General features: G+C 68.2%; 209 protein-coding genes and 1 tRNA gene (1 of these 210 cut by a window edge). 115 read left to right on the forward strand and 95 right to left on the reverse strand.

Annotated features, from left to right (window positions below; genetic code table 11):
• Nucleotides 1–330 precede the first annotated feature (330 nt).
• A complete protein-coding gene (locus ACGFI6_RS28205; protein ID WP_393123716.1) occupies nt 331–648 on the forward strand; it encodes a hypothetical protein in 318 nt (105 codons plus the stop codon).
• Here the strand turns inward: ACGFI6_RS28205 and otsB are convergent.
• The 3 genes from otsB to ACGFI6_RS28220 all read right to left on the reverse strand — a co-directional run bounded on the left by otsB (nt 614) and on the right by ACGFI6_RS28220 (nt 2,435).
• Entirely contained in the window at nt 614–1,447 is an 834-nt protein-coding gene (gene otsB / locus ACGFI6_RS28210) for a trehalose-phosphatase (RefSeq protein ID WP_393123718.1), read from the reverse strand. The genes ACGFI6_RS28205 and otsB overlap by 35 nt on opposite strands.
• A complete protein-coding gene (locus tag ACGFI6_RS28215; protein WP_393123720.1) occupies nt 1,444–2,064 on the reverse strand; it encodes a LytR C-terminal domain-containing protein in 621 nt (206 codons plus the stop codon). The genes otsB and ACGFI6_RS28215 overlap by 4 nt, the downstream gene beginning before the upstream one ends.
• Before the next feature lie 62 nt (nt 2,065–2,126).
• Nucleotides 2,127–2,435: a DUF3263 domain-containing protein gene (locus ACGFI6_RS28220; RefSeq protein WP_393123722.1), complete on the reverse strand. Its 309-nt coding sequence runs from the start codon at nt 2,433–2,435 to the stop codon at nt 2,127–2,129.
• Between the two features lie 217 nt (nt 2,436–2,652).
• Between ACGFI6_RS28220 and ACGFI6_RS28225 the strand changes: the two genes are divergently transcribed.
• From ACGFI6_RS28225 to ACGFI6_RS28265, 9 genes are all read left to right on the forward strand, one after another.
• The gene (locus ACGFI6_RS28225) at nt 2,653–4,056 is read left to right on the forward strand and encodes an amidase (RefSeq protein ID WP_393123724.1); all 1,404 of its coding nucleotides are present in this window, start codon (nt 2,653–2,655) and stop codon (nt 4,054–4,056) included.
• On the forward strand, nt 4,047–5,048 hold the full coding sequence (locus tag ACGFI6_RS28230) for a Gfo/Idh/MocA family protein (protein WP_393123726.1): 1,002 nt from the start codon (nt 4,047–4,049) through the stop codon (nt 5,046–5,048). The genes ACGFI6_RS28225 and ACGFI6_RS28230 overlap by 10 nt, the downstream gene beginning before the upstream one ends.
• A gap of 8 nt (nt 5,049–5,056) precedes the next feature.
• Nucleotides 5,057–6,463, forward strand: coding sequence for a trehalose-6-phosphate synthase (locus tag ACGFI6_RS28235; protein ID WP_393123728.1), 1,407 nt, complete (start codon nt 5,057–5,059; stop codon nt 6,461–6,463).
• A complete protein-coding gene (locus ACGFI6_RS28240) occupies nt 6,450–7,871 on the forward strand; it encodes an FGGY family carbohydrate kinase (protein WP_393123730.1) in 1,422 nt (473 codons plus the stop codon). The genes ACGFI6_RS28235 and ACGFI6_RS28240 overlap by 14 nt, the downstream gene beginning before the upstream one ends.
• A 75-nt stretch (nt 7,872–7,946) precedes the next feature.
• Entirely contained in the window at nt 7,947–9,206 is a 1,260-nt protein-coding gene (locus ACGFI6_RS28245; RefSeq protein ID WP_393123732.1) for a sensor histidine kinase, read from the forward strand.
• Nucleotides 9,103–9,789, forward strand: coding sequence for a response regulator (locus ACGFI6_RS28250; protein ID WP_393123734.1), 687 nt, complete (start codon nt 9,103–9,105; stop codon nt 9,787–9,789). The genes ACGFI6_RS28245 and ACGFI6_RS28250 overlap by 104 nt, the downstream gene beginning before the upstream one ends.
• Before the next feature lie 81 nt (nt 9,790–9,870).
• Entirely contained in the window at nt 9,871–12,042 is a 2,172-nt protein-coding gene (locus ACGFI6_RS28255; protein ID WP_393123736.1) for an MMPL family transporter, read from the forward strand.
• 46 nt (nt 12,043–12,088) lie between these two features.
• On the forward strand, nt 12,089–12,505 hold the full coding sequence (gene panD, locus ACGFI6_RS28260; RefSeq protein ID WP_393123738.1) for an aspartate 1-decarboxylase: 417 nt from the start codon (nt 12,089–12,091) through the stop codon (nt 12,503–12,505).
• Nucleotides 12,506–12,526: 21 nt separating this feature from the next.
• Nucleotides 12,527–13,966 (forward strand): aminopeptidase P family protein, encoded by a 1,440-nt coding sequence (locus ACGFI6_RS28265; protein WP_393123740.1) that lies wholly within the window; start codon nt 12,527–12,529, stop codon nt 13,964–13,966.
• Nucleotides 13,967–13,970: 4 nt separating this feature from the next.
• On the opposite strand, the gene ACGFI6_RS28270 is transcribed toward ACGFI6_RS28265, so the two are convergent.
• Nucleotides 13,971–16,715, reverse strand: a complete 2,745-nt coding sequence (locus ACGFI6_RS28270; protein WP_393123742.1) for an ATP-binding protein — start codon at nt 16,713–16,715, stop codon at nt 13,971–13,973.
• A 107-nt stretch (nt 16,716–16,822) separates the two neighbouring features.
• Between ACGFI6_RS28270 and ACGFI6_RS28275 the strand changes: the two genes are divergently transcribed.
• The 3 genes from ACGFI6_RS28275 to ACGFI6_RS28285 are packed head-to-tail and all read left to right on the forward strand — an operon-like array spanning nt 16,823 to nt 19,654.
• Nucleotides 16,823–17,233 carry a DoxX family protein gene (locus ACGFI6_RS28275; RefSeq protein WP_393123744.1) on the forward strand — a complete coding sequence of 137 codons (411 nt, stop codon included), beginning with the start codon at nt 16,823–16,825 and terminating at the stop codon, nt 17,231–17,233.
• Nucleotides 17,230–19,101: an FAD-binding protein gene (locus tag ACGFI6_RS28280; RefSeq protein WP_393123746.1), complete on the forward strand. Its 1,872-nt coding sequence runs from the start codon at nt 17,230–17,232 to the stop codon at nt 19,099–19,101. The genes ACGFI6_RS28275 and ACGFI6_RS28280 overlap by 4 nt, the downstream gene beginning before the upstream one ends.
• Nucleotide 19,102: 1 nt before the next feature.
• The gene (locus ACGFI6_RS28285; protein ID WP_393123748.1) at nt 19,103–19,654 is read left to right on the forward strand and encodes a putative toxin-antitoxin system toxin component, PIN family; all 552 of its coding nucleotides are present in this window, start codon (nt 19,103–19,105) and stop codon (nt 19,652–19,654) included.
• A gap of 87 nt (nt 19,655–19,741) precedes the next feature.
• Here the strand turns inward: ACGFI6_RS28285 and ACGFI6_RS28290 are convergent, their stop codons facing one another.
• Nucleotides 19,742–21,685, reverse strand: a complete 1,944-nt coding sequence (locus ACGFI6_RS28290; RefSeq protein WP_393123750.1) for a M13 family metallopeptidase — start codon at nt 21,683–21,685, stop codon at nt 19,742–19,744.
• A 129-nt stretch (nt 21,686–21,814) separates the two neighbouring features.
• Here ACGFI6_RS28290 and ACGFI6_RS28295 point away from each other — a divergent pair, with 129 nt between their 5' ends.
• On the forward strand, nt 21,815–22,828 hold the full coding sequence (locus ACGFI6_RS28295) for an SMP-30/gluconolactonase/LRE family protein (RefSeq protein ID WP_393123752.1): 1,014 nt from the start codon (nt 21,815–21,817) through the stop codon (nt 22,826–22,828).
• A gap of 16 nt (nt 22,829–22,844) precedes the next feature.
• Here the strand turns inward: ACGFI6_RS28295 and ACGFI6_RS28300 are convergent, their stop codons facing one another.
• Together ACGFI6_RS28300 and ACGFI6_RS28305 are read right to left on the reverse strand one after the other, a co-directional pair.
• Nucleotides 22,845–23,138 (reverse strand): HU family DNA-binding protein, encoded by a 294-nt coding sequence (locus ACGFI6_RS28300; protein WP_393123754.1) that lies wholly within the window; start codon nt 23,136–23,138, stop codon nt 22,845–22,847.
• 77 nt (nt 23,139–23,215) lie between these two features.
• A complete protein-coding gene (locus ACGFI6_RS28305; RefSeq protein WP_393123756.1) occupies nt 23,216–24,001 on the reverse strand; it encodes a phytanoyl-CoA dioxygenase family protein in 786 nt (261 codons plus the stop codon).
• Nucleotides 24,002–24,048: 47 nt separating this feature from the next.
• Here ACGFI6_RS28305 and ACGFI6_RS28310 point away from each other — a divergent pair, with 47 nt between their 5' ends.
• The 8 genes from ACGFI6_RS28310 to ACGFI6_RS28345 all read left to right on the forward strand — a co-directional run bounded on the left by ACGFI6_RS28310 (nt 24,049) and on the right by ACGFI6_RS28345 (nt 30,921).
• On the forward strand, nt 24,049–24,876 hold the full coding sequence (locus tag ACGFI6_RS28310; RefSeq protein ID WP_393123758.1) for a helix-turn-helix domain-containing protein: 828 nt from the start codon (nt 24,049–24,051) through the stop codon (nt 24,874–24,876).
• Nucleotides 24,877–24,960: 84 nt separating this feature from the next.
• Complete coding sequence (locus ACGFI6_RS28315) at nt 24,961–25,980, forward strand: LCP family protein (protein ID WP_393123760.1); 1,020 nt, start codon at nt 24,961–24,963, stop codon at nt 25,978–25,980.
• Nucleotides 25,977–26,765 (forward strand): YndJ family protein, encoded by a 789-nt coding sequence (locus ACGFI6_RS28320; protein ID WP_393123762.1) that lies wholly within the window; start codon nt 25,977–25,979, stop codon nt 26,763–26,765. Before ACGFI6_RS28315 ends, ACGFI6_RS28320 begins: the two co-directional genes overlap by 4 nt.
• Nucleotides 26,752–27,294, forward strand: a complete 543-nt coding sequence (locus tag ACGFI6_RS28325) for a DUF1990 family protein (protein ID WP_393123764.1) — start codon at nt 26,752–26,754, stop codon at nt 27,292–27,294. Before ACGFI6_RS28320 ends, ACGFI6_RS28325 begins: the two co-directional genes overlap by 14 nt.
• 139 nt (nt 27,295–27,433) lie before the next feature.
• Nucleotides 27,434–28,111 (forward strand): uracil-DNA glycosylase, encoded by a 678-nt coding sequence (locus ACGFI6_RS28330; RefSeq protein ID WP_393123766.1) that lies wholly within the window; start codon nt 27,434–27,436, stop codon nt 28,109–28,111.
• Nucleotides 28,112–28,267: 156 nt separating this feature from the next.
• Entirely contained in the window at nt 28,268–28,969 is a 702-nt protein-coding gene (locus ACGFI6_RS28335) for a DUF969 domain-containing protein (protein ID WP_393123768.1), read from the forward strand.
• Nucleotides 28,966–29,937 carry a DUF979 domain-containing protein gene (locus ACGFI6_RS28340; protein WP_393123770.1) on the forward strand — a complete coding sequence of 324 codons (972 nt, stop codon included), beginning with the start codon at nt 28,966–28,968 and terminating at the stop codon, nt 29,935–29,937. The genes ACGFI6_RS28335 and ACGFI6_RS28340 overlap by 4 nt, the downstream gene beginning before the upstream one ends.
• A gap of 18 nt (nt 29,938–29,955) precedes the next feature.
• The gene (locus ACGFI6_RS28345) at nt 29,956–30,921 is read left to right on the forward strand and encodes a DUF2891 family protein (protein ID WP_393123773.1); all 966 of its coding nucleotides are present in this window, start codon (nt 29,956–29,958) and stop codon (nt 30,919–30,921) included.
• Here the strand turns inward: ACGFI6_RS28345 and ACGFI6_RS28350 are convergent.
• Entirely contained in the window at nt 30,869–32,647 is a 1,779-nt protein-coding gene (locus ACGFI6_RS28350) for an ABC transporter ATP-binding protein (protein WP_393123775.1), read from the reverse strand. The two genes, ACGFI6_RS28345 and ACGFI6_RS28350, sit on opposite strands and share 53 nt — an antisense overlap.
• Nucleotides 32,644–34,245 (reverse strand): ABC transporter ATP-binding protein, encoded by a 1,602-nt coding sequence (locus ACGFI6_RS28355; RefSeq protein WP_393123777.1) that lies wholly within the window; start codon nt 34,243–34,245, stop codon nt 32,644–32,646. The genes ACGFI6_RS28350 and ACGFI6_RS28355 overlap by 4 nt, the downstream gene beginning before the upstream one ends.
• Before the next feature lie 196 nt (nt 34,246–34,441).
• Here ACGFI6_RS28355 and ACGFI6_RS28360 point away from each other — a divergent pair, with 196 nt between their 5' ends.
• The 3 genes from ACGFI6_RS28360 (at nt 34,442) to ACGFI6_RS28370 (ending at nt 37,024) form a co-directional block, all read left to right on the forward strand.
• Nucleotides 34,442–35,629: an ROK family protein gene (locus tag ACGFI6_RS28360; RefSeq protein WP_393123779.1), complete on the forward strand. Its 1,188-nt coding sequence runs from the start codon at nt 34,442–34,444 to the stop codon at nt 35,627–35,629.
• A gap of 99 nt (nt 35,630–35,728) precedes the next feature.
• Complete coding sequence (locus tag ACGFI6_RS28365) at nt 35,729–36,460, forward strand: hypothetical protein (RefSeq protein WP_393123781.1); 732 nt, start codon at nt 35,729–35,731, stop codon at nt 36,458–36,460.
• 39 nt (nt 36,461–36,499) lie between these two features.
• A complete protein-coding gene (locus ACGFI6_RS28370; RefSeq protein WP_393123783.1) occupies nt 36,500–37,024 on the forward strand; it encodes a hypothetical protein in 525 nt (174 codons plus the stop codon).
• 47 nt (nt 37,025–37,071) lie between these two features.
• Here the strand turns inward: ACGFI6_RS28370 and ACGFI6_RS28375 are convergent, their stop codons facing one another.
• Complete coding sequence (locus tag ACGFI6_RS28375) at nt 37,072–37,938, reverse strand: hypothetical protein (protein ID WP_393123785.1); 867 nt, start codon at nt 37,936–37,938, stop codon at nt 37,072–37,074.
• Nucleotides 37,939–38,173: 235 nt separating this feature from the next.
• Between ACGFI6_RS28375 and ACGFI6_RS28380 the strand changes: the two genes are divergently transcribed.
• Entirely contained in the window at nt 38,174–38,629 is a 456-nt protein-coding gene (locus tag ACGFI6_RS28380) for a GNAT family N-acetyltransferase (protein ID WP_393123787.1), read from the forward strand.
• On the opposite strand, the gene ACGFI6_RS28385 is transcribed toward ACGFI6_RS28380, so the two are convergent.
• From ACGFI6_RS28385 to ACGFI6_RS28400, 4 genes are read right to left on the reverse strand one after another with little or no spacing between them, the layout of a single operon-like run.
• Nucleotides 38,616–39,470 carry a neutral zinc metallopeptidase gene (locus ACGFI6_RS28385; protein WP_393123789.1) on the reverse strand — a complete coding sequence of 285 codons (855 nt, stop codon included), beginning with the start codon at nt 39,468–39,470 and terminating at the stop codon, nt 38,616–38,618. The two genes, ACGFI6_RS28380 and ACGFI6_RS28385, sit on opposite strands and share 14 nt — an antisense overlap.
• Entirely contained in the window at nt 39,470–40,396 is a 927-nt protein-coding gene (locus tag ACGFI6_RS28390; protein WP_393123791.1) for a neutral zinc metallopeptidase, read from the reverse strand. Before ACGFI6_RS28390 ends, ACGFI6_RS28385 begins: the two co-directional genes overlap by 1 nt.
• Before the next feature lie 3 nt (nt 40,397–40,399).
• On the reverse strand, nt 40,400–41,686 hold the full coding sequence (locus ACGFI6_RS28395; protein WP_393123793.1) for a neutral zinc metallopeptidase: 1,287 nt from the start codon (nt 41,684–41,686) through the stop codon (nt 40,400–40,402).
• Between the two features lie 18 nt (nt 41,687–41,704).
• On the reverse strand, nt 41,705–42,898 hold the full coding sequence (locus ACGFI6_RS28400) for a neutral zinc metallopeptidase (RefSeq protein ID WP_393123795.1): 1,194 nt from the start codon (nt 42,896–42,898) through the stop codon (nt 41,705–41,707).
• 242 nt (nt 42,899–43,140) lie between these two features.
• On the opposite strand from ACGFI6_RS28400, the gene ACGFI6_RS28405 reads away from it, so the two are divergent.
• The 4 genes from ACGFI6_RS28405 to ACGFI6_RS28420 all read left to right on the forward strand — a co-directional run bounded on the left by ACGFI6_RS28405 (nt 43,141) and on the right by ACGFI6_RS28420 (nt 46,137).
• Nucleotides 43,141–43,869, forward strand: a complete 729-nt coding sequence (locus ACGFI6_RS28405; protein ID WP_393123797.1) for an SAM-dependent methyltransferase — start codon at nt 43,141–43,143, stop codon at nt 43,867–43,869.
• Between the two features lie 20 nt (nt 43,870–43,889).
• Nucleotides 43,890–44,312: a hypothetical protein gene (locus tag ACGFI6_RS28410; RefSeq protein WP_393123799.1), complete on the forward strand. Its 423-nt coding sequence runs from the start codon at nt 43,890–43,892 to the stop codon at nt 44,310–44,312.
• Between the two features lie 91 nt (nt 44,313–44,403).
• Complete coding sequence (locus tag ACGFI6_RS28415; protein WP_393123801.1) at nt 44,404–44,955, forward strand: TetR/AcrR family transcriptional regulator; 552 nt, start codon at nt 44,404–44,406, stop codon at nt 44,953–44,955.
• Complete coding sequence (locus ACGFI6_RS28420) at nt 44,956–46,137, forward strand: FAD-dependent monooxygenase (protein WP_393123803.1); 1,182 nt, start codon at nt 44,956–44,958, stop codon at nt 46,135–46,137.
• Nucleotides 46,138–46,227: 90 nt separating this feature from the next.
• Here ACGFI6_RS28420 and ACGFI6_RS28425 read toward each other — a convergent pair whose 3' ends face one another.
• The 8 genes from ACGFI6_RS28425 to ACGFI6_RS28460 all read right to left on the reverse strand — a co-directional run bounded on the left by ACGFI6_RS28425 (nt 46,228) and on the right by ACGFI6_RS28460 (nt 55,668).
• The gene (locus tag ACGFI6_RS28425; RefSeq protein WP_393123805.1) at nt 46,228–46,767 is read right to left on the reverse strand and encodes an MOSC domain-containing protein; all 540 of its coding nucleotides are present in this window, start codon (nt 46,765–46,767) and stop codon (nt 46,228–46,230) included.
• A 1-nt stretch (nt 46,768) separates the two neighbouring features.
• Nucleotides 46,769–47,491 carry a phosphotransferase gene (locus ACGFI6_RS28430; RefSeq protein WP_393123807.1) on the reverse strand — a complete coding sequence of 241 codons (723 nt, stop codon included), beginning with the start codon at nt 47,489–47,491 and terminating at the stop codon, nt 46,769–46,771.
• A 57-nt stretch (nt 47,492–47,548) separates the two neighbouring features.
• Nucleotides 47,549–48,541: a LacI family DNA-binding transcriptional regulator gene (locus ACGFI6_RS28435; protein WP_393123809.1), complete on the reverse strand. Its 993-nt coding sequence runs from the start codon at nt 48,539–48,541 to the stop codon at nt 47,549–47,551.
• A 29-nt stretch (nt 48,542–48,570) separates the two neighbouring features.
• Complete coding sequence (locus ACGFI6_RS28440; protein WP_393123811.1) at nt 48,571–49,446, reverse strand: carbohydrate ABC transporter permease; 876 nt, start codon at nt 49,444–49,446, stop codon at nt 48,571–48,573.
• The gene (locus ACGFI6_RS28445) at nt 49,443–50,402 is read right to left on the reverse strand and encodes an ABC transporter permease (protein WP_393123813.1); all 960 of its coding nucleotides are present in this window, start codon (nt 50,400–50,402) and stop codon (nt 49,443–49,445) included. The genes ACGFI6_RS28440 and ACGFI6_RS28445 overlap by 4 nt, the downstream gene beginning before the upstream one ends.
• Nucleotides 50,402–52,024, reverse strand: coding sequence for a sugar ABC transporter substrate-binding protein (locus ACGFI6_RS28450; protein ID WP_393123815.1), 1,623 nt, complete (start codon nt 52,022–52,024; stop codon nt 50,402–50,404). Before ACGFI6_RS28450 ends, ACGFI6_RS28445 begins: the two co-directional genes overlap by 1 nt.
• A gap of 166 nt (nt 52,025–52,190) precedes the next feature.
• On the reverse strand, nt 52,191–53,045 hold the full coding sequence (locus ACGFI6_RS28455; protein ID WP_393123817.1) for a hypothetical protein: 855 nt from the start codon (nt 53,043–53,045) through the stop codon (nt 52,191–52,193).
• 112 nt (nt 53,046–53,157) lie between these two features.
• Complete coding sequence (locus tag ACGFI6_RS28460) at nt 53,158–55,668, reverse strand: ATP-binding protein (RefSeq protein ID WP_393123819.1); 2,511 nt, start codon at nt 55,666–55,668, stop codon at nt 53,158–53,160.
• A gap of 179 nt (nt 55,669–55,847) precedes the next feature.
• Between ACGFI6_RS28460 and ACGFI6_RS28465 the strand changes: the two genes are divergently transcribed.
• Nucleotides 55,848–57,077: an MFS transporter gene (locus ACGFI6_RS28465; protein WP_393123821.1), complete on the forward strand. Its 1,230-nt coding sequence runs from the start codon at nt 55,848–55,850 to the stop codon at nt 57,075–57,077.
• Here ACGFI6_RS28465 and ACGFI6_RS28470 read toward each other — a convergent pair.
• The 5 genes from ACGFI6_RS28470 to ACGFI6_RS28490 all read right to left on the reverse strand — a co-directional run bounded on the left by ACGFI6_RS28470 (nt 57,024) and on the right by ACGFI6_RS28490 (nt 62,481).
• Nucleotides 57,024–58,022 (reverse strand): LacI family DNA-binding transcriptional regulator, encoded by a 999-nt coding sequence (locus tag ACGFI6_RS28470; RefSeq protein ID WP_393123823.1) that lies wholly within the window; start codon nt 58,020–58,022, stop codon nt 57,024–57,026. The two genes, ACGFI6_RS28465 and ACGFI6_RS28470, sit on opposite strands and share 54 nt — an antisense overlap.
• A 13-nt stretch (nt 58,023–58,035) precedes the next feature.
• Nucleotides 58,036–58,854: a carbohydrate ABC transporter permease gene (locus ACGFI6_RS28475; RefSeq protein ID WP_393123825.1), complete on the reverse strand. Its 819-nt coding sequence runs from the start codon at nt 58,852–58,854 to the stop codon at nt 58,036–58,038.
• Nucleotides 58,851–59,693: a carbohydrate ABC transporter permease gene (locus ACGFI6_RS28480; RefSeq protein WP_393123827.1), complete on the reverse strand. Its 843-nt coding sequence runs from the start codon at nt 59,691–59,693 to the stop codon at nt 58,851–58,853. Before ACGFI6_RS28480 ends, ACGFI6_RS28475 begins: the two co-directional genes overlap by 4 nt.
• A gap of 65 nt (nt 59,694–59,758) precedes the next feature.
• The gene (locus ACGFI6_RS28485) at nt 59,759–61,018 is read right to left on the reverse strand and encodes an ABC transporter substrate-binding protein (protein WP_393123829.1); all 1,260 of its coding nucleotides are present in this window, start codon (nt 61,016–61,018) and stop codon (nt 59,759–59,761) included.
• Nucleotides 61,015–62,481, reverse strand: coding sequence for a sulfatase-like hydrolase/transferase (locus tag ACGFI6_RS28490; protein WP_393123832.1), 1,467 nt, complete (start codon nt 62,479–62,481; stop codon nt 61,015–61,017). The genes ACGFI6_RS28485 and ACGFI6_RS28490 overlap by 4 nt, the downstream gene beginning before the upstream one ends.
• 245 nt (nt 62,482–62,726) lie before the next feature.
• Here ACGFI6_RS28490 and ACGFI6_RS28495 point away from each other — a divergent pair, with 245 nt between their 5' ends.
• Both ACGFI6_RS28495 and ACGFI6_RS28500 read left to right on the forward strand, forming a co-directional pair.
• Nucleotides 62,727–64,214, forward strand: a complete 1,488-nt coding sequence (locus ACGFI6_RS28495; RefSeq protein WP_393123834.1) for a SulP family inorganic anion transporter — start codon at nt 62,727–62,729, stop codon at nt 64,212–64,214.
• 30 nt (nt 64,215–64,244) lie between these two features.
• A complete protein-coding gene (locus ACGFI6_RS28500) occupies nt 64,245–64,454 on the forward strand; it encodes a hypothetical protein (protein ID WP_393123836.1) in 210 nt (69 codons plus the stop codon).
• Nucleotide 64,455: 1 nt separating this feature from the next.
• Here ACGFI6_RS28500 and ACGFI6_RS28505 read toward each other — a convergent pair whose 3' ends face one another.
• Together ACGFI6_RS28505 and ACGFI6_RS28510 are read right to left on the reverse strand one after the other, a co-directional pair.
• The gene (locus ACGFI6_RS28505; RefSeq protein WP_393123838.1) at nt 64,456–65,088 is read right to left on the reverse strand and encodes an aspartate/glutamate racemase family protein; all 633 of its coding nucleotides are present in this window, start codon (nt 65,086–65,088) and stop codon (nt 64,456–64,458) included.
• Nucleotides 65,089–65,358: 270 nt separating this feature from the next.
• Nucleotides 65,359–67,542, reverse strand: a complete 2,184-nt coding sequence (locus ACGFI6_RS28510) for a carbohydrate-binding protein (RefSeq protein WP_393123840.1) — start codon at nt 67,540–67,542, stop codon at nt 65,359–65,361.
• Between the two features lie 172 nt (nt 67,543–67,714).
• On the opposite strand from ACGFI6_RS28510, the gene ACGFI6_RS28515 reads away from it, so the two are divergent.
• On the forward strand, nt 67,715–68,029 hold the full coding sequence (locus tag ACGFI6_RS28515; RefSeq protein ID WP_393123842.1) for a hypothetical protein: 315 nt from the start codon (nt 67,715–67,717) through the stop codon (nt 68,027–68,029).
• Nucleotides 68,030–68,039: 10 nt separating this feature from the next.
• Here ACGFI6_RS28515 and ACGFI6_RS28520 read toward each other — a convergent pair whose 3' ends face one another.
• On the reverse strand, nt 68,040–68,714 hold the full coding sequence (locus ACGFI6_RS28520; RefSeq protein WP_393124699.1) for a GntR family transcriptional regulator: 675 nt from the start codon (nt 68,712–68,714) through the stop codon (nt 68,040–68,042).
• Nucleotides 68,715–68,925: 211 nt separating this feature from the next.
• Here ACGFI6_RS28520 and ACGFI6_RS28525 point away from each other — a divergent pair, with 211 nt between their 5' ends.
• The 6 genes from ACGFI6_RS28525 to ACGFI6_RS28550 are packed head-to-tail and all read left to right on the forward strand — an operon-like array spanning nt 68,926 to nt 75,474.
• On the forward strand, nt 68,926–70,644 hold the full coding sequence (locus tag ACGFI6_RS28525; protein ID WP_393123844.1) for a glycoside hydrolase: 1,719 nt from the start codon (nt 68,926–68,928) through the stop codon (nt 70,642–70,644).
• The gene (locus tag ACGFI6_RS28530; RefSeq protein WP_393123846.1) at nt 70,644–71,474 is read left to right on the forward strand and encodes an aldo/keto reductase; all 831 of its coding nucleotides are present in this window, start codon (nt 70,644–70,646) and stop codon (nt 71,472–71,474) included. The genes ACGFI6_RS28525 and ACGFI6_RS28530 overlap by 1 nt, the downstream gene beginning before the upstream one ends.
• 6 nt (nt 71,475–71,480) lie before the next feature.
• Nucleotides 71,481–72,389, forward strand: a complete 909-nt coding sequence (locus ACGFI6_RS28535; protein WP_393123848.1) for a carbohydrate ABC transporter permease — start codon at nt 71,481–71,483, stop codon at nt 72,387–72,389.
• Complete coding sequence (locus tag ACGFI6_RS28540) at nt 72,386–73,264, forward strand: carbohydrate ABC transporter permease (protein WP_393123850.1); 879 nt, start codon at nt 72,386–72,388, stop codon at nt 73,262–73,264. Before ACGFI6_RS28535 ends, ACGFI6_RS28540 begins: the two co-directional genes overlap by 4 nt.
• A gap of 15 nt (nt 73,265–73,279) precedes the next feature.
• Nucleotides 73,280–74,725, forward strand: coding sequence for an ABC transporter substrate-binding protein (locus tag ACGFI6_RS28545; RefSeq protein WP_393123852.1), 1,446 nt, complete (start codon nt 73,280–73,282; stop codon nt 74,723–74,725).
• Nucleotides 74,722–75,474, forward strand: coding sequence for an SDR family NAD(P)-dependent oxidoreductase (locus ACGFI6_RS28550; protein WP_393123854.1), 753 nt, complete (start codon nt 74,722–74,724; stop codon nt 75,472–75,474). The genes ACGFI6_RS28545 and ACGFI6_RS28550 overlap by 4 nt, the downstream gene beginning before the upstream one ends.
• On the opposite strand, the gene ACGFI6_RS28555 is transcribed toward ACGFI6_RS28550, so the two are convergent.
• Entirely contained in the window at nt 75,462–75,788 is a 327-nt protein-coding gene (locus tag ACGFI6_RS28555; RefSeq protein ID WP_393123856.1) for an ArsR/SmtB family transcription factor, read from the reverse strand. The two genes, ACGFI6_RS28550 and ACGFI6_RS28555, sit on opposite strands and share 13 nt — an antisense overlap.
• Nucleotides 75,789–75,861: 73 nt before the next feature.
• On the opposite strand from ACGFI6_RS28555, the gene ACGFI6_RS28560 reads away from it, so the two are divergent.
• A complete protein-coding gene (locus tag ACGFI6_RS28560) occupies nt 75,862–76,857 on the forward strand; it encodes a zinc-binding alcohol dehydrogenase family protein (protein WP_393123858.1) in 996 nt (331 codons plus the stop codon).
• A 44-nt stretch (nt 76,858–76,901) separates the two neighbouring features.
• The gene (locus tag ACGFI6_RS28565) at nt 76,902–77,465 is read left to right on the forward strand and encodes a carboxymuconolactone decarboxylase family protein (RefSeq protein WP_393123860.1); all 564 of its coding nucleotides are present in this window, start codon (nt 76,902–76,904) and stop codon (nt 77,463–77,465) included.
• 4 nt (nt 77,466–77,469) lie between these two features.
• Here the strand turns inward: ACGFI6_RS28565 and ACGFI6_RS28570 are convergent, their stop codons facing one another.
• From ACGFI6_RS28570 to ACGFI6_RS28585, 4 genes are all read right to left on the reverse strand, one after another.
• Nucleotides 77,470–78,012: a hypothetical protein gene (locus ACGFI6_RS28570; protein ID WP_393123862.1), complete on the reverse strand. Its 543-nt coding sequence runs from the start codon at nt 78,010–78,012 to the stop codon at nt 77,470–77,472.
• A 158-nt stretch (nt 78,013–78,170) separates the two neighbouring features.
• On the reverse strand, nt 78,171–79,142 hold the full coding sequence (locus ACGFI6_RS28575; protein WP_393123864.1) for a cytochrome c oxidase assembly protein: 972 nt from the start codon (nt 79,140–79,142) through the stop codon (nt 78,171–78,173).
• Between the two features lie 85 nt (nt 79,143–79,227).
• Complete coding sequence (locus tag ACGFI6_RS28580) at nt 79,228–79,986, reverse strand: sulfite exporter TauE/SafE family protein (RefSeq protein WP_393123866.1); 759 nt, start codon at nt 79,984–79,986, stop codon at nt 79,228–79,230.
• Nucleotides 79,974–80,768 carry a GntR family transcriptional regulator gene (locus ACGFI6_RS28585; RefSeq protein WP_393123868.1) on the reverse strand — a complete coding sequence of 265 codons (795 nt, stop codon included), beginning with the start codon at nt 80,766–80,768 and terminating at the stop codon, nt 79,974–79,976. Before ACGFI6_RS28585 ends, ACGFI6_RS28580 begins: the two co-directional genes overlap by 13 nt.
• A 118-nt stretch (nt 80,769–80,886) precedes the next feature.
• Here ACGFI6_RS28585 and ACGFI6_RS28590 point away from each other — a divergent pair, with 118 nt between their 5' ends.
• From ACGFI6_RS28590 to ACGFI6_RS28600, 3 genes are all read left to right on the forward strand, one after another.
• Nucleotides 80,887–82,272, forward strand: a complete 1,386-nt coding sequence (locus ACGFI6_RS28590) for a sulfatase (RefSeq protein WP_393123870.1) — start codon at nt 80,887–80,889, stop codon at nt 82,270–82,272.
• A 71-nt stretch (nt 82,273–82,343) separates the two neighbouring features.
• Entirely contained in the window at nt 82,344–82,784 is a 441-nt protein-coding gene (locus tag ACGFI6_RS28595) for a DUF4386 family protein (RefSeq protein WP_393123872.1), read from the forward strand.
• 17 nt (nt 82,785–82,801) lie between these two features.
• Entirely contained in the window at nt 82,802–83,776 is a 975-nt protein-coding gene (locus tag ACGFI6_RS28600; RefSeq protein WP_393123874.1) for an NAD(P)-dependent alcohol dehydrogenase, read from the forward strand.
• A gap of 77 nt (nt 83,777–83,853) precedes the next feature.
• Here ACGFI6_RS28600 and ACGFI6_RS28605 read toward each other — a convergent pair whose 3' ends face one another.
• Nucleotides 83,854–85,734 (reverse strand): DNA/RNA helicase domain-containing protein, encoded by a 1,881-nt coding sequence (locus tag ACGFI6_RS28605; RefSeq protein WP_393123876.1) that lies wholly within the window; start codon nt 85,732–85,734, stop codon nt 83,854–83,856.
• A gap of 146 nt (nt 85,735–85,880) precedes the next feature.
• Here ACGFI6_RS28605 and ACGFI6_RS28610 point away from each other — a divergent pair, with 146 nt between their 5' ends.
• Complete coding sequence (locus ACGFI6_RS28610; protein ID WP_393123878.1) at nt 85,881–86,228, forward strand: nucleotide pyrophosphohydrolase; 348 nt, start codon at nt 85,881–85,883, stop codon at nt 86,226–86,228.
• Nucleotides 86,229–86,258: 30 nt separating this feature from the next.
• Here ACGFI6_RS28610 and ACGFI6_RS28615 read toward each other — a convergent pair whose 3' ends face one another.
• From ACGFI6_RS28615 to ACGFI6_RS28640, 6 genes are all read right to left on the reverse strand, one after another.
• Entirely contained in the window at nt 86,259–86,591 is a 333-nt protein-coding gene (locus ACGFI6_RS28615) for a hypothetical protein (RefSeq protein WP_393123880.1), read from the reverse strand.
• A gap of 154 nt (nt 86,592–86,745) precedes the next feature.
• Nucleotides 86,746–87,339 carry a hypothetical protein gene (locus ACGFI6_RS28620; RefSeq protein ID WP_393123882.1) on the reverse strand — a complete coding sequence of 198 codons (594 nt, stop codon included), beginning with the start codon at nt 87,337–87,339 and terminating at the stop codon, nt 86,746–86,748.
• Complete coding sequence (locus tag ACGFI6_RS28625) at nt 87,336–88,175, reverse strand: hypothetical protein (RefSeq protein ID WP_393123884.1); 840 nt, start codon at nt 88,173–88,175, stop codon at nt 87,336–87,338. Before ACGFI6_RS28625 ends, ACGFI6_RS28620 begins: the two co-directional genes overlap by 4 nt.
• A gap of 1,186 nt (nt 88,176–89,361) precedes the next feature.
• Entirely contained in the window at nt 89,362–90,201 is an 840-nt protein-coding gene (locus ACGFI6_RS28630; RefSeq protein ID WP_393123886.1) for an SDR family NAD(P)-dependent oxidoreductase, read from the reverse strand.
• Nucleotides 90,202–90,292: 91 nt separating this feature from the next.
• A complete protein-coding gene (locus ACGFI6_RS28635) occupies nt 90,293–91,162 on the reverse strand; it encodes a polysaccharide deacetylase (protein ID WP_393123888.1) in 870 nt (289 codons plus the stop codon).
• The gene (locus ACGFI6_RS28640) at nt 91,159–92,286 is read right to left on the reverse strand and encodes an alkene reductase (protein ID WP_393123890.1); all 1,128 of its coding nucleotides are present in this window, start codon (nt 92,284–92,286) and stop codon (nt 91,159–91,161) included. The genes ACGFI6_RS28635 and ACGFI6_RS28640 overlap by 4 nt, the downstream gene beginning before the upstream one ends.
• A 117-nt stretch (nt 92,287–92,403) precedes the next feature.
• Between ACGFI6_RS28640 and ACGFI6_RS28645 the strand changes: the two genes are divergently transcribed.
• A complete protein-coding gene (locus tag ACGFI6_RS28645; RefSeq protein ID WP_393123892.1) occupies nt 92,404–93,012 on the forward strand; it encodes a DUF1989 domain-containing protein in 609 nt (202 codons plus the stop codon).
• A gap of 11 nt (nt 93,013–93,023) precedes the next feature.
• Here ACGFI6_RS28645 and ACGFI6_RS28650 read toward each other — a convergent pair whose 3' ends face one another.
• A complete protein-coding gene (locus tag ACGFI6_RS28650; protein ID WP_393123894.1) occupies nt 93,024–94,586 on the reverse strand; it encodes a PucR family transcriptional regulator in 1,563 nt (520 codons plus the stop codon).
• A gap of 106 nt (nt 94,587–94,692) precedes the next feature.
• Here ACGFI6_RS28650 and ACGFI6_RS28655 point away from each other — a divergent pair, with 106 nt between their 5' ends.
• Entirely contained in the window at nt 94,693–96,108 is a 1,416-nt protein-coding gene (locus tag ACGFI6_RS28655) for a cytosine permease (protein WP_393123896.1), read from the forward strand.
• Here ACGFI6_RS28655 and ACGFI6_RS28660 read toward each other — a convergent pair.
• From ACGFI6_RS28660 to ACGFI6_RS28670, 3 genes are all read right to left on the reverse strand, one after another.
• Nucleotides 96,051–96,605, reverse strand: coding sequence for a hypothetical protein (locus ACGFI6_RS28660; RefSeq protein WP_393123898.1), 555 nt, complete (start codon nt 96,603–96,605; stop codon nt 96,051–96,053). The two genes, ACGFI6_RS28655 and ACGFI6_RS28660, sit on opposite strands and share 58 nt — an antisense overlap.
• Nucleotides 96,606–97,220: 615 nt before the next feature.
• Entirely contained in the window at nt 97,221–97,676 is a 456-nt protein-coding gene (locus tag ACGFI6_RS28665) for a DUF3592 domain-containing protein (RefSeq protein WP_393123900.1), read from the reverse strand.
• A 425-nt stretch (nt 97,677–98,101) separates the two neighbouring features.
• Nucleotides 98,102–98,275, reverse strand: coding sequence for a hypothetical protein (locus tag ACGFI6_RS28670; RefSeq protein ID WP_393123902.1), 174 nt, complete (start codon nt 98,273–98,275; stop codon nt 98,102–98,104).
• 98 nt (nt 98,276–98,373) lie between these two features.
• Between ACGFI6_RS28670 and ACGFI6_RS28675 the strand changes: the two genes are divergently transcribed.
• Nucleotides 98,374–99,534: a helix-turn-helix domain-containing protein gene (locus tag ACGFI6_RS28675; RefSeq protein ID WP_393123904.1), complete on the forward strand. Its 1,161-nt coding sequence runs from the start codon at nt 98,374–98,376 to the stop codon at nt 99,532–99,534.
• A 202-nt stretch (nt 99,535–99,736) separates the two neighbouring features.
• On the opposite strand, the gene ACGFI6_RS28680 is transcribed toward ACGFI6_RS28675, so the two are convergent.
• Nucleotides 99,737–99,809, reverse strand: a tRNA-Thr gene (locus ACGFI6_RS28680).
• A gap of 27 nt (nt 99,810–99,836) precedes the next feature.
• Here ACGFI6_RS28680 and ACGFI6_RS28685 point away from each other — a divergent pair.
• The gene (locus tag ACGFI6_RS28685) at nt 99,837–101,045 is read left to right on the forward strand and encodes an MFS transporter (protein ID WP_393123906.1); all 1,209 of its coding nucleotides are present in this window, start codon (nt 99,837–99,839) and stop codon (nt 101,043–101,045) included.
• On the opposite strand, the gene ACGFI6_RS28690 is transcribed toward ACGFI6_RS28685, so the two are convergent.
• Nucleotides 100,975–102,159: an MFS transporter gene (locus ACGFI6_RS28690; RefSeq protein WP_393123908.1), complete on the reverse strand. Its 1,185-nt coding sequence runs from the start codon at nt 102,157–102,159 to the stop codon at nt 100,975–100,977. The two genes, ACGFI6_RS28685 and ACGFI6_RS28690, sit on opposite strands and share 71 nt — an antisense overlap.
• 49 nt (nt 102,160–102,208) lie before the next feature.
• Here ACGFI6_RS28690 and ACGFI6_RS28695 point away from each other — a divergent pair, with 49 nt between their 5' ends.
• Genes ACGFI6_RS28695 through ACGFI6_RS28705 form a run of 3 tightly spaced genes read left to right on the forward strand, consistent with a single transcriptional unit; the run spans nt 102,209 to nt 104,581 of the window.
• A complete protein-coding gene (locus ACGFI6_RS28695) occupies nt 102,209–103,588 on the forward strand; it encodes a pyridoxal phosphate-dependent decarboxylase family protein (protein WP_393123910.1) in 1,380 nt (459 codons plus the stop codon).
• 21 nt (nt 103,589–103,609) lie between these two features.
• Nucleotides 103,610–103,792: a DUF4287 domain-containing protein gene (locus tag ACGFI6_RS28700; protein WP_393123912.1), complete on the forward strand. Its 183-nt coding sequence runs from the start codon at nt 103,610–103,612 to the stop codon at nt 103,790–103,792.
• A 48-nt stretch (nt 103,793–103,840) separates the two neighbouring features.
• Nucleotides 103,841–104,581, forward strand: a complete 741-nt coding sequence (locus ACGFI6_RS28705) for a TrmH family RNA methyltransferase (RefSeq protein ID WP_393123914.1) — start codon at nt 103,841–103,843, stop codon at nt 104,579–104,581.
• Nucleotides 104,582–104,760: 179 nt separating this feature from the next.
• On the opposite strand, the gene ACGFI6_RS28710 is transcribed toward ACGFI6_RS28705, so the two are convergent.
• On the reverse strand, nt 104,761–105,480 hold the full coding sequence (locus tag ACGFI6_RS28710) for a hypothetical protein (protein ID WP_393123916.1): 720 nt from the start codon (nt 105,478–105,480) through the stop codon (nt 104,761–104,763).
• An 18-nt stretch (nt 105,481–105,498) separates the two neighbouring features.
• The gene (locus tag ACGFI6_RS28715) at nt 105,499–106,395 is read right to left on the reverse strand and encodes a GIY-YIG nuclease family protein (protein WP_393123918.1); all 897 of its coding nucleotides are present in this window, start codon (nt 106,393–106,395) and stop codon (nt 105,499–105,501) included.
• Between the two features lie 36 nt (nt 106,396–106,431).
• Between ACGFI6_RS28715 and ACGFI6_RS28720 the strand changes: the two genes are divergently transcribed.
• From ACGFI6_RS28720 to ACGFI6_RS28740, 5 genes are all read left to right on the forward strand, one after another.
• On the forward strand, nt 106,432–108,639 hold the full coding sequence (locus ACGFI6_RS28720; protein WP_393123920.1) for a BTAD domain-containing putative transcriptional regulator: 2,208 nt from the start codon (nt 106,432–106,434) through the stop codon (nt 108,637–108,639).
• Nucleotides 108,585–108,887, forward strand: coding sequence for a hypothetical protein (locus ACGFI6_RS28725; RefSeq protein WP_393124701.1), 303 nt, complete (start codon nt 108,585–108,587; stop codon nt 108,885–108,887). The genes ACGFI6_RS28720 and ACGFI6_RS28725 overlap by 55 nt, the downstream gene beginning before the upstream one ends.
• Before the next feature lie 47 nt (nt 108,888–108,934).
• Nucleotides 108,935–109,750 (forward strand): class I SAM-dependent methyltransferase, encoded by an 816-nt coding sequence (locus ACGFI6_RS28730; RefSeq protein WP_393123922.1) that lies wholly within the window; start codon nt 108,935–108,937, stop codon nt 109,748–109,750.
• A gap of 152 nt (nt 109,751–109,902) precedes the next feature.
• Nucleotides 109,903–112,920 carry a PQQ-dependent sugar dehydrogenase gene (locus ACGFI6_RS28735; RefSeq protein WP_393123924.1) on the forward strand — a complete coding sequence of 1,006 codons (3,018 nt, stop codon included), beginning with the start codon at nt 109,903–109,905 and terminating at the stop codon, nt 112,918–112,920.
• 42 nt (nt 112,921–112,962) lie between these two features.
• A complete protein-coding gene (locus ACGFI6_RS28740; RefSeq protein ID WP_393123926.1) occupies nt 112,963–114,090 on the forward strand; it encodes a serine hydrolase domain-containing protein in 1,128 nt (375 codons plus the stop codon).
• Here ACGFI6_RS28740 and ACGFI6_RS28745 read toward each other — a convergent pair.
• The 3 genes from ACGFI6_RS28745 to ACGFI6_RS28755 are packed head-to-tail and all read right to left on the reverse strand — an operon-like array spanning nt 114,087 to nt 116,563.
• A complete protein-coding gene (locus tag ACGFI6_RS28745) occupies nt 114,087–114,947 on the reverse strand; it encodes an MBL fold metallo-hydrolase (RefSeq protein WP_393123928.1) in 861 nt (286 codons plus the stop codon). The genes ACGFI6_RS28740 and ACGFI6_RS28745 overlap by 4 nt on opposite strands.
• Before the next feature lie 28 nt (nt 114,948–114,975).
• Entirely contained in the window at nt 114,976–115,911 is a 936-nt protein-coding gene (locus tag ACGFI6_RS28750) for an SDR family oxidoreductase (RefSeq protein ID WP_393123930.1), read from the reverse strand.
• A 31-nt stretch (nt 115,912–115,942) separates the two neighbouring features.
• Nucleotides 115,943–116,563: an NADPH-dependent F420 reductase gene (locus ACGFI6_RS28755; RefSeq protein WP_393123932.1), complete on the reverse strand. Its 621-nt coding sequence runs from the start codon at nt 116,561–116,563 to the stop codon at nt 115,943–115,945.
• Nucleotides 116,564–116,725: 162 nt separating this feature from the next.
• On the opposite strand from ACGFI6_RS28755, the gene ACGFI6_RS28760 reads away from it, so the two are divergent.
• The gene (locus tag ACGFI6_RS28760) at nt 116,726–117,595 is read left to right on the forward strand and encodes a LysR family transcriptional regulator (RefSeq protein ID WP_393123934.1); all 870 of its coding nucleotides are present in this window, start codon (nt 116,726–116,728) and stop codon (nt 117,593–117,595) included.
• 549 nt (nt 117,596–118,144) lie between these two features.
• Here the strand turns inward: ACGFI6_RS28760 and ACGFI6_RS28765 are convergent.
• Nucleotides 118,145–119,377 carry a JmjC domain-containing protein gene (locus ACGFI6_RS28765; protein WP_393123936.1) on the reverse strand — a complete coding sequence of 411 codons (1,233 nt, stop codon included), beginning with the start codon at nt 119,375–119,377 and terminating at the stop codon, nt 118,145–118,147.
• Nucleotides 119,378–119,399: 22 nt separating this feature from the next.
• Entirely contained in the window at nt 119,400–119,957 is a 558-nt protein-coding gene (locus ACGFI6_RS28770; protein WP_393123938.1) for an NADPH-dependent FMN reductase, read from the reverse strand.
• Nucleotides 119,958–120,143: 186 nt separating this feature from the next.
• Here ACGFI6_RS28770 and ACGFI6_RS28775 point away from each other — a divergent pair, with 186 nt between their 5' ends.
• From ACGFI6_RS28775 to ACGFI6_RS28810, 8 genes are all read left to right on the forward strand, one after another.
• On the forward strand, nt 120,144–120,275 hold the full coding sequence (locus ACGFI6_RS28775) for a hypothetical protein (RefSeq protein ID WP_393123940.1): 132 nt from the start codon (nt 120,144–120,146) through the stop codon (nt 120,273–120,275).
• Between the two features lie 108 nt (nt 120,276–120,383).
• Entirely contained in the window at nt 120,384–121,700 is a 1,317-nt protein-coding gene (locus ACGFI6_RS28780) for a TfuA-like protein (RefSeq protein ID WP_393123942.1), read from the forward strand.
• Nucleotide 121,701: 1 nt separating this feature from the next.
• On the forward strand, nt 121,702–122,847 hold the full coding sequence (locus ACGFI6_RS28785; protein ID WP_393123944.1) for a YcaO-like family protein: 1,146 nt from the start codon (nt 121,702–121,704) through the stop codon (nt 122,845–122,847).
• A 9-nt stretch (nt 122,848–122,856) separates the two neighbouring features.
• Complete coding sequence (locus ACGFI6_RS28790; RefSeq protein WP_393123946.1) at nt 122,857–124,137, forward strand: hypothetical protein; 1,281 nt, start codon at nt 122,857–122,859, stop codon at nt 124,135–124,137.
• 44 nt (nt 124,138–124,181) lie between these two features.
• Entirely contained in the window at nt 124,182–124,946 is a 765-nt protein-coding gene (locus tag ACGFI6_RS28795) for a hypothetical protein (RefSeq protein ID WP_393123948.1), read from the forward strand.
• Entirely contained in the window at nt 124,930–126,201 is a 1,272-nt protein-coding gene (locus tag ACGFI6_RS28800) for an MFS transporter (protein WP_393123950.1), read from the forward strand. Before ACGFI6_RS28795 ends, ACGFI6_RS28800 begins: the two co-directional genes overlap by 17 nt.
• Before the next feature lie 151 nt (nt 126,202–126,352).
• Nucleotides 126,353–127,681, forward strand: coding sequence for an FAD-binding oxidoreductase (locus tag ACGFI6_RS28805; RefSeq protein ID WP_393123952.1), 1,329 nt, complete (start codon nt 126,353–126,355; stop codon nt 127,679–127,681).
• Nucleotides 127,678–128,514, forward strand: a complete 837-nt coding sequence (locus tag ACGFI6_RS28810; protein WP_393123954.1) for an SDR family NAD(P)-dependent oxidoreductase — start codon at nt 127,678–127,680, stop codon at nt 128,512–128,514. The genes ACGFI6_RS28805 and ACGFI6_RS28810 overlap by 4 nt, the downstream gene beginning before the upstream one ends.
• Here the strand turns inward: ACGFI6_RS28810 and ACGFI6_RS28815 are convergent.
• Nucleotides 128,507–129,346, reverse strand: coding sequence for a DMT family transporter (locus ACGFI6_RS28815; protein WP_393123956.1), 840 nt, complete (start codon nt 129,344–129,346; stop codon nt 128,507–128,509). The genes ACGFI6_RS28810 and ACGFI6_RS28815 overlap by 8 nt on opposite strands.
• 113 nt (nt 129,347–129,459) lie before the next feature.
• Between ACGFI6_RS28815 and ACGFI6_RS28820 the strand changes: the two genes are divergently transcribed.
• Nucleotides 129,460–130,272, forward strand: a complete 813-nt coding sequence (locus ACGFI6_RS28820) for an endonuclease/exonuclease/phosphatase family protein (RefSeq protein ID WP_393123958.1) — start codon at nt 129,460–129,462, stop codon at nt 130,270–130,272.
• Here the strand turns inward: ACGFI6_RS28820 and ACGFI6_RS28825 are convergent.
• Together ACGFI6_RS28825 and ACGFI6_RS28830 are read right to left on the reverse strand one after the other, a co-directional pair.
• Nucleotides 130,257–130,724, reverse strand: a complete 468-nt coding sequence (locus tag ACGFI6_RS28825; RefSeq protein WP_393123960.1) for a GNAT family N-acetyltransferase — start codon at nt 130,722–130,724, stop codon at nt 130,257–130,259. The genes ACGFI6_RS28820 and ACGFI6_RS28825 overlap by 16 nt on opposite strands.
• A complete protein-coding gene (locus ACGFI6_RS28830) occupies nt 130,714–132,093 on the reverse strand; it encodes an MFS transporter (RefSeq protein WP_393123962.1) in 1,380 nt (459 codons plus the stop codon). Before ACGFI6_RS28830 ends, ACGFI6_RS28825 begins: the two co-directional genes overlap by 11 nt.
• A 107-nt stretch (nt 132,094–132,200) precedes the next feature.
• Between ACGFI6_RS28830 and ACGFI6_RS28835 the strand changes: the two genes are divergently transcribed.
• Nucleotides 132,201–132,773, forward strand: coding sequence for a TetR/AcrR family transcriptional regulator (locus ACGFI6_RS28835; protein WP_393123964.1), 573 nt, complete (start codon nt 132,201–132,203; stop codon nt 132,771–132,773).
• 27 nt (nt 132,774–132,800) lie between these two features.
• Here the strand turns inward: ACGFI6_RS28835 and ACGFI6_RS28840 are convergent, their stop codons facing one another.
• Nucleotides 132,801–133,163, reverse strand: a complete 363-nt coding sequence (locus ACGFI6_RS28840; RefSeq protein WP_393123966.1) for a cupin domain-containing protein — start codon at nt 133,161–133,163, stop codon at nt 132,801–132,803.
• Between the two features lie 76 nt (nt 133,164–133,239).
• On the opposite strand from ACGFI6_RS28840, the gene ACGFI6_RS28845 reads away from it, so the two are divergent.
• Entirely contained in the window at nt 133,240–133,770 is a 531-nt protein-coding gene (locus ACGFI6_RS28845) for a gamma carbonic anhydrase family protein (protein WP_393123968.1), read from the forward strand.
• 389 nt (nt 133,771–134,159) lie between these two features.
• Nucleotides 134,160–134,726, forward strand: a complete 567-nt coding sequence (locus ACGFI6_RS28850; RefSeq protein WP_393123970.1) for a DinB family protein — start codon at nt 134,160–134,162, stop codon at nt 134,724–134,726.
• Between the two features lie 48 nt (nt 134,727–134,774).
• Here the strand turns inward: ACGFI6_RS28850 and ACGFI6_RS28855 are convergent, their stop codons facing one another.
• Entirely contained in the window at nt 134,775–135,440 is a 666-nt protein-coding gene (locus tag ACGFI6_RS28855) for a response regulator (RefSeq protein ID WP_393123972.1), read from the reverse strand.
• A complete protein-coding gene (locus ACGFI6_RS28860; protein ID WP_393123974.1) occupies nt 135,437–137,110 on the reverse strand; it encodes an ATP-binding protein in 1,674 nt (557 codons plus the stop codon). Before ACGFI6_RS28860 ends, ACGFI6_RS28855 begins: the two co-directional genes overlap by 4 nt.
• Before the next feature lie 157 nt (nt 137,111–137,267).
• On the opposite strand from ACGFI6_RS28860, the gene ACGFI6_RS28865 reads away from it, so the two are divergent.
• Genes ACGFI6_RS28865 through ACGFI6_RS28885 form a run of 5 tightly spaced genes read left to right on the forward strand, consistent with a single transcriptional unit; the run spans nt 137,268 to nt 142,039 of the window.
• Nucleotides 137,268–138,269, forward strand: coding sequence for a Bug family tripartite tricarboxylate transporter substrate binding protein (locus ACGFI6_RS28865; protein ID WP_393123976.1), 1,002 nt, complete (start codon nt 137,268–137,270; stop codon nt 138,267–138,269).
• Entirely contained in the window at nt 138,266–138,766 is a 501-nt protein-coding gene (locus tag ACGFI6_RS28870; protein WP_393123978.1) for a tripartite tricarboxylate transporter TctB family protein, read from the forward strand. The genes ACGFI6_RS28865 and ACGFI6_RS28870 overlap by 4 nt, the downstream gene beginning before the upstream one ends.
• Nucleotides 138,766–140,274: a tripartite tricarboxylate transporter permease gene (locus ACGFI6_RS28875; protein WP_393123980.1), complete on the forward strand. Its 1,509-nt coding sequence runs from the start codon at nt 138,766–138,768 to the stop codon at nt 140,272–140,274. Before ACGFI6_RS28870 ends, ACGFI6_RS28875 begins: the two co-directional genes overlap by 1 nt.
• Before the next feature lie 10 nt (nt 140,275–140,284).
• On the forward strand, nt 140,285–140,716 hold the full coding sequence (locus tag ACGFI6_RS28880) for an EVE domain-containing protein (protein ID WP_393123982.1): 432 nt from the start codon (nt 140,285–140,287) through the stop codon (nt 140,714–140,716).
• Between the two features lie 21 nt (nt 140,717–140,737).
• Nucleotides 140,738–142,039, forward strand: a complete 1,302-nt coding sequence (locus ACGFI6_RS28885; RefSeq protein WP_393123984.1) for an MFS transporter — start codon at nt 140,738–140,740, stop codon at nt 142,037–142,039.
• On the opposite strand, the gene ACGFI6_RS28890 is transcribed toward ACGFI6_RS28885, so the two are convergent.
• Nucleotides 142,008–142,610, reverse strand: a complete 603-nt coding sequence (locus tag ACGFI6_RS28890; protein ID WP_393123986.1) for a TetR/AcrR family transcriptional regulator — start codon at nt 142,608–142,610, stop codon at nt 142,008–142,010. The two genes, ACGFI6_RS28885 and ACGFI6_RS28890, sit on opposite strands and share 32 nt — an antisense overlap.
• A gap of 124 nt (nt 142,611–142,734) precedes the next feature.
• Here ACGFI6_RS28890 and ACGFI6_RS28895 point away from each other — a divergent pair, with 124 nt between their 5' ends.
• From ACGFI6_RS28895 to ACGFI6_RS28905, 3 genes are read left to right on the forward strand one after another with little or no spacing between them, the layout of a single operon-like run.
• Nucleotides 142,735–143,331 carry a VC0807 family protein gene (locus ACGFI6_RS28895; RefSeq protein WP_393123988.1) on the forward strand — a complete coding sequence of 199 codons (597 nt, stop codon included), beginning with the start codon at nt 142,735–142,737 and terminating at the stop codon, nt 143,329–143,331.
• Nucleotides 143,321–144,319 (forward strand): hypothetical protein, encoded by a 999-nt coding sequence (locus ACGFI6_RS28900; RefSeq protein WP_393123990.1) that lies wholly within the window; start codon nt 143,321–143,323, stop codon nt 144,317–144,319. The genes ACGFI6_RS28895 and ACGFI6_RS28900 overlap by 11 nt, the downstream gene beginning before the upstream one ends.
• A 9-nt stretch (nt 144,320–144,328) precedes the next feature.
• Nucleotides 144,329–145,600 (forward strand): winged helix-turn-helix domain-containing protein, encoded by a 1,272-nt coding sequence (locus tag ACGFI6_RS28905; protein ID WP_393123992.1) that lies wholly within the window; start codon nt 144,329–144,331, stop codon nt 145,598–145,600.
• Here the strand turns inward: ACGFI6_RS28905 and ACGFI6_RS28910 are convergent.
• The 4 genes from ACGFI6_RS28910 to ACGFI6_RS28925 are packed head-to-tail and all read right to left on the reverse strand — an operon-like array spanning nt 145,597 to nt 151,977.
• Nucleotides 145,597–146,832 carry an MFS transporter gene (locus ACGFI6_RS28910; RefSeq protein WP_393123994.1) on the reverse strand — a complete coding sequence of 412 codons (1,236 nt, stop codon included), beginning with the start codon at nt 146,830–146,832 and terminating at the stop codon, nt 145,597–145,599. The genes ACGFI6_RS28905 and ACGFI6_RS28910 overlap by 4 nt on opposite strands.
• Nucleotides 146,832–148,223: a GH1 family beta-glucosidase gene (locus ACGFI6_RS28915; RefSeq protein ID WP_393123996.1), complete on the reverse strand. Its 1,392-nt coding sequence runs from the start codon at nt 148,221–148,223 to the stop codon at nt 146,832–146,834. Before ACGFI6_RS28915 ends, ACGFI6_RS28910 begins: the two co-directional genes overlap by 1 nt.
• Nucleotides 148,213–148,785, reverse strand: a complete 573-nt coding sequence (locus ACGFI6_RS28920; protein WP_393123998.1) for a YbjQ family protein — start codon at nt 148,783–148,785, stop codon at nt 148,213–148,215. The genes ACGFI6_RS28915 and ACGFI6_RS28920 overlap by 11 nt, the downstream gene beginning before the upstream one ends.
• A 27-nt stretch (nt 148,786–148,812) precedes the next feature.
• Nucleotides 148,813–151,977, reverse strand: coding sequence for a penicillin acylase family protein (locus ACGFI6_RS28925; protein ID WP_393124000.1), 3,165 nt, complete (start codon nt 151,975–151,977; stop codon nt 148,813–148,815).
• Between the two features lie 115 nt (nt 151,978–152,092).
• Between ACGFI6_RS28925 and ACGFI6_RS28930 the strand changes: the two genes are divergently transcribed.
• Nucleotides 152,093–153,181, forward strand: a complete 1,089-nt coding sequence (locus tag ACGFI6_RS28930) for an aminotransferase class V-fold PLP-dependent enzyme (RefSeq protein ID WP_393124001.1) — start codon at nt 152,093–152,095, stop codon at nt 153,179–153,181.
• 115 nt (nt 153,182–153,296) lie between these two features.
• Here ACGFI6_RS28930 and ACGFI6_RS28935 read toward each other — a convergent pair whose 3' ends face one another.
• Nucleotides 153,297–155,468, reverse strand: a complete 2,172-nt coding sequence (locus ACGFI6_RS28935; RefSeq protein WP_393124002.1) for a DEAD/DEAH box helicase — start codon at nt 155,466–155,468, stop codon at nt 153,297–153,299.
• A 508-nt stretch (nt 155,469–155,976) separates the two neighbouring features.
• Between ACGFI6_RS28935 and soxR the strand changes: the two genes are divergently transcribed.
• Complete coding sequence (gene soxR / locus ACGFI6_RS28940) at nt 155,977–156,453, forward strand: redox-sensitive transcriptional activator SoxR (RefSeq protein ID WP_393124004.1); 477 nt, start codon at nt 155,977–155,979, stop codon at nt 156,451–156,453.
• 35 nt (nt 156,454–156,488) lie between these two features.
• On the opposite strand, the gene ACGFI6_RS28945 is transcribed toward soxR, so the two are convergent.
• Entirely contained in the window at nt 156,489–157,073 is a 585-nt protein-coding gene (locus tag ACGFI6_RS28945) for a TetR/AcrR family transcriptional regulator (protein ID WP_393124006.1), read from the reverse strand.
• A gap of 53 nt (nt 157,074–157,126) precedes the next feature.
• Between ACGFI6_RS28945 and ACGFI6_RS28950 the strand changes: the two genes are divergently transcribed.
• Nucleotides 157,127–158,020 carry an alpha/beta fold hydrolase gene (locus ACGFI6_RS28950; protein WP_393124008.1) on the forward strand — a complete coding sequence of 298 codons (894 nt, stop codon included), beginning with the start codon at nt 157,127–157,129 and terminating at the stop codon, nt 158,018–158,020.
• Nucleotides 158,021–158,183: 163 nt separating this feature from the next.
• Nucleotides 158,184–158,864: a snapalysin gene (gene snpA, locus ACGFI6_RS28955; protein WP_393124010.1), complete on the forward strand. Its 681-nt coding sequence runs from the start codon at nt 158,184–158,186 to the stop codon at nt 158,862–158,864.
• A gap of 133 nt (nt 158,865–158,997) precedes the next feature.
• Here the strand turns inward: snpA and ACGFI6_RS28960 are convergent, their stop codons facing one another.
• Nucleotides 158,998–160,020, reverse strand: a complete 1,023-nt coding sequence (locus tag ACGFI6_RS28960; RefSeq protein ID WP_393124012.1) for a LacI family DNA-binding transcriptional regulator — start codon at nt 160,018–160,020, stop codon at nt 158,998–159,000.
• Between the two features lie 224 nt (nt 160,021–160,244).
• On the opposite strand from ACGFI6_RS28960, the gene ACGFI6_RS28965 reads away from it, so the two are divergent.
• The gene (locus tag ACGFI6_RS28965) at nt 160,245–161,327 is read left to right on the forward strand and encodes an ABC transporter ATP-binding protein (protein ID WP_393124014.1); all 1,083 of its coding nucleotides are present in this window, start codon (nt 160,245–160,247) and stop codon (nt 161,325–161,327) included.
• An 18-nt stretch (nt 161,328–161,345) separates the two neighbouring features.
• Here ACGFI6_RS28965 and ACGFI6_RS28970 read toward each other — a convergent pair whose 3' ends face one another.
• A complete protein-coding gene (locus ACGFI6_RS28970) occupies nt 161,346–162,326 on the reverse strand; it encodes a glycosyltransferase family 2 protein (protein WP_393124016.1) in 981 nt (326 codons plus the stop codon).
• A 105-nt stretch (nt 162,327–162,431) separates the two neighbouring features.
• On the opposite strand from ACGFI6_RS28970, the gene ACGFI6_RS28975 reads away from it, so the two are divergent.
• The 5 genes from ACGFI6_RS28975 (at nt 162,432) to ACGFI6_RS28995 (ending at nt 168,887) form a co-directional block, all read left to right on the forward strand.
• The gene (locus ACGFI6_RS28975) at nt 162,432–164,948 is read left to right on the forward strand and encodes a YfhO family protein (RefSeq protein ID WP_393124018.1); all 2,517 of its coding nucleotides are present in this window, start codon (nt 162,432–162,434) and stop codon (nt 164,946–164,948) included.
• 189 nt (nt 164,949–165,137) lie between these two features.
• Nucleotides 165,138–165,434: a metal-sensitive transcriptional regulator gene (locus ACGFI6_RS28980; RefSeq protein WP_393124020.1), complete on the forward strand. Its 297-nt coding sequence runs from the start codon at nt 165,138–165,140 to the stop codon at nt 165,432–165,434.
• Nucleotides 165,435–165,479: 45 nt separating this feature from the next.
• The gene (locus ACGFI6_RS28985; protein WP_393124023.1) at nt 165,480–165,701 is read left to right on the forward strand and encodes a heavy-metal-associated domain-containing protein; all 222 of its coding nucleotides are present in this window, start codon (nt 165,480–165,482) and stop codon (nt 165,699–165,701) included.
• The gene (locus tag ACGFI6_RS28990) at nt 165,698–166,690 is read left to right on the forward strand and encodes a hypothetical protein (RefSeq protein WP_393124025.1); all 993 of its coding nucleotides are present in this window, start codon (nt 165,698–165,700) and stop codon (nt 166,688–166,690) included. The genes ACGFI6_RS28985 and ACGFI6_RS28990 overlap by 4 nt, the downstream gene beginning before the upstream one ends.
• On the forward strand, nt 166,668–168,887 hold the full coding sequence (locus ACGFI6_RS28995; protein ID WP_393124027.1) for a heavy metal translocating P-type ATPase: 2,220 nt from the start codon (nt 166,668–166,670) through the stop codon (nt 168,885–168,887). The genes ACGFI6_RS28990 and ACGFI6_RS28995 overlap by 23 nt, the downstream gene beginning before the upstream one ends.
• A 97-nt stretch (nt 168,888–168,984) precedes the next feature.
• On the opposite strand, the gene ACGFI6_RS29000 is transcribed toward ACGFI6_RS28995, so the two are convergent.
• From ACGFI6_RS29000 to ACGFI6_RS29020, 5 genes are all read right to left on the reverse strand, one after another.
• The gene (locus ACGFI6_RS29000) at nt 168,985–170,529 is read right to left on the reverse strand and encodes a glycoside hydrolase family 13 protein (protein ID WP_393124029.1); all 1,545 of its coding nucleotides are present in this window, start codon (nt 170,527–170,529) and stop codon (nt 168,985–168,987) included.
• An 80-nt stretch (nt 170,530–170,609) separates the two neighbouring features.
• Entirely contained in the window at nt 170,610–171,479 is an 870-nt protein-coding gene (locus tag ACGFI6_RS29005; RefSeq protein WP_393124031.1) for a carbohydrate ABC transporter permease, read from the reverse strand.
• Nucleotides 171,476–172,423, reverse strand: a complete 948-nt coding sequence (locus ACGFI6_RS29010) for a carbohydrate ABC transporter permease (RefSeq protein ID WP_393124033.1) — start codon at nt 172,421–172,423, stop codon at nt 171,476–171,478. Before ACGFI6_RS29010 ends, ACGFI6_RS29005 begins: the two co-directional genes overlap by 4 nt.
• Nucleotides 172,423–173,787 carry an ABC transporter substrate-binding protein gene (locus ACGFI6_RS29015; RefSeq protein WP_393124035.1) on the reverse strand — a complete coding sequence of 455 codons (1,365 nt, stop codon included), beginning with the start codon at nt 173,785–173,787 and terminating at the stop codon, nt 172,423–172,425. Before ACGFI6_RS29015 ends, ACGFI6_RS29010 begins: the two co-directional genes overlap by 1 nt.
• Before the next feature lie 171 nt (nt 173,788–173,958).
• On the reverse strand, nt 173,959–174,951 hold the full coding sequence (locus ACGFI6_RS29020; RefSeq protein ID WP_393124037.1) for a LacI family DNA-binding transcriptional regulator: 993 nt from the start codon (nt 174,949–174,951) through the stop codon (nt 173,959–173,961).
• 124 nt (nt 174,952–175,075) lie between these two features.
• Here ACGFI6_RS29020 and ACGFI6_RS29025 point away from each other — a divergent pair, with 124 nt between their 5' ends.
• The 5 genes from ACGFI6_RS29025 to ACGFI6_RS29045 all read left to right on the forward strand — a co-directional run bounded on the left by ACGFI6_RS29025 (nt 175,076) and on the right by ACGFI6_RS29045 (nt 180,413).
• Nucleotides 175,076–176,302 (forward strand): DUF4032 domain-containing protein, encoded by a 1,227-nt coding sequence (locus tag ACGFI6_RS29025; RefSeq protein ID WP_393124039.1) that lies wholly within the window; start codon nt 175,076–175,078, stop codon nt 176,300–176,302.
• Nucleotides 176,303–176,353: 51 nt separating this feature from the next.
• Nucleotides 176,354–176,857, forward strand: coding sequence for a SigE family RNA polymerase sigma factor (locus ACGFI6_RS29030; protein WP_393124041.1), 504 nt, complete (start codon nt 176,354–176,356; stop codon nt 176,855–176,857).
• A complete protein-coding gene (locus ACGFI6_RS29035) occupies nt 176,857–177,846 on the forward strand; it encodes a hypothetical protein (RefSeq protein WP_393124043.1) in 990 nt (329 codons plus the stop codon). Before ACGFI6_RS29030 ends, ACGFI6_RS29035 begins: the two co-directional genes overlap by 1 nt.
• A 189-nt stretch (nt 177,847–178,035) precedes the next feature.
• Nucleotides 178,036–179,181: a galactonate dehydratase gene (gene dgoD / locus ACGFI6_RS29040; RefSeq protein ID WP_393124045.1), complete on the forward strand. Its 1,146-nt coding sequence runs from the start codon at nt 178,036–178,038 to the stop codon at nt 179,179–179,181.
• On the forward strand, nt 179,175–180,413 hold the full coding sequence (locus ACGFI6_RS29045) for a glycoside hydrolase family 27 protein (RefSeq protein WP_393124047.1): 1,239 nt from the start codon (nt 179,175–179,177) through the stop codon (nt 180,411–180,413). The genes dgoD and ACGFI6_RS29045 overlap by 7 nt, the downstream gene beginning before the upstream one ends.
• A gap of 8 nt (nt 180,414–180,421) precedes the next feature.
• Here ACGFI6_RS29045 and ACGFI6_RS29050 read toward each other — a convergent pair whose 3' ends face one another.
• The 4 genes from ACGFI6_RS29050 to ACGFI6_RS29065 all read right to left on the reverse strand — a co-directional run bounded on the left by ACGFI6_RS29050 (nt 180,422) and on the right by ACGFI6_RS29065 (nt 183,162).
• Nucleotides 180,422–180,697, reverse strand: coding sequence for a hypothetical protein (locus ACGFI6_RS29050; protein WP_393124049.1), 276 nt, complete (start codon nt 180,695–180,697; stop codon nt 180,422–180,424).
• A gap of 97 nt (nt 180,698–180,794) precedes the next feature.
• On the reverse strand, nt 180,795–181,247 hold the full coding sequence (locus ACGFI6_RS29055) for an NUDIX hydrolase (RefSeq protein ID WP_393124051.1): 453 nt from the start codon (nt 181,245–181,247) through the stop codon (nt 180,795–180,797).
• Nucleotides 181,247–182,014 (reverse strand): SDR family NAD(P)-dependent oxidoreductase, encoded by a 768-nt coding sequence (locus ACGFI6_RS29060; protein WP_393124053.1) that lies wholly within the window; start codon nt 182,012–182,014, stop codon nt 181,247–181,249. Before ACGFI6_RS29060 ends, ACGFI6_RS29055 begins: the two co-directional genes overlap by 1 nt.
• Entirely contained in the window at nt 182,011–183,162 is a 1,152-nt protein-coding gene (locus ACGFI6_RS29065) for an acyl-CoA dehydrogenase family protein (RefSeq protein ID WP_393124055.1), read from the reverse strand. Before ACGFI6_RS29065 ends, ACGFI6_RS29060 begins: the two co-directional genes overlap by 4 nt.
• An 88-nt stretch (nt 183,163–183,250) precedes the next feature.
• On the opposite strand from ACGFI6_RS29065, the gene ACGFI6_RS29070 reads away from it, so the two are divergent.
• The 3 genes from ACGFI6_RS29070 to ACGFI6_RS29080 all read left to right on the forward strand — a co-directional run bounded on the left by ACGFI6_RS29070 (nt 183,251) and on the right by ACGFI6_RS29080 (nt 185,821).
• Nucleotides 183,251–183,835, forward strand: a complete 585-nt coding sequence (locus tag ACGFI6_RS29070; RefSeq protein WP_393124057.1) for a TetR/AcrR family transcriptional regulator — start codon at nt 183,251–183,253, stop codon at nt 183,833–183,835.
• An 84-nt stretch (nt 183,836–183,919) separates the two neighbouring features.
• Nucleotides 183,920–184,798 (forward strand): S1 family peptidase, encoded by an 879-nt coding sequence (locus ACGFI6_RS29075; protein ID WP_393124059.1) that lies wholly within the window; start codon nt 183,920–183,922, stop codon nt 184,796–184,798.
• Nucleotides 184,799–184,936: 138 nt separating this feature from the next.
• Nucleotides 184,937–185,821 (forward strand): S1 family peptidase, encoded by an 885-nt coding sequence (locus ACGFI6_RS29080; protein ID WP_393124061.1) that lies wholly within the window; start codon nt 184,937–184,939, stop codon nt 185,819–185,821.
• A 53-nt stretch (nt 185,822–185,874) separates the two neighbouring features.
• Here ACGFI6_RS29080 and rlmB read toward each other — a convergent pair whose 3' ends face one another.
• Together rlmB and cysS are read right to left on the reverse strand one after the other, a co-directional pair.
• Nucleotides 185,875–186,837, reverse strand: a complete 963-nt coding sequence (gene rlmB / locus ACGFI6_RS29085; protein ID WP_393124063.1) for a 23S rRNA (guanosine(2251)-2'-O)-methyltransferase RlmB — start codon at nt 186,835–186,837, stop codon at nt 185,875–185,877.
• 1 nt (nt 186,838) lies between these two features.
• Nucleotides 186,839–188,263, reverse strand: coding sequence for a cysteine--tRNA ligase (cysS, locus tag ACGFI6_RS29090; RefSeq protein ID WP_393124065.1), 1,425 nt, complete (start codon nt 188,261–188,263; stop codon nt 186,839–186,841).
• A gap of 264 nt (nt 188,264–188,527) precedes the next feature.
• Between cysS and ACGFI6_RS29095 the strand changes: the two genes are divergently transcribed.
• The 4 genes from ACGFI6_RS29095 to ACGFI6_RS29110 all read left to right on the forward strand — a co-directional run bounded on the left by ACGFI6_RS29095 (nt 188,528) and on the right by ACGFI6_RS29110 (nt 192,640).
• Nucleotides 188,528–189,622, forward strand: a complete 1,095-nt coding sequence (locus ACGFI6_RS29095) for a neutral zinc metallopeptidase (protein ID WP_393124066.1) — start codon at nt 188,528–188,530, stop codon at nt 189,620–189,622.
• Between the two features lie 130 nt (nt 189,623–189,752).
• Nucleotides 189,753–190,580 (forward strand): lysozyme, encoded by an 828-nt coding sequence (locus ACGFI6_RS29100; protein WP_393124068.1) that lies wholly within the window; start codon nt 189,753–189,755, stop codon nt 190,578–190,580.
• A gap of 30 nt (nt 190,581–190,610) precedes the next feature.
• The gene (locus tag ACGFI6_RS29105) at nt 190,611–191,168 is read left to right on the forward strand and encodes a GNAT family N-acetyltransferase (protein ID WP_393124070.1); all 558 of its coding nucleotides are present in this window, start codon (nt 190,611–190,613) and stop codon (nt 191,166–191,168) included.
• A gap of 179 nt (nt 191,169–191,347) precedes the next feature.
• A complete protein-coding gene (locus tag ACGFI6_RS29110) occupies nt 191,348–192,640 on the forward strand; it encodes a peptidase C39 family protein (protein WP_393124072.1) in 1,293 nt (430 codons plus the stop codon).
• Nucleotides 192,641–192,703: 63 nt separating this feature from the next.
• Here ACGFI6_RS29110 and ACGFI6_RS29115 read toward each other — a convergent pair whose 3' ends face one another.
• Nucleotides 192,704–194,389, reverse strand: a complete 1,686-nt coding sequence (locus tag ACGFI6_RS29115; protein WP_393124074.1) for a DUF2207 domain-containing protein — start codon at nt 194,387–194,389, stop codon at nt 192,704–192,706.
• Nucleotides 194,390–194,881: 492 nt separating this feature from the next.
• Here ACGFI6_RS29115 and ACGFI6_RS29120 point away from each other — a divergent pair, with 492 nt between their 5' ends.
• Both ACGFI6_RS29120 and ACGFI6_RS29125 read left to right on the forward strand, forming a co-directional pair.
• On the forward strand, nt 194,882–195,865 hold the full coding sequence (locus ACGFI6_RS29120; protein ID WP_393124076.1) for a neutral zinc metallopeptidase: 984 nt from the start codon (nt 194,882–194,884) through the stop codon (nt 195,863–195,865).
• Nucleotides 195,866–198,013: 2,148 nt separating this feature from the next.
• Nucleotides 198,014–199,039, forward strand: coding sequence for a neutral zinc metallopeptidase (locus ACGFI6_RS29125; RefSeq protein WP_393124078.1), 1,026 nt, complete (start codon nt 198,014–198,016; stop codon nt 199,037–199,039).
• 381 nt (nt 199,040–199,420) lie between these two features.
• On the opposite strand, the gene ACGFI6_RS29130 is transcribed toward ACGFI6_RS29125, so the two are convergent.
• Nucleotides 199,421–201,130: a DUF2207 domain-containing protein gene (locus tag ACGFI6_RS29130; RefSeq protein ID WP_393124080.1), complete on the reverse strand. Its 1,710-nt coding sequence runs from the start codon at nt 201,128–201,130 to the stop codon at nt 199,421–199,423.
• Nucleotides 201,131–201,208: 78 nt separating this feature from the next.
• Here ACGFI6_RS29130 and ACGFI6_RS29135 point away from each other — a divergent pair, with 78 nt between their 5' ends.
• The 4 genes from ACGFI6_RS29135 (at nt 201,209) to ACGFI6_RS29150 (ending at nt 205,792) form a co-directional block, all read left to right on the forward strand.
• On the forward strand, nt 201,209–202,327 hold the full coding sequence (locus tag ACGFI6_RS29135) for a neutral zinc metallopeptidase (RefSeq protein WP_393124082.1): 1,119 nt from the start codon (nt 201,209–201,211) through the stop codon (nt 202,325–202,327).
• Between the two features lie 10 nt (nt 202,328–202,337).
• Nucleotides 202,338–204,179 (forward strand): protein kinase, encoded by a 1,842-nt coding sequence (locus ACGFI6_RS29140; RefSeq protein ID WP_393124084.1) that lies wholly within the window; start codon nt 202,338–202,340, stop codon nt 204,177–204,179.
• A 3-nt stretch (nt 204,180–204,182) separates the two neighbouring features.
• A complete protein-coding gene (locus tag ACGFI6_RS29145; RefSeq protein ID WP_393124086.1) occupies nt 204,183–204,956 on the forward strand; it encodes a hypothetical protein in 774 nt (257 codons plus the stop codon).
• Between the two features lie 107 nt (nt 204,957–205,063).
• On the forward strand, nt 205,064–205,792 hold the full coding sequence (locus ACGFI6_RS29150; protein ID WP_393124088.1) for an alpha/beta fold hydrolase: 729 nt from the start codon (nt 205,064–205,066) through the stop codon (nt 205,790–205,792).
• Here ACGFI6_RS29150 and ACGFI6_RS29155 read toward each other — a convergent pair.
• A complete protein-coding gene (locus tag ACGFI6_RS29155) occupies nt 205,762–206,685 on the reverse strand; it encodes an AraC family transcriptional regulator (RefSeq protein WP_393124089.1) in 924 nt (307 codons plus the stop codon). The two genes, ACGFI6_RS29150 and ACGFI6_RS29155, sit on opposite strands and share 31 nt — an antisense overlap.
• 83 nt (nt 206,686–206,768) lie before the next feature.
• On the opposite strand from ACGFI6_RS29155, the gene ACGFI6_RS29160 reads away from it, so the two are divergent.
• The 4 genes from ACGFI6_RS29160 to ACGFI6_RS29175 all read left to right on the forward strand — a co-directional run bounded on the left by ACGFI6_RS29160 (nt 206,769) and on the right by ACGFI6_RS29175 (nt 213,541).
• Nucleotides 206,769–207,566 (forward strand): NAD(P)H-binding protein, encoded by a 798-nt coding sequence (locus ACGFI6_RS29160; protein WP_393124091.1) that lies wholly within the window; start codon nt 206,769–206,771, stop codon nt 207,564–207,566.
• Between the two features lie 76 nt (nt 207,567–207,642).
• Entirely contained in the window at nt 207,643–211,572 is a 3,930-nt protein-coding gene (locus tag ACGFI6_RS29165; RefSeq protein ID WP_393124093.1) for a Pls/PosA family non-ribosomal peptide synthetase, read from the forward strand.
• Nucleotides 211,572–212,870: a M1 family metallopeptidase gene (locus ACGFI6_RS29170; protein WP_393124095.1), complete on the forward strand. Its 1,299-nt coding sequence runs from the start codon at nt 211,572–211,574 to the stop codon at nt 212,868–212,870. The genes ACGFI6_RS29165 and ACGFI6_RS29170 overlap by 1 nt, the downstream gene beginning before the upstream one ends.
• 5 nt (nt 212,871–212,875) lie before the next feature.
• Nucleotides 212,876–213,541 carry a hypothetical protein gene (locus tag ACGFI6_RS29175; RefSeq protein ID WP_393124097.1) on the forward strand — a complete coding sequence of 222 codons (666 nt, stop codon included), beginning with the start codon at nt 212,876–212,878 and terminating at the stop codon, nt 213,539–213,541.
• A gap of 6 nt (nt 213,542–213,547) precedes the next feature.
• Here the strand turns inward: ACGFI6_RS29175 and ispF are convergent, their stop codons facing one another.
• The 3 genes from ispF to ACGFI6_RS29190 all read right to left on the reverse strand — a co-directional run bounded on the left by ispF (nt 213,548) and on the right by ACGFI6_RS29190 (nt 215,400).
• Complete coding sequence (gene ispF, locus ACGFI6_RS29180; protein WP_393124099.1) at nt 213,548–214,018, reverse strand: 2-C-methyl-D-erythritol 2,4-cyclodiphosphate synthase; 471 nt, start codon at nt 214,016–214,018, stop codon at nt 213,548–213,550.
• The gene (ispD, locus tag ACGFI6_RS29185) at nt 214,015–214,713 is read right to left on the reverse strand and encodes a 2-C-methyl-D-erythritol 4-phosphate cytidylyltransferase (protein WP_393124101.1); all 699 of its coding nucleotides are present in this window, start codon (nt 214,711–214,713) and stop codon (nt 214,015–214,017) included. The genes ispF and ispD overlap by 4 nt, the downstream gene beginning before the upstream one ends.
• Before the next feature lie 201 nt (nt 214,714–214,914).
• The gene (locus tag ACGFI6_RS29190; protein ID WP_130446326.1) at nt 214,915–215,400 is read right to left on the reverse strand and encodes a CarD family transcriptional regulator; all 486 of its coding nucleotides are present in this window, start codon (nt 215,398–215,400) and stop codon (nt 214,915–214,917) included.
• Between the two features lie 287 nt (nt 215,401–215,687).
• On the opposite strand from ACGFI6_RS29190, the gene ACGFI6_RS29195 reads away from it, so the two are divergent.
• Nucleotides 215,688–216,344 carry a hypothetical protein gene (locus ACGFI6_RS29195; RefSeq protein WP_393124104.1) on the forward strand — a complete coding sequence of 219 codons (657 nt, stop codon included), beginning with the start codon at nt 215,688–215,690 and terminating at the stop codon, nt 216,342–216,344.
• 88 nt (nt 216,345–216,432) lie between these two features.
• Here the strand turns inward: ACGFI6_RS29195 and ACGFI6_RS29200 are convergent, their stop codons facing one another.
• The 3 genes from ACGFI6_RS29200 to ACGFI6_RS29210 all read right to left on the reverse strand — a co-directional run bounded on the left by ACGFI6_RS29200 (nt 216,433) and on the right by ACGFI6_RS29210 (nt 219,433).
• Nucleotides 216,433–217,461: an iron-siderophore ABC transporter substrate-binding protein gene (locus ACGFI6_RS29200; RefSeq protein ID WP_393124106.1), complete on the reverse strand. Its 1,029-nt coding sequence runs from the start codon at nt 217,459–217,461 to the stop codon at nt 216,433–216,435.
• A gap of 80 nt (nt 217,462–217,541) precedes the next feature.
• The gene (locus tag ACGFI6_RS29205; RefSeq protein ID WP_141858161.1) at nt 217,542–218,219 is read right to left on the reverse strand and encodes a response regulator transcription factor; all 678 of its coding nucleotides are present in this window, start codon (nt 218,217–218,219) and stop codon (nt 217,542–217,544) included.
• Nucleotides 218,216–219,433, reverse strand: coding sequence for a sensor histidine kinase (locus tag ACGFI6_RS29210; RefSeq protein ID WP_393124108.1), 1,218 nt, complete (start codon nt 219,431–219,433; stop codon nt 218,216–218,218). Before ACGFI6_RS29210 ends, ACGFI6_RS29205 begins: the two co-directional genes overlap by 4 nt.
• Nucleotides 219,434–219,629: 196 nt before the next feature.
• Here ACGFI6_RS29210 and phoU point away from each other — a divergent pair, with 196 nt between their 5' ends.
• A complete protein-coding gene (gene phoU, locus ACGFI6_RS29215) occupies nt 219,630–220,340 on the forward strand; it encodes a phosphate signaling complex protein PhoU (protein ID WP_393124110.1) in 711 nt (236 codons plus the stop codon).
• A gap of 63 nt (nt 220,341–220,403) precedes the next feature.
• On the opposite strand, the gene ACGFI6_RS29220 is transcribed toward phoU, so the two are convergent.
• The gene (locus ACGFI6_RS29220) at nt 220,404–222,392 is read right to left on the reverse strand and encodes a hypothetical protein (RefSeq protein ID WP_393124112.1); all 1,989 of its coding nucleotides are present in this window, start codon (nt 222,390–222,392) and stop codon (nt 220,404–220,406) included.
• Nucleotides 222,393–222,648: 256 nt separating this feature from the next.
• Between ACGFI6_RS29220 and ACGFI6_RS29225 the strand changes: the two genes are divergently transcribed.
• On the forward strand, nt 222,649–223,155 hold the full coding sequence (locus tag ACGFI6_RS29225; protein ID WP_393124114.1) for a type IV toxin-antitoxin system AbiEi family antitoxin domain-containing protein: 507 nt from the start codon (nt 222,649–222,651) through the stop codon (nt 223,153–223,155).
• Between the two features lie 164 nt (nt 223,156–223,319).
• Here ACGFI6_RS29225 and ACGFI6_RS29230 read toward each other — a convergent pair whose 3' ends face one another.
• The 4 genes from ACGFI6_RS29230 to ACGFI6_RS29245 are packed head-to-tail and all read right to left on the reverse strand — an operon-like array spanning nt 223,320 to nt 226,743.
• Nucleotides 223,320–224,066 (reverse strand): phosphoglyceromutase, encoded by a 747-nt coding sequence (locus ACGFI6_RS29230; protein ID WP_393124116.1) that lies wholly within the window; start codon nt 224,064–224,066, stop codon nt 223,320–223,322.
• A 10-nt stretch (nt 224,067–224,076) separates the two neighbouring features.
• Nucleotides 224,077–224,565: a YbjN domain-containing protein gene (locus ACGFI6_RS29235; RefSeq protein ID WP_393124118.1), complete on the reverse strand. Its 489-nt coding sequence runs from the start codon at nt 224,563–224,565 to the stop codon at nt 224,077–224,079.
• Nucleotides 224,562–225,818, reverse strand: a complete 1,257-nt coding sequence (gene mshA / locus ACGFI6_RS29240; protein WP_393124703.1) for a D-inositol-3-phosphate glycosyltransferase — start codon at nt 225,816–225,818, stop codon at nt 224,562–224,564. The genes ACGFI6_RS29235 and mshA overlap by 4 nt, the downstream gene beginning before the upstream one ends.
• A 46-nt stretch (nt 225,819–225,864) precedes the next feature.
• Complete coding sequence (locus tag ACGFI6_RS29245; RefSeq protein WP_393124120.1) at nt 225,865–226,743, reverse strand: helix-turn-helix transcriptional regulator; 879 nt, start codon at nt 226,741–226,743, stop codon at nt 225,865–225,867.
• Between the two features lie 103 nt (nt 226,744–226,846).
• Between ACGFI6_RS29245 and ACGFI6_RS29250 the strand changes: the two genes are divergently transcribed.
• On the forward strand, nt 226,847–227,305 hold the 5' portion of the coding sequence (locus tag ACGFI6_RS29250; RefSeq protein ID WP_393124122.1) for an SDR family oxidoreductase. It continues 285 nt past the right edge of the window; the window shows 459 of its 744 coding nt (coding positions 1–459); the start codon lies at nt 226,847–226,849; its stop codon lies off the right edge, out of view.

The following is a 227,305-nucleotide window of genomic DNA, read 5'->3' on the forward strand; positions in this document are numbered from 1 at the left end:
CTCAACGCCTTCGAGATCGCCTTCGACGGCCGCCTCACCACCGGACGCAACTAACCCTCTTCAACCCGAGTTACACCGTTCGTTTGACAGTCCCCTCGGCGGGCACCCTGCACGCCTGGACGGCTGAGCGTGAATCGCGAGAACAGGACTACCTCCTGTCGTTACGGCACACTGAAGGACATGACCGCCTGGCAGTGGGTGAAGGTTGTGGGGAATTTGCTCAATCTGTCCACGGTGGCTGGGGTTTGTGTGGGGATGTTGGGGCGGGCCCGGTTCAGCTTGGGGCCTCGGGGGCTGGTGTTCGGGAACGGGTATCGGCTGGGGTTTCCGGTGGCGGGGGCGTTCACGATCGGGAACGTGGTGCTGAGCAAGCACGAGCGGTCGTACTTCGACGATGACCGGCTGGTGCGGCACGAGGAGCGGCATTCGTGGCAGTACTTCTGCCTGATCGGGTTGCCGATGCTGCCGCTGTACGTCGTCGGGGTGGTGATCTCGTTCGTGCTCACCGGCGATCCGGCGTCGCGGAACCCGTTCGAGCGGCTCGCGAATCTCAAGGACGGTGGGTACGTCGAGCGTCCGGTGCAGCCAATCGGCAAGACCGTGACGCAGGCGTTCAGCGGGCTGCGATCGCGTCCGAAAGGGCCGTGAGGACGGTCACCACGCCGCTCGGGTCGTCGACCACGACGTCTGCGGCGTCGATCAGCTCGGTCGCGTTCGACGAGCGGGTCGCGAGCAGTACGGCAGCCAGCCCGGCGTCGCGCTGTGCCTGGATCGCCCGGAACGCGGCCAGATCGCCCAGGTCGTCGCCGGCGTACAGGATCGAACGCGCGCCGGTCGACTCGAGCAGGCTGCTGATCGCGACACCCTTGTCGATGCCGGGCGGTCGCAGCTCGAGCACCAGGTTGCCGGGCTCCAGCCGCAGCTCGGTCTCCTCGGCCAGTGCGGTCAACGGCCCACGGAGCAGCGCGAACGCGCCGGCCGGATCCTCCAGCCGACGGGTGTGTACGGCCAACGAGCTGTCCTTGTCCTCCACGAACGCATCCGGTACGCCGGCCTCCTGGAGCAGACCGGGCAACCGATCCCGGGCCGTCGCGACACCTTCCGGAACCGCGGCACTCGTCACTTTGCCGGTCGCCGCATCCCACCGCTCCAGGCCGTAGTGCCCGAGCACGACGAGACGCCCGAGGCGGGGGTGCCCGCTGACGCCGGACAGTTCGGTCGCGATCAGCGCGGGCCGGCCGGTGACGATCGCGACCTGATTCACGGACGCGGCCAGCCGGGCCAGCGCGTCCAGAGCGCCATCGACCGGGCGGGACCGTGCGGGGTCCTCGACCAGTGGGGACAGTACGCCGTCGAAGTCCGAGGCGATCACCGCTGATGCGGGGTCGGACACGATGGCGTTCCAGCCTTCGTGTCCTGCGTCGGTCTCGATGACCGGACTGTTCATCCTGCGTAATCCGTGGTCAGGATCACGGTCAGGCGGTCCTTCTTCATGTTGTCGAGCGCACCCTTGCTGCGCCCGACACCGATGTCGTGGGCGAGCTGGTTCGCGGCGTCGAGCATGCCCGGCGGGTAGTACACCGTGCTCTCCGCGACCTTGCCGTGCCAGTTGTCCGGCGACCCGGCGACGGTCCAGCCGGCCTGCCGCGCCCGGCCCGCGACCGTGTCGGCGAGGCCCTTGCGCGGGGTGTTGTTGTAGACCTCGATCGCCGGGCGTTCTTCCACCGGGATCGTCACCGGCTGGGTCGGGTGGCCGGTGGTCTCAGTGGCCTTGGGCGGCTGCGTCGGCTCGGTGCTCGACGGGGCCTTGGTCGGCTGCTCGGTCGGCTCCGGCGGCGGCGTCTCGCTGGGCGGCTGCTCGGTCGGCTTCTCAGAAGACTTCTCGGACGGCCGCGGGATGCTGGCGCCCACGGTCGACGGCCCCGACGAGGGCTTCGCCGACGGGGAGGTCGCGGCGGCCGGCTTCTCGTCGGCCTCGCTGTCGTGTCCCCGGGTCCCGAACAGCACCAGCAGGCCGGCCACGATCGCCACCACGGCAGCCACCGCGACGAGGGACGAGAGCACCTGCCCCTGCTCGCCCCGAGGGCGTGGGGCAGTAGGGCACGCCCTGAGGCGGCGGGACATGGTCAGACCTCGATGCCCAGTCGGCGTGCGGAGCGGGCGCGCTGACGGGCGGCCCGGAGGCGGCGCAAACGCTTGACCAGCAGCGGGTCGTGCGCGAGGGCCTCGGGCCGGTCGATGAGCGCGTTCAGGACCTGGTAGTACCGGGTCGCGGACATCTGGAACTGGTCGCGGATCGCCTGCTCCTTGGCGCCGGCGTACTTCCACCAGTGCCGCTCGAAGGCAAGGATCTGCCCGTCACGCTCGGAGAGCCCGTCGACGGCCGGCAATGCTGCTTCGGCGGGGCCGGAAGAGCTGGCATTGGCGCTGTCCATCTGCTGCTGACTCCTGTGCGGTCGGTGATCGTCCGTCCGCCAGCCACTGTACGTGTTGAACAACAGCAATGTCATTCACCGAGGACCGACACGAAGCGTGTCGCTGACTCGGCAGCCGGACGGGTTCAACTCTGGCAGGATCGTGAAGGTGAGCTCAAGCCGGCCTGACCGTGGCGGTGGGGCGGGGACGGAATCCAGATCTGACCGGGGTGGTGGGGTGGGGACGCAATTCAGCGCAGCCGCGCTGGTGGAGGAGCTGCAGGGGCGGGCTCGCGAGGTGGACCCGTTGGTCAACGCCATCTGTACGCCGAACCCCGACGCGCTCACCGAGGCCGCTCGCCTCGACACCGAGCGTGACGAGGGTCGCGTCCGCGGGCCACTGCACGGCGTACCGGTGCTCGTGAAGGACAACATCGACACCGCCGACCTGCCCACCACGGCCGGTTCGCTCGCGCTGGCCGACCAGCCCCCTCCGCCGGAGGACGCGCCGCTGGTACGCCGGTTGCGCGACGCGGGCTGCGTGATCCTGGGCAAGACCAACCTGAGCGAATGGGCGAACTTCCGCGGCTCGGCGTCCTCGTCCGGCTGGAGCGCGTACGGCGGCCTCACCCGCAACCCGTACGCACTGAACCGCTCACCCGGCGGCTCCTCCTCCGGCTCCGGCGCAGCGATCGCGGCCGGCCTCGCGGAGTACGCGATCGGCACCGAGACCAACGGATCAATCGTTTGCCCCGCCGCCCTGAACGGCGTCGTCGGCCTCAAGCCCACCGTCGGACTGATCCCGCAGCGCGGCATCGTCCCGATCTCGCACTCCCAGGACACCGCCGGACCGATGACGCGCACGGTCGAGCAGGCCGCGACCTTGCTCACCGTCCTCACCGGCAGCCAAACGGACTACCGGGAGGCCTGTCGCGGCACGGACCTCAGCAACGTGCGCATCGGCGTACCGCGTGGGCCACTGTGGGGTTACTCCAAGGGACTCGACCAGGTCACCGAGCACGCACTGGAGCTGCTCAGTCAGTGTGGAGCGACTCTCGTCGACCACCTGTCGTTGCCGACACCAGGTGGTGACGAGGACCAGCTCCAGGTGCTGTCACACGAGTTGAAGGTCGACCTGGCCGCGTACCTCGCTACCCGCGTCCCTGGCGGTCCCCGCACGCTTGACGACCTCATCGCGTTCAACAACGCGCATGCAGACCAGGAGCTGCAGTGGTTCGGACAGGACCTATTCGAACGCGCCGCGGCCACAGACGGCCTTGACTCTCCCGTGTACGTCGCTGCCCGCCTGGCCGCGCTCCGCGCCGGCCGGGACGGCATCGACAACCTGCTCCGCGACAACCAGCTCGACGCCCTGGTCAGCCCGTCGTACTCACCGGCCTGGTCGATCGACCTGGTGAACGGCGACCACGTGCTCGGCAGCTCGTCCTCACATGCCGCCCTGGCCGGCTATCCGCTGCTCTCGGTCCCGTCCGGCCTGGTCTCCGGGCTGCCGGTCGGGCTGACGATCAGCGGTACTGCGCGGAGTGAGGTCACGCTCATTCGCTTGGCTCACGCCTTCGAAACCGCGAGAATCGCTGCAGACGGACCGTTCCCGACCCCGGAGTTCACCCAGTGGGCATAGATCGCGTCAGGTGGGGAATTGTTGCGACCGGCAACATTTCGACCCAGTTCACCGAGGACCTGGGGCTGCTGACCGACGACGCCGCGGTGACCGCGGTCGCCTCCCGTTCGCAGGAGAGCGCGGACAAGTTCGCCGCCCGGTTCGGCATCCCGCACGCGTACGACGACTACCGCCGGCTGATCGATTCCGGCGAGGTCGACGTGATCTACATCGGCACGCCGCATCCACAGCACTACGCGATCGCCCGGACGGCTTTGCAGGCCGGCATCGCCGTGCTGTGCGAGAAGCCCGTCACGCTGACCGCCAAGCAGGCTCGGGACCTGATCGCCGTGGCCGCAGAGCACCGGACGCTGTTCGCGGAAGCGATGTGGATGCGTACGGATCCGGTCGTCCAGGCGCTTTTCGTCGACCTGCGCCGCGGCGTGATCGGTCAACCACAGCAGGTGGTTGCGGATTTCGCGTTCTACAAAGCTTCATTGCCGGTTCGCCTGCTCGACCCGGCGCTCGGTGGAGGCTCGCTGATGGACGGCGGCATCTATCCGATGACGTTCGCGCACATGGCGCTCGGCCGCCCGGCGGAGGTGAAGGCAGTCGGCTCCCTGAACGACGACGGCGTCGACCTGAACGTCGCGATGGCCTGGCGGTACGACTCCGGCGCGGTCGCCGCGCTGACCTGCGGCCTGCGTTCGCAGAACCCGTGGGTCGCGTCGATCAGCGGCCCGGACGGCAACCTGACGCTCCCGCACCGCTTCCACCATCCCGAGTACTACGTGCGCACGACCGCTTCCGGAGCGGAGCGGATCGACGTACCGACGCATGGCCGTGGGTACCACTACGAGGCAAGCGCAGTGATGCAGACGCTGCGCGCGGGGTTGCTCGAGGTCCCTGACCTCCCCCACGCCGCCACCCTCGAGATTCTCGATCTCCTCGACGAGACCCGGAGCCAGATCGGGGTCCGCTACCCCGGTGACGACGACGACCTGAGTGGATGACGCCAACCATGTCTACAGCGCCGAACGGTAGGAGTTCCTTCGTAGTGGTGGCCAACCGGCTGCCGGTCGACCGGATCGAGATGCCCGACGGCAGTACGGCCTGGCGCCGCAGCCCGGGTGGACTCGTGACCGCGCTGGCGCCGGTGATGCAGCGCCACCACGGCGCCTGGATCGGCTGGACCGGCAGCGCCGACGAGAAGGTCGACCCGTTCGACAACGACGGCATGCACCTGGTCCCGGTGATGCTCAGCGCCGAGGACGTCCAGCTGTACTACGAGGGCTTCTCGAACGCCACGCTCTGGCCGCTGTACCACGACGTCATCGTGCCGCCGGAGTTCCACCGCGAGTGGTGGGAGTCGTACGTCGCGGTGAACCGCCGGTTCGCGGAGGCTGCCGCGGAGGCCGCCGACGACAACGCCGACGTCTGGGTGCACGACTACCAGCTCCAACTGGTTCCGGCGATGCTCCGGCGGCTGCGTCCGGACGTACGGATCGGGTTCTTCCTGCACATCCCGTTCCCGCCGACCGAGCTGTTCGCGCAGATGCCGTGGCGGCGGCAGATCCTGGACGGGCTGATGGGCGCGGACCTGGTCGGCTTCCAGCGGCCCGGCGCCGCGTCGAACTTCGCCCGCCTGGCCCGCAACCGGATGGGCCTGCGGACCCGCGGCGACCGGATCCACCTGCCCGACGACCGGATCGTCCGCGCGAAGGCGTTCCCGATCTCGATCGACGTCGGCGAACTGGAGACGCTGGCCCGGCAGCCCGAGACCACGGCCCGCGCGGCCGAGATGCGTCAGGAGGTCGGCAACCCGCAGCACGTCCTGCTCGGGGTGGACCGGCTGGACTACACCAAGGGCATCCGGCAGCGGATGCGGGCGTTCGGCGAGCTCCTGGACGAGAAGCGGGTGTCGGTGGACGACGCCGTCTTCATCCAGGTGGCGACGCCGTCCCGCGAGCGCGTCGAGCAGTACCGCGTGCTCCGCGACGAGATCGAGCTGCTCGTCGGCCGGATCAACGGTGAGCACGGTCGGATCGGTACGCCGGCGATCAACTACCTGCACACGTCGTACTCGCGGACCGAGATGGCCGCACTGTTCCGGGCGGCCGACGTGGCGGTGGTGACCCCGCTGCGCGACGGCATGAACCTGGTCGCCAAGGAGTTCGTCGCCTGCCGGTACGACGACACCGGCGCGCTCGTACTGAGCGAGTTCGCGGGCGCGGCGGACGAGTTCCGGCAGGCTTTCCTGGTGAACCCGCACGACATCAACGGTATGAAGGACACCATCGTCGATGCGATGAACACCGACGAACGACAACTCGGCCGCCGGATGAAGGCGATGCGCAAGCACCTCGCCGCGCACGACGTCAACATCTGGGCCCAGACCTTCCTGAAGGCACTGCATGACGAAGAATGACGGGCGCGTACTCGCCCTCGACCTCGGTACGTCGTCCGCGCGCGCACTCGTGCTCTCCGAGAGCGACGCCGCGCCGATCCCGGGCGCGCTGGCCCGGCACAAGATCGCGCCGACGTACGGGCACGACGGGTCCGCGACGCTCGACCTGCACGAGTACGTCGAGGGACTCCTGAGCTGCCTGGACGAGCTCGAGCAGAACGGTCACCTGGACGGCATCGGCGCGATCGTGCTGTCCTCGCAGTGGCACTCGATCGTTGCCCTGGACAACAAGGGTGTCGCGCAGACGCCCGTCATCACCTGGGCGGACACCCGCGCGATCGACCACGGCCTCGGCGCGTCGTTCGACGAGCAGGCGTTCCACGCCCGGACCGGCACCTGGCTGCACCGGCTGTACTGGACGCGCCGGATCCCGTGGCTGCTGTCCTCGGGGTCCCCGGAGCAGTTCGCCGGGCTCCCCGATCTCGTGCTCGAGCGGCTCACCGGCGAGCGCGTCACGTCGGTCTCGATCGCGTCCGGGACCGGAACACTCGACCTCGCCGGCGGCGCGTACGACGACGAGGCGCTCGAGATCGCTGGTGTGACGGCCGACCGGCTGCCGCAGATCGTGCCGACCGGCTGGACGGGCACGCTGTCCGCCGAGTACGCCCGTCGCTGGCCCGGCCTGGTCGGCGTACCGGTGCATCCTCCGACCGGTGACGGTGCCGCGTCGAACGTAGGTACCGGTGGGTACGACGCAGGCACCGCCGCCGTGACGGTCGGTACGTCTGCAGCCGTACGGGTCGTGCACCCGATCGAGAACGCACCGGAGCTGCCGTGGGAGCTGTGGCGGTACCGGGTCGACGACAAGCGCGCCGTGACCGGCATGGCGTTCTCCGCCGCCGGGAACCTGCACGCGTGGCTCACCGGCGTACTGCGGCTGGAGTCCGACGAGCCGCTCGGCGTGGAGATCGGCGGGACGCATGCGATCGCGATCCCGTTCATGGCCGGCACCAGACCGCCCGCGACCGTGCCAGGTGGTTCGGGCGTGTACTTCGGGCTCTCCTTCGACGACAGCTCCGCGGACCTGCTCGCGGCCGCGCTGCAGGGCGCCTCGCTGGAGATCGATCGTGGCCTGCGGCAGCTCGACAAGCTCTTCGGGCAGGAGCTGGAGGTCGTACTGGGCGGTGGCGGGATCGACGCGTCGGAGTGGTGGCGCCGCTGCCTCACCGCGACGTTCGCCCGTCCGACCACGGTCTGCGCGGAGCCCGAGGTCGGGGCGCGTGGAGCCGCAGCCGTGGCGCTCGGCCTGTCGCCAGAGGCCGGTGGTGAGCACCTGACGCCGGCCGCCGAGGACGTGTCGCGTCTCGCTGACCTGAGGACGCGCTACGAGTCCCTGCGAGAGCTAGCAGTCCAGGCGTCATCCATTTAGTACTGCGTTCGCGGTACTCGGCGGATACGGCTGGAGGACGACGCGGGGTTCGGGGCGGCCACGTACTGTGAAGTCATGGACGCACTGTCACGGTGGTGGCGGGACCTCCGGGTGCCCCCGCTGCTGCTCGACGGCGTCCTGGCGTTCGGCATCCTGCTGGCCAACGGCGCCGCGCTGGGGCAGCGGCGCAACGGGCACGCCCTGACGCTTTCCGGGTCGTTGCTGATCATCGCGGGTGCCCTGTTCATGGTGCTGCGCCGGCGGATGCCGATCAGCTCGCTGTGTCTCACCACGATCGTCGGCATCACGTACACGATCACGCAGCAGGCGAAGAGCCCGATCGGGCTCTTCATGGCCTGTGCCGCGTACACGGTGGTGCAACGGACAGAACGGCGTACGAGGGCCGCCGCGATTGTCAGTGTGGTGGCCGTGACGGTGGTCGCGGCCGCGGTCTATACGGACGGGGAACTGTTCGCGAACCTCGTGAACGGGCTGGTCGTGCTGATCGGCGCAGCGATCGGTGAGGCGACGCAGTACCGGCGCGCGTACCTGCGTGAGCTGGAAGAGCGCGCCGTACAGGCTGAACAGTCGAGGGACGAGGAGGCGCAGCGCCGGGTGATGGAGGAGCGGCTGCGGATCGCTCACGAACTCCACGACGTCATAGCGCACCACATCGCTCTCATGAACGTGCAGTCCGGCGTGGCAGCCCACGTACTGCGTTCTCAACCGGACGAGGCGGAGCGAGCGCTCGCCCTGGTCCGTTCCGGCGGCCGTACGGTGCTGCAGGAGCTGACTGTCCTTCTCGGCGTCCTCCGTCGCTCTGGCTCTCCGTTACCGACAGCACCTACGCCGTCCCTGCATGAGCTGGATGCGCTGATCCGGTCCTTCACGGCGGCCGGCGTACAGGTCGAGTGGACACCACCTGCGGCGCCGGGCGTGCTGCCGGACGTTGTGGAGCTCACGGCGTACCGCGTCGTCCAAGAGTCACTCACCAACGTGCTCAAACACGCCCCTGGTGCGGCCGCTCGGGTGAGCATCTGCTGGGAGGTGGGGTCGTTGTCGGTCGAGGTGTCGGACTCAGGAGGTACGTCACCGGCCGCCGGCCATCTGGGCGGCCACGGCCTCACCGGTATGCGTGAACGGGTCACGGCGGTCGGCGGGACGCTCGATGCCGGACCGCAGAGCGCGGGCGGGTTCTCCGTCCGGGCTGTGCTTCCTCTGGAGACGGGAGATGCGGGTGACGATCAGGGTGCTGCTGGCGGACGACCAGACGCTGATCCGGAGCGGGTTCCGGGTGCTGGTGGGCTCAGCGCCCGATCTGCAGGTCGTTGCTGAGGCGTCGAACGGCCGGGACGCGGTCGAGCTCGCCCGGTCCGAGCGGGCCGACGTGGTGCTGATGGACATCCGGATGCCCGAGGTCGACGGGCTCGCGGCGACCCGGATGATCACCGCGGACGAGTCGCTCGCGGGCGTGAAGGTGCTGATCCTGACCACGTTCGAGGTGGACGAGTACGTGTTCGAGGCGATCCGGTCCGGCGCCAGCGGCTTCCTCGGCAAGAGCGTCGAGCCCGCCGAGCTGATCGACGCGATCCGGGTGGTCGCGCGCGGCGAGGCGCTGCTGTCCCCGAAGGCGGTGCGCGGCCTGATCAACCGCTTCCTCGCCGAGCCCAGCCCCGGTCAGCCGGTCGGTCCCACGGTGCTGGACGTGCTCACCGACCGCGAGCGCGAGATCGTCGGCCTGGTCGCGCTCGGCCTGTCCAACGACGAGATCGCCGAACGGCTGGTGCTGTCCCCGTCGACGGCGAAGACCCACGTCAACCGCGCGATGGTGAAGCTCGACTGCCGCGACCGCGCACAACTCGTCGTCCTGGCGTACCAGACCGGCCTGGTGCGGCCCGGCGTACCGCAAGCGCGGTAGTCGGTACGGCGAGCGCGGTACGGCGAGAAGCCTGCGGGCGGCGGACGCGCGCGACGACCGGTCGCCGGAAGCATCAGCCGCATGGCTACGTATCTCTACCGCCTCGGCCGCCTCGCCTTCCGCCGGCGCCGGTTCGTCGTCCTGATCTGGCTCGGGCTGCTCGCCGCCGGGATCGCGGGCGCGGCCACACTGTCCGGCCCGACCGCCAACGGGTTCTCGATCCCCGGCACCGAGTCGCAGCGGGCCGCGGACCTGCTCAACGAGCGCTTCCCGCAGGCCGGCGCCGACGACGCGACCGCCCGGATCGTCTTCCAGGCACCGGCCGGCCAGAAGCTCACCGACTCGCCACAGGTCCGGCAGACCCTCGACCGGATCGCGGCCGCGCCACAGGTCGCGCGGGTCCTGGACCCGTTCAGCGCGAAGGCGGTCTCCGCGGACGGCCGCACCGGATACGCCCAGGTGACGTACGACGTCGGCGCGGCCGATGTCACGCCCGAGGCCAAGGAGGCGGTGGACGCGGCCATCGAACCGGCCCGCGCGGCGGGGCTCACCGTCGAGTACGGCGGGGACGCGCTGCAACCGCAGGACGGGCAGCAGCTGACCGAGGTGATCGGGCTCGGGGTGGCGGCCGTCGTGCTGCTGATCACGTTCGGTTCGCTGATCGCGGCCGGACTGCCGTTGCTGTCGGCAATCATCGGGGTGGGGATCGGGGCGACCGCGATCACGGCGCTGAGCGGGTTCGTGGACATCGGATCCGGGACGCCGATCCTCGCGCTGATGATCGGACTCGCGGTGTCGATCGACTACGCGCTGTTCATCATGTCCCGGTACCGGCACGAGCTGCGCTCCGGCCTCGAGCCGGAGGAAGCCGCCGGACGTGCCGTGGGAACCGCCGGATCGGCGGTGGTGTTCGCGGGGCTGACGGTGGTGATCGCACTCACCGGCCTGTTCGTCGTCGACATCCCGTTCCTCACTCAGATGGGTCTGGCGGCCGCCTTCACCGTCGTCATCGCGGTAGGCATTGCCCTCACCCTTCTGCCTGCCCTCCTGGGCTTCGCCGGTCGCCGCGTCGGCAATCCCGGCCGGCGCGTGTTCACTCGCCCGGGACAGCCTGTTGCGGAGCGTCCGGCGCTCGGGCGGCGCTGGGCGGGGTTCGTCACGCGGCGGCCGCTGGCCGTCCTCCTGGTGACCGTGATCGGCCTCGGCGTGCTCGCGATCCCGACGACCGACCTGAAGCTCGGGCTGCCTGACGACAGTACGGCGGCGCCGGATTCCACGCAGCGCAAGGCGTACGACCTGCTCTCCGAAGGTTTCGGTCCCGGCTTCAACGGTCCGCTGATGGTCGTGGTCGACGCGGGCGCCGCGCCGAATCCGCAGGCAGCGGCGACCAGCACCGCAACGGCGATCCGCGGCCTCGCCGATGTCACGATGGTCGGCCCGCCGCGCTTCAACCCGGCCGGCAACACCGCGCTGCTGACCGTGATCCCGGCCAGCGGCCCGAGTACGACGCAGACCCACGATCTGGTGCAGGCGATCCGTGCGCTGCCCGATCTGGACGGCACCGACGTCGCCGTCACCGGTGCGACCGCGATCAGCATCGACATCTCGGACAAGCTCGGTGGCGCACTGGCGCCGTACCTGGCCCTGATCGTCGGGCTCGCATACCTGTTGCTGATGCTGGTGTTCCGGTCGGTACTCGTACCGTTGAAGGCGACGCTCGGGTTCCTGCTCACCGTGGCGGCGACGTTCGGTGCGGTGGTCGCGGTGTTCCAGTGGGGCTGGTTCGCGGGTCTGTTCGGGGTGGCGGGGCAGACCGGGCCGGTGATCAGCATGCTGCCGATCTTCCTGATCGGGGTGGTGTTCGGGCTCGCGATGGACTACCAGATCTTCCTGGTGACCCGGATGCGCGAGGAACACGTGCACGGCGCGGCGGCGCGGGACGCGGTCGTCGACGGCTTCGCGCACGGCGCCCGGGTGGTGACGGCGGCGGCGGTGATCATGACCGCGGTCTTCTCCGGGTTCATCCTGTCCGGGCAGGCGCTGATCCGGGAGATGGGCTTCGGCCTCGCGCTCGCAGTCGCCATCGACGCGTTCGTGGTGCGGATGACCGTCGTACCCGCCGTGATGGCCCTGCTCGGCCGCCGCGCCTGGTACCTCCCGCGCTGGCTCGACCGCCTGCTCCCCACGGTCGACGTCGAGGGCGACGCGCTGCGACGGGACGCGCCACGCGAGAGCGAACTGATCGCAAGGTGACCGCCACCACTGACACCGGGCCGGGTACGACGAGATCATTCCCGCCATGTGGCGCGAGATGATGAAGTCGAAGGTGCACCGGGCGACGGTCACGCAGGCGGACCTGGACTACGTCGGGTCGTGCACGCTGGACGCGGACCTGATGGCGGCGGCCGACCTGCTGCCGGGCGAGAAGGTCGACATCGTCGACATCACCAACGGTCAGCGGCTGTCGACGTACCTGATCGAGGGACCGCGCGGGTCCGGGATCGTCGGCATCAACGGGGCCGCGGCGCACCTGATCCACCCGGGTGACCTGGTGATCCTGATCGCCTACGGGACCTTCGACACCGCCGAGGCCAAGGTCTTCGAACCGAGCGTAGTCTTCGTGGACGAGCACAATGCGATCACCCGCATCGGCTCCGACCCCGCGGAGGCGCTTCCTGACACCGGAACGCTGCGTGGGGACCAACTGCACCCGTAGCGAGATGAGGACTGGTCGCCGATGACCGAGAACGCTGCCGAGAACACCGCGCCGAAGACGGCGTCGCACGACAATCAGCCGAGCGCGAAGCTGCGGGCCTTCATGAACTCGGGCTGGGCCGACTCCGAGCGGCACGACCTGTCGCTGAGCGACGTCGGCGTGTGGGCGGCCAAGCGGCGCGACGCGCTGTCGCAGGCGTTCCCCGGCGAGCGGCTCGTGATCCCGGCCGGTACGTACAAGGTCCGTTCGAACGACACCGACTACGTCTTCCGCCCGCACACCGACTACGTGTGGCTGACCGGCAACCAGACCTCGGACGCGGTCCTGGTGCTCGAGCCGAACGGCACCACCGGCCACGACTCCGTGCTGTACTTCCGCCCGCGCGCCGACCGTTCGCAGGGCGAGGAGTTCTGGCGCGACCGGATGTACGGCGAGCTGTGGGCCGGCCGGCGTCCGTCGCTGACCGAGACCGCCAAGGAGTTCGGCATCGAGACCCGGCACGTCGACCAGCTGGCCGACGCGTTGAAGGGTGACGTACCGACCCGCGTCCGGCGCGACGAGGACGCCTCGATCGCCTCGCTGCTGAGCGGCGCCCGGACCGAGGACCCGAAGGACCACGAGCTGTCGTCGGTGCTGTCCGAGCTGCGGCTGGTCAAGGATGCGTACGAGCTCGACCAGCTCCGGGACGCGGTCGCGATCACGCACCGCGGATTCTCCGACGTCCTCGCCGAGATGGAGAAGGTCCGGCAGTACGGCGAACGCTGGATCGAGGGCACGTTCTGGCGCCGCGCGCGGGCCGAGGGGAACGACGTCGGCTACAGCTCGATCGCCGCGGCCGGTGCGCACGCGACCACGCTGCACTGGATCGAGAACGACGGCCCGGTGACCGACGGCACGCTGATGCTGCTCGACATGGGCGTCGAGAACCGGCAGCTGTACACCGCGGACATCACCCGTACGCTGCCGGTGAACGGCGAGTTCACGCCGCGCCAGCGCGACCTGTACCAACTCGTTCTCGACGCGCAGAACGCCGGCATCGCGGCGCTCACCCCCGGTGCCGCCTTCCGCGCCGGGCACGAGGCGGCGATGGAGGTCATCGTCCACGGTCTGGACGCGATGGAGCTGCTGCCGGTGTCCGCCGAGGAGGCGCTCGACCCGGAGAGCCGCCTGTACCAGCGCTACACGCTGCACGGCGTCAGCCACATGCTCGGCCTTGACGTCCACGACTGCGCCGCCGCCCGCAACGAGACCTACCGCCAGGGCACCGTGAAGCCCGGGTACGTCCTCACCGTCGAGCCCGGCCTGTACTTCCAGTCCGACGACCTGACCGTCCCCGAGGACCTGCGCGGCATCGGCATCCGCATCGAGGACGACATCCTGATCACGGACGGCACCCCGGAGAACCTCTCCGACGCGATGCCCCGCACCCCCGAAGCCATCCAAGCCTGGATGGCGTCCTGATTCGCTACGGAACGGCCACCCGCAGGGCTGTGAGTTCGGCGCGGGCCTCGGCGGCGTGGGCTGGGTGCAGGGCGAGCGTGGCGGCTCGTTCGAAGCGGGCGCCGATACGTTCGAAGGCTTCGGCGGCGGCCAGGATCGCGTCGAGGTCTCCGGTGGAGCGTGCTGTGGCACGAGTGCGGCAGGCGGCGCCCCAGTCGTTCTCCGCGGCGTCCTGCTCAGTGGCCGCGAGCAACGCCGGCGCATCGGGCAGGTCCGCCAGTACGGCAAGCTCCGCCGCGGCGGCCCGCGCGTACGGCGCCCACCACCCCTCCGCAAACCTTTCAAACCCCCGCCGCACGACATCGGCCCGCTCAGCGGTAGTTGGCCGGTTGGTGTCGATCAGGTGGATGGCAACGCGGGCTTGAGCAAAGGCGTACGGGGCGGCCAACCACGGGGCGTCCTCGGGGACCGCGGACCTCGCCACCTCGAGCGATCGTGACTGCCAGACGTCGAACAGGCCGTCGTCGCGCAGACCGTGCACCATCGCGGCCGCCGACAATGCGGACGACATCCACTCGATCGGCGGTGCGCCGGCGCGTTGCCAGCGCTGCCAGAGTGCGTCCGCGTGCTCCACGCAGGTGTCGAACTCGCCGGTGAGCGCGGAGACGCGGATCAGCCGCGGCAGCGAGATGTACGGATGATCGCCGACCGGATCGTCCGGCACACCGATCGCAGCACGCGCCGCGGGCAGGTCACCGACCGCGGTCGCCGTCGTCGGCGCGACGTGGAACGCGTCGATGATCTCGGCCGCCGCGTACGGCTCGTGCCGCGGCAGCGGGCCGACCAGCCGCATCCTTTCCACTGCGTACGAGCGCGCGTCGCGCAGCCGGCCCGCGTTCCCGGCCGCGACCGTCGATGCGTCGAGAGCGCCCGCGATCAGGACCGGGTCACCCGTTCGCCGCGCTGCTTCGACGGCTTGCTGGGCGAGCTCGGGATCAGCACCGATGCGCCGCTTTCCGTACTCCCACGCCTTGGCGGTCGCGAGCAGGGCGGACACCTGCGAGTCACCGGGTTGTGCGCACTCCAGGGCCTGCTCGAGCAGGTGTGCGCTGCGTGCTGACGGCACGTCGTACAGGGATCCGGTCGGGTACCTGTTCACCGCGATCACGGCCAGCGCCAGCATCGTCGCCCGAACGTTGCCATCAGCAACGGCGCGGTCGGCGGCGTCGAGGAGCAGCTGGACCCCTGTCTCGGCGTCCGAGATCGCGAGGGTGGCATCGGCTGCCGAGCGCAGATCCAGCGCAGCGCTGACCCCGTCGGCGGCGCGTTCGGCCGCCGACCGGTAGTAACCGACCGACTCCTGAAACTCCCGCCGTGCAAAGCCCAGATGACCGAGCGACCGCGCCAACCGATGCGCGACGGGATCAGCAACTGCCCCCGTCGCCGCCAACGCAGCCCGCAGATCGCCCGCCACCGCGTCATAAATCCCCCACCACTCCTTCCCACCGAGCACGGTGTCGTCGAGTTGGGCTTCCAGAGTGGCGGCGGCGGTGGCGGCCCAGTGGAGGCAGCGGTCTTGCGCGGTGGACAGTTCGTCGTTGGTCAGTTGGTCGCGGGCGAACTCGCGGATCGTCTCGAGCAACCTCCAGCGCGAGCCCCGACGTACGGCGAGGCTCTTGTCGGTCAGCCGCCCGAGCAGATCCGCCACCTCGCCCCGCCCGAACTCCGGGCTGGTCGCGCTGGCGGCGTCCAGGTCGAACCCTCCGACGTAGATCGCGAGCCGTCGCAACAGCAGCCGCTCCTGTTCGTCCAGCAGATCGTGGCTCCAGCCGATCACGGCGGCCAGCGATCGGTGGCGTACGTCCACACCACGCCCGCCCGCGAGGAGCCGGAGCCGGTCGTCGAGCGCCGCCTGCAGGCCGTCCGCTCCGAGCGAGCCGATCCGGGCCGCGGCGAGTTCGATCGCCAGCGGCATGCCGTCGAGCCGCGCGCAGATCTCCGCGAGGACCTCGTCGGGAGCAGTGAAGTCGGGGGCGACCGCGCGCGCCCGGTCGGTGAACAGCTCGGTCGCGGCGTCGAGCGGCGGCAGGAGGACGGTCGTCTCGGACGGTACGCCGAGGCGCTCGCGGCTGGTGGCGAGAACGGTCAGCTCGGGGCAGGTGCTGAGCAGTTGTTCCGTGAGTACGGCGACCTCGTCGACCAGGTGCTCGCAGTTGTCGAGGACCAGGAGTGATCGGTCCTGCTGCAGGTGTTCGATCAGGACCTGTTGCAGGCTTTGCGGCGGACGTTCGCTCAGCCCGAACGCGGTCGCGACGGCCCGGGTGACGAGGCCTTCCCGCACCGGCACCAGATCCACGAACGCACCGGTCATGGCCAACTCGCCCGCCACCATCGCGGCGAGGCGGGTCTTCCCCATGCCGCCCGGACCGAGCAGCGTCACCAACCGCGACCGGCCAAGCGCCTCTCGCAAGCCCGCCGCCTCACCTGCACGCCCAACAAAAGCAGTCCGCCCAACAGGCAACCCACCAACGACCGGACGCTCCCTACCCACGCCCGGACGCTCCCCGCGCGGCGCTTCGAGTGCGATCAGGTCGGCCAGTTCTCGGCGGTCGGTGACGCCGTACTTGCGGAGCAAGGACGAGACGTGACTCTCGACCGTACGGACCGAGATGTGCAGGGCATGGGCGATCTGTGCGTTCGACCGGTGCTCGGCCACCGCCTCCAGTACCTCGGCCTCCCGTGCGGACACCTCGTTCACGCGCCCCATCATGACCGATCCGTGGGCTCTCCGTGGTGGATCCGTGGTCAGTACGGATGTGGCGCGCGGGTCGCCGGCGCGAAGGTCGTCGTACCAGAACAACTCTCTCGGAGGTAGCGATGAGTACAGCGATGACGACGACGCGCAGGGTCCGGCCGGGCGTCGTGGTGTTGTGGGTGGTGCAGGTCCTGCTGGCGTCGCAGTTCGTGATGGCGGCGCTGCCGAAGCTGTCGGGTGACCCGGTGATGGTCGACCTGTTCAACGAGGTCGGCGTCGGCCAGTGGTTGCGGTACGTGGTCGGCGTACTGGAACTGGCCGGAGCGATCGGCCTCCTGATCCCGCGCCTGTGCGGTCTCGCCGCGCTCGGGCTGACGCTGTTGCTGGTGGGCGCGAGCCTGACCAACCTGATCGCTCTGGGCGCGTCGCCGGCGATTCCGATCGTCTACCTCCTGGTGGCAAGCGTGATCGCCTGGTTCCGCCGCTCGTCGATCCGCGCGGTCCTGGCTCCAGTTGTGGGCGGCCTGCGATGACGATCACGGCCTTCGACGGGCGCCTGATCCGGCCTTGCGACTCGGAGTACGACTCCGACCGGTCCGTCTGGAACGCGATGGTGGATCGGCGGCCGGCGCTGATTGCGCGCTGCGCGAGTACGGCGGACGTGGTCGCGGCGCTGCGCTACGGCCGAGAGGCAGGGCTGGAGATCGGCGTCCGGTGCGGCGGGCACAGCTTCCTCGGGCTGCCGGTAGTGGAGGACGGTTTGCTGCTCGACCTGTCCGCGATGAACTCCGTGCAGGTCGATCCGGTCAGCCGCCGGGCTCGCGTGGGCGGGGGTGCGTTGCTGGGCGCCTTGGACGTCGCGAGCCAGCGGTACGGGCTGGCGACCACGGCCGGCAACGTCTCGCACACGGGCGTGGGCGGACTCACCCTGGGCGGCGGAGTCGGCTGGCTGGCGCGTGCGTACGGACTGAGCTGCGACAACGTTGCGTCGTACGAGCTGGTCACCGCGGACGGGGAGGTACTACGGGTCAGCGCGAACGAGCACCCGGACCTCTTCTGGGGACTGCGTGGTGGCGGCGGGGCTTTCGGGGTGGTGACCGCGTTCGAGTTCCGGCTGCATCCGGTGGGGACTCAGGCGTTGACCGTGGACCTGTTCTACGACCTGGACGATGCCGGTACGGCATTGCGTGGCTGGCGGGACTTGTTCGCGGACACGCCACGGCAGGCGACCTCGGTGGCGCGGGTCGGGCAGTGGAACGAGTACGGCGGGCGGCCGATGGCGAGCGTCGGGTATGTGTGGGTCGGGGATGTTGAAGAGGGACGTCGGCTGATGGCGTCGTACGAAGGCATCGGCAAACCGGTGGCACGGCGGATCCGGGAGCTCAGCTACCTGGAGCTTCAGACCCAGTCGGACGACCAGGAACGGCACGCACTACGCCGCTACTGCAAGGGCCACTACCTGCGCTCCCTGCCGGACGCCGCCATCGACGCGTTCCTTGCCTGGGACAACAATCCGGGAGCACGGCTGACGCTGAACGGCGGCGCGATCGGCGACGTACCGGACGACGAGACGGCGTACAGCCATCGCGACGCACTCGTCGAGTTCACCACCGGCGACGACTGGACCGACCCCACCGAGGACGCCGCCCGAATCAGCGCAGCCCGAACCTACGCCGCCGCCCTCGAGCCCTACACCAGCGGCACCTACGTCAACACCATCGCCGACAACGACCCGACCGCAGTCCACCGCGCCTACACCCCCGCCAAACTCACCCGCCTCCACCACCTCAAACAAACCTACGACCCCACCAACACCTTCCCTCACACCCCACTAACCCCTAACCGCGACAGCCCTGCAGCCCTGCGGCCACCCGACAGGGCATCCACCAGTTGCGTTTGCTGCGTTTATTGCGGATACTTCAGATGTCAGGAGGAGTCAGCCATGAGCACCGCAGAACCCGCAGGCGCGCAGCCGGACGCCACTCAGATTCATTCCGCAGAGATCGCCATGCGGAGAGTCAAGCGCTACTTGGTCAACCACGCCGAAGAGAGCGACATTCGTGTGCTGGTCGGCGGCGACCCAGACGACACCTTGACTGTTCCGCGCAGCGCCATGGAACTCTTGGCCAAGGTCCTCGCACACATGGCCGCCGGCCAAGCCGTCTCAGTTGTCCCCGCGCATGCCGAGCTGACAACCCAGCAGGCGGCATCCATCCTGAACGTCTCTCGTCCTTATCTCATTGGCCTTTTGGACGCCGGCGCGATCGAGTACCGCAGGGTAGGCACCCATCGACGCGTCCGAGCCGACTCCTTGATGGACTACAAGCGCAAGGACGACCAAGACCGTCGCGAGGTCGCCGACGAGTTGACCGAGCTCAACCGAAACATGGGCCTGTACTGACGTGTCGTTCATCGTCATCTACGACGCCAACGTCCTCTACCCCAACAGCCTGCGCGATCTACTGATCCGCGTCGCGCAAGCCGGTCTTGTCGAGGCGAAGTGGACCGACAAGATCCTCGACGAGACCTTCCGAAGCCTGAAGCGCGTCAGACCCGATCTCGATCCGGCCAAACTCGATCGGACGCGCCAGTTGATGAACCGAGCGATCCGGGACGTCCGGGTCACTGGTTACGAGCCGCTCATCGAGGTTCTGGACCTACCGGATCCCGACGACCGGCATGTCCTCGCCGCGGCCGTCAAGGCGCGTGCACAAGTGATCGTGACCGAGAATCTGAAGGACTTCCCGCGGGCGCAACTGCTGCCGTGGAACATCGAGGCTCGTAGTGCTGACGACTTCATGCTCGATCTCATCGACCTGAACCAGCAGTCCGTGTACGCCCAAGTGCAGCGGATGGCCGACGCCTGGCAGAACCCTCCAGGCAGTGTCGATGACGTCCTCACGTCGCTCGAGCACGTCGGCCTACTCAGAAGCGTCGCCGCCCTACGCGCCTGATCGCCACCCGCGATGACGATCAGGCCCACGATCACCCCTCGACCGTTCCGCCTGCTCGGATGGGCGGGCAGGTGGCCGGGCGGAGGGTTACCAGATGCGGACTCGGGCGTTGGGGTCCAGCCACATGGTGTCGGTGGGGGTTGTTTTGTAGGTGTTGTGGAAGGCGTCGATGTTCTTGACTACTGCGTTGCAGCGGAACTCGGGTGGGGAGTGCGGGTCGATGGTGAGGCGGCGGGCGGCTTCTTCGGGGCGGGTCTTGGTGGCCCAGGCGTGCGCCCAGGCAGCGAAGAAGCGTTCGGCGCCGGCCTGCAGTTCGTCGTCCGGCTCGGTGCCGTCCAGGGAGAGCTGGTAGGCGACGTACGCGATCGAGAGGCCGCCGAGGTCGCCGATGTTCTCGCCGAGGGTGAGCTTGCCGTTCACCTTCTGGCCGGGAGTCTCGGCCGGCTCGAGAGCGTCGTACTGCGCGACGAGCTTGTCGGTGCGCTGCTCGAAAGCCTTGCGGTCGGCGTCGGTCCACCAGTCGTTCAGGTTGCCGTCGGCGTCGTAGCGCGAGCCCTGGTCGTCGAACCCGTGCCCGATCTCGTGACCGATCACCGCGCCGATCGCGCCGTAGTTCGTGGCGTCGTCGGCGTCCAGCCCGAAGAACGGCGGCTGCAGGATGCCGGCCGGGAAGACGATCTCGTTCATCCGGGGGTTGTAGTACGCGTTCACGGTCTGCGGCGTCATCCGCCACTCGTTGCGGTCGACCGGCTTGCCGAGCTTGTCCAGGTCCCGCGCGGTCTCCACCGCGACCGAGCGGCGGACGTTGCCGAACAGGTCGGCCGGGTCGATCTCGAGCGCCGAGTAGTCCTTCCACTCGTCCGGATACCCGATCTTCGGTACGAAGGTGCCGAGCTTCTCCAGTGCGCGCTGCCGGGTGTCCGGACCCATCCAGTCCAGCGCCTCGATCCGCTGCCGGTACGCGGCGACCAGGTTCTGCACGAGCTCGACCATGCGGGCCTTGGCGTCCGGCGGGAAGTGCTCCGCGACGTACAGCTTGCCGAGCGCCTCACCGAGCGCGGACTCGACCGCGCCGACCGCACGCTTCCAGCGCTCGCGGAGCTCGGGCGCACCGGTCAGCGTCTTGCCGTAGAAGGCAAAGTTCTCGTCGACGAAGACCTGGCTCAGCAGCGGCGCGGCGCTGTGCACGATCCGCCAGCTCAGCCACTCCTTCCAGCGGTCGACGTCGACCTCCTGCAGCGCGGCCGCCGCGGCGGTCAGGAAGTCCGGCTCGCGGACCACGACCTCCGCGAACGCGCTTTCCGGTACGCCGGCACCGGTCAGCCAGGTCGCCCAGTCGAAGCCCGGTGTCAGCGCGTCCAGCCCGGCCCGGTCGAGCTTGTTGTAGGTCAGCTGGACGTCCCGCTCCTTCACGCGGTCCCAGTGCGCGCCGGCGATCCGGGTCTCCAGCTCGAGGATCCGCTCCGCGGCACCGCTCGAGTCCGGCAGGCCGGCCAGGTCGAGCAGCTTCGCCACGTGCGCGACGTACGCCGTACGGATCTCGGCGAAGCTGTCCTCGCGGTAGTAGGACTCGTCGGGCAGGCTGAGGCCGCCCTGGGTCAGGAGCACGATGTTCTGGTCGGACTGCTTCGCGTCCGCGTCGACCCAGTAGTGGAAGACGCCCGGGACGCCCTGCAGCTCGAGCTGCCCGAGCACCGAGACCAGCCCGGCGACGTCGGTCACGCCCTGCACCAGCTCCAACTGGCCGGCGATCGGCCCGGCGCCCAGCCGCTCGATCGTCTCGGTGTCCATGAAGCTGCTGTAGAGGTCGGCGATCTTCCGCGGCTCGCTGCCCTCGGCGTGCCCGGCGGCGGCGGTCTTCTCGACGATCGCGCGGACGTCCTGCTCGGCGGTGTCCCAGAGCGCGTGGAACGCGCCGTGGATCGCCTTGTCCGCGGGAATCTCGTGCTCCGCCAGCCACGCACCGTTCACGAACCGGTACAGATCGTCCTGCGGTCGCACCGCGGGCGACCCGTCGATTCCTGCTGTCATCCCTGACCCCTTGTCCCATGTCGAGTTACTGCCAGCGAACATACCCGGTTCGCGATCAGGCCGTTCTGAACTATCCACAGGATCCGCACGTTCTTCCGGTAAAGACCACGGATCAGGGAGGACCCGCCCATGTCACACCTCGTCCGTCGGCTCACCACACTGGCCAGTGTTCCCGTCGTACTGCTGGGTCTGGTGAGCGCGTCGGCTGCAACCGCCGCCCCAACCACGACGACCGCCACAACGAGCGCCCGGCCGTCGGTCCCGTTCCCGGACCGGATCGAGCTGCCCGACGGATTCCAGCCGGAGGGCATCGCGATCGCCCGCGGTACGGCGTACTTCGGGTCCCGCGCCGACGGCGACATCTACGCCGCCGACCTGCGCACCGGGCGCGGCAAGGTGATCAGCCAGGGCCCGGGCACCGGCTCGCTCGGAATGAAGGTGGACTCCAAGGGCCGCCTGTACGTCGCCGGGGCCGCCGGAGGCAACGGCCGGGTGATCGACACCCGCACGGGCAAGGTCCTGCAGAGCTACACGTTCACCACGAAGACCCCGACGTTCGTGAACGACGTCATCCTCGGCAAGGACGCCGCGTACTTCACCGACTCCCAGCAGCCGGTCTTCTACAAGGTCCCGCTCGGCCGTGCGAACGCCAAGCCCCAGACCATCGCGCTGACCGGCGACTACCAGCACCTGCCCGGCAACAACGCCAACGGCATCTCACTCACCCCGGACGGGCGCGCGCTGATCATGGTGCAGTCGTCCACCGGCTTCCTGCTCCGCGTCGACCCGAAGACCGGTGTCGCCCGGCGTATCGATCTCGGCGGCGCGCTGATGACGAACGGTGACGGCCTACTGCTGTCGGGTCGCACGCTGTACGTCGTGCAGAACCAGCTGAACAAGATCGCGGTCGTCAGCCTGGACCGGGCCGGGACGAAGGGCCAGGTGGTCCGGGAGATCACCAGCCCGGACTTCGACGTACCGACGACGATGGCGGCGTTCGGGAGCCACCTGTACCTGCCGAACGCCCGCTTCAGCACCCCACCGACCCCGGAGACCGCCTACTGGGTCACGGCGGTCTCCACCAAGCCGGCGAAGCACTCGATGGACGACGGCGAGTGCGACCCGATCCGGTTCTTGAAATAGCTCAGCTTGAAATAGCTCAGCGTGCAGTGCGGAGGTCGCCTCGGGCCGCGGCCTTGAGGCGGCTTCCGCACGACAGGCGCACGGAGTAGCCGGCGGGGATCGCGAGCGGCTCGCCGGTCCGCGGGTTGCGGCCGGTCCGCGGCGCGCGCAGCACCCGCTCGATGCTGAGCAGACCGGTCAGTGACACCTTCTCACCGCGCTGCACGGCCTCGGTGACGACGTCGCCGAGCGCGTCGATCACCTTCTCCGCCTGGTTCTGCGGGATGCCCGCCTTGGCGGCGACGCCGGCGATCAGTTCGCTCCGGTTCACGGCTCTCCTCAGACTCGGTTCACACTTCCCAGCCGTACCTTAACCGAAATGATTGTCGTTAGCGAGAAGGGGTCCGTTCAGAGGCCGTCGCGATCGTGCCAGTGGTTCTGCCAGCGGGCGTCGACGGCGTCGTCGGCGCGCTGGTAGCGGATGTCGGTCGACAGCCGCAGCTCGGTGGACACGTTGTCGAGCGCTGCGTGCACAGTGTGCGCGGTGTGTACGACGACGTCCCCGGCCCGGTAGTCCGCCACCAGCCAGTTTGCGTCGTACTCCGCGGCCAGTGCGGGCAGGTCCGCGGTGATGGAGGCCGCAGGTCGCTTCAACCGCCCAGCAGCCTCTTCGGCGAGCACCCTGTGGTGACTGCCTTCCAGGTACGTCAGTCCGCCGCGGCTGACCGGGCAGTCGCCCAGCGGGATCCACGCGGACAGCACCTGGTCCGTACCGTCCCGCAGGTACACCAGGTCGTAGTGCGCCTGCGTCGCCGTACCGATGCCGTTCTCACCCGGCGCCGTCTGCCGAATGATCTTCCTGCGGTGCAGGAATGGCTCCCCGTCGAGGAACCACTCGAACCACCCCTTCAAGGCCGGCTGCGCACAGAAGGCGGCGTACTCCGGTCCGGGCACGATGTCCTCAAACAGCACCTTCCGGTACGACGCCTTGTCCACAACAGTGCGCGTCACCCCGAAGTAGTACTCCCGGAACGCCAACACCACATCCGGGTCCAGCAACCCGGTCAGGTACAGGTACCCGTCCCGCTGCAGCCTCGCCCGCAGCGTCGCGCGTTCTCCACGCTCCCGCTCAGGCACGGCGACCAGTTCGCCCAGCCGCTCCGCATCCAGCACGTATCCGTTAGACGTCAGCACCTGTCCATTGCAGCGCCACCGTGCGTGCAGCGGAATGGACACCACGCATGAGCTTCTTGGACTCTTGTGACGTGCACGATTGGTCGATCTACCTGACGCCAGGCGCTGTAGAGCGCCAGCTTGGACTCTTCTGCCTGGGCGCCGGTGAGCAGACGCATGGTGCGGCGGCCGCGCCGGAGCGGGCGCTCGGCTGCCATGCGCTCGTCTGGATCAAGGAGGGTCGGGGCCGCCTGCTCCACGGACCTGATCGCCAGCTGTACGAAGTACGCGCGCCTGCGCTCCTGACGCTCTTCCCGGGCGTCGTGCACGGCTACCGCCCCACAACGCGCTGGCGTCAGGCCTGGACGCTCCTGGGCGGCTCAGCCACGGCGGCGCTCGCCTCACTCGGCCACCTCGACGTCAGCCGACCAGTACGCCAGTACGCGGACCCGCGGGCGGTGGATCGCGCTTTCACACGGCTGCTGCGCGTCAGTACGCAACACAACGCCGTACAGCTCACGGGAGCGCTCTACGACCTGCTCGCGCAGGTTGCACCGGCACAGGACGACGGCGTGGCCGCACGACTCGCTGAGGTGGCCTGTACACCGATGAGCATCCAGGAGTACGCCCGCGTGCTCGGTCTCACGGTCAAGGAGCTGCGCGACGCGGTTCGACGGACGACAGGTTCAACTCCCCATGAACTGGTCGTGACCACAAGACTCAGCTACGCAAAGGTTTTGCTCGCCGAGGAAGACCTCTCCGTGGCGGCCGTCGCACGGCGGGTGGGCTACGACGACCCGGCGTACTTCAGTCGTCTGTTCACCGCCAGGGTTGGGATGCCGCCGATCACGTTCCGGCGCTCCGGTTCGGTCTCGGGGCGGATTTCCTCCCTTTGACGGAGGCGCCATCGACTTTCCGACGTGTAAAACCATTCAGTGGGGTGACGTGTTTGAGGGCTGGGCACCGATACGGTCGTGTCCATGAGTGAAACGCAGCCCATCGACCCGCGATACGCGAACCCGTCGCCGCGACGCCCCAAGAAGCGCCGCAACTGGTTCCTCCGGACCGTCGGACTGATCGTCCTGCTGTTTGTTCTGATGCTGATCGCGGTCCCGCTCTACGCCTGGAGCCGAATCGACAAGATCGACGCGATGCCGACCGGTGACCGGCCGGCCGCCACCCCCGGTACGACGTACCTGATGGTCGGTTCGGACGCCCGCGAGGACCTCAGCCGGGCCGACCGTGCCCGGCTGCACACCGGCGGCGACGCCGGCCCGCCGCGAACCGACTCGATCATGCTGATGCACGTCCCGAAGTCCGGCCCGACCGTGCTGATCAGCATCCCCCGCGACAGCGCGGTCAACATCCCCGGCGTCTCCGGCCGGCAGAAGATCAACGCCGCGTTCGGCAAGAGCCCGGCGCTGCTCATCCAGACCATCGAGAACACCACCGGCCTGCGCATCGACCACTACGTCGAGGTCGGGTTCGGCGGGTTCGCGTCGGTCATCGACAGCATCGGCGGCATCAAGATGTGCTTGCCGAAGGCAATGAACGACGACAAGGCGCACATCAACCTCCCGGCCGGCTGCCAGCAGCTCGACGGCCCGAACGCGCTCGGCTACGTGCGCTCCCGGCACGCGGACGGCAAGAACGACTTCGGCCGGGTCGAGCGGCAGCGGCAGATGGTCGGCGCGATCGCGAAGAAGGCCAGCTCGCCGTCCACCTTCCTGAACCCGGTGCGGTACTACAACGTGGCGACCAAGGGCGTCGACGCGCTGACCGTGGACAAGGACATGAGCCTGTTCAACTTCATCGGGTTCGCCAAGGGTATGCGGGCGATCTCCGGGAGCGGCGGTGTCACGCTGACCGTCCCGATCGCGGATGACAACTACCAGCTCGGCCACAACCGCGGGGTCGCGGTGAAGTGGGACACCAAGAAGGCAACCGCGCTCTTCGACGCGATCAAGCAGGACAACACCAGCGGCCTGAAGAGCAGTTGACCGTCCTGGTCCATGCCGTGGTGAGCCTGGGCATGCTCATCGTCGTACCGCTAGGACTCACCCTGCTCCCGACGCGAACCACCAGCACCCGCTGGTGGTTCGCGTTCGCCGTACCTGGCGCAGTATCGCTCTGGCTGCCCCGTGGTGCACTCTCGATCGTCCTGGCATCGGTCTACCTCGCCGGCACGCTCGTACTGATCACGCTGGCCGCACAGCACCTCCTCCGCCACAGGCGGCTCAACGCACGACTGGTAGCGCTCTACACCGCCCTGGCCACTCCCGCGATCGCAGCACTCGCACTGGTCGCCGAGCGGTCGTCGTACGAGCTCTTCGGCTTCAACCTCACCGTGCTGTCGTTAACAGTTGCCCACTTCCACTTCGCGGGCTTTGCGGCTGCACTGATGGCGTACCTCGCTGCTGACGGTCTAGCGGCTGTGAGCGTCCCATTGGGTACTGTGACGGTCTTGCTCGGGTTCTTTCTCGGGGACGGCGTTGAGCTCGCAGGAGCCCTCGTACTGACCGCAGGTATGTGGCTGGTTGGATGGAATCTCTTGCGGCGGTCGCGGCGTGCAGACCGGGGTACGGCGATCCTCCTGGTGATCTCTGGATCCGTCCTCGTGGTGACGATGGTGCTGGCGGTCATGTGGGCGCTGGGGCATGTGGTGGACACGCCGTACCTGCCGTTGCGGTGGATGGTTGCTACGCATGGCGTGGCGAATGCTGTTGGGTTTGGGTTGTGCGGGGTGCTGGCGATGCGGCGGGAGCGGTTTGATGGAGCTGGATGACCTGGCTGGGTTGAAGTTGACGTACGACGAGGTGGGCTCGACGCAGCACGACGAGACGCCTGAGGGCTTCCACCGGCTCGAACACCGGGAGCGGATCGGTAGTGGGGACGAGGTGTTCCAGCGCGCTGCCGATGCGTTGCTGACGTGGCGCATGCACCGCACGGCGGGACTGTTCATGACGGCGACCGAGACGCCGCCACAGGTCGGCACAAGCACACTCGGGCGCCTCGGACCCGGCCTCTTGATTCCCCGCTTCCGTACAGTGGGCCTGCCAGTTCCTTGTCGGGTCGTATGGGTCGCCAACGAGCCGGACCGCGTCGGCTACGCGTACGGCACGCTCGAAGGGCACCCCGAGGCCGGTGAAGAGTCCTTCGTGGTCACGCGCGAAGCGGACGGCATTCACTTCACCATCCGCGCGTACAGCCGCGCTGCGACCTGGTACGCGAGCCTCGGCGGGCCTGTGACCCGCCTGGCCCAGCGGTACGCCGCCCGTCGTTACGCCGCTGCACTACGAAAGCTGGCGACATGAATGGGCCCCGCGAGCTCATACCTTCGCGGGGCCGCGACCTTTGTACACTCCGTCACCACACCGGCGTTTGAGCGACACGCGAACAGCGGGCAACAACCCGGGGTGCACCACGTGCCGCAGTACTGCGAGACTGTGGCGGGTGAGTCCTAAGACGTTGGCGGATCTCGTAGCACCCGACTGGGCCGAGGCGTTGGCCCCGGTCGAAGGCACCGTGTCGCAGATGGGCGAGTTCCTGCGCAGCGAGATCGCGGCGGGGCGGGCGTACCTGCCGGCCGGCGAGAACGTCCTGCGCGCGTTCCATCGCCCGCTGGCGCAGGTCAAGGTCCTCGTCGTCGGCCAGGACCCGTACCCGACGCCCGGGCACCCGGTAGGCCTGAGCTTCTCGGTTGCGCCAGACGTACGGCCGATTCCGCGCAGCCTGCAGAACATCTACCGCGAACTGATGGCGGACGTCGGCGTGACGGCACCGTCCAACGGCGACCTGACCCCGTGGGCGGACCAGGGCGTACTGATGCTCAACAGGGTGCTCACGGTCCAGCCAGGGAAGTCCGGCGCGCACCGCGGCAAGGGCTGGGAGTCCGTCACCGAGCAGGCGATCCACGCGCTCGTGAACCGCGGCGGCCCGCTGGTCGCGATCCTCTGGGGCCGCGACGCCCAGACCCTGAAGCCGATGCTGGGCAGCACCCCGTACGTCGAGAGCGCCCACCCGAGCCCCATGTCCGCAGACCGCGGCTTCTTCGGCTCCCGCCCCTTCAGCCGAGTCAACGCCCTCCTGGCCGACCAGGGCGCCGACCCAGTCGACTGGCGCCTGCCCTAACCGCTCTCACCGAAGCGCCGGAGCCCTCGGGGTTCCGGCGCTTACTGCTGTCCGGACCAGAATTTGTTTGAATGATGCATTGCAGGATCGTTCAACAATCTCCTATGGTGAGCGGAACATCCCCCCTGCAACACCGTTCCGTCCCCCGGAGGAACCATGTGGGTTCTGCTTGCTATCGCGGTGGTCGTCGTCGGTTTCGCGCTCCGGATCAACTCGATGCTGGTCGTCACGGCGGCCGGGATCGTGGCCGGCCTGATCGGCGGCCTGTCGCCGGTCAAGATCCTGGACGCGTTCGGCGACGGTTTCGCCGGCAGCCGCTCCGTCACCGTCTTCATCGTCACGCTGCCCGTGATCGGGCTGATCGAGCGCTACGGCCTGCAGCATCAGGCCCGCAAGCTGATCAGCAAACTCAAGGTCCTCACCACCGGCCGCCTGCTCGCGCTCTACATGGTGATCCGGCAGGGCACCGCCGCGGTCGGCCTGACCAGCATCGGCGGGTACGCACAGGCGGTGCGGCCGCTGATCCATCCGATGGCCGCCGGCGCCGCCGAGCGCAAGTACGGCAAGCTGCCGGAGAAGATGCAGGAGAAGATCAAGGGCTTCGCGGCCAGCTCCGACACCGTCGGCGTCTTCTTCGGTGAGGACATCTTCGTCGCGGTCGGCTCGATCCTGCTGATCACCGGCTTCGTCGACACCACGTACGGCCTGAAGCTGGAGGCGATCGACATCGCCGTCTGGGCGATCCCGACCGCCATCTGCGCGCTGCTCATCCACGGCACCCGGTTGTGGCTGTTCGACCGGCAGCTGGACAAGCTGGCGGCCGAGGCCGGGCTCGAGACCGAGGAGGCCGCCCGATGATCAAGGTCGAGTGGTTCTACTGGCTGTGCGGGATCCTCTTCGTCCTGATCGCGCTGCAGGTCGTCAACGACCGCGGCAACCCGAAACGGCTCGGCAGCGCGGCGTTCTGGGGCCTCCTCGGGGTCTCGTTCGGCTACGGCACGTTCGTCGTCCACAAGCAGGCTCCGGCCTGGCTGCTCGGCATCGCGGTGATCGCGATCGCGGCGCTGGCCGGCTTCGGCTACCCGACGCGGGGCCGGGAACGGACCACGACACCGGCCGAGCGGGAGCACTTCGCGAACAAGTTCGGCAACAAGCTTTTCCTGCCCGCACTGGTGATCCCGGTCGTCGCGGCGATCTTCGGCGCCTGGCTGGCCAAGGTGAAACTCGGCGACGGCAAGCTGCTGCTGGAGGCCGGTTCGGCGACGATCATCGGCCTCGGCGTCGCGTCGATCCTGGCACTGGTCGTCGGCATGGTTCTCTTCCGGCCGAAGTCGCCCGCCGTCCCGCTGCACGAGGGCCGCCGGCTGCTGGAGCACATCGGCTGGGCGGCGATCCTGCCGCAGATGCTGGCCACGCTCGGTCTGCTGTTCACCGCGTCCGGCGTCGGCAAGGCGGTCGGGAACGTCACCGATCACCTGATCCCGAAGGGCTCGCTGATCGCCGCGGTCGCGCTGTACTGCATCGGCATGGCGCTGTTCACGATCATCATGGGCAACGCGTTCGCGGCCTTCCCGGTGATGACGGCCGCGGTCGGCTGGCCGTTGCTCGTGCAGCAGTTCCACGGCACCCCGGCAGTCGTGTTCGCGGTCGGGATGCTGGCCGGCTTCTGCGGCACGTTGTGTACGCCGATGGCCGCCAACTTCAACCTGGTCCCGGCGGCGCTGCTGGAGATGAAGGACCAGTACGGCCCGATCAAAGCGCAGATCCCGACCGCGATCCCCTTGCTCGCCTGCAACATCGTCCTGATGTACGTCTTCGCCTTCTAGTTGATAGCAAGGAGTCCGATGAAGTACGCCGCCGCGTGGGCCGACATCGCCTGCCAGGTTCTCGACACCACTTATCCGTACGCGACCCAGCACGCGTCCGCCGGCCCGGACGACGTCGACGTGACGCCGGACCGCCTGCATCCGTCCTTCCACGGGTCGTACGACTGGCACTCCAGCGTGCACATGCAGTGGTCCCTGGTCCGGTTGCTCGCGCTGGCGCCGGACGAGGTCGGCCCGCGCCCCGCCGAGCTGCTCGATCAGCGCTTCGCCCCCGACGCCGTCGCGGCCGAGGCGGCGTACCTGCGGGAGCATCCGTCGTACGAACGCCCGTACGGCTGGGCCTGGGCAGCCATGCTCACCGCGGCCACCCGCACGACCCCGTGGGCGGCGGCGCTCACTCCGCTCGGCGACGTCATCGCGGACCTCGTGCTCGCCTGGCTGCCCAAGCAGGCGTACCCGGTGCGCCACGGCGTCCATCTCAACTCCGCCTTCGCGCTCGCCTTGCTGCACGAGGCGTACGGCGAGCTCGGCCGGCCCGATGTGGTCGAGGCGATCCGGGCCCGGTCGCTGGAGTGGTACGGCAACGACACGGCGTACGACACCCGGTTCGAGCCGTCCGGTACGGACTTCCTGTCGCCCGCGCTGTCAGAGGCGGAGCTGATGCGACGGGTCCTCCCGGAGGCCGAGTTCGGCAGCTGGTTGTCCGCGTTCCTTCCTGGGCTCGGCAAGGACGCGCACCAGCACCTGCTGGACGTACCGGTGACTGACGAGTCGGGCGACGGCCAGTTGGCGCACCTGTCCGGTCTGGCGCTGAGCAGGGCATGGCAGTTGCGGACGATCGCCCCGGCGCTGCCAGACGTTGCAGAGGTACTGCGTGCCGGTGCGGATCGTCAGGTCGACGCAGTGCTGCCGACGGTGACCGACGGGGACTTCATGTCGACGCACTGGCTGGTGTCGTTCGCGCTCCTGGCTGACCAGGCGTAGACGTACCCGTCCAGCTGCGCCACAGCTGTGCATAGCGACCACCTGTCGCCAGCAACGAGTCATGCGTCCCTGACTCGACCACCCGCCCCTGGTCGAGTACGACGATCCGATCCGCCTGCTCAGCTTGGGTAAGCCGGTGTGCGACGACCAGTGTGGTCCGGCCCGCGGTGGCCGCTGCACTAGCGCGTTCCAGCTCACGTGCACCGGCGCTACCGGCTTCAGCTGTCGCCTCGTCCAGTACTGCGATTGGTGGGTCAGCCAACACCAGTCTGGCGAAGGCGAGCTGCTGTGCCTGCGCACCGGTCAGCTGGTGGCCGTTCTCGCCAACCACTGTGTCCAGACCTTCCGGCAGCGCACGTACCCAGGCCAGCGCCCCTACCTGCTCCAGAGCAGCCTCCACCTCCTCGGGCGTCGACTCGGGACGTGCCAACTGCACGTCCTCCACCAGCGTTCCGGAGAAGACATGCACCTCTTGGCTGAGCAGGGCGACCTGCTGACGAGTCCGGTCCTCCCCCAGCGCGCGTAGGTCGACGCCACCGAGCTTCACTGCACCGCTGGACGGCGCCAGCACCCCAGCAGCAACGGCTGCGAGCGTCGTCTTCCCCGCACCACTCGCACCGACCAGTGCGACCCGCTCACCCGGCTCGAACCGCAGCGAGATCCCAGTCAGTACCTCAGGGCCGTCGTAGTGGTGGCTGATGTCCTGCAGCTCCAGCGATGCGTCAGCGGGGTCAGGGCTTGCCGGTGGTTCCGGCGCCGGCGGGATCTCGAGTACGCCGGCCAGCCGCGACAACCCTGCCGCAGCCGTCTGGATCTGGTCGAACTCCATCAAGACGACGTTGACCGGGTTGAAGAGGCGATGGAAGTACAAGGCCGCCGCCGTCACGGCACCCACGCTGACCGCGTCCGCCCGGACCAGGAAGAAGCCGGTCACCAGGATCGCCGTCAGCCCGGTGAACTCGGCGTGGTTGATCCGTGCCGAGAAGAAGCTGAACAGCCGGAACACGTTGATCGAGATGTCCCGTGCCGTACCGGACGTCTCCTCGATCTTCGCGAGCTGACGGTCTTCCAGGCGGTACGCGCGAACCGTCTGGCTGCCGCGGAGCGACGCGATGATCGCCTCGGACCGCTCGCCCATCGCCACGCGTTCCTGCTCGTAGTACGGCGCGGATCTCCGCAGGTACCAGCGCAGGGCCAGGTAGTACATCGGTACAGCGAGCAGGCCGGCCAGACCCAGCCGCCAGTCGAGCGCGAACATGCCGCCCACGGTCAGCACGATCGTCAGCGCGGCACCCAGCACCGACGGACCGACCTCGGTCAGCGCCGAGGCAACAGCTGCCACGTCGTCACCGACCCGCGAGAGCAGGTCGCCGGTACGTACCTTCTCCAGCACGGGCGCCGGTAGTTGCAGTACGCGGTCCAGCACTTGCTCACGGATTCGCGCCAGCACGGTCTCACCGACCCGTGCCACCAGCGTCACACCGAGAGCCGTCAGTACGCCCGAGAGCACTGCCGCCAGCGCGATCATCACGACCACACGTACGATGGCCGACTTGTCGCCGATGTTGTCGATCAGCACGCCAAGAGCCCACGGCGCGACCAGACCGGCCGCACTGGCCCCGGTGATCACCACGGCCGCGACAACCGACAGTACGGGCAGCCGCCGAAGCTCCCGCCACAGAACGGCCCACGTCTCCCGGGGCCCGGCGATCGGCAACAGGTTCATCGCAGCACCGCCTCCTGGTACGCAGGATCGTGCTCAGCCAGCTGAGAATGCATGCCTTCAGCAACCACCACACCGTCGGCGATCACCACGACCCGATCCATCTTTCCCAGCAGTGCGGGGCTACTCGTCAGCACCAGCGTGGTGCGCCCCTTCCGCTCCTGGGCAAGCCCTTCAGCCAGTAGCTCCTCGGTCACCGCATCCACCGCAGTACTCGGATCGTGCAATACGAGCAACGGAGGCTCAGCCAGCAGCGCCCGGGCCAGGCCGAGCCGTTGCCGCTGCCCGCCGGACAATGACTGACCACGGTCGGCCAGCGGACGATCCAGCTCGTCGATGAGGTCAGCCGCACCGGCTGCGATCATGACGCGCTCAAGGCCCCTCTCCGCCAGCAGGTTGCTGCGCAGTGTGCCTTCGAACAGGTCCGTCTCATGACGCTCCAGCAACACGGTCTGCCGTACTGCATCGACGTCCAACTCCTCCAGGGTGGTGCCCCCGACCAGCACTGTGCCCGTGTGGTCCGGTGCGCGGCCGGCGACCACGGTCAGCAGCGCGTCAGCATCCCGTGGGTCGTAGCAGAGCACTCCGACCGACTCGCCCGGACGGAGTACCAGGGTCAGCGACGACAGGGTCCCGTGCGAAACGCCTTCCAGAGCAAGAGGAGGCTGGTCCGCGGAGACGGCGGTCGAGCTGCCGGTGACGGTCAGCGGTGGGGCGCTGAAAACTGCAGCAAGGCGTTGTGCGGAGGCGCGGGAGCGGGCTATGACCTGGCTGGCGTAGCCGAGCGTTCCGACCGGTTCTGCGACGAACTGGGCCAGCCCGACCACCGTGATCAGCTCGCCGATGGTGATCCGTCCGTTCAACGCGAACCACCCGGACACACCAGCGACCGCTGCCAGCAGCAGTCCACTCAGTGCGGTCGTCACACCGTCCTGCAGCCCGTTCGTCGACGCAGCGCGCAGTGTGGCGTTCAGGGTCGCCTGGCTGGACCGCCGGTACCGCTCGGCCGCGTTGTGCTGCGCGCCGATCCCCCGCAGCGTCCGCAGCCCACTCACCAGGTCAGTAGCCAGCGCGGTCGTCTGCGCAACCGCCTCCTGCTGGCTAGACGTACGACGAGTCAACAGCGGCGACAGCGCCTGAATCCCCAGCACCAGCAGTGGTACGCCGATGAGCACACCAAGCCCCAGCGGTACGTCGACCAGCAGCAGGGACACCGACGACACGATCAGTGCCGTACAAGAGGCTGCGCCCATCGAGACGCCCCGCATCACGTACGCAGCCTTCTCGGCATCGGACGTGGCAATCGACAACAGCTCCCCTGAACGCAGGCCGGTGCGGTGACCACGTGGATCCAGCACTCGCGCCGCGATCTCCAGCCGGAGCAGGTGCGTCTCGTACTCGATCGCGCGCACCACCTGCCGCGCACCGGTCTTCCAGGCGTTGGACAGTACGGCGAACAGCACCACCATCATCAGCACGCACCACAGCAGCGGCTGCACGCGACCCGTCGACACAGCGCGATCCACGAACAGACCGATCGCCACTGGTACTGCTGCCTCGGTGGCCTGATGCAACGACAGCACCAGAATTCCCGCGACCATCCGGCCCCGATGCCGCCGAACCGCCCGCCTCAAAAGCTCCCCAGCCGCCATAGTTAGGCAACCCTAACCCAATGGAGCCGTTGACACCCGCGCCCGTTCCGCCGTACGGTCACGCGCTAATAGGAAACCTTCCTAACAACCTCTGCGCTCAGCGCGGCGAGTCGGCACGGACAGCGACGGGAGGCAGGGTTGGCTCATGGCAACGACACCCGGAACGCCGCGCCTGCTGCGCGCGATGAACGATCGCGCCGCGCTGGACCTGCTGCTCAGCCAGGGGCCGCTGTCCCGCACCACGCTGGGCAATTTGACCGGGCTGTCCAAGCCGACCGCGTCCCAGCTGCTCGCCCGGCTGGAGGCAGCGCGACTGGTCCGTCCGAGCGGGACGACGGCCGGCCGGCCCGGGCCGAACGCGCAGCTGTACGAGATCAACGGCGAGATCGCGTACGTCGGCGGGCTGGACGTCACGCCCGATCGGATCCGGGCCGCGGTCGCGGACCTGACCGGCACGGTGGTCGGACGCTACGAGCTCAGTACACCGGGACGTAGCGCCAAGGGCACCGTCGAACGAGTGGTCAAGGCGATCGAGGGCGCGGTCGGTGCAGCCGGTCTGAGCCGGGAACGCCTGCGCCGGGTGTCGATCGGCACACCGGGCGGCTTCGACCCGACGACCGGCCGGCTGCGGTACGCGACGCACCTGCCGGGCTGGCACGCCCCCCACCTGCTCGACGAACTGGCGTCCGCGATCGGTGTGCCGCTGGAGGTCGAGAACGACGTCAATCTGGCCGCGATCGCCGAGCAGCGGGTCGGCCATGCCCGTGAGCACGACAACTTCGTGCTGCTCTGGGGCGACGAGGGCATCGGTGCCGCGATCGTCATCAACGGTCGCCTGCATCGCGGCGCGACCGGTGGCGCCGGCGAGGTGGCGTTCCTGCCACTGCCCGGTACGCCGCTGATCCGCGATGTCGGCCGCAACAACGCCGGCGGCTTCCAGGAACTAGCCGGCGGCGAGCCCGTTCTCGAGCTGGCTCGTGAACACGGCCTGGAGGCCCGGACCGCGGAAGCCGCGATCGCGGTCGCGCTCCGGACCGAGGGTTCCGGCGATGCCGTACTGAAGGAGTTCGCCCACCGCCTCGCCGTCGGCCTGGCCGCGATCGTGGCGGTCGTCGACCCGGAGCTGATCGTGCTGGCCGGCGGCGTCATCACCGCCGGTGGCGAACGCCTGCGCGGGCTGATCCAGGACGAGCTCGCCGAGCTTGCCGTACCGCGGCCGCAGCTGATGATGACCGCGATCAGCGAGGACCCCGTGCTCACCGGCGCACTGCAGTCCGCATTGAGCACCACCCGCGACGAGGTCTTCGACACCGCGGGCCGACCCGTCAGTTGATCCACTGTCGCTGCGTGATGTTGCAGGCCTGTTGCAGTCCCAAACTCTTGCGTGCGGTGTGGCGTCCCACCAGTAAGACCACATCCACTCGGGAGGTCGATGATGATTCGAAGGATCATGGGTCTCGGCGCTACGGCGGCACTGGCGGTCACCGGACCGCTCGTACTGACCGGAGCCGCGCCGGCCAACGCAGGCACGACAAGCACCACAACAAGCACCGCCACTTGCGGCAATCTCGCGTCCGCGTCGGACGTTCCGGCGCAGACGTACGCCGACCGGCTCGTCCGCGCCTGGGGCCGCGGTGACACCCAGGCCACCAGTTGCTATTCCTCTGTCGCGACGGCGCACACGCTCTTCGAGCAGGCGGCGGTCGGCGGGATCCACTGGCGGCGCGTCTCCACCGAGGGCGCCGCGGGGACGATCTACGTGACGTACCACGACGATGCCCGCGGCGGGAACCTCACGATCGGCGTACAGAACGTCGGTCTGCGGTCGTCCGGCGGCTGGCACGCCGCCTCCACCGCCAGGTTCAGCGGCGAACCGCAGGCATGGAACGCGGTCCAGTGGTCGGACAACCTGGTCCGGGCCTGGGGACGCGGCGACACGAAGTGGACCTCGTACTACGCGACCTCGGCGGCGACGAAGCAGCTGCACAGCATTGCCGCCACGGGTGGCCCGCACTGGACGCGGATCGCCACGGAGGGCGCGGCCGGTACGACGTACGTGACGTACCGGAACGACGTCACCCGGCACACGCTCGTGATCGGAGTGTCGAACGTCGGCCTCTCACAGGGCGACGCCCACGCCGCGTACACGGTGCAGTACCACTGATCCCTTGAGCTCGATCTACTTGGGTGTAATCATGATTACATGAGTACAGAGACCGGGCAGGAGAAGGTGCGGGGCTGGCTGACCGGGCGGTTGCCGGGCGACTGGTTCGAGGGCGACACCGAGCTGTCGATCGATCGGGACGAGATCCTGATCGTCGGCCGGATCCCCGCGCCCGAGCAGAACAAGGATGTGAGCGCCGCCGAGCGCTCCGCGGCCGAGAGCGGCCGGATCAAGCAGTTCCGCGAGGACACTCGCGAGCGCCGCATCGAGATCGCCCGCGAGCTGGAGCATGCGGCCCGGCGCAAGGTCGCCTGGGGCGTGCGCTGCGGCGACACCCGGACCGTGTTCACCTCGCTGTCCGCGCCGGTGATGACCCGGCTCCGGCAGCCCGAGCGGCAGGTCCTCGACACCCTCGTCGACGCCGGCGTCGCCCGGTCCCGCAGCGATGCCCTTGGCTGGTGCGTCAAACTCGTCGCCCAGCACAGCGAAACCTGGCTCTCCGACCTCCGCACCGCCATGACGAAGGTCGAAGAAGTTCGCAACGCCGGTCCAGGCAACGCCTGACGGGCGGCAACCCGGTGGGGTTGCCGCCCGCTTGAGGAGGGTTGCTTCTACTGGCCCTGCTGCCAGTTGCCGTTCTGGGCATGGCCGTTGGACCAGGTGCCGCTGCTGTGCGCGGCCGGGTGCTGCTCCGGCTGCGTGGGCTGAGCAGGCTGGGCCGGCTGCTGGTAGCCGCCCTCGTAGTTGCCCTGGTAGCCGCCCTGGGCCGGGTACTCCGCGGTGCCGTTGGAGCCCATCGCGTTCGGGTCGGCGGCCGGCTTCTTGATGTTGTTCTTGTCGAACAGGTTGCCGAGCGCCCGGCCGGCCATCTCGCGGCCCCCGAGGCCGAAAGCCAGACCGAGAGCAAGCGCCGCGCCCGCGAGGACGATCAGCAGCGTGTTACCGGTCAGCTGGACCGCAACACCGAGCTGGGTCAGCGCGGCGAACGCGGCGTACACCAGCACGGCGTACCGGGCAACCTTGGCGAGGGTCTCGTTGCCGGTGGCACTCCGGATGATCGCGGCCAGGAAGTTCGCGAACAGGGCCGCCAGGCAGACGATCACGATCGCGGCGAAGATCCGCGGGATGTACGCGAGCATGTCGCTCATGAAGTTCGAGATCTCCGGCACGCCGAGCGCGGAGGCGAACATCGTGAAACTGATCAGGAACACGAACCAGAACACGACCTTGCCGAGCATCGCCGAAGCGGTCAGCCCCGTGCCCGACCGTTGCAGGATGCCGGAGACGCCGGCCCGTTCCATCCAGTTGTCGAACCCGACCCGGCCGAGGAGCTTGCCGACGAGTTTCCCGAGCACCTTGGCGACGAAGTAGCCGATGACCAGGATGACCAGGCCGCCCAGCAGGTTCGGGATGAAGCCCAGCAGCTTGCCGAAGGCGTCCTCGAACGGCTGGGTGAAATCGATCGCTAACGCTGACATCGAACGTTCCTTCCGGGACTGGCCCGCATCCGCTGTCGGCACATGACTGCCCCGACCCCGGCACGGGCGGATGCAGTGGTGTCCAGTATCACTCGTACCCTCCGATGCCGGAGGCAAACAACAATCACCGGCGAGGCGGGCAACGAAAGGTGATTGCATAAGGCAATCACTGTTTCGGTACTTCGGTGATTACCCCGGCGACTGAACCGCTTCAGGCGTTTGGGATCCTGGACCCATGAACGATCTCGTGATCCGCCGGGCCACCGCCTCCGACGTCGCCACGATCGTCGCGATGATCGCCGACGACCAACTTGGCGCGACCCGCGAGTCGGTCGACGACCTGACGCCGTACCTGACCGCGTTCGAGCAGATCGACGCCGACCCGAACCAACTGCTGATGGTTGCCGAGCGCAACGACGAGGTGATCGGCACGCTGCAGCTGACGATCATCCCGGGCCTGTCCCGGCGCGGCTCCACCCGCGGCCTGATCGAGGCCGTCCGGGTCGCCACCTCGGCCCGCGGCTCCGGCCTCGGCACCACGCTCGTCCAGTGGGCCGTCGACGAATCCCGCAACCGCGGCTGCGCCCTCGTCCAGCTCACCTCCGACAAGACCCGCACCGACGCTCACCGCTTCTACACCAACCTGGGCTTCGAAAACACCCACGAAGGCTTCAAACTCAAGCTCCGGTAACCTTGCCCGCGGGCGCGTCCCAGGTCTCGCAAGCAGCAGGCCCCTTCGCCTTGAACCCGAGCCGCAACCACCGATCGAAGTTCGCCCACCCGGACTCGTTCCGGTCGTAACCGGGGTGCCCGTAATGCGCCAGACGATCACCGCGGATCCGGAGCGTGTCCTGGTTGGCGCCCAGGAACGCCGCCGCGAAGCAGTGCGCCTGCATCTCCATCCGGTTCTGCTCCACCGTCTGCAGGGCCGGGGTCCCGACCGCCGACCAGCGGTCGCCGTACTGGTCGGCGATGCCGGTCAGCAGCTGCACATGGTGCCCGTACTCATGCGCGACCAGGTACTGCACGCCCGCCCGCGCGGTTTCCTGCGACCACCCGCCGATGTACTTCGGCCAGTTGATGTAGATGCCACGATTCGAATCGCAGTACAGGCCGGTGTAGTCCTCGCCCATCACTGCGCAGTCGGTCTTCGTTCCCGTCGGCGCGGAGTACACGGCGGACGGTGGGGCGAAGTCGAACCCGGCGCGCGTGATCACCGGCGCCCAACCCCTGTTCAGGCAGGCGACGAAGGCATTCGCGTAGCGAACCATCGTCTGCTTGTTCGTCAGCTTCGCGGTGGGCAGGGAGCAGGTGACTGGTGTGACCTGGCCGGCTCGGTAGAGCGGGTTGTGCAGCAGGAACTCTTCCTTGATCGGCTCCGGGGCCAGCGCGACTCGCGCCACCGGCGTGTGCACTGCGGCGGGGCTGGAGGCCGGGACGCTGGTTGTGGGACTGGGCTCGGGCTGGGCTGTTGTCTGAGTGCAGCCGGACAGCAGGAGGGCAGCCAGGAGGGCGGTGGCGACGCGGCGCATCAGGTGACTCGCTTTGTAGGTGCGGCCCACGTGTTGCAGGCCGAGGGTGACTTGGCCTTGAAGGCGGCCTTCGACCAATAGGTGCTGCTCTTGCGGGATCCGTGGTCGCGTGGCGCCGCCTTGTCGTCGTCGTCGCCGCCGTACGCGGCGTCGTGGTAGTCCTGGAGCCGTTCGCCGCGCAGGGCGAGCGCTGTCTGGTTCGCGCCGAGGAACGCGGACGCGAAGCAGGATGCCTGCAGTTCGAGGCGGCGACTCTGCTCGAGCCGGGCCGCACCCGCACCCGTGGTCGCCGCCCAGTGGCCGTCGTAGTACTGCATGATGCCGACCAGCTGCTGCACGTGATGCCCGAACTCGTGGGCCACAACGAACTGCAGGTACACCTGTGCCCACGTCCGGTCGCTGCCGCCGCCCACGACGTACTCGTGCCAGTCGAGGTAGATGTCGGTGTTCGACGGACAGTAGAACCCGTCGTTGGCATCACCAAAGGTTCCGCAGCCGGTCTTCGCGTCCTCGTCGACGGCGTACAGGCGGGTCGGTGTGAAGACGACGTTGGCACGCTCGACGAGCGGCTTCCAGGCCCGCTGCAGACAGTCGACGATCGCGTTCGAGTAGCCCTGCACGTCCTTCTTCGTCCGCAACGTGACATTCGGCAGCGAACAGGGCACCGCGGGGACCTGCCCGGCGGCATAGACGTCGTTCTTGAGCAGGTAGACGTCGTCCAAGGAGTCGAGATCCGGAGGAGTGTCCGACGTGGTCGGCACCGCCGGCGGCTTGGGCGTCGGTGTCCTGGGGGCAGCCGTGGTCGCGGTCGGCGTCACCGGTACGGGCATCACCCAGCCCGACGGCGGAGCGGCGACTGGTACGGCCGTCCGCCCACAGCCGGAGAGCATCACCAGTAACGCGGCGACCACAGCCGCCTTGCGCATGGTTCAGCTCACCTTGGCCGCGGGCGCGATGAACGTGTTGCAGGACTTGGGGTTCGCCGAGGCGAACGCCGGGGCGGACCAGGCCCAGTTGCTCTTCCGCGAGCCGTGGTCACGGATCTTCTTCGGGTTGTACTCGTCGCCGGAGTGCTGCGCTTCCCACTGCCAGATCTTGAGCTTGTTGCCGGACAGACCGAGCGACTTCTTGTTCGCCCCGAGGAAGGCCGCGCCGAAGCAGGTGGCCTGCAGTTCCTTGCGGCGGGTCCAGTCGAGCTCCTCCGCCTTGTTCTTCGCCCAGCCCTCCCGCGACCAGGCCGCGGTGAGCATCTCGGTCAGCTCCTGGACATGGTGACCGTACTCGTGCGCCATCGTGTCCATCATCCACACGCGCGCCGAGAGCGGATCGTCCTTGTAGAACTTGAGGTCGTTCTTCCAGCTGATGTTGATGCTCTCGTCGGCCCCGCAGTAGTAGGCGACGTCCTCCTCGCCGGTACAGCCGGTGTCCGCCTCGGTCTGGTTGGTCTGCAGCACCACCTTCGGCGAACGGAACGGGTAGCCGGCCCGTTTGAGGACCGGCGCCCACGCCTTGTCCAGGCAGGGCAGCAACGCCTTGTAGTAGCGCAGGATCGCGGACTGCGAGTTCGGCTTGATGGCCGGTTCCTTGCAGCTGACCGAGGCCACCTGACCGGCCGCGTAGATCGTGTTCTTCTGCAGCCGATCGACGTCCGGAACGACCGTCGCCGTCTCGGTGACCGTCGGATTCGGCGGGGCCGGCAGCGGGCCTTCGGGCTGCTTGACCACGGGCTGGGAGAGCGGACGCTCCACGCCGTACCGGTCGACCAGCTTGAAGCCGCCGATCGCGGCCGCGGTGAGCACCACCACGAGCACGATGGCCAGGCCGGCGACGACCGGACGCGACGTCTGGCGGGGCGGCTTCACCGGCGGCAGCTCTGCTTTGAACTGGGCGCCGGCGCCGGTCCGGGGCGGGTTCGACTGCCAGCCGGTACGGCGCGGGCCGCCGGCGCGGCGGGTGCCGGTCAGCGGGGCGGCCGGACCGCCGGCGAGCGGCGCGACCGGTGGGCCGCTGTAGTCGCTCTCGGTGCCTGGCTCGGTCGGGATCGGGCGCGCCTTCCGGCGGACGGACGAGTCGTCGAAGTCGACCGACCGCGCCTTCCCAAGGCCTGCGGGCTGCCCGCTTCTCAGCGTCAGCGGCCGGCTGCCGGGCACGGACTCGCCGGTCCCGCCGGGCAGGAAGTGTCCCGGCTGCGGCGTGTCCTCCTCGGTGTCAGGCATCGATCGTTCCCATCTCGCTCAGGCGACCTTGGCAGACGTTGCGGCGAAAGTGTTGCAGGAGCCGGGGTTCGTGGTGGTGAAGCCCTGATTCATCCAGGCCGCGAGGCTCTTGCTCGAGCCGTGGTCGCGGACCTTGTCCTTGCTGTGCTCGTCGCCGCTACGCTGGATCAGGCTGTTCCACTGGTTCAGCAGCTCACCGCGCAGCGGGAAGCTGGCCTTGGCCGCCCCGAAGAAGACCGCGCCGAAGCAGTACGCCTGCAGCGTGGCCCGCCGGTTCTGCTCCAGCTCGGCGGCCTTGTTCGCGGCGGTGTCGGCGAGGTTGTCGGTCGCGTCGACCACTCCGGTCAGGTTCTGCACGTGGACCCCGTACACGAAGCCGAACGACTGCGCCATCGCGGCACGAACCTCGGCCTTGTGCTTCGGGTAGTCCTCGACGGCCTTCTGCCACGGCATCGTCACGCTGCCGCCGTCGTCGTCCTGGCAGTACAGCGCGAGGTCCTTCTGGACGCCGCACGCGGTCTCCTCGCCGTCGTCGAAGATGATCAGCCGCGGCGAGTGGAACGCGAACCCGGCCTTCTTGACGATCGGCTCCCAGGCCTTGTCCATGCAGGCCGTCAGCGCCTCGTAGTACGAGCGCACGTTCTCCTTGGACGTCGGCCGGAACGACGGCTCTTCGCACTTCACCACCGGCAGCTTCCCGACCCCGTAGATCGCGTTCTTGGCGACGACGTCGGCGTCCGGCGTGCCTTTGCCGACCGGTTTGGCCGACTGCCCATCGGTCGGCTGCACCGATGGTGTGCCCAACGGGGTCGTGGCGTAGTTGCGGACCTTCGGCAGCACCTTGACCACGAACGTCGCGCCGCCGCCGACCAGCAGCAACACCGCAACGACGATCAGCGCGATCAGGCCCTTCGACCGCTTCTTCGGCTCGAACGGGATCGGCTCCGGGTGGAACACCTGGCGGTACGCGGCGGCCGCGGGGTCGTTCGCAGGCGGCGGACCGAGCCGACTGCCGGACAGCGTCGTCCGGCTGGGATCGATACGGCTCCCGGTGTACTGCGGGTGGGCCAGTTGCTCGTCGCCGCCGCTGAGTCTCGGCGTAGGCGCGGCCAGTGGTGCCGAGCCGTCCGGCTTCCGGTTGTCCCCTGTGGTCTGCTGACCGTCGCCGCCCGGCAGGAAATGACCAGGCTTAGGTGCCGGCTTGTCCGCCATGTGTGTCCCGCTTCTCCCCAGTACCGGCTGCTACCGGTCCCACCCAACTCGTCAGAATGGCCGGAACACCCCCAGTGCCGGCCGCCGGCTGATATTACGGCCTGGACCGGCACGCGGAGAACCGAGTTGCAGCTTTTGACACCGTTTCGCGATCCTCGCCACAGAATGTAGTCATTTCGACACTATTTGTATGCGGCGAAAATCGCAGGACCGCCTGGCTCCTGCGCCACTACCCTGTGCGCGTGGTGGAACTGAAGCACACGGACTATCCCCGGTCGAACACATACGACGCCGACTGGGTGCTGACCCGCGACATGGGCCCGAACCCGCTGTGGCTGCTCGAGGATCTCGCTCGCGACCTCGACCTGAAGCCCAGGATGCGAGTGCTCGACCTCGGATCGGGCAACGGCGCCACGTCGGTCTTCCTCGCGAAGGAGTACGGCGTCCAGGTGTGGGCGGCCGACCTGTGGGTCGACCCAACGGAGGCGGCGCGGCAGATCGCGAACCCCGAGATTGTGACGCTGAAGGCGGAGGCACACACGCTGCCGTTCGCGCAGGGGTTCTTCGACGCGATCGTGTGCATCGATGCCTACGAGTACTTCGGTACGGCCGACAACTACCTGGCGTACATCACGAGCTTCCTGAAACCCGGCGGGCAGTTCGGGGTCGCGACGCCGGCGATGACCCGCGAGGTCCGCGACCTCGGCTACATCCCCGAACACATCAAGAAGCTCGTCGGGCCGGAGGCGCTGGCCTGGCACACCGCGGACTGGTGGCGCTTCCAGTGGGAGATCACCGAGCTCGTCGACGTCACGGCCGCACGGCTCCAGGAGAACGGGTGGGCGGACTGGGTCGCGTGGTCGCACGCGGTCTCGGAGTACCGCGGCGAGCGTGACGGCGCCCTTGACATGCTCGAGGCCGACAACGGCCAGTACCTGACGTTCGCGATCCTGGCCGCCCGTAAGCGCTGATCGCCTGGCATGCTGAAGGCATGAGTTGGGCTGTGTATGCGGTACGCGGACCAGGGGGCGTACGTCGCCTCGACGACATGCCGGTCGACTACGAGCCACCCTCGGTCGGGATGGTGACGGACGTGGTGGCCGCGGTCCGGGAAGTGGTGCCGGACGTGGACACGAGCAAGCCGTCCTGGCTGGCGCTGCGAAGTCCGGAGTACGACGTCGAGATGACGATCGGCAAGGGCGTCGAGGTCCGGGACATCACGTTCTACCTCAACGACGGCCCACGCTCGATCCCGATCGTGATGGAGATCAGCCGCCGGCTCGGCGTCACCCCGTACGACACCGAGTCCGGAGACTTCCTCACCGAGGAGTCGCGGCCGCCGGTGCCGCCGCCGATGGAGCCGGACGAGATCAAGATGAACAAGCCGAAGTGGTGGAAGTTCGGCCGTAAGTAAGTAGACCCTCGACAGCCCGGGCTTGCGCCCGGGCTGTTCTTCGGCCTACGATCAGGACGTTCGTACAGGACGATTGCCCTGGAGGGTGTGGATGACGCCGACGGCGAAGCAGGGGGAAGAGGTTCGGCTCCGGCTGATGGCCGCGGCGGCCGCGTTGATCCCGGAGCGCGGCTGGTCCGCGGTGAGTACGCGGATCCTGGCCGAGCGGGCGGGGGTGACGCCGAGCGTCGTGCACTACCACTTCGCGTCGGTGCAGGAAGTGCTCATCGAGTCCGCGATCACCGCCATGCGACAGGTGCTCGCGACCAGCGACGAACTGTTCACCGCCGCAACCACACCGGCCGCCGCGATCGAGGCGATGCTGGCCTCGGTCGAGCAGTACGACGGCACCGACCCGATGTCGCTGCTCTTCGTCGAAACGTACCTGGCCGCGACCCGCGACGAACGGCTGCGGACACAGATCGCCGGCCTCGTCTCGGACTTCCGGAACCGCGTGGCCGACTGGCTCACGATCCACCAGGTCCCCGAGCCCGCCGCGACCGCCGCGGTGCTGGCCGCCGCCATCGACGGTCTCCTCCTGCATCGGGCCCTGACGCCGGAATCCCCTTCTGTCGCAAGTGTTCTGCAAAGGCTGGTGAGTTGAATGCACGCGATCATCTGTGGAGCCGGCATCGCCGGACTGGCGCTGGCGAACCGGCTGGCGACCCTCGGCCAGGAGGTCACCCTCCTCGAACGCAGCCCCGGGCCGCGCCAGCAGGGCTACATGATCGACTTCTTCGGTCCCGGGTACGACGCGATGGCCGCGATGGGCCTGCTGCCCGCGCTCGAGGAGGTCGCGTACCACGTCGAGGAAGGCGTCCTGGTCGACGCGAACGGCCGGCGGCAGGCGGGTATCAACATCCGGCAGTTCGCCGAGGGCGAGCTGCTCAGCGTGATGCGGCCGGACCTCGAGGGAGTGTTGCGCGATCACCTGCCCAGCAGCGTGAACCTGCGGTACGGCGTCGCTCTGACCGGTGTCACGCCGCGCGCCGACGGGGTCCAGGTGCAGCTCGCGGACGGCTCGACGCTGGACGGGGATCTCCTGATAGGTGCCGACGGCATCCATTCGGCCGTACGGCGGGAGGTGTTCGGGCCGGAGGCGTCGTACCTGAGGTTCCTCGGGTTCCACACGGCGGCGTACAGCTTCGATGCGCCGGCGATCCACGACGAGGTGGCCGGGCGGTTCTGCCTGACCGACACGATGGGCAGCCAGTTCGGGTTCTACTCGCTGCGGAACGGGCGGGTGGCCTCGTTCGCGGTCCACCGAACGGACGATCCTGTCGTACCGGAGGACACCCGGGCCGCGATCAGGTCGGCGTACGACGGTCTCGGCTGGGTGGTGCCGCAGGCGCTGGCGTTGTGCCCGGACGCGGACCAGATCTACTACGACCACGTCGCACAGATCGTGATGCCGCGGTGGACTTCGGGGCGGGTCGTACTGGTCGGCGACGCCTGCGGAGCGGTCTCGCTACTCGCCGGTCAGGGAGCGTCGCTCGGGATCGCAGGCGCGTACCTGCTCGCCGAGAAACTGGTCGGTGCCCCGTCGATCGAGTCCGGGACCGCGGAGTACGAACGGGTCTGGCGTCCTGTCATCGAGGAGAAGCAAAAGGTCGCCCGCTCGACGGCCCGCTGGTTCCTCCCCAGATCCCGCACCGAACTGCTGGCCCGCCGAGCCCTCCTCAAACTCCTCCGCCTACCCGGCCTGCGCACCCTCCTCCCGGCCGCCCTGGCCGGCAAACCCACCACCCTCATCCGCGAAGCAGCCAACGTACCGACGAACGGGTAGTGGTGCTGCCGCCGACGCTGCGCGCGGTCTGTGCCCTCCGGCTGAACGGTTGGGAGGGTGACCACTACCCGTCATTCGGCACGCGGGCGGTCAGTCGAGGACGGTGAGGGTGGCTGGGCCCAGGTGGAGGGTGCCTGAGGTTAGGGGTGTTGTGCGGATGCCGCCGTGGGCTCGGAGGGCGCGCATTGCGCCGGGAGCTAGGACCTGGTCCATCCAGGCGCAGGGGTTGGCGGGGCGGTTGGCCTGGAAGGTGATTGGGCCGGCGCCGGAATCGAGCGTGAAGCGGCGGCCTTCGATGCGGGTGCCGTCGGCTGCTCTGCGTACGGCGAGGTCGTCGATCGGGAAGCCGCGGAGCGTGATGTTCCGGCGGGCCAGGTGTGGGTCGAGGGGTGCGGGCAGGCCGAGCGTCCGGACGACCTCGTCGAGCGAGGCGGCGTCGATCAGCGTGATCGCGGCGTTCCGGTGGATCGCCTGGCCGTAGTACCGGTCGCCGACGATGCCGAGCCCGGCGCGGACCTCGATCGAGGTCCGCGCGACCGGCTCCGGATCCTCGCGCGGGCCGTCCTGCGGGCGTCCTTCGAAGGCATGCCGCCCGGACACCATCAGCGCGACGATCTCGACAGCGGTCATGTCAGCCCCAGGTCAGTGGGTCGAGGAGGTGGTAGAAGTGCAGGCGGCGGGGGTCCGGTTCGGGTACACCGTAGGCCTGGAAGAACGGGGACGGGTCGGCGGACCACTCGTCGTGCAGCTGGATCGCCGCCAGCGCCAGGTCGGAGTAGCGGTCCGCGACGCCGAGCCGGCCGAGGTCGATCAAGCCGGTCACCTGGAGCGTCTCCGGGTCGAAGAAGACGTTCGGCAGGCAGGCGTCGCCGTGACAGACGACCGGCTCCAGGACGCTCTCGATGTAGGGGCGCTCAGCAACTACCTCGGCCAGGAGTTCTTCTGGGCGGAGCTTCCGCCATTCGTCCGTTAAGAACTGGGGGTTGACGGCACCGCGCCGGACGACGTCGGCCGCCGTCGCGATCACGTCCTCGAGAGGTCGCTCGAAAGGACAGCCCGGTAAGGCATGGAGGTCCCGCAATGCCAGGCCCAGGTTGCGCATGGCACGCTCGTACGCGGACGGCGGGAGCTGCTGACCCGAGACCCCCGGAACGGCGGACGTGATCAGAAACGCCCCGTCCGACGACTCCGACCAGTCGAGAACCGTTGCGGTGGGGAAGCTGGTGCCGGCCAGCCACCGGATGCGGTCCCGCTCGGCGATGAGGTCTGCTACACCGGATGCGTCACAGCACTTGGCGTACGCGTTACCTCGGCGGTAGACGGACGTGTCGGACTCGCCGATCTCGATCGGCATCCAGCCTTCACCCGGTGGCTTGCGCAACGCGATCCCTGGTGTGCTTGAGAATCGGACTCAAGAAGACTCCCGGACGATCAGTTGCCAGGGGAAATCGAAGACCTCACCGGGGGCGCCTTCGCGATCGGTGAGGCGGCCAACGATGATCCGCGCCAGCGCCTCGTTGAACCCGACCGGCCCGACGGTCGACAGCGACGGGTCCAGGTTCTCGCCTTCGGGTGTGTTGCCGACGCCAACGATTGCCAGGTCTCGCGGTACGTCGATGCGCAGCCGGTGCGCCGCCCGGACCGCGGCGATCGCGGCGAAGTCGGTGGTGCAGTACAGCGCGGTGGGCCGGTCGGGCCGGGACAGCAACGCCATCGCGGCCCGGTACGCACCCTCGGGATGTACTTCGAAGATCTCGACGTCCTCGTCGCGGATCGGCTTGCCGGCCGCGCGCAGTGTGTTGACGTACGCGTCGAACCGGGCGAAACCCGTCGTCCGCGAGGTCAGCGCACCGACCCGGTCGTGGTGCTCGAGCAGGTGCTCGACGGCGAGGTGGCAGCGCGGCTCGGCACCGGACCGGATCACGTCGAAGTCGTGCGGCTCCAGCGTCTCGCTGAACGCCACGATCTGGACGCCCTGGGACGCGAACGCCTCCAGCTCGGCGATCTGGGCGGGGTCCGGCTTGATGCTGTCGATGAAGATCACGTCCGGTGTCCGGTTCGCCAGCACCGTCCGCCAGTCGCCGTCGGCGACGATCAGCGCAGTCTTGCCGAGCGGGCTCACCGCCGTACTGACCGTGGCCGCGACCGCCTGCGACCACGGGTCCGCGAGGTAGCTGAGCGACAGCAGGACGAGGTCGGACTTGCCGGTCCGGATCGCGCGGGCCGCGTCGTTGCGCCGGTAACCCAGCCGCGACGCAGCCTCCCGGACCCGGTCCGCGGTCGACTCCTTGATCGTGTGGCTGCGGTGCCGCCCGGACAGCACGTACGACACGGTCGCGACCGAGACACCCGCCTCCTTCGCCACCATCCGCAGCGTCGGCCGCTCGGCCAAAGGTGAGGACATATCCTGATTCTGTCAGATTCGGGCACGACCTAACCTTTGACCGCACCTGTAATGACGCCTTTGGTGAAGTGGCGTTGGAGGAACGGGTACACCATTGCGATCGGGACCAGGGCGACGACCACGACGGCCATCTGCAGGGACTGCGGTTGCGGGAGCGGGGTGACGCCGAGCTGGTCGGCCGACAACGACTTGCCTTGCAGCACGTAGGTCCGCAGGATCACCTGCACCGGCCACTTCGAGGTGTCGTTCAGGTACAGCAGCGCGTTGAAGAACGCGTTCCAGAACCCGACCGCGTAGAACAGGCCGACCACCGCGATCACCGCCTTCGACAGCGGCATGATGATCTGCCGCAGGATCGTCAGGTCGCTGGCGCCGTCGATCCGCGCGCTCTCCAGCAGCTCACCCGGTACGTTCATGAAGAACGTCCGCAGCACGACGAAGTTGAACGCGCCGAGCGCCCCGGGCAGGATCAGCGACCAGAGGCTGTCCAGCAGCCCGAGCTGCTTCACCACCAGGAACATCGGGATGATGCCCGGCGCGAACAGCAACGTGAACAGCACCATCAGCAGCACCGGCCGCCCGAACAGGACCGGTCGCGACGTCGCGTACGCGAGCGCGATCGTGACCGCCAGCGCGATCGCCGTACCGACGAGCGTCACGAACACACCGACCAGGATCGCCCGGCCCATCAGCCCGCCACTGAACAGCGTCCGGTACGCCCGGAACGTCGGATGCGACGGCCACAAGACGTAGCCGCCCGCGTTGATGATGTCCTTGTCACTGGCGAGCGACGTGGAGATCACGACCAGGATCGGTACGACGATCACCAGCGCGAACCCACCCAGGATCAGCGCCTTGATCGCCTGGTAGCCCGGCGACGGGTTCTCTTTCCACACCGGCCTCATGACACGCCCCGTTTCTGGAAGATGCCGGGCTCACCGAGCCGATGAGCAAGTGAGTTCGCGCCCCAGAGCAGCAAGGCGCCGACGACACCCTTCGCCAGTCCGGCCGCCGCGCCGCTGCTCCAGTCGCCGCCGACCACGCCGGCGTAGTACGTGAACGTATCCAGTACTTCGGCAGCGCCCGGCCCGACCGAGTCGCGTTGCAGGATGAACTGCTCGAACCCGACGCTGAGGATGTCGCCGATCCGCAGGATCAGCAGCAGCACGATGACGGTCCGCAGCGCCGGCAGCGTGATGTGCCACATCCGCCGCCACCGCCCGGCACCGTCCGCCGCGGCGGCCTCGTACAGCGAGACGTCCACGGTGGTGAGCGCCGCGAGGAAGATGATCATCGCCCAGCCGGCGTCCTTCCAGACCAGCTGCGCGACGACGAGCAGCGGGAACGTGTCCGGATTCGTCATGAACGGGATCGGGTCCAGCCCCGCGTGCCGCAGCAGGTTGTTGATGAACCCGGCCCCGCCCAGCGATTGCTGGAACAGCGTCACGACGAGCACCCAGGACAGGAAGTGCGGCAGGTACGCGATCGTCTGGAACCACTTGCGCAGCCGGTTGCTGACCAGCGAATCCACGATCAGTGCGAGCCCGATCGGCACCGGGAAGAACAGCAGCAGCTGGACGCCGGCCAGCAGCAACGTGTTGCGCAGCGCGTCCCAGAAGTCCGGGTTGTCGTACAGACTGACGAAGTTCTGCAGGCCGTTCCACTCGCTGTGCATGATGCCGAGGTACGGCTGGAAGTCCTGGAACGCGACCACGTTGCCGAGCACCGGCAGGTAGAAGAACACCAGCAGGAACACCACACCGGGGATCATCAGCAGCACCATCTGCCAGTCCCGGGCCCATTTCACCTTCAGCGGCAAGCCGTTCTTGGCCTGCCGCTTGGTCGCATTCGCCTTCAGCATCACGAGCCTGTGACCGGCACGCTCGAGGGCAGCACGGCCGCGAACTCGTCGCGCATCTTGTCACCGCCGCCGGACTTCCAGCGCTTCAGCGCCGCGTCGTACGCGTCCATCTTCTGCCGGCCGGTGACGATGTCGACGATCGTGTCCCGGAACGCCGCGGTCAGCTTCGGGCCGACCTTCGAGCTGGTGTCCGAGTACGTCCCCGCGGTCGGGTTCCGCATCGCGTACTTCAGCAGCTTCTGCTCGGTGGCGTAGATCTTCTTGGTGTCGTCCGGGAACGCCGGGTTGAAGATCACGCTCTCGGGCGCGTTCATGATCTGCAGTGCACTGACCAGACCCGGTGCCTGCTGATTGCCGGCCTTCGTCAGTACGGGGTTCTTGGCAGCATCCAGGGCGTACTGCTGACCCTCGACGCCGAAGTTCTTCACCAGGTACTCCTTGGTGCCGAACGGCGCGGACAGGTAGTTCATCAGCGCGAGCAGCTCGCGGATCCGGCCCTCGTCGGTCTTCTTGAACGGCGTGAACCCGACCGTGCCGTAGCCCATGTCGTACGTCGGCTTCGCCTTGCCGTCGTGGCCGAACGGGATCATCGTGTCCACGAACAGCGTCGGGTCCAGGTTCCGGAAGTCGGCGGTCGCCCGCGGGCCGACCGTGACCTGCGCGGCGATCTGGCCGTTCACGGTCTTCGGCGTCGCGTCGGCCAGGTTGAGGTCCGGGTAGAAGACCTTCGCCGCCCACAGCTTCGCGGCGTACTCGACGGCGGCCTTGTAGTTGTCGGTCTCGTACAGGTACGTGAGCGACCGGTCTTGGTTGACCCGCCAGCCGTTCGGGGCGCCGAACCACTCGCCGAACATGTGCAGCATGTTGATGATCGCGGGCTCGAGCGCGTAGTTCGTGCCGCTGGTCAGCTCCTTGCACTTGGCAAAGAACTCGTCCGCGGTCGTGCACTGGAGGCCGCCGACCTTCTGCCAGGTCTTCGGGTTGCCCATCATCACCTGGCCGAACGGCGTCGACGGGATCGGGGCGCCCCAGATCTTGCCGTTCACCACCGCGGTCCGCCAGGAAGCCGGCTTCAGCGCGGCCAGGTTCGGGTACTCCAGTACGGCGTCACCGGACAGGTACTGCGTCAGGTCCTGGAACTTCGCCTCGAGCATCGGTCCGATGTTCGGGATGCCCTGGTTCGGCGGCAGCCACATCAGGTCCGGCAGCGAGTCGCTGGCGAGCAGCGTCGCGAACTTCTCCGGGTAGCCCGGGTCGGTGCCGATGGTGAGCTTGAGCTCGGCGCCGAGGGCCGAGTTCAGCGCCTGCCACATCGGGTTGCTGCCCATCGGCGGCGGTGGCGTCGCGAACGTCTCGGTGAGCGCGGTCACCGCGTTCTTCAGCGGCGGCGTCTTGACGCTCGCGACCGCGTCCGCCGGGAACTTCAGGAACCCGGGCTCGAGGCCGGACTCGGCTCCCGCGAGGTCCGGCGGCAGCCCTTCGAACGGTTTGTACGTCGGCAGCTTGAGCTCCCCGGACGCCTTCGCACCCCCGCTCGAGGCTCCGCCGTCCCCACACGCGACGAGCGTCGAGGCGCCGATCGCCGCTCCGGTCACCTGCAAAAACCGCCGCCGACTGATCATAGTTGCTCCAAGTTTCGAAGAAATGCTCACTAACACTCACTTAAACGTTAACCCGGACCGTAAACCTCACTCCGCCCCGAACGCAAGGTGTCAACACAAGAGCCGGCGGCCACGGGGACTCGAGAACCCGCGGCCGCCGGCCGTCTTCGGTACTTCAGGGAAGTCGTCAGCAGTGCACGATCAGCCCCGTGAGGGCGTTGCAGGTGCGGCTCGCCTTGTCGTTCGCCGCCACCGGATCGGCCGGCGAACTCGCCGTCCGCCGCGCCGTCGCCGTGAGCGCACCGGTCGTGAGCAACCCCGTCTGCACCGTCAGGGTGCGGGTCGCAGCCTCGCCGCTGCCCAACGAGGCGAAGTCGCAGTTCGCCGTACGGGTGGACCCGACCCGCGTACAGGTGGTCGAGGAGAACAAAGTCGCAGCCGGGTACGTCGTGACCACCCGAATGCCGTCGGCGCTCGCCGGCCCGTTGTTCTTGACCGTGACGGTGTAGGTGATGCGGGCCGTCCCCACGAGACGCACCGCCGCGCTCATGGTGACCGCGATGTCCGCGGCGCTCGCCGTGATGGTGATCGTCGGACCGGTGATCGGCTCGAACGCGTAGTTGTCGCCGATGAATTGGTGGCCGAGTACGAACGGGCCGGACCGCGGACTGTCCTTGACCCGCAAGGTCCAGACGACCGTCCGGCTCTCGCCCGGCCCCACATCGCCGAGACCCGCGCGGAAATGCTCCGCGTTGTAGACCCCGCAGCTCGTTGCCCCGGTGCAACTGACCAGCTCGAGCCAGTCGGTGAGGCTCGCGCCCTGGGCGTACAGCGCAGCCTTGCCGCCCTCGATCGGGCCGGCGATCTTGTTGTAGACCGTCTGCGTGACGGTGAAGGTGTCTCCCGGATTCAGCGTCGTCGCGCTGACGTCCACCGCGCTGGTCGGCGGCGGGTCCTCGGCGTTCGCGGTCGCCGGTACCGCCAGCGACGCTCCGAGGATCCCCGTGATCAGCGCAGCACGAATCAACTTCCAGGCATGCACAACGTGCCCCCTTGTATCCCCGAGAACAAACCCCCGCTGCCCCCCAGCAGCACCGCCGACGGCGGTGAAAGCAGTATGGAGTTCAACACTCTCAGTGGTCAACAGGCTCCGGCTACCAGCTCAGCCGGTCCAGCAGGACCTCGACCCGCTCGGCGCGGCCGGCCCGGCGGTGCTGCTCCCAGTCGGCGCGGGACAGCGTGTCGCCGAGCAGTTCGAGCGCCTCGGCGAGCTCCTCGTCCAGGTACGGGTTCGGGATCTGCAGCCGCTCGCCCATCGCCTCCTCCGCGCCGAACAGCCGCGCCGCCCCGACCGGATCGCCGCGCCGCAGCGACAAGTTCATCGCGGTGTGTGAGAACGCCATCGTCAGACTCGGACTGCCGAGCGCCAGGATCGTCGGCCGCAACTCACGGACCAGGTCAGCTGCCTCGTCGAGCCGCCCCGCGAGCGTCAGCAGATAGGCCAGATTCTGTCCCTGGGCAGCGATCTCATGCACGTCTCCCAGCTCCTCCGTGAGAGTGAGTGCCTCGCGCAACAATTCCTCGGCCCGCGCGAAGTTGCCCAGCTCCTCCTCGATCCCGCCGAGATGCCCGAGTACTCGCGCCAGCCGCCACGGGTCATCCAGCTCCCGCAACCGTACGACGGCGTCGGCCAGCGTCGTCCGCGAAGCATCGATGTCGCCCTGCGCACGCTGCACCGAACCGAGAACCGTTAATCCGAAGGCGATTCCCGCAGGATCGTCGAGCGAGCGCGCCAGCTCCACACTACGGTTGGTCACCTCGTACGCGCGATCGATCTCCCCTTGGATCAGCAGCAGGTTGCTCAACCCACGCAAACAGGCGGCCAGCTCCGGCGAGGACGTTGCACCGGCCGCGGTCACGACCCGCTCGTGCCAGCTGCGGCTCTCGATCAGGTAGCCGCCGACCATCCACACCCAACCGAGCGCCGAGCACAGCCGAAGAGCCGTTGGTACGTCGTTCGCGGTCGCCCATGCGAGCGCGGCGCGGAAGTTGTCCAGGTCGATCTCGGCGCGCTCGATCGGGTAATCCGGCGTGGTCTGCTTGGTGTTCTCCAGGGCCTCGGCGAGCTCGGCGTAGTACTCGGCGTGGACGCGACGGGCCTCGTCGGTCAGGTCGTCCGCGGCGTACTGCCGGATGGTCTCCAAGAGCCGCACGCGAGTCCCGTCGGGCCCTTCGGTGAGCGTGATCAGGCTGCCGTCGTACAGCTCGGCGACGGCCTCCAACGGATCGGTGCCGGTGGCAACCTTCTCGACAGCGGCGAGGTCGGCGCCGCCGGCGAAGACAGCCAGCCGGCGCAAGGTCCGGCGAAGGTCAGGGCTCAGCAGCTCGTCCGACCAGGCGATCGTGGCCCGCAACGTCCGCTGCCGTTCAGGCGTCGCCGCGCTGGTCGACACGATGTCCAGCGCCTGATCGACGCGCGCATGCAGCTCCTTGACACTGAGCAGTCGCAGACGCGACGCACACAACTCGATCGCCAAGGGCAGTCCGTCGAGCCGCCGGCAGAGTGCGACGACATCGGCCGTGTTCTCCGCGGTCAACGCGAACCCAGGACGCACCGCACGAGCACGTTGCACGAACAGTTGCACGGCGGCCGAGGTCACGCTGCCCGCCGGAAGAGGAGCCACCGGATGCTGATGCTCACCGAGCAGCCCGAGCGCGCGGCGGGACGTCGCGAGTACCTTCACCTGCGGTGCGCTTTCGATGATCTCGGCAACGACCTGATCGGCGTCCGGCAACTGTTCGAGGTTGTCGAGCACCAGCAGCAAGGTGCGCCGCGCCAGGTACCCGGCGACGCGTCCACGCTCTCGTGGCGGGACATCGAGAACCTCGGCGATCGTCGACCAGAGCACCGGCCCGGACGTGACCGAGGCGAGCGGAACGAAGTACACCCCGCCGGGGAACCTCGTCGTCAACTCCGCCGCGGCACCAATCGCCAGCCGGGTCTTGCCGGCTCCTCCAGGCCCGGTGAGCGTGACCAGTCGTACGTCGGGATTCGCCAGCAGGCTCGTGACCCGGACGACGTCGTCCGCGCGGCCGAGAAGTGGCGTCGCCGGCGCGGGCAGGCTCGTCGCCGTGCCGACGGTTCGCAGTGGAGGAAAGTCGGCCTGCAACTCGTCCGCGGTGACCTGGAACAGCCGCTCGGGCTCCGGAATGTCCTTCAAATGATGGGTTCCCAGGTCGCGCAGCGTGACGTGTGCGAGCTCACCCGTAACCGCCGACACCACGATCTGGCCACCGTGCGCAGCCGCCCCGATCCGCGCCGCGAGGTGCACGTCCATCCCCCAGTAGTCACCGTTGTGCACCCCGGGCGTACCGGTATGGATACCCATCCGCACCCGCAACCGTTCGCCGCCCGGCCAGCGCTGCCCCTCGAGACCGCGCTGCCCGTCGACCGCCGCACGCACCGCCTCGCCCGCGGTCGCGAACACGACGAAGAAGCTGTCGCCCTCCGTCCCCAGCTCGGTCCCGCCGTACGCCGCCCAGGCCGCGCGCAGGATCCGCCGGTGCTCCTCGAGCGCCTCGAGATACCGGTCCCCCAACCGCCGCAACAACACCGTCGAACCCTCGATGTCCGAGAACAACATCGCCACCGTTCCCCCACCCATGCCGCCCATTGTCGAACCAGAACTCCCCGAACGACAGGAGGTAGTCGATGCCGACGCCGCTCCGCCCGCCTGACGGCACCGCGATTGCGTCCCGGACTGCGACTACCTCCTGTCGTTAGCTCGCTTCGACAACCTTCGAAGGGCGGCTTGGGCGTCGGCGGTGGATCTATGGTCCGGGGATGAGGAGGAGCTACCGGGATGTCTTGAGCGTGGTCGAGTTCCGGGCGATGTGGCTGGCCGAGTTGCAGTCGGTGGCCGGCGACCAGTTGGCCCGGGTCGCCCTGTCCGTACTGGTGTTCAACCACACCGGATCGGCAGCGCTGACCGGGCTGACCTACGCGCTGACCTTCGTACCGTCCCTGCTCGGCGGCGTCTTCCTGACCGGGCTCGCGGATCGCTTCCCGCGCCGTGAGCTGATCTGCTGGATCGACGCGCTCCGCGGCTGCCTGGTCGTCCTGGTGGCGATTCCGGGCATGCCGTTCGTGGTGTTGTGCGTCCTGGTCGCCTTCGTGTCGCTGCTGCAACCGGTGTTCAAGGCGGCGCAGATCGCCCTGCTGCCCGACGTACTCGGAGAGGAACTGTTCCCGACCGGTATGGCGGTCCGCAGCATCACCGTGCAGTCCGCGCAGCTCGCCGGGTTCGCGGGCGGCGGGTTGCTGATCGCGATCTTCAACCCGTACGTGGTCCTCGCGCTGGACGCGTTGACGTTCTTCGGGTCGGCCGTACTGATCCGGACCCGATTGCGGCCGCGTCCGGTCGTCGTCCGGCCGGGATCGGCCCGGGCTCCGTGGCGGGAGTCGTTCGACCTGCTGTTCGCGAATCGCGGGACGCGGACGCTGGTGCTGATGCTCTGGCTGATGGCGCTCGTCGCGGTGTACGAGGGGATGGCCGCGCCGTACGCCGCTGCGTTCGGTGGTGGCTCCGTTGTCGTCGGGCTGATCCTGGCCGCGGACCCGTTCGGGAGCGTGGTCGGCGTGTTCCTGTACAGCAAGCTCGTGCCGGAGTCGCGACGGCCCGGTCTGCTCGGTCCGTTCGCGGTCGCTTCTGCCGTACCGGTGGCCTTGTGTCTGTTGCGGCCCGGACTGGTGGTGTCGATCGTGCTCTTCGTGCTCGCGGGTGCGTTCGGCACGATCGTGGCGATGGAGACGACGACGGCGCTGACGACCCGGGTCCCGGAGGAGCGGCGCGGTCAGGCGATCGGCATGGGCAACGCCGGCCTCACCACCGCCACCGGCATCAGCCCGCTGCTCGCCGGCATCCTCGCCGACCGGACCTCCCCCACCCAAGCCGTCGGCTGGTTCGGCCTGATCGGCACAGTCGCCGCCGTGGCGTTGGCAGTGGCCTGGATGAGTTCCTCAGTCGATGCCGGTCGTGCTTTCGCGGACGACGAGGGTGAAGGGGGCCTCTAGGCGGACCGGCTCGGCGTCCGGGCGCTGGTCGCGGAGTGCTTGCAGGGCGAGGCGGGCGACGGCGACGCGGTCGGGGGCGACCGTGGTGAGGGTCGGGAGGGTGGCGAGGTCGTACGGGATGTCGTCGAACCCGACCACCGCGACGTCCTGCGGGATCCGCAGACCGCGCAGCACCAGCGCCCGGATCGCTCCCATCGCCAGCCAGTCGGTGGCGGTGAAGATCGCATCCGGCGCCGGGTGGCCCGAGTCCAGCCACTCGCCGAGCGTGCGCTCGGCGTCCTGACCACGCAGGCCGCCGGTCGGCAGCACGATGTCCTCGTCGACAGGCAGGCCGGCTGCGGCGAGCGCATCGCGGTACCCGTTGATCCGTTCGTCGTCCATGCTCGGACCGGGCGCGAGCGCCATCACCTGCCGTCGACCGAGCTCCAGCAGATGCTCGGTCGCGACCCGGCCCGCCCGGCGGTTGTCGATCCCGACGTGGTCGGCGTGGTGCTCCGCGCCGGCCTTCTCGCCGAGCAGTACGAGCGGCAGCCCGGGGGCCCGCTCCTTGACGTCCTCGGGCGTGAGGCCGAGCGGGCTCATCACGATCCCGTCGAGGCGCGCCGGATGCCGATCGTTCAGCAGCGCCAGCTCGGCCTCGCGACGCCCGCCGGTCTGGTGGAACTGCACGATCCAGCCGAACGACTCGGCCTCGTCGAGCATCCGGGCGGCCAGTGAGGCGAAGTACGGCCGGTCGAGCTGCGGGACCGCGAGCGCGATCACGCCGCTGCGGCCCTGGGCCAGGTTGCGGGCCGCGATGTTCGGCCGGTAGCCGAGCTTGTCGATCGCGGCGAGCACCTTCTCCCGGGTCTCCGGGCGGACGTGCTGGGCCCCGTTGACGACGTTCGACACCGTCTTCATCGACACCCCGGCCGCCTCGGCGACATCGGTCAAACGAGGCCTCATGACTTGGATTTTGTCACTTGAGACCTGTGTGGGCCATTCCGGCCAGGATGCGGCGCTGGAAGACCACGAAGACCACGACCACCGGGACCAGCGTCACGACGCTCATCGCGAACAGCCCGCCCCACTCCGAGCTGCCGGTCGCGTCCAGGAAGCCGCGGAGCGCCACCGGCACCGTCAGCTTCGTCCTGGTCGACAGGTAGATCAGCTGGCTGAAGAAGTTGTTCCAGGTCCAGATGAACGAGAAGATCGCCGTCGTCACCAGCGCCGGCGACAGCAGCGGCAGGATGATCCGCCGGTAGATGCCCCAGTACCCGCAGCCGTCGATCCGGGCCGCGTCGTCGAGCTCCACCGGGATCGACCGGATGAACTGCACCATCAAGAACACGAAGAACGCGTCCGTGGCCAGGAAGCTCGGCACGATCATCGGCCAGAACGTGTCGATCCAGTCCAGCTTCCGGAAGATCGAGTACTGCGCGATCAGCGTCACGTGCGCGGGCAGCATCAGCGTCGCCAGCATCAGCGCGAACAGCGCCTTCCGCCCGACGAACGTCATCCGCGCGAACGCGTACGCGGTCAGCGAGCACGTCACCAGGTTGCCGATCACCACCGCCGCGCAGATGATCAGCGAGTTCATGATGTAAACGCCGAAGCTGGTCCCCGTCGAGGACCAGCCGAGCGCGTAGTTGCCGAGCGTCGGGTGCTCCGGGATCAGCCCGGGATGGTCGAAGATCTCGGTGTTCTTGCGCAGTGAGGCGCTGACCATCCAGAGCAGCGGGTACAGCATGATCAGCGCGCCGGCGGTCAGGCCGGCGTGGGCCAGCACGCGTTTCATCGACGTACCCCTTCGTCTCCGTAGAACACCCAGGTGCGGCCGAGGACGAAGTTCAGCCCGGTGAAGACCGCGATGATCAGCAGCAGCACCCAGGCCATCGCGGCGGCGTACCCCATCTTGAAGTTGCCGAACGCCTGCTGGTACAGGTACAGCGTGTAGAACAGCGTCGAGTCCGACGGGCCGCCCTTGCCGCCGCTGATCACGAAGGCCGGCGTGAACGCCTGGAATGCGCCGATGATCTGCAGTACGAGGTTGAAGAACACCACCGGCGACAGCAGCGGCAGCGTGACCCGCCAGAATCGTTGCCAACGGCCCGCACCATCGACCTCGGCGGCCTCCAGTACGTCGTCCGGGATCTGCCGCAGCCCGGCCAGGAAGATCACCATCGGCGCGCCGAACTGCCAGACCCGGAGCACGATCAGCGTCCACAACGCCGTACCGGGTTCGGAGATCCAGCCGCGTCCGTGGATCCCGAACACGCCGAGGATGTCGTTGAGCAGGCCGTCACTACCGAAGATCTGCTGCCAGAGCAGGGCGATCGCGACACTCCCGCCGAGCAGGCTCGGTACGTAGTACAGCGCCCGGTAGACGGCCAGGCCCTTGAGCCCACGGTTGAGCAGTACGGCGACCGCGAGCGCGAACGCCATCTCGAGCGGCACCGAGACGCCGACGTAGATGAACGTGACCTTGAGCGACTGGAGGTATCGCGGGTCGTGGAACAGCGCCGTGTAGTTGTGCAGACCTTGCCACTCGGGGGTGTTGAGCAGCGCGTAGTCGGTGAAGCTGTAGTACAGCGACAACAGCATCGGGCCGATGGTGAGGCCAACGATGCCGATCAACCAGGGAAGGAGAAACAGGTAGGCGGGAACGCTCTGCCGGAGGCGCTGCCAAAGAGTGGGCGCAGTCACTGACCGAGGGTCTTTCCGGCCAGGTCGACGAACTCCTGAGCGCCCGCGGCCGGCGTGGTCTTGCCGAAGCCGATGTTCTCCGCGATCCGGCCGAAGCCGGTGAGCAGCTCGCCGTACCCCTTCGGCCACGGCTTCGGCGACGGGCCGACCTTGCCGGTGATGTCCTCGACGTACTTGATCGCCCGCGCGCCCGCCGAGCCGGCGTCCGCGGAGACCAGGTCCCGCGCCTTCTTCGACGGCGGTACGCCGAGCAGGATGCCGATCGCCTTGATCGCCTTCTCGTCGTTGAGCAGGAACCCGATCAGTTTCGCCGCGTCCTCGGGGTGCTTGCTCGCCGCCGAGATGCACCACAGGTCGAGGCCCTTGACGAACTGGCCCTTCAGGTCACCCGCCGTCACCTGCGGGACCGGGAGGATGGTGAGCGGGCTCTTCACCAGCGGCTGGTAGAACGTGACCTGCTGGACCCAGCCGAACTGCACCGGCGCCTTGCCCTTGGCGATCAGCGACTTCTCGATCGTGTCCGTCTCGGCGCTGATGTTCTGCGGCGGTGCGGCCTTCGCCTTCCGCAGGTCGTCCCAGTACTGGAACCATTCCTGCACGGTGTCCTTGGTGGCGAGCAGCTTGCTGCCGTCGTCGCTGAACAGCTCGGTCCCGTGCTGCCGGGCGTACACCTCGAACACCTGCAGCCCACCGGCCTGGTCGCCGCAGCCGAACGAGCCCTGCACCGACCCGGCGTACCCCTTGGCGAACTCGGCGAACTGCTCCCACGTCCAGCCCTGGGTCGGGACCGTCCCGCCGGCCTTCTTGATCGCGGCCTCGTCGACGTACATCGAGTAGCTGATCGAGCTCTGCCCGATCCCGAAGTTCTTGCCGTCGGCAACACCGCTGTCGGCGACGTCCTTGTCGAGACCGGACGTGTCGATCCCCAGCGATCCGAGGTCCTTCAGGGCGCTCCGGCCGGCGTAGTCACTGAAGTAGCTCATCGACATCCGCAGTACGTCAGGAGCGTTGTTGCCGGAGGTCTGCGTGGCGAGCTTGTCCCAGTAGTCGTCGAACGGCGCGCTCTCCGACGTGAACTCCGCGCCGCCGCTCGACTTCCACGCGGCGAGGGCCTGGTTGAGCGCCTTGGTGACCGGATCGGGTCCGTACCAGGAGACTCGCATCGGGCCGGACTTCCCCGAGCAGCCGGGGATCGTGATCGCTGCCGCAGCGGCGGCGCCGAGACCCAGCAGGGTCCGGCGGCTCAGTGTGCTCATGGGGCTTCTCCTTGGGGGGCCCACCGCCAGTTGTGGGGCAGGCGGAGCGGGGTGTAGTTGCCGTTCGGGAGGTCGTCGGTCAGGCGCGCCTGCCAGCGGGTGAGCTGGTGCAGCAGGCCGGCACGAACGGCCAGGTGCCGGTCGTCCGCGAAGAGGTTGTCGAGCTCGGCGGGGTCGGTCTCCAGGTCGTAGAGTTCGCCGTCGAGATCTGCGTGGACGATGAGCTTCCACTTGCCGCTGCGGAGCATGCGCGCGCCGCCGGACTGGGTGACGGTGTTGAGCTCGTCGAACGACGGGCCGTCGTACCGGAAGTGCAGCGGTGGCCGGGCGGTCACCTCGTACGCGCGGCCGCCGTAGCCCTGTTCGGCGATGATGCTGCCGAACTCCGCCTCCGGCGCGGGCTCGCCGTGGGCCAGCGGCAGCAGGCTGCGGCCCTGGACCCCGTCGGGGATGGGCTGGTCGACGGCCTCGCAGATCGTCGGGAGCAGGTCGACGATCGAGACCGGCTCGTCGCGCTGCTGCTCCTTGACGCCGTCGCCGGCGAGGATCATCGGGATCCGCATCAGGAACTCGGACAGGCCGGCGCCCTTGCGCTGCAGGCCGTACTCGCCGACGTAGTCACCGTGGTCGGCGAGCACGATCGTGAGCCGCGGGCGGGTGCGGTGCGCCAGACCTTCGTGCAGGCGGCGGATCTGGTCGTCGAGCAGGCGCAGCATGCCTAGGTAGTTCGCGGCGTAGCGGCGCCAGTTGTCGTCGTACCCGGGTCGCTTTTCTTCCTGGAGTCTGCGCAGCCAGGCGTAGGTGCCGCCCTTGTGCTCGGCGGCTTCCGGGCCGGTCAGTCGGTCCGGGACGTCCTCGGGCGCGACGAAGTCGAAGTACGGCTGCGGGACCTGGTACGGGTTGTGCGGCTCCGGGTACGAGACCCAGAACAGGCCGGGTCGCTCCGGATCCGCCTCGTCGATCGCCTTGAGGGCGTCGCTGGTGATCCGGTACGGGAGTTGGGTCGTCACGTCGTACGGCGTGGGCTCGTCGGAGACGCCGTGGTCGAGGTGGTCGAGCCATTCGTCGAACGCCTTCTCGTCGGCGCTGCGCTCGGGTCCGTTGGTGTGGAAGTACGGGCCGGCGAAGGTGTCGAAGTCGGCGGCGTCACGGTGCATGTGCGGCTTGCCGGCGAAGTGCAGCTGGTAGTCCGCGTTCCGCAGTACGTCGAGGAGGTCCTGCTGGTAGTGCGCGTACCGGGCGTTGCTGTTCTGACGGACCTGGTGGGCGCTCGGGAAGCGGCCGGTGAGCAGGCTCGTACGGGCCGGAACACAGGCGGGCGCCGCGGTGTAGGCGTGCCGGAAGTCCGTCCCCTGCGCGGCCAGCCCGTCGACAAACGGCATCGTGTCCACCGCAAACCCACTCCGCCGACTCAGCCCCACCCGCTGCTGATCAGTCATCACCACCACAATGTCGGGCCGCATCTACCCCACTCTCTGTTCGTCGCCACCACCCCGAGCGGGAGCGCCACCTCCCCCCCACCCCGAGCGGAGCGAGGGTGCTAGTTCCCACTCCCAACCCCGAGCGGAGCGAGGGTGCTTTTGTTCTCTTGCCATTTACAGCGCTGTAATGCAGCGCTGTAAAACCTTGCCTCAGGTGCTGGACCGGCGTCAAGAGTTCAGCGACCGGCCGATAGAATCGCCCTGCCGCCCATCCCCTGGAGTTCCGTATGTCTTCGCTGACGCCTGAGTCAGCTCTGCCTGTCACGTCCGTCCGCGCCGCACTTCGCTCGCCACGCCGCCTGCGCACCGAGGTACTCGCCGGCCTCGTCGTCGGTCTCGCCCTGATCCCGGAGGCGATCAGCTTCTCGATCATCGCCGGTGTCGACCCGCGGGTCGGCCTGTTCGCGTCGTTCACGATGGCGGTGTCGATCGCGTTCCTCGGCGGCCGCCCCGCGATGATCTCCGCGGCCACCGGAGCGGTCGCGCTGGTGATCGCACCGGTGATGCGCAACCACGGCTTCGACTACTTCGTCGCGACCGTGATCCTGGCCGGCATCCTGCAGATCGCACTCGGCCTGCTCGGGGTCGCCCGGCTGATGCGGTTCATCCCGCGCTCGGTAATGGTCGGCTTCGTCAACTCGCTGGCGATCCTGATCTTCCTCGCACAACTCCCGCACCTCCTGCACGTGCCGTGGCTGGTGTACCCACTGGTGGCGGCCGGCATCGTGATCATGGTCTTCCTGCCGCGCCTGACCAAGGCCGTCCCGGCGCCTTTGATCGCGATCCTCGTCGTGACCCTGGTCGTCGCCGTCAGCGGCTTCCACGTGCCGACCGTCGGCGACGAGGGCAAACTCCCGGACAGCCTGCCCTCCCTGTTCTTCCCGAACGTCCCGTTCAACCTCGACACCCTTCGCATCATCGCCCCGTACGCGCTCGCGATGGCGCTCGTCGGCCTGCTCGAATCCCTGATGACCGCCAGGCTCGTCGACGACGTCACCGACACCCCGTCGAACAAGACCCGCGAGGCGTGGGGCCAGGGCACGGCGAACGTCATCACCGGACTGTTCGGCGGCATGGGCGGCTGCGCGATGATCGGCCAGACGATGATCAACGTCCGCGGCTCCGGCGGCCGGACCCGGATCTCGACGTTCCTGGCCGGCACCTTCCTGCTGATCCTGGTGGTCGGCCTCGGTGACCTGGTCGGCGACATCCCGATGGCCGCGCTCGTCGCGGTGATGGTGATGGTCTCGGTCGGTACGTTCGACTGGCACAGCCTGCGGACCCTGCGCCGGATGCCGCGCAGCGAGACCGCGGTGATGGTCGCGACGGTCGTCGTCGTGGTCGCCACGCACAACCTGGCGATCGGCGTCGTGGTCGGCGTACTGGTCGCGATGGTGGCCTTCGCTCGCCGGGTCGCGCATTTCACGGAGGTGTCCGGTGAGGTCGCCGGCGGCACGAAGACGTACCGGATCACGGGGGAGCTTTTCTTTGCTTCCAGCAACGACATCCTGCAGCAGTTCGACTATCGCGGGGATCCGGACGACGTCGTGATCGATCTGACCGACTCACACATCTGGGACGCCTCGAGTGTGGCGGCGCTGGATGCGATCACCACGAAGTACGAGCGGTACGGCAAGAGGGTCCGGATCATCGGGCTCAACGCAGCCAGCGCCGAGCGGCACGAACGCCTCGCCGGACGCCTCGCCGCGCACTAGTGGCCGGCTGGATGGCCTAGCATCGCGGTCGTGATCCACGAGCCGATGAGCCGCCGACTGGTTGTGACGTTCGCCGCGATCGGTGTGGTGCTGGCCGTCGCCGGCTTGATCGCCCGGCCGGTCAACATCTCGGTCGCGGTCGTGCTGTTCCTGATCGCTCTCGGATCCCTCGGCCTAGCAGGCTACGGCGTCCTCGACCGCCTACTGGCCCGCCGCCAACAAACAAAAACGCAGAACTAGGTCAGCTGAGGGATTCGGCGAGGCGGCGGATGCCGCGTTCTGGGCTGGTGAGGACGGGGCGGTCTACTCCTTCGGCCGCCGATGCCATCGATGCCTGGGCGAGCACGACCACGTCGCCAGATGCTTCCTTGATGGCTGCCGCGACGAGGTCGTCATGGCGAGCGCGGTCCCCGGCGACAGCGGCCTCGAAAGCACCGTCCACGACGACCTCGTCGATCTGCACGTCACGCCCCTGGAGCTCGGCACGTTCGCGGAGGAGTGCCGCGGTTGGTTGCACGGTGGTCGCCAGCGTTGCAATCACGCTGACGCGCTCACCGGTCCGTACGGCCTCGTCGGCCATCGCCTCGTCGACGCGATACACCGGTACGCCGAGACGCTCCGCCAGCGGACCGGCGTACTGCGAGATCGACGAGCACGTGAACATCACCGCCTCGGCCCCGGCCGCGACCGCCGCGTCACCGAGGTCCGCGAGCCGCTGCCCGACCTGATCCGCGGCACCACCCCGCCCGAGGTCGGCCACGATCTTGTCGTCGAGCAGGTTCTGCACCTCGACGCCCGGCAGATGCTCCGCCGCCAGACTCGCGAACGTCGGGATCACCACAGCCCCGGTATGCAGGAAGGCAACACGCGTCACTGACCGCTCCTCACGTTTCAATCCGCGATACCGCATAGCCAGCAGCACTCCACCACACACTGCCCACCCAACATTGACACGTTTCACAAACCGGGTCAACGCACCGTCCACCGCACGCTCAAGCCCCCTCCCCGTTTGGGTGGTTCACCCTCGAAATGGCCCGTTCGCCGCTCGCATACAAGCAGGTGAGGGTCAATCTGAGCGGTGAACCACCCAAACGCACGGGACCCGGGGCAGGGGGCACGGGGTGGGGTGGGGCTTGGGTGGGGGTCAGGTCAGGGTTAGGTAGTCGAGGTTGAAGTTGCCGGTTTCGCAGTAGATTGTCAGGGGCCGGTCGCCGGCGGGGAGGGTGATCGGGGTGCTGATCGATTGGTAGTTGGCCCACCCACCGGTGTCGGGGACCGTCACCTTGCTCAGTACGGCGCCGTTCGCATCGCGGATCGAGATCGCGTCGGGGGCCGCGGCGCCACTACCGTTCGCGACCCGGAGCTCGAGGTTGTACGTACCCTGCGCGACGTCGAAGCGGTACTGCAACCAGTTCCCCGCGGCCGTCCACCCGACGTTCTTCCCGCCACTCGCGGACGGGTTGCTCTCGATGAAGTCGGCACCGCCCTCGGTCCAGCCGTGCTGCGCGACGTACGACTCCGCCTCGACCTTCTCCCCCACATGCGCACCGTGCGGCCGTACGGTCAGATGCACCGTGACGTCGTCATGCGCCGCGCCGTCCGTCACGTGGAACTTCAGGTCCTGCTCGCCGGCGACCGTGGGATGAATGGTCACCAGCCCGGTGCTCCCGTCGAGGGTCACGCCCGCCGGCAGGTCCGTTGCGTAGTACCCGAGCCGGTCCTTGTCACGATCGGTCGCGCGCAACTGGAGCTGAGTGGTCTGGTACTGGTCAGCCGTCACCTCCGGTACGTCCTGGAACTGAGGTGCATGACTGTGCCGCGGGACATCGCCGTGCCAGCGGTACGTCGCGTACGCGCCGGCCGGGACCGTGACGGTGAACGACCTGCCCGCGAGCGTGATCCGCACCTTGCTGGGCGTGGTGTTGGAGTTCCCAACGATCGCGACGAAGTTGTCCGAGCGGTCCTTGAAGACCACGTTGCTGATCCCGTTCGCCGTGCCGCTCGACTCGACGCGAGTGTGCTCCGGCCCGAGGTACTTCGCGAACTGCCCCATCGCGGACAGCTCGGAACGCACCGAAAACGTTTTCGTGTTCGTGTCGACGGTCACCAGCCGGTTCGGCCACTTCGTCGTCCGGCCGACCTCTTCCCAGTCGACGTTGTTGTCCCGGGCCGGTGTCCAGTGCAGGGTGCCGCCGTCCTGATCGGTGGTCTGCGCCCACATGACGTACGACGAGGCATCGAGCCGGAAATAGTTCAGAATCGTTTCCGGATTCAGATCGCTCGTTTCCGTCATGTGCACAGGTTTTCCGAACTCCTCGAACGCGTCCCGCATCACCGTCGGGTCTCCCCAGTACGGATGGAACGCGATCGCGTCCGCCGCTTTCCGGGTCTGCGGATCGTTGAAGATCCGGTAGTAGTTCTTGGTCTCGGTGCTGTTCGGATCGCGCCAGTCCCAGAAGTTGAAGTCGTGCACGTACAGGTCGGTGCGCAGCCCGGCTCTGCGTACCTCACGCTTGATCGCGACCGCAAGCTTCTGCTGCTGCTCGACGCTGATGTCCATCGCCGGGTACACCACGTCGATCCCTGGCTCGTTGAGCAGCGTCAGCGCGTCGACCTTGATGCCGTGCTTCGCGTACGCCTGCAGGTACTTCACGTAGTACTTCGCGAACACGTCGATGCAGTCGTCGCGGAGCTTGCCGACCTGGTAGTACGACGTCGTACTGCCAGGCTTCAGCGCGACCTCGCCGGTGAAGCGGTTGTTGGTCTTCATCCAGGCCGGCGCACTCCACGCCGACGCGAAGAACGTGGCCCGCGGGTTGTACTTCTGGATCAGCTTCACGGTGTCGACGATGTGCAGGTCGACGTCCCGCTGGATCGAGAAGTGCTTCAGGTTCCGGTCCTCGCCGACCCCTGCCGGCAGTTCGTCGTACGACCAGAACGGCAGGTGCTCGATCAGGTCCGGGCTGCCGATCGTCAACCGGAACCGGTCGAACCCGGCGCCGGTCTTCGGGTCCGCGAGCAGCCGGATCGCGCGGTCCCGCTCGGCCGGCGTCAGCTTCCACAGGTTCGACACGCTGGTCTCGTCGAGTGAGAAGCCGATCCCCGTGTACTGCTGCCTGCTGACACTCGGATCCACCACGACCGTCGTGTCGGCCGGCCCGTCGTTCCCGACGTACGTCGACGGCAGCGGCTCCCACCGGTGCGCGGTCCCGCTCGAGTACGTCCCCTGCACCACCGCACCCCGCTGCGCCATCGCCGGTCCGCCTCCGGCGGCCAACCCGGCCGCCACCACCCCGACCACTGCCGCCAAACTCAGAGTCCGCCTCACAAACCCTCCATCGCCGACACGGAAAGCCCTTACAAAGCAGGCCGACTCTAGGTCGCCGCAACCCGCACCAACACCCCCTGCCGGTTCCGGAACTGGTTCCGGAACCGGCGGAAACGCGTGCGCGACACTTGTTCGGTACACCGCACGCGCGATCACGACGAGAGGATGCGCGATGAACAGCAAGGAGCGGGTCAAAGCCGCGCTCAAGGCGCACCTCGAGGCCGAGCTCCGAGCAACAGACGCCGCAGTCGCCGCGCTGGCGGGAATGGACTTCTCGCCGACGACCGAGGTGCGGCCGGGCGCGATCGTCGTGCTCGACGGCGATCACTACGTCGTCGGCGTGATCAGCTCGGCGTTCGAGTGCGACGGCGTGACCTACGAGGGCATGGCCACCGACGCACTCCTGTACGAAGCCATCAAGGGCCTGCAAACCGGCGACACCTTCACCTTCGCCGGCATGGACTACCACCTCGACTCAGTCTCCTGACTGCCTCGGGTCAGCGGTCCGGGAGGTTGAGGCGTTTCAGGCGTTCGTAGGCGCCGAGGATGTGCTTGTCGATGCCGTCCTGGGCGGCCTGTGGGTCGCCGAGCGCCAGGGCGTCGCGCAGTTCCTTGTGCTCCTTGTAACCGACGTCGAGGAAATCCGGGAAACTCGCGTTCCGGGCCCGCAGAAAGACTGTCACCTGCCCACGGATCGACTCCCAGACGCGCTGCACGCGAGCGTGGTCGCAGTACGCGTAGATGATGTCGTGGAACTGCAGGTCCAGCCGGACCGCGTCCTCCGGAACGATCTTGGTGTCGACGCTCTTCATCTGCTCCAGCACCGCGTCCATCTCGGCGAAGCCCGCGCCCTGCATCCTGGTGCACGCACGCCCGGCGGCCAGTCGCTCGATCGCGCCGCGGAGGGTGTGCACCTCCTCGACGTCGGTCCTGGTCAGCGTGCTGACGAACGCGCCGCGGTGCCGCCGCAGCTCGACGTGACCCTCTTCCTCGAGCCGGGACAGGGCCTCCCGGATCGGCCCGCGGCTGACCTTGAGCGCCTCGGCGAGCTCGGTCTCCTTGAGGTGCTGGCCGGGCTGGAACCTGCCGCCGGTGATCATCTCCCGCAGCACATCGGTGACCAGATCACCCAGAGCGCGCTGCGACGGCAGCGACACGACGTCGTCGGGCATCACGCCGACCACCTCCTCAACGCAGTTTCCACGGATCGAACCCTACCGCTGCGCAGCTCGCTCTGTAGATTGTAAACAGTAAGTCATTGACAGTAAACGAAACGCCGGAGCAGACTCGGAGCCTCCACTCAGCCAGGACGGCCGGCGCCGGCAGTCGGCCCGGCCGACCGTGAGGCAGCCCGATCCCCCCGGGCAGAGAGGTCACGCGACGATGACCACCGACACACCGGTCCACACCGGACGGACGGCCCTCGGCCCGTTCCCGCCGGCCGCTCCCCGGATCCCCGATGCGCCGCACGTCGTCGCGGCGACGATCGACGTCGACGCCGCACACGTCCAGGGCCCGCTGGCCCGCGTCTGGGAGAGCTTCGGGTACGACGAGTTCAACTGGACGTACATGCCCGCGGGCAAACGGCTGCTGCAGACCTTCGCCGACTTCTCCGGCGGCGGGTACTTCGTCCGCCCGCACTACATGTACTGCTCCGGCAGCGGTTTCGGCATCCCGCACTGGAGCTCCGGCAACGTCTACCACGAGGACGTCGACGGCAATCCGTACTACGACTTCACGCTGCTCGACCAGGCGTACGACGCGATTGTCGGCGCCGGTCATCACCTGCTCGTCGAGCTCGGCTTCACGCCGCGCGACCTGCTGCCTCCTGAGGCGGCCGAGCTCACCGTCGTACGCAGCCCAACGGCCTACACGAACTACGAGGCCGGTGCGTGGGGCTACCCACCGAGCGACTACGGCAAATGGGGCGGCCTGATCGGCGCGACCGTCCAGCACTGCGTCGAGCGGTACGGCGAGGCAGAGGTGAAGACCTGGCTCTGGGAGCTGTGGAACGAGCCGGACATCGACTACTGGCGCGGCACGCTCGAGCAGTACAACGAGCTCTACACCGCAACGGTGCAAGCGATCCGGGCCGTTCTGCCCGAGGCGAAGGTCGGCGGACCGGCCGTCACCAGCGGCGGCCTGAACTTCCTCAAGGGCTTCCTCGACTACACCTCCGACCGCGACGAGCCGCTCGACTTCATCTCGTACCACACCAAGGGCTGCCACTTCCCGACCCGCGACTACAAGCCGTTCGCCGAGGAGCCCGCCGAGCTGCTCAGCCCGTCGTCGACCAAGATGCTGTTCGACCTGCGCGAGTTCAACCGGCTGATCGGCTCGTACGACGCGTACGCCGACCTGCCCGTGATCGTCGACGAGTGCGACGCCGCGGTGCCGGCGCACTTCGGGCGGTACGACAACCGCAACTACAGCTTCCAGAACACCGAGTACTACCCGGTCTTCCAGGCGAAGCTGATGAAGAAGATCCTCGATCTGAACGCGACCGAGACCGCGCAGGTCGCGTACGCGACGAGCTGGAGCTTCTACTTCGAGGCCGAGCGGTACTTCGAAGGCACGCGCTCCTTCATGACCGCGGGCGGTGTCGAGAAGCCGTTGCTCAACGCGTACCGGATGCTCACGCTGCTCGGCACCGACCGACTGCAGGCGGCCTCGGACGCGGCCTGGCAGGTCGGCGCGCTCGAGAACACGGACGGCAGCAGCATGCCTGAAGAGGTCGACGTCCTGGCCTCGCGAGCGGAGAACGGCAGCGTCGCGGTACTCGTCTGGCGGCACACCGACGACCAATGGCAGACCAGCGACTCAGCCACCACCGCCAACGTTGCTGTGCGCAACCTTCAGCCCGGGTCGTACCGGCTGCGGCACCTGCGCATCGACGCCGAGCACAGCAACGCCTTCACGGTCTGGCAACAGCTCGGCTCTCCGCAGGATCCCACCGCCGAACAGCTCGCCGCGATCCACGAGCGGCAAGGACTGGAAGAACTCGAGGCCGAACGGACCCTCACAGTCACGGGCGACGTCGCCCTCGAGGTGTCGCTTCCGTTGCCATCGGCATCGTTACTCGTCCTCGAACCGGTGAGCTGATGGACATGATCACACTCAGCAACGGCGTACGGATCCCGCAGCTCGGGTTCGGCGTCTTCCAGGTCCCGCCGGACGACACGCAGCGCGCTGTCGAACAGGCCATCGCGATCGGCTACCGGCACATCGACACCGCGGCGGCGTACAACAACGAGGCAGGTGTCGGCGCCGCCGTACGCGCCAGCGGGCTGCCGCGCGATGAGCTGTTCGTCACCACCAAGCTGCGCAACGGCGAACACGGGTACGAGTCGGCGCTGACTGCGTACGACGAAACCCTGCAGCGGCTCGGACTCGACTACGCCGACCTGTATCTCGTGCACTGGCCGAATCCGACCATGGATCGCTATGTCGACAGTTGGCGCGCGCTGGAGCGGATCCAGGCCGAGGGCCGGGTGCGGGCCATTGGCGTGTCCAACTTCCTGCCCGAACACCTCGACCGGTTGGCGAAGGAGAGCGAGATCGTCCCGGCCGTCAACCAGATCGAGCTGCACCCGACCTACCAGCAGCACGAACTGACCGAGCTGTGCCGTGAACAGTCGATCGCGGTCGAGGCGTACTCGCCACTCGGGCAAGGCGGCGACCTCGACCACCGGGTACTGGCATCGATCGCGGACGCTCACGACGCGACGCCGGCCCAGGTCGTCCTGCGCTGGCATCTGCAGCTCGGGCACATCGTCATCCCCAAGTCGGTGAACCGCGAGCGGATCCGCGCGAACTTCGAGCTCGGCGGTTTCGAGCTGACCGACGCGGAACTGGCGGCGGTCAGCGGGCTGGAGGCCGGCAACCGGCTCGGCAGCGATCCGCGCACCTTCGCGATCAGCCAGATCAGGTAGCCGACCGTGGCCGGCAGGGTTCGCGACTGGAAGAAGAGCACCTGGATCTGGATCTTCCTGCTGCCGACGGTGGTCCTGTACGGCGTCTACACGATCTACCCGATCATCGCGAGCTACTGGTACTCGCTGGTCGAGTGGAACGGGTTCGACGCCAACCAGCAGTTCGTTGGCCTGAGCAACTACCGCGAGGTGTTCGCGGATCCGCTGTTCTGGAACTCGTTCAAGGTCACGCTGCTGTTCATGGTGCTCGTGGTCCCGGCCCGGGTACTGCTGACGCTGGTGCTCGTCATCGTCCTGAACTCGCCGAAGCTGCCACTGATCGGCGTGCTGCGGTCGGCGTTCTTCATCCCGGTGGTGACCACGACCGCGATCATCGGCGTGGTGATGCGGTTCATCCTGGATCCGTCCAGCGGGCCGATCAACTCCGCACTGCTCAAGCTCGGCGGTGGCGGTGTGGACTTCCTGGGTGACCAGCACCTGGCGCTGCCGACCGCGGCCCTGCTGTACATCTGGAAGTTCTTCGGCGTCACGATGATCTACTGGCTCGCCGCGCTCCAGACCATCCCGTACGAGTTGTACGAGGCGGCCCGGATCGACGGCGCGGGGGCGTTGCAGCTATTCCGGCACATCACGCTGCCGATGCTCAAACCGTTCCTGATCATCATCACCGTACTGACCGTCGAGGAGACGTTCCACAACTTCGATCTGATGTACACGCTGACCGGGGGCGGGCCGTACTTCCACACCGAGATCATCGAGATCTACATCTACCGGTGGGCGTTCGCCGCACCGATCCCGCAGCTCGGGCACGCATCCGCGGCGGCCGTGATCTTCGGGCTGCTCGTCGCGATCGTCGGCGCCGTTCAGCTGTGGGGCGTGTACGCCGGCCGCCGGTTGAGAGGAGACCAGCGATGACGACGCTCGCCGTACGTACGGATCGCCCCACAGATCGGCACCGCCGCTTGTGGCGCCGGGTGCCGTGGTGGATCGCCGCGCTGTTCCTGGTGGGGATCGCGGTGCTCTGGATCTTCCGGTTCCTCTGGATGCTGTCGGCATCGCTGAAGGACAACATGGAGATGTTCACCGGCGGCCTCAAGCTGTGGCCCTCGAAGTTCGTCTGGGACAACTACGCGCGGGCCTGGAACGACGCGCACTTCGGCCGGTACCTGATCAACACCGTCGTGGTCACGGCCTTCACCGTCGTGATCGTCACGATCCGCTGCGCGACCGCCGGGTACGTCCTGGCCCGCTACCGCTTCCGTGGCTCCAAGCTGTTCCTGGGCGTACTGATCGCGACGCTCTTCGTACCGACCGGCTACACCATCATCCCGGTCGTCAAGATCTCGATGCAGCTGCACCTGATCGACTCGCTGAGCGGGCTGATCCTCGCTCTCAGCGGCGGCGCGTACGTGTCGGCGATCCTCATCTACTACGGGTACTTCCGGCAGATCCCCCGCGAACTGGAGGAGGCCGCGGTCGTGGACGGCGCGGGCTTCGTCCGGACGTTCTTCTCGGTGATGCTGCCGCTGGCGATGCCGGTCACCGCGACCGTTGCCGTACTCACCTTCATCACCACCTGGAACGCGTTCTTCCTGCCGCTGGTCTTCACCTTCAGCCGGCCCGATCTGCGCACCGTGAGCGTCGGCATGCAGGCGTTCGTCGGCGAGACCGCGACCGACTGGACCGGGATGGCCGCCGCCGGCGTGATCTCGATCGTCCCCGTGGTGGTGCTCTTCATCTTCCTGCAGCGGTACTTCGTCGAGGGAATCTCCGGAGCCGTCAAGTCGTAACCGAAGGAGTCGAACATGTCCGGAATGACACGTCGCAGTCTGCTCGGCGCATCGCTACTCGCCGTCGCCGGCGCCGCGACCGGATGCGGCAACTCGAGCAGTACCAAGACCGGCGGCGCGAGCGCCGGCGCCACCGGGACGCTGGACTGGTGGGATCACTTCAGTTCGTTCCAGCATCTCAACGACGCCTGGGCGAAGAGCGAGTCGCCGACGCTGAAGACCAACGTCACGCACACGTACTACGACGCGTCCAAGGCACCGCAGGCGTTCCAGCTCGCCCACCAGGCCGACAAGATGCCGGACGTCTACTCGAACGTGATCGGTCTGCCGTTGCCGGCGCTGGTGAGCGGCAAGTGGGTACACGAGCTGACGCTTCCGGCCGACGTGAAGTCCAAGCTGCCCAAGGATGCGTTCACCGAGGGCATCACGCAGCTCGGCGGGAAGCTCTACGGGTTCCCGCTGTTCAGCTTCCGGCAGAGCTCGACGCTGGTCTGGGTGAACAAGGACCACTTCACCAAGGCAGGTCTCGATCCGAACAACGTCCCCACGGACTACCCGTCGTTCAAGGAGGCGTTGGAGAAGCTGAAGTCGGCCGGCGTCCAGCCGCTCACGCTGGCGATCGGCGCGGACGGCGGGCGGATCCGGGACCAGGTCGACGACATGGCGCAGACCGCCGGCTTCCCCGGGTACCAGGGCCTGCAGTTCGCCACCGGTGAGTACGCGTATCACCACGAGGCCTACATGACCGTGATCGAGTTCCTCAAGGAACTGAACGATGCCAAGCTGATCATGCCCGGGTCGAACAACTTCGGGGTCGTCGACGCCCGCACCCGGTTCGCGTCCGGTGCGGTCGGCGTCTTCATCGACGGCATCTGGTGCGCGGGCGGATCGAAGGCGCTGTCGCCGGCGATCGTCGACAAGCTTGCCTCCGGCAAGGTCCTGGTGCCGTCGTCCAGGATGGACGCCTGGTGCTACCGCGGCCGCCCCTCGTCGGGGTACTTCGTCTCCGCGAACAGCAAGAACCCGGACGCGGCCGGCAAGCTGATCGCCTCGTTCATGTCCGACGACTACCAGACCGGGATGATCGAGGCGATGGACCAGCCGCCGCTCAACCTGGACCTGGTCGCGTCGTCGAAGGCGATCGACGCGTACAAGAAGGGTGTCGAGTACTGCAAGACGAACGTGTTCCAGATGCCGCAGGCGATCGTGAAGAACCCCGCCCAGGCGAGCGTCGACGCGCTCCGCAAGCCGATCACCCCGCACGTCGGCAACATCGTCCAGGGCTATCTGGGCGGATCGATCAAGGACCTGAAGGGTGAGCTGAAGAAGCTCAGCGACGCGAACTCCGCCGACCGCGCCAAGGCCCTGCAGAAGGCGAAGGCGGCCGGCGCCAAGGTCACCGACGCCGACTACGCCTTCAGCGACTGGAAACCCGGCCAGGACTACGGAGCCGCGAAGTGAACCGCACCGCAGTGGTGACCGGCGCGGCGTCACCGCGCGGCATCGGTCGCGCGACCGCCCTGCTACTCGCCGAACGCGGGTGGAACATCGGCGTCCTCGACATCGATTTCGCCGGCGGCCAGGCGCTCGCCTCCGAGATCACCACGCAGTACAACGTGAAGACTTGGGCCGTGGCGGCCGATGTCGCGGACGAGGCCCAGGTCCGTACGGCGATCGACGAGCTGGAGGCCGCGCTGCCGCCGCTCGCTGCCCTGGCCAACATCGCCGGTGTCAGCTCGCCGGTCCCGTACCTCGAACTGACCTCCGACGAGTGGCACCGGGTCATTAACATCAACCTGAACGGCGTCCATTACGTCACCCGGCGGGTCGCGGAGAGCATGGTCCGCCATGAGTACGGCCGGATCGTCAGCGTCTCGTCGACGTCGGCGCAGCGGGGCGGTGGTACGTACAGCAAAACGCCGTACTCCGTGGCCAAAGCGGGCGTCATCGGCCTGACCCGGGCCCTGGCCCGCGAGCTCGGCTCGTACGGGATCACGGTGAACGCCATCGCCCCAGGCCCGATCGACACCGACATCATGGGCGGCCCGCTGACCCCGGATCGCCGGGCCGCGATGGCCGCCGACCTCCTCGTCAACCGCATCGGCGACCCCCACGACATCGCCTCCGCCATCGCCTTTCTCAGTACCGAAGACGCCGGCTACATCACCGGCCAGACCCTCAACATCGACGGCGGTCTTTACATGCACTGACCTTCATCGGTCACGGCCTGCAGGAGGCCGGGGAACCGGGTCTCCAGTTCGGCGGTGCGGAGCCAGGTCCAGCGGCGGTTGCCGCGCTCTTCCTGGCGGATGACGCCGGCCTCGCGGAGGACCTTGAAGTGGTGGCTCAAGGTGGAGGGGGCGACGTTCACGGGGAACGTACCGCAGGCGCGGCCGTCGGCCTCGCGGGTCAGGGTGCCGACGATCGTCAGCCGGGTCGGGTCGGCGAGGGCGTGCAGGACCCCGACCAACGAGAGGTCGTCGATCCCTGGATGGCTGAGTTCAGGGCGAGGATTGGCCGGCACCGGATCTCCTTCGATGATTGTCGAAGGTCATGCTACCGTGAATCTCCTTCGCCAGCTATCGAAGGAGATCGCAGTGGGTGAGCAGATGCAGGCGCTGGTCTTCGACGGCCCGGCCGCCGATGCGGCCACGACCAGGGTCGCGACCGTCGATCGGCCGGCACCCGGGCCGGGGCAGGTCGCGATCGCGGTGCAGTACGCCGGAATCAACTTCAAGGACGTGATGGCCCGCCGCGGCGACCCCGGCTATGCGCCTACCTGGCCACACATCCCCGGCCTCGAGGTCGCGGGCGAGGTGATTGCCGTCGGCGCTGAGGTCAAGCACGCCGGACCTGGCGATCGCGTTGTGGCATTGACGAACGCGGGTGGGCTCGCGGAGGTGGCGATCGCCGACGCCGGCCTGGTGGCACCTTTCCCCGACGGCCTCGACCCCGCGGTCGCCGCGGTGGTCCCAGGTGCACTCACCACCGCCGAGCTCCTCGTCCACGACTACGCGCGGATCCAGGCGCACGACGTGATCGCCGTCCACAGCGCCTCGGGCGCCGTCGGCGCGGCGATCGCACCCCTCGCGCGCCTCGTCGGCGACGTCACCCTGATCGGCATCGTCGGCTCGACCGCGCGCCTGGAGTCGGCCCTGCAAGCCGGCTACGACAGCGCGCACGTCCGCGATGCCGGCCTCGTCGACAGCGTCCGCCACGCAGTTCCCGGCGGCGTCGACGTCGTCTTCGATCCGCAAGGTACAGCGTCCCTCGACGCCGATCTGGAGATCTTGCGGCCCGCTGGACGGATCATCCTGTTCGGCAATGCCGGTGGCGGGGAGCTCGGCCAACTGCCTGCGACCGGCCGCTTGTACGGCGGCAACGCCGCAGTCGGCGGCTTCAGCCTGGCAGCACTCTCAGCCTCGGACCCGGCCCGCGTACGCGGGGCAATCGCCCGAGTCGTCGACCATCTCGCTGCTGGACGTCTCGCCGTACATCCGATCGTTCTGGACGGCCTCACCGCGGCGCCGGAGGCCCACCAACGACTCGCGACCGGAACCGGAGCCGGGAAGTACGTCGTCCGCCTGCGCTGATCTTTTGCTTCTCTTTTCGAAGCGCGCGATCTAGTCTGGAGTGCATGCATCCAGACCCGCTCGCCGCAGGATCGCGGATCGCACCGCTCGAGGCGCCGTTCGACGAGGCGTCGGCGGTCGCGATCGAGGAGCTCGGCCCGCCGATCGCGCTGTTCCGCCTGCTGGCCAGACGCCCTGATCGGGCACACGGGATCCACGGGTGGGGCAGCTACTACCTCTCGCGCCGATCAGCCCTGTCACTGCGCCACCGAGAACTCGCGATCGACCGAACGACCGCGCTGTGCGGAGCCGAGTACGAACTGGCCATCCATCTCGACGTCTTCGCCGAACGCGCGAACCTGACACCGTCCCAACAGCATTCGCTTGCCACCGGCAACCACACTGACCCCTGCTGGACCGACCCCGCGGACCGCGCCGTGATCCGGGCCGTGGACGCGCTCCACCACCACAGCGACCTCGACGACGAGCAATGGCAGGACCTGCGCGCCCACCTCGACGAGGAGGCAGTCCTCGACCTCCTCCTCGTCGCCGGCTGGTACCACGCCATCTCGTACGTCACCAACGCCGTACGCCTCCCCACCGAACCCGGCGCCGGCCGCAACACGTGACGCCTCAGCGACTCAGGACCTTCGCTTGGTAGTCGAGGATCTGGCCGATGACAACCTGCGACGGGTCCGGGAGCATCCGCTCGACCCAGAAGATGTCGAGCCCGCCGTACTTCTTCCGATTCCAGATCAGCAGGCCGGCCAGGTCCTGCTCCTTCTCGGTGAGAAGCGCCCAGTTCATGGACATGCCGGCCAGGTCGGCCGGCGTCGGCCGGGCCACGATGCGCGTCTTGGCCCAGATCGCCGCCCACTTCCACTGCGCCTTGTCCGGCGGAAGGGAGCGCGCATACGCCGTGTAGTCGGACAACCGAATGCCCACCACTCCCAGGGACCTCGGGCCAACACCAACACCCGCGACCTCGATGTCTCGCCACGGCACGATGCCACCGATGGACGGCCGCAAACCCTCCGGAGTCAGCTCGAACAGCATCCCGTCGGCCCGCATCCGGCGGAAGTAGACAACTGCCCCGAGCCCGAAGACGACGACGCAGAACGGTCCCGCCAGCACATGCCCGTCGACCGTTATCCAGACGCCCAGCACGACGAACACCCCAGCGATGACAAGATTGCGCTGTAACTCCCCACGCTTCGCGTGTACCGCGATTGTCTCCACGCCCGCCCCCAGCCGCGATCGATTCCTGCAGGCAGTGTGACCCTGCTAGACCGGAACGTCCAGAGAATCAGCCGGCCGAATATCGCGGGGCGCACCTACGACCGGTGCTCCGAGCTGTCGTGCTGATCGGTGTTGAGTCGTTGCAGCATGCGGTTGTACGCCTCGTACGCCTCGTCGCTGTCGGGATCGAGCGGCTTCGTGGGGTCGGCGCCGACCTCGTTCGTGATCACCGTCCGGCGTACCGAATCCAGCCAACGGCCGGTCATCCGCTCGCGCTTGGCGGGTGACGTCACGACGCTGATCATCAGCCCGACCGCGATGAACATCATGATCCCGTCACCGGCCGCCCACATCAGTCCGCCGGCAGTGTGGACATCCGTCAACGGGTCCGGAGCCCAGGCCGGACGCATCCCCATCATCATCGGGAACGGATCACGCGTGGCCTGCAGCAGCACGATGCCGACGACGGTGTCCGGCAGCATCGCGATCAGGAACAGTACGAACCGCAACAAGTACCCGGTCGGGACGCGAGTCGGCTCCTCTCCCAGGAGCGGCAGGAACAACCAATAGCCGGCGACGACGTACAGGACCTGCTCGGCCGGCATCAACCAGGTGTGCATCGCCATCTGATCCATGAAGCCCGTCAGATGGGTCGCGACGATCACCAGCGAGTAGATCCCCAACCCGACCGCAGGGTGGGTGAGGACGCCGACCGGCCGCGAGCCCACCAGACGTCGCGCCCTGGCCTGGCGGTCAGCAGGGAGCGACTCGAGCACGACTGTGATCGGATGCCCGAGAACAAGCAGCGCGGGGACCACCATGATGAGCAGCAGGTGCAGCACCATGTGCACCCAGAACACGGCCATGGAATAACTGCCGATCCCGGACGCGACGCAGACCCACAGCAGCGCGCAACCGCTGACGAACGACACCACGCGCCACGGATGGACGCTCGAACGCCCCTGAGCCCGGATACGCAGAGCCGTGTAACCGGCCGCGAGCACCACAGCGACCGTGAGCCAAACCGGCGCAACCTGCCAGCTGCGCAGGAGAGAATCCCAACTCACCGGCGGCAAACCCATCCACGCCTCCACACTTCGTCGCCGCAAGCATTGCACACTGCAATTCACGACCCGCACGGACTCGGGGGACTCAGCGAAACGCCAGGTACGGCGCGAGGGCGAACAGCGCGACAACCATCGTGTTTCTGAGAATTCGGGTGGGCAGAGCGCGCGCGATCCGCCAGCCGATGAGGACGCCCGCGAGCTCGGGAACACCGATCAGTACGGCGACCGGCCAGTCGATGCTGCCCTGGGCGAGATAGCCGATTGTCCCGACGGTCGCGATGACCACCGACTGCGCCTGGGCGACCGCCAGCGCCTCCAGCACCTCGCATCCGGCAGCGACCAGCAGCGGGACCGTGAGCATAGGGCCTCCGATGCCGATGATTCCTGCCACCACGGCAACGAAGAGGCCGATCGCGAGCACGACAGGCAGCGGCGGGTGTTTGTGGGCGCCTCCAACAGCTCGGTTGCGGATCAGCACCAGGGCCGCGACCACGGCGACCAGTACGCCGAGCAATGCGCTGAACCATCGCGGTGACAGGGCCGCGTTGATCCTGATGCCGATCACCGTTCCGATCAGTGCGGTGACGGCGAGCAGCCAGGCCGTCCTCCGGGTCTGCGGCACGCGCAGTTCGCCGGATCGCAGGTAGGCCGCGGTTCCGAGGGCTCCGGTCGCCACGTGGGTCACGATCGACGTACCGGCCACTTGCGCCGGGCTGAGCGTGGAGAGCGCGACCAGTCCGACTGTGGGCAGTACGCCGCCAGGGCCGATCGCGGTGATACCGATCCCGCCGGCCAGGCCCAGGAGTGCGAGGAGGGCCCCGGCCAGTGGTGTCAGGTCACCCATTCAGCTCCCTTGCCAGATTCGCCCGTACGGCGGTCCCGATGAACGACCGCTTCGAACGCGAACCGGTCCGCCCGGATCTGCAGGAGCTCGGAGTCGACCGGCCGATCGTCGCTGAGCCGGGTCAGCCGTTCGACGGTGAACACTGCGGCCCCAGGCGCGAGTGCGAGCTTGGCGGCGACGTCCGGCTCGGCGTTGGTTGCATGCACTGTCAGCTCGGCGCGGCCCAGTGGTTGACCGGTGGTCCGCTCGATCAGACCGAACACGTCGTTGTTAGCCAGATCCTCACCCAGCAAGGGTTCTCCGACATCGACGGGTAGGTAGGAGATGTCGTACGACAACGGCTCGTCGTTGACGTACCGCACCCGCTCCAGCCGGACGACGCCGGATGCCGGCGCGAGACTCAGCTGATCGGAGACGCTTTTGGGTGCCTCAGGCAACCGTTCTGCGGACAGCACCTGGTTGCGGACCGTACCGTACCCGGCCAACGCCTCCGCGAGACCGGACAGCCTGTCCAGGCCATGCCCGTACTTCGGCGTACGGACGGTCGTTCCCGCGCCACGCTTGCGCTCGACCAGGCCTTCGCGGCGCAACAGCTCCAGGGCCTCCCGAACGGTGTTGCGCGAGGCCTCGTGCCGGGCGACGAGCTCGCCCTCGTCGAGCCGCCGGCCGTCAGCGAACTTCCCGTCCAGGATCTGCTCGCGCAACTCGTCGGCAAGTCGCTCGGCGCGGTGCCGGCGCGGGTACGCGGACGTCCAGCCGACCGGGATCTGCCGTGATGCCATAGGCGCCAACCTACAAGTTCCGCCAGAGTTCCGCCACTTCCATGACGCTTGCGGTGCGCAAAAATGTTCGGAAGTATGAGGTTTCGCAGCTAAACAACCAATGCATTGGGAGATTGCGATGGCGGCGCCGAACATCCTGTTGATCGTGTCGGACGACCACGGGTACGCCGACCGCAGTGCGCTCGGTCATCAACCGGACGTTCGGACACCCGCGCTGGACCGGTTGGCGGCCGAGGGCACGAGCTGTACGAGTGCGTACGTGACGGCGCCGATCTGCAGCCCGTCCCGGGCCGGGATCATCTCCGGGCAGTACCAGCAGCGCTGGGGCGGTCGGTGGTTCGACTCCGCGAGCTTCGCGCCGGACGACGTACCCAGCCTCGCCGAACTGCTGCAGGATCGCGGCTACCGAACGGGGTACTTCGGCAAGGTCCACTACGGTTCCGAGAACGTCGGCGACCGCGCTTGCCCGCCGCGGCACGGGTTCGAGACCACTCTGTACGGTCTGGCCGGCCAGTCGCTCGGGCGCCTCAACTACCTGCACCACTCCGAGCAGTCGCAGAGCGAGTACGGCCCCGACGCCGCGCGCTACATGGCCGTCCAGCCCCTGCTGTCCGGTGACGAACCGGTCGAGTACGAAGGCTTCCTGACCAGCGAGCTCGGTCGGAACGCCGCGGAGTTCATCGCGGCCGACGACGAACGCCCGTACTTCTGCATGGTCGCCTTCAACGCCGTACACAACTTCTGCTGGCAACTCCCCGAAGAGGAACTGGCCAAGCGCGGGCTGCCGAGCTACAACGACTGGCAGCCGGACTCGGGCCGCTCGTACATGGAGTGGTACGACGACGTGATCGTGCCGAACCTCCCGTACGGGCGCGAGTACTACCTAGCCCAACTCGAGCTGATGGACGCCGAGATCGGCAGACTGCTCGATCTCCTCGACAGCACCGGAACAGCCGGGGAGACGATCGTCGTCTACACCACCGACAACGGTGGCTCGACCTGCAACTTCGCCGACAACACTCCCCTGCGCGGTACGAAGTACACCGTCTGGGAAGGCGGTATCCGCGTACCCATGCTCTGGCGCTGGCCCGGAGAAGTACAAGCAGGCGAGAACAACGACGCCCTCGTCAGCACACTCGACCTGGTGCCGACCCTCCTCGCCGCAGCCGGCGGCCAGACCCGATCCGACGGCCTCGACCTACTTCCCTTGCTACGAGGCGAATCAGCCGACGCCCACACCGCCCTGCACTGGGACTGCGGCTTCCAATGGGCCGTCCGCGAAGGTGAGTGGAAACTCTCCTGGGTAGATCCCACCAGCCCACAAACCACCCACCTCCGCGACTACGAACACGCGCCGATGGGCGACGGCTGGTTCCTGACAAACCTCGGCACCGATCTCGCCGAAAAATCCAACCATTACACAGCCGAACCAGACCTCGCCGAACACCTCACCGCATTACACGCAGCCTGGCGCACCGAAATCGGCCTCCCCCACAAGTCCTGATTTCTCGACCGGACCCCACACCTGGACATCCGGCCGAAGTAGGCGCACGGTGAGCACGGGGGGATGTTGCCATGTCCAGAAGAAGAATTGCGATCGCTGTTGGAATTCTGTTCGCTGTCCAAATGATCACTGCCGTGTTCGGCACATCCTTGATCCAGGCCTTCGTGGACGGCAACACCGACCGCGCACGGATGACCACCGGCGTCGTTCCCAATCACCTGCTCTGGGTCTACATTCCGACGGGCATCGGCGGATTGATCCTGACGTACTTGTTGCTGACGTCCGGGCTGGTTCCCCGGCCCATCGCCGCCCTGGGCTTTCTTGGGTACTTCCTGCTCACAGCCGGGGTGCCGCTTGATCTTCTCGGCGCACTCGACATGGGCGCAGGAGCCGGGCAACTGCTCCTGATCCCTGGAGGTCTGTTCGAGTTCGTCCTGATGCCGATCTGGCTGATCGCCAAGGGATTCGCACCTGCGCGACCGGTGCACCCGGCCCAGCCACAACCGGTGTGACAGCAGGGCGAAACAGCATGTTGGCAATCACGCAGAAGCACTACGGCTCGGCGGAGGTTCTCGCGCTCCGGGACATCGACATGCCGACGATCGGCGACACCGAGGTACTGGTCCGGGTCCGAGCGGCCGGCATGGATCGTGGCGTGTGGCACATGGTCACCGGCCTGCCGTACCCGATCCGGCTCGCAGGCTACGGCGTTCGCGCACCGAAGAATCCCGTGCCCGGTATGGATGTCGCCGGCGTCGTCGTAGCGGTCGGCAAGAACGTCACCAGGTTCGGGATCGGCGACGAGGTGTTCGGCCTGGGGCACGGCACGTTCGCGGAGTTCGCCCGGGTCAGCGAGGCGAAGCTCGCCCCCAAGCCGCCGCATCTCAGCTTCGAGCAGGCCGCGGCCGTGCCCATCTCCGCGATGACCGCGCTGCAAGGGGTTCGCGACCACGGGCGGGTCCGTTCCGGCGACAAGGTCCTGATCACCGGCGCGTCCGGCGGCGTCGGCAGCTACGCGGTCCAACTGGCGAAGGTGTACGGCGCGGAGGTCACGGCGGTGTGCAGCACCACCAAACTCGGCCTCGTCCGCTCCCTCGGCGCCGACCACGTCATCGACTACACCCAACAGGACTTCACAGCTCTCGGACACCAGTACGACGTGATTCTCGACATCGCCGGAAACACCGCCCTGTCACGCCTGCGCCACACCCTCACGCCGACCGGAACCCTCGTCATCATGGGCGGCGAGTCCCCCGGCAAGCTCCTCGGCGGCAGCGACCGCCAACTCCGCGCGATCCTGCTCTCCCCGTTCGTCCGCCAGCGACTGGGCACCTTCGTCAACTCCGAGAAACACCAACTCCTCCTGGACCTGACCCCACTCCTCGAATCCGGAAAGGTCTACCCCGCCATAGACCGCCAATACCCCCTCGAAGAAACCCCCAAAGCCCTCCACCACCTAACCACCGGCCACCCCCGAGGCAAACTAGTAATCACAATCCCCTAACCCCACCAAAAGCAGAACAGCGCTCTTCGGTTGTGGTCTGAGGTGCACTGAGCTCCCGGCGCTCAGACGCTCTGCTGTCAGTCTGCAGAACTGACCAGTTGATGGAGCGCGTCCCGGGTCTCTGGATCGACGGAGTAGAGCACGGTGCCGGTCATGCCGCGGGTCAGCAGAACCTTGTAGGTGTTGCGAATCAGGCTGTCGAACGCCGCATCGTCGGTGATCTTCCGATTCTTGAAGACGGGATCCTTGTTGGCGTCGCGAACAGTGGTGAAGCGACCGTCACGCCAGACGAGGTCAGGGCCAAGGATGACCCCGCTCCAGTCGTATTCGAAGCCCTGCGCTGTGTAGATGCAGCCCACCTGACCGAACCCGTTCGGGTCGGTTGCCCAGAGCGCCGCCGGCGGATAATCCCCGACCTTGCGGTCCGAATTGACGTTCCAGGGTCGCGCCCAACCGCTGATCTGAACGTCTTCGACGAGCGTCTTGTCGGCGCGCGGCTTGCTCCACGGCCAGCAGTAACCCGCGGACATCCGCGCGCCGTAGCCGGCGGCGAGCTTCCCCCTGAGAAATGCCTCCATGGCTTCGGGGCTGTCGGCAACTCGAACCTCGAATGCCGGATCGCCCGGCCAATCGGTCGGTTCGCCGTCTGCCAGGCCCAGTAGGCGCTGGACCCACTGAACGTATTCCTCGCTGCCACCACAACGGAACTGAGCATCCAGGTCGACCCGATGTACGTCGAAGCCGTGAGCAGCGGCGTACCGGCTGATCTCTTCCGGCGTGCCGACCTCGCCAGGTTTCACGACCTGGTGCTTGTCGAGCAGGAATACCGGCACCCGGGCAGCCGCGATCAGTTCGTCGACCTGTTGGCGGCCGATCCGGAGTGACGCCGGCGTGAACCGCGAGACCGACGTCTGCCGGATGCGGTGCGCCTCATCCAGGATCAGCACGTCCAGATCGTTGGGCTCGGCTTCCATGAACTGGTGGAAGTACTTGAACATCTTCTCGACGCGAGGCGCTCGCTTGCCGGCAACGCCACGGAGCGTCAGCGTGAAGGATCGCGAGCCCGTCGCATGGAGAACACTTCGTCCCTGACGAGCCAAGTGCCCGAGAAGGGACAAGGCGATCACACTCTTACCGCTGCCCGGACCTCCCGTGACGATCACGACCGACTTCCGGTCTCGGCGCCGTGCACGCTCGACCTCGTGAACCACCAGCGAATGCGCCAGCTTCTGCTCAGCTACCAGAACAAACTGTTCTCTTCGCTGCACCTCGTCCGCGGCTACAGCAAGCAGTTGCTTCGACGGTGCAACCGCAGAGTTGATCAACTGGTCGGCGTACGGGCTCCCTGGAACGTCAGGGTCGAGCCTGGAGCGAAGGAACTCGATGAAGTCGTGGCGGCGTGCGCCGGTGAACAGTTGTCCGCGACTGTCCTGGGGATAGTCGTACAGATCCCGAACATCCGCTTCAGCCATCGCGTTGTGCAGGTAGGCCGCGCCTGCAACCGCATCGGACTGCCCGTCCAGGAACTTGGTGAAGTCGGCCAGATAGTCGCAGTATCCGCGAACCTGCGCGACCGGGTGCAGCCTGGGAGCATCCGAGTAACCGTCGATCAGAACGAGTTCCCGGTCGTCCTCCCACGCGGCGGCCCGGCTCCACTGCTTGAGCTCGACAACGACGTACGACGGTCCGCCGGTTCGCGGGTGACGCCCGGCCAGTACGACGTCGGCGCGCTTCGAGGTGAGCGGCAGGTGATGTTCGACGAGTACTTCGACCTTGCCGAGGCCTGCCTGCTCGAGATCCTGGGCGAGGACCGGCAGGCTCCGCTCCCACGACCTCACCTCCGCCGGTGCCGCACGACGGCCGGTGTGGAAGCGCATTTGCTCGGCGATCCTCAGTTCGAACTGCTGCTCGAGCGTCAGCATCACGAACCCAGCGCCGGATTGGCGGAACAGCGTCACGAGTGAAGTCCCCAGGCAGCACGAAACAAGGTCGTGCGGGTGGGGGCATGTCCTGTGAACGCTGACGTTCGGCGGAAGCCCGTCGGGCCGCGCCTCAAACTCTACCCAGCAAGCAGCGCGCGTACGATCCGTGTCATGCTCGCGGCGTGTCCGACCTGATCGAACTACGCGACCGCATGCGCGCATTCACCGAGGAACGGGACTGGGCCCAGTTCCACGACCCGAAGTCCCTGATCCTGGCCCTCGTCGGCGAGGTCGGTGAACTCGCCGAACTCTTTCAATGGCTGCCGGCCGACGCCGCAGCTGAGCGTGCTCGCGAGGAACATCTCCGCAGACGCGCCGGCGAGGAGTTGGCCGACGTACTGCTCTACCTCGTCCGACTGGCCGATGTCCTGAACGTCGACCTCGCAGAGGCTGCGCGCCTCAAGATGGCCAACTCCGCGTCCCGCTTCGCACCCGAAGCCGTCCGCGGCCACGCCCCGGAGAAGCGCTGAAACATCTGCGGTGCGGCAGCCCGATGAGTTCTACGCCTGTTGGGCCGGCGGCTGCATCTCAGCGGACGCTTGCTCGGAGCGGCGTGCCATTGCTTCCTCGGTCCTGATCTGCTCCTTTTCGTCCACCTCTTCCAAGGTTGCAGTGTCGATCGGGAACGGGGCTTGGGTCAGCCGCTCGGCAATACTGCGGAAGGGCACTGAGCCGCCGTAGAACTCGAGCTCACGGTAGAGCCGCTGCTGCCAGACCGCGTCGCTTACCACCGCCGGATCGAGCATCACGGCCAGATCGAACATCGGCCACTTTCCCCGCACGGCCAGGGCATCGGCCCAGACCGCCGTTCGGCGCAGGTACTCAGCTGCCAAGAGCCCACGTGACACGGCACGCCGCCGTGTCCATCACAAGCCAAGACCCTTCTGTACTTCCTCGGTTTGACGGTGCTGGTCCTCCTCCGAGGCACTGAGGACCTGTCGGCTCGCGCTCGATGCCCTTCGTGCCTCGGGGACGAGCAGGCTGGTGTTATCTCCCCTCTTGCGATTGCTGAGCACGCTTTGCGGCTTGGCGGTCCAGTCCTTCCTCGGTTCTGATTCGCTCGTTCTCGTCCGCCTCTTCCAGAGTTGCGGCGTCGATCGGGAACGGTGGTTGCGCCAAGCGATCGGTGATGCGGCGGTACGGAACCGGGGCAGCCAGGAGCTCGATGAAGCCGTGGCCGGGATAGATCTCGCCGCCGCGCTCGAACACCTGCACCATCGGCTCGTACGGATCGTCGAAGTCAGGAAATCGATCCTTGGGACGGGCGCCGAGCGATGCCCACCGGAACATATCGGTGAGCACCTGTTCGGTCAGGGTCCCCAGCTCGCGTCCAACCTGGGTCTCCAAGCGCTGCAACCAGACTGCATCGGTCCCGACCGACGGATCGAACACCACCGCCAGGTCGAAGAACGGCCACTTTCCCGGCACACCAAGCGCATCAGCCCAGACTGCCATCCGGCGCAGATACTCAAGGGTGAGCAAGCCTCGCGACTTCGAGTGCCGCAACTCGGCCTCGGAGTTGTCCCAGTTCGCGGCCGCCAGCCGCGTCAGCAGTCTCTCGCACGCTGCAACATCAGTCACAGGCCCAGCCCTCTCTTCGCCACGCGTACCACTTCGTCAAGATTCAACAGGTCCTCTGCCACCTGCAAGTTGTTCCGCGGTATTTCCAGCACCGAACCCCAGAGAATCAGCAGGTCCGTCCTCGACGAGCGAGTACTCGGCGGCGCAGTGTTGTGCGCCGATGGGTAGTCCGGTGAAGGATCTGGCATCCCGTACTCGTCCCACGCCCGAGGGTCCGGCGACAGATACGGCAGTCCAGCCGCCATCAGCTTGGACTCAACGTACTCGTGCGCCAGCAGCGACCAGAACTCCGCTCGATTCTTGTCGGTCAGCTCCGCGCCGGAGGCGACTTTCTCCCACAGATCGCCGTACAGCGCGGCCGGAGTGAAGTATCCGTGCCGGACATCGCCTGGGCCGATCGCCACGTCGTGTTGGTGTTGAAAGAGGTGTTGTTTGGCCTCTTCGATGACCTCGCGCGGCATCCCGCTGTGGTCCGCGAGGGCGTCCAGGTCGTCGGCCTCCCGGATCCGGCGGTACTGGGCCATCTCTTCCGGGGTGGAATCTTCGATGAACTCGTGCTGCAGTTCGTCCGCCTCGTCGGTGCCGGCGTCCGCCGCCTGTTCCGAATCGATGCCAGCGGCAACGTCGTTCGGCTCGAACGACGTGCTCTCAGCAGCTCGGCCGCTATTGACGACCGACTCCTGCTCCGCGGCCCCGGCCCCCTCTCCGCGTGCCGGCGACCGGTCGGAAACAGGCGGGACGGCAATGTCGCGATCGCCCATTTCGTCGGCACCACCTGATGCGGACGTACCGCCATCGTCTTCCGGCAACGCGTCTCTGGCTGCCTCGTCACGCAAGCCCCCGGCTGAGCCTCGCCCGTCCGGCGACTCAATCAGATCGGCCGAATCCGCGTCGCGGGAGGTGGGCTGGGGAGCGGCGTTCGGTGGGTTGTCGTCGGCAGGCGTGTTGGCCTGAGGTTCTGGTGATTGGGGGGTGAGTGGGTCGTCCGGGTTGGGTCGATCGGGTACCGGCGTCTTTGCTGGGGCCGGGGGTACATCGACCGGCGCTCGGCCGGCCGGCTCGTCATCGCGCGGTTGGGCTGAGGACCATTTGGAGTACCCAGGCCAGTACATCTCGTCGAGCCGCTGCTCGAGCTTTTCGCGAGGTGTCAGTGGGTGTGAGGGCTGACGGTCGTCGTCGTCAGGTGGGCCAGCCCCCGGGGGCCGCGCTTCCCTCGGCTGAAGTTGACCGAGTGACCGCGAATCCTCTTGCTTGTTCGCCGGAGTCCGAGAGACATCGGCGGCGGACTGTCGATCGGTTGGGGCGTCGGGTCGCTCAGCCGGTGCCCCGCGGGAGTAGCCCGGCCAGTACATCTCATCCAGCCGCTGCTCCAGCCTCTCGCGTGGAGTCAACGGGGGTGTCGCCTCATGAGGTCCACCTCGCCCGTCAGCGTCACGGCTTGTCAGCTGTCGCCGGTCGACGCTGTCCGGCCGCCTGGACACCTCATGCTCCAACTGCCCGGCTTCGCGAGACTGTTCCTCCGCGGTGTCGCCCGCGCCCGGGTCGTCACTGCCGCGACGACCTCTCAGCTCGGACAAGCGCGTCTCCTATCGCAAACCCGAAGTAGCAGCACCATCACCAACAGTATCCGCTGCTGTGCGCGGGATCGCGGGATCGGCATGGACGACGGAGGGTTGTTTGGCTCTTCTGCCCGACGTGTGGGTGCTGATCACCCTGATCCCGGGCAGCGCGACAGCTGGCCGTGACTTCGAGCCTGCTCCTGCCTCACGCCCTGCCTCTGCCCCTGGCGCCGAGCCGTGGCGTTTGGCTGGACCCCGGATCGTCGAGTCGTGGATCGTGGCCGCGATCGGCCGGATTTCGCCGCCACAATCCACGACTCGACGAAGACCTGAAACAGCACGCCCAGACCTGCGTCACCAGGGGGCCATTGGCCTGGAGGGTTCTTCGCTCGCGTATCGGTACAGAACCCTCGACGCGAGCGGATAGCCAGCTCTCCGGACCCACAGAGGACACGAGAGTTGGTTATTCGGTGGTGCCTTGGGCTCGGCGGGAGAGGGCTTGGGTGTCGGTCCAGGTTTGGAGGCGGGTGGCGTAGACCTTTTCCAGCATGGGCTGGAAGCCTTGGCCGAAGAGGATGCGTAGGGGTGGGTTGTCCGTGTCGGCCAGTTCGAGGAGGACCTCGGCGGCGGCGGCCGGGTCGCCGGCCGGTTGTTTGCCCATGGCACCGGACAGGCGTTCGCGCAGTGCGGCGTAGGCCGGGTTCGGCTCGGCCAGGAAGCCGTTGTTCAGCGGATCGGGGTTCTTGCCGCCGCGCGTGGCGTAGCCGCCCGGCTCGATGATGGTGACCTTGATGCCGAACTCCGCGACCTCTTGTGCGAGCGCCTCGTTCAGGCCTTCGAGGGCCCACTTCGAGGCGTGGTACGCGCCGCCGAGCGGCATCGCCATCAGGCCCGCGGCCGAGGACAGCTGGAAGATGTGCCCGGATCCCTGCGCACGCAGGTGCGGCAACGCGGCCTGTACGACCCAGACCGCCCCGAACAGGTTGGTCTCCATCTGGTCGCGCAACTGCTTCTCGGTCAGCTCTTCCACGGCACCGATCTGTGCGTAGCCGGCGTTGTTGACAATCACGTCCAGGCGGCCGAAGTGCTCCTTCGCCCGGTCGACGCTCGCGCGGACGGCATCCTTGTCGGTCACGTCCATCGCGAGCGGCAGTACCGCGTCGCCGTACTTGGTGACGAGATCGTCGAGGCTTGCGGCGTTCCGGGCGGTCGCAGCGACCTGGTCGCCGCGCGACAGCGCAGCCTCCACGAACTCACGACCCAGACCGCGCGACGAACCGGTGACGAACCAGACCTTGCTCATAGCTCCTTCTTTCTCCGACTTGGTTTCCTTGACCACCAGATGTCGCCGGCCCGGCGCGAGTGACACCCACGGCCAGTGACGTGCACCACGGTCAGTCCGGGTAAACCACCGGATCCGCGGTGACTGCAGGCGGAACGCGCTCCTCGAGGCTGAGGTCGGCGTGGGTGGCGTCGGCCAGGTCGCGGCAGCGGGTGAAGTGAACGTCGCCACGGGAGTGCGCGAACTCGATGAGTTCACGCAGCGCCAGCAGCCGGCTCGGACGGCCGGTGAGGAACGGGTGCATGCACAGGTTGAACAGGCAGCGGTAGTGCCGCATCGCGTCCAGCTCGGCCTGCCACATCTCCAGTACCTTGCGCGGCGACTCGATGACCGTCCCGATCTGTGGCGACGGCAGGAACGCGTACTGCTCCCAGTCGTCCAGCGACCAGTGCACCGGCAGCTCCACGATCCGCCGGCCGTCGACACCGAGGACGTACGGCCGATCGTCACCCATCAGCGACGAGTCGTACGTCAACCCGTGGGCCGCAACCAGATCGAGTGTGGTCTGCGTGGCCTCCCACAACGCCGCCCGATGCCCCTTGATTTCGATGCCCTGGGCATCAAAGACCTCTAAAGCGCGCTCGAAGTCAGCGCGCTCCTCCACCGCGTTCATCGACGTCGGCGCACGATGACTGTACGAATGATGCGCGACCTCGTGCCCGTGCTCGACGATCGTTGCCGCGAGCCCCGGTCGCTGCTCGGCCACCCAGCCCGGTACGAAGAACGTCGCCGGTACGCCGAGCTCCGCCAGCAGCTCCAGGATCCGCGGAACGCCGACATCCGGGCCGTACGCCTGATGGGACATCGTCATCAGGTGACCGGCGTACTGGCGGCCGGCCGCCAGAATCGGTGTCTCGGCATCCACGTCGAAGGTGAGCGTGGCGACGGCTGCCGCCCCGCCATGCCAGGTCGACTCCGTCATGACCGACCAGTCTGCCACTGCTTCGCGTTGGCCAACGTCACCGACGGCTCCAGCATCGTCCGGTCGAAGTTCTCGAGCGGCTCGCCGGCCGCCAGCCGGCGCGGCAGGTCCGGGTTCGCCAGCGCGCCATGACCTACGGACAACAGATCGGCGTGACCGTCGGTCAGCACCCGCTCCGCCTGCGCGGACTCGTGCATGCCGCCGTTGGCGATCACCGGCAGGCCGCCGATCCGGCGCGCCAGGCCGGTGATCGTCTGACCGCCTTGCAGGCGGGCGGTCTCCAGCCAGTTGCGCCCCTCGCTGGCGATGTGCAGGTAGTCGATCCCGGTGCCACCCAACGCCGAGAAGATGAGTTCGGCGTCGTACGCGCCACCCGGCCAGCGGTACTCGAAGTCGTTCACCTTCGTCTGCGACAGCCGTACGCCGACGACGAAGTCCGCCGGTGTCGCGGCCACCACCGCCGCCGCGATCTCGACGGTCAGCCGGATCCGGTTCGTGACCGGTCCGCCGTAATTGTCGCTGCGCTGGTTCGTGTACAAGGTCAGGAACTGGTCCAGCAGATAGCCGTTCGCGCCATGGATCTCGACGCCGTCGAAACCGGCGGCGTGCGCGCGCACCGCGGCGGCGGCGAAGCCGTCGACGATCTCGCCGATCTCCCCGACCGAGAGCTCGTGCGGCACCGGCCACGGACCGCTGCCGCCGTACTCAGGCATCATCTGGCCGAGCGGCTGCACGGCCGACGGCCCGGCAAGGCCCTGGCGGTGCGGATTGCCCTGCGACAAGGCCCCGGCGTGCATCAGCTGCGCGACGATCTTCGCGCCGGCCTCGTGCACCCGGTCGGTCACCACACGCCAGCCTTCGGCTTGTTCTGCCGTGCTGAGACCCGGCTGGTTGAGGTAGCCCTGGCTGTACGCCGCGTCCGGGTACGTACCTTCGGTGATCAGCAGCCCGAACCCGCCGGCCGCGAACTCCGCGTAGTAGTCAGCCATCTCGGCGGTCGGGACACCGCGGGGCGTGGCGGAGACCCGGGTCATCGGCGCCACGGCCAGGCGATTGGCAAGGTCGATACCGCCGATCCGGGCCGGCTCCAGGGCGGGGTGAACGCGAGTCGTTGTCTGCTCCATGCACACCACTTCAGCATCGGAGTACGCCGCTGGGCGATGGACCGATCTACAACAATCGACGCCGATGGTGGAGAATCCGCCACTGAACCGCGCGGGACAGCCTGGTTGGCTGGAGGCATGACAGACAGGAGCGGGACCGTTCTCCGTACCCTCGTGCCCGCGCGGACCGGCCGCGTCGTGCGGGTCGGGCGTGGCGACCTGGTACGGGTCGTCGACGTCGAGGGCCAGCAGGTCGGGGATCTGTTCGCGTACGTGGTGGGGCCCGCGGGCGTTACGGGTGAGCATCTGAGCGCGTCGCACACCCGGACCTCGACGAGCAGGCTGTTCCCGGCCATCGGCGAGTCCTTCGTGACGAATCATCGCAGGCCGATCCTGACCCTGGTCGAGGACACCTCGCCGGGTCGCCACGACCTCCTGATCGCCGCTTGCGACGACGCTCGCTACGCGGCGCTCGGGGTGCCGGATCACCCGTCCTGCGCGCGCAATCTGCGGACCGCGCTCGGTGCCGGCGTCGAGGTCGTACCGCAGCCGGTGAACGTCTTCATGCAGGTACCGGTGGTCGCCGGCGACACGCTGGACTGGTTGCCTGCAACAACGGCTCCGGGTGACTCGATCACCTTCCGCGCGGAGCTCGACTGCGCCGTCGTGGTCTCTGCCTGTCCGCAGGACCTGACCGTCATCAACGGCAACGGTCCGACGGACCTGGCGATCGAGGTCCTGCGCTAGGGAGACGTGCCCTAGCGGGACCGGGACATGTCGCCGGCTTCGAGCGCCAGGTAGAGATCGACCCGGTCGTCGGTACGGGCGACGTCGCGGCCGGTCAGCTCGGTGATCTTCGCCAACCGGTTCCGGAGCGTGTTCACGTGGACGTGCAGCGCGGAGGCGGTCGCACCGAACTGCCCGTCGTTCGACAGGAACGCCCGCAGCGTCGCCTCGAGGTCGGCGTCCCGGAGACCGTCGTACTCGCGCAGCGGCCCCAGCACGCCGTCCGCGAAGCCTCGCAGGGTCGCCGAGTCCTGCAGGCCGAGCAGCAGGCGATGCGTACCCAACTGGCGGAACGACGCCACCGCCTGGTTCCCGCGGCGCCGCAGCACCTGACACGCCTCGCGCGACTGCACCAGCGGCTGGCGCAACTCCGCCGCCGAGGCCGCGATGTCGCCGAACCCGACCACCGGTGAACGTTCCGGGAATCTCTTCCGCACCGCTGAACACAACGCCTCCGCCAGCCGCGCAACGTCCTGCCCCGGGCGCTGCAGTACGGCGACCACGTCGTGACTGCCGCCCGCGACCACGACCGCCAGGCTCTCGCGCAGAAAGAACTCGCTGACGGTCTCGGTGAGCCCGGGTACGGTCGACTCGGACCCGGCCGCGAAGGCGATCGTCAGCACCACCAGCTCCCCCGACGGATCGACGCCGAACGCCCGCAGCCGGTCCGGAACCTCGGCCGCACGCTGCGCGCCGGACAGAATCATGTCGAGCAACTCGCTGGCGAACCGCAGCTCGATCGCCTGGATCGCCTGCTGTTTGGCCACCTCGAGGCTGAGGAATCGTGCCGCCTGATCGAGCGCGTCCTGCTCCGGCCGGCTCAGACCGCCCACCTGCCGCAGGCACACCAGCGCGGCATCGGTGTCGCCGACCGCGCCGACCAGGAAGATCGTCGCGCGCCCCTTCCCGCCACCGAGATCCACCTCGAGTGGCGGCGGGTGCCTAGCCAGCCCATCGGCCACGATCCGGCGCTGCTGGGCCGTCAACTCGGCCCCCGCTGCCGCCAGCGGCCGGGCCATCCGGTCGACGACCGCGAGCGGCAGGTCGTGTTCGCGCCGCAGGACGGCCAGTACGCCGGACGCTCCGGCGCCGTGGGAGATCGCCGAGGCCAGCGCGTCGCCGCGCCGCACCATGCCGACCAGCGCGTCGCGGCGCTGATCGGCCTGCATCGCGGACGCGGCTTCGGTCACCGCGGTGAACGGGACCTCGATGGAGATCTCGGCCAGCGGCAGCCCTTCGCGCTCGCAGGCCGCGATCAGCTCCGGTGGTGTTACCGGCGTCTCCGTACGCAGGCCGAAGACGATGCCGGCGGCACCGATCCCGCGGACCTTCGTCACGAACGCGTCCGCGGTCGCCTCGTGCAGCCAGAGGCCGTTCGTCAGTACGATCTCACGCTCACGCACGTACGGCGAAGGGTCCGGCAACTCCGTGTTGTGGACCCATAACGCCTCACGCTCGAGAGCTCCCGCGGGCCCGGGTACCAGCAGCCGCAGCTCGAGCGCGGGGTTGCCAAGCAGGGCTCCCAGACTCAACATGCTGTGAACATATCCAGTGAGATTCCAAATCGCTAGACATCTGCCTACTGCCCCGGCGCGGTCGCTGCTGGTTCCCTGAGCCAACTTGTTCCCCTGGGAGGCCGTCATGACCACACCCGCACCAGCCGAGGCAGTTCCGTTCGACGCCCACGGCGTCGCCCCGATCCCGCCGGAGGCCCGGGACTCCAGCCCGCGGGAACAGTTCTGGATCTGGGCCGGCGCCAACCTCGCCCCGATCAACTGGGTGCTCGGCGCCCTCGGCATCACACTTGGCCTGAGCCTGCTGGAGACCCTGCTCGTCGTTGCCATCGGCAATGTCCTCGGCTGCTCGCTGTTCGGCCTGCTGAACGTCATCGGGCATCGGACCGCGGTCAACCAGATGGTGCTCGGCCGGGCGCCGTTCGGCCGCCGCGGCGCGATCGTTCCCGGCGTGGTCCAGTGCCTGCTGACGATGGCCTGGGTCGGCGTGAACACCTGGGTCGTGCTCGACCTGGCGCTTGCTGTCCTCGCCAAGATCGGGATCACCGGCGGCGTCGGGCTCGAGTACCTGGTGGCCGCGGTGATCATGCTCGCCCAGCTCGGGCTGGCGCTGTACGGGTTCTATGCGATCCGTACGTTCGAGAAGTGGACCGTCCCGCTGACCGTGCTGGTGATGGCGGCGATGACGGTCCTCGCGTTGAGCAGCGCTGACCTGCATTGGACGGCAGCCACCGCGGAGACGCCTGCCGAGAAGTTCACGGCGATGACGCAGCTGACGACCGCGATCGGGGTCGGCTGGGGCATCACCTGGCTGCCGTATTCCGCCGACTACAGCCGCTTCGTCAGGCCGGAAGCCTCCAGCCGCTCGGTCTTCTGGGCCTCCGCGCTGGGCATGTACCTCCCGACGGTGTGGCTGGCGGCCCTCGGTGCCTGCCTGGCCAGCGCCGGAACCGGCAGCGATCCTTCGGCCCTGGTGATCAACGCGTTCGGCGTGATGGCCGTCCCGGTACTGCTGCTCATCATGCACGGACCGATCGCGACGAACATCCTGAACCTCTACTCCTGCTCGTTGGCCGCCTTGTCGATCGGTGTCGACATCGCGCGCTGGAAGCTCACCCTGATAGCCGGGACCGTCGCGTCCGCCGTCCTGGTGATCTTCGTCCGCGCCGACAGTTTCGGCCACGCCTTCGACAACTGGATGGTTTCGATCCTGGTCTGGATCAGCCCCTGGGCCGCGATCGTCGCGGTCGACTATCTCGTCGTGCGACGCGGCCGGCTCGACATCCCTGGCTTGTACGCACGCGCAGCCAAATCACCGTACGGGCAATGGAACGCGCGCGCCCTGATCAGCCTCGGTCTCGGGCTGGTCGCCGGCTGGAGCTGGCAGTACGGCCTCGTCCCGGTCATGCAAGGCCCGATCGCCATCGCCATGAACAACACAGACTTCTCCTGGCTCTCCGGCTCCCTCGTCGCCGGCGGCCTGTACTACCTGACCTCAGCAACGCGGACGCGCGACCATTGGGCGGCGGCGACGACGGCGTAGGTGATAGCGCCTAGCAGGACCGCCCAGAGCCAGGAGAGCGGAACGTAGGCCCAGACGAAGGCGACGTTTGCTGCGAGGACCATGGCGAACGTCGTGAGGCCGGCGACCGTTCCGCGCCGGCGGGACGCGCGAGCAGTGGTCGGCAGCGGACCGAGGCGCCGGTCCAGCAGCGTGCCGAACGCGCTCAGGCCGACGAGCGCTGCGACGGCGAACAGTGCGGTCCCGGGCAGCGCCCCGAACACGATCGCGACCCAGCCCACGAACGTCAGTACGACGAGTACGCCGCCGATGCCTAGGGCCCCGAACATCAGATGTGAACGCCGCCGCAGCGCAAGGTCGGTGCCGTCGGCCGTACTGACCGATCCGTCGCCGCTGTCGCGACGACGCACGGTCCGGATCAGGCCGACCACGATGAGGCCCAGCAGAAGTACGCCGACGACAGTCAGAATCACCGAACGGGTGGTCGACATGTACTCGCGGACATCGTCCCCGTACACACAACTCGCCGAAGGCGGGAACCAGCTGGTCCGAATCTCCGAAACATCCCTGACATCAGGAAACTTGCGCGCACAACTCTCGTCCGGCTCGAACCAACTCGGCATCGACAACCCCACCACGGCCGCCCAAACCACCCCGCCGCCCAACCCCAGCCCCAGCAGCGCCCCCGCCTGCCGCCTAGCCCAATCCACGGCCCTATCCTCCCGCCCAGCCGCCGAGCGGTTGACGGCGGGCTCTATGCGGCGTCCGGCACTGGGAACATGAAGCGAAACTTTCCGTGGCCTGGGCCGGGGTTCTCCCACGGCAACGTCGTCGCACAACCGCCTGCGTCCGTGCGCGTGGCCGTAAATCGCACTACTACGGGTTGCTGAGCTAGCCGGACGGCCAGGTCCTCAAGCTCACGTTCGTCCCCTTCGCGAAGCGTCCCAGACGCCAAGCGCTCGCCACCGAGGCTGAGGCCCATGCCGAGAAATCACGTACCGTCCGTGTAGGCGACGAAGACGAAGGCAAAGGCGATCAGAACCACCGCCCAGATGACCCCGCTCGCGTAGACCAACTCAAGCTCGGCCAACGTCACCACTCATCGACGGCTATCGTCCCAGCGATCCGTGCCGCTAGTCATCTCGGCGGCGTTTACGCATTAGGAGCGCGGCGAAGACGAGGAACAGGGCTGTGAAACCGCCAGAGACGGCAAGCGGAACCGTGTAGCCCAGGGGCGAGTACGCGTCCTGAACGAGCTGCGGGTTCTCACGGTCGTATCTCACCTCGATCCAGCTGCCGACTGTCGCGCTGTCACGGATCCCGCCCGTCGTCTTGTGCCGGAGCTTCTGCCCGGCCAGCGTCACGTACTCCACCTCGATCCAGTCGCGGCGAGGGTGGGAACAGCCGCCGCGACCTCCCACGCATTCAGGGATGTCGGAGGCCACGACGTGACCGAGAACGACCTCGCCGCGGAGCCTCAAGGAGTGGATGTGCCACAGTTCCAGGCCACCCAGGACTCCGAACACCGCAGCCGCCGCGAAGCAAAACGCAGCCAAGCCATAGGCGCGGCCCGCTTTCGTCTGTTTCACGCGACTACCTTGCACTCGATCGATTCGTGCCGCTAGGACGTACGACGCGGCCGAACGGCTCCCACCGTGCGGCGAGGTCATCCACAATCTGTCGGCCGACAACCGCGTACCGCAGCACCCGGGCGAGCGGGGATGTATTGAGCGCGACACCATCCACATCGACCGCCAGCGCACCCAGCGAGTGCACCGCAGTACACGAGAAGGATCATCACGAACAGACCGAGCCGATCATCGCCAACGCCGCCAGGCCGAACGGACCGGCGGCAGGTAGACCCGCGAGAAGCCCCCCACTCCCCCACTTCGTCGATCCGCGCCGCCTCCCCCAGCGCGGTAGGTGCGGCAACGAACACCTGTCCTGGAACACCCTGCAGCGTTGCCGTCGATCCGGCGCAACCGCCCGATCCGGAAGTCGCACCGGGACGGCGTCAGTCGTCCAGCCACTCCGCACCGCTGCTGTCGCGGTGGCGACCCCGGTGGTGCCCCAGGACGCATCGACAGCTGGTCGTGGGGTTCTCCCCGTCACAGTCGACGTCCTGCGCGGCTGGCAGTTCCGGCCAGGGCTTGCCGTCCTTCAGGGTTCCCCGCGTTCGGTCGTTCATGAGGCGAGCATCATCCCTCCAGCGCCCCAGATCGATCACTCCCGCGTATCCCTCAGCATCAGGAGACAGGGATACAAGGCGTAGGTGACACTGGGGTTATGACTTTCGGGAGTCGTCTCCGTGAGTACCGTGACCATCGCGGGTGGTCGCTGGGCGACCTGGCACGAGCAACGCACTTCAGCCGGTCCTACCTGTCGAACGTCGAGAACGGCCGGAAGCCCGCCACCGAGGACATCGCGCGGGCATGTGATGCGGCATTGCGGGCGAAGGGCGAACTCATCACGGCAGCGCGCACCGACGCGACTGCGAAGGTCAACGACCGGCCGTGGCAGACGGCCGAACTGGTCTCCCGGTTGCAGACCTCAGACACGACGCCGAACACGATCGAGTCGCTGCATTCGACGGTTGAGGAGTTGTGCTGCCAGTACAACCGGCGCGACGCGCTAGAACTGCGCACCGAAGCCCACGAATGGTTGGCCTATGTGGGGACGCTGCTGCGGCGACCGGTTGGCCTCCGAGCACATACCGATCTGTTGGTGGCCGGTGGCTGGTTGGCGTTGCTCGCGGGGTGTGTTGAGTACGACCTGGGAATGGGGACCGCTGCGGAGTCCACGCGGGTAGCGGCCGCGCAACTCGGCTTGGAAGCCGGGCACCCCGAGATCGTGGGGTGGGGCCACGAGATGACCGCTTGGTTCGCGTTGACGCAAGGCCGGTTCCGGCAGGCCGTCGACGCATCGCGGCGCGGGCAGGCAGTAGCCCAAGGAACCAGCGTGCAAGTGCAACTCCTTGCCCAGGAAGCCAAGGCGAAAGCTCGACTCGGTGAGTCCGGGCTGACGACGGTGCTGGAGTCCGGCCGTGATCTGCTCACGAAGCTCCCCTATCCGGACCGGCCAGATAACCACTTCAAGGTCGATCCTGCGAAGTGGGATTACTACTCGATGGACATTCACCGCATGGCGCAAGACAACGCCCGGGCGAGCGACTACGCAACCTCGGTCATCCACGACAACATCGCGCCGGACGGAACCGAGTTGAGCCCGATGCGGATCAGCGAGTGCAGGTTGACGCTGGCGTTCGTCGCCGGTCGTGAGGGTGACTTGGAGGAGGCTGTCGGCTTGGGCCTTGAAGGGCTCAAAGATGGCCGGCAGAGCAAGGTGCACCTTCGGATGATCGCGAGCGAGCTTGACCAGGAACTGCGCCGCCGGTTCCCCGGCGAAGGAGCCGTCACCGGGCTAGAGGACGCGTTGCGCGCCGTCTAGCCGCCGGAAGCCGGCAGGGCTCTGGCGACGCTGGGCGCCCCCGGTTCCGGTGTCGTGCTCGTGTCCGCAGTTGCACCCGGACTCGGTCGTGCCGCAGCCTTCCGGGTCCAGATGGTCTTCGCCTGAAGCGGAACTCCTTCTCAGCCCACTGCGCGAAGAGTGCATACTTCGCCGGGTCCGCCGACCTGCGGAAAGAGACGAGAGCCGGTGAGGGGACTCGAACCCCTAACCCCCGCTTTACAAGAGCGGTGCGCTGCCAGTTGCGCCACACCGGCGGGTGTGTGGGTACATAGTAGTGGATTGTGTGGGGGCTGCTGCGGGGGTCGGGGGCGTTTCGGGGGCTTTGGGGTGCTCGGGCGGTTTCGTTCTTGGGGGACTCGCTGGGGCTGGTGGCGCTGCTGCTGTTTGTGCAGGGGCGGACGGGGGCCGCGTTGGCGGTGGCGTTGTTGCTGCTGGCGGGGGACTTCGTGCCGGGGTTGTTCGGGGCGTTCGCGGGAGTGGTGGGCGACCGGTTCGACCTGAAGAAGGTCATGGTGAGCTGCGATGTCGTCCAGGGCGTGCTCACCGTTGTCATGGCGGTCACGATGCCTCCGCTGACTGTTCTGCTGGTCTTGGTCGCAGTACGCAGCGTTACGGCGCAGGTCTTCCAGGCGAGTTCGCGCAGTGCGATGCCGGCGCTCGTCCGCGACGACCAACTCGAGGCGGCGAACTCCGCGCTCGGGGCGGGGACGAACGGGCTGGAGGCGATCGGGCCGATCATCGCCGCGGGGCTGTTCCTGATCACGGACGTCCGCGGGATCCTGCTGATCGACGCGGCCACGTTCTTCGTCTCGGCGGCGTTGCTGAGCAGGCTGCCGAAGATCCCGCCGTCCAAGCCGTCCGGGCACAGCGTGGTCAAGGATGCGCGAGACGGTCTGGGGTACATCCTCCGGTCGGCCCCGATCAGGGTCATCGGGATCGGGTTCTTCGCGGTCGTCGCGTTCAACGGGGTGGACGACGTCGCGATGGTGTTCCTCGCGAAGGACGAGCTGCACGGGTCCGACTCGGCGGCGTCGACGCTGTACGCGGGTGCGGGCATCGGGCTGATCGCCGGGTTCGCGATCCTGGCGCGGTACGCGGGCCGGATGCGGATGCCCGTACTGATGCTGCTCGGGTTCGCCGTCAGCAGTCTGGGCAACCTCGTCACCGGTCTGGCGTGGGCGATCTGGGCGGCGCTCGCGCTCCAGGTGATCCGCGGGCTCGGGATCGCCTGCATCGACGTCGGCGTCAACACCCACCTGCAGCGGGTCGTACCGGCGCATCTTCGCAGTCGTGTGTTCGGCAATCTGTACGGCGCGATCGGCCTCGCGGCGGGCCTGTCGTATCTCGCCGGCGGGCTGCTCCTGCAGCACACAAACGCTCGTACGACGTTCATCGCCGCGGGCGCGGGCGGTCTGGTCGCTACAGCTGCGACTGCGATCGCAGTTCGGCGATCGGGCGACGAAGAACGCGAGCCCCCGGTACGGCGATGAGCGCGATCGCCGCCATCACCAGGAACGCGGCCACCGGGTGATCGACGAGCAGCCCGACGACGACCGCGACGATCAGGCCGCCGAGGTTGCCGGCCATCCAGATCAGGCCTGCCGCGGTGCCTTCGGCCTCTCCGGTACGGCGTTCGACCAACTCGAGCACGATCGGCAGCGCGGGCAGCAGAAGCAGGCCGATCAGTGTGATCGCGACGAAGCCGGTGAACGCGCCCGGAGCCAGCGCGAGCAGTACGCAGGCAGCAGCGGTGGCGGACAGGCTGATCACGAGCAGTGCGGATTCGGCACGGCGACGTACGACGAGGATCGGGATCGTCGCGCTGCCGAGGACACCGGCGACGACGTTCACGAGCAGGATCGTGCTGGCGGTGCCGCCGCTCACGCCCGCAGGTTCGAGGAGCGCCTGCGCGAAGGTGCTCATGGCAACGAATACACCGAACGGGAAGATCGCGAGCACGCACAGCCGCCGGATCAACGGATCACCCCACGCGGCGGCCAGCGCACTCCGGTCCGGCCGGCTGGATCCGACCGCGGCGAACGGCGCCTGAACGGTGTAGAGGGCAACGATCAGTACGACGGCTGCCGCCACGCAGAACACCGCGGTGACGACCAGCATCGCCGGCAGCGACGACGCCGTGGTGAAGACCGCGGAGAGCAGGAAAGCGATCACCATGCCCGCGAAGATGCTGGCGGTCCCGATCGCGATGCCTGTCGGGCGGTTCTTCACGTGTAGATAGCGTCCGGTGATGCCGGTGACCGCGTTCAGCACGAGCGGCTGCGCGATCGACGCGACGATCTGGCCCGCGAGCAGCCAGCCGAAGTCGTCGCCGATCAGCCGTACGACGGCGCCCAGAGCTGTCAGTACTGCACCCGCGACGAGTCCGCCGCGGAACCAGCGGTCCAGGACGAGGCCGCATGGGATCGCGAGTACGACGTACAGCAGCGGAAACACCTGCGCCAGCCAGCCGATGGCGCTTTCGGACACGCCGTACCGCTCGGCGGCGACGGTCGTGACGCCGGCGAAGTTCAGCCAGACCAGCTGGGTGGCCGCGCCGACGAGGGAGTAGCCGACGATCGCCGACCACCGACTCCGGATCTGCATGCGCGCACTGTACGCGGGCCGGACCGGAAACGGGGCGTACAAAGGAGACATGGTGGATTGGGACGGACCGCTGACCGAGGCGTTCGAGCGCGCGACGACCTACCTGGCCGGGCTTCCGGAACGGCGCGTCGGCCCGCGTGCGACCGCCGCCGAGCTCCAGGCTGCGCTCGGCGGCCCGCTGCCGACCGGGCCGACGGACCCGCGCGAGGTCGTGGCACAGCTTGCGGACGGGGTCGATGACGGACTGTTGCCGAGCGGGAGCGGCCGGTTCTTCGGTTTCGTGTTCGGTGGCGCGACGCCCGCGTCGCTGGCCGCGGACTGGCTCACGACGACCTGGGACCAGAACGCGGGTCTGTACGCTGCCTCGCCCGCAGCCGCGGTCGTCGAGGACATCGCGGCGAGCTGGCTCGTGGAGCTGTTCGGGCTGCCCGCGACCACGTCGGTCGGGTTCGTCACCGGCGCGCAGATGGCGAACTTCACCGGCCTCGCGGCGGCGCGTCACGAGGTACTGCGGCGAGCCGGGTGGGACGTGGAGCGGGACGGCTTGATTGGTGCGCCGCCGATCCGGGTGCTGGCCGGGGCGGAGCGGCACGACACGATCGACCGCGCGCTGCGGTTCCTGGGGCTCGGGACGAGCTGCATCGAGTCGATCGCGGTCGACGAGCAGGGCCGGATGCGCCCCGACGCGCTTGCCGAAGCGCTCGCGGACGGCGCCGGTGGCGTGATCGTCTGCGCGCAGGTCGGCAATGTGAACACCGGCGCCTTCGACCCGATTCGGGAGGTCTGCGAGGTCGCCCACGAGCACGGCGCGTGGGTGCATGTGGACGGCGCTTTCGGGCTCTGGGCCGCGATGAGCGACGAGCTCGGGACGCTGCTGGACGGCGTCGAGCTGGCCGATTCGTGGGCGACGGACGCGCACAAGTGGCTCAACGTGCCGTACGACTCCGGGCTCGTGTTCTGCGCGCATCCCGAGGCGCACCGTGCCGCGATGTCGATCCGCGCCGCGTACCTGATCCAGGACGAAGACGGCGAACGGGACTCGCTCGACTACAACCCGGAGTTCTCCCGGCGCGCTCGGGGCATCCCGGTGTACGCCGCGATTCGCGCCCTCGGCCGTGCCGGGATCGCGGAGATCGTCGACCGCTGCCACGCGATGGCCAACCGTTTCGCCGACGCACTCCGCGACGGCGGCGCCGACGTACTGAACGACGTCATCCTGAACCAGGTGCTGGTCCGCTTCGGCGACGACGACGCCCTGACCCGGCAGGTGATCACCACGGTCCAGAACGAAGGCACCTGCTGGATGTCCGGCACCACCTGGCAGGGCCGCGCCGCAATGCGGATCTCGGTCACCAACTGGACCACCGGCCCGGCCGACATCGACCGCTCCGCGGAAACCGTGCTCGGAACGTTGCGGAAAGTTTCCTGATCGGCGGTGTCGATTTCCGGCGTGATCTGTGACTGGCTCAAGGGCGAGTACGAACTGGGGCGCGGGCACGGGATGGCGCTGGTCCACGTGATCAAGAACGGACCGCAGATCAGCGACAAGCACGTCGGCACCAAAGGCACTCACTCCGACTCGAGCAACCTGCTCTGGCTAGACGGCAAGGCCACCAACCCGCTGAACGCCTGAGCCGAGCCGCCACCCACCACGGGATGTGGTCCGGCGTACCGTAAGCGGGTGGATTCGAAGAAATCGCCGCGCGACAAGTGGATCACCGTGTACGGCCGCAAGCCGGTGCTGGAGGCGCTGCACGATCCGAAGCTGTCGGTGGCGAAGGTCGTGCTCGCGGACAACGCGACCGGCCAGTCGATGCAGGAGATCCTCCGGGCCGCGGAGAGGTTCGGTACGCCCGTCGAGCGCGCGACGGCCAGCCGGGTGAAGTGGCTGGCTGGAAACGGCAAGCACGACCAGGGTGTGGTCGCGGACGTGAACGCCCCGCGGATGACGCCGCTGGAAGAGTTCGTGCGGAACCGCGGAAAACGGCCGACCAACGTTTTCCTGCTCGACGGCGTGACCAACCCGGGGAACGTCGGCATGATCCTGCGGACCGCGACCGGCGCCGGGTTCGACGGGGTGATCCTCCCCCGTGCCGGTACGCCGCATGTCGGGCCGCTCGTCATCAAGGCGTCGGCCGGCATCGCGTTCCAGGCACCGATCGTGAACACGTCGACCGCGAAGGCCGCGGTCGACCTGCTGCGGGAGGCGGGGTACCACGTGTACGGGCTGTCGGCCCGCTCGCAGGACTCGCTGTTCCGGACCGAGCTCGCACCGCGAGCGGTCTACGTACTCGGCGGCGAGACCAACGGCATCACCGTCGCTACCGACTCCGACCTGCAGATCCCGCTGCACGCCGGCGTTGAGTCTCTGAACGTCGCCGTGGCCGCCGCCGTCGTCGCCTTCGAGGTAACCAACCGCTGACGCCTGCGCCAGACACGCGCGGCCGGAGGTTGCCTGGGTGCGAGGTGAACCTCTGAGGTTGTGGGTTGGCACGCGGCATGCAAGACGCAAACCCACCATCTCGAAGGTCAACCTCTCAGGTGGTGGGTCCGCGCGGCCGGAGGATTCACTCAGGAGACGGGTGTACCCGGGGGGTGAGGTCAGCCGGTCATTTGTTTGACGAGGGCTTCGGCGTCGGCGCGGGTGAAGTTGCCGGAGATCTGGATCTGGCCGCCGGGGATCGCGGACTGGACGGTCGGTGCGGCCACGACCCGGCCGTGGACGACGATGGCGAGCTGGTTGGCCGGCGGGCTTTGCTTGGCCAGGCTCGCGGTCAGGTCGCCGAACAGCTTCGCGCCTTCGTGGTCGAGGCTGATGGCGATGGTCCAGGATGCGCCTTGGGCGGGGTCGTTGCCGGCCTTCACCTTGGAGACGTGGCTGCCGTCGAGTTCGACCTTGCCGAGGGTGTAGATCATGCCGTCGTCGTCGCAGGCCGTACCGGACGCGGCCGGGCTCGGGCAGGTGCCCGTCTTTGAGTTGAGTACGCGGCGGAATTCGACCGCTTTCGGGTCGGAGGGTTTGGTGTGCGCGGCCGACGAGTTGCTGGCGGATGGTTTGCCGTCACCGCGGTTGGCGATCAGGACGACGGCGGTGCCGACGACGAGAACCAGCAGGAGGACGAGACCACCGACGAGCAACAGCGGGCCCCGGGACTGCTTCGGTGGCCCCGGCGGAAACGGAGGGCCGGACGGCCCCGCCCCAAACAACGCCCCCGGCTGATACGGCGGCTGACCCGAGCCGTCCTGGTATGGCGGCTGACCCGGCCCACCCTGGTACGGCGGGCCGGGGGGTTCGTTCGGCGGTACCGGGGGCTGGGTCATACCAGTAATGCTAGGGACTCAGGAAGTCATCAGCCGAGCCGCCAGCTCCGCGTTTCGCGCCGCGAATGTCCGCCACAGCTCAGGCGTCGCCGCCACCCGCTCCCGCGCCGTCGCCTCCCCCGCCGCACGCTGCGTCCACGTGCACATCCGCCCAGCCCGCAACTCGAACCGCACCAGCACCCCGTCCGCCCACCCGTACACGTCAGCGTCCCGCGGCTCCATCCAGGCGACCTTCTGCTCCGCGACGATCCAGTCCAGCGCCTCAAGCTCCCCCTGCACCTTCGCCGCGAACTCGTACCGCAGCTCGCCCGAAGCCCGATCCCGCCGCTCGACGAGCGCGGACCGCAACGCATCGACCGCCGCCGGATCCCGTTCCAGTACGGCGATCACGGTCCGCGTGAGCGCGGCGCGATCCCCCGGCCCGATGCCGAAGATCCGCCCGAACTCCTCGGCCGACCCGTCCCCTTCCACCGTGTACTGCAACGGCAGCACGCGATGCAGGCCGGAGATCGCCTGCCGGATCCGCAGCCCGCCGAGGTACGGCCCGAAGTGCGGCGCGCTCCCCTGCACCGTGTGCTCGAACCGCAGACCGGGCCGGGATCCGTCACCGAGCCGGATGTAGCCGACCACCTCCTGACCGCCCTCGGTCCGGTTCCAGCGCGGCTTGGAGTGTTCGAGGAGATTCCTCTCGAGCCAGGCGGCCTCGTGTTCGGAGTCGCACCAGACGCCTTCCACCCGGGCGATCCGCCGGACCATCCGGGCCAGATGCGGCCGGTCGCCGAGGTTCAGCCAGTACGACCGCACCCGTCGCCGCAGGTTGCGCGCCCGCCCGATGTACAGCACCTTGCCGCCCGCGTCCCGGAACCGGTACACCCCCGGCCCGGTCGGCAACTCGCGAACCCCCAGGTCTGACACCCGCTCACGTTACGCTGCGGTTGGGTGGTGCCCAAGATGGAGTTCGGGATTCTCGGGCCGGTACGGGCTCGGGGCGACGACGACGTACCGCTGCCGGGGCGTTTGCAGCGCGTACTGCTGGCCGTCCTGCTCACCCGCGCGAACCGCCCCGTACCCGCTGATGTCCTGGCCGAAGCGTTGTGGGGCGAGCCGGCGACCGCGAAGCTCTACCTGCACGTGCATCGGCTGCGCCGGGCGCTCGCGGATCCCGAGCGGCTCGTGTCCGTACCGGGCGGCTACCAGCTGCAGGTCGCGCCTGGCGAACTCGACGCCGAACGCTTCGAAGAGCTGATCAGGAACGGAACAGATGCCGCCGGCAACGACCCGGGGCAGGCCGTCGCGCTGCTGCGGCAGGCGATCGAGCTGTGGCGCGACGTACCGTTCAGCGATGCCGACTCCCCGGAGCTGGCCGCCGAGGCCGTTCGGCTCACCGATCTGAAGCTCGCCGCCCTCGAGGAGCTGTACGCGGCGGAACTCGCGACCGAGCGACACCTCCAAATCGTCGGCGAACTGGCCGGACAGGCCCAGGCCGCCCCGCTGCGGGAGCGGCTGCAAGGCCTGCTGATGCTCGCGCTCTATCGCTGCGGCCAGCAGGATCGCGCGTTGGAGGTGTACCGCCGGACGCGGCAGGCACTGGTCTCCGAGCTCGGTCAGGAACCGGGACCTGAGCTCCGCGACATCCACGCGGACATCCTCGGCCGGACGCCCGCGCCACCGGCCCAACTGCCGCACGACATCGTCGGCTTCACCGGGCGGGACACCGAACTGGCCCGCCTGGACGACCTGCTTCGAACGCCCATGCCCTGCGCGATCACAGGCACCGGCGGAGTCGGCAAGACCGCACTCGCCGTTCGCTGGGCGCACCGGGTCCGCGACCGCTTCCCCGACGGCCAGCTGTACGTCGATCTGTGCGGCTACGGACCCGAACCGCCGATGACACCGGACGACGCACTGGCCGGCTTCCTGCGTGAGCTCGGCGTGGACGGAACGGACCTTCCGACTGACTGCGCCGAGCGGGCAGCACGGTTCCGCTCGCTGATCGCAGGACGCCGGATCCTTGTACTGCTGGACAATGCGCAGACGGCCGACCAGGTACGCCCGCTACTGCCCGGCGACGCGTCCAGCGTTGTCGTGGTGACCAGCCGGGACTCGCTGGCCGGACTGGTCGCCCGCGAAGGAGCGCGTCGGGTCCAGCTCGACCCACTCAGCGATTCGGCGTCGACGGACTTGCTCCGCGGTCTTGTCGGTCACCGAGTGGACGACGACGGCGCAGCCACCCGGACCCTGATAGCGCGCTGCGCCCGCCTGCCGTTGGCGTTGCGGATCGTCGCCGAACTGGTCAACGCGCGGCTGTCCGGCAGCCTCGCGGACCTCGCCATCGAGCTCGCCGATGCGCAGCAGGCCTTGGACATCCTGGACGCGGGCGGCGACCCGCAGACCGACGTACGGGCCGTATTCTCCTGGTCGTACCACCAGCTTCCGCCGGAGGCGGCCCGGTTGTTCCGGCTGCTCGGAGTGCATCCGGGGCCGCACGCGGACGTCGACGCGATGAGCGCGCTGCTCCGCGCCGACGCCCGTCCCTCCCTCACTGTACTTCGGCGTGCGCACCTGATCGACGAGATCGGCCCCGGGCGGTACCGGGCGCACGACCTGCTGCGTGCCTACGCCGCGGAACTGACCGCGGCCGAGGACCGCGCCGACGCCCGCACGAGGCTGTTCGAGCATTACCTGCAAGCTGCCAAAACCGCCGTGGAGACCGGCGACAGCCGATGGCTGGATCGCGAGCGGACGAACCTGGTCATGGTTGCCGAGCAGGCATCGCCGACGGTGGCGGCCGCGCTGGCGCCGACGCTGCGGCGCTGTACCTGGGTTGGCTCAGCCGGCTGCTCGGTGACTACCCGACCGCCCTCGAGTACCTGCACGCCGCGCTCGCGGTCGCGGACCCGGACAGGCCGCGGGACCGCGTCGACGCCGAGATGGTCATCGGGACGCTCTACGAGCGCGCCGGCGACTACGACCGCGCGAAGGTTCATCTCGAGCGGTCCCGGTCGATGGCGTTCGAGACCGGGAACCGGCTCATCCAGGCATTCGTCGCGCCGCTGGCCCACGTCTACTGGCAGCTCGGGCGCCGGGACGAGGCGTTCGCCTGCATCGAACACAGTCTCGCGGTCGCCACCCGTACCAACGAGCGGCTGGTCGGGATGATCGTCCACAACACCGCCGGTGACCTGTACCGCGCGGACGGGAACGCCGAGCAGGCGCTGGCGCATCATCGCCTGGCCCTGGACATCGCGGTGACCAGCGGTGCGCCGTACGACGAAGCCGTTGCCCTGGTGGGGATCGGCGACATCGAGCAGAACGGGCCGACGTACTGGCAGCAGGCACTCGGGATCTTCCAGCGGCTCGGAACCGACGTCACTGCCCTGGAGCGCAGGCTCGCGAAAGATCCGTGAAAGGAGCTCCCGGGAGCATGGCGTGAAATCCAAGGGGAGGACACGAGATGGAACGGGAGTACGCGCTGAACACCGCCACGGACCTCGGACGGCGGCAGCTCGATTACCTGCAGGAGTTACTGGATCCCTACTCGCGAGAGTGCCTGTCGCGGGCCGGAGTGCGGCCGGGCCTGCGCTGCTTGGACGTCGGCGCCGGTGGCGGCTCGATCACCCGTTGGCTCGCCGATCAGGTCGGCCCGGACGGCACAGTCGTGGCCGTGGACCTGGACACAGATTGGCTCGATGACCTGCAGCATCACTCGTGCGTGGAGGTGTATCGCCACGACATCAACGAGGGGCCACCGGTCGACGGGCCGTTCGACGTCATCCACATCCGGCTGGTGCTCATGCATCTCAGCCGGCGCCGCGAGATCCTGAAGAGCCTGGCCGATGCACTCGCCCCTGGCGGAGCGCTGGTCGTCGGCGAGTACACCGGCGTACCGCAGCGGGCGCTCGCGGCACCGAGCGCGGACGACGAGCTGTTGTTCCAGCGCGTACAGGAACTGGCGCACGCACACTGCGAACGCGAGTACGGGATCTCCTACCACTGGGCCCACGAGCTCGACGAGGCAATGGTCGAAGCTGGCCTGGTGGACCCGCAGACGATCCAGTACTCGTCTACCGCAACCGGCGGAAGCACGGGCTGCCTGCTGAACCTGAACTACGTCCAGCAACTCGAGGCAGCATTCCTGGCAGGGTCCGGACTCACGCGCGCCGAGCTGGATCGGTACTTCGAGCTGATGCTGGACCCACGGTTCCGGACACGCTTCTACACGTTCTTCTGCAGTTCCGCCCGGCGTCCGATGCACACAGAGCGAAGGTGATCTGACACCGCGTCGAACTCTGGTCGCGTGTTTGAAACGAATACCTGCAGGGTCTTGCACAGCATCGTCCGAACAGTCCATTCTGACGGGCGATCCGAGTGCTCGCAGGGGGCTGTGGGGACGGGCGCCGGGGATCGGGCCTGGGGGGCTTTGTGAGGAATTCTGCCCAGTGGCTGCGCCGTGCGCTGACCACGCTGTGCTTCGTCCTGCTGCTGCCGTTCGCGGTCGTGGCGCCGGCACGCGCCGCAGTCACGCCGACCGGTTTCGGTGAGCAGGTGGTGTTCGGCGGGCTGACGAACCCGACGAACGTCGCGTTCTCGCCGGACGGTCGCGTGTTCGTCGCGGAGAAGAGCGGACTGATCAAGGTCTTCGACTCGCTCGACGATCCGACCCCCAGCGTGTACGCCGACCTGCGCACCGAGGTCTACAACTACTGGGACCGTGGCCTGCTCGGACTGGCGCTGCACCCCAACTTCCCAGCGGATCCACGCATTTACGTGCTGTACACGCACGACGGCCTGATCGGCGGCCCGACGCCGAAGTGGGGCACGCCGAACACCACCGACGACCCGTGCCCGACACCGCCCGGGCCGACCGGTGACGGCTGCCAGGCCAGTGCGCGACTCTCGGTGCTGAACGCGAACGGCGCCGAGCAGGTGCTCGTCGAGGACTGGTGCCAGGTGTACCCGAGCCACTCGATCGGCTCGATCGAGTTCGGGCCGGACGGCATGCTGTACGCCGGTGGCGGCGACGGCGGGAGCTTCAACTACATCGACTACGGGCAGGACAGCTACCCCTCGTCCGACCTGACGCCCGACAACCCCTGTGGCGACGGGCCCGCGCCGGTCGGCACGACGCTGACGCCGCCGACGGCCGAGGGCGGTGCGCTGCGCGCACAGGATCTTCGGACGCCCGGAGATCCGACCGGGCTGGACGGTTCGATCATCAGGATCGATCCCGACACCGGCCAGGCCGCGCCGGGCAACCCGTTGACCGCGAGCGCCGACCCGAACGCGCGCCGGATCGTCGCCGAGGGCCTGCGGAACCCGATGCGCTTCACGTTCCGTCCCGGCACGAACGAGCTGTGGATCGGCGACGTCGGGTACGGGAACTGGGAGGAGATCGACCGCGTCGCCACCCCGGCCGCGAACGTCACGAACTTCGGCTGGCCGTGCTACGAGGGCGCCGCCCGGCATCCCGGGTACGACGCCGCGAACCTCAACCTCTGCGAGAACCTCTACGCCGCCGGCGCATCCGCGGTCGTGGCTCCGTACTACGCCTACAAGCACGACGACCAGGTCGCCGGGACCTGCTCCACCGGCAGTTCGTCGATCTCCGGACTGTCCTTCTACAAGGGCGGAAACTACCCCGCGGCGTACGACGGTGCGTTGTTCTTCACCGATTACAGCCGCCGGTGCGTCTGGTCGATGATGGCCGGAAGCAACGGTCTCCCGGATCCCGCGAACATCAAGCTGTTCGCGTCCGGCTACGGCGCGACCCGATTGCAGACGGGCCCTGGTGGCGATCTGTTCGCGGTTGACTACGACAACGGCCGGATCCTGCGGTACGTGTACAACGGGACGAACAACCCGCCGACCGCGATCATCCACGCCGACCCGTCGAGCGGGCCGACGCCGCTGACCGTGACGTTGGACGGCAGCAAGTCGAACGACGCCGACGGCGATCCGCTCACGTACGCCTGGGATCTGGACGGCGACGGGGCGTACGACGACTCGACCGCAGCGACCGTCAACCACACCTACACGACGACCGGCACCGCAATCGCACGATTGCGGGTGTCGGACGGGAAGACCTCGAGTACGACGTCGACGCAGATCAACGTCGCGAACACCGCACCGACGGCGTTGATCACCGCTCCCGGCCCGGCGACCGCCTGGAAGGTTGGCGACACCATCAAATTCTCCGGGTCGGCGACCGACCCGGAGCAGGGCACGCTGCCGGGTTCGGCGTTGACCTGGACGTTGATCATGCACCACTGCCCGAGCGACTGCCACACGCACACGATCACGTCGCTGAGCGGCGCGTCCGGCTCGTTCACGGCGCCGGATCACGAGTATCCGTCGTACCTGGAACTGAAGCTGACGGCGACGGATGCGCAGGGCCTGACCGATACGAAGAGCGTGCGGCTGGACCCGAAGACGGTCGCGATGAAGTTCACGAGCTCGCCGGCCGGGTTGCCGGTGACGGTTCTGAGCAAGAGCGGGAGAGGCCCGCTCGACGCGACCACCATCGTCGGTTCGAGCGTGTCGGTGTCGGCCGATGCGCAGCAACTGGTCGCGAACCAGCCGTACCGGTTCGGGTTGTGGTCGGACGGAGGAGCGCGGGATCACAACCTGGTGGCGCCGGCCGCGCCGACGACGTACACAGCGATGTACGGCGCGAAGCGGAACCTCGCGCGCGGGCGTCCGGCAGTTGCCTCCAGCGTCTATCTGGCCGGACGCGAGGCATCGAAGGCTGTCGACGGTTCGATGAGTACGGCCTGGTCGAGCGCGCGGGCCGATCCGCAGTGGTACCAGGTCGATCTCGGGTCGATCCAGGTGATCAACCGGGTCACGATGAACTGGCTGTCGACCGCGTACGCGAAGTCGTACCAGATCCAGACATTGGCGACCGGTCGCACGTGGAGGACCGTGGCGTCGACGATCACCGGCGACGGTGGGACGGACAACGTGACCTTCACGCCGACGTCCGCACGGTACGTCCGGATCACCGCCACCAAACGAGCCGTTGCCGGGAGCTACTACTCGTTCTGGGAGTTCGGGGTGTTCCAGGACACCGGGTACGGCGTCGGGATCGCCGGGCAGTGCATCGACGTCTACCGCGCGCTGACCGCGGACGGTACGCCGACGACGCTCTACACGTGCAAGGGTGCTGTCAACCAGCAGTGGACGCCGTCGACCGACGACGGCACGGTCCGCTCGATGGGCAAGTGCCTGTCGGCTCGCGGTACGACGCTCAAGACGCCGGCCGTGCTGTGGACCTGTGACGGCTCCGCCGGGCAACGGTGGATCCCACAGGCCAACGGTTCATTGGTCAACGCGGCCTCCGGGATGTGCCTGGATGCCACCGGCGCATCCTCCGCGAACGGGACCAAGCTGATCATCTACTTGTGCAACAACGGTCTGAACCAGAAGTGGGCGCTGCCGTAATTAGGTCGTTCGTCCCGGCCGGAGACCCTATCGTTGTCGCCCATGAACCAGGGATGGGTGGACGACGGATTCGGTACGGTCGCGGACACGTTCGCGGAGAACTTCTCGTTGTTCCCGGAACTGGGCGCGGCGGTCACCGTGTACTCCGGTGGGCGGAAGGTGGTCGAGCTGTGGGACGGTCAGGCGGCGCCGGGCCGGGCCTGGTCCGCGGAGACCGTGGTGCCGGTGTTCTCCTGCGCGAAGGGCCTGGTGAGCGTGGTCGTCCACCTGCTCGCGCAGGAAGGGCGGTTGGACCTCGACGCTCCGATCGGGACGTACTGGCCCGAGTTCGTTGCTGAGGGCAAAGAGGCGGTCACGTCCCGGATGGTGCTCGGGCATCGTGCCGGGATCCCGGTGCTGGACCGGACGCCGACGTTCGAGGAGATCGCGGCGTGGGATCCGGTCGTTGCGGCGATCGAGGCGCAGAAGCCGTTGTGGGAGCCCGGAACGACGTACGAGTACCACGGGCACGTGTTCGGCTTCGTGCTCGGTGAGGTCGTGCGGCGGCTCACCGGACAGCTACCAGGTGCGTACTTCCGGACGGCGATCGGTGACCCGCTCGGACTGCGGGCGTGGATCGGGCTGCCCGAGGCGGAGCTGCCGTCGCTGGCGCGGCTCGAGGAGGCTGAAGGACGGCCGCCCGCCTTGGATCCCGAGCACCTGCTGATGCGGATCGTCACGATGAACGGAGCGCTCGAGTTCCCCGGTCTGGACGTACCGCACGGCTGGAACGATCCCGCTCTGCTCGGGATGGAGCTGCCCGGTGCGGGCGCGGTCGCGTCGGCGTCCGGGCTCGCCGGGGTGTACGCGGCGGCTGTCACGGGCATCGACGGTTCGCCGCGGTTACTCACGCCGGAGACCGTGAGCGACGCGGCGCGTGAGGTGTCGTCGGGTGCGGGATTCCTCGGGTTCGACGCCGGCGCACGGTGGGGATCCGGGTTCCTGCTCGACTCCCCGTTCCGTCCGACGCTCGGCTCGCGCAGCCTCGGCAACGACGGCGCCGGCGGCCAGTTCGCGTTCGGCGACGACGAGTACGGCGTCGCCTTCGCCTACACCGCCAACCGCATGCTCGGCCACGGCGATCCCCGCGCCACCCGCCTCATCACGGCCCTCCGCGGCTGCCTTTCCTAACTGCTGATCGGGTGCCAGGTGAAGGTGGTGCCGCGGCGCTCGACGTGGCCCAGGCCGGGGAACGGCAGGTGGTAGGCGTGGATGAGGATGTGTTCGTCGGCGGCGCGTTCCAGGAGGTGGCGGCGGGAGGCGATGGACGCGGGGGCGTCCAGGTCCCACGGGGTGGACCACGTCGGGTTGGTGAGTTGGAGCGGGTCGTAGAACGTGTCGCCCACACACAGCAGACGTTCGCCCCGCGACTGCAGCATGATCGCCGAGTGGCCGGGCGTATGACCAGGCGCGGCGAGGGCGCGTACGCCGGGCAGGATCTCGGTGTCGTACTCGAACGGTCGCAGCTTCTCGCCGTACAGCCGGATCGTCTCGCGGGCGGCCTCGAGATGCGGCTGCGCTGACGGAAGGTCGACGGAAGCCGACCAGAACGCGACCTCCGACGCATGCGCGAACGCCGTCGCGACCGGGAACCTGACGTCACCGGACCAGATCGCCCCGCGCGAATGGTCCTGGTGCAGGTGCGTGAACACCACCGCGGCCAGCTCCGAGCGGGACAACCCGGCACTGGTCATCCCGCCCTCGAGCTGCCCGACCAACGGTTCGATGTACTCGCCGTACCCGAGGAAGCTCGCCCCGAGCCCGGTGTCGACCACCGCCATCCCGTCGGGCGTGCTGACGAACAGGCAGTTGTACCCGCACGTCAGCGTCGAGCGTCCATGGCAAGCGTCCCGCAGTACGTCGCCGGGCACCGCCGGGAAGTAGTCCTCCAGGGACGGCTCCCACGGCGGCTCGGGCTGACCGTCACTCACCACGACGCACTCGAGCGCCCCGACCGCGAACCGGAAGAACATCAGGCCAGTATCCACGGATCCCTGGTCGTCAGACGGCAGAGAATCAGCTGGCAGCGAAGTAGTGTCCGTTGTCCAGACCGGCGAGCAGGCCGGGCTGGGTGGGTTCCCAGCCGAGGGTCCGGCGGCTGATCAGGTTCGACGCCGGGTAGCTCTGCGTGACGATGTTCGCGAGGAACCCGAAGTACCCAGGGATCATCAGTTCGTCCCTGGGAACGCTCACGACCGGCAGGTGCAGCCGGCTCCCGATGGCCTCGGCGAGCTCGCGCAGCGGGATCGCCCCGTCCCCCACCGCGTGCCAGTAGTTGCCGGGAGCCCCCTTCTCCAGTGCCAGCCGGAACAAGGAAGCGGCATCGCGTGCGTGTACGGCGTTCCACACGTTCGTGCCGTCACCGGGGTAGCCGACGAAACCGTTTTCCTTCGCGAGCGCGATCAGCCGCACGAGGAAGCCGGCGCCATCGGTCGTGCTGTGGGCGATGTTGGCAATCCGTACGATCGACGACCGAACGCCCTGCTCGGCGAGGCCGATCACTGCGGTCTCCACGACATTGCGAGCCCGCAGCGTGCCCTTGTGCTCCTCGCCGACCGGGAGCGCCGGATCTGCCTCGGTGGCCGGCCGGCCCAGGTTTCCTGGCGAGCCGATGCTCCCCGCTGCGACGAGCGGCTTTCCCGTTCCCGCCAGGGCCTCGCCGTACGCGAGCATGATCGGGACCTCCGCCGCAGCCACGGCGTGGATCCCGCCGGACGGAAGCAGGTCCTGCCGGTGCGCGACGTGGATGACGCCGTCGGACGCCGCGGCCGCCTCCTTCAGCCCGTCGAGATCCTCGAGGTCGCCGCGGCGCACCTTCGCGCCGAGCGCGGACAGCGTCGCCGCGGCGGCGTCGGACCGCGCCAGGCCGGTGACCTCGTGCCCGGCGGCGATCAGTTCGGGGACGATGTACGAACCGGAGTGGCCGGTTCCGCCAGTGACGAAGACATGCATGCGATTCGTCCTTGTGATCGTGTCGGAGCGCTCAGCTCAGGGTGTTGGCGCCGAGGGAGAAGTTCGTGTGGTTGAAGGAGTTGGCGACCAGCCCGATCTCCAGCAGACCGGCGTTCTCCAGGGCACGCGCCAACGGCAGTTTGCCGGTGTCCAGCGCGCGCATGCCCAGGCTCTCGATGAACGCCGACACCTGCGCCTTTGCCTGCGCGTCGTCGCCGGCGATGAACACGTCCAGCCCGTTACCAGCGGCCAGTACGTGGGAGAACAGGGTGTTGAACGCCTTCACGACGTGCGCGTCGGCCGGGGCCGCCTTGGCGATCTCCTGCGCGCCGGAGCTGCCTTCGGGGGTGACAAGACCCTGGAGATCGGGGGCGACCGGGTTCGTGATGTCGACGATGACCTTGCCGCGGAGTGCGTCGCCGTACTCCTTGACCACCGGCACTGCGCCGTCCCACAGCACGGCGAGGATCACGATGTCGCCGGCCGGTGCGACGCCGATCGTGCCGACAGTGGCGCCGTCGAGCGTGGCGGCCAACTCCTTGGCCTTGGCCTGGTCGCGGCCGATGATCTCGACCGTGTTGCCGCCCGCGAGAGCCCGGGTGGCCAGGGCGCGGGCCATGTTGCCCGAGCCGATGATGCTGATGCTATTCATACGAATGCCTGCTTTCCGGAGCTGGGTAGAAGCGCCTACCCGGCGGTTGTGGTTGAAATTTCATTGGGTACGTTTCGAGGCTGCCACCGGCCGGAGTCGGTGTCCAAGACCTCTTTCGGCCGTGGTGATACCGTCGAGGCATCACCACGGCCGGGAGGCGCCATGGATCTGGACCTGCGCAAACTGCGCTACTTCGTCGCCGTGGCCGAGCAGTTGCACTTCGGCCGGGCCGCCGAGGAGCTGCACATCGCGCAGCCGGTGCTCAGCCGCCAGATCCGCGCGCTGGAGCATGATCTCGGCGCCGCCTTGTTCACCAGGGATCGCCACGGGGTGGAGTTGACGGACGCGGGCCGGCAACTGCTGGACGACGCAGGCCCGCTGTTGGCCTCGACTCGCGCGGTCCGCAGCCGGGTGTCCGTTGCTGCCCGAGGCAGCCAGCGCTTGGTCGTTGGATTCCGGGCCGGCATCCCGGTCATCCCGGCGGCGCAGGCGTTCGAGAGGCAGCATCCGGACGTGGTCTTGGACGTGCAGCGGATGGAGTGGGACGACCAGGCCCTGATGCTGCTCGACGGCCGCGTCGACGTCGGTTACGTGCGGCTGCCGATCGACGAGACCGGTCTGCGGGTGATGCCGCTCTACACCGAGCCGCTGCTGGTCGTGCTGCCCGCGACCCACCCGCTGGCCGGCAAACAAGAGCTCGACGAATCCGACCTGGCTGGTGAACCGCTGGTCTGGCATGCCGACCCGAGCACCCGGCCCACCCGGCGGCCGCACCCCGACTCCGGCCTTCGCGTGCGTGGGATCGAGGAGAAGCTCGAGCACGTCGCGGCCGGCCGGGGCATCTCGTTCGTGGGGCGTTCGGAGACGACGTTCTACTCGCGTCCGGACATCAGCTACGTACCGGTCCCGGAGCTTGCACCGGCTCAGGTGTGCCTCGCCGCAGCGGCCTCCCGCAGGTCACCCCTGGTCGACGACTTCTTCGCGGCGGCCCAAGCCACCGCCGCCACCACCGCAGAATGCGGAAACTTCTAGCCAACGAACGTTCGGGAGGTAACGCCGCCCAACGTCCTCTGGACCGTGCGGGCGGTTCACCTCTGAACTTGCCCGTTCCCTACCTGCCTGCACGTGCCAAAGGGTCCGCCTCAGGGGTGGACCACTCAAGCGAAACCACCCTCTCGGCGCTTGCCCGGTCCGTGGAGGGTTGCACAAACCGCAGCACGACAGGCCGTCGCTCATCGAATTCGACCCACCAGACCTCGCCTCGTCGCATGTGTCCTCCTGGTACTTCAGCCGTAACGCGTGATCCTCGGCCGGCCTGCGCTGAAGACGGGGCAGCCACCGTCTGATCGTCCCGGTTTGTGACGACACGTGAAGACCCTCTGGTGGCCGCTGGTCCAGCGTAGGCCCGACCGCTCGCAAGTGATGATGTCGCCCATCTGCGTGGGCTGCGATGCATGAACCCAGGGAAGATCGGGTCCTCGATCACACGTCGATCTGCGAGGTTGAGGCTGCGGTGAGCGCGGAGGGAGTAACCGAACCGGAGCGAAGGAAGGCCCCGCCACAGGACCGGCGCTTGACAGCTCAGGTCGCCGGCAGCTTGCGCCATCGAAGGATGCCTGCCCGGCGAAGCGCGTAGGCGTGGGGGAGCTCGTCTTCCGCGAGCTCCTCGACAAGAAGGGGTTCGGCGGGCTCCAGCAGCCGTTCGAGCAGCCCGCAGGTGCCTCGGCCCATCGTGAAGATGTTTGCCATCGTGATCACGTCGACCAGCGAGGAGTCCACTGCCGAAGGCCGGATGACCGGGCCCGCTGACAGGGTGAGCTCGAGGACTCCATGTTCCTCGGAGTCAAGGTCGCCGACGATCAGGCCTGCGTCCATCGGCAGAGCGACGTGCCGGACTCTTCGCACCGCTTCCCAGCGCGCCACGTCGGCGGCCTTGACGGCGAGCGTGGTCAAGCTGCCGTCGGCCTCACCTGGAGGCAGGTTCCTCGGCGGAACCAAGGCTGCCGTGTGCTCGCGGACAAAACGGGCCTGGTTGAAAACCGGCAGCGCGTAGGTGACATGGACACTGCGTCCCTGCCGGGCCGTGACGTTGTGCCAGTAGCCATGGGGAACGAACATCGCCTGCCCCACCGACAACTCGAGCGAAGCACCGCGGCGAACCCGTGGAATCAACGTGCGGTTTCCCTTTGTCACGAGTTTCGGTTCCAGTTCCCAGTTCTTACTTCCCTGCAGTTGCTGAATGATCGTGGCGTGGCCGTCCTGATGCCAGTTGAAGGCGGAATCGGACCGTTCGGATATATACATGTTGGCCTGCACCGAAGCGCCGAAGTATCGGCCGATCGCCAGCGCACAGGAACGCACGAACGGCGAGATTTCCTGAACGCTGTCGATGACCAGGGTCGCACCGGCTGCGAGATTTTCGCGAACTGCGAAAGAGTTTAGATACCACAGCTCTCCCTGCCCGGGGCTGTCCTTCTTCAGGCAGAAGTCGTCGGGTGGCAGAGTCTTTCCCGCCGCGGCCATTCGCATGCGTGGCCAGTCCGCGCGCACGTTCGAGAGCCGCTCCGCGAAGTCCGCCAAGTCGAAGCCCGCGGTCTGCGGGGACTGCACGAGGACCGGATCCGTCGAGGCGAAGATCGCGGCGCCGTCGGCCTCGGTGGTCACGCCGAGCAGTTCAGCCAGCCGCGGTGTCCACCAACTGACCGGTGGCCGGCCGGCTATGTAGTCGGCGGCCTCGTCGTCGATCGCCCGACGCCGAACCTCCGGGACACGCGTCGTCGACGCCGGCTGCCTTACCGGCTGCACCGAGTTCACTGAAAGGTTCTCCTTCGATCGCTCAGTAACGGCCACGGTCCGGCGCGCGCTCAGCAGCGACTGCCAGTCGCTCGAGATTCGCGGCGATCAGGGCCCGGGTGACGCCGTGCGAGACGAGTTGGTTGGGGCCGACCAGGTCCCGTTGCACCGGGATGTCCGCACACGCCGACGGCTCCACCAATGCACCGGTGTAGTTGAGCACCGTTTCCAGGGACTGGTGTGCACGAGCGGTGTCGGCCGGCGCCCGAGCCGTGTTGATCCACCCTGCCGGACGCTGGTACATGCACCCGCCGATCGCCCACTCGAGGAGATTCTTGAGCGCGCCGGGCAGGGCGCCGGCGTACTCGGGAGTGCAGAACAGGTAGCCGTCGGCGCGGTCCAGAACACTGCGCAGGTGAGCCACTTCGGGCAGCAGATCCTCCCCATCCAGGTCTGGATTGAAATGCGGGAGAAAAGCCATCCGATCGTAGATCTCGGTCGAATAGTTCGCCGACGTGAAAGTAGCAGCGGTTTTCACTACCACGTCGCTGATCGAGCCAGTACGAATGCTTCCTGCAATTAGCACCAGCTGCCGCTGCACAGGACCCCCTGGAATGTCGGGACCGACTCGGACGCCTAGCCGATCTAACCTGCTCGGCGCACGCTTGGCAAGCCGATTGCAACAACCTGCAGAATGCGCCGGATCGCGGCGCGGCGGGCGGAGAACCGTGAAACGCTGAGCCGACTCGGGGTCAACCGGACCCCGGCCGAAGAGAGGTGTCTTGGTATGCCGCCAACTCCTGAGACGTCCGAAACCACTGAGAGCGTCGCGCGCCAGATCGAGGCGGGTGACTTCGTGGAGCTGTTCGAAGACCTGTCGCCGACGATGGGGTGCCACGACTCCGCCACCCAGGACTGATCGGTCCCGCTAGTCGCTGACCGGTGGCCAGGGTCCACTGATTGCGGGCCCTGGCCATCGGCCGGCCGCTCCCACTCCGCCCTTCTTCACAGCGATCGAGGTCATCAGGTGAGTGCACGTACGGACGACCCCGCCCGGCCGCCCAAGATCCACCTATACACCGGACCGAGTTTCGATCCCGCCGACGAGCCAGAGCTCTGTGCGGGTCTCGAGCTGCACGGCCCGATCAAGCACGGCGATCTGTTCGACCCGGATGTGCGTCCCGGAGACAGTGTGTTGATCGTGGACGGTGTCTTCCACCAGGCGAGGGCCCTGCGGCACAAGGAGATCTTGCATGCCCTGAGCGCCGGGATCGCCGTCTTCGGAAGTTCCAGCATCGGCGCATTGCGTGCCATGGAGCTTCGTTCGTTCGGAATGGTGGGGCTCGGGCGGGTGTTCGAGCTCTACGCGGCAGGAGTCGTCGAGGGCGATGACGAGGTGGCCGTGGCACAACGACCCGATGGCGCCTGGGCAGCGCTCAGCATTCCGATGGTGAACGCACGAGCGATGGTCGACAGCGCGCTGGCAGCGGGCGTGGTCGGTCCTGCTGCGGCCGGCGTTCTCGTTGAGCGGATCCGCGAGATCTACTACCCACAGCGGAATCTGCTGACGATCCGCGCGGCGGTCGGACCGGAGCACCAGGCTTTCGTCGACTGGTTGGCCGCCCGGCTCGGAGCCGAACCGACGTTCTGCAACATCAAGCGAGCGGACGTGGTCGCGGCGATTCCGGCAGTACGACGCGCGGCCGCGACGCTGCATCACAGATCCGATCCCCGGCTCGATCGGCACACGTGGCGGACAGGCTTCTACCGGGACTGGGTGAACTACTTCGCGACGGACGCCACGGCTCGGGATCTGCCGGTCAGGATTCGCGTCCAGTACCAGCAGATCTTCTTGCCCGGGTTCCCCGACATCTGGACCGAGTACCTGGACCGCCTGTCCGGAAGCCCGGTGGACGGTGCCGAGCCGGCCCCACTGGGCCGGCGGATCCGATCCGTGCTCGGCGGCGCGGGCGGATCACAGGTTCCCGCCTCGGAGCTTTTTCGGCCACGTCTGCATCTGGGGTCAGCGGAGCTGGTGACCCTGCTGCTCGGGCACGAGCAGCAGGCCGACCTCAGCGCGTGCCGAACTGCTCTGGCCACCAATGCGGAGTTCGCGCGTCGCTGGCCGGGCCGCAGTCACTTGCTGATGCGGCGTCCCGTCGCGGAACGAGTTCTGTGCGAACTGTGGGCGGTGGAGGCCCGCTCGTTGAGCCGTGTGGCGGCGACGCGCGGGTTCCGGACTTCCGAGGACGCCGTCGAGACCTTCCTCACGTTCGTCCTCGGCTATCTCCAGCAGATCCGGTCTGCGGACCGCCCGGAGGCGGCAGCGAAGGTGGCCGGCTGAGATGAGTTCGATCGACACCAAGCTGAGACTCGCCGGTACCCACCGCCTCAAGCGGCCAGACGCCACCTGGTCGACGATCTCGGCGTACTTCGACCAAGTCGGTATCACCCGGGTCGCCGATGTCACGCACCTCGACTGCATCGGCGTTCCGGTGTGCATGGCCATCCGCCCCGACTCCGAGACACTCGCGGTGTCCCAGGGCAAGGGGGCGACCCTCGAGCTGGCCAAGATCTCTGCGGCGATGGAGTCCATCGAGCTGTGGCACGCGGAGAGGCCGCGCCCGGCGCCTTTCACTGCCCCTGTAGAAACGCTCGAGTTGCCGTACCGGATCACGGACCTGCCGCTGCGGCCCGACGCGCGGATCGGCCGGACGGGGGCACCGTTGAACTGGGTCACAGGACTCGGGATCGTGAATGGCAAGCAGATACCTGTGCCGCTGGACATGGTCGGGCTCAGCTTGTCGAGCGGGCACGACTGGAAACCGGCCGCGTTCATGCAGTCGAGCAACGGTCTGGCCTCCGGGAACACAGTCGCGGAAGCGGCCCTGCACGGCCTCTACGAGCTGATCGAGCGGCACACGACCAGCTCGCTGCGCGACGGTTCCCTCGACAACCGGCGAACCATCAGACCTGAATCGGTTCCGGCCGGGCACTGCCGTGAACTATTGGCCGCGCTGAGCGCAGCGGACGTCCGTACAGAGCTGTCAGCTGTCCCGAACGAGTTCGGGGTTCCTTGCCACGTCTGTTTCATCTGGTCGCCGGAGTACCCCGTCGTCTGCGCGGGAGCGGGGTGCCACTCCGACCCCTTGGTGTCGCTGTCCAGGGCAGTCACCGAGGCGGTGCAGACCAGGCTCACCGGTATTGCCGGCACCCGCGACGACATTCCTTCCTCGAACGACGCTCTACAGGTGGGGGTGGCTTCGCCCACGTTCGACGCCGGAGACCTCGACTGGGACGAGTGCCTCGACGCGCTGTCGTTCGACCACGCTCGCATAGGTGAGGAACTGCTGGCTGTCGCCGATCAGGTCGCTGAGGTCAACGGGTTCGAACCGATCGTGGTCGACCTGTCGTCGACAACCGACTTCGCCGTCGTCAGAGTCGTCTGCCCGGGTCTGCTCTACACGAACCGTCATCATCTGCCCAGATGAGGAGCCGGTATGACCTATGACCTGGTGCTGGTCCTTGCGCTGATCTGTCATCAGCTCAACACGGTCCTGCGCGATGGGACGGAGTCGTTGAGACACGGCTTCGCGCCGGTGCTCGGGTGGCGTCCGCCGGCGGTGCTCGCGATGCCGTTGCAGATCTTGGCGCTACCCGCGTGTGCGCTGATCTACTGGCTGCTGCCGGTGCCCTACGGATGGTTCGCCGTTGTCCTGCTGGCCGCCTGGATATCGGTCCAGAACTGGCGGTTGGCGAATCATGTGTGGCTCGCCTTCGTCGCGCTCGTGCTGCTGCAACTGCCCGCCGGCCGGGGGTCAGTCAGCCCGCTGCTGCTCGGCGCGATGTACGCCTCGGCCGGCGCCTTTAAGCTCAACGGCCAGTTTCTCCGATCGGAAGAGAGTTACGGTCGCACGATGATCCGGCTCTATGCCGGGTACCTGCGGATCCGTCCGCCGCAGATCCTGCTCAGAGCGGCGCCGGTGGCAGTGGCGGTGGTGGAGCTCGGGCTCGGAGCTGGTCTGCTACTGAACCTCCCGGTGCAGCCGCTCTTCGTCGTCGCGGTAGGGCTCCACTTCGTCTTCGGCATCTCCGGAAACTTTCCGTTCTCGCTGGTCGCCGTCGTCCTCTGGGCGCTGCAGATGGATCCGGCCGGCAGGCTCCGAACCCCGTCTGCGGCCGGCCTCGCCGCAACAATGGCTGTGTTCGTGGCGGGCTTGCTTCTGACCACCCGGTCGGTCTATCGGAAGAGGCGAGTCGGAGCCCTCGCGGCTGGGACTTTCGCCGGGTTGTACGCGCTGACCGTGTACTCGGCGGCAATCGCGAGCGGCCATGGTTCGCCGCGACCGATCGACTGGTTCACACCACTGGCGGTGGTGATCACCGCGGCAGCGGTCCTGAACCTCGGATCGGTTGTGCTCGGCTACCGGAGCGAGGCAGCCTTCGCGATGTTCTCCAACATCCAGCCTTTCGGGCCGGCCAAGCCGTTCGGGCTGACGCCGCGGTGGCGCGCGAGGTACTACACGCTGTCGCTTCCGGAGGCGTTCCCAGCGGCTCTGCTCGACCGTATCCCGGCAACCTTGCTCTACCGGTCAACAGGCGGACGCAACTTCGTCTACGAGCCTTTTGCGTACCAGTTGGAACGCATCGCTCGGGACTCCCGGGTCAGTTTCGAACCTCGACAGGTACTGGGGCCACCTCGAACCGGCCTGCCGCGGCCTGGACCGCTGCTGTTCCCGCCCCTGCTACCGAACGATCTGTCGAAGGCAGCGATGAGATGAGAGCCAACGAACCGGTGCGGCCGGGTCAGGAGAAGGGGAGAGTCATGGGTTCCGAAGAAGAGATGGAGTTCCAGCACTCCCGGGGTTACCGGATGTCGGTGCTGCTCCGGGAACCGGCCGAGGTCCGCGACCCGCTGCTCCACGTCTTCTTCCACGGCCAGCTGGACCGGGCGGCCTTCGTACCTCCGGTCTACCACCGGAGAAACACGTCTACCCGGCTCGGCGCTGTGTGCCTGTTCGTCTCGGACCCCGTGCTGTACTTCGATGAGGACTCCTCGATCGGCTGGTACCTCCTCGGCGATGACGAGTTCTGGCCGGTCCTCGCGCGCCTCACCGAACGGATCTGCGCCGACCACGGACTCCGGGGTGTGGCCTGGCACGGGCCGTCGGCGGGTGGGTACGTCGCGATCCGGAACTGCCTGCGTTCAGACCTGCCATCGCTCGCCTTCGCGGTCGGTCCGCAGAACGACCCCACCGAGTTCTACTTCTGGAAGGACTTCGCTTCCATCGCCGCCGCCGAGCGGATCGACACCGTTCCCGTGCTCGCCCAGCTGATACGGCACAAAACACCCGGTCCGGGCAAGATGATCTCGATCATCGTCAGCGACCGTGACTACACACATCTGAAGGACCACATCCATCCCGTCTTCGTGGTGTCCCGGGCACTGTCCATGGTCGAGCTGACGATCCTCGAGAACGGCCGCGGTCATGGCCGGGTCGAGGAGGTCGACTACTGGGCGAACTTCGACCGGGCCCAGGAGCGGTTTCTCGGTGAGCTGAAGGAGCATCCGCTTGAGTACCAGAACTGAGCGTTCGCCACGGGTTGGCGTTCTGCGGATTGCCGGGTTTCGGAATCTGTGGCTGGCGAACCTGGCCGGTGGGATCGGGTACCAGTTCGGTGCGCTCGCGCTGAGTGTCACCGCGGTGACCACGTTGCACGCCAGCTCATTGCAGGTCAGCGTCCTGACGGCGCTGGGGTCGGCGGCGTTCCTGGTCTTCGGGATCCCGTCCGGCGTGTGGATCGACGGCTGGCCGAAACGCCGCGTGCTGCTGGTGGCCGACATTGCCCGGGCGGTGGCCATCGGCAGTGTTCCCGTCGCGTTCGCGCTCGACCTGCTGACCATCGTGCAACTGATGCTGGTGGCAGCAATCGTCGGTACCGCGAGCCTGTTCTTCAGCATCGCCCACACCAGCATCCTGCCGGAGATCGTCGCGCGCGAGAATGTCTCGGAGGCGTCGGCGCGGTTGCAGACGAGCGACACCACCCTGCGGGTGGTCGGGCCTGGTCTGGCCGGGCAGGTGCTCGGGTTCGGCAGCGGACCCCTGGTCTACGGCGTCACAGCGGTGATGCACGTGGTGTCGTCGTTGCTGGTCTACCGGGTCAGGGTCGCCGAACCGCCGGCGCAGAAGCCGGTCCGCGAGCCGTTCGTCAGAGCCCTGACGACGGGTCTCCGGTTCGTCGGCGGAAACACCGTGCTGCGGACCTTCCTCATCTCCGGCGCTCTGATCAACACCGGTGCGGGCGTCTACAGCGCCGTGTTCGCGGTCTTCGTTCTGCGAGATCTCGGCGTCTCACCTGCGGCGTTCGGGCTGGCGACCTCGATCGGTGGAGTCGGCGGCATCGCCGGATCCTTGATCGGCTTGCGGGTGAAGAACCTTCTCGGGTCCGTGCGGGCCGTGATGGTGTGCTATTCCCTGCTCGCAGTCGCCTTCGCGCTCGTACCGCTGACCGTCGTCCTGCCGCTGCCACGCCTGGTTCCCATCGCCGCCAGCAGCTTCTGCTTCAGTCTGCTGCTGGTCGTCTCGAGCATCAGCTCCACCGGCATGAACGCGCGGGTGACGCCCCGAGCCCTGATGGCACGAGTAACCTCGGCACGGCGGTTCGTCACCATGGGAGCCGTGCCTGTCGGAGCGTTGCTCGGCGGTCTCATCGCCACGACGTACGGCAACGAGGCAACCCTCTGGCTCGCGGCCGCTCTGGCGGCGGTGACCTGCGTGCCGTTCCTGCTGTCGCCGCTACGGTCGGTCCGGGAACTGCCGACGGAGTGGGAGGCGTCGGACTGAGCGTCGGTGAGCGAAGAGCTTCGGGCGTCGAGCACGTGCTGACGCGCGACGAAATAGCCCGGTGGTTTGTGATGTGCGGTTGTTCACGTCACAGAGGGTGGATGGCGGTCGTCAGGTGTTTGTTCGAAGAGGACAAACACGAAGGAACGTCATGAGCGCAGTGATCGAAGGATTTGGTGGGGAGATCGTCGGGCCCGACGATCCCGGGTACGACGCGGCGAGCCGGACCGTGCTGGCCGGCGGCACTCCGGCCTATGTCATCAGACCCGCGAGTGTCGAGGACGTACAGGCGGCCGTCCGGTACGCCACCGCGAGCGGACTGCCGCTCGCGGTGCGAGGTGGTGGACACTCGTTCGCCGCGTTCGGCACGAACGACGGCGGTCTGGTGATCGACCTGGCCGGCCTGGCGGGGATCGAGGTCATCGACAAGGACAAGCACGTGGTGCGGGTCGGCGGCGGCGCCACCTGGGGCCAGGTCGCGACGGCGCTCCAGCCGCACAATCTGGCGATCTCGTCGGGCGACACCAAGAGCGTCGGCGTCGCCGGACTGACGTTGACCGGCGGGATGGGGTGGAAGGTCCGCAAGTACGGTCTGGCCCTGGACCAACTGGTTGCGGTGCAGGTCGTGACCGCCGCGGGTGCGGTCGTCCGTGCGGCGGCCGACGAGAACGCCGAGCTGTTCTGGGCGATCCGTGGCGGCGGCGGAAACTTCGGGATCGTGACCGCGTTCGAGTTCGCGGCGCATCCGACCACCGACATCTTCTTCGGAAAGATCCTGTTTCCGGCCACCGAGATCGCGGACGTACTGCCGGCCTGGGCGGACTACATGCGGACCGCACCCGCCGGGCTGACCGGGATCGCGTCGTTCGCGAACCCGTTCCTCGGCGGACCTCAGGCGCCGTTGCAGATCGAGCTCGCCTACGACGGTGACGACGCGGAGCTCGCCGCGCAGGCGATCGACCCGATCCGTGCGCTCGGTACCGTGCTCGCCGACGACGTCACGCTGACGCCGTACGCCGAGGTGCTCGTGGACGGCGCGATCCCGCCGCCGGGCATCCAGCTGGTGACGCGAAGTGCCTTTGTCGACAAGGATTCCGTGCCCGAGGCGCTGCGGATCCTCGCCGAGACCGGTACGTCGCAAGGCTCGCCGATCATCGCGATTCGCAGTGTCGGCGGAGCGGTCGCCGAGATCGCCGACGACGCAACCGCGTACGCGTACCGGCAGGCCGAGCTGATGTTCGCGCTCACCGTGATCGGCCCGCCGCCGGTGATCGCGGCGACGCGTCCTGCCGGCCAGGAGCTGTGGGATCGGCTGACCCCGCACACCAACGGCGCGTACGCGAACTTCCTGTCCGATGCCGAGGACGCCGATGTCGCCGCGGTCTATCCGGCCAAGACGTACGAGCGGCTCGCGGCCGTGAAGCGCGAGTACGACCCGGAAAACGTGTTCGCCAGCAACCACAACGTGCGGCCTGCATGAGCGCCGGCGAGGGCAAGGTCTGGTTCGTCACCGGATCGTCCCGCGGGCTCGGCCGCGCGTTCATCGAGGCTGCGCTGTCCCGTGGCGGCCGGGTCGCCGCGACCGCCCGCAAGAGCCTCGCCGAGTTGACCGAGCAGTACGGGGACGCAGTCCTGCCGCTGGTCCTGGACGTGACCGACAAGGCGGCGGTCTTCCAGGCCGTGGAGCAGGCGCACGCGCATTTCGGCCGCCTCGACGTGATCGTCAACAACGCCGGGTACGGGCTGACCGGCGCGGTCGAGGAACTCGACGAGACCAACGTCCGCGACCAGTTCGAGACGAACTTCTTCGGGCCGCTCTGGGTCGTCCAGGCCGCGCTGCCGTACCTGCGTGCGCAGGGCGGCGGGCGCATCATCCAGGTGTCGTCGGTAGCCGGCCTGACGGGGCTACCGCTCGGCGGGGCGTACTGCGCGTCCAAGTGCGCCTTCGAGGGACTCAGCGAAGCACTCGCCGCGGAGGCTGCGCCCTTCGGCGTCAAGGTCACGATGCTCGAGCCCGGCGGTTATGCGACCGATGGCGTCACCGGCGGCGTGCGGTCCACGCCCAACCCGTTGTACGACGACGTCCGCGCGGCGCTGGCGACACATCTCGCCACCGCCGACTTCGGCGATCCGGCGGCCGCCGGGCAGGCGATCCTCGAGCTCGCCGACACCCCCAACCCGCCGCTGCGGATCTTCTTCGGCACCGAGGGGTTCCCGATGATGCAGCAGGTGTACGCCGAGCGCCTCAAGTCCTGGGAGGACTGGCAGGAACTGTCCGTACGGGCGATGGGGGTACCAGGCTCCGCTAGTTAGCCTCGCGATGCAGCCCGACCGCGACGACGATGATCGCCACCGCCGCCAGTTCGGCAACCTGCGGGATCTGCCGCAGGACGACGGCACCGATCACCGTCGCCGTGGCGGGCAGCAACGCCAGCATCAGCGCGAACGTCGACCGCTTCAGCCGCGCCATCGCGAGCTGATCGGCGACGTACGGAATCACCGACGAACACACCCCGACGCCCACCGCGGCGGCCAGCAACCGCACGTCCCGGAACGCCGGAACGGCCACCCACGCGCCGACCGGTAGTGCGAGCACCGTCGCCGTGCCCATCGCCAGCGCAAGACCGTCGATCCGCCGAAGCCCGGCCGCGCGCGACACCCGGTGGCCGAGGACGACGTACGCGGCGAACAGCAGCGCATTGAGCGCCGTGCACAGCAGGCCGATCCAGTCGTGTGAGAGGCGGATGTCGGTCAGGACGTACACACCGGCGACGGCGAGGATCAGCGCGAGGACGTTCCGCAGGCTGCGGACCGCGATCGCCGCCAGCACGATCACCGGCGCGAACTCGGCCGCCGCGACCGTCCCGAGTGGGACCCGATCGATGGCCAGATAGAAGCAGCAGTTCATCACTGCGAGGACAGCGCCCCAGGCGACGACCAGCCGGCGGGTGCGGGCGTCGAGGATCCGCCAAGCCCGCCACGGGCGTCGCCAGGCCGCGAAGATCAGGCCGGCCGACGCGATCCGCAACCATGCGACGCCGAGCGGTTCGATCCGCGTGAACAGCAGTACGGCCAGCGCCGGGCCCAGGTAGTGGAACACGGCGCTGACGATGAAGTACAGCTGCGGCGGAACGCTTCTTCGCACAGGACTCACGGTAGGAAGCGCGCCGCCGTCCGGCCATGACGTTCCGGAAAGTGCTTCGTTTCCTTGCTTTCAGGATTGTGAAAGTGACCCCGGCATCCGGTGATACTGCGGGCATGCGTCGATCGGGGATGTTTGCCGCACTGGCCGGCTGTCTACTACTCGTGGTGTCGCCCTTGACCGCCCACGCGAAAACGGAAGCCACGACCGTGAAGACACTGACCTTCAACATCCATCACGGCGCCGGCGTCGACGGCGTGCTCGACCTCGAACGGGTCGCGAAGACCATCGAGGCCTCCGGCGCGGGAGTCGTCGGGCTGCAGGAGGTCGACAAGTACTTCGACGCGCGCAGCAACTGGGAGAACCAGCCGGCCTGGCTGGCGGCGCGACTGAAAATGAGCTACGTCTTCGCCGCCAACCTGGACTGGGATCCGGCCGAGCCTGGCAAGCCGCGTCGCCAGTACGGGACGCTCGTGCTCTCGAAGTACCCGATCGTCGACTCCCGCAACACGCTGCTGCCGCTGCACGCGGGCAGTGAACAGCGCGGCCTGCTCGAGACCCTGATCGACGTCGCCGGTACGCCGCTGCGCTTCGCGGACACGCACCTGACGACGATCAACGACGGCGAGCGCATCGAGCAGGTGAACGCGATCGTCGCGCTGCTCAAGGACGCTCCCGAAGCAACGCTGCTGGTCGGCGATCTGAACGCCGTACCGACGTCGACCGAGGTCAGGACGCTGACGACGCACTGGACCGACACCTGGCCGCAGAAGGGTTTCGGGCTCGGATTCACCAGCCCGGTGCCGTTGCCGATCAAGCGGATCGACTACCAGCTGCACAATGCGCAACTGGCGCCGACCGCCGCATCGGTCCCGTTGAGCTTCGCGTCCGACCACCTGCCGCTCGCGGCGACCTACTCGCTCAGCTGACGTTCGTAGGCGTCCGCCGACCAGGACGCTTGGGTCTTCGTGACGAGCCGGGCGCCGAGGCGTTCGTAGAAGCGGTAGCCGCCCTCGTTCTCCAGGCGTAGCCCCCAGCCGATCGGGAGCCGGTCCGGCAGGGCGAGACGGGCGAGCGCCAGCATCAGTTGGCGTCCGACACCACCGTCGCGGAACTGTTGGCGGACATAGAGATCGTCGAGCGCGAGCTGATCGCCGCCCACCCACAGGTACGGCCGGCGCAGCGCGGAGACGTACCCCGCCGGCGTCCCGTCGACCTCCGCGATCAGCACGATCACCTCGTCCCGCGCGAGGAACCCCTGCCAATCGGGCACGCTCGCGGTCACGTACTGCCGCTGGTCCTGGTAGTCGGCCAGCTCCCCCATCAGCATCAGCACCGTCTCCGCATCCGCGACCACCGCGCGGCGGATCTCAGTGGGCATGGCTCGCTCCCCTCGCAGGCTTGAACGACGGTACGACGATCAGCATCAGAACGGCAGCCACCGCGGCCAGGATCGCGGCGAACGTGAAGCCCCGGGCGAAGCCGGACGACACCGTTCCGGCCAGGCTCGCGGCCGCGATACTCGACACCACCGCGACACCGAGCGACGCACCGAACTCGTGGAACGTACTCAGGATCCCCGACGCCAGCCCTGCTTCGCGGTAGTCGATCTGCGCGAAGGTCGTGGTCGACGCCGCCACGAACACCGCACCGAGCCCGATCGTCCCGACCGTCATCCCGCTCACGATCGCGACCGTGCCGTCCCAGAGCGCGGGCGCGGCGATGCCGATCGCGGCGAGCAGGAACGCGGCGATCGCGATCGCCCGCGCACCGATCGTGCCAACCAGTCGGCCGGCCAGCTGGGCGCCGACGATCGCGGCAACCGCCACCGGCAAGAACAGCAGACCGGTGCGCAGCGCCCCGTACTGCTGGAAATGTTGCAGATAGAACGAGCCGAGGAAGAACAGCGAGATCATCAGCGCGGTCGCGACCAGCAGCATAAAGGTGCCTGCGGCAACGGGTCGGCGGGTGAGGATCCGGAGGTCCATCAACGGCGACCGCACGGTGCGCTGCACCCACGCGAAGATGCCGTACAGGACAAGGGCTCCGGCCAGGGTGCCGAGAGTCGCGGCGGACAACCAGCCGCGATCGCCGGCGTTGATGAGCGCGTAGATCGCCGTACCGGTGCCGGCCGTGACGACGAGCGCACCCGGTACGTCGAGGCGGCCCTGCTCTTCGCTTGGCTGGTCGGCGGGGAGCATCCGGATCAGCAGGGCGAACACGATCACGCCGATCGGCAGGTTGATGTAGAACACCCACTGCCAGCCGGGGCCTGCGGTGAGCAGACCACCGAGCAGTACGCCGATCGCGGAGCCGCCACCACCCATCGCGGACCAGATGCCCAGCGCCTTGTTCCGCTCGTCGCCGTCGAACGTCTTGGTGACGACGGACAGCGCTGCGGGCGAGAGCATGGCGGCGCCGATGCCTTGTGCGACACGGCCGGCGAGCAGCACCTCGGGGCCTTGAGCGAGACCGGTGAGCAGTGACGCGAGGGTGAAGACGCCGAGGCCGGTCAGTACGACGCGGCGGGAGCCGAACAGGTCGGCAGCACGGCCGCCGAGCAACATCAGGCCGCCGAACATCAGCGTGTACGCGCTGACAACCCACGTCAGCGTCTCGCGCTGCAGGTGCAGGTCGGTCTCGATGTTCGGCAGCGCGATCGCCACCACGGTGACGTCCAGGATCAGCATGAACTGCGCGACGGCGAGCAACCCCAGCAGTCGCCACCGCCGGGGGTCTGGTTGTGTCATGAGCTTCTTCCTTAAGTTGAACAGGCGTGTACGGGTTTCACGGTAACTCGTACACTGGTGTTCGACAAGAGGAATTCGTACAATGGTGTTCGAGATCGGGAGGCCGGATGGTAGTGACCACCAGGCGGGCGGACGCGCAGCGGAACATCGCGGCGATCCTGACCGCGGCCGCGGAGTGCCTCGGCCGCAACCCGTCGGCGAGTACATCGGAGATCGCGAAGGCGGCCGGCGTCGGCCGGGTCACGCTGTACGGGCATTTCCCGTCGCGGGCCGAGCTCGTCGACGCGGTCTTCGTGCAGGCGATCGCGGCCGGGGAGGAGACGCTCGGCCAGATCGACCTGACCGGTGATCCGCGGGCGGCACTCGGGCGGCTGATCGAGCCGAGCTGGCAGCTTGTCGACCAGTACCGGTCGCTGTTGATCGCGGCTCAGGAGGCCCTGCCGGCCGGTCGCGTACGGGACCTGCACGCGGACCCGATGGCGCGCGTGGAGGGGCTGATCGAGCGGGGACGCGCCGAGGGGTTGTTCCGGAGCGACCTGCCGACGTCCTGGCTGGTCAGCGTGATGCACAACGTGATGCACGGCGCCGCGGGCGAGCTCCAGGCGGGGCGCATCACGTCCGATCAGGCAGCGCCGTACATCACCGCGACGCTGCTGGCGGCGTACGCCCCGCCCGACTGAGCTACACCGGGCGGGGCTTGACCGGTCTTACTCGAGCCAGGTCGTTTCGAACGTCGCGTTGGCGTGGATGTGGATCGCCTCGTACCCGCCCGGCCCGGTGCGGAACTTGTGCGGCGTCTCCGCCGGGACCACGAGGATCTGGCCGGCCGTGCCGACGATCTCCTCGGTGTCCACCGTGAACGTCGCCGAACCGCGGCGGATGATGAACGTCTCGGCGTACGGATGCAGGTGCAACCGCGGCCCGACGCCCTCCTTCGTGGTCGACTCCAGAATCAGCGAGACCCCGGCTCCGCCAGGCAGCTCGGTGTAGTTCTCGGTCCATTCCTCGCCGTCGTCGCGCCCGTCGGCCCTGCTGATCACCGCGGCCCCGGACTTCGCAATCTCCGTCATGCCACCCTCCCTGCAGCTGGATTCCGCCCACCGTAACCGCGCGCCAGTTTCTTTCCCACCGGTTAGTGTCAGCCGCATGCCGCTGTACTCATTCGAAGGTAAGCGTCCTCAGGTGCACCCCGAGGCATGGATCGCGCCGACCGCAACGCTGGTCGGGGACGTTGTGGTCGAGGCCGGGGTGTCGATCTGGTACGGCGCCGTGATCCGCGCCGACCTCGGCACGATCACGATCCGCGCCGGCGCGAACATCCAGGACAACACGGTCATCCACGTCGGCCACAACGGCTGCGAGATCGGCCCGAACGCGACCGTCGGCCACCAGTGCCTGATCCACGACTGCACGATCGGCGAACAGGCCCTGGTCGGCAACGGCGCGATCGTCCTCGACGGCGCAACCGTCGGCAACCGTGCCCTCGTCGCCGCCGGCGCCACCGTCACCCCCGGCGCCGTCATCCCACCCGAATCCGTAGCCATGGGCAGCCCCGCCAAGAAGATCATCCCCCTCGACGGCACCGCCAAGCTCTTCGTAGACCACAACGCCGCCGTCTACCACGCCCTGGCCCAACGCCACGCCACCACAGTCGAACTCATCGAGCACCAAGCCTGACTTCGCGGCCCACAACCATCCCGCCGTCGCGACCCGGTGTTCCCCTGACAAGTCGAGAACCGTTTGAGCGGTTCACCCCTCAAGTTGCCCCTTCGCCCACGGCGTGCAGGAGACGAAGGGACAAAGTGCGAGGTTAACCGGCCCCCCTTCCTGTTCTGTTGTGGCTGCGTGTGGTCCGGGGCAGGCAGGAGGACAGGAGGTGTCGATCGGTTCCTGGTTGGTGGGTAGTGCACCTGAGCGTGAAAGTGCAACGCGCGTACGGTGTCCCAGGGTGTACTACCTGTTGAGATGTACGCCGCCGGCCCGGTTGGCTGGCTGGCTGGTGAGGTGGGTGGCAGGTCCGCGCTGTTGTGTGCCGCAAGCCCCCGACCAGGGTGTGTATTAGGTGCGTGATCGACGAATTCGCGAAGACGTACCTGCACGGCAACCTGCGTTGGGTGCGCGCTGACCTGATCGACAAGGTCGAAGGCTTGTCCGAGTACGACGTACGCCGGCCACTCACGTACACGGGTACCAACCTTCTCGGCCTCGTCAAGCACCTCACGATGACCGAAGCCCGGTACTTCGGCGAGCTCTTCAACCGCCCGTACGCAGACCCACTCCCGAGCTACACCGACCCGCACTACGCGAACCGCGACCACCTGTGGGTACGAGCCGCCGAGACCCGCGCGCAGATCATCACCAACTACCACCGCGCCTGCGCCCACGCCGACGCCACCATCGACGCCCTCCCGATCGACGCTGAAACCACCGTCCCGTGGTGGCCACGCCCGAACGTGATGCTCTTCAACGTGCTGGTCCACGTCCTCACCGAGTCGAACCGCCACGCCGGCCACGCCGACATCCTCCGCGAACAGGTACACGGCGCGTCCGATGCCGACCCCACCGTCAACTGGCCCGCCCACCAAGCCCAAATCGAACAAGCCGCCCGCCGCGCAGCACCTCCCGGAGACTGACGATAAGCAATTGCCTATCGTCGGTGTCCGGGGAGGGTGCTCGGTTGGTTAGGTTTGCCAGGTGTAGCGGCGTTCGGGGCGGCCTGTGGTGCCGTAGCGGAGGGTTACTTGGGCTTGGCCTTGGGTGGTCAGGAATTCCAGGTAGCGGCGGGCGCTTACGCGGGAGATGCCGATGAGTTCGGCGCATTCGGCGGCGGAGAGGTTGTCGGGGGTTTTGCGGAGGGCGGCGGTGACCAGGTCGGCGGTTTCCTGGGAGAGGCCCTTCGGGAGGCGGTTGGTGCGCGGGCGGGCCGGCGCGAGGACGCGGTCGACGTCGGCCTGGGTCGTGACCTGGTCCGGTACGCTCGCGCGCCGCCGGGCGTACTCCTGGAGCCGCACCCGCAGGTCCTCGAAGCCGAACGGTTTCAGCAGGTAGTTGACCACCCCCTGCCGCACCGCTCCCCGCACAGCCTCCGCCTCCCGCGCCGCGGTGATCACGAGGATGTCGACCGACGGCTGTACGGCGCGGAGCCGAGCGATCAGGTCCAGCCCGAAGACGTCCGGAAGGTACAGGTCGAGCAGCACCAGATCGGGCGCCAGCGAGCTGAGCGCGGCGACCGCGTGATCGCCGGAGTTGGCCGTACCAACGACCTCGAAGCCGTCCACGCGATCGACGAACCCACGGTGGATCCGGGCCACCATGAAGTCGTCGTCGACGACCAGGACCGTGATCATCGGGCTCCTTCCGGCGTACGTTGGGTGGACATCCGGGCGACGAACGCGGCGCCGCCGTCGGTCAGGTTGGTGACCGCGACCTCGCCGCCGCGGCGCCGGCAGATCAGGCGCGTCATTGCGAGCCCGATCCCGCGCTCCCCCTCGGCCGCCGCCTTGGTGGTGAACCCGTGCGCGAACACTTCCTGCGCCAGCTCGGGTGCCACGCCCGGTCCGGAGTCGCGGACGACGATCTCGACGCTCGCCGCGTCCTGCCGCAGCTCGACCTCGACCCACGCCGGCGACAACGGCGTACCGGACTGTGCGGCCGCATCGACAGCGTTGTCTACGAGGTTACCCAGAACTGTCGCGATGTCGGCGGACAACCCCGGATCGAGCCGGAGCAAGGTGGTCCGTTCCGACACCCGGAGCTCGACACGGCGCTCGGCGGCGAGCGAGGACTTCGCCATCAGCAAGGCGGCGACCGTGGTGTCGTGGACGCGCCGGGTCACCGTCAGGTCCAGCGATTCGCGATAACGGTTGAGCGCACCAACGTACGTGACCACCTCGTCGTACTCCCCGATCTGGATCAGCCCCGAGATCGTGTGCAACTGGTTCGCGAACTCGTGCGTCTGCGCCCGGAGCAGCTCTGCCGACGACCGGAACGACCCGAGCTCCCGCTCCAGCTGCGCGAGCTCGGTCCGGTCCCGGAGCGTGGTGACGGATCCGAGCGACCGGCCGTCCTTGGTGACGCTCATCCGGTTCATCACGAGCACCCGTCCACGCCGTACGACAACCGCGTCGAGCGACTCGTCCGCGCCGGACAGCACCTCGAGCAGCCGGCCCTCGATTCCCAGCTCCCGCAGGGATTTCCCGACCGCGTCGGACGGAAGGTCGAGCAGCCGGCGGCCGACGTCGTTCACCAGCGTGACGCGCAGATGGGGGTCCAGGGCAACGACTCCCTCGGCGAGCCCGTACAGCATCGCCTCCCGGTGCTCGGCGAGTCCGGCGATCTCGCGCGGTTCGAGCCCGAGCGTCTGCCGTTTGATCCGCCGCGCGAGCAGCCACGACCCGAGCAGCCCGAGCAGGCAGGCGATCCCGAGATAGATCGCGAGGTACGACGACGCGCCGCGCAACCGTTGAACCACCGAGGGCGCGCGCTCCCCGACCATCACGGTCCCGATGTGGTCGCCGAGCGTCCCGTCCGGGTTGCCCTGCGCGTCCCGGCCCTCGCTGAGCACGGGGACCTGCGCCACCAGCTCGGTCCCACCGTCGCCGCGGAGCTCGCCGGACCACCCGCGACCCTGCGCAACCTCGGGAACGCCGAGCGTGAGCATGGTGCCGATCTGCGTCGGATTGGTTGCCGCGATCACCTTCCCGTGCGCGTTCGCCACGGTGATCGACGTGACGCCGGACTGCGCGATGCTCGTCTGCAGAGCGGGCGCCAGCAGCTCCGCCGGCGCCGGGTTCCGGATCCCGAACCGCAGTGTGGGGCTGGCCGACAGCTGTTCGGCCAGCAACGTGACGCGGCGGCCCTCGACCCGGTTGAACGTGGCAGCGGACTGGGCCAGTGAGACCGCGGCGACGGCGACGAGCACGATCACCACGATCGCCAGCTGCAGCACCAGCAGCTGCCCGGCCAGCGTCGGTCGTCGCCCCAGGATCGCCATCGTCACCTCCTCGTCGGTTCGCACCGCATGATCACCGGTCAGCGGCCCAAGTGCCACACTTCAGCCAGGTTCCGCCTGTGACCACAATGAACTCAACCACCGCTGCGGCCACAACGCAGACGTCTGTACCCCTGGAGGTCCACGATCGTCGCCACCTGATCCCCACCGAAAGGACTCCGCCATGAGGTCCAGACTCCTCGCAGCCACGGCGCTGCTCGCCGTGACCGCCCTGACGGCCTGCGGTGCGACCGCGGAGAAGAAGGACACCACCGGCGGCGGCAGCGACAAGCCTGCCACCGGACTGCGGCTGATGGTGCCGAACACTGCCGGCGGCGGGTACGACACCACCGCCCGGGTCGCCGCGAAGGCGATGGAGGACGCGAAGATCGCGACCGGCGTCCAGGTGTTCAACCTGCCCGGCGCGGGCGGAACGGTCGGCCTGCAGCGGATCGTGAACGAGAAGGGCAACGGCAAGCTCGCGATGCAGATGGGCCTCGGCGTCGTCGGTGCGACGTACACGTCGAAGTCCAAGGCGACGCTCACCCAGACCACCCCGATCGCGAAGATGATCGAGGAGGCGGGAGCAATCGTGGTCCCGAAGAACTCGCCGTACAAGACGATCCAGGACCTGGTCACGGCCTGGAAGGCGAACCCGAAGGGGATGGCTGTCGGCGGCGGCTCGTCGCCGGGCGGACCGGACCACCTGCTGCCGATGCAGCTGGCGCAGACCGTCGGCATCGACCCGAAGGACGTCAACTTCGTCTCGTACGACGGCGGCGGCGAGCTGCTGCCCGCGCTGCTCGGCAGCAAGATCGCCTTCGGCACCAGCGGATTCGGCGAGTTCCTCGACCAGGTCGAGAGCGGTCAGGTCCGGGTACTCGCGGTGAGCAGCGAGAAGCCGGTCGACGCGCTGAAGGACGTACCGACGCTGAAGAGCTCCGGAATCGATCTGGTGTTCACCAACTGGCGCGGGATCGTGGCGCCGCCCGGGATCAGCGACGCGGACAAGCAGGTCTGGATCGACGCGCTGACCAAGATGCACGACTCCGCGGAGTGGAAGGCCGAGATGCAGAAGCACGGCTGGACCGACGCGTTCGTCACCGGGCCTGAGTTCGGGACGTTCCTCACCGACCAGGACAAGGCGGTCGCCGACATCCTGACCAAGCTCGGATTGGCGGCATGACGGCCGCGACAACGCGGCGGGACACAGCGCAGTACGGAGTGTGTGGGTTCCTGGCGGTGGTCGGCGTCCTGGTGGTCGTCGACGCCGCCCGGCTCCGGCACATTGCCACCAGCAACGATCCGATCGGCCCGAAGCCGGTCCCGATCGTGCTCGGCGTACTGCTGCTGGTGGTCGCCGTGCTGTACGCGGTGGACGTGGCCCGGGGCGGCACCGGCGCGGCCGAGGAGGGCGAGGACGTCGACGTGTCGTCCCCGATCGACTGGCGCACCGTGCTGCTGCTGATCGCCGCGTTCGTGGTCAATCTGCTGACCATCGAGCCGCTCGGCTGGGTGATCAGCGGAACCCTGCTGTTCTGGGGTTCGGCGTTCGCGCTCGGCAGCCGGCACCACATCCGCAACGTGTTCATCGCCGTTGCGCTGTCGCTGATCACGTTCTACGCGTTCGCGATCGGCCTCGGCGTCAACCTGCCGGCCGGCGTACTGCAAGGGATTCTCTGATGGACAACCTGATGAACCTGCTGAACGGGTTCGGCGACGTCCTCGCCCCGGTCAACCTGCTGCTCGCCCTGCTCGGTGTCACGGTCGGTACTGCGGTCGGCGTACTGCCCGGGATCGGTCCCGCGATGACGGTGGCACTGCTGCTGCCGATCACGTACGGGCTGGAGCCGGTGCAGGCGTTCATCATGTTTGCCGGCATCTTCTACGGCGGCATGTACGGCGGCTCGACGACGTCGATCCTGCTGAACACCCCCGGTGAGTCGTCCTCGGTGGTGACGGCGATCGAGGGCAACAAGATGGCCCGCGCCGGACGGGCCGCGCAGGCCCTGGCGACGGCCGCGATCGGCTCGTTCATCGCGGGGACGATCGGGACGCTGCTGCTCGTACTGGTCGCGCCGCAGGTGGTGAAGTTCGCGATCAGTCTCGGCGCGCCGGACTACCTGGCGATCATGCTGCTCGCGTTCGCCGGCGCGACGTCGGTGCTCGGCTCGTCGCGGATCCGCGGGTTCGCCGCCCTGCTGCTCGGGCTGGTGATCGGCCTGGTCGGGATCGACAAGGTGACCGGCCAGCAGCGGCTCACGCTCGGCATCCCACAGCTTGCCGACGGCATCGATGTCGTGGTGGTTGCCGTCGGCATCTTCGCGGTCGGCGAGGCGCTCTGGGTGGCGGCGCATCTGCGGCGGAACCCGGGCACGGTGATCCCGGTGGGCCGGCCGTGGATGGGCAAGTCGGACTGGCGGCGTTCGTGGAAGCCATGGTTGCGCGGGGCCGCGTTCGGGTTCCCGATCGGGGCGCTGCCGGCCGGCGGCGCGGAGATCCCGACCTTCCTCTCGTACGCGACCGAGAAGAAGCTGTCCAAGCACCCGGAGGAGTTCGGGCACGGCGCGATCGAGGGCGTCGCCGGGCCGGAGGCCGCGAACAACGCCTCGGCCGCCGGCACGCTGGTCCCGATGCTGGCATTGGGCCTCCCCACGAATGCGACGGCCGCGGTGATGCTGGCCGCGTTCACGTCGTACGGGATCCAGCCCGGACCGCTGCTGTTCCAGCGCGAGCCGAAGCTGGTCTGGGCACTGATCGCGAGCCTGTTCATCGGCAACCTGTTCCTGCTGCTGCTCAACCTGCCGCTGGCACCGGCCTGGGCGAAGCTGCTCCAGATCCCGAGGCCGTACCTGTACGCCGGGATCATCTTCTTCGCCTCGATGGGTGCGTACGCCGTGAACGCGCAGCCGCTCGACCTGTTGTTGCTGCTGCTCCTCGGCCTGCTCGGGTTCGCGATGCGGCGCTTCGGGCTGCCGGTACTGCCGCTGATCATCGGAGTGATTCTCGGCCCGATCGCGGAGCGGCAGGCCCGGATGGCGCTGCAGCTCTCGAACGGCGACGCCTCCGGCCTGGTCGGCGGACCGGTCGCGTACGTGATCTACGCGGGGATCCTGGTGATGATCGCCTGGCCGCTGGTGGCGAGACTGCGCCGGAAAATCATGACGAAAGATGTCGTAATTTCGGCCTGACACTGGGTCCATGAACATACAGAGAGCCTGGTTGGGTGTGGTCTCCGCGGACCACACCCAGCGGGCCGTCCAGGGTGGTTTCATCCAGCTCAACCACGGCAAGCGGTACGGTGTCGCGCGCCTGCGCCAGGGTGACGGTTTCGCGATCTACTCGCCGACCGAGCGGTATCTCGAGAAGCGGCCGTTGCGGGCGTTCACGGCGCTCGGGGTGGTCGTCGACGAGGCGCCGTACCAGGCCGAACCGATGTCCATGGGCGATCGTGGCACCATCCAGCCCTGGCGCCGCCGGATCGAGTTCCTCCCGGTACGCCGCGCCGCGCTCCACGACCTGGCCCTCGAGCTGACCCAGTCCCCGAACTGGGGCTACCAGCTACGCCGCGGCCTGGTCCCGCTCGACCCCGCCGACTTCGAGAAACTTCGGGAAACCATGTCAATTCCGTGAGGTCCCGTCCGACGTAGAAGTATGAACAGGACCTTCAGGCAGTTGCTGATCAACACGTTGGCGGCGAACGTGACGACCACGTTCCTGAGCTTCGGTTTCGCGTTCTGGGTGTACCTGGTGACGCGTTCGGTGCTCGCGGCGTCCGTGGTCTCCGGTGTCTCGATGCTGATCGGCGCCGCCTCCGGGACGATCTTCGGGGCGATCGTGGACTCGCACCGGAAGAAGACCGCGATGACGCTGTCGACCTCGATCACGGGCGTGGCGTTCGCGCTGGCCGGCGTTCTGTACGTCGCGGTCGGCCGGCACCTCACTGACTGGCACGGGCCGTGGTTCTGGGCGTTCACGCTCCTCATCCTGATCGGCAGCACCGCCGGTCAACTGCGCAGCATCGCGCTGTCGACGGCCGTGACGCTGCTCGTCCCCGCCGACCGCCGCGACAAGGCGAACGGCCTGGTCGGCACCGTGAACGGGGTCGCGCACCTGATCACCAGCGTGCTCAGCGGCCTGTCGGTGGGCTTCGTCGGGATGGGCGGCACCGTCGCGATCGCAGTCGGGTTCACCGCCGTGGTCCTCGTACACCTGCTGTTCGCGATCCACCTCGACGAGCCGCGGCCGGAGCACCACCAGCAGGCCCGGCTCGATGTCCGTACCGCCTGGCGCACAATCAAGAGCGTTCCGGGTCTGCTGCCGCTGATCCTGTTCAGCACCTTCAACAACCTGATCATGGGCGTCTTCATGGCGCTGATGGATCCGTACGGGCTGAACCTGTTCTCGGTGCAGTCCTGGGGTGTCGTGCTCGGCATCACCAGCATCGGATTCATCGCCGGCGGTGCACTGGTCGCCAAGTTCGGACTGGGCCGTTCGCCGCTGCGGGTGCTGCTGATCGCGAACGTCGCGATCGCGGTCGTCGGCATCGGTACGGCGGTGCGCGAGTGGCAGTCGCTGCTGGTGCTGGGCATGCTCGGCTTCTTCCTGCTCGTCCCGATCGCCGAAGCGGCGGAGCAGACGATCCTGCAGCGGATGGTGCCGTTCGAGCAGCAGGGACGGGTGTTCGGGTTCGCACAGAGCATCGAGACCGCGTCGACCCCGATCGCCGCGTTCGCGATCGGTCCGGCGGCGCAGTTCCTGCTGATCCCGTACATGGACTCGGCGTCCGGGCGCTCCACGTTCGGCTGGCTGCTGGGCGCGGGTCAGGCCCGTGGCATCGCCCTCGCGTTCGTCGTCGCGAGCCTGGTCATGCTGGTCGTCGTACTGCTGGCGTTCGCGAGCGCGGCGTACCGCAGGCTGAACCTCAGCTACTCCCTGGAGCCTGTACCTGCCTAGTGAGTGGCAGGAAGACCTGGTCGACGATCTCGGTCAGGACCTCGGGCGCCACGGACCTGGCGCCGTTGAGCGCGTACTCGTTGCGGAGCAGATCGACCGCGACCGTGGCGACGCGCGGGGTGAGCGCCGCCTGACCGACCTCGCCGCGGGCGACGGCGCGCGCCAGGACGGTGAGCCAATGCGAGACGCCGGCGTGGGCGACCTGGTCCCGGAGTTCGCGCAGGCGCTCGGGATCGGAGTGGATGTCGGCCAGCAGCTCGCGCAGGATCCGGCCGACGGGCGACGACATCCGCTCGTTCGCCCTGGTGAGCAGCGCGAGCGCATCGCCCCGCAGCGAGCCCGTGTCGGGGGCTCCGCCGGCTCCGGTCGGGAGCATCTCGCGGTACGCCGCCACGCACAGCGCCGCCCGGCTGGGCCAGCGACGGTAGATGACGTTCTTCGACGTACCGGCCCGCGCGGCGACCCCGTCCATCGTCAGATCGCGGTAGCCGACCTCCTGCAACTCCTCGACGGCAGCGCGCAGGATCGCCTCCTCGAGCGCGGCACCGCGGCGGCGCGTCACCTGAGCCATCCGGTCCTCCCCTGAAGAGACACCCTGAGAGATACCCAGAGTATCCCATGACATTCGGCCTAATCAGCCGCACTCGATCCTTTCTAAGCTACTACCAGTATCTTAAATCGAAAGGATTCGGATCATGCGGAAGCTGCTCATCGGTCTGCTCTGGGACCTCGGACTACCGGCCGCGGTGTACTACGGTGCGCACGCGATCGGGTACGACGTACAGACAGCCCTCACCGCCGCGGCCGTCGCGGCACTGCTCCGGGTCGCCTTCGTGGCGATCCTGCACCGCCGCCTTGACGCGATCGCGGCGGTCGTCGGCGGGACGTTCGCGATCCTGCTGGCGCTCTCGGCCCTCACCGACGACCCGCGGATCCTGCTCGCCAAGGAGTCCGTACTCTCCGGCGCCGCCGGACTGCTGCTCGTCGGCTCGTGCCTGATCGGGAAGCCCCTCGTCTACACGCTGGCGAGCAAGGTCGCCAAGGGTCCGGACTGGACCGAACGCTGGCGGACCGACACGGCGTTCCGGAAGCACTTCTTCCTGCTGACGGCGCTCTTCGGTGCGGTACTGCTGATCGACGCGATCGTCCGCCTCGTGCTGATCTACTCGCTCCCGCTCGACACGATGGCGAACCTGTCGCCGATCCTGCACGTCGGCGCCCTTGCGCTCCTGGCCGGCTGCGCGCTCTGGTTCCGCAGCCGTCGGCAGCGGGCGGTGGCCCATGCGCGGTAAGGGAATCGCCTACGACACCGGCTCCCAGTTGAGCGGCGGGCACACGCGGCCGGCCTTCGACCCCGACGTCGTACGGCGCGATCTGGGAGTCATCGCGAACGACCTGCACTGCACCGCGGTACGGATCACCGGCAGCGACCCGGAGCGGCTCGCGATCGCGGGCTCATCCGCGGCTGCGGTCGGGCTCGAGGCCTGGATCTCGCCGTTCCCATGCGACCTGACCGAGGACGAGATGCACGAGTTGTTCGTCGACTGCGCTCGTCGCGCCGAGAAGCTTCGGCAGGAGGGTGCGGAGGTTGCGCTCGTACTCGGCGGAGAGCTGAGTCTGTTTGCCCGCGGCTTCGTACCCGGTGACGATCTCTTCCAGCGACTGGCCGTCTTCTCGCAGCGCGGGCCCGAGCTGGCCGAGCTAGCCAGGGGCGTCCGGCCGAGGCTGAACGCGTTCCTGCGCGAGGTCGTCGGCGCTGTCCGGCCGATCTTCGGTGGGAAGCTGACGTACGCGGCGCTGCCCTTCGAGGGCGTGGACTGGACGTTGTTCGACTTCGTCGCGGTCGACGCCTACCGCGGAGCGAACAACGCCGCGACGTTCCGGCAGGAGATCGCCGGGCTGCGGCGGCACGGGCGGCCGATCGTGATCACCGAGTTCGGCAGTGCGACCTTCCGCGGCGCCGGCGATCGGGGCGGCCGCGGCTGGATGATCATCGATCGCAACCACGAGCCGTGGCAGTTGGACGGCGACTACGTACGCGACGAGGAGGGGCAGGCGACGTACTTCCGGGAGCTGATCGCGATCTTCGACGCCGAGGGCATCGACACCGCGTTCTGGTACACCTTCGCCAACTACAAGTTCCCGCATCGGCCCGGTCCACGCCAGGACCTCGATCTCGCCTCGTACGGCGTCGTCATGGTCAACCCGAACGGCAATTGGGAACCCAAGGCAGTCTTCCACGCGATCAGCGACACCTACGTGACCGCTGCTGCGCTATAGGTTCGGGGTATGGCCGTTGGGGACGAAGTCTCGGTGGCGTGTGCGCGGCGGATCGCCCTGGCCGCACAGGGGTTCGGCGATCCGCGCGAACGCGTTGAGGTACGGGCAGCGATCCAGCAAGCCGGCGTACTGCAGCTGGACTCGGTGAACGTGTTGTGCCGCTCGCACTATCTGCCGGTGTACGCGCGGGCGGGCGCCTATCCGCAGTCGACGCTCGACGAGCTGAGTTGGGGCGCGGACCGGGAGTTGTTCGAGTACTTCTGGGGTCACAAGGCCGCGCTGATCCCGCTCGGCAACCACCCGCTGATGCGCTGGCGGATGCGGGCGGCCGAGCGGCAGGTGTGGGACGACGAGCTGAGCCCGGACGTGACCGCACCGTGGTCGGTCGTGGCGGGCATGCGCCGGTTGACGGCGGAGCGGCCCGGGTACGTCGACCAGGTCCTGGAGCTCGTCCGCGAGAAGGGCCCGGTGACCGCGGGCGAGGCGAGTCCGGACGGCGTACGGCGCAAGCGCACCGACCCCGATCCGGATCCGGGGACCGGCAAGATGTGGAACTGGCAGGACGCGAAGATCGCCGTCGAGTACCTGTTCTGCACAGGGCAGGTGACGATCGCGGGTCGTCGGCACTTCGAGCGGATCTACGACCTGACCGAACGGGTGTTGCCGAGCGACGTACTGAACGCACCGGAGCCGACCGCCGACGAGGCCCGCCGGGAGCTGGTACGGATCGCGGCTCGCGGTCTCGGGATCGCAACCCTCAAAGAGCTGTGCGGGGGCAGCGGGCAGGCGCATTTTCCGTTGCCTGCCGCAACAGGTCGCGAGGTGATCGGGGAGCTGGTCGAGGCCGGCGACCTGATTCCGGTCCGGGTCGAGGGCGTGAAGCAACAGTCGTACCTGTGGCACCAGGCGCAGGACCGCCCGATCGACGCGCAGGCCTTGTTGTCGCCGTTCGACCCCTTGATCTGGAATCGCGACCGTACGCATCGCCTGTTCGACTTCTTCTACCGGATCAGCATCTACACCCCCGCGCCGCAACGGATCCACGGCTATTACGTGCTGCCGTTCCTGCTCGGCGATCAACTGGTGGCTCGCGTCGACCTGAAGGCCGACCGCCAGAACTCCGCACTGCTCGTCCCCACCCTCACCCCCGAACCCGACTCCCCCGGCTTCATCGAGCCGCTGGCCGCCGAGCTCCGTCAAATGGCCGCCTGGCTGAACCTCGACCGCATCCAGATCACCGCAACCTCACCGGCCGCCAAGCGCCTGTCGCAGCTCATTTAGGCGACCGAGCGGATCCTCGTCACCAGCACGCCGGCCAGGACCGTGACCGCGGAGGCCAGCAGGTAGAGAACCGGGTAGCCGCCGAGGTGTTTGACGATCGGCGCGGCGATGACCGGTGCGAGCACCTGCGGCAGGGAGTTCGCGATGTTGATGACGCCGAGGTCCTTCGCGCGGTCGCGGGCGTTCGGGAGGACCTCGGTGAGCAGCGCGAAGTCGACGGACAGGTACACGCCGAACCCGGCGCCGAGCACGATCGCCCCGGTGATCGCACCCGTCCAGGTCGGCCAGACGGCAAGGATCACGCCGGCGACGGCCATCACCCAGCCGGACGCGGTGACGAACACCTTCCGCCGCGCGGAACGGTCCGACCAACGGCCCAGACTGATCGCGGTCACCAGCACGCACACGCTGTAGATCGCGGTCAGGATCAGTACGCCGGTGTCCGGATCGTCGACGCCGACCTCGTCCTGCAGGTAGTAGAAGAGGTACAGCGTCCCCAGCGCATTGCCCACATTGAAGAGGAACCGGGTCAGCCAGGCCCAGCCGAAGTCGGGGTAGCGCCGCGGGCTGATCCAGAAGCTGGTCACGAAGTTCCGCAGTACGAACGTTGGTCGCTCCACCAAAACGGTGTCATGGCTGCGGAGCAGGTAGGGCACAACGGAGAACAGCAGGAACGCGGCGCAGGCGATGTACCCGAGGGTGTAGTTGTTGAAGGCCGCTGCGAGTGCCGTACCGACCAATGCGCCGAGCACCTGGGAGATGGCCACCCAGCCGCCGACGACTCCGCGCTGTGCAACGGGTACTCGATCCGGTACGACGGCGGTCGCCGCGGCCAGGAGTGCGTTGCCGAACAGTTGCATCAGGCACCAGCCGAGCAGCATCAGCGCGATCACACGGGCGCCGGACAAGATGCCGAGACCGATGGCTCCACCAACGGCACCGGCGACCACCCACGGCACCCGCCGCCCCAAGCGCGACGTCGTACGGTCAGAGATCGCACCGAACGCCGGGTTCGCAACCACCGACACCGCCGCGCCGACCCCGGTCACCAGCCCGAACACGAACTCCTTGTTGCCCGGCGCAACCGCCTCGGACTGCTTCGCCAGCAAGACCTGGATCGGTCCGAGCCAAGCCGCGAACACCCCGACGTTGGCCAGCACAACAGCCGCCGTCCACCCACCCCGCACCCGAACGACGGGCTCGGCCAACGCAGCAGGCTCGCCCGGGATCATCAGCGGTTCTGGGCTATCAGCGCCTGCAGCCAGTGGTAGGAGGCCTTCGGCGTCCGCTCCAGCGACGAGAAGTCCACGTGGACCAACCCGAACCGCTGCGAATAGCCGGCCGCCCACTCGAAGTTGTCCAGCAACGACCACTGGAAGTACCCGCGAACATCGGCCCCGTCATCCATCGCAGCCTTCAGCGATCGCAGGTACCCGTCGAGGTAGTCGATCCGGCGCTGGTCGTCCACCACCCCGTCGACCGGCTCGTCGTTGATCGCACACCCGTTCTCGGTGATGTAGATCGGCGGCAGCTTCTCGCCGTACCGCTCCCGAAAGATCCGCAGGATCTCCCCGAGCGCCTCTGGCACCACCGGCCAGCCGAAGTCTGTCGTCGGATACCCGGTCAACGTCCGCGGCTCGAACGGCAACCCCGGCGGCAGCAGCACGCCGTCGGTCGCCGCAGTGTCGGCGTGACCGGTCGCGACGCCGACCGACACCGGCGCGTAGTGATTGATACCGAAGAAGTCGAGCGGCGTCGAGATGATCTTCAGATCGTCGGCAACCGGACCGGGCATCGCGTCCCCCATCCCCGACGGATACTCCCCGAGAATGATCGGGTCCGCGAACAACCAGTTGATCAGGTTGTCGTACAGGGCCGCCGCTTCCTTGTCCTCCGCGCTGTCGCCGGCCGGCCAGGTCGGTGCGTGGTTGCTCGCGATCCCGATCTGGGTGGCGCCGGCAGCTCGCAGCGCCTGCACCGCGCGGCCGTGCGCGAGCAGCTGGTGGTGCGCGACCGGGAGCGCGTCGAAGAGCAACTCCTTGCCGGGCGCGTGGGCGCCGAGCGAGTAGCCCATCAAGGTCAGCACCATCGGCTCGTTGATCGTGATCCACAACGGCACCCGGTCCGCGAACCTGGCGCCCAGAATGGCCGCGTACTCCGCGAACCGATCGGTGATGTCGCGGGACAGCCAGCCGCCGGCGTCCTCGAGCGGCTGCGGGGTGTCCCAGTGGTACAGCGTCGGCGCCGGCTGGATCCCGGCGCCGAGCAGGGTGTCGATCAGCCGGTCGTAGAAGTCCAGGCCGGCCGCGTTCCCCGGTCCGCTCCCGGTCGGCTGGATCCGCGGCCAGGCGAACGAGAACCGGTACGTGTCGATGCCCAGCTCGCGCATCAGCGCGACGTCCTCGGCGTACCGGTGGTAATGGTCGCAGGCGACCGCACCGGTGTCGCCGTTCAGCGTGCGGCCCGGCTCGGCACTGAACGTGTCCCAGGTAGAGGGACCGCGGCCGTCCTCGGCCACGGCGCCCTCGATCTGGTACGCCGACGTCGACACCCCCCACCTGAACCCAGGCGGAAAAGTCAGTTCTTCGCTCGCTGAGCTCGACGGGGCCAGATCAGCTGTCATTCGCATCATCCTCGTCCGGGGTGGAGTCCTGCGGGCGCGGCGGCTCGACCTTGCGGACGATGACCGCCGTGCCGTACGCGGCGACCTCGCTCATCGTCTGCGCGATCTCGTTGCAGTCGAACCGCATCGCGAGGATCGCGTTCGCGCCCATCTGCTGCGCCATCTGGCACATCCGCATCACCGCGACGTGCCGCGACTCGGCGAGCATCTGGGTGTACTCCGGCACCTCGCCGCCGCCGAGCGACCGGAAGCTCGCGGTGAAGTTCGACCCGAAGTCCCGGCTCCGCACGGTCAGCCCGAACACCTCGCCGAACACCGTCTCCGCGGTGTACCCCGGCAGGTCGTTCATCGTCGAAACCAGCACCGGGTACGGCGACCCCTGCGGCGCAACGTGCGGCACGCTCGGGGGCGCCGGCTGGTAGTTGCCCTGCTGTCCGTACCCCTGCTGCTGCGGCGGGCCGGGCTGGTATCCCGGGGGCGGTCCCTGGTAGCCCGGAGGCGGCCCCTGCTGGTAACCCTGCTGCGGCGGGAACGGCTGGTTCGGAGGAAAGTTCTGGCTCATGCACCCATCCTGACAGGCGCCCGGCCATCACCACCTGAAGACCTGCAGCTCATAGAGTGAATAGCCGTACGACGTGGCGCGCTGGGTGCCGGTGACGCGGACATAGCGGGCCGGTACGGCGGCGAATCGCAGGACGTCCTCGCCGCCGTTGCCGGCCGTCGTCGCGGACACCTGCTGCCAGGTCGACCCGTCCCGCGAGACCTCGACCCGGTACGCCTTCGCATACGCCGCCTCCCACTGCAACACCACCCGGCCGACCTGCTGCTCGTTGCCGAGGTCAACCTTCAGCCACTGCGGATCGGACCAATCGCTGGCCCACCGGGTGTCGGACTTTCCGTCGACCGCCTGCGCCGGGGGCGAGTTGTACCAGCCCTTCTCGTAGCTGCTCGCGGTCGCGGTCTTGCCCGCCGCCAGGTTGCTGACGTCGTCTCCGCGCTTGGCCGGGAACTCGACCACCTGCTGGTACGTCGGCCGGTTCACCCAGGCGATCCGGTCCTGGGTGATGCCGCCCATCGGGTTGTGCGCGATCTGGTCGGCGCAGAACTGGTTGCCCGCCGCGCAGTCGGCGGTCGCCGGGTACGTCGTCGACGCCGGTACCTTGGTTGCCGCGAGCAAGGTCTCCGTCAGGACCGACCTGCAGGTCGCGAGGGACCCGCCGCCGCAGTACGTCACCGGCTGCGACGCCTTGACCGGGTCGCCCAGGACCTTCCGCAGGTCGCGCTGGACGAAGCCCCACCAGCCGCTCTGGAAGGCCGACCCCTGCGCGCTCGGGCGTTCGTCGATCTTCAGGTTGGCGACGAGCGCGCCGTACAGGTCCGGTCCGAGGTCCTTGAACTCAGCCGGGACGAGCAGGGGCCACCACGCATCGAGCAGCCGGATCGCATCGGCGTTGTCGTAGATGGTCGAGCTCGGGCCGGGCGTCTTGCGGTGGGCGCCGGCCTGTTGCCAGGCAGTCAGCTTGTGCACCGCGTCGGCCACCGCCGGGTCGGTGATCGGCGCGGACTTCAGGACGCGCAACAGGTACGGCAGGACCTCGTCACCGCGCAGATCGACGGTCGCCGCATCCTCCATCGCCTCGACCAGCTTGCCGCGGGTGAACTTCTGCCCGCCGTCGATGACCGCCTTGATCCGGTCGTCGAGCGGCTGGCTGCGGTAGACCGAGTTGTACCCCCACTGACCGTCCGACGCGGAGTACCCGGGCGCCTGCTTGTTGTTCCAGCTGGTCAGGTAGTCCTGGTTCACGACCTGCGGATGCTCGGCCGGCGGGGTGTAGGTCGCGCGGTTGGTGTCCGGGTTCCAGCCCTTCCACTCGTACGAACTCCAGGTCGGCAGGTTCGGATCGGCACCGTCGGCGCGGACCGGGTTGTCGCCGGAGTTGAAGTACGCGATGGAATTCTTGTCGGTGTAGAACCAGTTGAAGGTGTACCCGATGTTCGCGGCGGCCTTCTGGAAGTCCGCGGCGGAGTGGATCTTGTCCGGGTCGTTGAACTGCATGAACCCGAGCGCGGACCCTGCCTCGTTGCCGTACGTCGACCGGTCCTTGGTGAACAGAACAGGTTTTCCGCCGACCGTTCCGCGATGTGTGACGATGCCGTACTTGGTGCGCAGGGCAACCAACGTGTACGAGCCGGCCGGCTCCGAGGAACCCAGGCTCGAGTACCACGCGTTGTGCCGCTCGAGCCGCTCGATCGGCGTGCACTGGCCACGGAAAACGTAGTACTGCGAGTTCTTGGTCGGCGTGCCGCCACCGGGCTCGCACAGCGGTACGGCGAACGTGTCGGTGATGTCCTGCCCGGCGGACGTGGCGCTCCAGGAGTAGTCCGGCCCGCGGCCGATCAGCGTGTAGAAGTTGAGGCCCGCGAACGCGATCCCGCGTGAGCTGACGCCGGGGCCCTGCAGTTCCTGGCGGAGCAGCAGTTGCGGCGCGAAGTACCCGGTCTGGGGGCCGAAGACCGCGATCGGATTGCCGGACTGCGTGTGCGCGCCGGAAACCACGAGTGCGTTCGACATGGCCTTCTTTCCGAAACCGTCCGGAAACATTCCGCCGTCGAAGATCCCCTTGAGCGCTTCCGATCCCTTCGGCGCGGGCTTCGCGGCCGCCGTCTTGTCGACGGTCTGGTCGATCACCTCGGGCTCGGCGGTCACCGAACCGCGATCCGGCAGCGCACGACCGGCCGGGTTCGGGCCGGTGGTTCCGTACGGAAACGTCGTTCCGTTGTGCACCGTCGTACTGGCCTCGGGGTCGTTCTGCGAACGGAACGACTCCCACACCTTGGTGCCCTGGGCAACTCCGTACTTCGCCTGCGCTTCGAGCAGCGCCAGCGCGGACGTGACCTCGGCACCACCACCGGTCCCGAAGATGCCCGCGACCACGGCCGCGGTGGCGACCACGTCGGTCACCTTCCAGTGCGGCGTCGGCCACTGCAGACCGAGCGCGACATACTCACCCGGGTAGGCGATGCCGACCGTGTCGATGTAGTGGTTGACCCCGTCGACCCAGGCCTGGATGTCCTGCTGCATCTTCACGCCGTCCGCGCCGTACAGCTTGGCCGCGTCGTCGAACTGCCGTTGCAGATCAGCCTCGGTGTACGGCGCCGTCCGCCAGAACTCCTGCTCGAACTCACGGTTCGCCGCGGCACCGCCCGCGAACGGGGTCAGCTGACCGCGCCCGAGATGCCGGAACACGTCCATCACGAACAGCCGGTCCTGCGCGCCGGCGTACCCAGCTCCGAACATCGTTCCCAGCCGGGTCGTACCGGTGATGTGCGGGATGCCGAGCGACTTGTCGCGGACGATCGTCACGTCGCTGCGCGGATGCGCGGTGCTTGCCATGTCGTCCGGTTTCACGCCGAACGACGAGTCGTCGTAGTACTGCGCGAGGCCGTCGTCGGTGATGCCCTGGGAGTTCCAGACCAGATCCTGGTACGGCTTCAGGCTGTCGCTGAAGTGCGGCGGACGGACCCCTAACGCCTTGAAAGCAAGGAGATCCGTGAAGGTCGCGTTACCGTTCTGGCCCGGCGGCAGGATGTCGCGACATTGCTCGAGGCAATAATCTCCGGGGGTGCCGGCAACGGTCTGCCGGACAGCCGCCGGGGCGGCCTGGGTCGGTGCGGGCAGTGCTGCCAGGACGGCGACGACGGCGGCCGCGGCGGCTGTCGTACGAAGGCGGGTTCGAAGTGCGGGGCGGAGCACGGGCCCTCCTCAGGTCGGTAAAAGTGAGGATGACTCACCAGTAGCTTCGGGTCAATAACTCGTACCGACAGACTCTCGCCAATTGCACTCGGTGACCACTACGCTCGGCTACACCATGAGCATTCATGACCGCTATCGGTTGAGTGTGGTGATCAACGCCAAGGGGACGTACACCCCGCTCGGGGTGTCCAGAAGTTCCGACGGGGTGGCTGCGGCCGTCGCACAGGCATTGCCGGAGTTCTTCGTGATGGACGAGCTGGGCGATCGCGCCAGCGAGGCCATCGCGCAGGTCACCGGCGCCCAGGCAGGTGCCGTCGTGCACTGCACCGCGGCCGGCATCACGCTGGCCACCGCGGCGACGATGACCGGCGGCGACCCCCGGCGGACGGCCGCGTTGCCGGACGCAACGGACATGCACAACCGCGTCGTCCTGCCCGCCTGCCACGTGATCGACTACGGCCACTCGAACCTGCAAGGCATCCGGCTGGCCGGCGCGCAGGTCGACCTGGCCGGCGACGAGGACGGCTGCACCATCGACGATCTCGAGGCCGAGCTCGACGGCCCGGACGTCGCGTGCCTGATGCTGGTGTCGTCGCGGCTGACCCGTGGCGAGCCGCTCGACCTGACGGCGGCGATCAAGGCCGCGCACCGCCGCGGCGTGCCGGCCATCATCGACGGGGCGGCGCAGTTCCCGCGGATCGCGGACCTGCTCGCGACCGGGGCGGACCTGGTGCTCGTCAGTGGGCAGAAGTACCTCGGTTCGCCGACCGCGGGACTCGTCGCCGGCACCTGGTCGCTGGTGCAGGCCGTCCGTGCCCAGGAGAAGGGCATCGGCCGGGTGATGAAGCCGACGAAGGAGTCGATCATCGGCGTACTCGCCGCGCTCGAGGAGTGGCAGGCGTTCGACCGGGTCAAGTGGCAGGCCGACGAGCGCGCCAAGGTGGACGCGTTCGTCGCCGACGTGGCGCGGATCCCCGGCGTCGAGGTCCGGTCGGTCCTGGATCCGTCCGGCCTTCCGGTGTCCCGCGTCCTGCTCAAGGTCGCGGACGCCAAGCGCGTCGCCACCGAGCTCGAGGCCGGTACCCCGTCGATCTACGTGATGACCGACCGGATGACCGAGGGCGAACTCCAACTCGAGCTAATCCCGCTCGACGCCGACGAGATCGGCACCCTGCTGGCCCGCCTCTGGGCAGTCCTCACCTGACCCCACCACCCCGAAACGTTTGAGGGGTTAACCTCCAACCTTGCCCGTTCGCCATGTGCATGCGGCGAGGTAACGGGCACGCTGGTGGGTTAACCCCTCAAACGTGTGCAGATCGTCAGTGCTGGTAGGTCTTGCGCGGGCCGGAGCTGCGCCGCGGACCGTTGCCGCGACCACCCGGACGGGTGTTGCCGAAGCGACGACCGCCCTTGTTGCCACGCGGCTTCGGCGCCGGGAGCTTCACCGGGTACCCGGACGGCTTGCTGCCGCCGGTCAGGCCGGTCATCACGTCGTCGCCCGGACGAACCCGTACCGGCTCGACGTCGACACCGGCAGACTCGGCCAGCCGGACCATGCCACGCCGCTGGTGCGGCAGGACGAGGGTCACGACCGCGCCTTCGCCACCGGCTCGCGCCGTACGACCGGCCCGGTGCAGGTAGTCCTTGTGGTCCGCCGCCGGGTCCGCCTGAACAACCAGGCCGACGTCGTCGACGTGGATACCGCGTGCCGCGACATCCGTTGCCACGAGCACCGGAACCGAACCGTCCTTGAACTGCTCGAGCGTCCGGTTCCGGGCGCCCTGGGTGAGACCACCGTGCAGAGCAGCGGCCATCACGCCACGATCCCGCAACTGGGTCGCCACTCGGTCGGCGCCGAGCTTGGTCCGGACGAACACGAGGGTCCGGCCTTCCCGGCTGGCGAGCTCCGCGGTCAGCGACTGCTTGTGCGCCGGCTCGATGACGAGCAGGTGGTGCTCCATCGTGGTGACCGTCGCCTGGCCGGACTCGGTCGAGTGCTGCACCGGGTCCTTCAGGTACGTCTTGACGATCTTGTCGACGTCGTTGTCCAGGGTCGCGGAGAACAGCAGCCGCTGGCCCTCGGGCGGCGTCATGTCGAGCAGCGTGGTGACCGCCGGCATGAAGCCCATGTCGCACATGTGGTCGGCCTCGTCCAGCACCGCGATCTCCACGGCACCGAGGTCGGCCGCGCCCTGCTCGCACAGGTCGATCAGCCGGCCCGGGGTGGCGATCAGCAGGTCCACGCCACGGCGCAGCGCGTCGATCTGCTTCGGGTACGGCAGGCCGCCGGCGATCAGCTTCAGCGACACGTTCATCACGTGCGCCAGCGGCTCGAGGGCGTCGTGCACCTGCATCGCGAGCTCGCGGGTCGGGACCAGGATCATCCCGCGCGGGCGGCGCGACTCGGTGTGGCCGCCGGCCAGCCGCATCAGCGTCGGGAGACCGAAGCCGAGCGTCTTGCCGGAACCGGTCTGACCGCGACCGAGCACGTCCTTGCCGGCCAGCGCGTCCGGGATCGTCGCAGCCTGGATCGGGAACGGCGCGGTGATGCCGTCCCGGGCCAGCCGCTGCACGAGCCGCGGCGCGAGACCGAGCGCGGCGAACTGGTTGTCGTCGGCAACAGTTCCGAGGTCGACCGGAACGTCCTTGGCAACGCTCTGCTCGTCGCGGTTGAAGCGCGGCTTGTCGTCCCGCTCGAACCGCGGCCGGTCGGAACGCTCGTAACGCGGCTTGTCGTTCCGCTCGTAGCGCGGCTTGTCGTCGCGGTTGAAGCTCGGGCGGTCGGTCCGCTCACCCTGCGGCCGGTCGTCCCGCCGGTACGACGAACGGTCGTCCCGGTTGTACGACCGGTTGTTATCCCGGCTGTCCCGGTTGTACTGCGGCTTGTCGTCACGGCTGTACGACGACCGGTTGTTGTCCCGGTTGTACGCCGGCTTGTCATCCCGGTTGTACGACGAGCGGCTGTCCCGGTTGTACTGCGGCTTGTCGTCACGGCTGTACGACGACCGGTTGTTATCGCGGTTGTACGCCGGCTTGTCGTCACGGCTGTACGACGACCGGTTGTTGTCCCGGTTGTACGCCGGCTTGTCGTCACGGCTGTACGACGACCGATTGTTATCGCGGTTGTACGCCGGCTTGTCGTCGCGGCTGTACGACGACCGATTGTTATCGCGGTTGTACGCCGGCTTGTCGTCACGGCTGTACGACGACCGGTTGTTGTCCCGGTTGTACGCCGGCTTGTCGTCGCGGTTGTAGGACGGCCGGTCGTTGCGGTCGTACTGGCGGTCGGACGAGCGCTGGCCGCGGTCCGAGCGGGGCTGCTCGGAGCGGTATCCCTTCACGGCAGGCTCGTCGCGCGAGGTCTCCCGCGGCGCGACGTAGTTCGGCTCTGCGGCGAGGCGCTCGCCGTAGGACTGGTTCTGGTGCTTCTTGTGTCGTGGCTTCTTGCTCCGCCCGTCGGCGGAGTCGTCGTGCTGGTGGTGCTGGGTCACGCAAACTCTCTCTCGGATTCACGGACGATAGGCGCCGGATCGCAGTCGCACGTGAGCGCCGGTCACGAATCATGACCGGACACGTACTTCAGCAGGAGACGGGCATCGACCTGCGGGTGCTATCGCGTTGCACCCATGTCGCCGGGACCTTCAGCGGGTTGCTGAAACCGACGGGTCGGAGCGCCTGGAACAACTCTGGTGACGCGACGCGCGCACCGACACCACAAAAGTATAACCGATCGTGACGACCACCCCGACCACCCCACCCCCCGCCGGACCACCCGCCCAACTGGTCCCCCATCGCGGCCCGGCGCCTGACTCCGGACGACTTTGTGCACCAGATCCGCAAAGTTCGGCAGCGTCGGCACGGATCTGATGCACAAAGTCATCCCCGGCGGGTTCGAGGGGCGCTGCGGAGCAGACCAGTCGATCGACTGGTGCTCTCGGCATCGGGCTCGCACAGTTCAAGCATGGTTGAGTTTTTGGAGCGCCGTTCTAGGGTGGCGGTATGCGAGACGAGAACGTCCCGAGCAAGGAGCACTGGCTCTCGATCGGGGAGATCGCGCAGCGGTCGGGAGTGGCGGCGTCGGCGTTGCGGTTCTACGAGGACCAGGGCTTGATCCTGTCCCGCCGTACGGCCGGGAACCAGCGGCAGTACCAGCGCAGCACCTTGCGCCGGATTGCCTTCGTGCAGGCTGCGCAGCGGGTCGGGCTGGCGCTGGCCGAGATCAAGCAGGCGCTGGACTCGCTCCCCGAGGACCGGACGCCGACGCGGGCCGACTGGAGCAAGTTGTCGAAGTCGTGGCGCAGCCGTCTCGACGAGCGGATCTCCGAGCTGGAGCGCCTCCGCGACGACCTCGACACCTGTATCGGTTGCGGCTGCCTGAGCCTGCAGCGCTGCAACCTCTACAACAAGGAGGACCGCCTCTCCACCCGCGGTCCCGGCGCCCGCCTCCTCAACGTCGGCATCCCCGGCGAGAGCTAGCGGCAAGTTACATCGCTTGCGAGACACTAGGGCCCTCAGGTCAGTAGGCCCTGGTCCACAACGGTGATCAGGAGTTCGGCGGCGGCGGTTGCGTCGTACGACGGGTCAGTCAGGGACTCGGCGACGATCGCGTCGATGCCGCCGCCGATCACGAGCGCCGCGGTCCGGAGATCCAGCTCACCGTCGACCCCGCGTGCGGCCCGCGCTGCCGACACCAGGTCTGCGACCGCCGACCAGCGCGCCTTGGAGTCGGTGAGGGGTGTGACCGAGGTCATCGCCTCGATGAGCATCCGTACATGCCGCGGCCGCTCTCGCAGGTGCCCGACCATCGACCGGATGTACGCGGCGGGCCCGTCAGCCGGCTCCGCGGCGTCGACCGCCGCACCGACCGCCGTCACCAGCTCCGACAGCACGCCCTCGTGCGCGGCCTCGACCAGCGCCTGCTTCGACGGGTAGTGGTACAGCACGCCGGCCTTCGTGATGCCGGCGCTCTCCGCGATCCGCCCGAGCGAGGTCGCGCCGTACCCGTGCTCGGCAACGAGCTCGATCGTGACGTCGATCAACTGTCCGCGGCGCGCCTCCTCGGTGAAGGTCAGGTTCCGGCCACGCGCTGAAGGCATGATCTCAACTTACCGTATGGTTGGATTACCTACCAAGCGGTTAGGAGAGGTTCATGCCCAGGAATCCGATCGGCCACTGGAACAGTGCCGCCGGCCACGAGGACTATCGCGCCAAGTACGACGCCGCGATGCGGGACCTCCCGGCCGCGACGACCGTTCGCGACGTCGGCACCGACTACGGCGACGTCCGGGTGTACGCGTACGCCGGCGCGAAGGGCGGTCTCGATCCGCTCGTACTGCTCCCCGGCACCTCGTCGGGGACGCCGGTGTGGGCGGCCAACCTGAAGTCACTGCTCGCGATCACCGACGCCTACGCGATCGACCTGCTCGGCGAGCCCGGGATGAGCGTCCAGAACCGGCCGATCAGCTCCGACGAGGACAAGGCAGCCTGGCTGGACCAGGCCCTCGCGGCACTCCCCGAGCAGCGGTTCAACCTGCTCGGGATGTCGATCGGCGGCTGGACCGCGATGAATCTCGCCGTCCGCCGGCCGGACCGGATCGCCACGGTCACCACACTGGACGCGGTCAACGTGTACGACGGGATCCCCGCGCAGACCGTACTGCGATCGCTGCCTGCCGCCATGAAATGGCTGCCGCGCTCCTGGCGCGACAGTTTCAACTCCTACACCGCGGGCGGCAGGCCGGTGGAGCACGTGCCGGTCGCGGACATGATCGAGTCCGGGATGAAGAACTACACGATGCGCCAGCCGCAGCCGCGACGGATCACCGAGCAGCAACTGTCCGCGCTGCCGATGCCGGTGCTCGCGATCATCGCCGGACGCTCGGTGATGCACCGTCCCGAGACAGCACGCAGTACGGCCGAACGCGCCCTGCGCACGAAGACGGTCGCGTACTACCCGGACGCGTCGCACGCGATCAACGGCGAGTACCCGGACCGGATCGCGAACGACCTCCGAACGTTCCTGACCACCCACGATCGCCCATAGCCCGACAGTTATGCCAGGCATAGAACGGCCGGCCCGCGACGCGGGTTAACCCCTCGATTTGCCGCGATCTGCTGCGGAAATCCGGAGCCCTTGGGAGCATCCGATGGTGGCGATCGGTAATCCGCCCGTCGCTATCCGCCACCGATCCGGAGTGAGGCCCTCCATGTCGCATCGCCGTATCCTGACCAGTCTGGCAGCGCTCGCCGCTGCCGCTCTGGCCGTTCCCGCGCTCGCAGCGTCCCCCTCGACTGCCGCGCAGGCCACCAACCCGAACGCCTCCACCGCCGCCACCCGCGCCGCGTACGTCGGCTCGCCGCAGGACGAGGCCGCCTCGAAGGCGTTCTACGACGCCGTGATGAAGTCCGCCCGCGCGAAGCAGGCCCAGCAGGCCAAGTCGGGCCGCAAGGTCACCGCGGTGACCGTGACGTACGCGGTCGACGCGCCGACGTTCGCGTCCCAGATCTCGTCCAGCGCGCAGATCTGGAACTCGTCGGTGAGCAACGTGAAGCTCGCCGAGGGCAGCAACTACGACTTCTACTACACCGAGGGCAACGACCCGCGTGGTTCGTACGCGTCCACCGACGGGCACGGCAGCGGGTACGTCTTCATCGACTACGCGCAAGCGGAGCAGTACGACAAGACCCGGATCGTCGCGCACGAGACCGGTCACGTCCTCGGCCTGCCGGACCACTACACCGGCCCGTGCTCGGAGCTGATGTCCGGCGGCGGCCCCGGCCCGTCGTGCACCAACGCCTACCCGGACTCGACCGAGCGCTCGAAGGTCAACTCCCTCTGGTCAAACGGCTTCAACCTCGCCAAGACCGCCTTCCACACCTCCAAGTAGTACCGCCACGCAGGCAGAACCCCAGTTTCCAACGCTGAAACGGCCCGATTTCGGGGGTTCTGCCTGCGTGGGTGTCCACCAAGAGCCTCCGGCTCGGAGTCGCCCGGCAGGGGACGACACCGGGCCGGAGTTTTCACGCCGGGGCGGGGCCGGTTGAGCCGCGGACCACGAGTTCGGGGCGGAAGAGGAATTCGGTGTGGGGGGTGGTGTGGCCGCGGACCTCTTCGAGGAGGGATTGGACGGCGGCGAGGCCCATCGGCTGGACGGGCTGGCGGATGGTGGTCATCGGGGGGTCGGTGAACTCCATCATGGGTGCGTCGTCGTAGCCGACCACCGAGATATCGCCCGGGACGGTGAGCCCACGCTGGCGAGCGGCGCGAATCACGCCGAGAGCCATCATGTCGGAGCCGCACACGACCGCGGTCACCCCGGCCTCCAGCAACTGCCGGCCGGCCGCCTCGCCGCCCTCGACGCCGAACATGCTCAGGGCAACCATCGGGTCCAGGTCCTCGTCCGACAGGCCGAGCTGGGCCTTCATCGAGGTCCGGTACCCGGCCAGCTTCCGCTGCACGACGATGAACCTCTCCGGCCCGGAGGCGAAGCCGATCCGACGGTGGCCGAGGGCAACGAGGTGCGAGACGGCCTGCTCCATCGCGGCGTGCTCGTCCGACGACACGAACGGCGCCTCGACCGACGGCAGCCACCCATTCACGAACACCACCGGCAGCCGCCGTTCGACCAGGGCCTGGTACCGGGCGTGGTCGGCGCCGGTGTCCGCGTGCAGGCCGGAGACGAAGATGATCCCGGAGACGCCGCGCTCGAGCAGCATCTCTACGTACTCCTCCTCGGTCGCGCCGGACGGAGACTGCGTACACAGCACCGGCGTGTACCCGCGCTGCGACAACGCCGACTCGATGACCTGCGCGAACGCCGGGAAGATCGGGTTCATCAGCTCGGGCATCACCAGCCCGATCAGGCCCGCGGAGCGCCGCCGCAACCGCGCCGGCCGCTCGAATCCCAGGACGTCGAGAGCGGTCAGGACCGATTGTTTGGTGTCCTCGGCGACTCCCGGCTTTCCGTTCAGCACCCGCGAGACCGTCGCCTCACTGACCCCCGCCTTGGCCGCGATGTCCGCCAGCCGTGCTCTGCTGCTCACGCGGGGCACTGTACCCAGACGCCGCTGACATTTCAGCAAGATCCTGCAAGAACTTGCAGACTGCGCAGGGATGTCCACTCCGTGAACAGAACGGACACGTCACACGCCGTAAACCTTGTCAGGACGAGTGGCGCCGGGCGAGGATAGGCCAACTACTCCCCCGCCCGGGGGAACCTTTACTCGGATCGTCCGGCACGTTCCTGCCGGTGAAGGGAAGTACAGTCATGGCCACTGTGTCATTCAAGTCCGCAACCCGGATCTACCCGGGTGGCGACACCCCCGCCGTCGACAAGCTCAACCTCGAGATCGAGGACGGCGAGTTCATGGTTCTCGTCGGCCCGTCGGGTTGTGGAAAGTCGACCTCGCTGCGGATGCTCGCCGGCCTCGAAGAGGTCAACGAGGGCTCCATCTACATCGGCGACCGGGACGTCACGCACCGCCCGCCGAAAGAGCGGGACATCGCGATGGTGTTCCAGAACTACGCCCTCTACCCGCACATGTCGGTCGCGGACAACATGGGCTTCGCGCTGAAGATGCAGGGTGTCTCCAAGGAGGACCGTGCCAAGCGCGTCATGGAGGCCGCCAAGCTGCTCGGCCTCGAGGAGTACCTGGACCGCAAGCCGAAGGCGCTCTCCGGTGGTCAGCGTCAGCGTGTTGCGATGGGCCGCGCGATCGTGCGTAACCCGCAGGTCTTCCTGATGGACGAGCCGCTGTCGAACCTCGACGCCAAGCTGCGGGTCCAGACCCGTACGCAGATCGCCGAGCTGCAGCAGCGCCTCGGCGTCACGACCGTGTACGTCACGCACGACCAGGTCGAGGCCATGACGATGGGCGACCGGGTGGCGGTCCTCAAGGACGGTCTGCTCCAGCAGGTCGACACCCCGCTGAACCTGTACGACCACCCGAAGAACAAGTTCGTCGCCGGCTTCATCGGCTCCCCGGCGATGAACCTGCTGACCGCGGACATCGCCGAGGGCGGCGCCAAGGTCGGCGACTACACCATCCCGATCGGCCGCGACATCCTGGCCAAGGCCGGTAGCGACAAGACCCTGACCGTCGGCGTTCGCCCGGAGGCCTTCAAGGTCGCCGACGAGGGCCTGCCGGTGAAGGTCGCCGTCGTCGAGGAGCTCGGCGCGGACGCGTACCTGTACGGCACCGCGGACACCACCGACGGTGAGACCCAGCAGATCGTGGCTCGCATCGACGCCCGGATGCAGGTCGAGAAGGGCTCCACGGTCCGCCTCGCGGCGGTGCCGGACAAGCTGCACCTGTTCTCCACCTCCACCGAGGAGCGGCTCACCGCCTGATCCTCGGCAGCTGTACCTCTACCGGCCCCTGGTGGTTCCGCCACCGGGGGCCGGTGGCATGTTCAGCCGGTCCGCCGGGTCCATGTTGGTCTGCTTGAGCAGGTAGTGCGGGCGCTTCTTGGTCTCGTAGTAGATCCGCCCGATGTACTCGCCGATCACGCCGAGCATCACCATCTGCAGCCCGCCGAGGCCGGTGATCGCGGCGATCAGCGTGACGTACCCAGGCATGTCGACCCCGTGCACCAGCGCGGCCACGAGTACCCAGACGGCGTACGCCGCGGCGACCCCGGTCAGCAGCAGGCCGATGTAGATCGCCGCCCGCAATGGCTTGTTGTTGAACGACAGCAGCCCGTCCAGCCCGTACTCGAGCAGCCGACGGAACGTCCAGCGGCTCTTCCGGTCCGGGGCCGCCTTCACGTTGTCGTACTCGAACAGGAACGACTCGAAGCCGATCCAGGCGAACAGCCCCTTCGAGAACCGGTTGTACTCGTTCAGCTCGAGCAGGCCGTCGACCGCGCGCCGGGACAGCAACCGGAAGTCGCCGACCCCGTCCATCAGCTCGACGTCGGCCCACTTGTTGATCAGCCAGTAGTACGCCCGCGCGAACAGCGTCCGGGTCGCCGGGTCGCCGGTCCGGTTCCGGCGGGCGATCACCTGGTCGAAGCCGCGCTCGTACTCCGCGAGCATCCGCCCGATCAGCTCCGGCGGGTGCTGCAGGTCGGCGTCCATGATCACCACGGCGTCGCCGGTCGCGTACCGCAGGCCGGCCAGCATCGCGGCCTCCTTGCCGAAGTTCCGGCTGAAGGAAAGATAACGGACCGATTCGTCGGTGGCCGCCAACGAAACCAGGGCGTCGAGCGTCCCATCAGCGCTACCGTCGTCGACGTACACGATCTCGTACGGCCGACCGGTGCCGGCCAGCTCGAGGCTGAGCGCCTGATGGAATCGGGAGATCACCTCGACCTCGTTGTAACAAGGCACTACCAGACTCAACCGCATCGTCGTCCCCATCCGCCCCGGGTTGCCATCATGATGCGATTGTTGTCCAGACCAGTATGAACCGCTAGTTTTGGCGGCCGTACGACCGGATCGAAGGGGCGGCCAATGGTTTCCGAGGACATCGGTGAAGGACAGCCCGGGCGGGGGCGCTCGGCGCTGCTGCCTGCCTGCGTCGCCGCCGCCGTGGTGGCGGCGGTGTTCGTCGCCTCCGGAATCATCCGCGGTACCTTTCCCTTCGGTTCGTTGTCCCGCAGTACCAATGATCTTGGCACCCAGTACATCCCGTTCTTCGCCCACCTGTGGGACGTCCTGCACGGCCAGGCCCAGGGCGACCTGCTGTTCAACTGGCAGAGCGCCTTCGGGGTCGGCTTCCTGGCCGACCTCGGCGTCGATCTCGGCAGCCCACTGTCCCTGCTGGTACGCCTCTTCCCCCGCGACCAGATCGACCTGGCCGTCTTCGTCATCACCATTCTCAAGCTCAGCCTCGCGGCCGCCGCAATGACGGCCGCACTACTCAAGATGCGCCGAGGACCCCGTTGGGTTGCAGCAATCTTGGGAGTTTCCTACGGCGTCTGCGGCTGGGCCATCGACGACGGAGCCTACGTCCCGATGTGGCTGGACGGTCTGATCGCCCTGCCGATGTTCTTCCTGGTCGCGGAGTGGTCACTGCGCCGGACCAACCGGGTGCTGAGCGTGCTGGTGGTCGCCGTCTTCTGGCTGTCCAATTTCTACACCGCCTACATGGCAACGTTCGCGGGTGGGATCTATCTGCTCGCCCGGCTGCTGAGCAGCGATCTGACCTGGTCGCTGCGGCTGCGGTCGCTGGTGCGGCACGGGGTCTCGTTCGCGCTCGGGATGGCCCTGGCCGCGCCCATCCTGCTACCGATCTACCTGGCGAACCGCGACGCAACGCCGTCCCCGTCAGGGATCTTCCGGCCCACGCCGATCGGCATCTTCCTGTCCCGGCTGCTGCCGATGTCCGAGGGCGTCGGGCGGACCGCGAGCCTGTACGTCGGTACGGTCGCGCTGCTGCTCGCGCTGACGCTGCCGTTCAACAAGTTCGTTCCGTGGCGGCCGAAGGTGATCTGGATCATCGCCGTCGTCGGCGTGACGCTGTCGTTCCGATGGGCGCCGACCCAGGAGTTCTGGCACGCGTTCGACACCCCGAACGGCAGTCAGTACCGCGAGGCGTTCGTGCTCTGCGGGCTGCTCGTGGTGGCTGCCTGGGTGTCGGTCGCGCACAAGCTGCCCGGGCCGATCGCGCTGCTCGGCGGCGGCGCACTGCTGGCGTTGATCGCCGTAGTGTCCGACGGCAGTTCCCTGCTGAAACGGCATTGGATGAGCGTGCTGATCGCGGTCGGAGTGGCGACTCTGGTTGCGTTCGGCACCATTTGGCTGCTGCGCCGGATCCCCCGCACGCGGCGGTGGCGCCTGCCGGTCGTGGCCGCGTTCGCCGCGCTGCTCGCGGTGGTGGCCGCGGAGACGACCTGGACCGCGGTGATCACCGACGAGTACCGCGCCAAGATCCTCAGCACGTCGAACCTGCCCTGGGACGCGAAGCAGACGGAGCGGTACGACGCGCTCCGCCAGGCCGGCGACTGGCCGACGTACCGGACCGAAGCAGGGACCTCGATCACCCCGAACGACCCGATCCTGCTCGGCGGGCAGGGTGCAGGCCTGTACAGCAGCCTGTTGCCGTACTCGGTGAACCAGATGATGACCTCGCTCGGGTTCGGCTGGTCCGGGTACGGGCGCGCGTCACGCTCGCTCGACAATCCCGTGACCGACGCGATCTTCTCGGTCGGCGCGCGGATGCGACTGGTCGACGGTACGCCGGAGATCAGCAAGGCCGAAGCTCCGCCGCTGGTCACGGTACGGCGCCGGCTCGCCGCAGCGGCCCCGGTCGAGACCACCGCCCCGAACCCGTACGTCGCGCAGGAGCGACTGCTCGGTTCCACGGTGTACGAGGTCCCGAAGTACAAGGGCACCCGGTTCGCGAGCGGGGACGTCAAGATCGTCGCGCGCTGCGCGCCGACGAGTGTTGCGTACCTGTACATGCCGCGGGTCGGCGGCCGCGCCCGGCTGGCCGACGGCGAGTGGCGCGAGCTCAGCTCGTCACGCCGGCCAGGGATCAACACCAGCAGTGCGATGGTCGAACTCGGGACCGTACCCGCGTCCGGCGTCGTGCTCGTCGAGGTGAACTTCGGCGCTGCCCCGCAAGGGATCCCGCCGCGGAACGCGATCGGCTGCCTGAGCCCGCCGGCACTGGAGAAGGCCGTGCAGAGACTACGCACGACCGGCGCGACACAGGTACAGGCGGGCGGTCACTCGATCCACGCGACGCTGCCCGCGGGCAGCCAGGGCTGGGCCATCGTCAGCGCACCGAAGATCAACGGCTGGACCTGTACGGGCGGCGGAAAGCCGCAGGTCCCGAGCGACTTCGGCGGTCTGATGGCCGTCCGCCTGACCGGTACGGCGGACCACGTCGACTGCACGTTCGTCCCACCCGGGCTGCGCTACGGGCTGGCGGCCGGGGCGGCAGCCGCCCTGCTCACGCTCGGAATCGCTGGGATCGGCGCCCTTCGCCGCCGGCGCCGCACCGCGGGCGAACCAACCAACTGACCCCCACCACAAGCCGAACCCACCAACTCAGAGGTTGACCTTCGAGCTGGTGGGTTGGCCTCGTGCATGCGAGGTGCCAACCCACCAGCGGCGAGGTTGACCGCGCTTGCGTTCCATACCCGGAGGGGGTACCTTCAGGGATGTGGATATACCCCCAAGGGGTAGTTGAGGCGAGCAGAGGACCGTGAGATGACCGGCGAGAACGTGCATGGGTACACCGCTCGGAAGGACAGCCATCTGAAGCGGCTGCGGCGGATCGAGGGACAGGTTCGCGGCCTGCAGCGGATGGTCGAAGAGGACCAGTACTGCATCGACATCCTGACCCAGGTGTCCGCGGCCACCAAGGCGTTGCAGTCTTTCTCGCTGGAGCTGCTCGACGAGCACCTCTCGCACTGCGTGGTCGAGGCCGCCCAGAAGGGTGGGCCCGAGGCCGAGGAGAAGGTCCGCGAGGCCTCGGACGCCATCGCCCGCCTCGTCCGCAGCTGAGCCTTCTTCCGGGCAATCCAACCAATTCGAGCAAGGAGCACTGCTATGAGCACCACCACGACCTACTCCGTGTCGGGCATGACCTGCGGGCACTGCACTGCAGCCGTTACCGAGGAGCTCAGCAAGCTTGCCGGTGTCCAGGAGGTGCAGATCGACCTGGTCGCGGGCGGGACGTCCGCGGTCCGGGTGACCAGTGAATCCGCGCTCGACGACGCCGCCGTACGCGAGGCCGTCGACGAGGCGGGCTACGAACTGGCAGCGTCGTGAACCGGGCCGCCGCGCTCCGGCTCGGCGCGTTCGCCGGTGCGCTGGCGCTCGCCTTCGGGGCGGCGTTCGGTATCGGCTCCGCGATCGACCCGATCGCGGCGGCCGACGACGGCACCTCCGGGGCACCGGCCCACGGAGAGGAGATGGGTGGGATGGAGCAGACCTCCGGACACAGCGGGCACGACAGCGGTGGGCAGTTGCCCGGGCTGGCGGTGTCCGACGCCGGGTACACGTTCGCGCCGGCGAAGACGTTCTTCACCTCGGCAGTGAAGGACGAGCTGCGGTTCACGATCCAGGGACCCGACGGCAAGCCGGTCACGAAGTACACGAAGACGCACGAGAAGGACCTGCACCTGATCGTGGTGCGCCGGGACCTGTCCGGGTTCCACCACGTGCACCCGACGATGGCGGCGGACGGGACGTGGAGCATCCCGTTCACGTTCACCGCCGGTGGGACCTGGCGGCTGTACGCAGACTTCCAGCCGGCCGGCCACGACAGCACGATCACCCTCGGCACGGACGTCAACGTCACCGGGCTGTACGTTCCGGTCCCGGTTGCCGAACCGGCGAGCGTGTACAGCTTCCACGGGTACGACGTGACGCTGGCCGGCACGCCCGTCGCGGGCAAGGAGTCCGAGCTGACGTTCAAGATCAGCCGCGACGGCAAACCGGTCACCGACCTCCAGCCGTACCTGGGAGCCTTCGGGCACCTGGTCTCGCTGCGCGGCGGCGACCTCGCCTACCTGCACAACCACCCGGCGGAGCATGCTGAGCCGGGGGCGAAGGGCGGGCCGTCGATCACCTTCGCGACAACCTTCCCGACCGCGGGGACGTACAGCCTGTTCCTGGACTTCCAGCACGCGGGCGCCGTCCACACCGCCGAGTTCACCGTCCGGGTGGGCTCCGACACAACCACGATCGTCCCGCCGGCCACCGTACCGAGTCATGAAGAGGAGGCACACACCCATGAGTCAGAACCAGTCCGTTGAGCTGATCATCGGAGGCATGACGTGCGCCTCCTGCGCGGCGCGCGTGGAGAAGAAGCTGAACCGGATGGACGGCGTCACCGCGACCGTCAACTACGCCACCGAGAAGGCCAAGGTGACATACCCGGACGGCATCTCCACCGACGACCTGGTCGCGACCGTCGAGAAGACCGGCTACACCGCGGCCCTGCCGACGCCGGCCGTCGAGACGTCCGCCGCGGAGCCGGACGAGCTGAAACCCCTGCGGGAGCGGCTGATCGCAAGCATCACGCTCGCGGTTCCGGTGATCGCGTTCGGGATGATCCCGGCGCTGCAGTTCGACTCGTGGCAGTGGGCGTCGCTGACGCTGGCGTTCCCGGTGGTGACGTGGGCGGCGTGGCCGTTCCACAAGGCCGCCTGGACGAACCTGCGGCACGGCGCCGCCACGATGGACACGCTGATCTCGCTCGGTGTGGTGAGCGCGTTCCTGTGGTCGCTGTACGCGCTGTTCCTCGGCTCGGCCGGAGCGCCGGGCATGAAGATGCCGTTCACGCTGATCCCGTCCCGGGGCGGCGGCGCGGAGGAGATCTACCTCGAGGTCGCGGCCGGCGTCACCACGTTCATCCTTGCCGGGCGGTACTTCGAGGCGCGCGCCAAGCGCCGTTCGGGCGCCGCGTTGCGGGCCCTGCTCGAGCTCGGCGCGAAGGACGTCGCCGTACTGCGGAACGGTTCCGAGACACGGATCCCGGCCGATCAGCTCGTCGTGGGTGACGAGTTCGTCGTCCGGCCCGGCGAGAAGATCGCCACCGACGGCGTGATCGTCACCGGCAGCAGCGCGGTCGACGCGTCGATGCTGACCGGCGAGTCCGTACCGGTCGAGGTCGGTGCCGGGGACGCGGTCGTTGGTGCGACCGTCAATGCCGGCGGGCGGCTGGTCGTGCGAGCGTCGCGCGTCGGCGCGGACACCCAGCTGGCGCAGATGGCGCGGTTGGTCGAGGACGCCCAGAACGGGAAGGCCGCCGTCCAGCGGCTGGCCGACCAGGTGTCCGGGATCTTCGTACCGATCGTGATCGGGCTCGCGCTCGCGACGCTCGGCTTCTGGCTGGGCAACGGTTCGCCGGTGGAGGTCGCGTTCACCGCTGCCGTCGCCGTACTGATCATCGCCTGCCCGTGTGCGTTGGGCCTGGCCACGCCGACCGCGTTGATGGTCGGTACGGGGCGGGGCGCCCAACTCGGCATCCTGATCAAGGGGCCGGAGGTGCTCGAGTCCACGCGCCGCGTCGACACCGTCGTACTGGACAAGACAGGCACCGTCACTACAGGCCGGATGGAGCTGGTCGACGTACTGCTGGCTCCTGGTCAGGATCGGGCCGAGGTACTGCGACTCGCGGGCGCACTCGAGCACTCGAGCGAGCACCCGATCGCTGCCGCGGTGGCGCGGGCGGCTGCTCTTGAAGGGAAGTTGCCCGAGGTCGAGGACTTCGGCAACGTCGAAGGCCTTGGTGTACAGGGAATCGTCGACGGGCACGCCGTCCTTGTCGGTCGGACGCGACTGCTGGAGGAGTGGAGCCAGCACCTGCCTTCGGACCTCGCGCACGCAAAGGCGCACGCCGAAGCTGAGGGCAGTACGGCGGTTGCGGTCGGCTGGGACGGCGAGGCACGAGCGGTGCTCGTCGTCGCGGACACTGTGAAGCCGACGTCGGTGGAGGCGATCGCTCAGCTCAAGTCGCTGGGGCTGCGGCCGGTGTTGCTGACCGGTGACAACGAGGCCGTCGCGACGAAGGTCGGCACCGAGGTCGGCATCGACGAGGTGATCGCCGAGGTACTGCCGGCCGGCAAGGTCGACGCGGTGAAGAAGCTGCAGGACGAAGGCCGCGTGGTCGCGATGGTCGGCGACGGCGTCAACGACGCGGCCGCCCTCGCCCAGGCCGACCTCGGCCTGAGCATGGGCACCGGCACCGACGTGGCGATCGAGGCCAGCGACCTGACCCTGGTCCGCGGCGACCTCCGCGCGGCCGCCGACGCGATCCGCCTGTCCCGCAGCACCCTCCGCACCATCAAGGGCAACCTGTTCTGGGCCTTCGCCTACAACGTGGCCGCCCTCCCCCTGGCCGCCGCCGGCCTCCTCAACCCCATGCTCGCCGGCGCCGCCATGGCCTTCAGCTCCATCTTCGTAGTAACCAACAGCCTCCGCCTACGAAACTTCAAACCCCTCACCTGACCGATCTGGGGAGGCTTTTGCCCCCGAATCGGGAAGGAATCTTCCCCAACCCGGGCCTGGTTGCGTGGATCCTGCTTGCTCCGCGAACTGTCTTTGGCTAGACGAGCCAGGCCGTGGTGTCGGGTAGAAGGAGGTCGTTGTCGAGCGGACTGCTGGCGAGCAGCAACCTGCTGTGGGTTGGTAGCTCGATTGGGGCGGAGGCTAGGTTCGTGATGCAGATCAGGCCCGAGTCGCGGTTGAAGGTCAGGACGTTGGGTGGGGAGTTGAGCCAGGTTAGGCGGCCGTCGCCCAGGTGGGTTCGGCGGAGGGTCAGGGCGGTTCGGTAGAGGGTCAGCATCGAGTTCTGGTTGTTGGACTGGGAGTCGACGATGAGGTTCTTCCAGTCTCGTGGTTGGGGTAGCCACGGAGTGCCGTTGCCGAAGCCGAAGGGGGGTTCGTTGCCGGACCACGGTAGGGGGACTCGGCAACCATCTCGGCCGCGGTCGGTGCCGCCGGAGCGGGTGAAGATCGGGTCCTGCAGTACGTTGTCGGGCAGGTCCTCGACCTCGGGGAGGCCGAGTTCCTCGCCTTGATAGACGTACAGGCCGCCGGGTAGGGCCATTGCCAGGAGAGCGGCGGCGCGGGCGCGGCGTTCGCCGAGGACCAGGTCGGTCGGCATGCCGTGCTTGCGGTCCTGGTGCGAGAACGAGGTGTCTGCCCGGCCGTACTTGGTGACCGGCCGGGTCACGTCGTGGTTCGAGAGGACCCAGGTCGGCGGGGCGCCGATCGGTCCGTGGGTCGCGAGGGTGAGATCGATCGAGGCGCGCAGCTCGGACGCGTCCCAGGCGCGGGACAGGAAGTCGAAGTTGAACGCGGTCTGCAGTTCGTCCGGGCGCAGGTAGAGCACGAACCGTTCCTGGTCCGGCATCCACATCTCGCCGACGAAGAAGCGTTCCTCGTACGTGTCCGAGATCTGCCGCCAGCCGCGGTACACCTCGTGCACCTCGTCGTGATCGGTGTACGACTCCTCGATGCTGTCCAGGTCCTTGAAGAGCACGGCGGCGCTGTCGATCCGGATGCCGTCGACGCCGCGATCCAGCCAGAACCGGAGGATGTCGTGGAACTCGTCGACCACCTCCGGATTGCGCCAGTTGAAGTCCGGCTGCTCCGGGGCGAACAGGTGCAGGTACCACTCGCCGTCCGCGACCTGGGTCCAGGCCGGGCCGTTGAAGATCGACTGCCAATCGTTGGGTGGGCCATCGTTGCGGCCGGGGCGGAACAGGAACCGATCGCGTTCGGGCGATCCCGGGGCGGCCGCCAGCGCCTGCCGGAACCAGTCCTGCTGGTCGGAGCCGTGGTTCGGCACGATGTCGATGATCGTACGGATGTTCAGCGCATGCGCCTCGGCGATGTAGGCCTCTGCCTCGGCGAGCGTGCCGAACGCCGGGTCGATCGCGCGGTAGTCCGCGACGTCGTACCCACCGTCGGCCATCGGCGACGGGTACCAGGGGTTGAGCCAGATCGCGTCGATCCCGAGCTCAGCCAGGTACGGCAGCTTCGCGCGCAGCCCGGCCAGATCACCGATCCCGTCATCGTTGCCATCGGCAAAGCTCCGCAGGTAGACCTGGTAGATCGCGGCTCCCCGCCACCATTCGTCGGCCATGAACTCTCCTTAACCCTTAAGACTTCCGGCGGTCAGGCCGGACCAACCACCCACCCCCGAGCGGAGCGAGGGTGCTGTATCTATCCTTTAAGACTTCCGGCGGTCAGGCCGGCCATGATGCTTCTCTGGAACACGAAGAACACGAGGATCGTGGGCAGGCTGGCGATCACCAGTGCGGCGATCAGGACGTTCTGCGGCATCTGGGCCGAGAGCGACGCGATGCCGACGCTGATCGACATCTTCCCGGTGTCCGGCAGCACCAGCAGCGGCCAGACGAAGTCCTTCCAGACCGTCACCACCGACAGGATCGACACCACCCCGATGATCGGCCGGGACACCGGCAGCACGATCGACCAGAGGATCCGCAGCGGTCCCGCACCGTCGATCTCGGCCGCCTCGAGCAGTTCGCGCGGGATCGAGTCGAAGAACCGTTTGAGCAGGAACACGAAGAATCCATTCGCTGCCGCCGGCAACCAGATCGCCCACGGCGTGTTCAGCAGGTCGGCATGCAGTACCGGCAGATCCTTCGCCACCAGGTACGTCGGCAGCAGCAACACCATCGGCGGGATCATCAACGTCGCCAGCATCGCCCCGAGGACGAGCTTGCCCAGTACTGGACGCAGCTTCGACAACGCGTACGCCGCACTGACGTCGACCGCGAGCGTGAACAGCCACGCACCGCCGGCGTACAACACGGTGTTCTTCAGGAAGACGCCGAGCTGCAGTTGCTGCCACGCGTCGACGTACACGTGGAAGTCGAAGTGCTTGGGGAAGAAGCCCGGTGGGATCTGCGCGAGCTCGTCCGGCGACTTCAGCGCGCCGGTCACCATCCAGTACAGCGGGAACACGAAGGCGCCGGTGAAGCCGACGACCGTGACCGTGAGGAGCGTCCAGTAGACGATCCGGCCGCGCGGGGTGCGCAACGCCAACGGGGACACCAGGGTTCTCATCGCTCGGCCTCCTCACGCGACACCCGCAGGTAGATCGTGGAGAACACCAACAGCACGATCATCAGCATCAGGCCGAGGGCGGAGCCGCCGCCGAAGTCGCCGAAGTTGAAGGCGTACTGGTACATCAGGTACGCGACGGTGACGGTCGCGTTCTCCGGGCCGCCGCCGGTCAGCAGGTACGGCTCGATGAAGACCTGCATTGTCGCGACGACCTGCAGCAGCAACATCACCAGCAGGATCAGCTTGGTCTGCGGGATCGTCACATGCCACACGCGCCGGAACAGTCCCGCACCGTCGAGCTCGGCGGACTCGTACAGGTCGCCTGGAATGCTCTGTAGCGCGGCGAGATAGATCAACGTGCCGGTGCCGAGGTTCATCCAGGTCGACACGAGTACGAGGCTGATCAGTGCCGTACTCGTGGAGTCCAGCCAGCTGAGGGTTGGGAGATGTACCGCGCCCAACGCCTGGTTGAACAGACCCGATCCGGGGTCGTAGAACCATTTGAAGAGCAGTACGGCGACGGCCGGCGGCAGCATCACGGGCAGGTAGACGACGAAGCGCAGGTACGCCTTCGCATGCTTCAGCTCGTTGAGTACGACGGCGAGCACGAACGGCACCGCGTACCCGATGACCAGCGCCAGCCCGCTGAAGACTGCCGTGTTCAACCAGGCGGCCGCGAAGGCGGGATCGGTGACAACGGTACGGAAGTTGTCGAACCCGACCCACTCGCCGGGGTCGACGAAGTTGTTCTGCTGGAAGCTCAGCACGATCTCCCGAATCATCGGATACCAGGAGAACAAGGCGAAACAGATCAACGCGGCACACAGGAACCCGTACGCCGTGAGGTTCCTGCCCACGGCACGCTTCAACGCGCCGTGGTCGTCCGGCGGGTCCGCCGCCCGCACCTTCTGCGGGCGACGGACCTGCTGCTCGGTAACAGCCATCAGGTGTTCTTCGCGAGGATCTTGTTGGCCTTGCCTTCCGCGTCGGACAGGAGCTTGCCCACGTCGGCGTCCTTGCGGGTCAGGACCGCGGACATCGCGACGTCGAGGACGGCGTAGAGCTCCTGGGCCTTCGGCGGCTCGAGCTTGTTGGTGATGTTGCCCTGCTCCGCGACGTACGGCGCGAAGTTGTCGATCGGGATCGTGGCGTACTGCTTGCGCAGCGCGTTGATCTGGTTGCCGGGGGCACTGGTCCCGTACAGGTCCGGGATCGGCAGCCCGACCGGACGGCCCTGCTCCTTCGACCGCGCGTAGTTGAACTGGCCCTGTCCCGGCGTCAGCTCGTGGAACTCCAGCCACTGCAGGCCGGCCTTGATCTTCTCCGGTGAGGCCTTCGGGTTGAACATGTACCCGTCGCCACCACTCAGCGACGACTGCCCGCTCGATTCCGGTACGGCAGCCACGCCGTAGTCCTCGAACTTGCCCTTGAAGTCGTTGTTCACCGACTGCACGACGTCCGGCGCGCCGATCATCATGCCGAGCTTGCCGCCGCCCATCATGCGCATCAGGTCCTCCCACTGCAGCAGCTGCTTGCTGCCCATGGAGTTGTCGTCCCAGCGCATCTTCTTCAGGTTCTCCAGGACCGCCTTGCCCTGGTCGCTGTTGAACGCGGCGGTCTTCCCGTCGTCGCTGACCATCGACCCGCCGCGTGCGTAGAGCTCAGCGGCGAAGTGCCAGCCGCCGGTGTTGCCGGCCGAGTACTCACCGAAGCCGACGTACCCCGGGCCTAGCGCGGCGATCTTCTTCGCGGCGGCCCGGACGTCGTCCCAGGTCTTCGGCGGGTTCGCCGGGTCGAGACCGGCCTGGGTGAACAGCTTCCGGTTGTAGACCAGGCCCATGTTGTAGTTGTTCCGCGGCAGGCCGTATGTCTGATCGCCGTCCTTGAAGACGCTCATCACGTCCTTGCGCAGGTCGCTGACCGGCTTCACGCTGCCGACGTACTGGCTGATGTCGGCGGCCTGCTTCTTGTCGATGATCTTCCGCACGTCGGTGTAGTAGACGTAGAAGACGTCCTCCTGCGTCCCGCCGGCGAGCTTCGCCTGGAACGTGTCGGGGTTGATGCAGGGGAACGCGTCCTTGCCCTGCACCGTGATGTTCGGGTGCGCCTTCTGGAACGCGGCGACGTCGGCTTCCCACGCCTCGCGCTCCTTCGGGTTGCTCTTCGGCGGCTCGCAGCCGACCGTGATCGTGACCGGACCGTCAGCCGTCTCCCCTGCCGATTTCTTGTCGTCCGACCCGCAGGACGCGGCCACCAGCCCGAGTCCCATCACCAGCAGCAGGCTGAGCCCGCGGCGCCTTGTGGTCATGTCCACCCTCTCCCTTTCCTGGTGCCGACACCGTAGGGAACCGAACCCCGGAGCGCAATACTTCAATAGATGATTGCAAGAACGTGACTTCTCATGGGAGATTGCCTGCTGGAGGGCAAACGACAACAGCCGCCGACCACGAAGGCCGGCGGCTGCTCGGGGTGTGCGGGGCTAGGCTCGCGCTCTGGCGGTGGAGGCGCGGACCACCAGTTCGGGTTCGAAGAGGAGTTCGTCGGCGGGGACGGTGGCTCGCTCGATGAGGGCCACCAGCATGTCCACGGCGGCTCGGCCCATGGCGTCGATCGGCTGCCGGACGGTGGTCAGCGGCGGATCGGTGCAGTTCATCATCGCGCTGTCGTCGTACCCGATCACCGAGACGTCGCCGGGGACGGTCAGGCCGGCTCGGCGGACGGCGCGGATGGCGCCGAGCGCGAGGATGTCGCTGGCGCAGACGATGCCGGTGACGCCGCCGTTCAGCAGTTTGGTCGCGGCCGCATGCCCGCCCTCGAGCGAGAACATGCTGTGCTCGACGAGCGCCGGATCGGCCTCGTCGGCGGCCAGGAACGCATCCAGCTTCCGCCGCGAAGGGATGTGGTCGCGCGGACCGAGCACCATCCCGATCCGCCGGTGACCGAGCGCCCGCAGGTGCCCGATCGCCATCTCCGCGGCGACGTGGTCGTCCGACGACACCTGCGGGAAGCCGAGGTGATCGACGGCCGCGTTCACCAGTACGGTCGGGAGTTTGCGCTCCTGGATCAACTCGTAGTGCTGGTGTGGCGCATCGGCCTGCGCGTAGAACCCGCCGGCGAAAACCACCCCGGAGACCTGCTGCTGGAGGAGCAGATCCACGTAGTCGGCCTCGGACACGCCGCCGAGCGTCCGCGTACAGAGCAAGGAGGTGAAACCTTGCTGCGCGAGCGCACCGCCGACGACCTCGGCGAACGCCGGGAAGATCGGGTTCTGCAATTCCGGCAGCACGAGTCCGACGAGCCGCGCGCGGTCGCCGCGGAGCTGGGTCGGCCGCTCGTACCCGAGCACGTCGAGCGCGGTGAGCACCGCCTCCCGGGTCGCCTCGGACACGCCGGGCTTCCCGTTCAGCACCCGGCTGACCGTGGCTTCGCTGACTCCGACCTTCTTCGCCACCTCAGCAAGACGTCTCGTCATGCCGCAAACACTACGCCTCTCCACGCAAGTTCTTGCAAGCACTTGCGTCGGGCCGACGGCCGCGGAGAGGTTCGCGGAGTGAATTGGCTGCCTGCGAGGTCAGGTTGCTGACAGACTGGTGCTCGTGCCCCGATTCGTCGCTACCCGCCCGGATACCGGCCTGCTGTCGCTTCCCTGGGACGTTCCGCTGGAGGACTGGCCCGAGGACCAGCTGGTCGCGCTGCCGCGCGGTATCTCGCGGCACGTGGTCCGCTTCGTCCGGGTCAACGGCAGTGTGTACGCGATCAAGGAGGTCCTCGAGCACCTCGCGCTGCACGAGTACCGCCTGCTCCGCGACCTCGAGCGGCTGGAGTCCCCGTCGGTCGAACCTGTCGGCGTCATCACCGACCGCGTCGACCGCAACGGTGAACCGATCGACTCGATCCTGATCACCCGGCACCTGCAGTTCTCGCTGCCGTACCGGGCGCTGTTCTCCAGTACGTTGCGCCCCGACACCGTGAACCGATTGATCGACGCGCTGGTTGCGTTGATCGTACGGCTGCATCTGCTCGGGTTCTTCTGGGGCGACTGCTCGCTGTCCAACACGCTGTTCCGGCGTGACGCAGGCGCGTTCGCGGCGTACCTGGTCGACGCCGAGACGGGCGAGCTGCACCAGGACATCTCCGACGGCCAGCGGGCGCACGACCTCTACACCGCGGAGATCAACCTGTTCGGTGAGTTCCTCGACCTGCAGGAGGGCGGGCTGCTCGACGAGTCGATCGACCCGCAGGAGACCGTCGAGTCGATCCAGAAGCGGTACGAGGCGCTGTGGGCCGAGCTGACCGCGCCGGAGGAGTTCGGCGAGGACGAGATGCACCGGCTCGATTCCCGGATCCGGCGGCTGAACGAGCTCGGGTTCGACGTCGCGGAGATCGACATCATCACCGACTGGGACGGCAGCCAGGTCCGGATCCAGCCGAAGGTCGTGGACGCCGGCCACCATTCGCGGCGGCTGCTCCGCCTCACCGGGCTGGACGTCGAGGAGAACCAGGCGCGGCGGCTGCTCAACGACCTGGACTCGTTCGCCGCCGCGACCGACCAGCAGAACGAGGACGAGGAGATCGTTGCGCACCAGTGGCTGACCGACGTCTTCGAGCCCGTCGTGCGCTCGGTGCCGCGTGATCTGAACCGGAAGCTCGAGCCCGCCGAGGTCTTCCACGAGGTCCTCGAGCACCGCTGGTTCCTGTCCGAACAGGCCGGCCACGAGATCGACACGATGGAGGCGGCGCGCTCCTACGTCAAGAACGTCCTGAGCGCCAAACCCGACGAGAAACTCGCCCTCCCGACCCCGACGCTGCCTGAACCCGACTGAGGCTTGCAACGTTCCGGGCCTCGCCGGCGTGAACTGGGTGGGAGGTGCCGGATGGAGTCACCCGACTTCGACGACTGGGTCGCGCAGCGGGGTGCGGCGTTGCTGCGGTTCGCGTACCTCGTCACGCGCGACCACAGTCGCGCCGAGGAAGCAGTACAGGATGCGCTGATCGCGGCGTACTCGCGCTGGTCGCGGATCTGCCGTGTGCAAGATCCGGAGGCGTACGTACGGCGCTGCATCGTCAACGCGGACATCTCGCGCTGGCGGCGCTTCTTCCGCCGCGAGACCCCGACCGAGGACGCCGGTACGTCGGCGCCCAGCGACGCTGCACCAGATCACGCCGTCGCACAGGCCGAGCACGATGCGGTCTGGGCACTGTGCGCGACGCTTCCCGCAAAACAACGCGCAGCCGTCGTCCTGCGGTACTACGAGGATCTCCCGGACGCGGAGATCGCCGTGATCCTGGACTGCTCCGCCGTCACCGTCCGCTCGCAGATCCACCGTGCGCTGGCGTCGCTGCGCACCACCATCGGGACCGAGGAGGTCAAACGCTGATGGACAGCACCGAGCAACTCATCACCGACAGCCTGTCGAAGCACGCGGCGGACGCTCCCTCGGACGATCGCCTCCTGGACGCTGTGCACGCCCGCCTGCACCGCCGCCGTACCGGACGCGCGCTCGGCGCCGTCGTCGTCGCCGCGGCAGCCGTCGCCACCGCCTTCACGGCCTCCCACACCCAACTGCACACCGACCCACAGATCGCGCAGACCTTGCCGGCCGGCTGGCATTGGGAGTCCTTCAAAACAGTCCAGGTACAGGTCCCGTCCACCTGGACGCAGTACATCTCCGGTCCCGCTCCCTGCACTCTGCTGACCACCCCGTCCTCCCCGACCATCGGGCGCCTGGACGGCTGGCCGGAAAGCCGCCGCTACACCTGCAGCACGGCCGTGCTGCCCTTGTCCCAGCGGCGGCAATATCTCTGGTTCGGCGACGTCCAGGCGCCCGGGATCACGCGGTACGACGGCGGCTGGATCGAGGAGACGCGCGTGGTCGGTGGCGTCAAACTGAGCGTGCTCACGAAGGACGATGCCCTGCGCAACAAGATCCTGGACTCCGCGCGACCGATCACAGGCACCGACCCGTACGGCTGCAGCCCGCAGCGGCCGGCGCGCGGGCCGAACCAGCCGCCGGACCTCGCTGGACAGGTGACCTCGGCATCGATCTGCGAGTACTGGAACGGCTCGCTGATCGCGGGCTCAGCCGTACCGGCGGACAAGCTCCTCGAACTGAGCGCCCAGGTCCTCGCCGCCCTGCAACTCCGCAGCGTGCCGCTCGCCCAGGCCGGCTGCAACGACCCGGCTGCCCGTGAGTTCGTCGTCCTCCTACACTCCGGCAACAAGACCCAGCCGGTCCACCTGTCCTACTCGGTCTGCTCCCCGGTCACCCGCGCCGCCATGACCATCACCCTGACCGGCCCCCACAACCAACTGGAACCCGCCAAACTCTTCGACCCACCCAAGTCCTTCAAACCCCCACACCGCTAGCGCGCCGTGCCGGCAGCCGCCCTTCGCGGGACTGTCTGCGCGCGGGGAAGGGACAACTCGCGAGGTTAACCACTCGTGTTGAGGGTTCTCTGCTGGTGTGCGAACGAAGAACCCCCGAGAGCAGCGGATGTCCACCCTTGTGACACCTGCAGACGGCGGCTGTCGGCGGATGGTGGTTAGTGTTGAAACGTGAGAATTATTGGGTACGAGACGTTTTTGGTGGCGCCGCGGTGGGAGTTTTTGCGGATCGATACCGATGAGGGGATCAGTGGGTGGGGTGAGCCGATCGTCGAGGGGCGGGCCGAGGCGGTTCAGGGGGCTGTCGGGGCGTTGATGGAGTACCTCGTCGGGCAGGATCCGCTGCGGATCGAGGAGCACTGGCAGGTGATGGCCAAGGGCGGCTTTTATCGCGGCGGTCCGGTGCTGTCGAGTGCGCTGGCCGGGATCGACCAGGCGCTGTGGGACATCAAGGGGCGCTACCACGACGTACCGGTGCACGAACTGCTCGGCGGACCGGTCCGCGATCGGGCGCGCGTCTACACCTGGGTCCACGGCAGCGACAACGCCCAACTCGTCGACGAGGCGCAGGCCAAGGTGGCGAAGGGATTCACGGCTCTCAAGCTCAACCTGTCCGAGGCGCTCCCCCCGATCCCGTCCGCGGCACAGCTACGCGCCTCCGTCAGCCGCGTCGAGGCGCTCCGCGACGCACTCGGCGACGGCATCGACATCGCGCTCGACCTGCACGGCCGCTTCAGTACGGCAGCCACCCGCCAACTACTTCCAATGCTCGAACCACTGCTCCCGATGTTCATCGAGGAGCCGACGCTGCCCGAGTTCGCCCGCGACCTGCGCCGGATCACCGAGTCCACCAGCATCCCGATCGCAACCGGCGAACGCCTGTTCTCCCGCTGGGACTTCCGGGACGTACTGCCCGCCGGCATCGCGGTCGCGCAACCCGACGTCTCGCACGCCGGCGGGATCTCCGAAGTACGCCGAATCGCCGCCATGGCCGAGACGTACGACGTCAGCGTCGCGCCACACTGCCCCCTCGGCCCGATCACCCTCGCCGCCAGCCTGCAACTGGACTTCGCGATGCCGAACTTCCTCATCCAGGAGCAGAGCCTCGGCATCGAGTACGGCGGCGGGAACGCGCTGCTCGACTACCTGGTGGACCCGGGCGTCTTCGCCTTCACCGACGGACACGTGCAGCGCCCGACCGGTCCCGGACTGGGCATCGAGGTGAACGAGGACGCCGTACGCGCAGCAGCCGCAGACCCGCACCGCTGGCGCTCGCCCGTGCTGCGCCACGACGACGGATCGTTCGCCGAATGGTGACGCCGCCGATGGGCTGGAACAGCTGGGACTGTTTCGGTACGACGGTGACCGAGGCCGAGGTCCTGGCGAACGCGCAGGTGATGCACGACGAGCTGCTGCCGTTCGGGTGGGACACGGTCGTCGTGGACATCGCCTGGTACGACCCGACGGCGCGCTCGCACGGCTACAACGAGAACGCTCCGGTCGTCCTCGACGAGTACGGTCGCCAACTGCCGGCGCCGCAGCGGTTCCCGTCGGCCGCGGACGGTGCCGGATTCGGTCCGCTGGCGGGGCGGGTTCATGCGCTCGGCCTGAAGTTCGGGCTGCACATCATGCGCGGGATCCCACGCAGGGCGGTCGAGCTGGACCTGCCGGTGTACGGGACGTCGTGGCGGGCGGGAGAGATCGCGGACCCGGAAAACGTGTGCGCGTGGAACCCGGACAACCTCGGGCTCAACCACGACCACCCCGGCGCGCAGGCGTACTACGACGCGCAGGTGGCGCAGTTCGCCAACTGGGGCGTGGACTTCGTGAAGGCCGACGACATGCTGGCGCCGTACCACTCGCGGGAGATCGAGGCGTACGCGCGCGCGATCCAGCGCAGCGGGCGGGAGATCGTGCTGTCGTTGTCGCCCGGCACGATGTTGTCGACGCATCATCTCGACCACCTGCGTTCGAACGCGCAGCTGTGGCGGATCTCGGACGACCTCTGGGACCGATGGGAGGACGTGCACGCCCAATTCGCGCGACTGGCGCGCTGGGCGCCGTTCCAGCAACCCGGCGGCTGGGCCGACGCGGACATGCTCCCCCTCGGCCACATCGGCATCCGCGCCGAACGCGGCGACGACCGCAACAGCCGCCTCACTGTCGACGAGCAGAAGACCCTGCTCACCCTCTGGGCGATGGCCAGATCCCCACTGATGATGGGCGGCGACCTCCCCACCACCTCTCCGGAAACCCTTGCCCTGCTGAAGAACCCAGCCCTCCAAGAAGTCCTGACAACCTCGACCAACGCCCGCGAAATCATCCGCGAACCCCTGGCCGACGGCGAACTAATAGTCTGGACCGCCGAAGCCCCCAACCACTCGTACGCAGCCATCTTCTGGACTGGCGCCGCATCCCGAGAGGTCACGCTGCCAGCCGATCTCCCCGCCCCGGCCCGCGACCTGTGGACCGGCACGCCGGCTACTGAGCCAGCGGACACCGTGCCCGCACACGGCGTCCGCTGGCTCGAGCTCCGCACTCCGATCTGAGGAAGGAGCTACTTGTAGACGACCCAGAGTTCGTAGTCGTCGCCGGGGACGGCTGAGCCGTTGATGCACTTGTACTTGGTCCATTTGGTGCCGGCGGCGCCGGCGGCGTGGCAGTCGGACTGCCAGAAGAAGTCGCCGACGTACTCCCAGTTGTCGGAGGCAACGACCGTCGATGCGGACGGGGTGACCGGGGCTTCGGCTGCTTGGGCAGCCGGGACGGCCAGTCCGCCTGCTGCGATCGCTCCACCGGCCAGGACGCTGAAGAAAACCCTGCGAATGCTCATGATCCGTACCTTTCGTGGTTGGGCCGAACACTTCGAGAGTGCCGGTCGGCCAACCAAGGACGCACCTGGTTTCGGGCGAGGTCGAAAGGCTCGGGAACTATTCGATGAGGGCCGAAAGCAACCACTTCGACAGCGGCGCATTCCCTAGTTCCTGAAGGTTTTTCACCCATCGCGCCTCGGCGATCTCCGGTGAGAGTGTGGTGACGTCGGTGTCGCTGAAGGCGGTGAGCGTCGTGAGAGTGTCGTGCTTGCCTTCGAGCGTGGTGACGGTGGTGTCCAGGACGGTGAAGTCGGCTGGGCGGATGGTGAGGCCCAACTCCTCGTGGATCTCGCGGGCGGCGGCTTCGGCCGGTGTTTCGCGGGCCGGTTTGTAGCCGCCGCCGGGTAGGCCCCAGCGGCGGGTGTCGGCGTACGAGTGGCGGACCACGAGGAAGCGACCGTCCGGGTGCCGGATCAGGGCCTTCACGCCGAATGTCGTCGGTTTGCGGATGCGAAACCACAACTGTGCAAAGGGCGAGCCCGCCCGCAGCAGCAGGGCGCGGGGGCGCATCAGCGCGGCGGCATCCGGAGGGCGCCGTCGAGGCGGATGACCTCGCCGTTCAGGAGCTGGTTGTCGAGGATGTGGCGCACCAGGGCGGCGTACTCGGACGGCTTGCCGAGGCGGGAAGGGTGCGGGACCTGCTGCTCGAGCACGGTCCGGGTCTCCTCGGGCAGCCCAGCGAGCATGGGCGTCTCCATCGTGCCCGGTGCGATCGTCACGACTCTGATGCCCTTGTCGGCGAGGTCGCGCGCGGCGGTCAGCGTCAGCGCGACGATGCCGCCCTTGCTCGCCGCGTACGCTGCCTGGCCGACCTGGCCGTCGTACGCAGCGATCGACGCGGTCATCACCACGACGCCGCGGTCGCCGTCCGGGGACGGCTCCGACGCGATCATCCGCTCGGCGGCGAGCCGCAGGACGTTGAAGGTGCCGATCAGGTTGATCTCGATCACCTGCCGGAACGTTGCCAGTGGCAATGGCCCCTTGCGACCGACGACCCGGCCGGGGGTCGCGACACCGGCGCAGTTCACCGCGACCCGCAGCGTTCCGAGCTCCGAAGCAGCATCCAACGCAGCAGTCACGGCGGCCTCGTCGGTGACGTCGGTGGGCGCGAACACCACCCGGTCGCCGAGCTCGTCCGCGATCGCCTTGCCCGCCGACGACGGCAGGTCGACGATCACCACGCCGAGCCCGTCCGCAGCCAGCCGTCGAACGGTCGCCTCTCCAAGCCCCGAACCACCACCGGTGACGAGCGCGACGTCCGACGGACCAAACTTCATGTAGCACTCCTCAGCAGGTCGCGGCTGATGACCAGTCGCTGGATCTGGTTCGTACCTTCGAAGATCTGGGTCACCTTGGCCTCGCGCATGTACCGCTCGGCCGGGAACTCCCGGGTGTAACCGTACCCACCGAGCACCTGGACCGCGTCGATGGTGACCTTCATCGCCGCGTCCGTGCAGACCAGCTTCGCGATCGCGGCCTCCCGGCTGAACGTCCGGCCCAGATCGCGCCGGCGCGCGGCGTGCAGGTACGTCGCCCGGCCGGACTCCACCGCCGCAGCCATGTCGGCGAGCAGGAACTGGATGCCCTGGAAGTCCGCGATCGCCTGCCCGAACTGCTGCCGCTCTTTCGCGTACGAGGTCGCGACGTCGAGCGCCGCCTGCGCCAGACCGACCGCGCACGCGGCGATCCCGAGCCGGCCGGAGTCGAGCGCGGACAGCGCGATCCGCATGCCGTCCCCCTCGGCGCCGATCAGGTTCGCGACCGGGACCCGGACGTCGTCGTAGTTGACCAGAGTCGTGGTGGACCCGGTCAGGCCCATCTTCCGCTCCGGCGCACCGAAGCTCAGCCCTTCGGCCGAGGCCGGCACGTGGAACGCGGAGATCCCGCGGCTCCGGTCGTCCGACGTGCGGGCGAAGGTGGTGTAGAAGTCGGCGTGCGATCCGTGGCTGATCCAGGCCTTCGTCCCGTTCAGCACGTACGAGTCGCCGTCCCGGACGGCCCGCGTGGTCATCCCGGTGATATCGGAGCCGGCCTGCGGCTCGGACAGCGCGTACGCGCCGAGGAACTCGCCGCCGACCATGTCCGGCAGCAGCCTGTCCTTCTGCTCGTCGCTGCCGAAGGTGGCCAGCCCGTACGACGTCATGGTGTGCACCGAGACGCCGACGCCGACCGACATCCAGGCGGACGCGACCTCCTCGAGCATCTGCAGATACACCTCGTACGGCTGGCCGGCGCCGCCGTACTGCTCCGGATAGGGCAGGCCGAGCAGGCCCGCCTTGCCGAGCGTCCGGAACGCGTCCCGTGGGAACGTCTCGGTCTCCTCGGCGTGCGCGGCGTACGGCGCGAGCTCGTGGGCGCACAGGTCCCGGACCAGTGCGAGCAGCTCGATGGATTCCTCAGTCGGCAGGAGCCGGTCCACAGCCATCAGGAACGCCTCTCTCAGCAGATACCTGAAACGATACTGTGAATGATACTGAAGCACACAATTGAGTATCGTTCTATGCTGTCTCGATATGACAACAGTCATTCCGGGGCGACGCACCCGCCGGCAGTCCGAGCTGCTCGACCGGCTCCTGTCCCTGTTCCTCGAACAGGGATTCAGCCGGTTCACCCTGGACGACCTGGCCGCCGAGCTGCGCTGCAGCAAGACCACGCTGTACGCGCTGGCGCCGAGCAAGGAGCAGCTTGCCGTCGAGGTGGTCAAGCACTACTTCAAGAACGCCACCGCGCAGGTGGAGTCCGCGGTCGTCCGGCAGACCCGGCACGACCGGCGGATCGCGGCGTACCTCGGCGCGGTCGCGGACGCCCTGCGGCCGGCCAGCCGGACCTTCCTGGACGACGTGGCGACGTTCGCGCCGGCCCGCTCGGTGTACGAGCGGAACACCCGGATCGCGGCCGAGCGGGTCCGGCAGCTGATCGAGGACGGCATCAACCACAAGACCTTCCGGCAGGTCGACATCGCGTTCGCGGCCGAGATGATCGCGCACACGATGCAGGCGATCCAGCGCGGCGACATCGCCCGGCGTACCGGCCTGAACGACGCCGAGGCGTACCGCGAACTCGCCTCCTTCGTCCTGCACTCCCTGCGCCTCGACTGAACCAGTCGGCCATCTAAGGTTGGGCACCGTCCTCTTGCTGCCATCTCGTGCATCAGAGCCGTACGCCCCGGAAGGCTGATGACCATGAAACCTCTGCGACGAACTGCGGCCGTGGTGGCGGCCGCCGCGCTTGCCCTCACCGCCGCCGTACCGGCCGGGGCAGATCCGGTGAAGCCGCCCCGCCTGTCCGCCAAGGCGATCACCAAGACGCTGAACGACCAGATCCACACCGCGGGTACGGCGTGGATGACCAAGCCGGACGGCACCGTCGTGGTGTCCTACGACTCCACCGTCACCGGTACGAAGCTGACCAAGCTGACCGGCCTGACCAAGCAGCTCGGCGCCAACGTCAAGATGGAGAAGCTGCCCGGCAAGCTGCAGAAGTACATCAGCGGCGGCATGGCGACGTACGGCGGCGAGTACAAGTGCACCGTCGGCTTCAACGTCCAGCGCCGCGGGAAGTACTACTTCCTCACCGCTGGTCACTGTGGCAAGGACGCGGCCCGCTGGTACCAGGACGCCGCCCACAAGGTGTTCACCGGTGCCGTCTGGAACGCCACGTACCCGTACCACGACTACGCGCTGGTCGTGTACCGGACCGACATCAAGACCAAGCCGCCGGGCGGCAGCGTCTACCTGTACAACGGCCACTCGCAGGACATCACCACCGCGATGAACCCGGGCCTCAACCAGCTGGTGTACCGCTCCGGCGCCACCAGTGGCCTGCACAGCGGCCGGGTGACCGGTCTGAACGCGACGGTGAACTACGGCGACGGACGGGTCGTGGGCCTGATCCGGACCAGCGTCTGCGCCGAGCCGGGCGACTCGGGCGGCCCGCTGTTCTACCGCCAGTGGGCGTTCGGGCTCACCTCGGGCGGTTCCGGTGACTGCAAGTCGGGCGGCGTGACGTACTTCCAGCCGATCGTGCAGGCGCTGAACGCGTACGGGGTCTACATCTACTGAGCTGTCTTGTGGGCGCAGGTTTCCCCTACGCTCCGAATTTGTCTGAATACTCAGCGAGATAGTGGGTAGGACTCGTCACGGTTGAAGTCAAGGACGCCCCGCCCCGAAGGCGTCCTCATCGTGAGGAGGCTGAGACCAATGAACCTGTCCCCGCTCCGCCGTACCACCGCAATTCTGGCCGCGGCCGGGCTTGCTGCCGCCGGACTTCTGGCGTCGCAAGCCTCGGCCGCACCGGTCAACCCGTCCACCCTGTCCGCCGCGGCCATCACGTCGTCACTGAGCGAGAACGCGACGATCCCGGGCACGGCATGGGAGACCGATCCCGACGGCCGGATCATCGTGTCGTACGACGACACCGTCACCGGCGCGAAGCTGGCGCAGCTGACCGGCGCGACCAAGCAGTTCGGTACCCGGGTCACGCTCGAGAAGATGTCCGGCAAGCTGACCAAGTACATCGCCGGCGGCGACGCCATCTACGGCGGTCAGTACCGCTGCTCGCTCGGCTTCAACGTGCGCAGCGGCAGCACGTACTACTTCCTGACCGCTGGTCACTGCGGCAACATCGCCTCCAGTTGGTACGCGAACTCCGCCAAGACCACGCTGCTCGGGTCGACGTACGGGTCGAGCTTCCCGGGCAACGACTACGCGATCGTGAAGTACAGCACCTCGTACACCAACCACCCCGGAACCGTGGACCTGTACAACGGCTCCTCGCAGGACATCACGTCCGCCGGCAACGCTACTGTTGGTCAGGCGGTCAAGCGCAGCGGTAGCACCACCGGCGTGCACAGCGGCACGGTCCAGGCGGTGAACGCCACGGTGAACTACGCCGAGGGCACCGTCACCGGTCTGATCAAGACCAACGTCTGCGCAGAAGGCGGCGACTCCGGCGGCGCCCTGTTCGCCGGTACCAAGGCGCTCGGCCTCACCTCCGGCGGTTCCGGCAACTGCTCCTCCGGCGGCACCACCTACTTCCAGCCCGTCACCGAAGCCCTCTCCAGGTACGGCGTCAGCGTCTACTGATCCAGACATGATTGTGGGGCCGGAGAAGACCTCTCCGGCCCCACAATCATGCGTCAGCCGCGGCGGCGGGAGATTTCGTAGAGGGTTACGCCGGCGGCGATGCCGGCGTTGAGGGATTCGGTGGCGCTGGTCATCGGGATGGAGACGATCAGGTCGCAGTTCTCGCGGACGAGGCGGGCGAGGCCTTTGCCCTCGGAGCCGATCACCAGGACGATCGGCTCGGTGGCCGCCTCGAACTCGGGGAGCTCGACGGCGCCGTTCATGTCCAGGCCGATCACGAGCAGACCGGCGTCCTTGTACGACTTGAGCGCACGGTTCAGGTTGCCCGCGCGGGCGACCGGGATCCGGGCCGCGGCGCCGGCCGAGGTCTTCCACGCCGACGCCGACATCGACGCCGTACGCCGCTCCGGTACGACGACACCGTGCGCGCCGAACGCGGCCGCCGAACGCGTGATCGCGCCGAGGTTCCGCGGGTCGGTGACGCCGTCGAGCGCCACGATCAGCGGCGCCTCCTGCGCGTCGTACGCCCGCTGGAGCAGGTCGTCCGGATGGGCGTACTCGTACGGGGGGATCTGCAGCGCGACGCCCTGGTGCGAACCGCCGGCGGTGACCCGGTCCAGCTCGGCCCGCGGGACCTCGAGCACCGAGACGCCGGTCTCGACCGCGACCAGCAGGGCCTCCCGCAGCCGGGCGTCCCGTTCGGTGCCTTCGGCAACGTGCAGCGCCGCGGCCGGTACGCCGGCGCGAAGCGCCTCGACCACCGGGTTCCGCCCGTACACCCACTCGACCGTGGACTCGTTGTCCTTGCGCGCCGGACGCCTGCCGCGCTGCTCGCGGTCCTTGGCGCGCTCGGCGGCCTTCGCCCGCTTGTGCGCGGGGTGCTTGACCCGGTCGACCGCCTTCGGCGTCGGGCCCTTGCCCTCGAGTCCGCGGCGGACCCGGCCACCGGAACCGGCCGTCGGGTTACCCCGCGGCTTCTTCCGGATGGCTCCCTTGCGCTGGCTGCTGCCTGGCACGTCAGTTTCCTTCTGTAGATACGAGAGACCATCGCGGTCCCTGGGGGGTGTCTTCTACGACGACACCGAGGTCCTTCAAGCGGTCGCGAACGGCGTCCGCGGCGGCGTAGTCCTTGCGCTCCCGGGCGGCCTGGCGCTGCTCGAGCAGCGCCTTGACCAGCCCGTCGACGACCTCGGTCAGCTCGTCACTGCCGCCCGTCCGGGACACCCACGGCTCGGCCAGCGGGTCCAGCCCGAGCACGCCGAGCATGCCGCGGACCGCGGCGAGCGCCTCGCGGAGCGCGTCGGAGTCCCCGTCCGCGACGAGCTTGTTCCCGTCCCGGATGGTGTTGTGCAGGACGGCGATCGCGGCCGGTGTGCCGAGGTCGTCGTCCATCGCGGCGGTGAAGTCCGACGGCAGCTCGGCCGCCGGCTCGGTGCCGCCGGTGACCTCGGTCGCCCGGTCCACGAACCCTTCGAGCCGCTGGAAGCTCTTCACGGCCTCGTCGAGCGCCTCGAACGAGAACTCCACCACCGACCGGTAGTGCGACTGCACCAGGTAGTAGCGCAGCTCGATCGGGCGGACCCGCTCGACCACGTTCCGGACGACGGCGCTGTTGCCCATCGACTTCGACATCTTCTCGCCGGCCGTGGTGACCAGCGCGTTGTGCATCCAGAACCGGGCGAACTTCTGCCCGACCGCGGTCGACTGGGCCAGCTCGTTCTCGTGGTGCGGGAACCGCAGATCCAGCCCGCCGCCGTGGATGTCGAACTCCTCGCCGAGGTACTTGCCGGCCATCGCGGAGCACTCGATGTGCCAGCCCGGGCGCCCACGGCCCCACGGCGCCGGCCAGGAGGCGGTCCGCGGCGTCGCCTCGGTCCAGCCCTTCCAGAGCGCGAAGTCGCGCGGGTCCCGCTTGCCGCGCGGGTCGGCGTCCTCGGCGGCTTCCATGTCGTCGATCTTCTGGTGCGAGAGAGCGCCGTACTCCGGCCAGGAGCGGACGTCGAAGTAGACGTCACCGGACCCGTCGGCCGCGACGTACGCATGCCCGCGCTCGATCAGCTGCTCGATCAGCTCGAGCATCTCCGGGATGTGCCCGGTCGCGCGCGGCTCGTACGTCGGCGGGCGGCAGCCGAGCACGTCGTACGCCCAGTGCAGCTCGCGCTCGAACTCGTACGCGTGCGCCCACCACGGGACGCCGCGCTCGGCCGACTTGGCGAGGATCTTGTCCTCGATGTCGGTCACGTTCGCGATCACGGTGACCTCGTAGCCGGAGCGCTCCAGCCACCGGCGCAGCACGTCGAAGACCACTTCCTTGTAGATGTGCCCGACATGCGGGGCACCCTGCACCGTCAGCCCACAGTGGTAGATCCCGACCTTGCCCGGATGGACCGGTGCGAAATCCCTCACTGCTGCCGTTGCGGTGTCGTACAAGCGAAGTGTCACCGGTCAAGGGTAACGGGAAGTGGCACTCACCCTTGACAAGATGTCCGCAGCACCCCACTCGGGAGGACAGGTCAGTTGTCGAACCAAGGGCCGTACGGGCCGCCACCAGGGCAGTACCCGCCGCCGCAGCAGTATCCGGGGGCGCCGCAGTACGGCCCACCGCCCGGCGGCCCACAAGGCTGGGGCCAGCCGATGGGACCACCGCAAGGCCCGCCGATGGGGCCACCCATGGGACCGCCGATGGGGCCACCGATGGGTCCGCCTATGGGTCCGCCGCCGATGCGGCCGCCGATGGGGCCGGGCTTCGGGTTCGGGTCGAACGGCTACCCGCCGCCGCCCAAGAAGAAGAGCAAGGCCGCGGTGTTCGTCCTGGTGCCGCTGCTGCTGCTCGTGGTCGGGGTGGTCGGGCTGCTGACGGTGAGCCGCATCCTCAAGCACAACGGTGACGACAGCTACACCCAGCCGGAGCCGACCTACACCGCGACCACCAATCCGACCGAAGGCCCGACCGAGGAACCGACAGATCCTCCGTCGTCCGCACCGATCACCACGGAGCCGACCGAGCCGGCGACCACCACAACCACCACCGAGCCCAGCACGACCCGGACGACCCCGCCCGAGCCGTCGGACATCGACCTGGTCGCCAAGAACAGGATCTACAAGACCGGCGTACAGAAGACGGTGAACTGCCGCGAGTCCGGTGCCCGCGCGAACAGCGTCACCAACGCGCGCAAGTACTACAACAACATCCTCTCCTGCCTGGTCAGGGCCTGGCCGGCGCAGGTCAAGCTCGCCGGCGGGCGGTTCGTCGCTCCGCACTTGCTCGGCTTCCTCGGTACGGCGACGACACCGTGCGGCGGGAACGCGCCGAGCTCGTTCTACTGCCCCACGAACCGCACCATCTACATGGACGCGGCCAACGACATCGAGCAGTACAAGAAGTACGTGACCTATTCGAACCGTACGGAGGCGCTGGCGTTCCTGCGCGCGGACATGACGGACACGGTGGCGCACGAGTTCGGCCATCACATCCAGAACATGACCGGGATCCTGCAGGCGGAGACCAACCTCGAGTACCAGTACACCGGGGACAAGTCGCTCGAGTTCAGTCGTCGTACGGAGCTCCAGGCGACCTGTTTCGGCAACGTTTTCATGGGCGCGAACAGGACCAGCTACAAGATCACCGGCCAGCTGAAGGCGCAGCTCGACTACCTGCACTCGCACGAGGGCGACGAGTACGGCACGCAGCGGGACCATGGCAGCCGGGCGGTCGTCCCACGCTGGGCGAACGCCGGTTTCAGCACCCGGAGCCCGCGGGCGTGCAACACCTTCACCGCGTCACCGAAGTACGTGCGGTAAATGATCACCAAACGCAAGGTGGAAAGGGTTGATTTCCTCCGGGGTGGGTAATAGCAAGGCCGAGCGCTCTGTCCGCCCCTCATCGCTCTGGAGGAAAACCGTGAAGTCCGCCCTTTTCACGGGTGCCGCCGTGACCGTTGGCCTGTTGATGGCCTCCGTCGGCTCCGCCCAAGCAAGTCCGGTAAGCCCGGAGAACCCAGCTTCGACCACTGCGGCGCACCAGCCCACCGCGCAGGCCCGGCAGCACGGCATCGACCGTGCCGGTGACGCGTACATGGGCTGGGCGCAGCACCCCACCACCGCCAGTACGGCCGCCACGCCGGCCGTGATGGCACCGGCCGCCTCGGTCGAAGGCATCGACGTGTCCAGTCACCAGGGCAACGTCAACTGGGCCTCGTACTGGAGTGCCGGCAAGCGATTCGCCTACGTGAAGGCGACCGAAGGCAACTACTACACGAACCCGTACTTCGCCCAGCAGTACAACGGGTCCTACAACGTCGGCATGATCCGCGGCTCGTACCACTTCGCCACTCCGAACGACTCCAGCGGCGCCAACCAGGCCAACTACTTCCTGGCGCACGGCGGCGGCTGGTCCAAGGACGGCAAGACGCTGCCAGGTGCGCTCGACATCGAGTACAACCCGTACGGTGCGACCTGCTACGGGCTGAGTGCATCCGCGATGGTCAGCTGGATCCGCGACTTCGCCAACACCTACAAGGCCAAGACCGGGCGCGACGTACCGATCTACACCAACCTTGACTGGTGGAGCCGCTGCACCGGGAACAGCACCGCCTTCAACTCGACGAACCCGCTCTGGGTGGCCAAGTACGCCTCCTCGCCCGGGACGCTGCCGGGTGGCTGGCCGTTCCACACCATCTGGCAGTACAGCTCGTCGCCGGTCGACCAGGACCGGTTCAACGGCGACATGTCGCGGCTGCAGGCGCTCGCGAACGGATAACCGGTTGCCGCGGTCACATAGTCTCGATCGGTGACCTACGCGCTGCCGATCGAGACCGACCGCCTGACCCTTCGACGCTACGTCGAGACCGACTACGACGACCTGCTGAAGCTGCAGTCCGACCCGGATGTCGCCCGTTACCTGTTGCACGACGTGCGGTCGCCGGAGCAGGTCAAGCAGGCCCTCACCGGCCGGCTGGCCGATGTCCCCATGGACACCGACGGTCATGCGCTCACCGTCGCCGTGATCCTGCGGGACACCGGTCAGCACCTCGGTGAGGTGAGCCTGTTCATGAACAACACCGAGCAGCGCACCGGCGAGCTCGGGTACGTCTTCCACACCGAGTCGCACGGCCACGGGTACGCCGCGGAGTCCACGGTCGAGCTGCTGCGCCTCGGGTTCGAGGAGCTCGGCCTGCACCGGATCATCGCCCGCCTGGACGCCCGCAACGACAGCTCGGCCAACCTGCTGCGGCGCCTCGGCCTGCGCCAGGAGGCGCACTTCGTGAAGAACGAGTTCCTGAAGAACGAATGGACCGACGAACTGGTCTTCGCGATGCTCTTCGAGGAGTGGGACAAACGTTCGTAAGTTTTTCCCACGCCACGCTGCCCCGATGACAACAACTGCCACCCGAGCTACCGTCGAGACATGACTGTGCTGATGCCACGCCTCCGGCGCGGCGGGTCATGGGGCTGTAACTCCCGCCCTTCCCTCGTCGCTCCAGTCGCTACGCTCCCTCCGCTCCTCAGTCCAGGCCGGGAGGCCCCATGACCGGCGCCCGTTCTGTCACTGCCCTCGTTGTCGGTGCGGTTGTGCTGACTGCCGGCGCCCTGCCGAGCGAAGCCGTGAAGGTCGCTCCGGCGCGCGAGATCGCGTACCGGACCTGGACGTCGAGCGCCGACTTCCTGGCCGGGGAGCAGCACGGCACGACCGTGTCCGACGGCGCCCTCACGTTCGGTACGCCGACCGGCACCACGTCGTACGTCGATCCGTTCGGCGACGGCACCGCGAAGACGTACGACCAGACCAGCTGGGTCTCGCCGCACGTCAGCACCGGCTTCGGCCTCACCGAGCTGGTCGCGTCCTGGAACGCGACCACCCCGCCCGGCACCTGGATCGAGGTGTCGATGGCAGGGACAACCAATCTTGGTACGACCAGCAAGTGGTACGTACTGGGGCGCTGGTCCGGTGGCGACGACACCGGCGCCGGCGACATCCACAGGACCTCGGTGCCGAGCCAGGGCGACGCGGACGGATCCGTTGCCGTCGACACCTTCCAGGCCGCGACCGGCAAGTGGCTGGACCGCTGGCAGCTGAAGGTGACGCTCTACCGGCTCAGCGGTACCGCACAGTCCCCGGTGGTCCGTTCCGTGGGCGCGATGGCGTCCCGGCTGCCGTCCGACAAGAAGGTTGCCGCCAGCCCCCTCGGCGGGGCGGAGGGCATGGTTCTCGACGTACCGACGTACTCGCAGGAGACCCACATCGGGCAGTACCCGCAGTGGGACGGCGGCGGTGAGGCGTGGTGCTCCGCGACGTCGACCGCGATGGTGCTGGACTACTGGGGCGCCGGGCCGACAGCCGCCGAGACTGCCTGGGTGGATCCGTCGTACAGCGATCCACAGGTGGACCACTCGGCCCGGTCGGTCTTCGACTATTCGTACGACGGCGCGGGCAACTGGCCGTTCAACACGGCGTACGCCGGTTCACGCGGGATCGATGCGTTCGTGACGCGGCTGCGGTCGCTGACCGAGGCGGAGCAGTTCATCAAGGCCGGGATCCCACTGGTCGCTTCGCTGTCGTTCAAGAAGGGCGACCTGCCCGGTGCGGGCTACGGGACCAACGGGCACCTGATGGTGATCGTCGGCTTCGACCAGGACGGCAACGTGGTCGTCAACGACCCGGCGTCGCATCTGATCGCCAGCAACGACCAGGTGCGCACGACCTACGACCGGACCGCGTTCGAGAACGCCTGGGTGCCACACTCGGGCGGACTGGTTTACGTGATGCACCCGGAGGGCACGGCGCTGCCTGCACCTTCCGGGCCCCAGCACAACTGGTAGCAGCTCCAGAAACGACAGAGCCCGTCACGCCGGGGCGGCGTGACGGGCTCTGTTCTGTACTGACTAGCGGGCGAACAGTGCGCCCGTCAGGTTGGTGGTGAGGTTGCGGAGCGAGTCCGGCAGGTACTGCAGGTGCCAGCCGCTCGGACCGCGGTACCAGGGGAAGCCCTCGTCCGCCTCGTCCGGTGTGGTGTCGGTCGCGACCAGTGCGTCGATCCAGCGTTCCGAGCCGCCCAGTACGACTGCGTACGGCAGGGCGCGCGAGCAGAGCTCGGCGTGCTGGTCGGTCGGCAGCTCGCTGACGTCCATCTCCAGCAGCTCACCGCGGATCGCGGCGACCTGCCCGAGCACGCGGCCGGCGGCCGGGGCCTTGGCCGGCATGTAGCGGCCGACCACGAGCAGGCCGACACCGACGGCGGTGATCGCCAGACCGAGCAGACCCCAGGTCGACAGCAGCGCCAGCAGGACGGTCGCGATTACACCGACCACGGTGGTCGCGATCCCGATCGTTGCCCACAGCGACCGGGTCCGGTCCGGGCGCTCGGTGAACCAGCCGCGCTTCACGACACCGTCGTACAGGGCGTCCTGGACCTGGGCGAGGTTCTCGCGGACCTGCTTGCCGAGCTCGGAGACCAGCACCGAGTCGGCGTCGCCGAAGATCGCGCGGATCAGTACGTTCTCGTAGCGCTGCAGCTCCTCCGACGGCGCGTTCGAGACCCGGCGCAGCTCCCAGTCCGGTCGCGCGAACTCGGTGCTGTGGTCGAGCTCAGTGATCGTGATGTGGCCACGGACGGCCAGATCGATGATCGTCGCGGTCACGTCGACCGGGTCGATCCGCTCGTCGATCAGCGTGCCGACCTCACCAGGGCGCAGGTCGGACGGCGGCGTGAAGTCGATCCGCGCGTCCGTACCGAGGCTGAACAGCGAGGCCGGTACGACGCGCCGCGGGTCGACCTGGTCGCGGCCGCGCAGCCGGTACAGGGCGAACAGGGCGCCGGCGCCGAGCAGCAGCACCAGCAGCGCGGTGATCAGCTGCGCGGTGTCGGTGGAGAAGGCGCGCTTGAAGGTGTGCCGGTACTCGACGATCGAGTTCGCCGCGATCTGGTCCTTCGGGAAGCCGACCACCATCTTGACCGTGTTGCCGGGCGGCAGGTCCGACTGCACGAAGGTCGGGCCGGCGGTCTCGCCGATCTGCGCCATCGTGCACGGGACGTTGCTGTTCAGCGGGCCGGCGAAGCAGGCGACGTGCGAGACGTCCGGGACGCTGAAGACCGAGTTCACGTTCTGGATCGGGAGGCTGATCCCGGTCAGCGGCGAGAACTGCAGCTCGGTGCCGTCCAGGGTCTTCGCGACCGCACCCTTGACCGTGTACGAGAACTCCAGCTGCGTGGTGGCGCTGGTGACGTCCGGGACGGCGATCGACGTGACGTCGCCGTCGGTCTTCACCTCGGTCTTCTTCTCCTGGCCACCTGCCTTCACCTGCAGGTCGCCGATCTCCTGCACGTGGTCGATGTCGTCTGGCAGGTGTTCGCGGGTCACGACGAACCGGGTGAAGGTCCCGTTCACGTTGCTCAGCTTCCAGGTCTCCGCGACCCGGAGCAGGCCGTCACGTTCCACCCGGACCTGGCTGTCGTAGTTGGTGACCACCGGGTCGGCGGTCGCACTGCTTCCGGCGGCGTCCGCGGGCACAGCGGACAGGCCGAGCAGGCCGAGGGCACACAGGGATAGCCCGAGGAGACGTAGACGCATCGCCCAATCACACCGTAGAGAGAGGGTCAGGTTGACACCGCGCACCCTAGCGTCTGGCGGGTGTCAGGCAACCAACCGGCTCCCGGACCGGCGGGAAAGTTGAGCCCGCACTCCGGTAGCGTCACGGACGTGTCAGGCAACCAATGGGGACCACCGCCCGGTCAGCAGTACCCACCGCAGCAGCCACCTCAGCAGCCACAACCGCCGTGGCAGCAAGGACCCGGGTACGGCGGCACGCCACCGCCTGGGCGCCCGCCACAGGGACCTCCGTACCAAGGGGGACCGCCGCAAGGACCGCCGTACCAAGGGCCTCCGCAAGGACCGCCTCAGGGACCTCCGCAGGGGCCGCCGTTTCAGGGGCCTGGACCTGGTTTCCCTGGGCAACCGTTCCAGGGGCAGCAGCAGTTCGGCTGGGGCAGTCCGCCTGGTGGACCGCAGCCGCCGAAGAAGAAGGGCCGCGGCCCGCTGATCGCCGTACTCACGCTGCTCGGCGTGCTGGTCGTCGGTGTCGTCGCGCTGAAGACCGTCTCCTTCGTACTGAAGCACAACGACAGTACGACGACGAGCAGCCCGAGCATCCCGACGGCCACCACGACCTCGACCGAGCCGACCGAGCCGACCGTGGCCCCGTCGACCCAGAACGTGCCGACGGCCACCCAGCCCACCACGACCCGGCCGACCACGCAGCCGCCGCGGCCGACGACGAGCCGGTCGACCACGACCAGCAAGCCGACGACCAACCCCGGTCCCAGCGACAGCGACCTCGTGCTGAAGAACAGCCTGTACCTCAAGGGCGGGGCGATGGCATCGGTGCGTTGCAAGGAGTCGAAGTCGCGGCCGAGCACCGCGGCCGGCGCCAGGGCGAACTACAAGAACCTGCTCGCCTGCCTGAACAAGGCGTGGGCGCCGATCATCACCAAGGCCGGCGGGCGATTCCGGGCGCCGCGCCTGATCGCGTGGAGCGGTTCGGTGACGTCGCCGTGCGGTACGTACCAGGACTCCTACACGCCGTTCACCTGCAGCACGAACGACACGATCTACATGAACATGACCGAGGACCTCGGTAACTACAACCGCTACTCGCAGAGCTACCAGAAGATCTGGGCGCGGATGTGGATGCTGCACCAGTTCGCGCACGAGTACGGGCACCATGTGCAGATCAACATGGGCATCTTCCAGGCGTACGCGCGGATCCGCTACGAGCGTCCGACCGAGGCGATGGAACTGCAGGACAGCCGCCGGCTGGAGCTGCAGGCGTCCTGCTTCTCGGACATCTTCATCGGCGCGAACCGGAGCACGTACCCGGTGACCGGCGAGGCGCAGCACCAGTGGCGCTGGCTGATCGGTCACGTCACGGACCTCAAGAACGACCACGGCGACGCGAACAACCACCAGTACTGGGCACTGCGCGGCTACAACTCCCGCAACCCCAAAGTCTGCAACACCTTCGCCGCCTCGGCCGCCAAGGTCCAGTGATCAGGCGACAGACCTCACGCGAAACCATCAGACACCCCCTTGGCTAGCCTGGTGGGTCCGGATCGCGGAGTATGTCCGGGGGGAGGCGGCCTAAGGCACCCCACCAACCAGCTACACCCAGCAGGGTCGTGAGGAGCATCGATGTCGGACAACTGGAACCAGCCCCCGGGGAGCGACCCGGCTGAAGATCAGCCGAACCCCCCACAGGAGCCCGGTCCCGGCCAAAACCGCCCACCCCAGAACAACCCGAACCAGACCGGCTCTGATCAAGGCGGTCCCGGCCAGGGCGGTCCCGGGGGTCAGGGTGGTTCCGGCGAGGGCGGCCGGGGGCAGGGTGGTTCCGGCCAGCGCGGCTCAGGCCAGGGCGGTGCCGGCCAGGGCGGTGCCGGCCAGGGTCGGCCGGGCGAGAGCTGGTTCAGTCAGGGCAGCTCTGGTGACAGTGGTGCCGCCCAGGGAGGTACTGGGCACGGCGCACCTGGCCAGGGCGGACCTGGTGGTCCGGGTGGACGCGATGGTCAGGGCGGACCCGGCGGTCAGGGCGGACCCGGTGGAACTGGTGGCCCGGGTGGGACTGGCGGTCAGGCGCCGGGTGGGTGGTTCGGCTCGCGGGACAACGAGGCAGGTCCACGCGGTCCCGGCGATGCACAGCCAGGTCCCGGCGAAGGACAGTCCTCCAGCTGGTGGTCCGGCGACACCGACGCCAAGCGCGAGTTCCAGAACCCCGACCAGCCCGAAAACCCCGCAAACAACTGGTTCGACGGCGGCTGGGACCCCACCCGCCGAGAACACCCCGACCAACCCGTCCCACCCGACTCCACCAGCGGCCGCAACCCCGCCACCCCAGGACCCGCCCGGCCCGGCTCCGGCCCGTCCGGCTCCGGTTGGTCCGGCCCCAGCCAGTCCGGCCCGGGTCAGTCCGGCCCGAGTCAGTCCGGCCCGAGTCAGTCCGGCCCGAGTCAGTCCGGCCCGAGTCAGTCCGGCCCGAGTCAGTCCGGCCCGGGTCAGTCCGGCCCCGGGCAAGCAGGCCCCGGGCAGTCCGGACCGAGTCAGCAACGCGGCGGTCAGTCGGGCGCAGGTTGGTCCGGCCCGAACCAGCCCGGTCCCGGCTCCCCCGGCCCGTGGCAACCCGACCCGAACCAGCAGACCTCCAACCAGCCCCACTCGAACCAACCTGGCTCGAACCAACAACCTGGCTCGAACCAGCCTGGGCCCAACCAGTCGAACGCCTGGCAGCCCGACCCCAACCAGTCCGCCCAATGGCAACCCGGCAACAACCAGCCGGACCAATGGCAGCCCTCCGGCAACCAGCCGAGCCAGGGACAACCCGGCAGCAACCAGCCTGGCCACGGACAACCGAGCACCAACCAGCCACGACCAGGTCAACCCGACGCATGGCAGTCCGGCCCAGCTCAGTTCGGCCCCGGTCAGTCAGGTGCTGGGCGGGCCGGCGGCGGTCAGTCGGGTGCTGGGCAGTCGCCTGCGAATCAGCAGGAATGGCAGGCCAACCCTGCTCAGCAGTCCAACCCGGACTGGTCTCCGTCGACCCCGTCGTGGTCACAGTCCGACTCACCGCAGTCCGGCTCAAGCCAGCCAGGTCCCGAGCACTCCGCCTCTGGGCAGTCCGGTGCTGGGGAGTCCGGTTGGGGTGGGCAGTCGTGGAGTTTGCAGGGTGGCGATGAGGCGGAGCGTGGGAGTGGCTCGGGGCAGGGTGATGCTGTAGGTGGTTCGCAGGCGCACGGCGGTTGGCCGGCCGGCCAGTCGGAGTCGAGCGCCTGGCAGGCCTCGCCCGGGCAGCAGGCACCACGTGAGCAGTCCGGTCCGCACTCCGAAGGCTCCTACCTCTGGGGCCCGCAGGGCGACCAGAACCAGCAACCCCAGAACACCCCAGGACAACAGCACTCCCAGAACGTCCCGGGACAGCAGCAGCCGCAGAACGGCCCAGGACAACAGCAGCCGCAGAACGGGCCAGGACAGCAGCAGGCTCAGAACAGCTCAGGACACCAGCAGCCTCAGCCCGGTCAGGGTGGGGTGGCTTCGCCTTGGAGCCAAGCGCTTCAGGGGCAGGGCCAGGGGCAGCAGGCACAGGGCCAGCAGGGGGTCGGGCGGCATTCGGCGCCTCAGGGTGGGCAGCCGGGGCAGATTGGGCCGATGGGGCAGCCGGTGCAGCAGGCACCGACTTGGCAGTACCCGCCGATCCCGATCCCGCAGCCGCCGGGCGGTCGCCGTCGCCGCAAGAAGAAGCTGCGGCTGACCCGCCCGCTGCTGATCGGCCTGGTCGCGCTCGCCGTACTGGTGCTCGGCACCGGCATCACGCTGATCGTCCGCAACCTCGGTGGCGGCGACGCGGAAGCGAAGCAGACCCCGACGACGGCCCCGGCATCGGAGTCCCCGTCGCCGTCGTCCTCGCCGTCGCAGAGCCCGTCGACGTCCCCGACACCGACCGGTCCGCGAGGCCCGACGGTCGACGAGGTCGTGAAGGGCAGCCGGCTCTACTCGATCGGCCCGGTCGCGGCGTCGAAGTGCGTGGAGCCGCCGTTCGCCCCGGTCACGCTCGCGGCCGCGCAGCAGTACTACGCGCGCCTCCTGCCGTGCATGAACCACACGTGGTGGCTGGCGATGAAGAAGGCGAACCTTCCGTTCCGCAACCCGAAGGCGGTCGTGTACGTCGGTAAGCGCACCTCGCCGTGCGGCATGCAGCGCAGCGTGCGGGCGGCGTACTGCCCGGCGGACGAGACGATCTACCTGCCGTTCAGCGTCGACAACGCGGCGTACAAGCGGAACCCGGTGTACGCGCGGGCGATCATGCTGAACACGTTCGCCCATGAGTACGGGCACCACGTGCAGAAGCTGAGCGGGATCCTCGCCTCGTCGATGACGCGCGCGAAGTCCATGTCGCCGAACCAGCAACTGGCCGAGAGCCGCCGGCGTGAACTGCAGGCGACCTGCCTCGGCTCGGTGTACCTCGGCGCGAACGCGACGTTCCTCCCGATGAACGGCCCGCTGCTCGCGAACTGGAAGCTGCTGATCGCGCACATGGGCGACGACTACGCCCGCCCGCGGGTCCACGACCACGGCAACCGGGTCAGCAACTACCAGTGGTCGATCGCCGGCTACAACAACAAGAAGCCCGACTCCTGCAACACCTTCACAGCAGCCGACGTACGCATCAACTGACCCTCAACACCCCAGAAGCCGGTCCCTCCGAGAGGGACCGGCTTCTCTACATCCCCACCCAACACAGCCCCCACCGCATCCCCCACCGCCCACCCCAACCACGTCAGCGATTAACCCACGAACTGGTGGTTTCACGGGCTGCATGTCAGCAGCAAACCCACCAGCTCGTGGGTTGACCGCTGCGGTGGTGGGTTCGCCGTCGGTATGCGGGCCGCTAACCCACCATCTGCGCGGCTAACCTCTCGGCTGGTGGGTTTGCACCGAAACGCGGGGATGGCCGACGGGCCGGTGGGTTCGCTCGTCGGCATGCAACCCGCCAACCCACCAGCTACGCGGTCAACCGCTGAGCTGGTGGGTGTGCGGGGTGCGGGGTGCGGGGTGCTAGTTGAAGAGGCGGCGGGCTGTGGTGAGGGAGCCGCCGAAGGAGGTGACGAAGTTGCTGAGGGACTCGCCGATGTCGGAGAGGTGCCAGTTCTCGGGGCCGGAGTACCAGCCGATGCCGGCGTCCGGGTCGTCGTCGTCATCGGTGGCGGCGATCTCGAGCGCCCACTTCTCGGTCAGGCCGAGTACGGCCGCGTACGGCAGGCAGCGGGACGCGAACTCGAGCCGGTGGCTCTCCGGCAGGTCGACGGACGACTCGTTCGCCAGGTAGTGCTGCAGACCGGCCACGCGGCCCAGTACGGCGGCTCCGCGCGCGGTGCGGGCCGGTGCGATCTGGCCGACCAGTGCGAGCACCAGACCGGCCGCCATCACCGCGAGACCGACCAGTGCGAACTTGCTGACGATCGCCAGCACGATGGTCAGTACGACACCCGCACCGAGCAGCACCACACCCGCTGTCGTCCAGCGGTTCCGCACCGCGTCGGGACGGTTGTTGAACCAGCCCTGCGTGACGACGTCCGCGTACAACTGCTCGCGGACCAGGTTGAGCCGCGGCCGCAGCGCCGGGCCGAGCGCCGACACCAGGACGGAGTCGCCGTCGGCGAACACGGCGTCCAGCAGCGCCTTCTCGTACGCCAGCAGCTCCGGGCCGCCCGGGTGCAGCCGCTGCAGCTCCCAGTCCAGCTTGCCGAAGTGCGAGTCGCGCGACTGCTCCACGATCGTCAGGTAGTTGCGTACGGCAAGGTCCAGCAGTGTCGCGGTGATGTCGACGACATCGGCCGACTCGTCCACCACGGTGCCGACCTGACCCGGCCGGATACCGTCCGGCGCCGCGAACTGCGGGCCGTCGGCACCGTCGAGCACCGGACGCTCCGGTGCGCCGTGGCCGACCTTCGCGGCGTCGCGGCCGCGGAAGAACCACAGGCCGACCGCACCGAGCAGGCCGATCCCGAAGACGATCACGGCCAGCCCGCCGGTCGTGGAGTCCACCGTGAACGCGCGTCCGAGCGACCAGCGGGTCGCGTACTTCGCGTTCGGCTGCACGGTCGCCTGATCGCTCAGCCCGGTCAGGAACGTCACCCGCCCGGCCGCCGGTACGCCGTTCTGCTGGATCTCCAGCTCCGCCGACTCACCCAGCTGGGAGGTCGTACACGGCATGCTCGACCCGGTCCGGCCCGCGAAGCAGGTCACCCAGGTCGCGAACGGGATGCTGATGTTCAGCTTCGCCTGCGGTACGGAGACCGCGAAGCCCTGTACGAGCGGCCAGCTCACTTCGCGGCCGTCGACCGAGTCGGCGACCACGTTGTCCACGGTGTAGCTGTAGACGATCTTGGACTGCCCGGACACGTTCAGCGTCAGCTTCCGGCCGTCGTCGATGCTCTGGTTCTGGAAGCCCTCGGCGGGCTTCCCGTTCACCGTCGCGGAGACGTCCTTCACGTCGTAGGTACGGTCGCGCTCGGAATCGGACCGGACGCGGGTGGACAGCGTCCGGCTGAACGTCGACCCCCCGGCGGTCAGGTCGACGGTCTCCTTGACCTGCAGCTGACCGTCCTTGGTCAGGGTCGCGTCCGCGGTGTACGCCGTGATCTGGTCGTCGGCGCGCACGGCGGCCTGGGCGGCGACCGGGCTGAAGGCAACGAACAGCCCGGCGACCGGGGCGGTCAGGGAGATCAGGAGGGCAGCCGGGAGGAGGCGGCGCTTCGGTGACATGGGTCGAGAGTAGTCTCGTGCCGGTTCGTGCTGCGAACCCGACCGAACCAGACCCGCGATCACAGGGAGGCCTGCGCTGTGAGCAGCCCGTACGGCAACGGCGGCCAGCAACAGGGCCGGCCTGTCGGCCCGCCGCCTGGCGTCCTGCCGCCACCGCAGTCCGCGCCGTGGCCCCAGCAGCAGGGCCAGGCCCAGCACGGCCAAGCGCCGTACCAGGGCCAGCAGCCGCAGTGGCAGCAGCAGTACGGCAGCGGCCCGGGCCACTTCAACGGGTTCCAGCCGCCGCCCCGGCGCGGCGGCTCGTTCCGGCTGGTGCTGCTCGGCTTCTCGCTGCTCGTCCTGGTCGGTGTCGCCGCGACGATCATGGCGATCGTGCTCTGGACGGGCGGTAGCAGCGAGACCGCCTCGGGTCCGGAGGAGCCGAAGGTGACCGGTCCGTCGATCGTGCCGACGGCAACGACCAGCCCGGAGAAGGGCACCGCGGAGGACTTCCTGCTGAACGCCGAGGTGTACCAATCCGGTGCGCTGCCCGAGCAGAACTGCCCGGCGGCGAACCTCGGTACCGGCGGTCTGGCAGCGCAGAAGGTCTACTACCAGCGCCTCTTCAAGTGCCTGAACGACTCCTGGCGGCCGATCTTCCACAAGCTCGGTCAGGACAAGCCGGATCCCGGCCTGGTGGTGTTCGACAAGCCGGTTCAGACCGCGTGCGGCAACTTCGAGCCGTTGTCCGGACGAGTGCTGGCGTTCTACTGCTACGGCAACCAGATCATGTACGTCGACGTGAAGCAGATGGACCGCGCGTTCGGGCCGAAGGAGGACCTGGCGTACCTGATGACCATCGCGCACGAGTACGGCCACCACGTCCAGGGTGTCACCGGCCTGTTCTACGCGCGGGCCGTTTACCTGCAGGACCACCCCGACAAGAAGCTGGAGAGCTCCCGGCGGAACGAGCTGCAGGCCTCCTGTTTCGGCGGCGTGTTCAGCAAGGCCGTGGCGAAGTCGTACCCGCTGACGAAGCGCCTGGACGAGTTCAAGGAGCAGTCCAGCAACAGCTTCGGAGAGACGCCGGACACTCCGGAGGACGAGCGGACGCACGGGCTGGCGACCAGCCAGGGTTTCTGGATCCAGAACGGTTTCAACATCGGCGAGAACAAGGCCTGCGACACCTTCGCCGTCTCGGCGGACCTAGTGAAATGACCTGCGTGAAGTGACCGGCCGCCTGATCGGGGGCCGCTACCTACTGGGGGAACCGCTCGGCTCGGGCGGTATGGGCTCGGTCTGGCGTGCCCAGGATCAGCAACTGGACCGCGCGGTCGCGTTGAAGCGCGCGCACCCCGGTGTGGACGATCCGGACGGCCGGCGACTGCGCCGCGAGGCCCGGATCGGCGCGCGGCTGCACGATCCGCACGTGGTGACGATCTTCGACGTGGTGTCCGACGGTGACGAGCACTGGCTGGTCCTGGAGTACCTGCCGTCGCGTGGTCTCGACGAGCTGGGCAAGCTGCCGCCCGGCCAGGTCGCGCGGATCGGCGGGCAGATCGCGTCCGCGCTGGAGGCGGTGCACGCGGCCGGCATCATCCACCGGGACCTGAAGCCGGCGAACATCCTGGTGACCGCGGACGGTACGGCGAAGCTCGCGGACTTCGGGATCTCGCGCCGGCTGTGGGCCGAGGCGACGCTGACCGACAGCTCGACGATGGGTACGCCGGCGAACCTGGCACCGGAAGTGGCCAACGGCAACGAACCCACCGCCGCGTCCGACGTGTTCTCGCTCGGAGCGGTGCTCTACACCGCCCTGGAGGGGCACTCACCGTTCGGCAACGACCCGAACCCCTTGGCAGTACTGCGACGCGCAGCACACGGTGAGATCGAGCCACTGCGCCACGGTGGTGAGCTGACGCCGTTGGTCACGCGGATGCTCGCTGTCGAACCGCAGGATCGCCCGTCGGTCGCAGAGGTCGTCGAGGAGCTCGGTGGTACGTCGTCCGCACCGATGCGGCGCAGTCGCAAGCGCTGGGCGATCCCGGCAGCGGCAGCAGGTGTCGCCCTGGTCGCCGTACTGGGTGTACTGATCGGAAGGGCGGTGTCGGACTCCACCGAGCCGTCAGCCGGCGCCACGACTCCAGCCGGCCCAACGTCCGAGGCTGGCCCAACGTCCGAGGGCGGGCCGACCGGCACCACGAACACCACAGCGCCTACTGGTGCAGGCCCTGTGGGTGATCCGTTGACCGTTGACCCGTGCGCGTTGATCGACGAGGCGTCGCTGAGCAAGTTCGGCGAGACGACGCTCGAGCCGGCGTACGGGAACTTCGACCGCTGCGACGTGGTGGTGACGGGCAAGGGCGGCCGGGAGGTCGACGTCCGCGCCGAGCTGAACCTGCCCGACACCGCGACGCCGAAGGGTGACGTGCAGAAGCTCACCGGCAACCTGCGGACCGTGACCCGTGAGAAGCCCGGTGGCGACGACTGCGCGCGGGTGCTGGTGCTGTCCGACAGTACGCAGATCGAGGTGGTGGCCAAGCACACGGAGGGGTCCGGGCTGGACGTCTGCGCGATGGCGGAAGCCGTGACCCAGAAGGCGATCGGTGTCCTACGGGCAGGTCCGGTCCCGCGGCGTACAGAGCCGTTGCCGGCCAACTCGCTGGCGCAGGTGAACGCGTGCACGCTGCTGGACAACAAGGCGCTCGAGCTGATTCCCGGTGTCGACGCGTCGCACCCGGACACGTCCTTCGGCAACTGGAGCTGTGGCTGGGAGAGCACGACGAGTGATCTCACGGTCGACCTGTACTTCGACCGGGACCAGCCGCTGGACGCCTCGGACGGGCAGCCGATCACGATCGGCGGACGGTCCGCGTTCCTGTCGAACGAGAACGACGGCCCGCAGACCTGTGCGGTGGTGATCGTCTACCGGAAGTACGTCGAGTCGAACGGGCTGGACCAGGAAGAGCTGGTGGCGATGTCCGTCGCCGGCTCGGCGAAACCGGTCACGCTCTGTGGACTGGCGACCAAGCTGGCACAGGCCGCCGTCCCGAAGCTCCCGAAGGCCTGAGCGATGGACTCGATCCGCAGACTCCCCCAAGACCAGCCCAGCCTGGAAGGCGGAGTACCCGACGCGCAGCCGGGCACCATCTTCGTGCTGAGCGTCGAGGGCGGTGTCAGCGCGGATCCAGGTCCGCACCGGACGATCCTGTTCGGCAGGAACCGGTCCGAGGTCCAGGTGTCGATCGGTGAGGACGATCAGCGCGTCAGCCGCATGCACGGGTCGATCAGCTACCGCGGCGGCCAGTGGTGCGTCGCGGTGACCGGGCGGCTGCCGGTGCGGTTCCCTGGCGAGCAGACGCTGTTCGCGGGTGAGGACGCGCGGCCACTCGCTGCCGGTTACACGCCCCTGTTCGTCCAGGGCTCCAACGGCCGCGCGCACCTCCTACAGGTGTACGTGGTCGGTGAGAGCGGAACCCGTCCCGTACGGCGGCCCCGCGAACCCACGCACCCGCCCCGCACCTGGCAGCTGTCGCCGGCCGAGAAGCTGGCTCTCACCGTGGTCGGCCAGCGGTACCTGTGGCACGACCTGCACCCGCTGCCGCTGTCCTGGCGACAGGCCGCTGACCAGTTGGCGGAGCTGCAGCCCGATGGCGGCTGGACAGCCAAGCGGGTCGAGCACCTCGTCTCGAACGTACGCACGCGGCTGTCGCGCGACGGCGTACCCGGACTGACCCGCGAAGAGGTCGGCGAGCCGGTGGGCAACGCGTTGAACGACAACCTGTTCCGCGCGCTCTTGCTGAGCACCACGCTCGTGCCGCGGGACCTCGACGTACTGGACGACTGATCTCGGGAGGGGTCCCCGGCAACCCGACTTACCGTCCCGCCATGCTCACATTGCGCACCGCAGACAACTCCATCAACGTCCCCGTCTAACTACTAAGCTCTTGAGCCATGCGCGTTGACGTAGGTGGCTACCAGCTCACTGCCGACCACGCGGGGGACGGACCGCCCACCGTGGTCTTCTGCTCCGGCCTAGGAGACGGCGGCGAGGTGTGGGAGTCCACCATCGCCGCCCTCGGCCCTGGCTTCTCCACGTGGACGTACTCGCGTGCCGGCATCGGCGACAGCGACCCGCTGCCCGACAACAGCCCACAGTCCCTCGTCACGTCTGCCGATGAACTCCAGCGGCTGGTCGGTGCAGCCGGTGTAAGTACGCCGTACGTCCTCGTAGGCCACTCGATCGGTGCACTGGTCGCACTGATCCACGCGGCCCGTGCACCCGAGGGTCTTGCCGGACTGGTCCTCGTCGACGCGACCGATCTGCAACTGGATCTGGACGTTGTGGAGAAGACCCTGTTCCTGGAGGACGGCGAGCGCGACGACTGCACGACGTACGACACCCTCGCCAGCCTCCCGGTCGTGACAGCAAGCAAGCGCCGGCTGGATGTCCCGAGTGTCGTCGTGAGCAGCCGCGCCGGCGCCTGGCTCGAGCTGGACGACCCGGAACCTTGGAAGCCCTTCACCCTCCAAGAGCTCGACACCCGCTGGCAACGAGTCCACCAGCAGCTCAGCGAAACCCTCGGCGGCACCCGCCTGGTCGCCACAGTCGGCGCCCACTACGTCCAGAAAGACCAACCGGAGCTGGTAGCTCAGGCCGTACGCCAGGTGGTCGGGGACTGACTGTAGACACGCTTGAAGGCCACGCTGAACGCGAACGGGTCCTCGTAGCCGACCTTGCGGGCAATGGTGGTCACGGTCTCGGTCGTGCTCCGGAGGAGGTCGGCGGCGAGGGTCATGCGCCACATCGTGAGGTACGTGAGCGGCGGCTGACCGACCAGCTTGGCGAACCGGGCAGCGAAGGTCGCGCGGGACAGGCCGACCTCTGCAGCCAGCTCTGCGACCGACCAGCGGTGCGCTGGGTCCTCGTGGATGCACCGCAGCGCATCGCCAATCGCAGGTGCCGACAGGGCCTGGTACCAGGACGGCAGGGCGTCCGGTCCGGCGCACCACGCGCGCAATGCGAGCACCAGCACGAAGTCGAGCAGCTTCCGGAGTACGGCGTCCTGACCCGGCTCCTCACGCGCCACCTCGGTGGTTAGCAGATCCAAGGCAGGACGGGTGTTCGGTGTGGCAGACACGACGGCCACCGGCGGCAGTAGTGCGAGCAGCCGGTCGCCCACGCCGCCCCGGAGGTCGTACGCACCTCGAACCATCGTCGTGGCGCCGGGGAGCCCATCGCCGTACGTCCGCGGCGCCAGGTACTCCCGCCCTTCCACCGGGTCCCCGTCGATCGTGTACTTCCGCCCGTCGCGCACCACGTAGCTCGCCGGCGTCTCCGGATCGTCCGCAATCGAGTAGCTGCCGGCGCCCGAGATCAGTGCGATGTCGCCGGCGCCCAGCAGCCGCGGTACGCCGTCGTCCAGCCGCAGGCACGCGCTGCCGCCGAGGGTCGCGACGACCGACAGGGACGGCGCGTCGGCGTACGTCACGGACCACGGCCCGCGCGCGATCACCTGCCGGACGAGCGTCTCCCTCGCCTGTGCCCGCTGGAGTAGATCGCTCAGGACGTCCACACCAGCACACGCTAGACGATCACAAAGGCATCGGCGACTGGCGACCATGGATCGTCTACGACGACTCCGGTTGGCTGGACGTCATGAACAGCTACTTGATCCTCGGCGGCACCGGCACCACCGGCCGTCGTATCGCGGACCGTCTCCGGTCCGCCGGCCATGAGGTCCGTACGGCGGCGCGCTCCGGAGCCGACGTAGGCGTCGATCTCGACGACCCTTCGACCTGGGAATTCGGCAACGCCACCGCGGTCTACCTACTGGAACCGACGGTCCGTCCTGGCGGTCGCCTCGCCCGCTTCGCCGAGGCTGCCCTCGCCTCCGGTGTCCGGCGGCTCGTGCTGCTGTCGGCGTCCCGCGCGTCCGACCCCGCGCACCCGTTGCACGCCACCGAGCAGGTCCTGCGCAACTCGTCGGCGGAGTGGACGATCCTGCACCCCGACTGGTTCGCGCAGAACTTCAGCGAGGGCACGTGGCGTGCCGCGGTCGACACCGGCACCCTCGTCCTCCCCGCCGGCACCGGTCGCACACCTTTCATCGACGCCGACGACATCGCCGACGTCGCCACCGCCGCTCTCACCAAGGACGGCCATCACGGCCGGACGTACCAGCTGACCGGACCGGAGGCCATCACCTTCAGCGAAGCCGCCATGCACATCAGCAACGCGGGCCGTCCGGTCGAGTACGTCGCGATCGAGCCGGCCGCCTACACCGAACAGCTCATCGCCCAAGGCGTTCCGCGCGCCGGCGCCGAACTCCTCACCAGCATCCTCGTCGCGATCGCCGACGGCCACGCCGGCCAACCCACGAACGACGTACAGCACGTGCTCGGCCGTCCGGCCCGACCGTTCAAGACCTTCGCCACGGAGGCGAACTGGACGTGAACAAGCGGTTGATGGACGCACCCACGTGTTTGCTTCGAGTTATCGGAAGCGTAACTGGGCGGCGTATCATCCGCCCGTGACGTTGCGACGTGGGGAGTTGGCGACGGCCGCGCGGACGCTGGTGGATGTCCTCGAAGAGACGGCCGGCACCTACGCCGACGAGCCGGCGCTCGACGACGGCAGCGTCAGTCTCAGCTATCGCGAGCTGCTCGTGCAGACGACCAAGTTCGCCGGCCGGTTGACCGCGGCCGGGATCGGTCCGGGCGACCGCGTCGGGATCCGGATCTCGTCCGGCCACAACGACCTGTACGTGGCGATTCTCGGCACCCTGCAGGCGGGTGCTGCCTACGTACCGGTCGACGCCGACGACCCGGACGAGCGCGCCGAACTGGTCTTCGGCGAGGCCGACGTCGCGGCCACCGTCGGGGACGAGTTGGAGCTGACGCTGACCCGGCCACAGCCGGAGCCGATGGACAACGAGACCGCCAACGGCTACTTCGACTACCCGTACTCGGCACGCATGGACGCGGAGAGTGCGACGGACGCTGCGCGCGGAGGCACCGGCCCGGAGCCGACCGACGACGCGTGGATCATCTTCACCTCGGGCTCGACCGGCGTGCCGAAGGGTGTCGCGGTCACCCACCGCTCCGCCGCCGCGTTCGTCGATGCGGAGGCCCGTCTGTTCCTCCCACGCGAGCCGATCGGCCCCGACGACCGCGTGCTTGCCGGACTCTCGGTCGCGTTCGACGCGTCCTGCGAGGAGATGTGGCTGGCCTGGCGGCACGGGGCTTGCCTGGTCCCCGCACCACGCTCCCTCGTCCGTACCGGGATGGACCTTGGGCCGTGGTTGGTTGCCCAGGGCATCACCATCGTCTCGACCGTGCCGACACTGGCCGCGCTGTGGCCGGCGGACGCGCTCGACCAGGTCCGGTTGCTGATCTTCGGCGGCGAGGCCTGCCCGCCAGAGCTGGCCGAGCGGCTCGCAATCGAGGGCCGCGAGGTCTGGAACACGTACGGTCCGACCGAGGCGACCGTAGTGGCCTGCGCCGCCGAGCTGACCGGCGAGGGCCCGGTCCGGATCGGCCTCCCGCTGGACGGCTGGGACCTCGCGGTTGTAGATGCTGCAGGCAACGAAGTCGCCGACGGCGAGATCGGTGAGCTGATCATCGGCGGTGTCGGCCTGGCCCGGTACCTCGACCCGGTCAAGGACGCCGAGAAGTTCGCGCCGATGCCCACCCTCGGCTGGGAACGCGCGTACCGCAGCGGCGACCTGGTCCGCTCCGACCCGCTCGGCCTGCTGTTCCAGGGCCGCGCCGACGAGCAGGTCAAGCTCGGTGGCCGCCGGATCGAGCTCGGCGAGGTCGACGCCGCGCTGCAGGCGCTGCCCGGCGTCTCCGGCGCCGCGGCCGCCGTCCGGAACAGTGCCGCCGGCAACCAGCTCCTCGTCGGGTACGTCGTGCCGGACGACCCCGGCGCCTTCGAGAACGCCAAGGCCACCGAACGCCTCCGCGAGGCACTGCCCGCCGCACTCGTACCGCTGCTGGCGATCGTCGACACGCTGCCGACCAGAACGTCCGGGAAGGTCGACCGCAACGCGCTGCCCTGGCCGCTGCCCGGGATGGACAGCGACGGCCCGGCCGCGGAGCTCAGCGGCACCGCCGGCTGGCTGGCCGAGCGCTGGACGAAGATCCTCGGCGCCAAGGTCACCGGCGCCGACAACGACTTCTTCCTGCACGGCGGCGGCAGCCTCGCGGCGGCACAGTTGGTGTCGTCGCTGCGCGAGCGGTACCCCGAGGTCACGGTCGGCGACATCTACGAGTACCCGCGCCTCGGCGCGCTCGCCGAGCGGCTCGACGACTTCTCCCCCACCGCGCAGGAACCGGTCGAGCTCCGCGAGATCCGGCCGACGCCGAGGAGCACCCAGCTCCTGCAGACCGCACTGACCCTGATCCTGCAGACGGTGGTCGGCGTCCGCTGGCTCGTCTACCTCTTCACGCTGAACAACCTGCTCGCCGCGCTGATCGAGCCACTCCCGTGGGCGCGGACCGTGTCCTGGTGGTGGATCCTGGCCGGCTGGCTGATCCTGATCAGCCCCGCGGGCCGGATGGGGATTGCGGTCGTCGGCGCCCGGATCCTGCTGCGCGGCCTCAAGCCCGGTACGTACCCGAGAGGCGGCAACGTCCACGTACGGCTCTGGGCCGCCGAGAATCTTGCCGACGCCGCCGGTGCCGCCAACCTCGCGGGCGCGCCCTGGATCGCGTACTACGCCCGCGCGCTCGGCGCGAAGATCGGTCGCGGCGTCGACCTGCACACCCTCCCACCGGTCACCGGCCTGCTCACGATGGGCCGCGGCGCCTCGGTCGAACCCGAGGTCGACCTGTCGGGGTACTGGATCGACGGCGACCAGTTGCACGTCGGCCCGGTCGTGGTCGGCGCCGATGCGGTCGTCGGCTCCCGCAGCACGCTGCTCCCCGGCGCCGAGATCGGCCGGAGCGCCGAGATCATGGCCGGTTCCGCGGTCTCCGGCAAGGTCCCGGAGAACGAGCGCTGGTCCGGTTCGCCCGCGTCCCGGATCGGCCGCGCGCGGCACCCGTGGCCGGACCACCGTCCCGCCCGCGCTCCGTGGTGGGTGGCGGCGTACGGCGCCCAGTCCGCGGTGATGTCCTTGATCCCGGTGGCCGGTGCCGTCGCGGCCATCGGGGTGCTCGGTCGCGCCTTGCGCGGGACCCGTTCCCTGGGCGATGCGGCTCTGCACGCGCTCGGCGCGATCCCCCTGATGACACTGGTCGGTTTCGCGACCATCGCCGTACTGACGCTGATCGGCGTCCGGCTGCTCGGCATCGGGATCAAGCCCGGCCACTACCCGGTCCGCAGCCGCATCGGCTGGCAGGTCTGGGCGACCGAGCGGCTGCTCGACTCCGCGCGCACACTCCTCTTTCCCTTGTACGCGAGCCTGCTGACGCCCTGGTGGCTGCGTGCCCTCGGGGCGAAGATCGGCCGCGACGTCGAGGCCTCGACCGTGCTGCTGCTGCCGAAGATGACCACCGTCGGCGAGGGCGCGTTCCTGGCCGACGACACGATGATCGCCTCGTACGAGCTCGGCGGCGGCTGGCTGCACGTGGCCGGCGCGAAGGTCGGCAAGCGCGCGTTCCTCGGCAACTCCGGGATGACCGCGCCCGGGCGCTCGGTCCCGAAGAACGGCCTGGTCGCGGTGCTGTCCGCCGCGCCGAAGAAGTCCAAGGCCGGTACGTCGTGGCTCGGCTCCCCGCCCGTGAAGCTTCGCCGGCAGGCCGTGTCGGGCGATCAGAGCCGTACGTACAACCCGCCGTACAAGCTGAAGGTCGCGCGCGCACTGGTCGAGCTGTGCCGGTTCGTGCCGATGATGTGTACGGTCCTGATCGCCCTCGGGGTGCTGTTCGCGCTGCAGGCGCTGGACCTCTGGCTGGGTCCGTGGGCCGCCCTGCTGCTCTCCGGCGCCGTGATCCTGGCCGCCGGCGCGGTCGCGGGCGGGATGGCCACGGTCGCGAAATGGCTGATCGTCGGCCGGACCCGCGCGGTCGAGTACCCGCTGTGGAGCTCGTTCGTGTGGCGCAACGAGGTGGTCGACAGCTTCGTCGAGCTGGTCGCCGCGCCCTGGTTCGCGAACGCCGCCGCCGGTACGCCGGTGCTCAACCTCTGGCTCCGCTCACTGGGCGCGAAGATCGGCCGCGGCGTCTGGTGCGAGACGTACTGGCTGCCCGAGGCGGACCTGATCACCCTCGGCGACGGCGCCACGGTGAATCGCGGCTGCGTGCTGCAGACGCACCTTTTTCATGATCGAGTTCTCTCCATGAGCACAGTCACCTTCGGGCCCGGGGCGACCCTCGGGCCGCACGGCATCGTCCTCCCGGCGGCCACAGTGGGAGCAGGAGCTACCATCGGCCCGGTGTCTCTTGTGATGCGTGGTGAAGGTGTCCCAGCCGGTACGCGCTGGGCAGGGAACCCCATTGCTCCCTGGCAGGGCTGATGGTTGACCGGTATGTGCCGACCCATGGGAACCCTGGCTACAAGGTCGAGTCGTACGACCTCGACCTGGACTACCGGGTCAACAGCAACCGGCTGACCGGCAAGGCGACGATCACCGCGTTCGCCACCCAGCCGCTGAGCCGGTTCAGCCTGGACCTGTCCGGCCTGCGCGCGTCGAAGGTGTCGGTGAACGGCCGCCGCCCGCAGCGCTTCACGCAGCGCGGCGGCAAGCTCTACATCACCGCGAGCATCCCGGACGGCGCCGAGTTCTCGATCGACATCCAGTACAACGGCAACCCCACGCCTGAGGACAGCCCGTGGGGCGAGCTCGGCTGGGAGGAGCTCACCGAGGGTGTGATCGTCGCCAGTCAGCCGAGCGGTGCGGCCACCTGGTTCCCGTGCAACGACCATCCCGGCGACAAGGCGCACTACCGGATCGCGATCACCACGGACTCGCCGTACCAGGTGGTCGCGAACGGACGGCTGGTGTCCCGCCGGGTGAAGGCCAGCCGGACGACGTGGGTGTTCGACCAGGCAGCACCGATGGCGACGTACCTCGCGACCGTGCAGATCGGGCGGTACGAGGAGGTGGACCTGGCCGCGGCGCCGGTGCTGATCCGGGGCGTCCTACCGGCCGGGCAGCTCCGCGAGTTCCGGCACGACTTCGGGCGGCAGCAGGACATGATGAAGCTGTTCTGCCGGCAGTTCGGGCCGTACCCGTTCGGTGGGTACACGGTCGTGGTGACCGACGACGCGTTGGAGATCCCGCTCGAGGCGCAGGGCATCTCGGTGTTCGGCAGCAACCATGTGGACGGGCGTCGTGGGTCCGAACGGCTGGTCGCGCACGAGCTTGCACATCAGTGGTTCGGCAACAGCCTGACCCCGTCGAGCTGGCAGCACATCTGGCTGAACGAGGGCTTCGCCTGCTACGCCGAGTGGCTGTGGTCGGAGGAGTCCGGCGGTCTGTCCGCCGACCAACAGGTCTCCAAGGCGCACAGCCGGCTGAAGAGCCTGCCGCACGACCTGATGCTGTCGGATCCGGGTCCAGAGCTGATGTTCGACGACCGGCTCTACAAGCGCGGCGCCATCACCTTGCACGTACTGCGTAAGCACCTCGGCGACGAAGCGTTCTTCGAGCTGCTCCGCACCTGGACGAAGTCCCATCGGCACGGATCGGTCAGCACCGCGGAGTTCATCGCGCTGGCCACCGCGTTCAGCCCGGACGAAGAGGCCATGCGCCACCTGTTCGCCGCCTGGCTGGATTCGTACGAGCTACCACCACTGCCTCGGAGGCGTTGAACGGGATGCGTATCGCGCTGGAGTTCTACGGCGGCACCGCACTGGTGCTGGTGATCGTGGTCATCGCGGGCCGCCGGCTCCGGCGCCCGGGCGCACCGAAGGGTCCGACCTGGCGCAACATCGTGCTCGGCGCGATCCTGTTCGTGGTCGCCGGCGCCCTGTACACGCTGCCGCCGCACAACATCATCTTCGCGGTGCTCGCGATGCTGCTCGGCTGCGGGTTCTTCGTGATCGGCATCGCGACGCTGGGCGGCGGCAACTTCGGGTACTTCGGCGCGCTCGCGGCCGGAATGGCGGCGATCCCGTGGGTGATGACGCCGACGCCGCTGCTGCTGTCGCACGTCGGCCGCCCGATGACGTGCCACGTCCGCGGCTACCGCGGTACCGGGGTGAAGTCGTTCACTGCGGACTGCCCGGACGGACACAGCCACGACCTGAGCAGCGGCGACTACAAGCACTTCCCGAACGGTCAGGTGCAGCTGATCGTTGATCCGCGCAACGTACTGCCCGCGGAGTTCGCCGGTCCGCTGCACGTGACCACGAAGGTTGTCGCGAGCATCCTCTGCCTGCTCGGTGCCTCAGGCATCGTGGCCGCCGCCGCAGTCAGCAACCGCCGCCGACGCGGCAACGTACCTCACGTCGCAAACCCGGGCTACAGCTCAGGCCCGTAGCTGCAGTCAGTAGATGAGGGCGGTGGCTAGGGCGGCTATGCCTTCGCCTCGGCCGGTCAGGCCCAGGCCGTCGGTGGTGGTGGCACTGACCGACACCTCGGCGTCGCACGCGGCGCTCAGCGCCTTCTCTGCCTCGGCGCGGCGGGCTGCGAAACGTGGGCGGTTGGCAACGACCTGCACCGAGACGTTGCCGATCTCGAAGCCCGCAGCGCGGACCCGCCGCGCCGCCTCGGCCAGCAGCGCGGCGCCTGATGCACCAGCCCACTCCGGCTCCGACGTCCCGAAGTTGGAGCCGAGATCGCCCAACCGGGCCGCACTCAACAGCGCGTCGCAGATCGCATGCGCCGCCACATCGCCGTCCGAGTGTCCCGACGGGCCGGATGTTTCCTCGGGCCAATGGAGGCCGGCGAGCCACATCGGGCGGCCGGGCTCCAGCGGATGTACGTCGATACCGTTGCCGACGCGTGGAAGCTTCACCGCAGCCCTCTCTCCGCGAGCAGCGCCGCGGCCAGCAGCAGGTCCTGGGGCCGGGTCACCTTGAACGCATCGGGCGATCCGTCCACCGTCTGCACGGTGACGCCCATCCGCTCACACATCATCGCGTCGTCGGTCACGCCCGCATCAGCGCCCACGGCATGCGCACGCCGCAGCACGCCGGGGGCGAACCCCTGCGGCGTCTGAACGGCAACAAGCGTCGAACGGTCGGGCGTGTCGACCACCGCACCATCCGGACCGACCACCTTGATCGTGTCGGTCACCGGCACCACCGGTACGACCGCGGCGGCACCGGCACGTACCGCCGCAACCACACGCTCGATCGCGTCGACGGGCACGAACGCCCGCGCCGCGTCGTGCACCAGGATGCAGTCGATCCCGGCCTCCGGCAGCACGTCCAGCGCAGCCCGCACCGAGTCCGGGCGCTCGGCGCCGCCGGCCACCACGAGCAGCCGCGCGTCACCGACGTACGGCTCGAGTTCCTTGGTGACGGCCTCCTCGGCGCCCGGAGGCACCGCGACCACGAAACAGACGAGGTCGGCAGCGGCCGCTGCCTTCAGCCCACGCACCGCGTGGACCAGCAGCGAGTCGCCACCGACCTCTCGAAACGCCTTCGGAATCTCACCACCGAGCCGCAGCCCCAGCCCAGCCGCAGGAATCACGACCGCGCTACTCATGCAGGACTAGGTCCTGCCTGGTGATCCGGCGCCGTAGCGAGGAGGTGCTCGGTGCGGTAGCTCGGCGTGCGGGGGCGAAGGTCTCGATGCGGAGCATCGTGGCCTTCGGTCCCGTGCGGCGAGGTGCCGTGCCGAGTGCCCCGCAGTAGGCGCTGGATCACCAGGCAGGACCTTACGTCGTCGGATTGTGCTGGACGGTCTTCAGGAAGCGAGGACCTCGTCGAGGATGGCCTCGGCCTTGTCCTCGTTGGTGTGCTCGGCCAGCGCCAGCTCCGAAACCAGGATCTGGCGAGCCTTCGCCAGCATCCGCTTCTCACCGGCGGACAGGCCCCGGTCACGCTCGCGGCGCCACAGGTCGCGGACGACCTCTGCCACCTTCAGCACGTCGCCGGAATGCAGCTTCTCCAGGTTCGCCTTGTAGCGTCGCGACCAGTTGGTCGGCTCCTCCGTGTGCGGTGCACGCAGCACGTCGAAGACGCGCTCCAGGCCGGCCTGATCCACGACGTCACGCACGCCGACAAGATCGAGGTTGCACGCGGGGACCCGGACGACCAGGTCGTTCTGAGCGACGATCCTCAAGACCAGATAGGTCTTGTCCTCACCTTTGATCTGACGGGTCTCGATGTCCTCGATGACGGCCGCTCCGTGATTGGGGTAAACAACCGTCTCGCCGACTGTGAAAGTCATGTGTGAAGTGCCCCTTTCCAAGATCCATACTACCACGCGGCGGATGGTCCGGTCGGGGCGTTTGCGCTGGTCAGGGCCCACTTCTCGCCTTGACAAACGATCTGAGCCGTGCCTCGTGCGCGCGTACGCCGTTGCCCTGTGCACCACTGTGGCACCCGGTGGCGGGCATCCCGGCGTCCGGCCCGCGACGACCGAGGGCTACGCTTTGGGGCGCCGGAGGCCGCTGCCTGACGGTGTCCACAGTTGTCGCACCCAGTGTCGAAACAGCTTGCACGAGAGGGATTCCAGTGCCGATCACGTTGTCCTCACGGATCGCCCGGCGTACCGCGCTGGCGGGTGCCGCCGCCACTCTCAGTATCGCGCTGGCAGCCTGCAGCGCGAGCTTCTCCGCGCAGACCCTGCAGCCGTACCAGTCCGCCGAGGGCACGAACATCGAGTCCGGCCAGATCAAGCTCCGCAACCTGCTGGTGCTGGCCGATGCCGGAGGCAAGGGCGAACTGCACGGCGTGGTCGTCAACGACGGCGACGAGGCGGACACCCTGGTCACGATCGACCAGGCTCCTGCCGGCACCCAGGACGGCCAGGCCGGCGCCGACCAGCCCGGCAAGGTCAAGTTCACCGGGCTGACCGCTCCGGTCGACCTGGCGCCGCACTCCGCACTGCGGCTGCCGGGCGCCGGCGTCGAGGCCGCGGCCCCTGCGGCCGAGAGCTCCACGACCCCGGGCACCACGCCGAGCGTGACCCCGGTCCCGGTCGGCGTGGAGACCCCGTCGGCCCCGACCCCGGGCGCCGAGGACGGCGGCCCGGCGATCATCGTGACCGGCGCCAAGCCGGGCCAGATGGTCAACGTGACCGTCAAGTTCGGCACCGCCGCCCCGGTCACCGCCTACGTCCCGGTCCTCACCGACGACCACTACTCGCCAACGCCCGCCCCGGCCGAGTAGTCCCCAGCAACAACAGAACGGGCGGCCCCGGCGCGGGACGGCCCGTTCTGCTGCGGTACGGCGAGCCGGTGGCCACGGCTCGCCGTACTCAACTCTTGGCGGCCGATGCTGCCTTGGAGAGGCCCGGGAGGACTTTGTCGAGCACCCACGGGACGCTCAGCACGCTCACCGCGCTCATCCCGGAGATCACCTGCTGGTCCTGCATCGCGTACACCCCGCCGCTCTTGACCGCCTTCAGCGACGAGTAGACCGGGTCGGCCAGGAACTTCTGCGTCCCGATCCCGTCCACGTACGCGATCAGTACGTCGGCGTCGACGTCCGCGACCTTCTCCTTGCTGATCGTCAGCGAGAACTCCTTCTTCGCGTTGGTCTTCTCCAGCGCCTCGACCCCCGGCGCGTTCTTGAAGCCCATCTCGTTCAGGATCTGCACCCGCGGGTCGCCGGGCATGTAGACGTAGTTCTCGGCGCCGAACGACCCGACCGTGATGGTCTTGTCCTTGAACTCGGGGTGCTCGGCCGCGACCTGCTTGATCTTGTCCTGGATGCCGGTGATCAGCTTCTCCGCGTCGGCCTTCTTGCCGAGCGCCTCACCGACGAGCAGCGTCTGGTCCTGCCAGGTGGTCTGCCACGGCGCCCCCGGATAGGCCACGGTCGGCGCGATGTCGCTCAGGGTCTTGTACGTCGCCGCGTCGAACCCCTCGTACGGCGCGAGAATCACGTCCGGCTTCAGCGCCGCGATCTTCTCGAACGGGTACTTGTCGCCGGTGTCCAGCAGCGTCGTCTTCGACTTGTCGAACTTGTCCGCGTCCCACGCGGTGACACCGTCCGGGGTCGGCCCGTACGTGACCTTCGGCATCCCGACCGGGGTCTCGCCGAGGGCGTAGACCACGTCCTGCGCGTTCCAGCCGAGCGTCACGATCCGCTCCGGCTTCTTGGCGATGGTCGTCTCGCCGAACGTGTTCTTCAGCGTGACGGGGAACCCGGAAGACGCCGTACCGGCCGAACTCTCGGCGGCTTTGTCGTCGCCGCTGCCGCACGCGGCCAGCGAGGTCGTGGCGAGCAGTACGGCGCTGATGATGCTGACCGCACTGACGACCTTGGTACGGGACCAGGACATGAGTGACTCTCCTTAGCTTGCCTCAACTAAGGAGAGCCTAAGCTAACTGCGCAGGTCGTTGCGACCTGCAGCGGTGTGACTCAGGACTCGAACTTGTAGCCCAGGCCACGCACGGTGACCAGGTGCTGCGGGTTCGACGGGTCCTTCTCGAGCTTGGAACGCAGCCGCTTGACGTGCACGTCGAGGGTCTTGGTGTCGCCCACATAGTCGGCGCCCCAGATCCGGTCGATCAGCTGCCCCCGGGTGAGCACCCGTCCGGTGTTCCGCAGCAGCATCTCGAGCAGCTCGAACTCCTTCAGCGGGAGCCGGATCTCGGTCCCACCGACGGTCACCACGTGTCGCTCGACGTCCATCCGTACCGGCCCCGCCTCGAGGGTGTCCGGCAGCAGCTCGACGTCCTGACCGCGACGCAGTACGGCACGCACGCGGGCCAGCAGCTCCCGCGGGCTGTAGGGCTTGGTCACGTAGTCGTCCGCGCCCAGCTCGAGACCGACGACCTTGTCGACCTCGGTGTCCTTGGCGCTGACGATGATCACCGGGACGTTGCCCCGGCTGCGGAGCGCCCGGCAGACCTCCGTGCCGGACAGGCCCGGCAGCATCAGGTCGAGCAGGACGATGTCCGCACCGGCGCGGTCGTACTCGTCCAGCGCATCCGGCCCGGTCTCCGCGACGGCGACCTCAAAACCTTCCTTGCGCAGTACATACGACAGCGCGTCGCTGTAGCTCTCTTCGTCTTCGACGACCAGCACTCGGGTCACGAAGCTGTCTCCTTTGTGATCTGACCCACCGGGGTAGGCGGCAGGTGTGCGGCCGGCTCCTCCTGGCTGGAGGAGACGGTCTGGCCCGGCGCGGGGTCGAACCGCAACGGGAGTCTGACGGTGAAGGTCGAGCCCTGGCCCTCGACACTCCAGACCCGCACGTCGCCGCCGTGGATGGAGGCGATGTGCTTGACGATCGAGAGGCCCAGGCCGGTGCCGCCGGTCTCCCGGCTGCGAGCCCGGTCGACCCGGTAGAAGCGCTCGAAGATGCGTTCCAGGTCGCTGCTCGGGATGCCGACGCCCTGGTCGGACACGGTCACCTCGACCAGGTCGCCGATCGGGTGCGCGGCGACCGCGATCCGGGTGCCGTCCGGGCTGTAGTTGATGGCGTTCTCGACCAGGTTGCCGATCGCCATCGCCAGCTGGTCCTCGCTGCCGAGTACCTCGAGCTCCGGCTCGGTCTTCACCACGAGCTTGATGTCGCGGTCCTCGGCGTCGATCTGGCAGCGGTCCACCGCGGTCTCGATGACCGCGTTGATGTCGACCGGGCCCGGGTTCTCCAGCGGGTCGTCGCCCTGCAGCCGGGACAGCTCGATGATCTCCTTGACCAGCCGGCTCAGCCGGGACGCCTCGATCCGCATCCGGTCCGAGAAGCGCTGCACGGCCTCCGGGTCGTCGGAAGCCTCCGAGACCGCGTCGGCGAGCAGGATCAGCGCGCCGACCGGGGTCTTCAGCTCGTGGCTGACGTTGACGGTGAAGTCCCGCCGGATCGCGTCCAGGCGGCGCTCCCGGGTCCGGTCCTCGACCAGCACCAGCACCAACTGGCTGCCCAGCGGGGCGACGCGGGCACTGACGTACTGCGTGGCGCCGAGCCGGCCGCGGACGATCTCCAGCTCCTGCTGACGGATCTCGCCGTCGCGGCGGACCTGGCGGACCATCGTCAGAATGTCGTCGACGACCAGCCGCTCGCCGCGGACGATACCGAGCACGTGCGCCGGAGCGCTTGCCTGCAGCACCTGATCCTCCGGGCCCATCACGACCGCCGAGGAGCGCAGTACGGACAGCACCGTCGCGACACCGGTCGGGACGATCGGCTCCGAGGTCTCCGGGATCTTGCGCTGGGCCCGCTCCGACAGCACCATCGCGCCGAGCGAAAGCAGGGCCAGGGCCGCGCCGATGACGCCGCCCAGCACCGCAGCCAGCGTGGGGTCCACGGCATCGATGCTACGCGGGCAACCAGCAGGGAAAGACCGAATGAGCACCGGATGACCGGGACGCGTCTCAACTGTTCATCAGGCGTTCACCACTCGTCGCCGTCCGGCAACCTCGACGGCATACGGTCACCGTCAGGCGGGTACCTTGCCCTTGCGCCGCCGCGGCACCGGACACCACAGATCGGATTCGAACACCATGCGTGACAGTTACCACGAGCAGCTCGACGACATCCTCGCCGAGCTGGAGCGGATGACGCGGACGGTGTCCACCGCCGTCCGCCGGTCCACCGCGGCCCTGCTGGAGGCGGACATCCGCAAGGCCGAAGAGGTCATCGCGGCCGACATCCAGCTCGATGCCGCCGGCGAGGGCGTGGAGGAGAAGGTCTTCGAGCTGATGGCGCGGCAGTCGCCGGTCGCCAACGAGCTGCGGATGCTGGTCGCGGCGCTGCGGATGATCGCCGACCTGGAGCGGATGGGCGACCTGGCCGCGCACGTGTCCAAGATCGCCCGGATGCGCTACCCGGCCCCCGCGATCCCGACCGAGCTGCACGACGTGATCGAGTCGATGGGCTCCGTGGCGGGCAAGATGGTGGACGCGGCCGGCGACGTCATCGCATCCCGCGACGTCGAGGCAGCGGGCCGGCTCGAGGCCACCGACGACGAGATGGACAAGCTCCGGTCCAACCAGTTCCGCCTGATGATGGACGCCGACTGGCCGCACGGCGTCGAGGTCGCCGTCGACATGGCGCTCCTCAGCCGCTACTACGAGCGCATCTCCGACCACGCAGTCGCCATGGCCCGCCGAGTCGTCTACCTAGTCACCGGCGAACTCCCCGTAGCCATCGGCGGCACCGCCGCCGGCTCCGGAGCCGGCGCCTCAGCCCCCAACCCCAACGGCAACAACTGATCCACCCTGCAGGAGCCCCCGGGTAGTTGCCGGGGGCTCCTGTCTGTTCAGCTCCGCCCGGTCTCAGCGGGCGATGTCGATGGCCGCACCGAGCGGCTGATCAGCGCGGAGCGTCCAGCCGGAGCGGTCCTCGAAGCCCGGGTTCCGGACGTCGAGGTTCACGCCCTCCAGGTGGTCGAACCCGACCGTGAGGCCGGGACCGGTGAACGCCTGCTTGCTGCACACGGCGAACTGGATCGACACCGACGGCTTGCCCTGCACGAAGTCCGTGACGTCGATGCCGCCCTGATGGTCGGATCCGTTCAGGTAGAACCAGGGCCAGTAGTCGCCCGCGTCGCGATCCCAGACCAACTGTCCGTCGATGCGGAGCTGCTTGAAGATCTGGTCGAACCTCGCCTGCTCCGGATCGGCGTGCCAGAACGACAGCTCGTACCGTGGCTCACCGGGTCGCACCCGTACCTGCTGAGTCGCCGAAGCACAGGTGTTCGCGGGCACCGGCCCCTCCGGCACGGTGAACGCCAGCCGGCCGTTGCCGTACATCGCCCGGTTCTCCGGCCCGATCCGTACGGCGTTCCCGCGCGGCCCGTGGACCGGCCGGAACGACTCGCCCTGGTACCGGGCGTACGCGGCACCGATCGCGTCGAAGATCCGCGCCGGACGGTCGATCGCGTAGATGTCGATGTAGGGCTGCATGGTCGGCTGGTTACGGGTCAGGTCCCAGTCGCGGTCCTGCTCGAAGCCACCGTTGCGTACCGCCACGCCCCGTCCGGACACGTCGTCGATGCTCCAGTCGAGCGGCCACCAGCCCACCCCACGCTGGTCGAACAGCCGGAACGTCACCTTCGCGGACGTCTTGCCGCGCAGCGCGGCCGTCAGGTCCACCGTGGTCGTGAGCCAGGTCTCCTTCGGATCGTCCTCGACGTCGCTCTGCCAGACCACTTGGTCGTCGACCAGCAGCTGCTTGATCTGGTACCCGCGCAACCCGCCCTCGTCCGGATCCCGGTGCCGGAACGTGATCGACCGCGCACCGTTGCCAGTGACAACCATCTGCTGCGAAGCGGCGGCGAAACTGCCGTCGGTGGTGGCGGTGAAGTTGCCGACGCTGAGACTCAGCCGGCCGTTCCCGGTGTGCCCCCAGTAGTCCCAGCTCGGCTGCTGCAGATCGGTCCGCAGCGGAGCGCCGTACGCGATGACGCCCTCTAGACGGCCGTCCTGGAGGTACGGCGTGGCGCGGCGCAGCACGTCCGCGACATAGCGCTCGTCCGGGTGGATCATGCCGTCGAGGAACCGGCCGGTGTACGCGAGCAGCACCAGGCCGAGCCCGGCCGGGCGCAGGACATCCAGCGATGCATCGAGGCGTGGTTCGAGCCAGGTGGGATCGATCGTGTTGTTGAGATACCCGGTGTACGGGTAGATCACGCCGTCCAGGGAGCCCTTGATCTTGTCGGCGGTCGCGGGCGTGATGTCCCAGGAGTAGAGCGTCACGTACCACTTCAGCCGCGGGTTCACCGCCTGCTGCGCGGCCCGGACCTGGCCGAGGTACTCCTTGGTGAACAGCTCGCCGTTGGCGCCGGCCAGGAAGTCGTCGATGCCCCACGACCTGACGTTCGGGTAGGTCAGTGAGAGCTTGGCGATCTCGGTCGCCCATCGGACGTAGTCCTCGTCGTACGGCCTCGAACAGCGGCCGTCGAGGTGCCGGGCCGGGTTCCGGAAGCACTCCGAGGGCGGTACGAGGTACACCATCACGTCGATCCCGGCCCGGGCGGCGGCCGGCGCGAACTCCAGGCGCAGGTCGTCCCAGTCGGTCGCCTTGTCCCAGATCCCGAACGTGTACATCGTCGCGTGCAGCTGCCGCAGGCGGCCGATCGTGGCCGCGGTGTCGATGTGCCGGAATCCGTCCGCGCGCGGTGCGGCCTCACGGATCTTGGCCTCGACGGTGTTCCCACCCTCCATCGCCGACAAAAACGGTTCGGCGGGTGCGGCTGCCGCGGCCCGCGGCACCACCCCGGGTATCAGCAGGAACGCCAGCAGCAGTACCCAGACCCGACGCATCATTCCGTCCTCCAGAGCGATGGAATACGGATATCTTCGATATTCTGAAACAATCTCCCGTAATTAAGAGATTAGAACCAGTTCCACCGCCCGGCAAGACCTCACGTACCGAAGGACGGGTAGTGGTACCTGTTCCGCCGGCCAGGCGGTCGCCGGCCCGGCGTGAACTGCGCCGTGACGCGGGACCACTACCCGTCCTTCGGTACGTTGTGGATAACTTTGCGCAGCATCCGGCGCCGACGGGCATGATGCTCCGATGGCATCCGTGGTCGAGGTGCTGGCCAGGCTGGGAGGGTGGGCCGACGCCGCGCCCTTGGTGAAACTGACGTCTCGGCGTGCGCTGGCAGCCGCTGTTCGCTGCGGTGACGTCGTGCGTCTGGCCCGCGGCGTCTACGGACTTCCTGGTGTCGCGACCGATCTGTCGACCGCTATCGCCTACGACGGGACGCTCTCGCACCTCAGCGCGGCCGGTGCGTGGCGATTGCCACTGCTCCACCATCCGGAGAAGCCACACGTCACGCTGCCGACGAACCGGAACGCCCGCTCAGGCCCACCCGCCGTCCTGCATTGGGCGGACCTCCCGATGGCAGACCGGCGCGAACGCCGGACATCGCTGCAACGCACAGTCCTCGCCTGCGCCAGGATCCTTCCCTTCGGCGAGGCACTGGCTGTCGCCGGTGCTGCGACGCGGCTCGCGGAGAGTTTCCTCGAAAGCTGGTCGCGGCCGGGTGGCTGGTGCTTCGGTTTACCTACCAGCAGGTGATCGGGGATCCCCGGTGGGTGGTTGCCACGGTGATGAGCGCACTTGAGCAGCGGCTCGGCGTGCAGAAGAACGGGTAGTGGTGCCGGATCTGGTGTCCGCTCAGGCGTGGCCTGATCCCGGGCCTGGCTCGGACAGCCACCACTACCCGTTCTTCGGTACGACCTTCAGCGGCCTTGGTTCTTGACGGCTTCGATGGCTTCCTTGGCGGCGGTGGGGTCCAGGTATTCGCCGCCGGGGGTGACCGGCTTGAAGTCTTCGTCGAGCTCGTAGTAGAGCGGGATGCCGGTCGGGATGTTGAGGCCGACCACGGTCTTCTCGTCGAGGTTGTCGAGGTGCTTGACGAGGGCGCGCAGCGAGTTGCCGTGCGCGGTGACGAGGACGGTCTTGCCGGCGCGCAGGTCCGGGACGATCGCGTCGTACCAGTACGGGAGCATCCGCTCGACGACGTCCTTCAGGCACTCGGTCGCGGGCAGCAGCTCCGGCGGCATCGCGGCGTACCGCCGGTCGCCGGCCTGGTCGTACTCGGAGCCGCGCTCGATGGCCGGCGGCGGGGTGTCGTACGAGCGGCGGAACAGCATGAACTGCTCCTCGCCGAGCTCCTCCAGGGTCTGCTTCTTGTCCTTGCCCTGCAGGCCGCCGTAGTGCCGCTCGTTCAGCCGCCAGGAGCGGCGGACGTCGATCCACTGCCGCTCGGCGACCTCGAGCGCGATGTTCGCGGTCCGGATCGCGCGGCGCAGGACCGAGGTGTGCAGTACGTCGGGGAGCAGGTCGCGATCGCGGAGCAGCTCGCCACCGCGCTGCGCCTCCTCGACACCCTGGGCGTTCAGGTCGACGTCGACCCAGCCGGTGAAGAGGTTCTTGGCGTTCCAGTCGCTGTGGCCGTGGCGGAGCAGGATCAGGCGATAGGTCATGCCCCGGAGTCTATCGAGGCTCCAGCCAGCCCTTGAACGCGTCCAGGTTCCGGGTGGATTCACCGCGCGAGACCCGCCACTCGTACTCGCGCCGGATCGAGGTCGCGAACCCGAGCTCGAGGATCGTGTTGAACGACGTGTCGGCATATTCGAGTACGGCACCGAGCAGCCGATCCACCTCGGTCGGGGTGATCGCGTGCAGCGGCACGCGCCCGTCCAGGTGGATGTCGCCGAGGTGGTCGACGGCGAACGCGACGCCGTACATCTTCAGGTTCCGCTCGAGCAGCCAGCGGTAGACCGCCGCGTGGTTCTCGTCCGGGTGCCGCGCCACGAACGCGTGCACGTTGACGGCCTGCGCCCCGACGGTCAGCGTGACCGTGGTCTTGAGCTTCCGCTCCCCCGGCAGGTCCGCGCTGAACGCACCCGGTTCACTCTCCGTGAACTCCAGCTCATTCTCGGTCAGCACCTGACGGATCACGTCCGCCGCGGCAACTCTCACCCGGCCACCTCCGCGTCTGCGGCCAGCTCGGCCGCCATCGTCTGCGCCGCGGTCCGGTACGCCGCCAGCGTCTTCCGCGCGGTCAGTTCCCACCCGAAGCCCTGCGCATGCTCGACCGCCGCCCGGCTCATGCTCTCGCGGGTCGCCGGATCCGTCGCGATCCGGGCCAGCGCGTCGGCGAAGTCGTCCACGCGGTGCCCGTGCACCAGGTACCCGGTTCGGCCGTCGAGCACCGCCGTACTCAGGCCGCCAACCGCGGCCGCGACCACCGGCGTACCGCAGGCCTGGGCCTCCAGCGCGACCAAGCCGAACGATTCCGAGTACGACGGGACGCACACCACGGAGGCCGCGCGGTACCAGTTGGCCAACCGCGGGCGCTCCATCGGCTTCACGAACCGCGTCACGTCGTCGATCCCGAGCGCGCGGGCCAGCTCCGCGTGCGATTCCGGATGCTCCATCCCGTTCCCGGACGGCCCGCCGATGATGGCGACGACCAGCCGCGAACGCAGCGACGGGTCGTGCTCGAGGATCCGCGCCGCGGCCCGGAGCAGCAGGTCGGGCGCCTTCAAGGGCTGGATCCGCCCGACGAACGCCAGTACGACGGCATCCGCCGGCAGCCCGACCGCCTCCAGGGCAGCTCCCCTGTCGCCAGGGCTGAACAGCTCCAGGTCCACGCCCGGGTTGACCACGCCGACCTTCGCTGGCCGGGCGCCGTACAGCTCGATCAGCTCGCGTGACTCGTCGCCGGTGTTGGCGAGCAGCCGATCGGCAGATTCGACGACCTGTTCCTCGCCGATCAGGCGCGCCGGCGGCTCCGGTACGTCATCCTCGGCCAGGCTGGCGTTCTTCACCTTGGCCATCGTGTGCATGGTGTGAACCAGTGGGACCGCCCAACGATCGCGGGCGAGCAGACCGACCTGGCCGGACAACCAGTAGTGCGAGTGGATCACGTCGTACCAGCCGGGCTCGTGGATCGCCTCGGCGCGCAGGACGGCGCGGGCGAACGTACACAGCTGGGCGGGCAGCTCGTTCTTGGTCAGGCCTTCGTACGGGCCTGCGGCAACGTTGCGGACCGTCACGCCGGGCATCAGCTCGACGCGGGCCGGCAGCACGGACGCGGTCGCTCGGGTGAAGACGTCGACCTCGATGCCCAGTCCGGCCAGTTGCTTGGACAGCTCAACGACATACACGTTCATGCCGCCGGCGTCCCCGATTCCGGGCTGGTCCAGCGGCGACGTGTGCAAGCTGATCATCGCGACCCGCCGGATCGGACGGTCGGCGGATAGGTCGGTCACGCCGTCAGGGTATCTCCGGGGCTTCGGCGGGGAATCGGGAGTTCTCCCTATCGGCGGCGGTCCAGCTCGCGAGGAGGCGCAGGTTCTGCTCGGAGGTGGAGCCTGGCTCGACGGTGTACGTCACGAGCAGCTGATCCGGTTCGCCCGGCGGCTGCAGCGTCTCGTACTGGACTGTGATGTCGCCCACCAACGCGTGGTGCTGCGTCTTGGTCCCGAACGTCTTGTCCTTCACGTCGTGCCGCGCCCAGTGCTCGCGGAACTCCGGGCTGTGGATCGACAGCTCCCCGATCAGCTCGGCCAGCTCCGGATCGTCCGGGTACCGGCCTGCATACATCCGCAGGTAGCCGACGGTCTCCTCCGCGACCGCGTCCCACTGCGGGTAGAAGTCCCGCGTCGCCGGGTCGAGAAACACCAGCCGCGGGATGTTGCGGTCCTTGCGGTCCAGGCTGCCGAAGTCGGCGATCAGCGCCGCCGCCAGCCGGTTCCAGCCCAGGACGTCCATCCTGCGGCCGAGCACGAACGCCGGTACGTCCGGCATCGAGTCGAGCAGCCGCTGCATCCCCGGCCGCAGCCGTTCCGGCGGCCGGCGTCGCGGCGTACGGCGGACCGGTTTCGCCAGCAGGGCAAGGTGTTTGCGCTCGTCCTCGGTCAGTTTGAGGACTCCCGCGACGGCGTCCAGGATCTCCTGCGAGACCTTGTCGGCACGGCCCTGCTCGAGGCGTACGTAATAGTCGGCGCTCACCCCGGCCGCCTGCGCGAGCTCCTCGCGGCGCAGTCCCGGCACCCGGCGACGCCCGCCGAACACCTTGAGACCGAGGTCCTCCGGCTGCACGCGCCCCCGGCGCGACTTGAGGAACTCGGTCAGCTCTGCACGGCGATCCATGCCCTCCAGTATCCAGATCGGCCGGATCCGCAACCTGGTCCTGCCAGAACCAGGCTCAGCAGAACCCTGGGTACCGCAGCGCAACCGCCCCAGGATCGATGCCATGACCAACTTGAGCAAGCGCACTGCAGTAGTCACCGGGGCAGCAAGCGGGATCGGCGCCGCGATCGCGACGCAACTGGCCGAGGCCGGCGCCTCGGTCGCACTGGCCGCCCGGCGGCGGGACCGCCTCGACGACCTGGCCGGCAAGCTCGGCGACCGGACGTTCGGGGTCGCCCTGGATGTGACGTCCCAGGACTCCGTCGACGCCGGAGCCAACCTGATCCACGAGCGGCTGGGCACCGTCGACCTGGTCGTGAACGCGGCCGGCGTGATGCTGGCGGCGCCGATCGCCGACGGCCGGCTCGACGACTGGACGCGGATGATCGACACCAACGTCACCGGCGTACTGCGGCTCGTCCAGGCGTTCACGCCCGACCTGATCGCGGCGGCCGGCGAAGGACGTACGGCCGACCTGGTGAACATCTCGTCGATCGGCGCGCACGTGGTCTTCCCCGGGTAC

Source organism: Kribbella sp. NPDC048928 (genome assembly GCF_043197975.1).
Classification (GTDB): domain Bacteria; phylum Actinomycetota; class Actinomycetes; order Propionibacteriales; family Kribbellaceae; genus Kribbella.

What these genes read in the sequence shown, in the direction of transcription:
- ACGFI6_RS28240 (WP_393123730.1), top strand. Translation starts at nt 6,450, where the DNA reads ATGACGAAGAATGACGGGCGCGTACTCGCCCTCGACCTCGGTACGTCG.
- ACGFI6_RS28585 (WP_393123868.1), bottom strand. Translation starts at nt 80,768, where the DNA reads ATGGCATCACGGCAGATCCCGGTCGGCTGGACGTCCGCGTACCCGCGC.
- ACGFI6_RS28475 (WP_393123825.1), bottom strand. Translation starts at nt 58,854, where the DNA reads ATGAAACGCGTGCTGGCCCACGCCGGCCTGACCGCCGGCGCGCTGATC.
- ACGFI6_RS29160 (WP_393124091.1), top strand. Translation starts at nt 206,769, where the DNA reads ATGAACAGCTACTTGATCCTCGGCGGCACCGGCACCACCGGCCGTCGT.
- ACGFI6_RS28635 (WP_393123888.1), bottom strand. Translation starts at nt 91,162, where the DNA reads ATGACGGAGTCGACCTGGCATGGCGGGGCGGCAGCCGTCGCCACGCTC.
- ACGFI6_RS28870 (WP_393123978.1), top strand. Translation starts at nt 138,266, where the DNA reads ATGACGGCCGCGACAACGCGGCGGGACACAGCGCAGTACGGAGTGTGT.
- ACGFI6_RS29220 (WP_393124112.1), bottom strand. Translation starts at nt 222,392, where the DNA reads ATGCGTCGGGTCTGGGTACTGCTGCTGGCGTTCCTGCTGATACCCGGG.
- ACGFI6_RS28805 (WP_393123952.1), top strand. Translation starts at nt 126,353, where the DNA reads ATGAGCGCAGTGATCGAAGGATTTGGTGGGGAGATCGTCGGGCCCGAC.
- panD (WP_393123738.1), top strand. Translation starts at nt 12,089, where the DNA reads ATGTGGCGCGAGATGATGAAGTCGAAGGTGCACCGGGCGACGGTCACG.
- ACGFI6_RS28410 (WP_393123799.1), top strand. Translation starts at nt 43,890, where the DNA reads ATGAGTTGGGCTGTGTATGCGGTACGCGGACCAGGGGGCGTACGTCGC.
- ACGFI6_RS28280 (WP_393123746.1), top strand. Translation starts at nt 17,230, where the DNA reads ATGACGATCACGGCCTTCGACGGGCGCCTGATCCGGCCTTGCGACTCG.
- ACGFI6_RS28840 (WP_393123966.1), bottom strand. Translation starts at nt 133,163, where the DNA reads ATGACGGAGATTGCGAAGTCCGGGGCCGCGGTGATCAGCAGGGCCGAC.
- ACGFI6_RS28750 (WP_393123930.1), bottom strand. Translation starts at nt 115,911, where the DNA reads ATGCATGTCTTCGTCACTGGCGGAACCGGCCACTCCGGTTCGTACATC.
- ACGFI6_RS29075 (WP_393124059.1), top strand. Translation starts at nt 183,920, where the DNA reads ATGAAACCTCTGCGACGAACTGCGGCCGTGGTGGCGGCCGCCGCGCTT.
- ACGFI6_RS29150 (WP_393124088.1), top strand. Translation starts at nt 205,064, where the DNA reads ATGCGCGTTGACGTAGGTGGCTACCAGCTCACTGCCGACCACGCGGGG.
- ACGFI6_RS28875 (WP_393123980.1), top strand. Translation starts at nt 138,766, where the DNA reads ATGGACAACCTGATGAACCTGCTGAACGGGTTCGGCGACGTCCTCGCC.
- ACGFI6_RS28425 (WP_393123805.1), bottom strand. Translation starts at nt 46,767, where the DNA reads ATGACCGCTGTCGAGATCGTCGCGCTGATGGTGTCCGGGCGGCATGCC.
- ACGFI6_RS28460 (WP_393123819.1), bottom strand. Translation starts at nt 55,668, where the DNA reads ATGGGTGGGGGAACGGTGGCGATGTTGTTCTCGGACATCGAGGGTTCG.
- ACGFI6_RS28235 (WP_393123728.1), top strand. Translation starts at nt 5,057, where the DNA reads ATGTCTACAGCGCCGAACGGTAGGAGTTCCTTCGTAGTGGTGGCCAAC.
- ACGFI6_RS29050 (WP_393124049.1), bottom strand. Translation starts at nt 180,697, where the DNA reads ATGAGCATTCGCAGGGTTTTCTTCAGCGTCCTGGCCGGTGGAGCGATC.
- ACGFI6_RS28900 (WP_393123990.1), top strand. Translation starts at nt 143,321, where the DNA reads ATGCGCGGTAAGGGAATCGCCTACGACACCGGCTCCCAGTTGAGCGGC.
- ACGFI6_RS28645 (WP_393123892.1), top strand. Translation starts at nt 92,404, where the DNA reads ATGACAGACAGGAGCGGGACCGTTCTCCGTACCCTCGTGCCCGCGCGG.
- ACGFI6_RS29055 (WP_393124051.1), bottom strand. Translation starts at nt 181,247, where the DNA reads ATGCGCCCCCGCGCCCTGCTGCTGCGGGCGGGCTCGCCCTTTGCACAG.
- ACGFI6_RS28710 (WP_393123916.1), bottom strand. Translation starts at nt 105,480, where the DNA reads ATGACCCAGCCCCCGGTACCGCCGAACGAACCCCCCGGCCCGCCGTAC.
- ACGFI6_RS29030 (WP_393124041.1), top strand. Translation starts at nt 176,354, where the DNA reads ATGGAGTCACCCGACTTCGACGACTGGGTCGCGCAGCGGGGTGCGGCG.
- ACGFI6_RS29200 (WP_393124106.1), bottom strand. Translation starts at nt 217,461, where the DNA reads ATGTCCTGGTCCCGTACCAAGGTCGTCAGTGCGGTCAGCATCATCAGC.
- ACGFI6_RS29115 (WP_393124074.1), bottom strand. Translation starts at nt 194,389, where the DNA reads ATGCGTCTACGTCTCCTCGGGCTATCCCTGTGTGCCCTCGGCCTGCTC.
- ACGFI6_RS28310 (WP_393123758.1), top strand. Translation starts at nt 24,049, where the DNA reads ATGAGCTTCTTGGACTCTTGTGACGTGCACGATTGGTCGATCTACCTG.
- ACGFI6_RS28980 (WP_393124020.1), top strand. Translation starts at nt 165,138, where the DNA reads ATGACCGGCGAGAACGTGCATGGGTACACCGCTCGGAAGGACAGCCAT.
- ACGFI6_RS29170 (WP_393124095.1), top strand. Translation starts at nt 211,572, where the DNA reads ATGGTTGACCGGTATGTGCCGACCCATGGGAACCCTGGCTACAAGGTC.
- ACGFI6_RS28255 (WP_393123736.1), top strand. Translation starts at nt 9,871, where the DNA reads ATGGCTACGTATCTCTACCGCCTCGGCCGCCTCGCCTTCCGCCGGCGC.
- ACGFI6_RS28975 (WP_393124018.1), top strand. Translation starts at nt 162,432, where the DNA reads ATGGTTTCCGAGGACATCGGTGAAGGACAGCCCGGGCGGGGGCGCTCG.
- ACGFI6_RS29045 (WP_393124047.1), top strand. Translation starts at nt 179,175, where the DNA reads ATGGTGACGCCGCCGATGGGCTGGAACAGCTGGGACTGTTTCGGTACG.
- ACGFI6_RS28515 (WP_393123842.1), top strand. Translation starts at nt 67,715, where the DNA reads ATGAACAGCAAGGAGCGGGTCAAAGCCGCGCTCAAGGCGCACCTCGAG.
- ACGFI6_RS28415 (WP_393123801.1), top strand. Translation starts at nt 44,404, where the DNA reads ATGACGCCGACGGCGAAGCAGGGGGAAGAGGTTCGGCTCCGGCTGATG.
- ACGFI6_RS28595 (WP_393123872.1), top strand. Translation starts at nt 82,344, where the DNA reads ATGTCCAGAAGAAGAATTGCGATCGCTGTTGGAATTCTGTTCGCTGTC.
- soxR (WP_393124004.1), top strand. Translation starts at nt 155,977, where the DNA reads ATGCGAGACGAGAACGTCCCGAGCAAGGAGCACTGGCTCTCGATCGGG.
- ACGFI6_RS29130 (WP_393124080.1), bottom strand. Translation starts at nt 201,130, where the DNA reads ATGTCACCGAAGCGCCGCCTCCTCCCGGCTGCCCTCCTGATCTCCCTG.
- ACGFI6_RS28470 (WP_393123823.1), bottom strand. Translation starts at nt 58,022, where the DNA reads ATGAGGCCTCGTTTGACCGATGTCGCCGAGGCGGCCGGGGTGTCGATG.
- ACGFI6_RS28795 (WP_393123948.1), top strand. Translation starts at nt 124,182, where the DNA reads ATGGGTTCCGAAGAAGAGATGGAGTTCCAGCACTCCCGGGGTTACCGG.
- ACGFI6_RS28420 (WP_393123803.1), top strand. Translation starts at nt 44,956, where the DNA reads ATGCACGCGATCATCTGTGGAGCCGGCATCGCCGGACTGGCGCTGGCG.
- ACGFI6_RS28820 (WP_393123958.1), top strand. Translation starts at nt 129,460, where the DNA reads ATGCGTCGATCGGGGATGTTTGCCGCACTGGCCGGCTGTCTACTACTC.
- ACGFI6_RS28465 (WP_393123821.1), top strand. Translation starts at nt 55,848, where the DNA reads ATGAGGAGGAGCTACCGGGATGTCTTGAGCGTGGTCGAGTTCCGGGCG.
- ACGFI6_RS29245 (WP_393124120.1), bottom strand. Translation starts at nt 226,743, where the DNA reads ATGGATCGCCGTGCAGAGCTGACCGAGTTCCTCAAGTCGCGCCGGGGG.
- ACGFI6_RS28890 (WP_393123986.1), bottom strand. Translation starts at nt 142,610, where the DNA reads ATGGCTCAGGTGACGCGCCGCCGCGGTGCCGCGCTCGAGGAGGCGATC.
- ACGFI6_RS29080 (WP_393124061.1), top strand. Translation starts at nt 184,937, where the DNA reads ATGAACCTGTCCCCGCTCCGCCGTACCACCGCAATTCTGGCCGCGGCC.
- ACGFI6_RS29125 (WP_393124078.1), top strand. Translation starts at nt 198,014, where the DNA reads ATGGGGCAGCCGGTGCAGCAGGCACCGACTTGGCAGTACCCGCCGATC.
- ACGFI6_RS28730 (WP_393123922.1), top strand. Translation starts at nt 108,935, where the DNA reads ATGGAACGGGAGTACGCGCTGAACACCGCCACGGACCTCGGACGGCGG.
- ACGFI6_RS28855 (WP_393123972.1), bottom strand. Translation starts at nt 135,440, where the DNA reads ATGATCACGGTCCTGGTCGTCGACGACGACTTCATGGTGGCCCGGATC.
- ACGFI6_RS28315 (WP_393123760.1), top strand. Translation starts at nt 24,961, where the DNA reads ATGAGTGAAACGCAGCCCATCGACCCGCGATACGCGAACCCGTCGCCG.
- ACGFI6_RS28485 (WP_393123829.1), bottom strand. Translation starts at nt 61,018, where the DNA reads ATGAGCACACTGAGCCGCCGGACCCTGCTGGGTCTCGGCGCCGCCGCT.
- ACGFI6_RS28545 (WP_393123852.1), top strand. Translation starts at nt 73,280, where the DNA reads ATGTCCGGAATGACACGTCGCAGTCTGCTCGGCGCATCGCTACTCGCC.
- ACGFI6_RS28355 (WP_393123777.1), bottom strand. Translation starts at nt 34,245, where the DNA reads ATGGTCGCGGGAATTCTGGTGCTGTCGTTGCATCAGGCCACCGAGGCA.
- ACGFI6_RS28520 (WP_393124699.1), bottom strand. Translation starts at nt 68,714, where the DNA reads ATGCCCGACGACGTCGTGTCGCTGCCGTCGCAGCGCGCTCTGGGTGAT.
- ACGFI6_RS29060 (WP_393124053.1), bottom strand. Translation starts at nt 182,014, where the DNA reads ATGAAGTTTGGTCCGTCGGACGTCGCGCTCGTCACCGGTGGTGGTTCG.
- ACGFI6_RS28390 (WP_393123791.1), bottom strand. Translation starts at nt 40,396, where the DNA reads ATGCGCAAGGCGGCTGTGGTCGCCGCGTTACTGGTGATGCTCTCCGGC.
- ACGFI6_RS29035 (WP_393124043.1), top strand. Translation starts at nt 176,857, where the DNA reads ATGGACAGCACCGAGCAACTCATCACCGACAGCCTGTCGAAGCACGCG.
- ACGFI6_RS28920 (WP_393123998.1), bottom strand. Translation starts at nt 148,785, where the DNA reads ATGAGCCAGAACTTTCCTCCGAACCAGCCGTTCCCGCCGCAGCAGGGT.
- ACGFI6_RS28250 (WP_393123734.1), top strand. Translation starts at nt 9,103, where the DNA reads ATGCGGGTGACGATCAGGGTGCTGCTGGCGGACGACCAGACGCTGATC.
- ACGFI6_RS28650 (WP_393123894.1), bottom strand. Translation starts at nt 94,586, where the DNA reads ATGTTGAGTCTGGGAGCCCTGCTTGGCAACCCCGCGCTCGAGCTGCGG.
- ACGFI6_RS28590 (WP_393123870.1), top strand. Translation starts at nt 80,887, where the DNA reads ATGGCGGCGCCGAACATCCTGTTGATCGTGTCGGACGACCACGGGTAC.
- ACGFI6_RS28335 (WP_393123768.1), top strand. Translation starts at nt 28,268, where the DNA reads ATGTGGGTTCTGCTTGCTATCGCGGTGGTCGTCGTCGGTTTCGCGCTC.
- ACGFI6_RS28720 (WP_393123920.1), top strand. Translation starts at nt 106,432, where the DNA reads ATGGAGTTCGGGATTCTCGGGCCGGTACGGGCTCGGGGCGACGACGAC.
- ACGFI6_RS28530 (WP_393123846.1), top strand. Translation starts at nt 70,644, where the DNA reads ATGGACATGATCACACTCAGCAACGGCGTACGGATCCCGCAGCTCGGG.
- ACGFI6_RS28445 (WP_393123813.1), bottom strand. Translation starts at nt 50,402, where the DNA reads ATGCTGAAGGCGAATGCGACCAAGCGGCAGGCCAAGAACGGCTTGCCG.
- ACGFI6_RS28965 (WP_393124014.1), top strand. Translation starts at nt 160,245, where the DNA reads ATGGCCACTGTGTCATTCAAGTCCGCAACCCGGATCTACCCGGGTGGC.
- ACGFI6_RS29230 (WP_393124116.1), bottom strand. Translation starts at nt 224,066, where the DNA reads ATGACCTATCGCCTGATCCTGCTCCGCCACGGCCACAGCGACTGGAAC.
- ACGFI6_RS28970 (WP_393124016.1), bottom strand. Translation starts at nt 162,326, where the DNA reads ATGCGGTTGAGTCTGGTAGTGCCTTGTTACAACGAGGTCGAGGTGATC.
- ACGFI6_RS28220 (WP_393123722.1), bottom strand. Translation starts at nt 2,435, where the DNA reads ATGGACAGCGCCAATGCCAGCTCTTCCGGCCCCGCCGAAGCAGCATTG.
- ACGFI6_RS28270 (WP_393123742.1), bottom strand. Translation starts at nt 16,715, where the DNA reads ATGATGGGGCGCGTGAACGAGGTGTCCGCACGGGAGGCCGAGGTACTG.
- ACGFI6_RS28675 (WP_393123904.1), top strand. Translation starts at nt 98,374, where the DNA reads ATGACTTTCGGGAGTCGTCTCCGTGAGTACCGTGACCATCGCGGGTGG.
- ACGFI6_RS28435 (WP_393123809.1), bottom strand. Translation starts at nt 48,541, where the DNA reads ATGTCCTCACCTTTGGCCGAGCGGCCGACGCTGCGGATGGTGGCGAAG.
- ACGFI6_RS29145 (WP_393124086.1), top strand. Translation starts at nt 204,183, where the DNA reads ATGGACTCGATCCGCAGACTCCCCCAAGACCAGCCCAGCCTGGAAGGC.
- ACGFI6_RS28865 (WP_393123976.1), top strand. Translation starts at nt 137,268, where the DNA reads ATGAGGTCCAGACTCCTCGCAGCCACGGCGCTGCTCGCCGTGACCGCC.
- ACGFI6_RS29010 (WP_393124033.1), bottom strand. Translation starts at nt 172,423, where the DNA reads ATGGCTGTTACCGAGCAGCAGGTCCGTCGCCCGCAGAAGGTGCGGGCG.
- ACGFI6_RS28790 (WP_393123946.1), top strand. Translation starts at nt 122,857, where the DNA reads ATGACCTATGACCTGGTGCTGGTCCTTGCGCTGATCTGTCATCAGCTC.
- ACGFI6_RS28760 (WP_393123934.1), top strand. Translation starts at nt 116,726, where the DNA reads ATGGATCTGGACCTGCGCAAACTGCGCTACTTCGTCGCCGTGGCCGAG.
- ACGFI6_RS28275 (WP_393123744.1), top strand. Translation starts at nt 16,823, where the DNA reads ATGAGTACAGCGATGACGACGACGCGCAGGGTCCGGCCGGGCGTCGTG.
- ACGFI6_RS29070 (WP_393124057.1), top strand. Translation starts at nt 183,251, where the DNA reads ATGACAACAGTCATTCCGGGGCGACGCACCCGCCGGCAGTCCGAGCTG.
- ACGFI6_RS28810 (WP_393123954.1), top strand. Translation starts at nt 127,678, where the DNA reads ATGAGCGCCGGCGAGGGCAAGGTCTGGTTCGTCACCGGATCGTCCCGC.
- ispD (WP_393124101.1), bottom strand. Translation starts at nt 214,713, where the DNA reads ATGAGTAGCGCGGTCGTGATTCCTGCGGCTGGGCTGGGGCTGCGGCTC.
- ACGFI6_RS28655 (WP_393123896.1), top strand. Translation starts at nt 94,693, where the DNA reads ATGACCACACCCGCACCAGCCGAGGCAGTTCCGTTCGACGCCCACGGC.
- ACGFI6_RS29110 (WP_393124072.1), top strand. Translation starts at nt 191,348, where the DNA reads ATGACCGGCGCCCGTTCTGTCACTGCCCTCGTTGTCGGTGCGGTTGTG.
- ACGFI6_RS28985 (WP_393124023.1), top strand. Translation starts at nt 165,480, where the DNA reads ATGAGCACCACCACGACCTACTCCGTGTCGGGCATGACCTGCGGGCAC.
- ACGFI6_RS28580 (WP_393123866.1), bottom strand. Translation starts at nt 79,986, where the DNA reads ATGGGTGACCTGACACCACTGGCCGGGGCCCTCCTCGCACTCCTGGGC.
- ACGFI6_RS28365 (WP_393123781.1), top strand. Translation starts at nt 35,729, where the DNA reads ATGATGATTCGAAGGATCATGGGTCTCGGCGCTACGGCGGCACTGGCG.
- ACGFI6_RS28395 (WP_393123793.1), bottom strand. Translation starts at nt 41,686, where the DNA reads ATGCCTGACACCGAGGAGGACACGCCGCAGCCGGGACACTTCCTGCCC.
- ACGFI6_RS28380 (WP_393123787.1), top strand. Translation starts at nt 38,174, where the DNA reads ATGAACGATCTCGTGATCCGCCGGGCCACCGCCTCCGACGTCGCCACG.
- otsB (WP_393123718.1), bottom strand. Translation starts at nt 1,447, where the DNA reads ATGAACAGTCCGGTCATCGAGACCGACGCAGGACACGAAGGCTGGAAC.
- ACGFI6_RS28670 (WP_393123902.1), bottom strand. Translation starts at nt 98,275, where the DNA reads ATGAACGACCGAACGCGGGGAACCCTGAAGGACGGCAAGCCCTGGCCG.
- ACGFI6_RS28370 (WP_393123783.1), top strand. Translation starts at nt 36,500, where the DNA reads ATGAGTACAGAGACCGGGCAGGAGAAGGTGCGGGGCTGGCTGACCGGG.
- ACGFI6_RS28340 (WP_393123770.1), top strand. Translation starts at nt 28,966, where the DNA reads ATGATCAAGGTCGAGTGGTTCTACTGGCTGTGCGGGATCCTCTTCGTC.
- ACGFI6_RS29065 (WP_393124055.1), bottom strand. Translation starts at nt 183,162, where the DNA reads ATGGCTGTGGACCGGCTCCTGCCGACTGAGGAATCCATCGAGCTGCTC.
- ACGFI6_RS28350 (WP_393123775.1), bottom strand. Translation starts at nt 32,647, where the DNA reads ATGAACCTGTTGCCGATCGCCGGGCCCCGGGAGACGTGGGCCGTTCTG.
- ACGFI6_RS29175 (WP_393124097.1), top strand. Translation starts at nt 212,876, where the DNA reads ATGCGTATCGCGCTGGAGTTCTACGGCGGCACCGCACTGGTGCTGGTG.
- ACGFI6_RS28345 (WP_393123773.1), top strand. Translation starts at nt 29,956, where the DNA reads ATGAAGTACGCCGCCGCGTGGGCCGACATCGCCTGCCAGGTTCTCGAC.
- ACGFI6_RS28525 (WP_393123844.1), top strand. Translation starts at nt 68,926, where the DNA reads ATGACCACCGACACACCGGTCCACACCGGACGGACGGCCCTCGGCCCG.
- ACGFI6_RS28245 (WP_393123732.1), top strand. Translation starts at nt 7,947, where the DNA reads ATGGACGCACTGTCACGGTGGTGGCGGGACCTCCGGGTGCCCCCGCTG.
- mshA (WP_393124703.1), bottom strand. Translation starts at nt 225,818, where the DNA reads ATGATCAGCTTGCACACGTCGCCGCTGGACCAGCCCGGAATCGGGGAC.
- snpA (WP_393124010.1), top strand. Translation starts at nt 158,184, where the DNA reads ATGTCGCATCGCCGTATCCTGACCAGTCTGGCAGCGCTCGCCGCTGCC.
- ACGFI6_RS29005 (WP_393124031.1), bottom strand. Translation starts at nt 171,479, where the DNA reads ATGAGAACCCTGGTGTCCCCGTTGGCGTTGCGCACCCCGCGCGGCCGG.
- ACGFI6_RS28755 (WP_393123932.1), bottom strand. Translation starts at nt 116,563, where the DNA reads ATGAATAGCATCAGCATCATCGGCTCGGGCAACATGGCCCGCGCCCTG.
- ACGFI6_RS28950 (WP_393124008.1), top strand. Translation starts at nt 157,127, where the DNA reads ATGCCCAGGAATCCGATCGGCCACTGGAACAGTGCCGCCGGCCACGAG.
- ACGFI6_RS28640 (WP_393123890.1), bottom strand. Translation starts at nt 92,286, where the DNA reads ATGGAGCAGACAACGACTCGCGTTCACCCCGCCCTGGAGCCGGCCCGG.
- ACGFI6_RS28910 (WP_393123994.1), bottom strand. Translation starts at nt 146,832, where the DNA reads ATGATCCCGGGCGAGCCTGCTGCGTTGGCCGAGCCCGTCGTTCGGGTG.
- ACGFI6_RS28895 (WP_393123988.1), top strand. Translation starts at nt 142,735, where the DNA reads ATGCGGAAGCTGCTCATCGGTCTGCTCTGGGACCTCGGACTACCGGCC.
- ACGFI6_RS28915 (WP_393123996.1), bottom strand. Translation starts at nt 148,223, where the DNA reads ATGACAGCTGATCTGGCCCCGTCGAGCTCAGCGAGCGAAGAACTGACT.
- ACGFI6_RS28825 (WP_393123960.1), bottom strand. Translation starts at nt 130,724, where the DNA reads ATGCCCACTGAGATCCGCCGCGCGGTGGTCGCGGATGCGGAGACGGTG.
- ACGFI6_RS29015 (WP_393124035.1), bottom strand. Translation starts at nt 173,787, where the DNA reads ATGACCACAAGGCGCCGCGGGCTCAGCCTGCTGCTGGTGATGGGACTC.
- ACGFI6_RS28775 (WP_393123940.1), top strand. Translation starts at nt 120,144, where the DNA reads ATGCCGCCAACTCCTGAGACGTCCGAAACCACTGAGAGCGTCGCGCGC.
- ACGFI6_RS28385 (WP_393123789.1), bottom strand. Translation starts at nt 39,470, where the DNA reads ATGCGCCGCGTCGCCACCGCCCTCCTGGCTGCCCTCCTGCTGTCCGGC.
- ACGFI6_RS28375 (WP_393123785.1), bottom strand. Translation starts at nt 37,938, where the DNA reads ATGTCAGCGTTAGCGATCGATTTCACCCAGCCGTTCGAGGACGCCTTC.
- ACGFI6_RS28430 (WP_393123807.1), bottom strand. Translation starts at nt 47,491, where the DNA reads ATGCCGATCGAGATCGGCGAGTCCGACACGTCCGTCTACCGCCGAGGT.
- ACGFI6_RS28835 (WP_393123964.1), top strand. Translation starts at nt 132,201, where the DNA reads ATGGTAGTGACCACCAGGCGGGCGGACGCGCAGCGGAACATCGCGGCG.
- ACGFI6_RS28880 (WP_393123982.1), top strand. Translation starts at nt 140,285, where the DNA reads ATGAACATACAGAGAGCCTGGTTGGGTGTGGTCTCCGCGGACCACACC.
- ACGFI6_RS28265 (WP_393123740.1), top strand. Translation starts at nt 12,527, where the DNA reads ATGACCGAGAACGCTGCCGAGAACACCGCGCCGAAGACGGCGTCGCAC.
- ACGFI6_RS29225 (WP_393124114.1), top strand. Translation starts at nt 222,649, where the DNA reads ATGGCATCCGTGGTCGAGGTGCTGGCCAGGCTGGGAGGGTGGGCCGAC.
- ACGFI6_RS29095 (WP_393124066.1), top strand. Translation starts at nt 188,528, where the DNA reads ATGGGTCCGCCGCCGATGCGGCCGCCGATGGGGCCGGGCTTCGGGTTC.
- ACGFI6_RS28400 (WP_393123795.1), bottom strand. Translation starts at nt 42,898, where the DNA reads ATGGCGGACAAGCCGGCACCTAAGCCTGGTCATTTCCTGCCGGGCGGC.
- phoU (WP_393124110.1), top strand. Translation starts at nt 219,630, where the DNA reads ATGCGTGACAGTTACCACGAGCAGCTCGACGACATCCTCGCCGAGCTG.
- ACGFI6_RS28450 (WP_393123815.1), bottom strand. Translation starts at nt 52,024, where the DNA reads ATGATCAGTCGGCGGCGGTTTTTGCAGGTGACCGGAGCGGCGATCGGC.
- ACGFI6_RS28295 (WP_393123752.1), top strand. Translation starts at nt 21,815, where the DNA reads ATGTCACACCTCGTCCGTCGGCTCACCACACTGGCCAGTGTTCCCGTC.
- ACGFI6_RS28945 (WP_393124006.1), bottom strand. Translation starts at nt 157,073, where the DNA reads ATGCCTTCAGCGCGTGGCCGGAACCTGACCTTCACCGAGGAGGCGCGC.
- ACGFI6_RS28785 (WP_393123944.1), top strand. Translation starts at nt 121,702, where the DNA reads ATGAGTTCGATCGACACCAAGCTGAGACTCGCCGGTACCCACCGCCTC.
- ACGFI6_RS28565 (WP_393123860.1), top strand. Translation starts at nt 76,902, where the DNA reads ATGCATCCAGACCCGCTCGCCGCAGGATCGCGGATCGCACCGCTCGAG.
- ACGFI6_RS28995 (WP_393124027.1), top strand. Translation starts at nt 166,668, where the DNA reads ATGAGTCAGAACCAGTCCGTTGAGCTGATCATCGGAGGCATGACGTGC.
- ACGFI6_RS28845 (WP_393123968.1), top strand. Translation starts at nt 133,240, where the DNA reads ATGCCGCTGTACTCATTCGAAGGTAAGCGTCCTCAGGTGCACCCCGAG.
- ACGFI6_RS28325 (WP_393123764.1), top strand. Translation starts at nt 26,752, where the DNA reads ATGGAGCTGGATGACCTGGCTGGGTTGAAGTTGACGTACGACGAGGTG.
- ACGFI6_RS28440 (WP_393123811.1), bottom strand. Translation starts at nt 49,446, where the DNA reads ATGAGGCCGGTGTGGAAAGAGAACCCGTCGCCGGGCTACCAGGCGATC.
- ACGFI6_RS28695 (WP_393123910.1), top strand. Translation starts at nt 102,209, where the DNA reads ATGGTGGATTGGGACGGACCGCTGACCGAGGCGTTCGAGCGCGCGACG.
- ACGFI6_RS28630 (WP_393123886.1), bottom strand. Translation starts at nt 90,201, where the DNA reads ATGAGCAAGGTCTGGTTCGTCACCGGTTCGTCGCGCGGTCTGGGTCGT.
- ACGFI6_RS29190 (WP_130446326.1), bottom strand. Translation starts at nt 215,400, where the DNA reads ATGACTTTCACAGTCGGCGAGACGGTTGTTTACCCCAATCACGGAGCG.
- ACGFI6_RS28690 (WP_393123908.1), bottom strand. Translation starts at nt 102,159, where the DNA reads ATGCAGATCCGGAGTCGGTGGTCGGCGATCGTCGGCTACTCCCTCGTC.
- ACGFI6_RS28905 (WP_393123992.1), top strand. Translation starts at nt 144,329, where the DNA reads ATGGCCGTTGGGGACGAAGTCTCGGTGGCGTGTGCGCGGCGGATCGCC.
- ACGFI6_RS29000 (WP_393124029.1), bottom strand. Translation starts at nt 170,529, where the DNA reads ATGGCCGACGAATGGTGGCGGGGAGCCGCGATCTACCAGGTCTACCTG.
- ACGFI6_RS28885 (WP_393123984.1), top strand. Translation starts at nt 140,738, where the DNA reads ATGAACAGGACCTTCAGGCAGTTGCTGATCAACACGTTGGCGGCGAAC.
- ACGFI6_RS28290 (WP_393123750.1), bottom strand. Translation starts at nt 21,685, where the DNA reads ATGACAGCAGGAATCGACGGGTCGCCCGCGGTGCGACCGCAGGACGAT.
- ACGFI6_RS28740 (WP_393123926.1), top strand. Translation starts at nt 112,963, where the DNA reads ATGAACCAGGGATGGGTGGACGACGGATTCGGTACGGTCGCGGACACG.
- ACGFI6_RS28830 (WP_393123962.1), bottom strand. Translation starts at nt 132,093, where the DNA reads ATGACACAACCAGACCCCCGGCGGTGGCGACTGCTGGGGTTGCTCGCC.
- ACGFI6_RS28360 (WP_393123779.1), top strand. Translation starts at nt 34,442, where the DNA reads ATGGCAACGACACCCGGAACGCCGCGCCTGCTGCGCGCGATGAACGAT.
- ACGFI6_RS28495 (WP_393123834.1), top strand. Translation starts at nt 62,727, where the DNA reads ATGTCTTCGCTGACGCCTGAGTCAGCTCTGCCTGTCACGTCCGTCCGC.
- ACGFI6_RS28930 (WP_393124001.1), top strand. Translation starts at nt 152,093, where the DNA reads ATGAGCATTCATGACCGCTATCGGTTGAGTGTGGTGATCAACGCCAAG.
- ACGFI6_RS28490 (WP_393123832.1), bottom strand. Translation starts at nt 62,481, where the DNA reads ATGCGGCCCGACATTGTGGTGGTGATGACTGATCAGCAGCGGGTGGGG.
- ACGFI6_RS28600 (WP_393123874.1), top strand. Translation starts at nt 82,802, where the DNA reads ATGTTGGCAATCACGCAGAAGCACTACGGCTCGGCGGAGGTTCTCGCG.
- ACGFI6_RS28540 (WP_393123850.1), top strand. Translation starts at nt 72,386, where the DNA reads ATGACGACGCTCGCCGTACGTACGGATCGCCCCACAGATCGGCACCGC.
- ACGFI6_RS29020 (WP_393124037.1), bottom strand. Translation starts at nt 174,951, where the DNA reads ATGACGAGACGTCTTGCTGAGGTGGCGAAGAAGGTCGGAGTCAGCGAA.